The sequence below is a fragment of the Kitasatospora sp. A2-31 genome, from assembly GCF_022288725.1.
In the GTDB taxonomy this organism is placed as follows: Bacteria; Actinomycetota; Actinomycetes; order Streptomycetales; family Streptomycetaceae; genus Kitasatospora.
Map to the genome: position 1 here is coordinate 321,286 of NZ_JAKNTA010000003.1, position 173,615 is coordinate 494,900.

Annotated in this window: 162 protein-coding genes, 4 pseudogenes and 1 riboswitch; of the genes and pseudogenes, 88 read left to right on the top strand and 78 right to left on the bottom strand. The window is 73.3% G+C overall.

Annotated elements, in window-relative coordinates; all coding sequences use genetic code 11:
- On the bottom strand, nucleotides 1-976 hold a 976-nt coding region (locus tag MCM47_RS10185), incomplete at its 3' end, for a glycosyltransferase family 39 protein (RefSeq protein WP_238860546.1).
- Between the two features lie 125 nt (nucleotides 977-1,101).
- Between MCM47_RS10185 and MCM47_RS10190 the strand changes: the two genes are divergently transcribed.
- Nucleotides 1,102-1,686: a TetR/AcrR family transcriptional regulator gene (locus tag MCM47_RS10190; protein ID WP_238860548.1), complete on the top strand. Its 585-nt coding sequence runs from the start codon at nucleotides 1,102-1,104 to the stop codon at nucleotides 1,684-1,686.
- 124 nt (nucleotides 1,687-1,810) lie between these two features.
- Here the strand turns inward: MCM47_RS10190 and MCM47_RS10195 are convergent, their stop codons facing one another.
- Nucleotides 1,811-2,278 (bottom strand): Lrp/AsnC family transcriptional regulator, encoded by a 468-nt coding sequence (locus MCM47_RS10195; RefSeq protein ID WP_238860550.1) that lies wholly within the window; start codon nucleotides 2,276-2,278, stop codon nucleotides 1,811-1,813.
- A gap of 149 nt (nucleotides 2,279-2,427) precedes the next feature.
- On the opposite strand from MCM47_RS10195, the gene pdhA reads away from it, so the two are divergent.
- The 4 genes from pdhA to MCM47_RS10215 all read left to right on the top strand — a co-directional run bounded on the left by pdhA (nucleotide 2,428) and on the right by MCM47_RS10215 (nucleotide 7,930).
- Nucleotides 2,428-3,570, top strand: coding sequence for a pyruvate dehydrogenase (acetyl-transferring) E1 component subunit alpha (gene pdhA, locus MCM47_RS10200; protein WP_238860552.1), 1,143 nt, complete (start codon nucleotides 2,428-2,430; stop codon nucleotides 3,568-3,570).
- Nucleotides 3,567-4,574 carry an alpha-ketoacid dehydrogenase subunit beta gene (locus tag MCM47_RS10205; protein ID WP_238860554.1) on the top strand — a complete coding sequence of 336 codons (1,008 nt, stop codon included), beginning with the start codon at nucleotides 3,567-3,569 and terminating at the stop codon, nucleotides 4,572-4,574. Before pdhA ends, MCM47_RS10205 begins: the two co-directional genes overlap by 4 nt.
- 5 nt (nucleotides 4,575-4,579) lie before the next feature.
- Nucleotides 4,580-5,893, top strand: a complete 1,314-nt coding sequence (locus tag MCM47_RS10210; protein WP_238861393.1) for a dihydrolipoamide acetyltransferase family protein — start codon at nucleotides 4,580-4,582, stop codon at nucleotides 5,891-5,893.
- A gap of 288 nt (nucleotides 5,894-6,181) precedes the next feature.
- Entirely contained in the window at nucleotides 6,182-7,930 is a 1,749-nt protein-coding gene (locus tag MCM47_RS10215) for a globin domain-containing protein (RefSeq protein WP_238860556.1), read from the top strand.
- 113 nt (nucleotides 7,931-8,043) lie between these two features.
- Here MCM47_RS10215 and MCM47_RS10220 read toward each other — a convergent pair whose 3' ends face one another.
- Both MCM47_RS10220 and MCM47_RS10225 read right to left on the bottom strand, forming a co-directional pair.
- A complete protein-coding gene (locus MCM47_RS10220) occupies nucleotides 8,044-8,571 on the bottom strand; it encodes an NUDIX domain-containing protein (protein WP_238860557.1) in 528 nt (175 codons plus the stop codon).
- Nucleotides 8,572-8,771: 200 nt separating this feature from the next.
- Nucleotides 8,772-9,149: a phage holin family protein gene (locus MCM47_RS10225; protein WP_238860559.1), complete on the bottom strand. Its 378-nt coding sequence runs from the start codon at nucleotides 9,147-9,149 to the stop codon at nucleotides 8,772-8,774.
- Nucleotides 9,150-9,317: 168 nt separating this feature from the next.
- Here MCM47_RS10225 and MCM47_RS10230 point away from each other — a divergent pair, with 168 nt between their 5' ends.
- The 3 genes from MCM47_RS10230 (at nucleotide 9,318) to MCM47_RS10240 (ending at nucleotide 10,827) form a co-directional block, all read left to right on the top strand.
- Nucleotides 9,318-9,635: a cupin domain-containing protein gene (locus MCM47_RS10230; protein ID WP_148644877.1), complete on the top strand. Its 318-nt coding sequence runs from the start codon at nucleotides 9,318-9,320 to the stop codon at nucleotides 9,633-9,635.
- Nucleotides 9,636-9,732: 97 nt separating this feature from the next.
- Nucleotides 9,733-10,401 carry a thiaminase II gene (gene tenA, locus MCM47_RS10235; protein WP_238860560.1) on the top strand — a complete coding sequence of 223 codons (669 nt, stop codon included), beginning with the start codon at nucleotides 9,733-9,735 and terminating at the stop codon, nucleotides 10,399-10,401.
- A gap of 225 nt (nucleotides 10,402-10,626) precedes the next feature.
- Nucleotides 10,627-10,827, top strand: a complete 201-nt coding sequence (locus MCM47_RS10240; RefSeq protein WP_238860562.1) for a DUF5326 family protein — start codon at nucleotides 10,627-10,629, stop codon at nucleotides 10,825-10,827.
- A gap of 135 nt (nucleotides 10,828-10,962) precedes the next feature.
- On the opposite strand, the gene MCM47_RS10245 is transcribed toward MCM47_RS10240, so the two are convergent.
- Nucleotides 10,963-12,447, bottom strand: coding sequence for a flotillin family protein (locus MCM47_RS10245; RefSeq protein WP_238860565.1), 1,485 nt, complete (start codon nucleotides 12,445-12,447; stop codon nucleotides 10,963-10,965).
- A 136-nt stretch (nucleotides 12,448-12,583) separates the two neighbouring features.
- Nucleotides 12,584-12,790: a hypothetical protein gene (locus MCM47_RS10250; protein ID WP_238860567.1), complete on the bottom strand. Its 207-nt coding sequence runs from the start codon at nucleotides 12,788-12,790 to the stop codon at nucleotides 12,584-12,586.
- Between the two features lie 260 nt (nucleotides 12,791-13,050).
- A riboswitch (TPP riboswitch) is annotated at nucleotides 13,051-13,185 on the top strand.
- Between MCM47_RS10250 and thiC the strand changes: the two genes are divergently transcribed.
- From thiC to MCM47_RS10270, 4 genes are all read left to right on the top strand, one after another.
- A complete protein-coding gene (gene thiC, locus MCM47_RS10255; protein WP_238860569.1) occupies nucleotides 13,181-15,013 on the top strand; it encodes a phosphomethylpyrimidine synthase ThiC in 1,833 nt (610 codons plus the stop codon). It overlaps the preceding riboswitch by 5 nt.
- 117 nt (nucleotides 15,014-15,130) lie before the next feature.
- Complete coding sequence (locus MCM47_RS10260; RefSeq protein ID WP_238860572.1) at nucleotides 15,131-15,361, top strand: antitoxin; 231 nt, start codon at nucleotides 15,131-15,133, stop codon at nucleotides 15,359-15,361.
- On the top strand, nucleotides 15,358-15,765 hold the full coding sequence (locus MCM47_RS10265) for a type II toxin-antitoxin system VapC family toxin (protein ID WP_238860574.1): 408 nt from the start codon (nucleotides 15,358-15,360) through the stop codon (nucleotides 15,763-15,765). Before MCM47_RS10260 ends, MCM47_RS10265 begins: the two co-directional genes overlap by 4 nt.
- A gap of 53 nt (nucleotides 15,766-15,818) precedes the next feature.
- On the top strand, nucleotides 15,819-15,971 hold the full coding sequence (locus MCM47_RS10270) for a thiamine biosynthesis protein ThiC (RefSeq protein WP_238860576.1): 153 nt from the start codon (nucleotides 15,819-15,821) through the stop codon (nucleotides 15,969-15,971).
- A gap of 30 nt (nucleotides 15,972-16,001) precedes the next feature.
- Here MCM47_RS10270 and MCM47_RS10275 read toward each other — a convergent pair.
- Nucleotides 16,002-16,256 (bottom strand): annotated as a pseudogene (locus MCM47_RS10275) (NUDIX domain-containing protein); the annotation flags it as partial.
- A 53-nt stretch (nucleotides 16,257-16,309) separates the two neighbouring features.
- Nucleotides 16,310-16,807: a hypothetical protein gene (locus tag MCM47_RS10280; RefSeq protein ID WP_238860578.1), complete on the bottom strand. Its 498-nt coding sequence runs from the start codon at nucleotides 16,805-16,807 to the stop codon at nucleotides 16,310-16,312.
- Between the two features lie 230 nt (nucleotides 16,808-17,037).
- Between MCM47_RS10280 and MCM47_RS10285 the strand changes: the two genes are divergently transcribed.
- Complete coding sequence (locus MCM47_RS10285) at nucleotides 17,038-19,668, top strand: RICIN domain-containing protein (protein WP_238860580.1); 2,631 nt, start codon at nucleotides 17,038-17,040, stop codon at nucleotides 19,666-19,668.
- Nucleotides 19,669-19,937: 269 nt separating this feature from the next.
- Nucleotides 19,938-22,343 carry a non-reducing end alpha-L-arabinofuranosidase family hydrolase gene (locus tag MCM47_RS10290; RefSeq protein ID WP_238861402.1) on the top strand — a complete coding sequence of 802 codons (2,406 nt, stop codon included), beginning with the start codon at nucleotides 19,938-19,940 and terminating at the stop codon, nucleotides 22,341-22,343.
- A gap of 137 nt (nucleotides 22,344-22,480) precedes the next feature.
- Here MCM47_RS10290 and MCM47_RS10295 read toward each other — a convergent pair whose 3' ends face one another.
- The gene (locus MCM47_RS10295; RefSeq protein ID WP_238860583.1) at nucleotides 22,481-23,869 is read right to left on the bottom strand and encodes a glutamate decarboxylase; all 1,389 of its coding nucleotides are present in this window, start codon (nucleotides 23,867-23,869) and stop codon (nucleotides 22,481-22,483) included.
- A gap of 187 nt (nucleotides 23,870-24,056) precedes the next feature.
- Nucleotides 24,057-24,443: pseudogene (locus tag MCM47_RS10300) on the bottom strand (VOC family protein); the annotation flags it as partial.
- Between the two features lie 122 nt (nucleotides 24,444-24,565).
- On the opposite strand from MCM47_RS10300, the gene MCM47_RS10305 reads away from it, so the two are divergent.
- From MCM47_RS10305 to MCM47_RS10315, 3 genes are all read left to right on the top strand, one after another.
- Complete coding sequence (locus MCM47_RS10305; RefSeq protein ID WP_238861404.1) at nucleotides 24,566-25,459, top strand: LysR family transcriptional regulator; 894 nt, start codon at nucleotides 24,566-24,568, stop codon at nucleotides 25,457-25,459.
- Between the two features lie 172 nt (nucleotides 25,460-25,631).
- Nucleotides 25,632-26,924 (top strand): hypothetical protein, encoded by a 1,293-nt coding sequence (locus MCM47_RS10310; protein ID WP_238860586.1) that lies wholly within the window; start codon nucleotides 25,632-25,634, stop codon nucleotides 26,922-26,924.
- Between the two features lie 156 nt (nucleotides 26,925-27,080).
- The gene (locus tag MCM47_RS10315; RefSeq protein WP_238860588.1) at nucleotides 27,081-27,377 is read left to right on the top strand and encodes a putative quinol monooxygenase; all 297 of its coding nucleotides are present in this window, start codon (nucleotides 27,081-27,083) and stop codon (nucleotides 27,375-27,377) included.
- A 105-nt stretch (nucleotides 27,378-27,482) separates the two neighbouring features.
- Here MCM47_RS10315 and MCM47_RS10320 read toward each other — a convergent pair whose 3' ends face one another.
- From MCM47_RS10320 to MCM47_RS10330, 3 genes are all read right to left on the bottom strand, one after another.
- Nucleotides 27,483-28,463 carry a hypothetical protein gene (locus MCM47_RS10320; protein WP_238860589.1) on the bottom strand — a complete coding sequence of 327 codons (981 nt, stop codon included), beginning with the start codon at nucleotides 28,461-28,463 and terminating at the stop codon, nucleotides 27,483-27,485.
- Between the two features lie 212 nt (nucleotides 28,464-28,675).
- Nucleotides 28,676-29,947: a metallophosphoesterase gene (locus tag MCM47_RS10325; RefSeq protein WP_238860591.1), complete on the bottom strand. Its 1,272-nt coding sequence runs from the start codon at nucleotides 29,945-29,947 to the stop codon at nucleotides 28,676-28,678.
- A gap of 202 nt (nucleotides 29,948-30,149) precedes the next feature.
- The gene (locus tag MCM47_RS10330) at nucleotides 30,150-31,307 is read right to left on the bottom strand and encodes a LacI family DNA-binding transcriptional regulator (RefSeq protein WP_238860594.1); all 1,158 of its coding nucleotides are present in this window, start codon (nucleotides 31,305-31,307) and stop codon (nucleotides 30,150-30,152) included.
- A gap of 373 nt (nucleotides 31,308-31,680) precedes the next feature.
- Between MCM47_RS10330 and hisC the strand changes: the two genes are divergently transcribed.
- Complete coding sequence (gene hisC, locus MCM47_RS10335) at nucleotides 31,681-32,763, top strand: histidinol-phosphate transaminase (protein WP_238860596.1); 1,083 nt, start codon at nucleotides 31,681-31,683, stop codon at nucleotides 32,761-32,763.
- A 124-nt stretch (nucleotides 32,764-32,887) separates the two neighbouring features.
- On the opposite strand, the gene MCM47_RS10340 is transcribed toward hisC, so the two are convergent.
- Nucleotides 32,888-34,336 carry an MFS transporter gene (locus MCM47_RS10340; RefSeq protein WP_238860598.1) on the bottom strand — a complete coding sequence of 483 codons (1,449 nt, stop codon included), beginning with the start codon at nucleotides 34,334-34,336 and terminating at the stop codon, nucleotides 32,888-32,890.
- Between the two features lie 196 nt (nucleotides 34,337-34,532).
- Here MCM47_RS10340 and MCM47_RS10345 point away from each other — a divergent pair, with 196 nt between their 5' ends.
- On the top strand, nucleotides 34,533-35,606 hold the full coding sequence (locus MCM47_RS10345; RefSeq protein ID WP_238860600.1) for a helix-turn-helix transcriptional regulator: 1,074 nt from the start codon (nucleotides 34,533-34,535) through the stop codon (nucleotides 35,604-35,606).
- A 162-nt stretch (nucleotides 35,607-35,768) separates the two neighbouring features.
- The gene (locus MCM47_RS10350; RefSeq protein ID WP_238860602.1) at nucleotides 35,769-36,329 is read left to right on the top strand and encodes a hypothetical protein; all 561 of its coding nucleotides are present in this window, start codon (nucleotides 35,769-35,771) and stop codon (nucleotides 36,327-36,329) included.
- Here the strand turns inward: MCM47_RS10350 and MCM47_RS10355 are convergent.
- The 8 genes from MCM47_RS10355 to MCM47_RS10390 form a co-directional block, all read right to left on the bottom strand.
- Nucleotides 36,326-37,681 (bottom strand): HAMP domain-containing sensor histidine kinase, encoded by a 1,356-nt coding sequence (locus tag MCM47_RS10355; RefSeq protein ID WP_238860604.1) that lies wholly within the window; start codon nucleotides 37,679-37,681, stop codon nucleotides 36,326-36,328. The genes MCM47_RS10350 and MCM47_RS10355 overlap by 4 nt on opposite strands.
- A complete protein-coding gene (locus tag MCM47_RS10360) occupies nucleotides 37,678-38,502 on the bottom strand; it encodes a response regulator transcription factor (protein ID WP_238860607.1) in 825 nt (274 codons plus the stop codon). Before MCM47_RS10360 ends, MCM47_RS10355 begins: the two co-directional genes overlap by 4 nt.
- A complete protein-coding gene (locus tag MCM47_RS10365; RefSeq protein ID WP_238860609.1) occupies nucleotides 38,499-39,527 on the bottom strand; it encodes a hypothetical protein in 1,029 nt (342 codons plus the stop codon). The genes MCM47_RS10360 and MCM47_RS10365 overlap by 4 nt, the downstream gene beginning before the upstream one ends.
- A 197-nt stretch (nucleotides 39,528-39,724) precedes the next feature.
- A complete protein-coding gene (locus MCM47_RS10370; RefSeq protein ID WP_238861407.1) occupies nucleotides 39,725-40,546 on the bottom strand; it encodes a class F sortase in 822 nt (273 codons plus the stop codon).
- A gap of 109 nt (nucleotides 40,547-40,655) precedes the next feature.
- Nucleotides 40,656-41,213 carry a hypothetical protein gene (locus tag MCM47_RS10375; protein ID WP_238861494.1) on the bottom strand — a complete coding sequence of 186 codons (558 nt, stop codon included), beginning with the start codon at nucleotides 41,211-41,213 and terminating at the stop codon, nucleotides 40,656-40,658.
- Between the two features lie 248 nt (nucleotides 41,214-41,461).
- On the bottom strand, nucleotides 41,462-41,740 hold the full coding sequence (locus MCM47_RS10380) for a hypothetical protein (protein ID WP_238860611.1): 279 nt from the start codon (nucleotides 41,738-41,740) through the stop codon (nucleotides 41,462-41,464).
- Nucleotides 41,737-41,958 (bottom strand): hypothetical protein, encoded by a 222-nt coding sequence (locus MCM47_RS10385; protein ID WP_238860613.1) that lies wholly within the window; start codon nucleotides 41,956-41,958, stop codon nucleotides 41,737-41,739. Before MCM47_RS10385 ends, MCM47_RS10380 begins: the two co-directional genes overlap by 4 nt.
- Nucleotides 41,959-41,989: 31 nt before the next feature.
- The gene (locus MCM47_RS10390; RefSeq protein ID WP_238860615.1) at nucleotides 41,990-42,364 is read right to left on the bottom strand and encodes an ATP-binding protein; all 375 of its coding nucleotides are present in this window, start codon (nucleotides 42,362-42,364) and stop codon (nucleotides 41,990-41,992) included.
- Nucleotides 42,365-42,678: 314 nt separating this feature from the next.
- On the opposite strand from MCM47_RS10390, the gene MCM47_RS10395 reads away from it, so the two are divergent.
- Both MCM47_RS10395 and MCM47_RS10400 read left to right on the top strand, forming a co-directional pair.
- The gene (locus MCM47_RS10395; protein ID WP_238860617.1) at nucleotides 42,679-43,527 is read left to right on the top strand and encodes a helix-turn-helix transcriptional regulator; all 849 of its coding nucleotides are present in this window, start codon (nucleotides 42,679-42,681) and stop codon (nucleotides 43,525-43,527) included.
- Nucleotides 43,528-43,537: 10 nt separating this feature from the next.
- The gene (locus MCM47_RS10400) at nucleotides 43,538-43,738 is read left to right on the top strand and encodes a DUF397 domain-containing protein (RefSeq protein ID WP_238860619.1); all 201 of its coding nucleotides are present in this window, start codon (nucleotides 43,538-43,540) and stop codon (nucleotides 43,736-43,738) included.
- A gap of 111 nt (nucleotides 43,739-43,849) precedes the next feature.
- Here the strand turns inward: MCM47_RS10400 and MCM47_RS10405 are convergent, their stop codons facing one another.
- The 5 genes from MCM47_RS10405 to MCM47_RS10425 form a co-directional block, all read right to left on the bottom strand.
- Entirely contained in the window at nucleotides 43,850-45,022 is a 1,173-nt protein-coding gene (locus tag MCM47_RS10405; protein ID WP_238860621.1) for a methyltransferase domain-containing protein, read from the bottom strand.
- Nucleotides 45,023-45,025: 3 nt separating this feature from the next.
- Nucleotides 45,026-45,187, bottom strand: coding sequence for a hypothetical protein (locus tag MCM47_RS10410; protein WP_238860623.1), 162 nt, complete (start codon nucleotides 45,185-45,187; stop codon nucleotides 45,026-45,028).
- Nucleotides 45,188-45,326: 139 nt separating this feature from the next.
- A complete protein-coding gene (locus MCM47_RS10415; RefSeq protein WP_238860625.1) occupies nucleotides 45,327-46,160 on the bottom strand; it encodes a helix-turn-helix transcriptional regulator in 834 nt (277 codons plus the stop codon).
- Nucleotides 46,157-46,672 (bottom strand): DUF6879 family protein, encoded by a 516-nt coding sequence (locus tag MCM47_RS10420; RefSeq protein ID WP_238860627.1) that lies wholly within the window; start codon nucleotides 46,670-46,672, stop codon nucleotides 46,157-46,159. The genes MCM47_RS10415 and MCM47_RS10420 overlap by 4 nt, the downstream gene beginning before the upstream one ends.
- Nucleotides 46,656-46,868, bottom strand: a complete 213-nt coding sequence (locus MCM47_RS10425; RefSeq protein WP_238860629.1) for a hypothetical protein — start codon at nucleotides 46,866-46,868, stop codon at nucleotides 46,656-46,658. Before MCM47_RS10425 ends, MCM47_RS10420 begins: the two co-directional genes overlap by 17 nt.
- Nucleotides 46,869-47,371: 503 nt before the next feature.
- Between MCM47_RS10425 and MCM47_RS10430 the strand changes: the two genes are divergently transcribed.
- From MCM47_RS10430 to MCM47_RS10485, 12 genes are all read left to right on the top strand, one after another.
- Nucleotides 47,372-48,034 (top strand): DUF4097 family beta strand repeat-containing protein, encoded by a 663-nt coding sequence (locus MCM47_RS10430; protein ID WP_238860631.1) that lies wholly within the window; start codon nucleotides 47,372-47,374, stop codon nucleotides 48,032-48,034.
- 26 nt (nucleotides 48,035-48,060) lie between these two features.
- A complete protein-coding gene (locus MCM47_RS10435) occupies nucleotides 48,061-49,017 on the top strand; it encodes an ATP-binding cassette domain-containing protein (protein ID WP_238860633.1) in 957 nt (318 codons plus the stop codon).
- Nucleotides 49,014-49,799, top strand: a complete 786-nt coding sequence (locus tag MCM47_RS10440; protein ID WP_238860636.1) for an ABC transporter permease — start codon at nucleotides 49,014-49,016, stop codon at nucleotides 49,797-49,799. The genes MCM47_RS10435 and MCM47_RS10440 overlap by 4 nt, the downstream gene beginning before the upstream one ends.
- Nucleotides 49,800-50,050: 251 nt before the next feature.
- Entirely contained in the window at nucleotides 50,051-50,632 is a 582-nt protein-coding gene (locus MCM47_RS10445) for a hypothetical protein (RefSeq protein ID WP_238860638.1), read from the top strand.
- 50 nt (nucleotides 50,633-50,682) lie between these two features.
- A complete protein-coding gene (locus MCM47_RS10450) occupies nucleotides 50,683-51,960 on the top strand; it encodes a sensor histidine kinase (protein ID WP_238860640.1) in 1,278 nt (425 codons plus the stop codon).
- Entirely contained in the window at nucleotides 51,957-52,634 is a 678-nt protein-coding gene (locus MCM47_RS10455; protein WP_238860642.1) for a response regulator transcription factor, read from the top strand. Before MCM47_RS10450 ends, MCM47_RS10455 begins: the two co-directional genes overlap by 4 nt.
- Nucleotides 52,635-52,972: 338 nt before the next feature.
- Nucleotides 52,973-54,370, top strand: coding sequence for an efflux RND transporter periplasmic adaptor subunit (locus tag MCM47_RS10460; protein ID WP_238860644.1), 1,398 nt, complete (start codon nucleotides 52,973-52,975; stop codon nucleotides 54,368-54,370).
- Nucleotides 54,371-54,417: 47 nt separating this feature from the next.
- Complete coding sequence (locus MCM47_RS10465; protein ID WP_238860646.1) at nucleotides 54,418-55,188, top strand: ABC transporter ATP-binding protein; 771 nt, start codon at nucleotides 54,418-54,420, stop codon at nucleotides 55,186-55,188.
- Nucleotides 55,185-56,396, top strand: coding sequence for an ABC transporter permease (locus MCM47_RS10470; RefSeq protein ID WP_238860648.1), 1,212 nt, complete (start codon nucleotides 55,185-55,187; stop codon nucleotides 56,394-56,396). Before MCM47_RS10465 ends, MCM47_RS10470 begins: the two co-directional genes overlap by 4 nt.
- A gap of 79 nt (nucleotides 56,397-56,475) precedes the next feature.
- A complete protein-coding gene (locus MCM47_RS10475) occupies nucleotides 56,476-57,165 on the top strand; it encodes a DUF5666 domain-containing protein (protein WP_238860650.1) in 690 nt (229 codons plus the stop codon).
- A gap of 266 nt (nucleotides 57,166-57,431) precedes the next feature.
- Nucleotides 57,432-58,208, top strand: coding sequence for a response regulator transcription factor (locus MCM47_RS10480; RefSeq protein WP_374209117.1), 777 nt, complete (start codon nucleotides 57,432-57,434; stop codon nucleotides 58,206-58,208).
- 12 nt (nucleotides 58,209-58,220) lie between these two features.
- A complete protein-coding gene (locus tag MCM47_RS10485; RefSeq protein ID WP_238860652.1) occupies nucleotides 58,221-59,720 on the top strand; it encodes a cell wall metabolism sensor histidine kinase WalK in 1,500 nt (499 codons plus the stop codon).
- 80 nt (nucleotides 59,721-59,800) lie between these two features.
- Here MCM47_RS10485 and MCM47_RS10490 read toward each other — a convergent pair whose 3' ends face one another.
- Complete coding sequence (locus MCM47_RS10490; protein WP_238860654.1) at nucleotides 59,801-60,466, bottom strand: helix-turn-helix transcriptional regulator; 666 nt, start codon at nucleotides 60,464-60,466, stop codon at nucleotides 59,801-59,803.
- Nucleotides 60,467-60,523: 57 nt separating this feature from the next.
- Between MCM47_RS10490 and MCM47_RS10495 the strand changes: the two genes are divergently transcribed.
- The 16 genes from MCM47_RS10495 to MCM47_RS10570 all read left to right on the top strand — a co-directional run bounded on the left by MCM47_RS10495 (nucleotide 60,524) and on the right by MCM47_RS10570 (nucleotide 83,976).
- Nucleotides 60,524-61,411, top strand: a complete 888-nt coding sequence (locus MCM47_RS10495) for an oxidoreductase (protein ID WP_238860656.1) — start codon at nucleotides 60,524-60,526, stop codon at nucleotides 61,409-61,411.
- A 93-nt stretch (nucleotides 61,412-61,504) separates the two neighbouring features.
- Nucleotides 61,505-62,866: an oxygenase MpaB family protein gene (locus MCM47_RS10500; RefSeq protein WP_238860658.1), complete on the top strand. Its 1,362-nt coding sequence runs from the start codon at nucleotides 61,505-61,507 to the stop codon at nucleotides 62,864-62,866.
- A gap of 668 nt (nucleotides 62,867-63,534) precedes the next feature.
- A complete protein-coding gene (locus MCM47_RS10505) occupies nucleotides 63,535-65,079 on the top strand; it encodes a cytochrome ubiquinol oxidase subunit I (RefSeq protein ID WP_238860660.1) in 1,545 nt (514 codons plus the stop codon).
- A 22-nt stretch (nucleotides 65,080-65,101) separates the two neighbouring features.
- Nucleotides 65,102-66,127, top strand: coding sequence for a cytochrome d ubiquinol oxidase subunit II (gene cydB / locus MCM47_RS10510; protein WP_238860662.1), 1,026 nt, complete (start codon nucleotides 65,102-65,104; stop codon nucleotides 66,125-66,127).
- Between the two features lie 3 nt (nucleotides 66,128-66,130).
- Nucleotides 66,131-69,697: a thiol reductant ABC exporter subunit CydD gene (gene cydD / locus MCM47_RS10515; protein ID WP_238860664.1), complete on the top strand. Its 3,567-nt coding sequence runs from the start codon at nucleotides 66,131-66,133 to the stop codon at nucleotides 69,695-69,697.
- A gap of 102 nt (nucleotides 69,698-69,799) precedes the next feature.
- Nucleotides 69,800-71,611 (top strand): GAF domain-containing protein, encoded by a 1,812-nt coding sequence (locus MCM47_RS10520; RefSeq protein WP_238860666.1) that lies wholly within the window; start codon nucleotides 69,800-69,802, stop codon nucleotides 71,609-71,611.
- A gap of 375 nt (nucleotides 71,612-71,986) precedes the next feature.
- Nucleotides 71,987-72,286, top strand: a complete 300-nt coding sequence (locus MCM47_RS43215) for a hypothetical protein (RefSeq protein WP_238860667.1) — start codon at nucleotides 71,987-71,989, stop codon at nucleotides 72,284-72,286.
- Nucleotides 72,273-72,674: a hypothetical protein gene (locus MCM47_RS10530; RefSeq protein WP_238860669.1), complete on the top strand. Its 402-nt coding sequence runs from the start codon at nucleotides 72,273-72,275 to the stop codon at nucleotides 72,672-72,674. The genes MCM47_RS43215 and MCM47_RS10530 overlap by 14 nt, the downstream gene beginning before the upstream one ends.
- A 411-nt stretch (nucleotides 72,675-73,085) precedes the next feature.
- Nucleotides 73,086-74,117, top strand: a complete 1,032-nt coding sequence (locus tag MCM47_RS10535) for a PstS family phosphate ABC transporter substrate-binding protein (protein ID WP_238860672.1) — start codon at nucleotides 73,086-73,088, stop codon at nucleotides 74,115-74,117.
- A 132-nt stretch (nucleotides 74,118-74,249) separates the two neighbouring features.
- Nucleotides 74,250-74,843, top strand: coding sequence for a hypothetical protein (locus MCM47_RS10540; protein ID WP_238860674.1), 594 nt, complete (start codon nucleotides 74,250-74,252; stop codon nucleotides 74,841-74,843).
- Nucleotides 74,844-75,103: 260 nt separating this feature from the next.
- Nucleotides 75,104-77,800, top strand: a complete 2,697-nt coding sequence (locus MCM47_RS10545; RefSeq protein WP_238860676.1) for a hypothetical protein — start codon at nucleotides 75,104-75,106, stop codon at nucleotides 77,798-77,800.
- Between the two features lie 130 nt (nucleotides 77,801-77,930).
- A complete protein-coding gene (gene pstC / locus MCM47_RS10550) occupies nucleotides 77,931-78,950 on the top strand; it encodes a phosphate ABC transporter permease subunit PstC (protein WP_238860678.1) in 1,020 nt (339 codons plus the stop codon).
- 58 nt (nucleotides 78,951-79,008) lie between these two features.
- Nucleotides 79,009-80,196 (top strand): phosphate ABC transporter permease PstA, encoded by a 1,188-nt coding sequence (pstA, locus tag MCM47_RS10555; RefSeq protein WP_238860679.1) that lies wholly within the window; start codon nucleotides 79,009-79,011, stop codon nucleotides 80,194-80,196.
- A 38-nt stretch (nucleotides 80,197-80,234) separates the two neighbouring features.
- Complete coding sequence (locus MCM47_RS10560; RefSeq protein WP_238860681.1) at nucleotides 80,235-82,121, top strand: substrate-binding domain-containing protein; 1,887 nt, start codon at nucleotides 80,235-80,237, stop codon at nucleotides 82,119-82,121.
- Nucleotides 82,118-83,053, top strand: coding sequence for a class E sortase (locus MCM47_RS10565; RefSeq protein ID WP_238860683.1), 936 nt, complete (start codon nucleotides 82,118-82,120; stop codon nucleotides 83,051-83,053). The genes MCM47_RS10560 and MCM47_RS10565 overlap by 4 nt, the downstream gene beginning before the upstream one ends.
- A gap of 38 nt (nucleotides 83,054-83,091) precedes the next feature.
- Entirely contained in the window at nucleotides 83,092-83,976 is an 885-nt protein-coding gene (locus MCM47_RS10570; RefSeq protein ID WP_238860685.1) for a phosphate ABC transporter ATP-binding protein, read from the top strand.
- A gap of 26 nt (nucleotides 83,977-84,002) precedes the next feature.
- On the opposite strand, the gene MCM47_RS10575 is transcribed toward MCM47_RS10570, so the two are convergent.
- From MCM47_RS10575 to MCM47_RS10585, 3 genes are all read right to left on the bottom strand, one after another.
- Nucleotides 84,003-84,830: an HAD family hydrolase gene (locus tag MCM47_RS10575; protein ID WP_238860687.1), complete on the bottom strand. Its 828-nt coding sequence runs from the start codon at nucleotides 84,828-84,830 to the stop codon at nucleotides 84,003-84,005.
- Nucleotides 84,831-84,900: 70 nt separating this feature from the next.
- The gene (locus tag MCM47_RS10580; RefSeq protein ID WP_238860689.1) at nucleotides 84,901-85,908 is read right to left on the bottom strand and encodes a hypothetical protein; all 1,008 of its coding nucleotides are present in this window, start codon (nucleotides 85,906-85,908) and stop codon (nucleotides 84,901-84,903) included.
- Between the two features lie 80 nt (nucleotides 85,909-85,988).
- Complete coding sequence (locus MCM47_RS10585; RefSeq protein ID WP_238860691.1) at nucleotides 85,989-86,462, bottom strand: hypothetical protein; 474 nt, start codon at nucleotides 86,460-86,462, stop codon at nucleotides 85,989-85,991.
- 146 nt (nucleotides 86,463-86,608) lie between these two features.
- Between MCM47_RS10585 and MCM47_RS10590 the strand changes: the two genes are divergently transcribed.
- From MCM47_RS10590 to MCM47_RS10615, 5 genes are all read left to right on the top strand, one after another.
- The gene (locus tag MCM47_RS10590) at nucleotides 86,609-86,803 is read left to right on the top strand and encodes a hypothetical protein (protein WP_238860693.1); all 195 of its coding nucleotides are present in this window, start codon (nucleotides 86,609-86,611) and stop codon (nucleotides 86,801-86,803) included.
- 258 nt (nucleotides 86,804-87,061) lie between these two features.
- Nucleotides 87,062-87,364, top strand: a complete 303-nt coding sequence (locus tag MCM47_RS10595; RefSeq protein WP_238860695.1) for a hypothetical protein — start codon at nucleotides 87,062-87,064, stop codon at nucleotides 87,362-87,364.
- A gap of 165 nt (nucleotides 87,365-87,529) precedes the next feature.
- Nucleotides 87,530-87,712 (top strand): hypothetical protein, encoded by a 183-nt coding sequence (locus MCM47_RS10600; RefSeq protein WP_238860697.1) that lies wholly within the window; start codon nucleotides 87,530-87,532, stop codon nucleotides 87,710-87,712.
- 150 nt (nucleotides 87,713-87,862) lie between these two features.
- On the top strand, nucleotides 87,863-89,941 hold the full coding sequence (locus MCM47_RS42535) for a BTAD domain-containing putative transcriptional regulator (RefSeq protein WP_305067960.1): 2,079 nt from the start codon (nucleotides 87,863-87,865) through the stop codon (nucleotides 89,939-89,941).
- 171 nt (nucleotides 89,942-90,112) lie between these two features.
- The gene (locus MCM47_RS10615; RefSeq protein WP_238860701.1) at nucleotides 90,113-91,108 is read left to right on the top strand and encodes a helix-turn-helix transcriptional regulator; all 996 of its coding nucleotides are present in this window, start codon (nucleotides 90,113-90,115) and stop codon (nucleotides 91,106-91,108) included.
- A 34-nt stretch (nucleotides 91,109-91,142) separates the two neighbouring features.
- Here MCM47_RS10615 and MCM47_RS10620 read toward each other — a convergent pair whose 3' ends face one another.
- From MCM47_RS10620 to MCM47_RS10640, 5 genes are read right to left on the bottom strand one after another with little or no spacing between them, the layout of a single operon-like run.
- Complete coding sequence (locus MCM47_RS10620) at nucleotides 91,143-92,867, bottom strand: DHA2 family efflux MFS transporter permease subunit (protein ID WP_238860703.1); 1,725 nt, start codon at nucleotides 92,865-92,867, stop codon at nucleotides 91,143-91,145.
- Nucleotides 92,868-92,907: 40 nt separating this feature from the next.
- Entirely contained in the window at nucleotides 92,908-94,092 is a 1,185-nt protein-coding gene (locus MCM47_RS10625) for a hypothetical protein (protein ID WP_238860705.1), read from the bottom strand.
- Nucleotides 94,089-94,784 carry a hypothetical protein gene (locus MCM47_RS10630; protein ID WP_238860707.1) on the bottom strand — a complete coding sequence of 232 codons (696 nt, stop codon included), beginning with the start codon at nucleotides 94,782-94,784 and terminating at the stop codon, nucleotides 94,089-94,091. The genes MCM47_RS10625 and MCM47_RS10630 overlap by 4 nt, the downstream gene beginning before the upstream one ends.
- A complete protein-coding gene (locus tag MCM47_RS10635) occupies nucleotides 94,784-97,099 on the bottom strand; it encodes a beta-ketoacyl-[acyl-carrier-protein] synthase family protein (protein WP_238860709.1) in 2,316 nt (771 codons plus the stop codon). The genes MCM47_RS10630 and MCM47_RS10635 overlap by 1 nt, the downstream gene beginning before the upstream one ends.
- A complete protein-coding gene (locus MCM47_RS10640) occupies nucleotides 97,099-98,139 on the bottom strand; it encodes an aminomethyl transferase family protein (protein WP_238860711.1) in 1,041 nt (346 codons plus the stop codon). The genes MCM47_RS10635 and MCM47_RS10640 overlap by 1 nt, the downstream gene beginning before the upstream one ends.
- Between MCM47_RS10640 and MCM47_RS41640 the strand changes: the two genes are divergently transcribed.
- Nucleotides 98,138-98,272 carry a hypothetical protein gene (locus MCM47_RS41640; RefSeq protein WP_255751973.1) on the top strand — a complete coding sequence of 45 codons (135 nt, stop codon included), beginning with the start codon at nucleotides 98,138-98,140 and terminating at the stop codon, nucleotides 98,270-98,272. The genes MCM47_RS10640 and MCM47_RS41640 overlap by 2 nt on opposite strands.
- Before the next feature lie 28 nt (nucleotides 98,273-98,300).
- Here MCM47_RS41640 and MCM47_RS10645 read toward each other — a convergent pair whose 3' ends face one another.
- The 15 genes from MCM47_RS10645 to MCM47_RS10715 form a co-directional block, all read right to left on the bottom strand.
- Nucleotides 98,301-100,346 carry a GNAT family N-acetyltransferase gene (locus MCM47_RS10645; protein ID WP_238860713.1) on the bottom strand — a complete coding sequence of 682 codons (2,046 nt, stop codon included), beginning with the start codon at nucleotides 100,344-100,346 and terminating at the stop codon, nucleotides 98,301-98,303.
- A 55-nt stretch (nucleotides 100,347-100,401) separates the two neighbouring features.
- On the bottom strand, nucleotides 100,402-100,929 hold the full coding sequence (gene fabZ, locus MCM47_RS10650; protein WP_238860715.1) for a 3-hydroxyacyl-ACP dehydratase FabZ: 528 nt from the start codon (nucleotides 100,927-100,929) through the stop codon (nucleotides 100,402-100,404).
- Between the two features lie 2 nt (nucleotides 100,930-100,931).
- A complete protein-coding gene (locus MCM47_RS10655; RefSeq protein WP_238860716.1) occupies nucleotides 100,932-101,222 on the bottom strand; it encodes an acyl carrier protein in 291 nt (96 codons plus the stop codon).
- Nucleotides 101,223-101,285: 63 nt separating this feature from the next.
- A complete protein-coding gene (gene fabG / locus MCM47_RS10660; RefSeq protein ID WP_238860718.1) occupies nucleotides 101,286-102,047 on the bottom strand; it encodes a 3-oxoacyl-ACP reductase FabG in 762 nt (253 codons plus the stop codon).
- Nucleotides 102,044-103,075 carry a 2,3-diaminopropionate biosynthesis protein SbnB gene (sbnB, locus tag MCM47_RS10665; protein ID WP_238860720.1) on the bottom strand — a complete coding sequence of 344 codons (1,032 nt, stop codon included), beginning with the start codon at nucleotides 103,073-103,075 and terminating at the stop codon, nucleotides 102,044-102,046. Before sbnB ends, fabG begins: the two co-directional genes overlap by 4 nt.
- Nucleotides 103,072-104,145 carry a 2,3-diaminopropionate biosynthesis protein SbnA gene (gene sbnA / locus MCM47_RS10670; protein WP_238860722.1) on the bottom strand — a complete coding sequence of 358 codons (1,074 nt, stop codon included), beginning with the start codon at nucleotides 104,143-104,145 and terminating at the stop codon, nucleotides 103,072-103,074. Before sbnA ends, sbnB begins: the two co-directional genes overlap by 4 nt.
- Nucleotides 104,142-106,478, bottom strand: coding sequence for a lantibiotic dehydratase (locus MCM47_RS10675; RefSeq protein ID WP_238860724.1), 2,337 nt, complete (start codon nucleotides 106,476-106,478; stop codon nucleotides 104,142-104,144). Before MCM47_RS10675 ends, sbnA begins: the two co-directional genes overlap by 4 nt.
- Nucleotides 106,475-107,671, bottom strand: coding sequence for a PLP-dependent aminotransferase family protein (locus MCM47_RS10680; protein WP_238860727.1), 1,197 nt, complete (start codon nucleotides 107,669-107,671; stop codon nucleotides 106,475-106,477). The genes MCM47_RS10675 and MCM47_RS10680 overlap by 4 nt, the downstream gene beginning before the upstream one ends.
- Before the next feature lie 20 nt (nucleotides 107,672-107,691).
- Nucleotides 107,692-107,940: an acyl carrier protein gene (locus tag MCM47_RS10685; RefSeq protein WP_238860728.1), complete on the bottom strand. Its 249-nt coding sequence runs from the start codon at nucleotides 107,938-107,940 to the stop codon at nucleotides 107,692-107,694.
- The gene (locus MCM47_RS10690; RefSeq protein WP_238860729.1) at nucleotides 107,921-109,444 is read right to left on the bottom strand and encodes a class I adenylate-forming enzyme family protein; all 1,524 of its coding nucleotides are present in this window, start codon (nucleotides 109,442-109,444) and stop codon (nucleotides 107,921-107,923) included. The genes MCM47_RS10685 and MCM47_RS10690 overlap by 20 nt, the downstream gene beginning before the upstream one ends.
- Nucleotides 109,431-110,378: an ACP S-malonyltransferase gene (locus tag MCM47_RS10695; protein ID WP_238860731.1), complete on the bottom strand. Its 948-nt coding sequence runs from the start codon at nucleotides 110,376-110,378 to the stop codon at nucleotides 109,431-109,433. The genes MCM47_RS10690 and MCM47_RS10695 overlap by 14 nt, the downstream gene beginning before the upstream one ends.
- Before the next feature lie 188 nt (nucleotides 110,379-110,566).
- Nucleotides 110,567-111,361, bottom strand: a complete 795-nt coding sequence (locus tag MCM47_RS10700) for an ABC transporter permease (RefSeq protein WP_238860733.1) — start codon at nucleotides 111,359-111,361, stop codon at nucleotides 110,567-110,569.
- Nucleotides 111,361-112,317 (bottom strand): ABC transporter ATP-binding protein, encoded by a 957-nt coding sequence (locus MCM47_RS10705; protein WP_238860735.1) that lies wholly within the window; start codon nucleotides 112,315-112,317, stop codon nucleotides 111,361-111,363. The genes MCM47_RS10700 and MCM47_RS10705 overlap by 1 nt, the downstream gene beginning before the upstream one ends.
- Before the next feature lie 334 nt (nucleotides 112,318-112,651).
- Nucleotides 112,652-113,908, bottom strand: a complete 1,257-nt coding sequence (locus MCM47_RS10710) for an Ig-like domain-containing protein (RefSeq protein ID WP_238860737.1) — start codon at nucleotides 113,906-113,908, stop codon at nucleotides 112,652-112,654.
- 98 nt (nucleotides 113,909-114,006) lie between these two features.
- Nucleotides 114,007-114,681 (bottom strand): DUF4232 domain-containing protein, encoded by a 675-nt coding sequence (locus MCM47_RS10715; RefSeq protein WP_238860739.1) that lies wholly within the window; start codon nucleotides 114,679-114,681, stop codon nucleotides 114,007-114,009.
- Between the two features lie 192 nt (nucleotides 114,682-114,873).
- Between MCM47_RS10715 and MCM47_RS10720 the strand changes: the two genes are divergently transcribed.
- Nucleotides 114,874-116,121, top strand: a complete 1,248-nt coding sequence (locus MCM47_RS10720; protein ID WP_238860741.1) for a helix-turn-helix transcriptional regulator — start codon at nucleotides 114,874-114,876, stop codon at nucleotides 116,119-116,121.
- Between the two features lie 197 nt (nucleotides 116,122-116,318).
- Here MCM47_RS10720 and MCM47_RS10725 read toward each other — a convergent pair whose 3' ends face one another.
- Both MCM47_RS10725 and MCM47_RS10730 read right to left on the bottom strand, forming a co-directional pair.
- Entirely contained in the window at nucleotides 116,319-116,711 is a 393-nt protein-coding gene (locus MCM47_RS10725) for a type II toxin-antitoxin system VapC family toxin (RefSeq protein WP_238860743.1), read from the bottom strand.
- Complete coding sequence (locus tag MCM47_RS10730; protein ID WP_238860745.1) at nucleotides 116,708-116,989, bottom strand: hypothetical protein; 282 nt, start codon at nucleotides 116,987-116,989, stop codon at nucleotides 116,708-116,710. Before MCM47_RS10730 ends, MCM47_RS10725 begins: the two co-directional genes overlap by 4 nt.
- Nucleotides 116,990-117,148: 159 nt before the next feature.
- On the opposite strand from MCM47_RS10730, the gene MCM47_RS10735 reads away from it, so the two are divergent.
- The gene (locus tag MCM47_RS10735; RefSeq protein WP_238860747.1) at nucleotides 117,149-117,397 is read left to right on the top strand and encodes a hypothetical protein; all 249 of its coding nucleotides are present in this window, start codon (nucleotides 117,149-117,151) and stop codon (nucleotides 117,395-117,397) included.
- Between the two features lie 64 nt (nucleotides 117,398-117,461).
- Here the strand turns inward: MCM47_RS10735 and MCM47_RS10740 are convergent, their stop codons facing one another.
- The gene (locus tag MCM47_RS10740) at nucleotides 117,462-118,109 is read right to left on the bottom strand and encodes a DUF433 domain-containing protein (protein WP_238860749.1); all 648 of its coding nucleotides are present in this window, start codon (nucleotides 118,107-118,109) and stop codon (nucleotides 117,462-117,464) included.
- A 145-nt stretch (nucleotides 118,110-118,254) separates the two neighbouring features.
- Between MCM47_RS10740 and MCM47_RS10745 the strand changes: the two are divergent.
- A pseudogene (locus MCM47_RS10745) lies at nucleotides 118,255-118,470 on the top strand (LLM class flavin-dependent oxidoreductase); the annotation flags it as partial.
- Between the two features lie 66 nt (nucleotides 118,471-118,536).
- Here the strand turns inward: MCM47_RS10745 and MCM47_RS10750 are convergent.
- Entirely contained in the window at nucleotides 118,537-118,800 is a 264-nt protein-coding gene (locus MCM47_RS10750) for a type II toxin-antitoxin system VapC family toxin (protein WP_238860751.1), read from the bottom strand.
- On the opposite strand from MCM47_RS10750, the pseudogene MCM47_RS10755 reads away from it, so the two are divergent.
- A pseudogene (locus MCM47_RS10755) lies at nucleotides 118,791-119,123 on the top strand (LLM class flavin-dependent oxidoreductase); the annotation flags it as partial. The gene MCM47_RS10750 and the pseudogene MCM47_RS10755 sit on opposite strands and share 10 nt — an antisense overlap.
- Before the next feature lie 49 nt (nucleotides 119,124-119,172).
- Here the strand turns inward: MCM47_RS10755 and MCM47_RS10760 are convergent.
- Nucleotides 119,173-119,574, bottom strand: a complete 402-nt coding sequence (locus MCM47_RS10760) for a DNA-binding protein (protein WP_238860753.1) — start codon at nucleotides 119,572-119,574, stop codon at nucleotides 119,173-119,175.
- Nucleotides 119,571-119,819 (bottom strand): type II toxin-antitoxin system CcdA family antitoxin, encoded by a 249-nt coding sequence (locus MCM47_RS10765; RefSeq protein ID WP_238860756.1) that lies wholly within the window; start codon nucleotides 119,817-119,819, stop codon nucleotides 119,571-119,573. The genes MCM47_RS10760 and MCM47_RS10765 overlap by 4 nt, the downstream gene beginning before the upstream one ends.
- A 389-nt stretch (nucleotides 119,820-120,208) precedes the next feature.
- Here MCM47_RS10765 and MCM47_RS10770 point away from each other — a divergent pair, with 389 nt between their 5' ends.
- The 8 genes from MCM47_RS10770 to MCM47_RS10805 all read left to right on the top strand — a co-directional run bounded on the left by MCM47_RS10770 (nucleotide 120,209) and on the right by MCM47_RS10805 (nucleotide 127,555).
- Nucleotides 120,209-121,174: a ParA family protein gene (locus MCM47_RS10770; protein WP_238860758.1), complete on the top strand. Its 966-nt coding sequence runs from the start codon at nucleotides 120,209-120,211 to the stop codon at nucleotides 121,172-121,174.
- A 16-nt stretch (nucleotides 121,175-121,190) separates the two neighbouring features.
- A complete protein-coding gene (locus tag MCM47_RS10775) occupies nucleotides 121,191-121,598 on the top strand; it encodes a hypothetical protein (protein ID WP_238860759.1) in 408 nt (135 codons plus the stop codon).
- On the top strand, nucleotides 121,576-122,562 hold the full coding sequence (locus MCM47_RS10780) for an LLM class flavin-dependent oxidoreductase (protein ID WP_305067961.1): 987 nt from the start codon (nucleotides 121,576-121,578) through the stop codon (nucleotides 122,560-122,562). The genes MCM47_RS10775 and MCM47_RS10780 overlap by 23 nt, the downstream gene beginning before the upstream one ends.
- A 100-nt stretch (nucleotides 122,563-122,662) precedes the next feature.
- A complete protein-coding gene (locus MCM47_RS10785) occupies nucleotides 122,663-123,304 on the top strand; it encodes a hypothetical protein (protein WP_238860762.1) in 642 nt (213 codons plus the stop codon).
- Nucleotides 123,305-123,650: 346 nt separating this feature from the next.
- Nucleotides 123,651-124,544: a hypothetical protein gene (locus MCM47_RS10790; protein WP_238860764.1), complete on the top strand. Its 894-nt coding sequence runs from the start codon at nucleotides 123,651-123,653 to the stop codon at nucleotides 124,542-124,544.
- 52 nt (nucleotides 124,545-124,596) lie between these two features.
- Nucleotides 124,597-125,544, top strand: coding sequence for a hypothetical protein (locus tag MCM47_RS10795; protein ID WP_238860766.1), 948 nt, complete (start codon nucleotides 124,597-124,599; stop codon nucleotides 125,542-125,544).
- Nucleotides 125,541-126,449, top strand: coding sequence for a hypothetical protein (locus tag MCM47_RS10800; protein WP_238860768.1), 909 nt, complete (start codon nucleotides 125,541-125,543; stop codon nucleotides 126,447-126,449). The genes MCM47_RS10795 and MCM47_RS10800 overlap by 4 nt, the downstream gene beginning before the upstream one ends.
- On the top strand, nucleotides 126,446-127,555 hold the full coding sequence (locus MCM47_RS10805) for a hypothetical protein (protein ID WP_238860770.1): 1,110 nt from the start codon (nucleotides 126,446-126,448) through the stop codon (nucleotides 127,553-127,555). The genes MCM47_RS10800 and MCM47_RS10805 overlap by 4 nt, the downstream gene beginning before the upstream one ends.
- 43 nt (nucleotides 127,556-127,598) lie before the next feature.
- Here MCM47_RS10805 and MCM47_RS10810 read toward each other — a convergent pair whose 3' ends face one another.
- Genes MCM47_RS10810 through MCM47_RS10830 form a run of 5 tightly spaced genes read right to left on the bottom strand, consistent with a single transcriptional unit; the run spans nucleotide 127,599 to nucleotide 132,094 of the window.
- Nucleotides 127,599-128,141 carry a hypothetical protein gene (locus MCM47_RS10810; RefSeq protein ID WP_238860772.1) on the bottom strand — a complete coding sequence of 181 codons (543 nt, stop codon included), beginning with the start codon at nucleotides 128,139-128,141 and terminating at the stop codon, nucleotides 127,599-127,601.
- A complete protein-coding gene (locus MCM47_RS10815) occupies nucleotides 128,138-128,689 on the bottom strand; it encodes a hypothetical protein (protein ID WP_238860774.1) in 552 nt (183 codons plus the stop codon). Before MCM47_RS10815 ends, MCM47_RS10810 begins: the two co-directional genes overlap by 4 nt.
- A complete protein-coding gene (locus MCM47_RS10820) occupies nucleotides 128,686-129,360 on the bottom strand; it encodes a hypothetical protein (RefSeq protein WP_238860793.1) in 675 nt (224 codons plus the stop codon). Before MCM47_RS10820 ends, MCM47_RS10815 begins: the two co-directional genes overlap by 4 nt.
- Complete coding sequence (locus MCM47_RS10825) at nucleotides 129,357-131,648, bottom strand: hypothetical protein (RefSeq protein ID WP_238860795.1); 2,292 nt, start codon at nucleotides 131,646-131,648, stop codon at nucleotides 129,357-129,359. Before MCM47_RS10825 ends, MCM47_RS10820 begins: the two co-directional genes overlap by 4 nt.
- A 14-nt stretch (nucleotides 131,649-131,662) precedes the next feature.
- On the bottom strand, nucleotides 131,663-132,094 hold the full coding sequence (locus tag MCM47_RS10830) for a hypothetical protein (protein WP_238860797.1): 432 nt from the start codon (nucleotides 132,092-132,094) through the stop codon (nucleotides 131,663-131,665).
- Nucleotides 132,095-132,284: 190 nt separating this feature from the next.
- Between MCM47_RS10830 and MCM47_RS10835 the strand changes: the two genes are divergently transcribed.
- The 4 genes from MCM47_RS10835 to MCM47_RS10855 all read left to right on the top strand — a co-directional run bounded on the left by MCM47_RS10835 (nucleotide 132,285) and on the right by MCM47_RS10855 (nucleotide 135,974).
- Entirely contained in the window at nucleotides 132,285-133,277 is a 993-nt protein-coding gene (locus MCM47_RS10835; RefSeq protein ID WP_238860799.1) for an ABC transporter ATP-binding protein, read from the top strand.
- A complete protein-coding gene (locus MCM47_RS10840; RefSeq protein WP_238860801.1) occupies nucleotides 133,261-134,163 on the top strand; it encodes an ABC transporter permease in 903 nt (300 codons plus the stop codon). The genes MCM47_RS10835 and MCM47_RS10840 overlap by 17 nt, the downstream gene beginning before the upstream one ends.
- A 37-nt stretch (nucleotides 134,164-134,200) precedes the next feature.
- Nucleotides 134,201-135,118 (top strand): ABC transporter ATP-binding protein, encoded by a 918-nt coding sequence (locus MCM47_RS10845; RefSeq protein WP_238860803.1) that lies wholly within the window; start codon nucleotides 134,201-134,203, stop codon nucleotides 135,116-135,118.
- 136 nt (nucleotides 135,119-135,254) lie between these two features.
- Entirely contained in the window at nucleotides 135,255-135,974 is a 720-nt protein-coding gene (locus MCM47_RS10855; RefSeq protein ID WP_238860805.1) for an ABC transporter permease, read from the top strand.
- Nucleotides 135,975-136,024: 50 nt separating this feature from the next.
- Here MCM47_RS10855 and MCM47_RS10860 read toward each other — a convergent pair whose 3' ends face one another.
- Complete coding sequence (locus tag MCM47_RS10860) at nucleotides 136,025-137,275, bottom strand: MFS transporter (protein WP_238860807.1); 1,251 nt, start codon at nucleotides 137,273-137,275, stop codon at nucleotides 136,025-136,027.
- A 62-nt stretch (nucleotides 137,276-137,337) separates the two neighbouring features.
- The gene (locus MCM47_RS10865) at nucleotides 137,338-138,078 is read right to left on the bottom strand and encodes a FadR/GntR family transcriptional regulator (RefSeq protein ID WP_238860809.1); all 741 of its coding nucleotides are present in this window, start codon (nucleotides 138,076-138,078) and stop codon (nucleotides 137,338-137,340) included.
- A 172-nt stretch (nucleotides 138,079-138,250) separates the two neighbouring features.
- On the opposite strand from MCM47_RS10865, the gene MCM47_RS10870 reads away from it, so the two are divergent.
- Nucleotides 138,251-139,018 (top strand): sporulation protein, encoded by a 768-nt coding sequence (locus MCM47_RS10870; RefSeq protein WP_308222312.1) that lies wholly within the window; start codon nucleotides 138,251-138,253, stop codon nucleotides 139,016-139,018.
- A gap of 113 nt (nucleotides 139,019-139,131) precedes the next feature.
- On the opposite strand, the gene MCM47_RS10875 is transcribed toward MCM47_RS10870, so the two are convergent.
- The 10 genes from MCM47_RS10875 to MCM47_RS10920 all read right to left on the bottom strand — a co-directional run bounded on the left by MCM47_RS10875 (nucleotide 139,132) and on the right by MCM47_RS10920 (nucleotide 151,361).
- Complete coding sequence (locus MCM47_RS10875; protein ID WP_238860810.1) at nucleotides 139,132-140,967, bottom strand: LCP family protein; 1,836 nt, start codon at nucleotides 140,965-140,967, stop codon at nucleotides 139,132-139,134.
- 193 nt (nucleotides 140,968-141,160) lie between these two features.
- A complete protein-coding gene (locus tag MCM47_RS10880) occupies nucleotides 141,161-142,009 on the bottom strand; it encodes an HAD family hydrolase (protein ID WP_238860812.1) in 849 nt (282 codons plus the stop codon).
- 40 nt (nucleotides 142,010-142,049) lie between these two features.
- Nucleotides 142,050-143,324 (bottom strand): serine--tRNA ligase, encoded by a 1,275-nt coding sequence (gene serS, locus MCM47_RS10885; protein WP_238860814.1) that lies wholly within the window; start codon nucleotides 143,322-143,324, stop codon nucleotides 142,050-142,052.
- Nucleotides 143,325-143,829: 505 nt separating this feature from the next.
- Nucleotides 143,830-144,765, bottom strand: a complete 936-nt coding sequence (gene pheA, locus MCM47_RS10890) for a prephenate dehydratase (protein ID WP_238860816.1) — start codon at nucleotides 144,763-144,765, stop codon at nucleotides 143,830-143,832.
- Between the two features lie 134 nt (nucleotides 144,766-144,899).
- On the bottom strand, nucleotides 144,900-146,234 hold the full coding sequence (gene efeB / locus MCM47_RS10895; RefSeq protein WP_238860818.1) for an iron uptake transporter deferrochelatase/peroxidase subunit: 1,335 nt from the start codon (nucleotides 146,232-146,234) through the stop codon (nucleotides 144,900-144,902).
- 5 nt (nucleotides 146,235-146,239) lie between these two features.
- On the bottom strand, nucleotides 146,240-148,327 hold the full coding sequence (locus tag MCM47_RS10900) for a FixH family protein (RefSeq protein ID WP_238860820.1): 2,088 nt from the start codon (nucleotides 148,325-148,327) through the stop codon (nucleotides 146,240-146,242).
- An 11-nt stretch (nucleotides 148,328-148,338) separates the two neighbouring features.
- Nucleotides 148,339-148,839, bottom strand: coding sequence for a copper chaperone PCu(A)C (locus tag MCM47_RS10905; RefSeq protein ID WP_238860821.1), 501 nt, complete (start codon nucleotides 148,837-148,839; stop codon nucleotides 148,339-148,341).
- Nucleotides 148,836-149,504 carry an SCO family protein gene (locus MCM47_RS10910; RefSeq protein WP_238860823.1) on the bottom strand — a complete coding sequence of 223 codons (669 nt, stop codon included), beginning with the start codon at nucleotides 149,502-149,504 and terminating at the stop codon, nucleotides 148,836-148,838. The genes MCM47_RS10905 and MCM47_RS10910 overlap by 4 nt, the downstream gene beginning before the upstream one ends.
- Nucleotides 149,505-149,593: 89 nt before the next feature.
- Entirely contained in the window at nucleotides 149,594-150,343 is a 750-nt protein-coding gene (locus MCM47_RS10915) for a YcnI family protein (protein WP_238860825.1), read from the bottom strand.
- 187 nt (nucleotides 150,344-150,530) lie between these two features.
- Nucleotides 150,531-151,361: a hypothetical protein gene (locus tag MCM47_RS10920; protein ID WP_238860827.1), complete on the bottom strand. Its 831-nt coding sequence runs from the start codon at nucleotides 151,359-151,361 to the stop codon at nucleotides 150,531-150,533.
- A 241-nt stretch (nucleotides 151,362-151,602) separates the two neighbouring features.
- Between MCM47_RS10920 and MCM47_RS10925 the strand changes: the two genes are divergently transcribed.
- The gene (locus tag MCM47_RS10925; RefSeq protein ID WP_238860829.1) at nucleotides 151,603-152,244 is read left to right on the top strand and encodes an ATP-binding protein; all 642 of its coding nucleotides are present in this window, start codon (nucleotides 151,603-151,605) and stop codon (nucleotides 152,242-152,244) included.
- Between the two features lie 104 nt (nucleotides 152,245-152,348).
- On the opposite strand, the gene MCM47_RS42540 is transcribed toward MCM47_RS10925, so the two are convergent.
- Entirely contained in the window at nucleotides 152,349-153,356 is a 1,008-nt protein-coding gene (locus MCM47_RS42540) for an LAETG motif-containing sortase-dependent surface protein (protein WP_305067962.1), read from the bottom strand.
- A 149-nt stretch (nucleotides 153,357-153,505) separates the two neighbouring features.
- On the opposite strand from MCM47_RS42540, the gene MCM47_RS10935 reads away from it, so the two are divergent.
- The 10 genes from MCM47_RS10935 to MCM47_RS10975 all read left to right on the top strand — a co-directional run bounded on the left by MCM47_RS10935 (nucleotide 153,506) and on the right by MCM47_RS10975 (nucleotide 163,961).
- Complete coding sequence (locus MCM47_RS10935; RefSeq protein ID WP_238861411.1) at nucleotides 153,506-154,414, top strand: LysR family transcriptional regulator; 909 nt, start codon at nucleotides 153,506-153,508, stop codon at nucleotides 154,412-154,414.
- Between the two features lie 59 nt (nucleotides 154,415-154,473).
- Entirely contained in the window at nucleotides 154,474-155,550 is a 1,077-nt protein-coding gene (gene alc, locus MCM47_RS10940) for an allantoicase (protein ID WP_238860832.1), read from the top strand.
- 141 nt (nucleotides 155,551-155,691) lie between these two features.
- Nucleotides 155,692-155,910 (top strand): hypothetical protein, encoded by a 219-nt coding sequence (locus tag MCM47_RS10945; protein ID WP_238860834.1) that lies wholly within the window; start codon nucleotides 155,692-155,694, stop codon nucleotides 155,908-155,910.
- A 143-nt stretch (nucleotides 155,911-156,053) separates the two neighbouring features.
- Entirely contained in the window at nucleotides 156,054-157,382 is a 1,329-nt protein-coding gene (locus MCM47_RS10950) for an amidase (RefSeq protein ID WP_238860836.1), read from the top strand.
- 94 nt (nucleotides 157,383-157,476) lie between these two features.
- Complete coding sequence (locus MCM47_RS41650; protein ID WP_255751977.1) at nucleotides 157,477-157,611, top strand: hypothetical protein; 135 nt, start codon at nucleotides 157,477-157,479, stop codon at nucleotides 157,609-157,611.
- A complete protein-coding gene (locus MCM47_RS10955; protein ID WP_238860837.1) occupies nucleotides 157,611-160,154 on the top strand; it encodes an FtsX-like permease family protein in 2,544 nt (847 codons plus the stop codon). The genes MCM47_RS41650 and MCM47_RS10955 overlap by 1 nt, the downstream gene beginning before the upstream one ends.
- Before the next feature lie 146 nt (nucleotides 160,155-160,300).
- Entirely contained in the window at nucleotides 160,301-160,990 is a 690-nt protein-coding gene (locus MCM47_RS10960) for a TetR/AcrR family transcriptional regulator (RefSeq protein ID WP_238860840.1), read from the top strand.
- Nucleotides 160,991-161,199: 209 nt separating this feature from the next.
- A complete protein-coding gene (locus MCM47_RS10965) occupies nucleotides 161,200-162,069 on the top strand; it encodes an alpha/beta hydrolase (RefSeq protein ID WP_238860842.1) in 870 nt (289 codons plus the stop codon).
- On the top strand, nucleotides 162,066-162,761 hold the full coding sequence (locus tag MCM47_RS10970) for a TIGR03086 family metal-binding protein (protein ID WP_238860844.1): 696 nt from the start codon (nucleotides 162,066-162,068) through the stop codon (nucleotides 162,759-162,761). Before MCM47_RS10965 ends, MCM47_RS10970 begins: the two co-directional genes overlap by 4 nt.
- A gap of 378 nt (nucleotides 162,762-163,139) precedes the next feature.
- The gene (locus MCM47_RS10975; protein ID WP_238860846.1) at nucleotides 163,140-163,961 is read left to right on the top strand and encodes a protein phosphatase 2C domain-containing protein; all 822 of its coding nucleotides are present in this window, start codon (nucleotides 163,140-163,142) and stop codon (nucleotides 163,959-163,961) included.
- A gap of 105 nt (nucleotides 163,962-164,066) precedes the next feature.
- On the opposite strand, the gene MCM47_RS10980 is transcribed toward MCM47_RS10975, so the two are convergent.
- Both MCM47_RS10980 and MCM47_RS10985 read right to left on the bottom strand, forming a co-directional pair.
- Entirely contained in the window at nucleotides 164,067-165,017 is a 951-nt protein-coding gene (locus MCM47_RS10980) for a pirin family protein (protein WP_238860848.1), read from the bottom strand.
- 154 nt (nucleotides 165,018-165,171) lie between these two features.
- A complete protein-coding gene (locus MCM47_RS10985; protein WP_238860851.1) occupies nucleotides 165,172-165,672 on the bottom strand; it encodes an SseB family protein in 501 nt (166 codons plus the stop codon).
- A gap of 214 nt (nucleotides 165,673-165,886) precedes the next feature.
- On the opposite strand from MCM47_RS10985, the gene MCM47_RS10990 reads away from it, so the two are divergent.
- Nucleotides 165,887-167,716 carry an acyl-CoA dehydrogenase gene (locus tag MCM47_RS10990; RefSeq protein WP_238860853.1) on the top strand — a complete coding sequence of 610 codons (1,830 nt, stop codon included), beginning with the start codon at nucleotides 165,887-165,889 and terminating at the stop codon, nucleotides 167,714-167,716.
- A 290-nt stretch (nucleotides 167,717-168,006) separates the two neighbouring features.
- Nucleotides 168,007-169,317 carry a M18 family aminopeptidase gene (locus tag MCM47_RS10995; protein WP_238860855.1) on the top strand — a complete coding sequence of 437 codons (1,311 nt, stop codon included), beginning with the start codon at nucleotides 168,007-168,009 and terminating at the stop codon, nucleotides 169,315-169,317.
- Between the two features lie 86 nt (nucleotides 169,318-169,403).
- Here the strand turns inward: MCM47_RS10995 and MCM47_RS11000 are convergent, their stop codons facing one another.
- Nucleotides 169,404-171,224, bottom strand: coding sequence for an NHL domain-containing thioredoxin family protein (locus MCM47_RS11000; protein WP_238860857.1), 1,821 nt, complete (start codon nucleotides 171,222-171,224; stop codon nucleotides 169,404-169,406).
- A 345-nt stretch (nucleotides 171,225-171,569) separates the two neighbouring features.
- On the opposite strand from MCM47_RS11000, the gene MCM47_RS11005 reads away from it, so the two are divergent.
- Nucleotides 171,570-172,976: a CBS domain-containing protein gene (locus MCM47_RS11005; RefSeq protein ID WP_238860859.1), complete on the top strand. Its 1,407-nt coding sequence runs from the start codon at nucleotides 171,570-171,572 to the stop codon at nucleotides 172,974-172,976.
- A gap of 434 nt (nucleotides 172,977-173,410) precedes the next feature.
- On the top strand, nucleotides 173,411-173,615 hold a 205-nt coding region (locus MCM47_RS11010), incomplete at its 3' end, for an LURP-one-related family protein (protein ID WP_238860861.1).

Consider the following 173,615-nt stretch of genomic DNA (forward strand, 5'->3'; position numbering starts at 1 on the left):
GCAGGTCCGCGACCGGGTAGGCGAAGGGGTAGTCGGTGCGGCCGAGCAGCACGCCGCGGACGGCGTAGAAGGTGCCCTGGCCGTAGTCGAAGTAGTGCAGCCAGGCGTCGCGCTGGAGGGTGAAGTAGGCGCCCCACTCGCCGGCCCGCCAGCCGACCCAGCCGACGTAGCCGAGCAGGCCGAGCGGGGCGAGCAGCATCGCGGTCAGCGGGCGGACGACGCCGCTCCCGCGCCGGTACAGCTCCACCAGCGCGGCCAGGCCGACCGCGCCGATCAGCGCCGCCGAGGTGGGCCGGTTGAGCCCGGCGACCAGCGTGACCGCACCGGCCGCGACCCACTGCCTGGTCATCACGCAGTAGCAGGCCCAGGACGCCAGCGCGACGAACAGCGAGTCGGAGTAGAGCGCCCACTCGGCGCCGGAGCCCGGGGCGATCGCCCAGAGGCCGGCCGCGACCACGCCCGCCCGGGGGCCGGCCAGCCGGTCCACGACGGCGTGGATCCCGGCGGCGGCGAACAGCGAGGCCACCACCGAGACCAGCATCCCGGCCCCGTACAGGCCGAGCCCGGTGGTGTCCGAGACCAGCCGCATCAGGCCCGGGTAGAGCGGGAAGAACGCGGCCGAGTTCTGCTCGACGGTGAAGCCGGGCACGCCGTTGGCGACGGGCACCAGCGCCGGGTGGTAGCCGAACTCGGCGACCTGCTGGTACCACCAGCCGTCCCAGCTGGCGAGCACGTCCCAAGGGTTGGCCCCGCCCCCGAAGCGGGGGTGCTTCTTCAGGTAGTCGCCGGAGAACGAGAGCAGCTTCATGAAGACCGTGAAGCCGACCAGCTTGAGCACGGCGTAGCACCAGACGGCCGGCCCGAACCGCAGCACCAGCGCGCGGGCGCGATCGCGCCACCCGGCCCCGGGTGCGGCGCCCGGCCCCTCGCTGCGCCGCTCGGGCGCGTCGGAGGCGACTGCCGGTATTGCGTTCATGCTCTGGACCCCACCCTGCTGGCCGTGGACGATCGTCCGGCGAGTCTAGGCGCTCGGTCCTCGTGCCGGTGCGGACCGATGGACCCGACCGCACCGCGTCGAGCGGCGCCGGGGATACTCGGAGGATGGCCGATCACACCACGCGCACCGCCTACACCGTGGAGTCGCTGCTCGCGGTGACCGTCGACGTCTTCAACGAGCGCGGCTACGACGGGACCTCGATGGAGGACCTGTCCCGGGCCGCCGGCATCTCGAAGTCGTCGATCTACCACCACGTGCGCGGCAAGGAGGAGCTGCTCCGGCTCGCCGTCGGGCGGGCGCTGGACGGGCTCTTCGCGATCCTCGCCGAGCCGGGCGCGGTCGAGGGCGCGGCGGTGGACCGGCTGGAACACGTCGTCCGGCGGACCGCCGAGGTGCTGCTGGCGGAGCTGCCGGACGTCACGCTGCTGCTGCGGGTGCGCGGCAACACGGCCACCGAGCTGTGGGCGCTGGAGCGGCGCCGGGACTTCGACCACCAGGTCGCCGAGCTGCTGCGGGCGGCCGTCGCGGACGGCGCGCTGCGGGCGGACGTCGAGCCGCGGCTGGCCACCCGGCTGCTCTTCGGCATGATCAACTCGATCGTGGAGTGGTACCGGCCGGGCCTCAAGGCCGCCGACGGCGTCGCGGACGCCGTCGTCCACCTGGCCTTCGACGGGCTCCGGGCCGGGTAGGGCCCGCAGCTCCGGCAGCCTTCAGCGGCCCTTCCGGAATCCCGCAGCCCGGCAGCACCGGAAGCCTTCGCCGCCTCCGCAGCCTTCGCCGCCTCCGCAACCTTCGCCGCCTCCGCAGCCGCCTTCAGAAGGTGTCCGGAGGTACCTGGTCGGTCTCCTCGAAGACCAGCATGGTCCGGGTGCCGAGGACCTGCGGGATGGACTGGATGCGGTTGAGCACCAGCTCCCGCAGGGCGTGGTTGTCGGCGGTGTGCACCAGCAGCAGGACGTCGAAGTCACCGCCGACCAGGGCGATGTGCGCGACCCCGGGGAGCTCCAGGAGCTGCTCGCGCACCGAGCGCCAGGAGTTCTGCACGATCTTCAGGGTGACGTACGCGGATGCGCCCTGACCTGCCTTCTCGTGGTCGACCCGGGCTGTGAAGCCGCGGATGACGCCGTCCTCGACCATCCTGGAGATCCGGGCGTACGCGTTCGCCCGGGACACGTGCACCCGCTCGGCCACCGAGCGGATCGAGGCGCGACCGTCCTGCTGCAGCAGCCGCAGGATCGCCCGGTCGACCCGGTCGAGTCTGGACGTCTGTTCAGCCGACATGACCCCCCACCCTCCCTGATTGGACGCACTGACACCAGTCGACCGCCCTGCGGGCCGATTGTCCACCACCTTGTCACGCTTCTGGTCAAGATGAACAGACGACCGAACAATCGGTAGGGAGCCCCCGCCACCCCTGGAGGTGCCCCGAGATGACCGTTCTCGACCACAGACACCACACCGCGGTACCCGGATGGCTGCCCGGGGCCACCGCCCCGCGCACCGACCCGGCGCCGCTGCTCCCGGACGCCTCGCCGGTCCGACTGCTCGGCACCCCCGCCCTCGAGAAGTGCGACCCGCTGCTGCTGCGCGAGCTGTACCGCCGCCTGGTGGTCGGCCGCCGCTACAACCAGCAGGCCACCACCCTCACCAAGCAGGGCCGCCTCGCCGTCTACCCCGCCTCCACCGGGCAGGAGGCCTGCCAGGTCGCCGCCGCGCTGGCGATCGGCGAGCACGACTGGCTCTTCCCCAGCTACCGCGACACCCTCGCGGTGGTCTCCCGCGGCGTCGACCCGCTGGAGGCGCTGACCCTGCTGCGCGGCAACGCCCACACCGGCTACGACCCCCGCGCCACCCGGACCGCCCCGCTCTGCACCCCGCTGGCCACCCAGGCCCCGCACGCCGTCGGGCTGGCGCACGCCGCGCGGCTGAGCGGCGAGCCGGTGGTCGCGCTGGCGCTGCTCGGCGACGGCGGCACCAGCGAGGGCGACTTCCACGAGGCGCTGAACTTCGCCGCGGTGCTCAACGCCCCGGTGGTCTTCCTGGTCCAGAACAACGGGTACGCGATCTCCGTCCCGCTCACCGCACAGTCGGCCGCGCCCAGCCTGGCGCACAAGGCCGTGGGCTACGGCATCCAGGGCCGGCTGGTGGACGGCAACGACGCGCCCGCCGTGCACAGCGTGCTGGCCGAGGCGGTCGAACGCGCCCGCACCGGCGGCGGCCCGACCCTGGTCGAGGCCCTCACCTACCGGATCGAGGCGCACACCAACGCCGACGACGCCACCCGCTACCGGGACGAGGCCGAGGTGGCCGCCTGGCGGGAGCACGATCCGATCCTGCTGATGGAGCGCCACCTGCGCGAACTCGGCGTGCTGGACGACACCCTGGTGCAGGAGGCGGCCGACGAGGCCGAGGCGCTGGCGGCCCGGATGCGGGCCGAGTTCCATGCCGACGCCGAGCTGGACCCGATGGCCCTCTTCGCCCACGTCTACGCCGAACCCACCCCCCAACTGCGCGAGCAGGCCGCCCAGTTGTCCGCCGAGCTGGCCGCCGAGGCCGAGGTGCAGGACCGATGAGCAACACCGCTGTCTCCGCCGCCCCCGCCCGCACCGCCACCATGGCCCAGGCGCTCAACTCCGCCCTGCGGGACGCCATGCGCGAGGACCCGGCCGTGCACGTGCTCGGCGAGGACGTCGGCGCGCTCGGCGGCGTCTTCCGGATCACCGACGGCCTGACCGCCGAGTTCGGTGCGGACCGCTGCCTGGACACCCCGCTGGCCGAGGCGGGCATCCTCGGTACCGCGATCGGCATGGCGATGTACGGGCTGCGCCCGGTCGTGGAGATGCAGTTCGACGCCTTCGCCTACCCGGCGCTGGAGCAGCTCTTCTCGCACGTCGCCAAGATGCGCAACCGGACCGCCGGCCGACTCCCGCTGCCGATCACGGTCCGGATCCCGTACGGCGGCGGCATCGGCGGCGTCGAGCACCACAGCGACGCCTCCGAGGCGTACTACACCTCGACCTCCGGCCTGCACGTGGTCACCCCGGCCACGGTGGCCGACGCCTACGGGCTGCTGCGCGCCTCGATCGCCTCGGACGACCCGGTGGTCTTCCTGGAGCCGAAGCGGCTCTACTGGGGCAAGTCGGAGTTCGACCCGGCCACGCCGGTCGAGCCGATCGGGCGGGCGGCACTGCGCCGCACCGGCACCTCGGCGGTCCTGATCACCTACGGGCCCTCGCTGCCGGTCTGCCTGGAGGCGGCCGAGGCGGCGAAGGCCGAGGGCTGGGACCTCGCGGTGCTGGACCTGCGCACCCTGGTGCCGTTCGACGACGAGACGGTCGCCCGGGTGGTGCGCTCGGTCGGCCGGGCCGTGGTGGTGCACGAGGCGAGCGGCTTCGGCGGCACCGGCGCGGAGATCGCGGCCCGGGTCACCGAGCGCTGCTTCCACCACCTGGCCGCTCCCGTGCTGCGGGTCACCGGCTTCGACATCCCGTATCCGCCGCCGATGCTGGAGCACCACCACCTGCCCGGGGTGGACCGGATCCTGGACGCGGTCGCCCGGCTGCAGTGGGAGGACTGAGGATGATGCCCGTCGTGCGCGAGTTCACCCTGCCCGACCTCGGTGAGGGTCTCACCGGGGCGGAGGTGGTGCGCTGGATGGTCGAGGTCGGCGAGGTGATCGCGGTCGACCAGCCGGTGGTCGAGGTGGAGACCGCCAAGGCCGTGGTCGAGGTGCCCTGCCCGTACGGCGGGGTCGTCACCGCGCTGTTCGGCGAGCCGGGCGAGGAGGTGGCGGTCGGCGCCCCGCTGGTGACGGTCGCGGTGGCGCCCGGCGAGGGTGAGCGGCCGGTCGTCGCGGAGGTGGAACGGCCGCTGGTCGGCTACGGGGTGGCCGAGCCGTCCCGCGGCGGGCGGCGCCGGCGGGTCGGCGGGTCGGCTGCTCCGGCTCCGGCGCCTGCTTCCGCTACGGCGCCTGCTTCCGCTCCTACGCCGGTCCCCGTGGCCGCCGCGCCCGCCGCAGTGGTGTCGGCGCCGGCGGTGGTGCCGGTGATCTCACCGCTGGTCCGCCGGTCCGCCCGGGAGCACGGGATCGACCTGGCGGCGCTGGCCGGGAGCGGCCCGGACGGCCTGATCATGCGGTCGGACGTCGAACGGGCGATCGCGGCGAGGACCGCACCGCCTGCACCGCCTGCACCGGCGGCGGTCGCCGACGGCGAGGTCGTGCCGCTGCGCGGGCTGCGCCGGGCCGTGGCCGAGAAGCTCTCCCGCAGTCACCACGAGATCCCCGCGGCGACCTGTTGGGTGGACGCGGACGCCACCGAACTGATGGCGCTGCGAAGGCAGTTGAACGCTGCGCCGGGGCCGAAGGTGAGCGTACTGGCGCTGCTGGCGCGGATCTGCACGGTCGCGCTGGCGCGGTTCCCCGAGCTCAATTCCAGCGTCACCGAGGACGGTTCCGGTATCCGGCGGCACAGCGCGGTGCACCTCGGGTTCGCCGCACAGGGCGAGCGCGGCCTGGTGGTGCCGGTGGTGCGGGATGCGCAGGCGCTCTCCACCGAGCAACTCGGCGCCGAGCTGGGCAGATTGACCGAGGGGGCCCGGACCGGCGCGCTGACGCCGGCCGAACTCACCGGCGGGACGTTCACGTTGAACAACTACGGCGTGTTCGGTGTGGACGGCTCGACGCCGATCCTCAACCACCCCGAGGCGGCGATGCTCGGCGTCGGCCGGATCGTCGCCAAGCCGTGGGTGCACCAGGGCGAGTTGGCGGTCCGCGAGGTGACCCAGCTGTCGTTCACCTTCGATCACCGGGTCTGCGACGGCGGCACGGCGGGCGGCTTCCTGCGGTTCGTGGCCGACTGCGTCGAGCAGCCCGGGATGCTGCTCCGGCAGCTGTGACCTGCGAACGGTCGCCTTGCGTGTTCGTCAGGACACGCAAGGCGACCGTTGATCGAGTGAGAGTAGCGCGTCCCGGGGGCGGGTGTCCGGGCTTCGCGCGATTTGTCGGATGAGTACTTCGGGCGTGCCACGCTGCCTAGGCGTCAACAGCGACAAGCCAGGTGGTGGCGCAGGCCGGCCGGAGGCGAAACGATTCTCTTGGGTACTCGAAACGTTGCGGTGAAGTCCCGCAGAACAGTTCTGGTCCGCACGGGGCACGGTTCGGCGGGCGTCGCGGCCGTGCCGGGGATGTCGGACCGCACGCCCGACGCACGGCCGCCGGCCGGGCCGGTCCTGCCGCCCGCCGCCGGCACCGCCGCCCCGGCGGCCGGCGTCGCGGACGGGACGGTGGGCCTCCCGCCGGTGCCGCCGATGCCGTTGGACCCGCCGGACCTTCCGCCGGTGTCCGCGCCCGAGCCGCCCGTCCCGGCGACCCTGGCCGTCCTGGCCGCCGCGGCGCAGGTGCGGCCGGTCGTCCCGGCCCCGCCGAGCGAGCCCCCGGCCGTCGCCGCGCCCACCGCCTCCCCGGCCGTCGCCGCGCCCACCGCCTCCCCGGCCGCTCCCGTGCCCCCGGCGCCGCCGGTCGTTCCCGCGGCGGTGCCCGCTGCGCCGGTCGCGCCTCCGGTGCCCGGCGCGCCGGCGCCGAGCCGGCCGGAGGGCGCGCGGCCGACCGCCGGACCCGCGACCGGACCGCTCTTCCCCGATGCTCCCGGCCTCAACTGGGCCGGTCCAGGGGACAGCTGGAGTCGCGCCTGGGCCCTGCAGACGGTCGGCGACTCCCGACCGGCCCCGACCACGGCGCCGGTCGCCACGCCCACGAGCATGCCCGCGGCCGACCGGCGCACCGCCGCCGAACAGCCGCCGACCGCGCGGGACGTCGAGCTGATCCGGGCCAGCCTGGCCGTGGTCGAGCCGGTCGCCGACCGGGCCACCGCGCACTTCTACGCGCTGATCTTCCTCCACCACCCCGAGGTCCGGGCGCTCTTCCCGGCCGCCATGGACGTCCAGCGCGACCGGCTGTTCCGCGCCCTGCTGATGGCCGCCCGCAGCGCCGGCGACCCGGACGGCCTGCGCGCGTACCTCGGCGCGCTCGGCCGAGGCCACCGCCGGTACGGCACGCTGACCGGCCACTACGGTCCGGTGGGGGAGTGCCTGGTGGCGGCGCTCGCCCGGTACTCGGGCAGCCGCTGGGACGGCGAGACCGAGCTGGCCTGGCGACGGGTGTACGGGCTGGTCTCCTCGATCATGATCGAGGCGGCCGAGGAGGCCGCCCGCACCTCGCCGCCCTGGTGGCAGGGCGAGGTGGTCGCGCACGAGCGCCGCACCCCGGACGTCGCGGTGCTCACCGTTCGTCCGGACCAGGCGTATCCGTACCGGGCCGGGCAGTACACCAGCCTGGAGACGCCCTGGTGGCCGCGGGTCTGGCGGCACTTCTCGTTCGCCACCGCACCCCGGCCGGACGGTCTGCTGACCTTCCACGTCAAGGCCGTCCAGGCGGGCTGGGTGAGCAACGCCCTGGTGCACCGGGCCGCGCCCGGCGACGTGCTGCGCCTTGGCCCGCCCACCGGCGGCATGACCCTCGACCACACCTCGGGCGCCGACCTGCTCTGCCTGGGCGGCGGTACCGGCATCGCCCCGATCCGGGCGCTGGTCGAGGAGGTGGCCGAGTACGGCGCCGGCGGCCGCTCGGTGGAGGTGTTCTACGGCGCCCGGCAGGCCGCCGAGCTCTACGAGCTGGAGGCGCTGGCGGCGCTCGCGGCGCGCCACGGCTGGCTGACCGTCCGGCCGGTGCTGTCCGGTCCGGGCGCCTCCGGCAGCGGTGCGCTCGCGGGTGAACTGCCCGAGGTGGTGGGCCGGTTCGGGCCCTGGGCGGGCCGCGACGCGTACCTCAGCGGGCCGCCCGCGATGGTCCGGCGCGGGGTCGGTGTGCTGCTGCGGGCCGGGGTGGTGCCGGAGCGGATCCGGCACGACCTGGTGGGCGACCTCGCGGCGGGGTGAGCGCACGGGGCCGGGGCCGGGCGCCAGGGCGGTGCGGACCGGGCCGGGTCGACAGAGGCCGGGTCAGGGCGGGTCACGGCTGGGCGGTGCGGGCCGGCCCTCCGGGCGCCGGTTCAGCCCAGATCGGGCGCGAGCAGGGCACGGACGCCCTCGATGTTGGCCGCCAGGTACGCCCGCAGGCGGGGCGGGACGACGTTGACCGACGTGACGCCCTCCCGGGTGAAGGGCAGCCGGACCACCTCGTACTCGCCGTTGGGCTCCTCCACCTCGGGCCCGTGCCGGCGGGCGAGGTCCATCGAGGTCAGCCGGCAGACGAAGAAGTGCTGCACCTTGATCCCGTGCGGGTGGAGCAGGGTCCCGTCGTGATGGTGGGTGTGGCTGACGGTGTCGACGAAGGCGGGGACGACGTCCACCACCTTGGCGCCGAGCTCCTCGTCGACCTCGCGGTGCAGGGCCTCGACCACCGTGCGGTCACCGCGTTCGACCCCGCCGCCCGGCGTGATCCAGTACGGGTGCGGCGAGCCGGGCCGGGTCCGCTTGATCAGCACGATCGAGGCCGGGCCCTGGGGGTCCTCCGGGTCCAGTTCCAGCAGGATCGCCCGCGCGGTGCGTTTGACGACGGGGCGGGGCGGGGTGCGCATGGCCACCTCCGGGGCTGGAGCGTTGTGCGGGAGTCTCCCGCAGGCTGCCGCGCCCGAAACGCGCGGTTCGGGGGAATTCGTTCGCCGCTCGCGCGTCGGCCGACGACGGGAGCCCGCGCCCGGGGGCGAGACCGGGTGCGGGCTCCCTCGCCCACGGTGTCCGCGCCGGCCGCCGCGCAGCGGGCCGGCGCGGCGGGTGCTCAGTCCTCGTCGCCCAGCGCGAGGTTGAGGCCCCAAGACACCAGGCTGATGATCAGCGCGCCGAACAGCGCCGCCCAGAAGCCGTCGACGTGGAAGTCCAGGTTCAGCTTCTCCGACGCCCAGGAGGTCAGCCAGAGCATCAGGGCATTGATCACGAAGGTGATCAGGCCGAGGGTGAGGATGAACAGCGGGATCGAGAACAGCTTCACCACCGGCTTGATCAGCCAGTTCACCACCCCGAACACCAGTGCCACGGCGATCACCGTCAGGCTCTTGTGCTGCCAGTCGTCGCCGGTCAGCGTGATGCCGGCGACGATCCAGGCGGCCACCCAGATGGCCGCCGCGTTGATAAGTGTCTTGATGACGAATCCCTTCATGGGGCCAGCGTGGCAGGGTCGGCCGGGGCGGGGAAGTTCCTGTTCGGCACGGTGTGCCGGTGGGCGGGCGGGAATCGGTGCCGGTGGGGCCGCCGGTGGAGGCGGTGGTGTTGAATGCCCGGGACGGGGGGCTCGGGCCCGGGGCCCCGGGACGAGGAGGAGGCCCCGATGAAGCTGTTCCGGCTGGACGAACTCGACGCCGAGCGCGCCGCCAACGACGGCGCCTACCTGCGCTTCCTGCGCGAGCCGCGGATGTCCGCCGGCCTCTACGCGCTCTCCCCCGGCGACACCGACCCGCAGACCGCGCACGCCCAGGACGAGATCTACCAGGTGGTCAGCGGCCGCGCCGAACTGACCGTCGGCGACGAGACCACGACGGTGGCCCGCGGCACCGTGGTCTACGTCCCGGCCGGGGTGCCGCACCGCTTCCACCACGTCACCGAGGAGCTGCGGGTGCTGGTGGTGTTCTCCCCGCCGGAGGACTGACCGGCCCGGGCGGGGCCGCCGTCCCGGTGGCCGGTTCCGGTGGCCCGGCCCGTGGACGGCCCGTGGCCGGCGGGGGCCGGTTGGTTAGGGTCGGGGCATGAGCCTGAGCCTGACGGAAGAACTCTGGGCGGCGATCGAGCCGATCTACGCCGAGATCCTCGACCACCCCTTCATCGGCGGCCTCACCGACGGCACCCTGCCGCGCGAGGCCTTCCGCCACTTCGTCGTCCAGGACTCGCACTACCTGCGCGACTACGCCCGCGCGCTCGCCGTGTGCGCCGCCAAGGCGCCCGGCGAGGCGGACGTGCGGGCCTTCGCCGACGACGCGGTCGGCGCGCTGGCCGCCGAGCAGGGCATGCACGCCGAGTTCATGACGGCCTTCGGCGGCAGCGCCGAGGAGGCCGCGGCCGAGGCGGTCCTCCCCACCACCCGCGCGTACACCAGCTACCTGCTGGCCACCGTCTACGGCGGCTCCTTCGCGGAGGCGGTCGGCGCGGTGCTGCCCTGCTACTGGATCTACGCCCGGGTCGGGGACGAACTGCTCGCCAAGGGCTCCCCCGACCCGCTGTACGCCAAGTGGATCGCCACCTACGGCGACGAGGCCTTCCAGTCCGTGGTGCGCCGCGTCCTGGCGCTCGCCGACCGGATCGGGGAGGGGATCTCCCCGGCCGAACGCCGCCGCGTGGTGGAGCACTTCGTCACCACCTCGCGGTACGAGTGGATGTTCTGGGACGCCGCCTGGCGCGGGGAGACCTGGCCGGTCTGAGCCGTCCGGCCGGGCCGGGGGCGAGCCGCCCGGCCGCTGTCCGGGCCGTCGCCGGCCCCTTCGGGCCAGGGGTTTCCCCGGTGCCGGGGTAGGGGTGATCTCCGGGTTCTCTCCGGGCCGTTGGCCCTCGTTCCGCCCCGTGCGTCACCGTACGATCGAAGTACCGAAAGCAAGCGGGATGCGGCACCGGACGGCAGCCGGCCCGAGGGGAGAGAAGGAACGGACATGGCTGAGCTCTGGAAGTCGCTGCCCTCCTGGGTGCGCAACATCGTCGTCCCGGTGATCGTGCTGATCCTGGCCTGGAACATCGTCGGCTTCGTGTTCGGCGTGGTCGGCGCCCTGCTGAGCCTGGCCTTCAAGCTGCTGGTCGTGGTCGGCATCGCCGCCGCCGTGGTGATCCTGGTGAAGAAGGCCGCCAGGAGCTAGGTACCGCCCGGCGCCCGCCGACCGACGCCCGTACCCCGCCGGGGGTGCGGGCGTCAGTCGTTCCTTTGGACGCCCCCGGCCCCGGGCCCGCCGACCCGGTCCGGAGACCGGCCCGGGGCGGCGGCGCGGCCGCCGTCACTCCTCGATCGGCACCTGCTGGACCGGCACCTTCCCGGCCGGCCGCGCGGCGGCCGCGGGCACGGCCGGGGCGGCCTCGGCGGGCTGCGCCGACCCCTGCAGCGTGGTGAGCAGCTGCCGGGCGAGCCCGAGTCCCGTTCCGCCCATGGTGAGCGCCTTGGTGAAGAGGTCCCCCACGCCCTCGGCGCCGTTGAGCAGCACCATGTGCTCGACGTTGGCGAAGGACTCCGACGCGGCCAGCACGACGTCCGGCCACTTCTCGGCCAGCTCCTGGGCCACCACGGCGTCCGGGTTCGCCGTCAGGGCCGCCGCCCGGGCCTTGATCCCCTCCGCCTTGGCGAGCCCGATCGCGCGGGCCGCCGCCGCGTCCGCCAGACCGCGGGCCTCGGTGGCGGACGCCTCCGCCTGCCCGGTGGCCCTCGTCGCCTCGGCGGCCGCCAGCCCGCGCACCTTGGTGGCCTCGGCCTCGGCCTCCGCCGCGATCTTGACCTGGCTGGCCTCGGCGGCCGCCTTCAGCTCGGTCTCCCGGGCCTGCGCCTGCGCGGCGGAGATCCGGGCGTCGCGGTCGGCCTCGGCCCGGGTGCGGGTCTCGTACGCCTTGGCGTCGGCCGGCTTGCGGACGTCGATCTGCAGCTGCTGTTCCTTCCGCTGGGCCTCCAGCTGGGCGACCCTCGTCTCCTGGACCACGACCTCCTGCCGGGCGGCGGCCTCGGCGAGCGGCCCGGCCTGCTGGGCGCGGGCGTTGGCGGTGTCCCGTTCGGCCTGGTAGGCGGCCTGCTGGATCTCGCTGTTGCGGGTCGCCTCGGCCTTGCGGGCGGCCGCCTCCTGCTCGGCCTCGGTGGCCATCCGGTCGGCCTCGGCCTGGGCGATCCGGGCGTCCCGCTGGACGGCGGCCGCGTGCGGGATGGCCAGGTTCTTGATGTAGCCGGTCGGGTCGATGATCTCCTGGATCTGCAGGGTGTCGATGATCAGCCCGAGCTTCTCCATCTCCAGCCCCGAGGCGGCCCTGGTCTCGCCGGTGAGCCGTTCGCGGTCGCGGATCATGTCCTCGACGGTGAGCCCGCCGACGATCGAGCGCAGGTGGCCGGCGAAGACGTTGTGCACCCGCTGGCTGATCAGCTTCTGCTGGTCGAGGAAGCGCCGGGCGGCGTTGGCGATCGAGACGTGGTCGTCACCGACCTTGAAGATCACCACGCCCTTGACCCGGACCGGGATGCCCTGGGTGGTGACGCATTCGACGTTCAGCTCGGCCTCGTTGAGGTCCAGCGAGAGCCGTCGGACGCCCTGCAGGCCCGGGGTGACGAAGGTGCCGCGGCCGGTGACGATCCGGAACCCGAGCCCGTCGCCGACCCCCTCGGTCCGGTGCTTGGAGCCGGAGATGATCAGCGCCTCGTTCGGCTCCGCCACCCGCCACATGAGTTTGAAGAGCGTGATCCCCGCGAGCAGCACCGCGGCGGCCGCCCCGATGATGACGTACAGCATGGTTCAACTCCCCCTTTCGGCACATGAGATGCACCGAATGGGATTCTCCGCTCGGGCCAACCGCAGCGGAAGGGAGCGGACATGACGTACTGTCACAACATCGTCACTCCGTCACGGCCAGGTCATGGCCGTCCCGTCACGGCAGCACCGGGGCCACGTAGACGGTCCGCGGCGGGTGGTACTCGACGACCACCACCGGCGTCCCCACCGGCAGCCGCTCGCCCGGCACGGCGAGGTAGGCGAGGAAGGCCTCCGTCCCCTGGCGCTCCGGGACGTGCACCATCACCTCGCCGACCAGTCCCGCCCCGACCGCTCCGCTGACCCGACCCGCGCTCCCGACCACTCGGCCCTCCCGTCCCGCACCCCCCTCGGGTGCTCGACCGCCTGCCACCGCCCAGCCCTGTGACTGCCAGTCTGCCCGGCCCCCGCGGGAAGCAGACGGCCGGCCGTGGAATCCCGCCGGCGGCCGGGGCCGGGGCCGGGGCGGGGGCGGGGGCCGATGGTCGGGGCCCGAGCCGGGCCCCGGCGTCTCTCTCCTCGGCCCCCTCTGGACCGGCAGCGATCGGCTCGCTACGGTGTTGGACGTCATGCGCAGGCAACACCGCCTGTGGACACGGGAGCTCGGAGCACCGGGCTGAGAGGACGCTGACCGGTACGTCGACGGACGTGCCGACCGCTGCGTCGACCGCAGGAACCTGACCGGGTAATGCCGGCGTAGGGAGTAGAGGGTCTGATGACCACCTTTGATGCACAGCCGAACCCTGCCCACAGCACCGGGACGGGCGGCGCCGCGGTCGCCGGCGCGGGCACCGGCTACCCGACCCCGGCCTGGCGCAAGGCCTACCGCCAGGGGTCCCGTCCCGACCTGCGCGTCCCGTTCCGCGAGGTCCTGCTGACCAACGACCGGACCGTCCCGCTGTATGACACCTCCGGCCCGTACACCGACCCCGCCTACGAGGCCGACGTGCGGCGCGGCCTGCCGCCGCTGCGCGACGCCTGGATCCGCCAGCGCGGCGACGTCGAGGAGTACGACGGCCGCGAGGCCCGCCCCGAGGACGACGGGATCAAGCACACCTCGCCGCGCGGCGGGAACCTGCGCAACCTCGACGCGGTCTTCCCCGGCCGCCCGCGCCGTCCGCTGCGGGGCCGAGCCGGTGCCGCCGTCACCCAGCTGGCCTACGCGAAGCGGGGCATCGTCACCCCCGAGATGGAGTTCGTGGCCCTTCGGGAAGGGCTCGCGCCCGAGTTCGTGCGGGACGAGGTGGCCCGCGGCCGCGCCGTCATCCCGGTCAACGTGAACCACCCCGAGGTGGAGCCGGCCGTCATCGGCACCAACTTCCTGGTGAAGATCAACGCCAACATCGGCAACTCGGCCGTCACCTCCTCGATCGAGGAGGAGGTGGACAAGATGACCTGGGCCACCCGTTGGGGCGCCGACACCGTCATGGACCTCTCCACCGGGCGCAACATCCACACCACCCGCGAGTGGATCCTGCGCAACTCCCCCGTGCCGATCGGCACCGTGCCGCTCTACCAGGCGCTGGAGAAGGTGGACGGCAAGGCCGAGGAGCTGAGCTGGGACGTCTACCGCGACACGATCATCGAGCAGTGCGAGCAGGGCGTCGACTACATGACCGTGCACGCCGGCGTGCTGCTGCGCTACGTGCCGCTGACCGCCCGTCGCAAGACCGGGATCGTCTCGCGCGGCGGTTCGATCATGGCCGCCTGGTGCCTGGCGCACCACCGGGAGAACTTCCTCTACACCAACTTCGAGGAGCTCTGCGACATCCTCGCGAGCTACGACGTCACCTTCTCGCTGGGGGACGGCCTGCGCCCGGGGTCGATCGCCGACGCCAACGACGAGGCGCAGTTCGCCGAGCTGCAGACGCTGGGCGAGCTGGGCCGGATCGCCCGCGCCAAGGACGTCCAGGTGATGATCGAGGGCCCGGGCCACGTCCCGATGCACAAGATCAAGGAGAACATGGATCTCCAGAGGGAGATCTGCGACGAGGCGCCGTTCTACACCCTCGGCCCGCTCACCACGGACGTCGCCCCCGGCTACGACCACATCACCTCGGGCATCGGTGCCGCGATGATCGCCTGGTGGGGCACCGCGATGCTCTGCTACGTCACGCCCAAGGAGCACCTGGGGCTGCCCAACCGGGACGACGTGAAGACCGGCGTCATCACCTACAAGATCGCCGCGCACGCCGCCGACCTCGCCAAGGGCCACCCCGGGGCCCAGGAGTGGGACGACGCGCTCTCCGACGCCCGCTTCGAGTTCCGCTGGGAGGACCAGTTCAACCTGGCCCTCGACCCGGAGACGGCCCGCGAGTTCCACGACGAGACGCTGCCCGCCGAGCCGGCGAAGACGGCGCACTTCTGCTCGATGTGCGGCCCGAAGTTCTGTTCGATGAAGATCTCCCAGAAGATCCGCGACGAGCACGGCGACGGTTCCAGCGCCGTCAACACCGAGTTCGACGCCGAGGCGCTGGCCGGTATGCAGGCCAAGTCCGAGGAGTTCGCCGCCCAGGGCAACCGGGTCTACCTGCCGCTGGCCGACTGATCCACTACACCCGGGACGCCGCCCCGAGAGCTCTTGCGTCTCGGGGCGGCGCTTCGTTGTGCCTCCGAACGAGCTCCACCGCCTGCATTTTGCAGATATCGGAGCTATAGTGCAGACATGACTGCCCTCACGATCCGGGATGTCCCGGACGACCAGATCCAGACCCTGAAGGTCCGCGCAGCTCAGGCAGGCAAGTCACTGCAGGCGTTCATGCAGGACTTGATCGCCAGGGAGACGTCCAAGCCCACAATGGCGGAGATGATGGCGCGGCTCGACCGGGAGACCACCGCCGACGTCAGTGCGGCCGATGTCCTCGCTGCCATCGATGAGGGGCGAGCCGGACGTTGATCGTCGTTGACTGCTCCGCCCTCGTCCTGGCTCTCACGGCTCAGGGTTCCGACGGAAAGCTCGTCCGCGGCCGGCTGTCCGAGGCGGGGGACGTGTACGCGCCAACCCTCCTGGACTACGAGATCCAGTCGGCCCTCCTCGGCATGCATCGTGGCGGCAAGTTGATCGAGAGGGAGATGGAGAGGGCGGTCGCCGCGTACCGGGTACTTCCCATCACCAAGCGCGAGACCTTTCCCTTCTGGGACCGTGTGAAGAAGCTGAACGCCAACCTCAGCGCCTACGACTCGCAGTACGTCGCTCTGGCAGAAGCCCTGGGCGTACCACTGATCACCAGCGACGCGAGGATCAAACGCAGTGGCGCGGCAAAGTGCGAGATCGAGGTCTTCTCCTCGATCCAGCGCTGACCGACGCGACTCTTCGTGTCTTCGTAGTGGTGCCTTGATTGATCTTCTGCTCGATGAAGATCTCCCAGAAGATCCGCGACGAGCACGGCGACGGTTCCAGCGCCGTCCGGACCGACTTCGACGCCGAGGCCCTGGCTGGCATGCAGGCCATGTCCGAGGAGTTCAAGGCCCACGGCAACAAGGTCTACCTCCCCCTGGCGGACTGACACCCGCGCCCGGCTGAGCCCTTCCCCGCCGGGGTTGGTGTAGGTCCCGGCGATGCCCGTGACCTCCACGTGGACGCCGGTCTCTTCGAAGGTCTCCCGGATGCCGCACCCCGCCAGTGATTCGCCCAACTCCATCATGTCTCCGGGAAGCGCCCACATCCCGTTGTCGGTACGTCGCTGGAGCAGGATGCGGCCGGTCTCGTCCACTCCGACCACCGAGGCAGCAGGGACGAGGCTGTTGGGCTTCGGTGCGTTCGGGTCGTCCTCGTAGTCACGCCTGGCCATGCTGTGCTGCCTCCCAGATGTTGCGCCCGCGACTCCAGAGTTCTTCGACGTGATCAGCGAACCGGTCGAACATGCCGTCGTCCTGGGTGCGCCTCAAGTGCACGGCTCGCCGCGTTGCGGACACGGCGGGTGCGTCCATGCTCGGCTAGCAGGCTGAGGGCGGCAGGGGAAGTGACGAACTGGGCGGCGGCGGCCGTGCGCTGGAACCAGTCGGACGCGGTCAGCAGTTCCTCGTCGGTCCAGGGCTCGTCCAGCGCGACAGACCTGAGCAGCGTCCACTCGCGCAGGCGACGGGTGAGGAAGGCGCGGTCGCCAATGATCGTGGCCATCATCGTCGCCCAGGTGGGGAACTGGGGGATGGTCAGCTGCTGGGCCGCCCGGCGTTCGAGGTGATAGTTCACAGCGCTCTCGGCCATGGCTGCGTCGTCGTCACGAAGAACGGTGGCCAGGAGGTCGGCCTCCTCCGCCTCCGTGACGCTGTCCAAGGCTCGCAGGTATCGGGCATAGCGCAGGTGCTCGGGGGGTTCGTCGTCGTTGTGAGAGCCGGTCATGCGGCAATCACATCATTCCGCTCCGCGCTGGATGTCCCCTCGACGTGTCCTACGGACGAGCGCCGTCCCGGGAGGATTTCGCCTTCCGGGACGGCGCTTCGCAGTCAGAACGGGTTTCCGGCTCGCGGCAACCCTTTGCGGGGCCGGTGACCACAAGGGGACAGATCCGGCCGTTCCGGTGTCCGGATCACCCTTCTCTGGTGCACAGTCCGCAAGGAGAACGTCTACCCATGAGCAACCTCCCGAACGGCAGGCGCCGCGGGCGCCACCGTCGTCGTTTGAGCGCCACCGCTCTGGCGCTCGGTGTGTCCCTCACCGTCGGGTCGTACTTCGTGTTCGTACACGAGGACTCCCAGGCCGCGACGATCGACGGCGGTGCCTACTACAGGCTGGTCTCGGTACGCAGCGGCAAGGTGTTGGACGTCAACGGCTTCTCCACCGCCGACGGCACCCGGGTCCAGCAGTGGACCGACCAGAACACCGCCAACCAGCAGTGGAGTCTGAAGTCCACCGGGGACGGCTACTACGAGCTGGTGAACCGCAACAGTGGCAAGGTGCTGGGCATAGCGGGCGACTCGACCGCCCAGGGGGCTGCCGCCGAGCAGCAGACGGACCGCTCCTCAGCGTCCCAGCAGTGGCGGATCGGCGATGTGAGCGGATCCGACGCCGTCACCTTCACCTCCCGCAAGAGCGGTCAGGTCCTGGACGTCACGGGCAACTCCACGGGCCAGGGCGCGCAGATCATCCAGTGGCCCGGGTGGGGTGGTGCCAACCAGCAGTGGAAGCTGGTGAAGGTCGCCGGCAGCGGCGGTGGGCAGACCGGGTCCGGCCCGTACGTGTGGCAGAACGCCCCGGTGGTGGGCGGCGGTTACGTCACCGGCCTGGTCTTCAACCAGAAGGAGAAGGGCCTGCTGTACGCCCGCACCGACATGGGGGGCGCGTACCGCTGGGACACCGGGGCCGAGCAGTGGATCCCGCTCACCGACTGGGTCGGCCAGAAGGACTGGAACCTGCTGGGCATCGAGTCGCTGGCCACCGACCCGGTCGACCCCGACCGGCTCTACCTCGCGGCGGGCACCTACACCAACGACTGGGCCGGCAACGGTTCGATCCTGCGCTCCTCCGACCGCGGCCGCACCTTCCAGCGCACCGACCTGCCGTTCAAGCTGGGCGGCAACGAGGACGGCCGCGGGGCGGGCGAGCGCCTGGTGATCGACCCCGCGAACCACGACAACCTGCTGCTGGGCACCCGCAAGAACGGCCTGTGGCGCAGCACCGACCGCGGCCAGACCTGGAACCAGGTCTCCTCGTTCCCGGTCAAGGACGGCGCGAGCTTCGGCACCGGCATCTCCTTCGTGACGTACGGCCCGGCGGGCAGCAACACGATCTACGTCGGCGTCGCCGACAGGTCCACCAACCTGTACCGGTCCACCGACGGCGGCAACTCCTGGCAGGCGGTCTCCGGTCAGCCCACCGGCCAGGTACCGCAGCACGGCGTGCTCTCCGGCGACGGCTCGCTGTACCTGACGTACAGCAACGCCCCCGGGCCCAACGGCGTGACGGCGGGTTCGGTGTGGAAGTACAGCACCTCCGGCGGGGCGTGGAAGAACGTCTCGCCGTCCCAGGGCGGCTACGGGTTCGCCGGTCTGGCGGTCGACCCGCAGAAGCCGTCCACGGTGATGGTCACCACGCTGGACCGCTGGTGGCCGCAGGACGAGGTCTACCGCAGCACCGACGGCGGCGCGTCCTGGAAGGCCCAGTCCGACAAGTCCGTCCGGGACGCCTCCATCGCCCCGTACCTCGGCACCGGCATCGGGCACTGGATGACCGCCCTGAGCATCGACCCGTTCGACTCCGGGCACGTGATGTACGGCACCGGCAACGGCATCTGGGCCAGCAAGGACGCCAACGCGACCGACAACGGCGGCACCAGCCACTGGACCATCGGAGCCCGTGGGCTGGAGGAGACGGCGCTGTACGACGCCGTCTCCCCGCCCGGCGCCGCCGCCCTCATCACCTCGATGGGCGACCAGGGCGGCTTCGTCTACGACGACCTGAAGAAGGAGCCGGCCGGGCGGCTGGTCAACCCGACGATCTACAACAGCACCTCCCTCGACTTCGCCCAGTCCAACCCCTCGCTGGTGGTCCGGGTCGGCAGGGGCGGCGAGCAGGACGGCGCCCTCTCCACCGACGGCGGCCACACCTGGACCGGCTTCAAGGGCGAGCCGGTGCCCGGTGCGGACAGCGGCCACATCGCGATCGCGGCGGACGGCTCCAGCTTCGTCTGGACCGAGGCCGGCCAGGCCCCGTACCGCTCCACCGACCGGGGCGCGAGCTGGTCGAAGGTCAACGGTCTGGGCAACGGGGCCGTGGTCGTCGCCGACCGGTCCTCGGCCAACACCTTCTACTCGCTGAGCAACGGCACGCTCTACGCCAGCACCGACGGCGGTGCGACCTTCGGTGCGCGCGCCGCCAACCTGCCGGGCGGCAAGCTCAGCGCCGTTCCCGGTGTCGCGGGTGACCTGTGGCTCTCCGGCGGCGGGACGGGTCTGCTGCACTCCACCGACGGCGGCCGCAGCTTCACCACGCTGTCCTCGGTGCAGTCCGCCTCCGCCCTCGGCTTCGGCAAGGCAGCGCCGGGCACCTCGTACCAGGCGTTGTACCTGATCGGCACCGTCAAGGGCGTCGCCGGCGTCTTCCGCTCCACCGACCAGGGCGCCAGCTGGGTCCGGATCAACGACGACGCCCACCAGTGGGGCAACTTCGCCGGCCAGGGCATCGTCACCGGCGATCCCGACACCTACGGCCGGGTGTACATCGGCACCAACGGTCGCGGTCTCCAGTACGGCGACCCCTCCTGATCCCGACCCCTTCGAGCGGGGCCGCAGGCCGAACGGCCTGCGGCCCCGCCGCGCCTGACGGAACACCGAGGACGAGACGCCCGCCGGGCCGGCGCCGGGAACGCCTCGAGCCCGGCTCGACGGAAAGTTCTGCCGATCACGGCAACCTTCGTGTGCGGTGGCGGCAACTGGCGGGTAACCGTGGCCGAGACCGAGGCCCACTGCGCCAGAGGGACAAGTTGTTGCCAGATCAGAACCGTTCTCATCGCCGCCGGCCGCCCACCCGCCGCCTGGTCGCCGCCGCCGTGGCGCTCGCCGCCGTGGGCGCAGCCGTACCGCTGGTCGCCCAGGCCGCGTTCACGTCGAACGCCGGCACGCCGACCACCCTCGCCGACGCGGCGGCCGTCAGCGGCCGCTACTTCGGCACCGCGGTGTCCACGGGCCGGCTCGGCGACTCGACGTACTCCACCGTTCTCGACCGGGAATTCAAGATGGTCACCCCGGAGAACGAGATGAAGTGGGACGCCACCGAGCCCTCCCGGGGGTCGTTCAACTTCGCTCCCGCCGACTCGATCGTCAACCACGCCGCCGCACACGGCCAGAAGATGCGCGGCCACACCCTGGTCTGGCACTCCCAGCTTCCCGGCTGGGTCCGCTCCATCGGCGACGCCAACACCCTCCGCGGCGTGATGAACAACCACATCACCCAGGAGATGACCCAGTACAAGGGCAGGATCTACGCCTGGGACGTGGTCAACGAGGCGTTCGCGGACGGCGGCAGCGGCCAGCACCGCAGCTCGGTGTTCCAGGACGTGCTGGGCAACGGCTTCATCGAGGAGGCCTTCCGCACGGCCCGCACCGCCGACCCCTCGGCGAAGCTCTGCTACAACGACTACAACCTCGAGAACTGGAACGACGCCAAGACCCAGGGCGTCTACGCCATGGTCAAGGACTTCAAGTCCCGCGGCGTGCCCATCGACTGCGTCGGCTTCCAGAGCCACTTCGGCGCCGGCGGCCCCCCGGCCAGCTTCCGGACCACGCTGTCCAACTTCGCCGCGCTCGGCGTCGACGTCCAGCTCACCGAGCTCGACATCGCCCAGGCGTCCGCCGGGGCGTACGACAACGCCGTCAAGGACTGCCTCGCCGTCGCGCGCTGCACCGGTATCACGGTGTGGGGCATCCGGGACAGCGACTCCTGGCGCACCGGCGAGAACGCGCTGCTGTTCGACAACAACGGCAACAGGAAGCCCGCCTACACCACGGTACTCGCCACTCTGGGCAGCGCCGGCGGCGGTAAGCCGGGCGGTGGCATCGACTCCGGCACCGTCTACACGCTCTCCGCGGTGGGCGCCGCCGGACGTGTTCTCGACCAGCCCGCAGGGCAGAACGGCAACGGCACCCCGCTCCAGGTGTGGGACGCCAGCGGCGCCACCAACCAGCAGTGGAAGGTCACCAGGAACGGCGACGGCTCCTACACCCTGACCAACGTCGCCAGCGGCCGGGTCCTGGACGAGCCGGGCGGCCGGACCGCCAACGGGACCAAGCTGCTGGTCTGGGACGACAACGGCGGCGCCAACCAGCACTGGAAGGCCGCCCGGAACGGCGACGGCTCCTACACCCTGACCAACGTCGCCAGCGGCCGGGCCCTGGAGACCCCCGGCAACCAGACCGCCAACGGCACCGCCGTCCAGATCTGGGACTCCTGGGGCGCCGCCAACCAGCACTGGACCTTCAGGTCGGCCGGGTCGCCCACCCCGGCTCCGGCCCCGACGACACCCGCGCCGGGCGGCACGTGCGCCCTTCCGTCGAGCTACCGGTGGTCCTCCACGGGGGCGCTCGCGCAGCCGAAGAACGGGTGGGCCTCGGTCAAGGACTTCACCGACGTGGTCTACAACGGAAAGCACCTGGTCTACGCGTCGGACGTGTCGGGAACGTCGTACGGCTCCATGATGTTCAGCCCCTTCACCGACTGGTCCGACATGACGTCCGCCGGGCAGACCGGGATGAGCCAGTCCGCGGTGGCACCCACGCTGTTCTACTTCGCGCCCAAGAACATCTGGGTGCTCGCCTACCAGTGGGGTCAGTGGCCGTTCATCTACCGCACCTCCAGCGACCCGACCAACCCCAACGGCTGGTCCGCGCCGCAGCCCCTGTTCACCGGCAGCATCCCCAAGTCCAGCACCGGCCCGATCGACCAGACCCTGATCGCCGACGGCCAGAACATGTACCTGTTCTTCGCCGGTGACAACGGCAGCATCTACCGGGCGAGCATGCCGATCGGGAACTTCCCGGGCAACTTCGGCTCGTCCTACACCACGGTCATGAGCGACACGGCGAACAACCTGTTCGAGGCACCGCAGGTCTACAAGGTCAAGGACCAGAACCAGTACCTCATGATCGTCGAGGCGCAGGGTGCGAACGGGCGCTACTTCCGCTCGTTCACGGCCTCCAGCCTGAACGGTTCCTGGACCCCGCAGGCCGCCAGCGAGAGCAACCCCTTCGCGGGCAAGGCCAACAGCGGTGCCACCTGGACCAACGACATCAGCCACGGGGACCTGGTCCGCAGCAACCCCGACCAGACCATGACCATCGACCCGTGCAACCTGCAGTTCCTCTACCAGGGCAAGTCCCCCACCGCGGGCGGCCCCTACGACCAACTGCCGTACCGCCCCGGCCTCCTCACCCTGCAGCGCTGACCCGCCCGGTCCGCGTGATCACGGTCGGGTGCGGCCGGCCGGCCCGAGGGAACGGGCCCGACCCGACCTGTTGACCCGTACCACCGCACGGAGGAACCCCAGCCCTGCATCGGCTGGGGTTCCTCGTCGTGAACCTCTCAGTGGTGGAAACCGACGCGGTCCGCGTCGTGGGGGTGGCCCTCGTCGAGGTGCTTGATCGCCCTGCGCATGTCGTCGGCGAGGAGTTCGATCTCGTCGCGGTCGACGCCGTGGCGGACCAGGACGCGCTGGATGACCGTCTCCTGGCGGTCCGGCGGGAGCGGGTAGGAGGGCACCTGCCAGCCGCGCATGCGGAGCTGGTCGGAGAGGTCGTACAGGCTCCAGCCGACCGAGTCGGGGTCGGTGAGCGTCCAGGAGACGGCGGGCAGCGCGCCGACGCCGTCGTAGAGCAGGGTGAAGGGGCCCATCTCGGCGATCTGCCGGCCGAGGTGCTGCGCGGTGTCGGCGCACGCCTGGTAGACCCGGCGGTACCCCTCGCGGCCGAGCCGCAGGAACATGAAGTACTGGGCGACCACCTGCCCGCCGGGGCGGGAAAAGTTCAGGGCGAGGGTGGGCATGTCGCCGCCGAGGTAGTCGACGTGGAAGACCAGCCCGTCCGGCAGGGCGTTCTGGTCGCGCCAGAGGGCCCAGCCGACGCCGAGCGGGGCCATCCCGTACTTGTGGCCCGAGGCGTTGATCGAGGCGACCCGCGGCAGCCGGAAGTCCCAGACCAGGTCGCGGTGGAGGAACGGCGCGATGAAGCCGCCCGACGCCGCGTCGACGTGCAGCGGGACGTCGAGGCCGGTCTCCACCTGGAGACGGTCGAGCTCGGCCGCGATCTCCGCCACCGGCTCGTACGTGCAGGTGTAGGTCACCCCGAGGATCGCGACCACGCCGATGGTGTTCTCGTCGACGTGGTCGCGCAGCTGGTGCGGCTGGAGGCCGGTCGCCCCGGGCTCCACCGGCACCTGCCGCAGCTCCACGTCGAAGTACCGGGCGAACTTCTCCCAGCACACCTGCACCGGCCCGCAGACCAGGTTCGGCCGCTCGGTCGACTGCCCCGCGGCCTGCCGGCGGTTGCGCCACCGCCACTTCAGGGCGAGACCGCAGAGCATGGCGGCCTCGCTGGAGCCGGTGGTGGAGCAGCCGACGGCGTTGATGCCGCCGGAGCCGGCCGGGGCGTGCCAGAGATCCGCGAGGATGTTCACGCAGCGTGACTCGATCTCCGCGGTCTGCGGGTACTCGTCCTTGTCGACGATGTTCTTGTCGAGGCACAGGTCCATCAGTCGGCGGACCTCGTCGTCCATCCAGGTGGTGCAGAAGGTGGCGAGGTTCTGCGCGGCGTTGCCGTCCAGCAGCAGCTCGTTGCGCAGCAGCTGGAAGACCACCGGCGGAGGCGCGGGAAAGTCCGGCATGGCCCGCTTGGGCAGCGGGCGCTCGCTCAGCGGCGAGGCGAAGATGTCGACGGCCGCGTCGGCCGCCTGCTCCTGTGCGTTGTGGAGGGCCACCGGTCACCTCTCGAATCGGTTCACTGGTCCGATCCGGACATTACGGACACGGTCGAGAGGTCGGCACGCGGGCGTACGCCATCCGGCACCGGCGCGTGGCCTACGCGGCCCGGGCCGCGGCGTCGGCGCCCTCCGCGCCCTCCGCGTCCTCGGCGCCCTCGGCGTCCTCGGCGTCCTCGGCGCCCTCCGCGTCCTCGGCGTACCAGCGGAGCTCGACGGTGTTGCCGTCCGGGTCCGCGACGTAGAGCGAGGTGCCGGTGCCGCGGGCGCCGTAGCGCGGGCCGGGGCCGTCGAGGACGGTGAAGACGCCGGAGTCGACGACCTCCTGCCAGTCCAGCGGCTCGACGGTGAGGCAGAGGTGGTCGACGTTGGACTCGCCGCGCGGGCGGGCGAACAGGTCGATGATGGTCTGCCCGTCGATCCGGACCGACGGGAACGAGACCTCGCCCGCTCGCCACTCCTCGACCCGGACGGGCTCCAGGCCGAGCAGGCCGAGGTAGAACTCGAGCGAGCGCTCGACGTCCCGGACGTTGAGGACGAGGTGGTCGAAGGCCTTGACGCGGACGGCGGCCATGGGTGGCTCCCGGGGTGGTGGTGGGTGGGGTGACGTCCTCCACGATCCGCCGCCCGGCCGGGACGATCAATGCCGAACTGCAATACGATCGTTGAGTCAGGCTCAACGATCGGGCGGTGCGCATGTGGGAGCGGCACGAGATCGAGGCGTTGCTGGCGCTCGCCGAGGAGCTGCACTTCGGCCGGGCCGCCGCGCGCCTGGGCGTCACCACCGGGCGGGTCAGCCAGGTGATCGGGAAGCTGGAGCGGCGGATCGGAGCCCGGCTCTTCGACCGCACCAGCCGGGCCGTCCGGCCCACCGCGATCGGCCGGCGGCTGGTGGACGACCTGGCCCCGCTGGTGGCCGGGATCGAGGAGTCGGTGCGCCGGGCGGTGGAGGCCGGGCGCGGGGTGACCGGGGAGCTGCGGGTGGCGTTCCTCGGCGAGTGGACCGCGGCGGTGCTGGGCCGGGCGGTGAACCTGTTCGGCGAGCGGCACCCGGGCTGCCGGGTCGAGGTCCGCGAGGTGCAGCTCTCCGACTCCCGGCCGAGCCTGGAGGACGGCTCCGTCGACGTGCTCCTCGCCTCCTTCCCGTTCGACGGCATGGCGGTCGGCCCGGCGCTGCTGGTCGAGCGGCGGGTCCTGGCGGTGGCCGCGGGACACCCGCTGGCGCGGGCGGAGTCGGTCTCGCTGGAGGTGCTGGCCGACCATCCGGTGGTGCAGTACCCGGAGGTCACCTCGATCGGGTTCAAGCGGGACCGGACGCCCGACCGTACGCCGTCCGGGCGGCCGGTGCCGAAAGGGCCGGTGGGCAGCACCTTCTCCGAGATGCTCTCCCTGGTGGCCCTGGGCCGCGGGGTACTGCCGGTCGGCGAGCATTCCCGGCAGTACTATCCGCGCCCCGACATCGCCTACGTGCCGATCGAGGACGCGGCGCCGATCGAGCGCGGACTGGTCTGGCGGGAGTCCAACACGACCGAGCGCGTACGCGAGTTCGTCCGGGCCGCGTCGGACGCCGCCCGGCGTGATTCCGCCTGAATTCCCCCGTCGTCGATTTCCCGCTCCGCTCCGCTGTGAAGCGGTCCACCCTTCGGAATTAGTTGGTTGACAATCCGAGATGAAGATCGGATAGTCTGCGCCCCGCGCGGTGGGGGGTATCCACGCGCTGCCGCCCGGAGATTCGCGGTAATCCGTCACTTTTGGGGTCGACTTGAAGCTTCGTCACGCACTGCTGGCCGCGACGCTGGTGGCCTCCCCGCTGGTGCTCGCCCTGCCCGCCCAGGCGGCCGGGAGCGACACCGGGACCGGTCTCCGGATCGACGGGTTCGCCTCCGTCGAGGCCGGGGGCGGCTGGTCCGAGGGCACGGTGACGGTCAGGAACGACACGGATGCGGCCGTCACCGACCAGCACCTCGTGCTCTACGTCGGCAGCCGGATGCTCGGGGTGGACCAGGTCGCCGCGGAGTACGCGGACGGTGCGGCGAGCACCTGGCAGCCCGTGCGGCTCGTCGACCAGGACCTCGGGGCCAAGCCCAGCGGCCACCAGGGCGTGGCCGCCGACCTGACCGGCGCCCCGGTGGAGCTGCCGCCGCACTCGGCGCACACCTTCAAGCTCCGGTTCAAGCTGCTGCAGTCCGCACACATGGGCCCCTTCGACGACGTCGACCTGATGGCCTTCCTGGCTCCGACGTTCGGCAAGGACGGACAGGCCAAGGACTGGACGGCGCAGGCGCCCGTCAAGGGGGTCAGGACCACCGGCCTCACCACCGCGATCGACGGCCTGCCCGCCGCGATCCCGGCCGACGGCAAGCCGCACCCGTTCACCGTCTCCGTCAGGACCGCCAACAGGTTCGACTGGCACCTCGACGGGGCCGTCTTCTTCCTCTGGGCCGGGCAGGGCTTCGGCTCGATGGACGGCCCGGCCGCCTGTGATGCCCGGCTGGAGCTCCAGGACCCGAAGGACGGCAGTTGGCACCACGTGGGTCTGGGCGCCAGGGGCCTGGACGGGCAGGGCGTCGACCTCGCCGCGTACGGCGCCGGCCCGGTGGACGACCGGGTGATCAACGCGCGGATCACGCTGGGTGCCGGCTTCAGGACCTCGGCCGACGCCCGTCTCGGCTTCGGCCACTTCCCCGGTGCCGGGTCGACCCTCTTCTGGGCCGAGCAGAAGGTCGCCGCCACGCCGGTCGCGGGCGCCCCCGCCTGCGTGGACCCGAACGCGCCCGCGCCGAAGCCGACCGCGTCGACCGCGCCGACCGCGGCCCCGACCAGCCCGGCGCCCGCCGCGCCGTCGGTGGCCCCGGTGGCCGCCGTCACCGCCCAGCCCAGCGCGACCGCTTCCGCGTCGCCGCGCGCCGCCACCGGACTCGCCGGCACCACCGGCCGCACCGAGCTCGCCGACACCGGCGCGCCGGACGTCACCGTGCCGACCGTCCTGGGCGGGGTCCTGCTGGCCGTCGGCGCGGCCGCGGTCACCGTGGCGAGGCGCGCCCGCCGCAGCTGAGCCGGCCGGCGGGCCGGGACCGCCGGTTCCTTCCCCGCCGTCCCCCTGCCCGCCGTTCCCCTTCCCGACCACCGGCCGGGAAGGGGCGGTGCGGGAAGATCTTGGGGTGGCCGGTCGGTTCGGACCGGAGACGACTCGGAGCGAGGGGGAACGACGATGTCCCGGCGGATCACGGCGGTCGCGGTGCTGCGCGCCAAGGCCGGACGGGAGGCGGACGTGCGGGCGCAGGCCGCCGTGATGGCCGCGGCGAGCCTGGCGGAGCCGGGCTGCATCTCCTACCGCAACTACGTGGACCCGGACGACCCGCGGTCCTGGGTGGTGGTGGAGGAGTGGGCGTCGCGCGAGGCGTTCGAGAAGCACCTGACCAGCCCGCACCTGGCCCGTTCGGTCGAGCTCACGTCGGAACTGCTCGACGGCCCGCCGGAGTTGCGGGTGCTCAAGGCCGCGGTGTGAGGCCGGCGGCGGATCACCGCCCCGCCCAGGGAGCTCTTACGCCGTCGGCGGCCGGGGCGCCGCCGTGGGCCCGGACGCGTCGCGGGCCCGGACGCCGTCGGTGGCTCAGACGTCGTCGGGGCCGGTGAAGCCCGGGGGCGTGTAGCCGGGTCCGGTGAAGTCCGGCGGGGTGAAGGCCGCCGTGCGCGGCTCCCGGCCCTGCGGGTCGGTGAGCCCCTCCACGCCGGGGCTGCTGAAGCCCGGGCCGGTGTAACCGGGGCTGCTGAAGTCCGGCCCGCCGGTGTCGGACCCGTCGGGGCCGGTGGAGTCGCTGCCGCGGGCCCGGGACCGGTCCGGCTTCGGGCGGCCGCCCTGCCCGGGTACCGGGGCCGCCGATGCCGTTGCGGCGCCCGCCGACCCCGGGGCCGCCGCCGTGGACATCGCCGCCGTCGGCCCGGCGTCGCCGCGCAGGGCGGCGTGCAGGTAGGGCAGCAGCGCCCGGTCGCGCAGTGCCCGCTGCCACTCGCGGTGGGCCTCGCCGAGTTCGGCGGCGAGCTCCGGGTCGGTGCCGGCGGGGACGGACGGTCTGGAGCCGTCGCGGACCGCGGTGAGGACCAGTCCGACGATGCCGACCGCCATCGCGGCCACGCCCGCCGCCAGGGCCACCCAGCCGGCCGTGAGGATCGACCGGCTCAGCGCCGCCTCGGGATCGGCGGCGCGCAGCGTGTACCCGAGCAGCAGCAGGACGAGGGCGGCCGCCCAGGCCAGGATCGGCGTGAGCACGGTGAGGACGGGGAACAGCCCGGCGCCGCCGTTCGCCGAGCCCAGCTGGGCGAGCAGGCCCGGTGCGGCGGGCTCGCCGTCCGGGCCGGGTGGTGCGGGCATGCTCCGCAGGTTCGCGCGCAGCCGGGTGTAGTGCTCGTACTCGGTGCCGGCCGCGGCCGCGAGGCCGTCGGCGTCGAGCAGGGCCTGGGCACGCAGCTCCGCGGTGGTGAGGGCGCCGGGTGCGCGCAGTGCGGTGAGGACGGTGCCGTCGCGCAGTGCGTCGTCGAGGAGGCGCTCGAAGTCCGGGCGGTCCTCGGCGAGCAGATGCGGGGCGTTGTTCATGGGGACCCCGTTCAGCAGGTCCCGGTCGCTCCGCGGTGCCGTGCGCACGGAGAGGGGCGCCACACGGGCGGCCGGGTGTGGTGTGCCTCGATGGTAGGGGCGGGTGCGGCCGCGCTGACAGTAGGTTTCCGGAATTTCGCGCCCCGGACCGCGCGTGCGGTCCGGGGCGGGCGCCGGAACTGCCGTTCGAGTGAAGGGGCGGAGACGGTCCGTCAGATCGGCAGTCGGGCGATCAGCAGCCGGCCTTCCATCGTGACGCCGCCGTCCATGGCCACCGCGAGGTCGTCCGCGTAGACGTACGGGCCGGGGATGTGCGGCGGCTGGCCGTCGTCGGCGTGGACCGCGCCGGTGAGGTACGGGATCGGGCTGTGCCCGTGCACGATGCGCGTGCCGCCGTAGGTTTCGAGCAGCTCGTGCACGGCCATCGGTCCGGCCTCGCCGCGGAACGCGAAGCGCTTGGTGAACCGGCGGAAGCAGTCCCACCACTCGTCCACGCCCTCGTCCGCGAGCAGGTCGTGGACGGCGTCGTTGACCTCGGCGATCGAGTCGCCGTACTCCAGGTACGCGGTGGTGTCCGAGTGCAGCAGCAGGTGGCCGTCCTCCAGCCCGATCGCGGGCAGGCGGGAGAGCCAGCTGATGTGGTGCGCCTCCAGCCGGTCCAGGTCGTGCTGCTGGCCGCCGTTGAGCCGCCAGGCCGCGAGGAAGGAGGCGGTGCCGGCGGTGGACTGGACGGGCTCGTCGCCGTACTTGGCCGCACCGAGGAAGAGCAGCTCGTGATTGCCCATCAGGGCCCGGCAGTAGCCGCCGGCCGCGGCCGCCTCGGCGGCGAGCTGCATGACGAGGTCGATCACGCCGATGCCGTCGGGGCCGCGGTCGGTGAAGTCGCCGAGGAACCAGATCCGGGAGCGGCCGGCCGCCCAGTGGCCGTCCGCGTCGATCAGGCCCTGGTGGCGCAGCTCGGCGAGCAGCTCCTCGAGGTAGCCGTGCACGTCGCCGACGACGTAGAGCGGGCCCGGCGGCTCGTTGGGGGCCGGCGCGGGGTACGGGTGGTAGGGCACGCCGGGCTCGGGCAGCGGCGGGCCGAGCTCGATGGTCGGCGGGTCCTCGCCGCCGTGGGCGGGCGAGGGGTGGTCCACCAGGGTCGGCTCGTACCCGGGGTGCGCGGCCTGCGGGGCGTGCCCGCCGTGCTGGGCCGCCTGTGCCTGGGCCTGGTGGTCGTGCTGGCCGTGCTGGGCCTGGGCCTGCGGGTCGTGCTGACCGTGCTGGGCTTCGGCCTGCGGGTCGTGGCCGCCGGCCGGCCAGTGCTGTTCGAGCCAGCGGGCGCCGCCGTAGCCGCTGTACGTCTCCGACTCGTACGCCGCCTCGGCGTACCCGGTGGGCTCGGGTTCGTAGTAGGTGCCGTAGGGCAGCACGTCGAGGTCCGGCTGGTGGCGGGGGCCTGAGTCCGGGTGTTCAGGCCCGGGGAAGCGGTCCTCGGGTGTCATTCGCCCATCATAGGAAGACCACTCTCCCGGCGTCGTCACCTGGTGGGTATCCAATCCTCCGGAGCGTCAGCCGGGCGGGCCGTCAGGTCCGATTTGTCCCGGCTGGGCATGGTCCAGACCGACCCCGGCGGGGGCCGGGGTGCGTCGCCGCCCCGCCCGTCCCCGGGCGGGGCGCGAGGCCGGCGGGCCCCGCGTCCCGCCGCTACGTCTCGCCCGGGGGCCGGGGCGGGCTGACCGTGGTGCGCGGGCTCCGGCGCTGGGAGGACGCGCGGACGATCAGCTCGGTGGGCATCAGGGTGCCGGGCGGCGGGCCGGTGCCGGCGGTGCGGAAGCGCGGCGGGAAGAGCCGGGCGATGTCGACGCCCGTTCCGGAGTCCACTCCCTCGATGGCGTCGATCAGCAGGTTGACGACGGTGGTGCCGATCCGCCGCGGCTTGAGCGAGAGCGTGGTGATCGGCGGCTCGGTGGCGGCGTAGACGTCGCTCTCGCTGCAGCAGACCAGCAGCAGGTCGTCCGGCACCCGAAGGCCGTACCGGCGGGCGGCGGCGAGCAGGTCGGTGCCGTTCGGGTCGAACAGGCCGTAGACGGCGTCCGGGCGGTCCGGGCGCGCGAGCAGCCGGTCGGCGGCGACGGCCCCGGCGGCCGGGTCGTGCGCGGGGTAGGCCTCGTAGACCGGCTCCTGGCCGACCTTGGCGCACCAACCGAGGTAGGCCTCGGTGGAGAGGCGGGTGTAGGTGTCGGTGCTGGTGCCGGTGAGCAGGCCGATCCGGCGGGCGCCGGCCTCGGAGAGGTGGTCGAGGATGCCGAGCACGGCGGCCTCGTGGTCGTTGTCGACCCAGGCGGTGACCGGGCAGTTCCCCGGCTTGCCGTCGCTGACCACGGGGACGCCGGACCGGTACAGCTCGCTGACCAGCGGGTCCTGGTCCGGCGGGTCGATCACCACGGTGCCGTCGAGGGCGATGTTGCCCCAGACGTCGTGCCGGGAGGAGGCGGGCAGCACCACCAGCGCGTAGCCGCGACCGAGGGCGGCGCTGGTGGCGGCGCGGGCCATCTCGGCGAAGTAGGCGAACTCGGTGAAGGTGAACGGCTCTTCGCCGTAGGTCGTGACGGTCAGCCCGATCAGGCCGGACCGGCCGGTCCGCAGGGTGCGGGCGGCGGCGGAAGGGCGGTAGCCGAGGCGCTCGGCGACCTCGCGCACCCGGCTTCTGGTCTCGTCGGGCAGGCGGCCCTTACCGTTCAGCGCGTCGGAGACGGTGGTGATCGACACTCCGGCGGCTGCTGCCACATCCCGGATGCCGGCCCGCTCCAGACGCCGTGAGGTGGTGGGTCGCCGACCGCTCTGGTTGGCTGCTGCTGTCATGGCGGACCGATCGTATGGCTCCTGACAAGGGTCTGTGACCGGCGTATCGGGGGCCATTGGAGATACGTTTCTCCAAGAGTGAGCCCGTGCGCGCCCCTTCGATACCCGCACGAAACCAGCCGTCTTACCTCTGACATGTGCCATAGGAACCCTGCAGAATGGCTGATCTGCGCCTGTAACCCGACCGGGCATCTCACTCCTACGGGTGAGCGCGGGTCGGTATCGTTCAGGGCACCCGACCGGGGTGGTCCGGACGCGTCGCGGGTTCCCGGGTCCGGCGGTGATCCCGTCCGGACGGGCGCGATCGCACCGGAGGCGGCTGGGCGCGGCGAGGGCCGCGCGGCCCGACGGAGAGAAGAGAAGGAGCAGGACCGTGAGTGGAACGGCACCGCAGGGGCCCCGGCTGAGGCCGACCCTGGACGGCATCCCCACCTACAAGCCCGGCAAGCCGGCCGGCGCCGACGCCTACAAGCTGTCCTCCAACGAGAACCCGTACGACCCGCTGCCCGGCGTGCTGGAGGCGGCGGTCAATGCGGCCGGCTCGTTCAACCGCTACCCGGACATGGGCGTCAGCGAGCTGACCGCCGAGCTCGCCCGGCGCTTCGACGTCCCGGTCGAGCACATCGCCACCGGCACCGGCTCGGTCGGCGTGGCCCAGTCGCTCGTCCTCTCCACCGCCGGCCCGGGCGACGAGGTGATCTTCGCCTGGCGCTCGTTCGAGGCGTACCCGATCATCACCCAGGTCGCCGGCGCGACCCCGGTCCCGGTCCCGCTCACCGCGGGCGGCGACCACGACCTGGACGCGATGCTGGCCGCGATCACCGAGCGGACCCGGCTGATCTTCGTCTGCAACCCCAACAACCCCACCGGCAACGTGATCCACCGCGCCGAGCTGGAGCGCTTCCTGGACGCCGTCCCGGCCGAGGTCCTGGTCGTCGTCGACGAGGCCTACATCGAGTTCATCCGCGACCCCGAGGTCCCCAACGGCATCGACCTCTACCGCGACCGCCCGAACGTCTGCGTGCTGCGGACCTTCTCCAAGGCCTACGGGCTGGCGGGCCTGCGGGTCGGCTTCGCGGTCGCGCACGAGCCGGTGGCCAACGCGCTGCGCAAGACCGCGGTGCCGTTCGGCGTCACCCGGATCGCCCAGGACGCCGCCGTCGCCTCGCTGCGGGCCGAGGAGGCCCTGATGGTCCGGGTGGAGGCGCTGGTCGAGGAGCGCGCCCGGGTGGTCGCCGGCCTGCGCGCCCAGGGCTGGGAGATCCCGGACTCGCAGGCGAACTTCGTCTGGCTCGGGCTGGGCGAGCGCTCCCAGGAGTTCGCGGCCGCCTGTGCCGCGGCCGGCGTGATCGTCCGCCCGTTCCCGGAGGGCGTCCGGATCTCCATCGGCGAGGCCGAGGGCAACACGATCTTCCTCTCGGTGGCCGAGGCCTTCCGCAAGACGATCGACGGCTGATCGTCCGGAGACCGGGACGGGGGCGCACCGCTCGGCGGTGCGCCCCCGTGTCGTTCCGGCCGGTGCCGCCGGTGCCGGCGGTGCCGCCGGCCCGCCCCGGGCGTCCGCCCGTGCCGGGGGCCGCTCACCCGCGCCGGAGGAAGAGCGCTGTGGCCGTCCCGGCGAGCAGGACCAAGGCGGTGTTGGCGCCGATCGCCCAGGTGACGCCGGTGAGCACGGAGCCGCCGGCCGCCGTCGCGGTGGTGACCGCGCTCATCACCGGCGTGCCCAGGGCGATGCCGACCTGCTGGGTCATCGTCGCGACGCCGGTGGCCAGGCCCTGCTCCTCGTCCGGCAGGCCCGACGTGGCCGTCACCATGAAGCCGACGATCGCCACCATGTTGCCGACGCCGCCGACGAAGGCGGCCGCCAGCAGCAGACCGAGCCAGGCCCGGTCCGCGCCGAGCAGGAGCAGCGCGGCGGTCGCCGCCGCCTGGACGAGGAAGCCGGCCAGCAGGGCTCCCCGGCCGCCGAGCCGGCCCAGCACCCGGGGGGCCAGCAGGCCGCCCAGCACGGTGCCCGCACCCAGCACGCCGAAGGCGAGGCCGGTGGCCAGGGCGGAGAAGCCGAGCACCCGCTGGAGGTAGAGGGTCAGCACGAAGACCAGCGAGGTCTCGGTGGCGAAGGCCAGCAGCCCGGCCGCGTTCCCCCAGACCACCGTGCGCCGCCGCAGCACCCGGACCGGCACCAGCGGCGCGGCGGCGCGCTGCTCGACCAGCCAGAACGCCACCAGCAGCAGCGCGGCCACGGCCAGGGCCGACAGCGCCACCGGGTCGCCCCAGCCGTGCTCGCCGGCCGTCGTCAGGCCGTGGACCAGGGCGAGCAGCCCCCCGGTGACGGTGAAGGCGCCCGGCAGGTCCATCCGCGGCCGGCCCGCGGTGGCCGTCGCCCCGGTGGCCGTAGCGCCGGTCGACGGGCGGGGGCGGCTCTCGGCGATCAGCCGGGGCGCGGTGAGCAGCACGGCCAGGGCCACCGGCACGTTGACGAAGAACGCCCAGCGCCAGCTGAGCAGGTCGGTGAGCAGGCCGCCGAGCACCGCTCCGGAGGTGAAGCCGGCCGACATCAGTGCGCCGTTCAGACCGAGCGCCCGCTCGCGCAGCGGCCCTTCGGGAAAGGCCGTGGTGAGCAGCGCCAAGCCCGCCGGGGTGACGGCGGCGGTGGCCAGGCCCTGCGCGACCCGGGCCGCCAGCAGGACGCCGGGCGTGGTGGCCAGGCCGCCGGCCAGCGAGGCGACGGCGAGCAGGGCCAGCCCGGCCAGGAAGACCCGGCGCCGCCCGACCAGGTCGGCCACCCGGCCGAACAGCAGGGTGAAGCCGGCCGCGCAGAGCGCGAACGCGGTGGCGATCCACTGCAGGCCGCCGAGCGGGAAGCCGAGCCCCTGGCCGATCACCGGCAGGGCGACGTTCAGGATCGAGAAGTCCACCGCGAGCATGAACTGGGCGGCCAGCAGGACGACCAGGACGAGTCGTTGCCGGCCGGTCGGGCCCGCGGCGGCCGGGCGGGCGGGTGGTGCCTCGGACAGGGTGGCGGTCATCGGTCCGCTGCCTTTCGACGGGGGAGTCCGGGTGCTCCGGGTCGCCGGGGGGCGGGTCTCCGGGGGCTCCGCGGTCTCCGGATTGATCCGGGTACGGCAGCAGCCTGCGCGGCGCCGGACCACCCACCCAGCCCCCCGCGGAGGGTGGCACTGGCAGGGGCAGGCTGGGCGCCGCCCGACGCTGTTGACTGGGGTCATGAACGCACCCGAGACACCGCGAGGCCAGGGCGGAGCGACCGGCTCGACGGACGGGGACGACCCGGCCGGCCCGTCCGGAGCGCGGGGAGCCACCGGCCCGGCCGCCGCGGGCGACCTGGGCGACCTGGGCGAGTTCCTGCGCACCCGCCGGGCCCGGCTGCAGCCCGAGGACGTCGGGCTGGTCGCGTACGGGACCCGCCGCCGGGTGCCCGGGCTGCGGCGCGAGGAGCTGGCGCAGTTGGCGGGCGTCAGCATCACTTACTACACCCGGCTGGAGCAGGGGCAGAGCCGGAACGTCTCCGACGAGGTGCTGGACGCCGTCGCCCGGGCGCTGCGGCTGGACGCCGACGAGCACGCCCACCTGCGCAACCTGGCCCGCCCGGCCCGTGCGGCGAGGGGCCGGCCCGCCGAGCGGTCGGAGCGCGTCCGGCCGGCGGTCCGGCAGCTCATCGGGGCGATGACGGACGTCCCGGCGGTGGTGGTCGGTCGGCGCAACGAGGTGCTGGCCTGGAACCCCCTCGGCCACGCCCTGGTGGCCGGTCCCCTCGCCCCCGCCGCGCCGGACCGCCCGGCCGACCGCCCCAACCTCTCCCGGCTGCTCTTCCTTGACCCGCGGACCCGGGCGCTGTACCCGCAGTGGGAGACCGAGGCCCGGGCCCAGGTGGCGTTCCTGCGCCTGGCCGCCGGGCGGCACCCGAACGACCGGCGGCTGGCGGAGCTGATCGGCGAGTTGTCGATGAAGAGCGCGGAGTTCGCGGCGCTCTGGTCGGGCCACCCGGTGCACGACTGCCTGTTCGGCACCAAGGAGCTCCGGCACCCGATGGTGGGCGGGCTGACGCTGGCGTTCGAGGCGCTGCCGCTGCCGGAGGCGGCCGGCCACCGGATGCTGCTCTACAGCGCGGCGCCGGGCTCGTCCGCGGAGGCCGGGCTGCGGCTGCTGGCCGCCGGTGCGGCCGGGGCCGCCGACCGGACGACGGCGAACGACCGGGTGGTGGCGAACGACCTTGTGGCGATGGACGACCTCGTGGTGACGGACGACCGGCAGGGGGCCGTGGGCCCGGTCACCGGCTGAGGGGCCGGGCACCTCCCGGGTGGCCGGAGGTCCTGACGGCGTCGTGATTCGGTACCGGTTGATCACCCCCGGGCCGGTGGGCGACGTCGAGTCGCTAGTCTGTGCGACCGTCACTCCGGGCGGTCGGCCGACCGCCCGTCACACACGGGGGAACGAACCACCATGCCTACTCGCAGCCTTCCGCTGGCCCTCGTGGCCGTCGCCGCCGCCGTCACCCTGACCGCGTGCGGTCCGGGTGACCCGGAGCCGGCCGCCACCGGTGCCGGGCCGATCGCGGGCGGTCCCGCCGCCACCGCACCGACCGGCGGTGCCACCGCCGAGCCCGGCGGTGGTGCGACGGGCGGATGCATCCCGCCGAGCGTCCCCGCGAACCACCGGATCGTGAACCTCGCCGAGGCGGCCACCGAGACCACCGTCCACGCCAAGGACACCAGGTACCTCTGCAACGGTCCCGCCGGCAGCTGGGCCGACGCGGCGGGGGAGGCGAAGACCTACACCTTCGCGGCGGGCGCCACCGCCAAGCTCAGCGACCTGAACAACGTGCTGCACCCGGTCCCGCTCGCCCGGTTCGCGGCGCACAGCGACTTCTGCCTCAACCACACCTCGGCCCCCGACACCGACCCCTGCTACGACCGCCACACCGTCGAGCTCGTGCTGGACTCCTCGGGCCGGATCACGAAGATCTACGAGGTGGGCCGGGTCCGGCAGGTCGTCGCCGACTAACCGGGCAGGGCTTGGTCGGCGCTCGACCGGGCCGGGCTCTGCGCCTGGTCGGACGGCAGCTCCAGGGTCGCCACGGCGCCGCCGTCCGGGTGGTTGGCGAAGGTCAGGACCGCGCCGATCACCCGGGCATGGCCCTGGGCGATCGTCAGGCCGAGCCCGTGGCCGCGCCCGCGCTCGCGCACGCTCGTCCGGAACCGCTGCGGCCCGTGCCGCAGCAGGTCCTCCGGGAAGCCGGGCCCGTGGTCGCGGACGGTGATCCGCAGACCGTCCACCTCGAGCCGGACCGGGCCGCCGCCGTGCCGGTCGGCGTTGACCAGCAGGTTCCCGAGGATGCGGTCCAGCCGGCGCAGGTCGGTGCGCACCGAGGCGTCGGCCGCGGACGGCCGGACGTCGACCTCCACCGCCAGCCCGGTCAGTCCGACGGTGCGGCGCACCGCCCGCTCCAGCGGCACGGCGGACAGGTACGGGGTCTCCGCGTCGGCGTCCAGCCGGGAGACCTCCAGCAGGTCCTCGACCAGCGAGCGCAGCGCCTGCACCCGGTTCTGCACGAGCTGGGTGGGCCGCCCCGGCGGCAGCAGCTCGGCTGCGGTGACCAGCCCGGTCAGCGGGGTGCGCAGCTCGTGGGCGACGTCGGCGGTGAACTGCTGCTCGTCCGCCAGCCGGCGGTGCAGCGTCCGGGACATCTGGTCGACGGCCGTCGCGAGGTCGGCGACCTCGTCCCGCCCGTCGACCAGCTCACCGATCCGGGCGTCCGTCCGCCCGGCGGCGATCCCGCGGGCGGCCGTCGCCGCCGTCCGCAGCCGCCGGCTGATCCGGTCCGCGACCAGCACGCCGACCAGCACCGTCGTGAAGACGGAGGCGGCGACGGTGATCAGGATGATCCGGTCCAGGTCGGCGATCGCCGTCCGGTCCTGCGTGAAGTCGACCCGGACGGAGAGCACCCGGCCCTGGACGGCGCCGGCCGCCCACATCGCCTCGCCCTCGGGCCCGTCCGCCAGCAACGAGCCCTGCCGGCCGTCCGCCGCGAGCGCGCGCAGCCGCGGCGGCAGTGCCGGGTCGTCCAGGGCGACCTTCTCCCCGCGCCCGTAGGCGGCCACCGTGGAGTCGAGCGCGGTGAGTGCCGACTCGCGGGCCTGGTCGACGTGCTGGCGGATCATCGCCTGGTGGACGAGCAGACCGACGGCCACCGCGACCAGGACCGAGATCGCGGCGACGGCGGTGGCGATCTGGCGGCGCAGGGTCATCCGGCGCAGGGTCATCCGGCGCAGCGCGATGCGGCGCCGCGGAGCGGGCAGGGGTGCGGGCAGGGGTGCCGGGCTCCCGGGTTCCCCCGTGGTGGTTCCCGGTGTCATGCCGGGCGCCGCAGCTTGTAGCCGAAGCCGCGCACCGTCTCGATCCGCCCGCTGCCGATCTTGGCCCGCAGCCGCTGCACGTGGACGTCCACCACCCGGGTGTCGGCGCCCCACTCGTAGTCCCAGACCCGCTCCAGCAGGGTGGAGCGCTCCAGGACGACGCCGGGCGAGGCGGTGAACTCCAGTAGGAGTCGCAGCTCCGTCGGGGTCAGCGGGACGAGCCGCCCGTGCACCCGGACCTCCATGCTCTCGGTGTCCACCTCCATGCCGTCGAAGCTGCGGACGCTGCGCGGGGCCGGTTCGGCGGGGGTCTGTTCGGTCGAGGTCGGTTCGGTGGGGTGGGGTGCGGTGCGGTCGACGGGTGCGGGCGCGGGTGCGGGTGCGGGCGCGGGTGCCGGGGCGGGGGCCTCGGCGGCCGGGACCGTACGGACCCGGCGCAGCACCGTCCGGATCCGGGCCACCAGCACCGCGCTCTCGAAGGGCTTCACCACGTAGTCGTCCGCCCCCGCCTCCAGGCCGGACACCACGTCGATCGGGTCGGTGCGCGCCGACATCATCAGGATCGGCAGCTGGCTCTCCTCGCGGATCCGCCGGCAGAGGCCGACCCCGTCGAGGAGCGGCAGCATCACGTCCAGCAGCATCAGGTCGGGGCGGGCGGCGCGGAAGGCCTCCAGCCCCTCCAGGCCGTCGGCGGCGGTGGAGACCGGGAACCCGTAGCGCTCCAGCGCCATCCGGGTCGCCTCCCGGATCACCTCGTCGTCCTCGACGATGAGGATGTGCGGCTGGGCGGCCGGCGCGGTCGCGGGAACGGTGGGGTTCATGGCTTGGCCTCCGGGGGAGCCGCGGTCGGACGGGCGGGCTGGGAAGCGGCGGGGCGCGGGGCGCCGAGCCCCGCACCGCTCTGCGGCTGGGGCGTCGCGGCCCAGCCCGATCCACCGACCCCTGCTCCGCTCTGCGGCTGGGGCGTCACGGCCCAGGCCGTGCCGCCCGGGACCGGAACGGGCTGGGGCCGGCCCGTGGTGGGCGGCTCCAACGGCCGGCTGACCTTCGGGCCGGGTGTGGTGGCGGGCGTGGCCTCCGGGTCCCCGGTGCTCCCCTGCCCCGGACCGGTGACCGGACCGATGCCCTCGACCCGCTGCTCCAGCAGGCTGAGCCGCGTGCCGTCCCAGCGGTAGTGGCTGCTGGTCCGGGTGGTCACGGTGGTGGGCTCGTGCAGCCACAGGTCCGCACCGACGGTCTCCGCGCCGAACCCCTTCAGCACCTGCACCCGCAGGACCGGCAGCAGACGGTCGCCGGATGCGGTGTAGACGTGCAGGACGACCGGTCCCACGGTGCCGACGGCGGCGATCAGCTCGGGCCGGCCGTCACCGGTGAGGTCGCGGAACTCCGGGGCGCGGACCTCGCAGTCCGGGCAGCCGTCGAGTGCGCGCCGTTCGTCCTGGCTCACCGCCGGGTCCTTCGCCAGGACGGCGCGGACGTCCACGGCGGTGAGGTCCGGCCCCGGGGCGGTCACGTCGGGGACGGGCTGGGGTGGGGGTTCGGAGGAGCGGCCGGGCGCGGGGGAGGTCGGCGGCGGGGCGACGGCGAGGCCGGACCAGAGCGGCTGGGGCACCGTCGGCGGCGTCACCTGCCGGGCGGGGCCGTGGTCGCGGAGTTCGCCGGGCGCGCCGCAGGCGGTCAGCAGGAAGGCGGCTAGGGCGGCCAGCCCGGCGAGGAGAGCGGAGAGAGCGGTGGTCATCGGCGCGGTGGTCATCGGCGCGGTGGTCACCGGCGCGGTGGTGGCGGCCCGGGCCGCCCTCGGGGGCGCGGCGCCGGCCCGGCGGCGGGGCGGGGGTGATGCTGCCACGGCTGTTGCTCGTCCTCCTGGTCTGCGGGCTCGGCGGCGGCGCTTGCGCCTGCGTGTGTCCAGTCTCCGGGCCGCCGGCATGCGGTGGTGCACCGGTCCGTCCCCGGTGGACAGGTCGCCCGGACGGCGGCCGGCGGTTCCGTCGGCCGGGGCTGCCCGGACGACGGAACCGCCGGCCTCGGCGGCGCCGTCCGTCCTCAGCCCGTCGGGGTGGCCAGGTCCGCCAGGACGATGATGTTGTCCGTCCAGTGGCCGTCGGCGCCGATCCGGCCCCCGCAGGTGATCAGCCGCAGTTCGGGCGCGGCCGTGTCGCCGTACACCGCCCCGGTCGGGAAGCGGTCCTTGGCGGCCTGGAGCAGCGAGCGGACCTTGAAGTCCACCGTGCTGCCGTCGGCCCGGACGACCTGGATCCGGTCGCCGGGCTGCAGCTTCGGCAGGCCGCGGAAGACCGCCGGGCCGTGGGCGGTGTCGTAGTGCCCGATCAGGACGGCCGGCCCGGTCTCCCCCGGGGTCGGGCCGTTGCGGTACCAGCCGACCTCCTGGGCCCGGTCGGCGGCCGGGACCTCGACCGTGCCGTCGGCGTTCAGGCCGAGGCCGGTGACCGGCGCGTCCACCCCGGCGGCGGGGACGCGCAGGCGGGTCGGCGGCGAGGCCGCGAACGGGCGCGGCGCGCCGGCCGGGGCCGTGCCCGCGGTGCCGGCCTGGCCGGTTGCGGGGCCGGCTTCCGTCGGCCGCTGGGGGTCGGTGGGTGCGATGCCGCCGGGCTGGTGCGCCGAGGCCTCGATCCGGACCACCGGGGTCTGCCGGCTCGACAGTGCCACGGAGGCGCCGAGCAGCAGGCAGAGCAGGCCGGCCGCGCCGAAGGCGGTCCGGCGCAGCGCGGTCCGGCGCGGTCCGGCCGGGTCGTGGCGGGCGCTGCGGGCCCGGCGGTGGCTCCCTGCACGGGTGCCGCGGTGCGCGATGGTCACCTCGGCCCGGTGCCGGGCGGGTGCCTCCTCGCCCCGGTGACGGCTGGTCACGTCCCCGGTCCCCGGCCGCCCCGTCGGGGCCGGGCCCCCCGGGCCCCCGCTGCGCACGGGCCCGTACGCAGCAGGGGCGACGGGGTGCCGCGAGGGCTCGGGGCCGGTGTCAGCCGCGCGCACCGGAGCGGCGGCGCAGGAAGGCGAAGCCCAGGACGCCGGCGCCGACGGCCGCGACGGCGCCGCCGCCGGCCAGCTTGAGGCCGGAGGAGTCGGTCGAGCCGGAGCCGTCGCCGGCCTGTGCGGCGCCCTTGGGCACCTCGCGCACCTGCGGGCTCGCCGGGGCGGGACCGGAGCCGGAGCCGGAGCCGGAGCCGCCTGCCGGGGCGGGGGACGGGGTGGCCTCGGCGGCCCACCCGGTGGGGGCGGAGGCCGGGCGGGAGACCTTCGGCTGGGGGACGGAGCTCGGGGCCTGGCCCGAGCCGGCCTCGGCGGCCCACCCGGTGGGGGCGGAGGCCGGGCGGGAGACCTTCGGCTGCGGCACGGAGCCCGGAGCCGCGCCCGAGCCTGCCGCCTGGCCGGCGTTGGGCGCGGCGGGTGCGGGCTGCGGGGCGCCGTCGGCCCAGGCCTGCCCGCCGGAGAGGGAGGCCAGCAGTGCGGCACCGGTCAGGGTGCAGACGGCCAGCACACGGCGGGCGGGCGAGCGGTGGGTACGGCTCCTGGTCATGCGGTGTCACTCCTTCGTCGGGACGCGGGCCCCGGCCGGCTGGGCCGGGGCTTCGTCAGTGACGGTAGGAGTGCCGTGTCGCGGTCCCCGGCCGGTCGTGTCACGGCCACCCATCGGCTGCGTAACGACCGCCGGGGTGGTCGGGTCTTCGGTGCCGCGGCCCCGGCCCTGACGGCCACCGCCCTCGCCTGACGCGGCACCGCGAGACCCCCGCCCCGGGGGGGGCGAGGGTCTCCGCGTGCTGTCGGTCAGGCGGGTATGCGGTGTCGTCCGCGAGGGACGGGCGGGCGGTCGGTCTCGGGGCCGAAGCGGCCGGCCTGGCGGGCGATCCAGGCGTACTCGTGGGTGCCGTCGGGGAGTCGGCGCAGCTCCCAGCGGCCGTGGCGGGTGATCGGGCGCGGGGGCGAGGGGCGGTCGTCGTCGACCCTGAGGGCGGTGACGACGCCGAGGGCGACCGTGGCGATCGCCAGGGCGAGGAGGACGGCGAAGGCCGCGCCGATCAGGAAGGCGGCGGTGCCGGTTCTCATCGGCGGACCCCGAGGACGCGGTGGCCGAGGTGGGCGGCGAGGGCGTGGAGGAGGTCGTGGGCCTGGTCGCGGGTGAGGGGCAACGCGACGTGCTCGCCGGGGGCGGCGTGGACGTCGAGGTCGACGGCGAAGCGGAGTTGGAGGGCGGCGTCGGGGACGCGCTCCACGGCGAGGTAGGCGGCGGTGGTGCGCTCGACGTGGGTGCTCAGGACGTCCACGGCTGCTCCTCGGTGCCCTGGTGGTCGTGGTTCACGCGGCGGCGTCCAGCTCGAACCAGACGAACTTGCCCTTGCCGCGCTCGCGAGGGGCGGCGCCGAAGCGGTGGGTGAGCGAGCGGACGAGGAACAGGCCCCGGCCGGAGAGCTCGTAGGGGTCGGCGGGGGTGCGGGGTTCGGGGAGCACCGGGTTGTCGTCCGCGACGGAGACGCGGACGGTGCGGTCGGAGAGCAGGACGACGACCACGGTGGGCGCGGGGTTGCCCCCGTGCTTCCAGGCGTTGACGAAGAGCTCGTGCAGGGCGAGCTCGGCGTCGCCGATCACGTCGGGCGGCCAGCCGGCGGCGGTCAGGGCGTCGCGCAGCGCCTCGCGGGCGGCGGACCAGTCGGGCGGGTTGAAGGCACACATCGGGAACCTCCGGGAGGGGCGGTGGTGGATTCGGGTTCGATCGGCGGAATCGTCGCCGTGAGCCAGGCCGGTGCGGGGCTGGTTGATGCCACGCGCGGCTGCTCTGCGGTGCACGGGCAGCAGGCGCCTACTGCCCGATGGATAGGCATTACTGACGATCCGTCGGACCAATGTGCTGTCGACTATACAGACTCTGTATCACCTGTGATCCTGCAACTGGATAGATTCACCCTTGAGTGCTCGCCCTGTCCCGAGGTGGACCCGCACCGGAGCAGCGCGGCAGACTTGGGCCACATTGGGCAAGGAAGGAAGCCATGCCGCCACGACCCAACCCCACACTCCGTCAGCGCCGCATCGGTGCCGAGCTGCGAAAGATGCGTGAGGCCGCGGGGCTGTCTGCTCCCAGCCTGAGTCGGGCTCTGGGAATCGATAGAACCCAGGTCAGTCAGATGGAGTCGGGAAAGGTCGGCTTGAGCCGGGAGCGTCTGCAGTCGTTCGCCGCGGCATGCAAGTGCATGAACCACCCTCTGGTCGAAGCACTTGAGGCGATGATCCAGGAGCGTTCGAAGGGATGGTGGGAGGAGTACCGCGGAACCATCCCGGACGGCTTCCTTGAGAACGCGGAGCTGGAGAAGGGATCGCGCGAGCTGATGATGTGGGTGCTCACCCACATCCCTGGTCCGTGCCAGACCATCAGCTATGCATCAGCGGTGTTCGGGCGATTGATTCCCCAACTCCCGCGTCACGAGCTGGAGGCGCGGACGGCATTCCGGATGCAGCGCAAGACGGACCTTCGCAGGGACCGGAAACCACTGACGGCCTTCGTGTACGAGTCCGCGCTGTGGACGAGGTTTGGTGGCACGCAGGTCCTGAAGGAGCAGCTCAGGTCGCTCCTCGAAGACTCGGAACAGTCGTGGATGACCATTCGAGTCGTGCCGTTCGATGTCGAAACCTTCCCTGGCGCGGTCGAGAACCTCACCTATGCGTTCGGTTCTGTGCCAGAGCTGGACACCGTCGAACTGGAGTCGTCAGGAGGACCGATCTTCGTCGATGCTGCAAGCGAGCTTGTCAGCTACCGCTCCATCTTCGGGCGCACCGAAGCGTCAGCCCTGAGCGAGAGCAAGTCCCGAGACCTGATCCACAAGGTCGAACGAGAGCTGTGAGAGGCCGAACATGACCGACATCGAGTGGCAGAAGTCTTCCTTCAGCGGATCCGGTGGTGACTGTGTCGAGGTGCGTAACGCCGCCGGGCTGATCGAACTCCGTGAGTCCGACGACGCCGAGGTCATCGTCCGCACCACCGCCCTCAAGTTCGCCAAGTTCCTCCAGGGCGTCAAGGCTGGCGAGTTCGACCACTTCATCGCCGACGCGTAGCAAATCGATCCGGCGGTCCTTCGCTCCAGCTGAGCGAAGGGCCGCCGCGTGGAGGTGCCGTGCCTCGGAGTGGGAAGTCGGTCCTTCCGACTTCCCACTCCGTCCGAGCCATCAGCCGCTGAGGGCTACCGGGTTGTCCGGGCTGTCCAGCCACACCGAATGGCTCGCCCCTGCCACGGTGAGCCCGAACCGGTCGAAGCCGGGCCGACCCCGGGCGTCCCACCAGCGCCAGGCCGCGTCCACCTCGTCCCAGAGCCGCCGCCGGCCGGACTGCACCACCTCGTAGTCGCCCCGATCGGGCTCCCAGTCGACGGTCGCCCATGACGTGACGGCAGTGTCGTGCAGCCATAGCGTGTAGGCGCCGTCCTGATAGCGCTCGATCAGGGGGAAAGCCCCTGGCACCTGCACACCGATGACGAACATCTCCAGCCACCCGCCAACGTCTTCCGGTGACAAGGGTGTTGACGACCGTGCTCCGTCCGCCGGCCAGGGCCCCGAGAGGTAGACCAGGCTGTCCGGCCGCTCGGCTCGTTGCTGCCGGAGCCGCATGAACGCGGACGATCCGATGAACCTGCCGCTCGCCGTGCCGTCGTCGCCGACCGTGAGCCGGACGACCGCCTCTCCGCCGTACTCGGGCCCCCATGGCACGACGATCACCCCACCGGGTCGTGCCTGCTCGACCCACGCCTGTGGAATCCGGCCGACCGAACACGTGGCAATCACCCGGTCGTACGGCGCGCCCTTCGCATAGCCATCTGCCCCATCGCCGACCACGGACGTCGGGGCGTACCCGGCCTTCGCGAGCCGTTGTCGTGCGGCGGCCGCGCTGTAATGGTCCACCTCCACCGTGACGACGTTTCCAGGCCCGAGCCGGTGTGCCAGGAGCGCGGCGTTCCAACCCGTCCCCGTGCCGATCTCCAGAACGCGGTTGCCGTCCTCGACGTTCAGCGCGGCGAGCATGGAGAACACCATGGTCGGCATGGAGCTGGACGATGTCGGTATGGTGCCCCGGCCGGTCCCGGCGTGCGCCCCGTCGTCCCACTGCGTGGTGAGCGGCACATCTGAATGGACGGCCTCCCACCATGCGGCCCGGTCGGCGTCCCGGTTGACCGCTTCGCCCTGTCGCACGCCATCAGCCCGACCGGGCCAGACGGTGTCCGGTACGAACAGGTGGCGGGGCACGGCGGCGTAGCCCGGTAGCCAGTCTGACGTCAGTGACCCGTTCGCGATGAGCGCGGAGGCCAGCCTGGCTCGGCCGGCCTCCGCTTCGTGTTGCTCGATCACCGGCTACTTACCGTCCGCCGGACCCTTGCCGTCCGAGGTGTTGCCACCCTCGGAGGAACCGCCGCCACCGTGCTTGTTGCCGCTGCTGCTGTCGTCCTGCTGGCCGCCGCCGGTACCCGATCCGGTGCCGCCGCCGTGCTTTCCGTCGAACGTGGGCCTGGACATGTACTTCCCCTTCGTCGTCATCTCCCGGACCGACGGCGCTCCGCTGGTCCGTCCGCACGGGAAACAAGCTAGGGAAGGCGGAACGGTCAATCAATGCGATTCCCGTTCCGAAATAATCGTCCAGCGGGTGGAGTCGGCTTTATGTGCGATAAGCGGCAGACCATTCGGCGAGTAGGCCTCGGGCGGATTCTCCGAAGACTGCATTCTCCTCGAACAATGTGAAGATCTCCAGGTGCTGGACAATGTCTTTCGAATCGCGGAAGACTATCCGGCCGGTGAAGGTCTCCACGGTGACCAGTCGGTCGTCGTAGATCGTGAACGTGTTCATCGGGCCACGCGTCAACGGTGTGCCGATAGGCAACAGTCCGAGGCGAACAGATGGATGGTAGGACAGCGAGGCGAGCCGGTCGATCTGCATGGCCATAGCCAGAGGCGGGAGCATGGCCCACTTGACGGCCTGTTCGGTCAGGATGAACGTGAATGACTTGGATTCGTCATAGAGCAGGGCTTGCCTTTCCATCTTCCGGTTGACTACCCCGGTTCTGTCTCCCTTTGTGTTTGCCAGGCTGGCATGCATGTACTCCGGCGTGGCGAGCAGGCCGGTGATCATCGCGGGAAGAAAGTACCGCAGCTCGGATGCGGCGGTCTCCAGACTGGATAGTTCGGCCTGCCGCTTCTCGATACCGCGGCGCCACGAGGAGCGTTTGTCCTGCCACTCGGTGTTCGCGATCCGTGCCAGTGAGGTGGTCTCCCGGATGAGGTCCCTCGGTGCGTCGAGCGCGCTGAGGATCCGCTCCACGTCAACGGCACTCGGTGTGGCCTTCCCTCTTTCGATCTTGCTGATCTTGCTCTGGCTGATGCCACAACGCGCTGCAAGCCGGTCTCCAGTGAGACCGGCTTGCAAGCGGAGGCTCCTGAGCAACTCGGCCAGATCCTGCTTCGACCGTCCGAGCTGATCGGGATCGAGCGTCATCCGTGGGCTTTCAGGTAGTCGACGAAGGGCACCGAGTTCGCGATCGCAATCCTCTTCAACTCCCGGCACTCTGCTGCCCGACCGTTGACCAGCTCGCGGTTGATCTGCGTGCCGTCCGGCCGGAAGTTCAGATGCACGACCGAGGATTCGTCGAACATCCACCAGTCCTGGGAGGGAATCCCGAAGTCCTGATCGGTGGCGTCCAGAATCCGGATGTCTTCCCCGGCCGCGATGTTGCCGGGAATCCCCCAGGCGAATTGGTACCGCTGGTAGTCGGTCAACGGCCGGCGCACCACACGGACGCGTCCGATCGTCCTTCCGGAGGAAACGAACCCCTGAACCCTTCGGTGCCAGGCCGCGTTGTGCCCGTCCGGCTTCGGCTCACCACGCAGGAACCGCGCAAGGTTCTCGGCCTCGCGCGGCATGGAGTATGTCGGCTGGGCTTCGAACCGGAACGCATCCCGCTCGTACGCATCGAAGTGCTCGCGCCACTGGTCACCATCCAAGAGCACGGACGGCCTCCTCCAGGACGCTCCGGGGGATCTCCACCGCGGACTCACCCCCCGGCACCTGGAGGGCGGCGAAGTGATCGCCCTGGACCACGAATGTGTCGCGATCGGTCGCGTAGACGTTCGGGCAGTCGTCGTCATCGCAGTTGGGGCCGTTGGGCCTACCGGTCAGCCGCGTCAGGCTCGGGTTCTCGGTCATGTTGCCCCCCTTCGAATCGGCCCGGTCGGACCGTCAGATACGAAGGTAGGGAGGGCAGTAGTGGGTGTCCATGCCGGCACAGATGTATTCCGGTGTCGGACTAAAGATCAAGGTAGGCCGGCGAGTTCGACCACGTAGTCGCCTGCGACTGCCCGCGGCCGCTTGGTCCTCGGGGCGCCTCGCCGAAGCGGCGAGGCGCCCCGAGTGGGTGGGTGGTGATGGCTCCGGGCGGAAGTCGAAACCGTCTGACTCGTCGCGCCGCAGGTCAGGCTGCGTGCCGGTCTCCCCGCCCGCGTTCCGATTGCCCGGCGTAGCGTTCATTCTCAATCTGTTGCAACGGTCGAGATGACTGTCGTTGCGTTAGAAACAGAACCGTTGCAACAATATTGCCGCCCTGAGCTGCGACGATACAGGTATTGCGCAACGGGGCTGTTGCCTGATCATCGAACGCAACGTAGCTTTTGCGGAGTCAGAAACGAACACCGCAGCAGCAGGAGAGAACGATGCAGAAGTTCGACACCACCGCCCCGATCGCCGCCGTCCTGGACATCGCCGCGGGGCGCATCCAGGTCGTCGCCGCCGATCGGGCCGACACCGTGGTGGAGGTCCGGCCCGCGGACGCCTCGAAGGGGCGCGACGTGAAGGCGGCGGAGCAGACCACCGTCGAGTACCGCGACGGCGTCCTGCGGATCGAGACCCCGGACGGGAAGAGCCTCGGCCCCTCCGGCTTCGTCGAGGTGACCGTCCAGCTGCCCGTCGGCTCCCACGTCGAGGCCCGGACCGCCGCCGCCGAGTTCCACGGCGTCGGCCGCCTCGGGGACGTCGCCTTCGACGGCGCGCAGGGCGCGGTCAGGCTCGACGAGGCCGCGAGCGCCCGCCTCGCCCTCCAGGCCGGCGACATCACCGTCGGCCGCCTCACCGGCCCCGCGCACCTCAGCACCCAGAAGGGCGACATCGCCGTCGCCGAGGCCGTGCGCGGCACGGTCGAGCTGCACACCCAGGCCGGCAACCTGGCGGTCGGCGCCGCTCCCGGCGTCTCGGCCTCGCTGGACGCCGGCACCACCTACGGCCGGATCCACAACGAGCTCAGGAACACCGGCGGCACCGCCGACCTGACCATCCACGCGACCACCGCCTACGGCGACATCACCGCCCGCAGCCTCTGACCCGCAGCCACCGAGGAGCACCCATCATGACCAACCCGGCCATCGCGGCGAACGGTCTGCGCAAGTCCTACGGCGAGAAGACCGTCCTCGACGGCATCGACCTGCGCATCCCCGCCGGCTCGGTGTTCGCCCTGCTCGGACCGAACGGCGCCGGCAAGACCACCACCGTGCAGATCCTCTCCACCCTCATCACCGCCGACGGCGGGCAGGCCCGGGTCGCGGGCCACGACCTCACCGCCGCCCCGCAGGCCGTGCGCGCCGCGATCGGCGTCACCGGGCAGTTCTCCGCCGTCGACGGCCTGATCACCGGCGAGGAGAACATGCTCCTCATGGCGGACCTGCACCACCTGCCCCGGCGCGAGGGCCGCCGCGTCACCGCCGAACTCCTGGAGCGCTTCGACCTCACCGACGCCGCGAAGAAGCCCGCCTCCACCTACTCCGGCGGCATGAAGCGCCGCCTCGACATCGCCATGACCCTGGTCGGCGACCCACGCATCATCTTCCTCGACGAACCCACCACCGGCCTCGACCCCCGCTCCCGCCACACCATGTGGCGGATCATCCGCGAACTGGTCACCGGCGGCGTCACCGTCTTCCTCACCACCCAGTACCTCGAGGAGGCCGACCAGCTCGCCGACCGCATCGCCGTCCTCCACAACGGCAGGATCGCCGCCGAAGGCACCGCCGACGAGCTCAAACGACTCGTCCCCGGCGGCCACGTCCGCCTCCGCTTCACCGACCCGGCCGCCTACCGGGCCGCCGCCACCGCCCTGCCCGGAGCCACCCCCGACGACGAGACCCTCGCCCTGCAGATCCCCAGCGACGGCAGCCAGCGCAACCTGCGCAGCGTCCTCGACCACCTCGACACCGCCGGCATCGAGGCCGACGAGCTGACCGTGCACACCCCCGACCTCGACGACGTGTTCTTCGCCCTCACCGCCACCGCCGCCGTCCCCGACCAGCCCAAGGAGAACGCCCGATGAGCACCCTCTCCCTCGCCGTCCGCGACTCGTCCACCATGCTGCGGCGCAACCTGCTGCACGCCCGGCGCTACCCGTCCCTGACGCTGAACCTCCTGCTCACCCCGGTCATGCTGCTGCTCCTGTTCGTCTACATCTTCGGCGACGCCATGAGCGCGGGCATCGGCGGCGGCGACCGCTCCGCCTACATCGCCTACCTCGTCCCGGGCATCCTGCTGATGACCATCGGCAGCACCACCATCGGCACCGCGGTCTCCGTCTCCAACGACATGACCGAGGGCATCATCGCCCGCTTCCGCACCATGGCGATCCACCGCGGCTCCGTGCTCGTCGGACACGTCGTCGGCAGCGTCCTGCAGGCGGTCATGAGCGTGCTCCTCGTCGGCGCCGTCGGCCTCGCCATCGGCTTCCGCACCACGGACACCACGCCGCTGGAGTGGCTCGCCGCCTTCGGCCTGCTCGTCCTGTTCGCCCTGGCGCTCACCTGGATCGCCGTCGGCATGGGCCTGGTCAGCCCGAACGCCGAGGCCGCCAGCAACAACGCCATGCCGCTGATCTTCCTCCCGCTCATCTCCAGCACGTTCGTCCCCGTCCACTCCATGCCCGGCTGGTTCCAGCCGATCGCCCAGTACCAGCCCTTCACCCCCGCCATCGAGACCCTGCGCGGGCTGCTCCTCGGCACGCAGATCGGCGACAACGGATGGATCGCCCTCGCCTGGTGCCTCGGTCTCACCGCCCTCGGCTACCGCTGGTCGACCTCCACGTTCAACCGCGACCCGAAGTAGCCGCCGTGGCGACGCGGCAGCCCTCCGCACCTCGCACCGCCCCCGGGCGGCGTACTCCGACACCGGGTCGGCGCACGCCGCCCGTCGGCGTTCCGGGCGGCGTGCACCTCGTCATCCCGCGACTGCCGACCGCCGACCCCCTACCGCCGTAGGGGGTCGGTTTGGCTCTGCGGTGGGACGTGCCGGGTGGCCTCCGGCTCGTAGCTTTCGGGGTGTCGGCACACGGGTTGACCAGAGAGTGAGAAGAGACCATGACCGTCATCGCCTCGCACCGCAACAGCACCGCCGCCGGGTCCCGCACCGGTCTGCTCCGGTCCGGGTTCGTGCGCAGGATCGGGCAGGCCGCCACGCTCCTGCCCGTCTCGGTCGCCGCGGTCGGCGCGCTCGCCGCAGGCCGCCCGGACGCGGCGCGCCGCTGGTGGGCCCGGATCGCCGAGCAGGGGACGGCGCGGACGGAACGGCGCGGCCCCGGCGCGGCGCGGCTGCTGGCGCACGGGCTGCTCGCCGTGCCGCTGGGGTTGCTGACCCTGATCCCGATCGGCATGGAGGTGCTGTTCGTGCTGCGCGGCGTGCTGTACCCCCTGGTCCAGCCGGGTCCGTACACCACGGCGTGGGGCGGTCCCACGACGGCCGGGGCGTGGCTGGCGCACTTCGGGGTGGGCCTGCCGACGGCGGCCGCCGGGCTGGGGCTGCTGTGGCTGCTGCACCGGCTGCACGCGCGGCTGGCGGGCGGCATGTGGGGCCGACGGGTCGGCGCCTGGCCCGTTGTGGCGACGGCGGCGGCCCTGGGCGCCGGTGCGCTGCTCGTCAACGCGTGGGTCCACCAGCTGTGATCCGGACCGACCGGGAGGCCGGGGCGGGGTCGGTCGTACGATGGCCCGCGATGAAGATCCACTCTGTCGGTCTCCCCCTGCGCTCCCTCCCGGCCGTCTTACGCGCGGCGGTCTGGAGCGACCTGGCACGGCCGTCGATCCCCTTCCCCGGCGGCCGCCGGGGCGGCAGGATCCTGACCGCGGTGGTGTGGCTGCTGGCGGTGGCCGCCTACTTCGCAGGCACCCTGGACCTGGCCCAGCACTACGGCTTCGGCTACGGCCCGGCGATGGCGCTGACCGTCGCCCGCGCCGTCCCGCTCGTCCTGGCGCTGAGCCGTCCCCGGGCCGCCTGGTGGACGCAGTTGGCGGCGGTGACCCTGACGGCCGCGCTCGCCAGGCCCTACTCGGCGGCGGAGCCCTGGCCCTGGGCCGTGACCTCGGTCCTCACGCTGGCGACGACGCTCGGCGTGGTGGGGCTGCGGGCCCCGCGCCGGGCGATCGTGGCGATGTGGTGCGAGGTGCTCGTCGTGGGGACGGTGCTGGCCGTGACGGTCCCGGCCCACGGGGGCCTGCCCGCGTTGCTCCCGCTGACGGTGATCCTCGCGGTCGCGGCGGTCACCGCGAACGCGGTGCGCGGCCGCGGCGACGTCCAGGCCCGCCTCCTGCTGGCGGAGGAGCGGGGCGCGGCCGAGCAGGCCAGGGCGGCGCTCCTCGCCGAGCGCGCCCGCATCGCCCGCGAACTGCACGACGTGGTGGCCCACCACATGTCGGTGATCACCGTGCAGGCCGACAGCGCCCCGTACCGCGTCGCCGACGTCTCGCCGGGCGCCGCCGGTGAGTTCGCCGCGATCGCCGCCGAGGCGCGCCGATCTCTCGCGGAGATGCGGCGCCTGCTCCACGTGCTGCGCAACGAGGACTCCCCGGACGGCGAACACGCCCCCCAACCCGACGTGTCCGACCTGCCCGCGCTCCTGGAGGCGACCCGCCGCGCCGGCGTCGACGCCCGCCTGGACGTGGCCGACGACGTGCTGTCGGCCACGGGACTGCCGGCTGCCGTCGCCCTCTCGGCGTACCGCCTGGTCCAGGAGGCGCTGAGCAACGTGGTCCGCCACGCTCCGGGCGCCCGTGCGGACGTCGAGGTGCGGCGCTCCGCCGGCGCCCTGCGCGTCAGTGTCGTCAACTCGCCGCCCGGCGACGTGCGTCCGGCCGTGGAGACACGCACCGGTGGACACGGCCTGGTCGGCATGCGGGAGCGAGTCGCCATGCTGGACGGCGAGTTCACCGCGGAACCCCTCGCCGACGGCGGCTTCCGGATGGCCGCCGTCCTGCCACTACCGGGAACACCGTGACCATCAACGTACTCATCGTCGACGACCAGGCCATGATCCGCGCCGGCTTCGGCGCCCTGCTCGACGCGCAGCCCGACATCGCCGTGGTCGGCGAGGCGGGCGACGGCGAGGAGGGCGTGGCCCTGTGCGCCGCCCGACGGCCCGACGTCGTGCTCATGGACGTGCGCATGCCGGTCCTGGACGGGCTGGAGGCGACCCGCCGCCTCATGAACCCGCCCCCCGGCACCGGGTACCGGCCGAGGGTCCTGATGCTCACCACCTTCGACATCGACGACTACGTGTACGAGGCACTGGCCGCGGGCGCCAGCGGGTTCCTGCTCAAGGACGCCCCGCCCGCCGACCTGATCCAGGCCGTGCGGGTCGTCGCGGCCGGCGAGGCCCTGCTGGCACCGCGGGTGACCCGGCGCCTGATCGAGGGCTTCGTCCGCAGCCGTCCGGTGGCGTCCAAGACGCCCGAGCGGCTGAAGGGCCTGACCCCCCGGGAGACCGAGGTCCTCGTCCACGTCGCCCGCGGCCGGTCCAACGGCGAGATAGCGGCGGAGCTGTTCCTCGCCGAACAGACGGTCAAGACCCACGTCTCACGGATCCTCGACAAGATCGCGGCCAGGGACCGGGCCCAGGCCATCGTGTTCGCCTACGAGAGCGGCCTGGTCAGGGCCGGGGAGACCGGCTGAGCGCACCACCCCCTCGGGCCTGTGAGCCCACCGCCCCCGCGGGCTCCTTCTCGACCGGGGAGGGGCGACCGGGGAGGGTCGAGCAGGGAGAGGGGGGCCTCCCACGCGACGGACCCCGGTGGCCCGCCCGTCCCGGCGAGGTGGGGCCGGCGGCCGCCTCCCGGATGGCTGGGGGTGGCTGGGAGGCTGCTGGGAGGTTCACCATCGGTCGGCCTCCCCGCAGCCAAGAGCCACGCTCGAACGGGGTGGCACGTGCCGAAATGACCGGATTCGGGCGGTCAGCGTTCTCCCAGCCGGGGCTCAGGAGCTCGAAAGGGCGTCCGGCGAAGCTGTGCGGCATGAAGGTGCTCCTGCGACGGCGTGGTGCCGTCCTCCTGAACTCCGCGCTCGGCGTGGCCCTGGTGGGCGCCGTGGCTCTGGCGTACACGACGCTGGACGGCGGTACCGAGAAGGCGGCCGGCAAGGCGCAGGTCCGGACGGCGACGGTGGCCAGGGGCACGGTCCTGGCCACCGTGTCCGGAACCGGAACCCTGGTCTCGCCCACCGACGCGGCCCAGGACTTCACCACCGGCGGGAAGCTGACGGCGATCAAGGTGGCGGTGGGCGACACCGTGACCAAGGGCCAGGTGCTGGCGACGGTCGACACCACGGCGGCCCAGCAGCAGGTGGACGCGGCCAAGGCGGCCCTCACCACGGCCGACGCCAATCTCGACAAGGCGGAGGCCGGGGTCACCACCACGACCACCCAGCAGATCCCGGGCACCGCCCAGCCGTCCGGCGGCACCGGCGGCACCGGCGGCAACGGCGGGGGCGCCGGAGGTGGGGAGCGCGGAGCGGGCGTGAGCAGTACGCCCGCTCCGCAGACCACCACGATCACCACCACCAAGGTGGACGAGGCGGCCGTCGCCCAGGCCGAGCAGCAGGTGGCCACCGCCCGGACCAACCTGGCCAACGCCCAGGCCGCCCTGGCCGGGACCACGCTGACCGCCTCGGTGGACGGCACGGTGGCGTCGGTCACCGGCAAGGTCGGCGACACGGTGGGCGGTGGCACCGGCACCGCCTCGGGCGCCGCCAAGTCCTCGGGCGCCAGCGCGGGCTCCGCCGCGCCGAGCGGCTTCATCGTGCTGACCAACCCGACCGGGATGCAGGTCACCGCCAACTTCTCCGAACTGGACTCGCTCAAGCTGAAGAAGGGCGAGGCGGCCACCGTCACCCTGAACGCGCAGTCCGACACCAAGCTCAACGCCACCGTCCTGTCGGTCAGCTCGCTGCCCGTGAGCAGCGGCGGCACCGGCGGCGCGGCCGCCGTCCAGTACGCGGCCACGCTGCAGATCACCGGTGACACCGGCAAGCTCCGCACCGGCCTCAGCGCGACCGTCTCGGTGGTCACCGGCGAGGCCGACAACGCGCTCTCGCTGCCCACCGCGGCGCTGGCCGGGACCGGTGGCACCCGGACCGCCACCGTGGTGCACCCGGACGGGACCACCGAGCGGGTCGAGGTCGGCGTGGGCGTCGAGGGCGACACCACCGTCCAGGTGGTCTCCGGGCTGAACGAGGGCGACAAGGTCGAACTCGCCTCCACCAGCGGCACCAACGGCTTCCCCAACGGCTCCTTCCCGGGAGGGGGCGGCCAGGGCGGCCGCAACGGCGGCGGCACGGGCGTGGCCGGGTTCGGCGGTGCCGGTGGCGCCGGGGGTACCGGGGGCGGCGCGGGCCGGGCCGGCGGTACTCGCTGATGGCGCGCCGGAATCCCACCGCCGGGCCGGGATCGGCGCCACCGCCGGTGATCCAGATCCGCCGCCTGACCAAGTCGTACGGGCACGGCGACGCCACCGTGCACGCGCTGCACGGGCCGGCCGACCCGGCCACCGGCGGGCCGCTGGGCGTCAGCCTGGACGTCGAGCAGGGCGACTTCGTGGCGGTGATGGGCAGTTCGGGCTCCGGGAAGTCCACCCTGATGAACATCCTCGGTTGCCTGGACGTCCCCACCACCGGCCGCTACCTGCTGGACGGCATCGACGTCGGACACCTGGACGAGCAGCAGCTCTCGCTGGTCCGCAACCGCAAGATCGGCTTCGTCTTCCAGTCCTTCAACCTGATCCCCCGCACCACCGCTCTCGCCCAGGTCGAGCTGCCGCTCGCCTACGCGGGCGTCCGGGCCGCCGAGCGGCGCCGCCGGGCGGTGGCCGCGCTCTCCCTGGTGGGCCTCGCCGAACGCGCCGGGCACCGGCCGAACGAGCTCTCCGGCGGCCAGCAGCAGCGGGTCGCCGTCGCCCGGGCGCTGGTCACGGCGCCGGCGATGCTGCTCGCCGACGAGCCGACCGGCAACCTCGACAGCCGCTCCACCGAGGAGGTGCTCGCGATCATCGACGGCCTCAACGCGACCGGTCGCACGGTGGTCCTGATCACCCACGAGGACGAGGTCGCGCTGCACGCCAAGCGGGTGATCCGGCTGGTCGACGGCGCGATCGTCAGCGACGTCCGGCACGCCCCGGTGGACGGTCCCCCGCCCGCGCTGCGTCCGGCGGCCGACGCCCGGGGGGTGCTCGCGTGATCCTCTGGCAGATGCTCCGTTTCGCCGTCGGCGGCCTGGCGGCCAACAAGGTGCGTTCCGCCCTGACGATGCTCGGGGTGCTGATCGGCGTCGCCTCGGTGATCCTGCTGCTGGCGGTCGGCAACGGCTCCTCCGAGGCGGTCAAGGAGTCGATCACCTCGCTCGGCACCAACTCGCTGACCGTCAGTTCCGGTTCCGCCTTCGGCGGGGCGCGGACGGCCTCCGCCGCCAAGAAGCTCACCGTGGCCGACGCCAGGGCGCTGGCGAGCGACCCGGACACCACGGCGATCAAGTCGGTCGCCCCGGTCGTCACCGCCTCCGGCACCGCGCTGTACGGGGACATCTCGTACACGCCCGGCTCGATCGTCGGGACCTACCCCGCCTACTTCGAGACCGCCAACCAGCGGATCGGACACGGCGAGTACTTCTCCAACGACGACGTGCTCGGCTCCCGCAAGGTCGCCGTGCTCGGCGCCACCACCGCGAAGCAGCTGTTCGCCGCCGCCGACCCGGTCGGCAGGCAGATCACCGTCGGCGGTACGCCGCTCACCGTGGTCGGGGTGCTCCGGGCCAAGGGCGGCACCGGCTTCACCGACCCGGACGACGTGGTGATCGCCCCGCTGCCGACGGTGCAGAACGCCTTCACCGGCTTCGGCTCGGTCAACCAGATCCTGGTGCAGGCCACCTCCGCGGACACCACCACCGCCGCGCAGGCCGAGATCACCCGGGTGCTGCTCGGCACCCACGCGATCACCGACCCGAGCAAGGCGGACTTCCGGATCAGCAACCAGGCCTCGCTGCTCACCGCCCGCGAGTCCACCACGAAGACCTTCACCGTGCTGCTGGGCGCGGTGGCCGCGATCTCGCTGCTGGTCGGCGGGATCGGCATCACCAACATCATGCTGGTCACCGTCACCGAGCGGACGAGGGAGATCGGCATTCGCAAGGCGCTCGGCGCGCCGCGCGGGGTCATCCTCGGGCAGTTCCTGACCGAGTCCACCCTGCTGTCGGTGATCGGCGCCGGACTCGGCGTGCTGGTCGGGATCGCCGGCTCGCACTTCGAGATCGTCGGCATCAAGCCGGTGGTGATCCCCGAGTCGGTGCTCGGCGCCTTCGGCATCGCCGTCGCGATCGGGCTGTTCTTCGGCAGCTACCCCGCCAACCGGGCCGCCTCGCTGCGCCCGATCGACGCCCTCCGGCACGAGTGATCCGGCGCAGCCCGCACCCCTGGCGTGTCCGACACGCCCCGGCCCCCGAGCAGCCCACGAGTAGGACGGGACACCACCCATGAGCAACGAGATCGAGCCGAGCACCCCGGCCGAGCAGGTCGTCCTGCTCTCCACCCCGCCGGACGCCCGGGACGTCACCGCCGAACTGGCCGCGCCCCCGCGCCGCAAGCTGCCCTGGCTCAGCCTCGCCCTCGGGGGTGCCGTGATCGCCACGGCCGCCTTCGCGGGCGGCGTCTGGTACCAGAAGGACAACGGCTCCGGCGGGTCCGGCCGGGCGGTGGCCGGCGGCCAGCAGCCCCGCGGGGCCGGCGCGACCCCCGGCGCCCCCGGGCAGAACGGCGGCCGCCGGGGCGGCCAGGGCGGTCAGGGCAACGGCCAGGGCGGTGGGGGCAACGGCCAGGGCGGCCAGGGCGGCTTCACCCGCGGCACCGTCAAGGCCGTCGACGGCACCACCGTCTACCTCACCGACGCCAACGGCAACACCGTCAAGATCACCACCGGCGACGCGACGAAGGTCCAGCTCAACAAGGAGGGCAAGGTCGCCGACCTGCAGCCCGGCCAGAGCGTGACCGTCGTCGGCACCCCCGACGCCAACGGCGGGTACGCGGCCAGCCAGCTCGTCGAGGGCGCCACCGGCTTCGGCGGCTTCGGCGGCTTCGGCGGAGCGGGCGGCTTCGGCGGCGGAGGGGGCAACCGGACGGCGTCCGGCGGCGGAGGAGGGGGCAACCGGACCGCGTCCGGCGGCTGACCCCGCAGCCGCCGGACGCCCGCGCGGCCCGGCCGAATCCTTCCGGCGGCCGGGCCGCGCCGCCCTGCCCGCCGCAGGGCGGCCGGGTCCTCCCGGAACCGCCGCCCGTGCGCACACCACCGAACCGGTCCCGGCGGGCTCGTTCGCGCAAAACCGCCCGATAAGGTGTTAATCCAACATTCATCGATGGCGCATAGCCTCTGCGGGCTAGCCTCAAGCTGAATGCCATCGTCCGACCGGGAGGCGGAACCGCCGTGCAAGGCACTGTGTCCACACCAGGCAGCTCCGCGGTGGCCGGCGGCCCGGGGGAGGCGTTCCTCCTCGTCGTCGACGACGAACCCAACATCCGCGAGCTGCTCTCCGCCTCGCTGCGCTTCTCCGGCTTCCGGGTCGCCTCCGCCGCCACCGGCGCCGAGGCGCTCGAACTCATCGCGGCCGACCGCCCCGACCTGGTCGTCCTCGACGTGATGCTGCCCGACCTCGACGGCTTCACCGTGGTCGAGCGGTTGCGCGAGCAGACCAGCCGCGGCCAGATCGCCGGCTCGGCGCACGGCCACTCCGGCGACCACCTCCCGGTGCTCTTCCTGACCGCCAAGGACGGCGTCGGCGACAAGGTCCAGGGCCTCGCGGCCGGAGCGGACGACTACGTCACCAAGCCGTTCAGCCTGGAGGAGCTGATCGCCCGGATCCGCGCCATCCTGCGCCGGGCGGGCGGCCCCGCCGAGGACGGCCGGCTGGTCGTCGGCGACCTCACCCTCGACCCGATCGCGCACGAGGTCACCCGCGGCGCCACCCCGGTCTCGCTCTCCCCCACCGAGTTCAAGCTGCTGCACTACCTGATGGCCAACGTCGGCCGCGTGGTGTCCAAGGCGCAGATCCTCGACCACGTGTGGGCGTACGACTTCGGCGGCGACCTCTCCATCGTCGAGTCCTACATCTCCTACCTGCGCCGCAAGCTCGACTCCGGCCCGGCCCACGGCCCCAAGCTGATCCACACCGTGCGCGGGATCGGCTACGCCCTGCGCCGACCGCCGCAGAACTGACGGACCGCCCCGATGCTCACCCGGCTGTCGTTGCGCGCCCGGCTGCTCGTGCTCGCGCTCGCCCTGGTCACCACCGGGCTCGCGGTCAGCGACACCGTGGTGCTCGGCACCGTCCGCATGCAACTGGTGCAGCGGCTCGACGAGCAGCTGCAGCGCTTCGGCGAGCCGCTGTCGAAGCGCGCCCCGGGCCGGACCACCTGGCCCGAGAGCAGGCAGCCGTCGGTCACCGGCAAGCGCGGCGCCGCCCCCAACTACCTGGCGGCGCTGCCCAGCCAGTACCTGGTGCAGTACCTCTCGGCGGACGGCCGGGTGCAGCAGGTCGTCCGCCAGCCGGTCTCCGAGAACGACCCGACACCCCAGCTGGCCGGGCTCGACCCGGCCGGCACCGCCCCCGACACCCCCTTCGACCTGCCCGACCAGCGCGGCCGCAACTCCTGGCGGGTGGTGGTCCTGCCGCTCCAGCGGCCGGCCGCCCCGCCCAGCGCCTTCGCCACCCCGGCACCCACCGCGGCGTACCTGATGGTGGCCGTCTCGCGCGAGGACATCGACGCCACGGTGGCCCGGCTGCGCACCTCGTTCCTGGCGATCGGCGGCGCGGTGCTGGTGCTGATCGCGGCGCTCGGCTTCTTCGCCGTCCGGGCCGGGCTGCGGCCGCTGCGCCGGATCGAGGAGGGGGCCGAGCTGATCGCCTCCGGCGATCTCTCGCACCGGATGCCGGCGCTCCCGCCGCGCACCGAGGTCGGCCGGCTCTCGATCGCGCTGAACGGCATGCTCACCCAGATCGAGGCCGCGTTCGCCGCCCGGGCCGAGTCCGAGGCGCGGATGCGGCGGTTCGTCGCCGACGCCTCGCACGAGCTGCGGACCCCGCTGGCCGGCATCCGCGGCTTCGCCGAGCTGTACCGGATGGGCGCGCTGCCCACCGAGGCGGACGTCCGGCGGACGATGGTCCGGATCGAGAACGAGGCCGTCCGGATGGGCGCCCTGGTCGAGGACCTGCTGGTGCTCGCCCGGCTCGACGAGGAGCGCCCGCTCGACGTCGCCCCGATGGACCTGCGCACCCTCGCCGCGGACGCGCTGCACGACCTCGTCGCGCTGGACCCGTCCCGCCCGGTCGCCCTCACCGGCCCGGCCGGCGACGGCTCGCCCGGCCCGGCGCCGGTCCTCGGGGACGAGGCGCGCCTGCGCCAGGTGGTCACCAACCTGGTCGGCAACGCGGTCAAGCACACCCCGCCCGGAACCGCGGTGCGGATCGGCGTCGGCACCGACCCGGACGGCCTCTGCCTGCTGGAGGTCGCCGACTCCGGTCCGGGACTCACCGCCGAGCAGGCGGCCCTGGTCTTCCACCGCTTCTACCGCGTCGACGCCTCGCGCAGCCGTCACGACGGCGGCGGGGCGGGCCTGGGCCTCGCCATCGCGACCGCCCTCACCCACGCCCACGGCGGGACCCTCACCCTCCACACCGCTCCCGGCCGGGGGGCCACCTTCCGCCTGGAGCTGCCCCGCCAGCGCTGATCCGAGGCCCGACGGAGCGTCAGTACCGTTTTCCATTCCGGGCAAATCTGCGCCGACGGCCCGGGCCCGGTGCCACGGGTTCAGCGCGGGCCGTCGGGCTGGAAGTCCCGGGCGAGGAGGCCGGCCTGGAAGCGGGAGTTGGCGCCGAGCGTGGCCATCAGCTCGGCGACCCGGCGGCGGTAGGTCCGCAGGGAGAGGCCGAGCAGCCTGGCCCCGGTCTCGTCGGTGTGCCCGGCGGCGAGGGCCTGGAGGATCTGCCGGGCCTGGTCGGTGAGGAGCGGCGGGGCCGCGGTGCAGTCGGCGAGGTCGGTGGCCGTCTCCCAGGCGGCGCGGAAGAGCGAGCGCACGCCGTCGACCACCTCCGGTGTCCGGACCACGGTGAAGGCGCGCACGCCGCGGACCGGGGCGCCGGCGAGGATCGCGGTGCGCCGGTCGATGATGATCGCCTCGCGGGCGAGCGGCCCGTCGGAGATCCGGACCTCGATGCCGGAGGCGGCGATCCGCAGCAACCGCCGGTGCGACTCCGGGTCGGCGAGCGCGCGCCGGGTGTAGAGCTTGCGCATCGTGAGGCCGGGTACGACGTGGGGGCGCTTGCCCTCGCGGAACGCGGCGTTGACCCCGGTCGACCAGGTCATCAGGTCGGCGGCGGCGACCAGGAACTCCTCGCGCGAGGCGACGAACAGGTGGCCGACCCGCTGGACGAGCTCCTGTTCTCCGTGCAGGGTGATGATCTGATCGGTACTCATGGCAGCAAAATGCCAGATCGGCGAAGGGGTTGGCGAGCCCGTCGGAGGCTTGATGCCATGACGATCTCACCTCATGTCACCGCGTCCGGCTCCCTCCTCCTCGGTGGCGATCTCCCGGTGTCCCGGATGGGCTTCGGGGCGATGAAGCTGCCGATGCGGGACTGGCACGGCCCGGCCTGCGACCCCGAGCAGAGCCGTGCGGTGCTGCGCCGCGCCGTGGAGCTCGGCATCGACCACATCGACACGGCCTGGTTCTACTTCTACGAGGACGTCTTCGCCAACGTCCTGATCCGTGAGGCCCTCCACCCGTACCCGGAGAACCTGGTGATCGCGACCAAGGTCGGTCCGGGCCGCTTCCCCGACGGCACCTGGATGAACCCGGCCGACCGGACCGGGCTGCGCGAGGCCGTCCACCGCAACCTGCGCGAGCTGGCCGTGGACCGGCTCGACCTCGTCTACCTGCGGCGGATGCCCAGTCAGAGCTCGATCGCCGAACCCTTCGCCGCGCTGGCCGAGCTGCGCGAGGAGGGGCTGATCCGGCACCTCGGCGTCAGCAACGTCGACGCGGCCCAGCTCGCCGAGGCGGAGGAGATCGCCCCGGTGGTCGCGGTGCAGAACAAGTTCAGCGTGCTGGAGCACGGCGCCGCCGACGCGGCGCTGGTCGAGGACTGTGCGGACCGCGGCATCGGCTTCGTGCCCTTCTACCCGCTGGGCGGCACGGGCGTGCCGGACCACCCGGTGCTCAGGGCGGTGGCCGGGCGGCACGGCGCCACCCGCGCCCAGGTGATGCTGGCCTGGCTGCTGGCCGCCGCCCCGACCGTCCTGGCGATCCCGGGCACCTCCTCCCCGGCGCACCTCGAGGAGAACGTGGCCGCCGCCTCGGTCGAGCTCCGCGAGGAGGACCTCGCGGAGCTCGGTGCCGTCGCCCGGGAGCTCGCAAAGTAGGACGATCACACTGATTCCGGCGGTGTTTCCGTCACCGACCCGCGGGGGAGGCCGGAGGCGGAGCACAGTGGACTCGAGGGGATGCGGATGCCGGTGTCGTCCAGGCGGAGTGCCTCCTTCCGGCGCGACCTCAGCGAGTGGCGGGTCGGGCTGGTCGCCTGGCGGCTGCTGGTGCTGCAGGCCTCCCACCCGGTGGTCGCGGCGGGGATGGACGAGCACTCCACCTACCGCGGCCACCCGTGGCGCCGGATCGAGCACACGCTCGGCAGCGGCCGGCGGCTCTTCCAGGCCGACGAGGAGGCACTGCACCGCGAGGTCGAGCGCCTCGCCCGGGCCCACCGGCGGATCCGCGGCACCGCGCCGGACGGCCGGACGTACGACGCGCACGACCCGGGCACCCGGGCCTGGGTGCTGCTCACCCTGTTCGAAGCGGTCGTGGCCATGCGCCGGTTGGGCGGCGACCGCTACACCAGCGCCGAACTGGAGGCGGTCTACGGGGAGTTCCAGGAGATCGCGGCCGTGTTCGGCCTCCCCGAGGACGCGGTGCCGAAGAGTGCCGCCGAACTGCCCCGCTACTTCGACCGGATGGTGCGCGAGGAGCTGGAGTTCACCGGTTCGGCGCGCTACCTGCTGTACGAGATCCTGCGCGAGGCGCCGCGGCCGCGCCGGCTCCGGTGGCTGGGGCCGGTCGGCTGGCGGCTGGTCCGGGCGGTCGCGGCCCGGGCGATCACCGCCCTCACCGTCGCCGACCTGCCGCCCGGCTACCGCGAGCGCTTCGGCCTGGCCCCCACCCGGCGGGCGGCCGTGCTCTCCGCGCTGCTGCACCGCGGCGGCCGGGCGGTGGCGACCCGGCTGCCGGACCACCTCCGCTACCGGTCGCCCGACCGTCGGCCCACCGTGCGCCGGCCGCCCCGGCACGACACCCGGCGTCCGCGGGTGGACCGGTTCTTCCACGAGGTCCTGGACCAGACCGGGGACGGACACGTCACCGCCCGCGACCTCCAGGCCATGGCGCACAACGTCTGCTGGCAGCTGGAGCTGTCCGACGACGGCGAGGCCGCGGTGTACGCCGGCTTCGAGGCCTGGTGGGAGCAGCTCCGCTCGACCATGGACACCGACGGCGACGGACGGGTCGACCGGGCCGAGTTCGTCGCCGCCACCCTGGCGGGCTGCGACCGGGACCCCGATTACCTGGAAGCCGGTCTGCTCCGTGCGCTGCGCGCCGTCTTCACGGCCGCCGACACGGACGGCAGCGGCTACCTGGACGTCGACGAGTACCGGGCGGTGTTCGGCGGCCGTCGCGTCCACCCCGCCGAACTCGCCCACGGGTTCCGGCAGCTGGACTCGGACGGGGACGGCCGCATCACCGAGCGGGAGTTCCTGGCCGGCTTCGTGGAGTACTTCACGGCCCGGAGCCCGTCCGCGGCCGGCACCCACCTCCTCGGCCGCCCGTGACGCCCCCGCCGGGGCGGCGGGGGGCCGGAAGCCGAGCGGGTGCCCGGCCCGGCCGCGCGCCGACGTCCGGCTCGCCGCGGCCGCGGTACCCCGAGGATCCGGTCCGATCCCGGCCGGTGGTCCCCGCCCGCCCGGCTGCCGCCGAGCACCACCCCGGCCACGCCCGGTGCCCGCGCGAACCCCGGCCCTCTCCCCGCTGATCGTTCGCCTGCCCTGCCCTGCCCTGCCCGGCCGGCCGGGCAAGGCACGGAGATCATCACGCCCCCGTACGGCACCCGCCCGCCGGCGCCCCGGGCCCTCGCCCCGGCGTGACCGGACCGTCGCGCCAGTCGGCCTGCGCGGCCGACCGTAGGACGGTTTGGCGGATCCGGCTGCTGTCAAGCGCCGGATTGGCCAAGATCATCCCCCGGTTCGCCCGGCCGCTCGTTGTGGGTGCCGGGGCGACTTCGCAGACTGTGCGCACGGCATCGCTGCCGGTCAGCGGCCGGTTCAGTCCCACCCCGCCCGCAATCCACCCGTAAGCATGATGGATACTGGCCCTTGTGAACGTGTTCACGTTCACAAGCGGACAAGCTTGCGCTGATGAGCAGCGGTCTACGGCTAGAGATGACGTTTCTGAAGTTTGTCCGGTAAGTGACCTTCACCAGGTCGGTTGGAGAGAGGGCGACGTGGAACTGGCAATCGCTCACGAGACCATCGCGCGATGGCAATTCGGCATCACCACCGTCTACCACTTCCTCTTCGTCCCGCTCACCATCAGCCTGGCCGCCGTCGTGGCCGGACTGGAGACCGCCTGGGTGCGGACGAACAAGGAGAAGTACTTCCACGCCACCAAGTTCTGGGGCAAGCTCTTCCTGATCAACATCGCGATGGGCGTCGTCACCGGCATCGTCCAGGAGTTCCAGTTCGGCATGAACTGGTCCGACTACTCCCGGTTCGTCGGCGACGTCTTCGGCGCCCCGCTCGCGATGGAGGCGCTGATCGCCTTCTTCTTCGAGTCGACCTTCATCGGCCTGTGGATCTTCGGCTGGGACAAGCTGCCGAAGAAGCTGCACTGCGCCTGCATCTGGATGGTCGCGCTCGGCACCGTGCTCTCCGCCTACTTCATCCTGGCGGCGAACTCGTGGATGCAGCACCCGGTCGGCTACACCGTCGACCCGGCCACCGGGAAGGCGCAGCTCACCGACATCACCCGGGTCCTGTTCCAGGACACCACCGTGACCGTCGTCCTGCACACCCTGACCGCCGCCTTCCTCACCGGTGCCGCCTTCATGGTCGGCATCGCCTCCTTCCACCTCTGGAAGGCCAAGCGCCGGCCCGACGGCGCGGACCCGCAGAAGGTCGCCGTGATGCGCACCTCGCTCCGGGTCGGCCTCGTCCTCGCGGTCGTCTTCGGCCTGGGCACCGCGCTCAGCGGCGACTCGCTGGCCAAGGTGATGTTCCGCCAGCAGCCGATGAAGATGGCAGCGGCCGAGGCCCTGTGGGACACCCAGGCACCCGCGCCGTTCTCGGTCTTCGCCGTCGGTGACGTCGGCAAGGGCCACAACTCGGTGGAGCTGGAGATCCCGGGGATACTCTCCTTCCTCGCCAACAGCGACTTCAGCTCGTCCGTCCCCGGCATCAACGACACCGCCGACGCCGAGGCCGCCGCGTTCGGCGGCGACCCGAAGGACTACATCCCGAACATCTTCGTGACCTACTGGGGCTTCCGCCTCATGATCGGCTTCGGGATGACCTCCTTCACGGCCGGCCTGGTCGGCCTCTGGACCACCCGGAGGAAGTGGTTCCTGGCCCCCGGGTTCCGCACCGGCGACACCGAGGTGCCGCGGCTGATGCTGACCCCCGGCCGTGAGCTCGGCCCCTTCCTCACCAGGTGGAGCTGGCGGATCGGGATCCTCACCATGGGCTTCCCGCTGATCGCCAACAGCTTCGGCTGGGTCTTCACCGAGATGGGCCGCCAGCCGTGGGCCGTCTTCGGGCTGATGACCACCGCGAGCGCCGTCTCGCCGAACGTGGGCGTGGGCACCCAGATCGGCGCGCTGGCCACCTTCACCGCGCTGTACGCCGTCCTCGCCGTCATCGAGGTCCGGCTGCTGGTGAAGTACGCCAAGGCCGGCCCGGTCACGTCCGAGCGACCGCCGGCCGTCGACCCGTCACTGCGCGGCCCGTCCGAGGGCGACGACGCCGACAAGCCCCTCGCCTTCGCCTACTGACGACGGATAGGACCGATCGACCATGCAACTCCACGACGTCTGGTTCGTCCTGATCGCCGTCCTCTGGATCGGCTACTTCTTCCTGGAGGGCTTCGACTTCGGCATCGGCATCCTCACCAAGCCGCTGGCCCGCGACACCGCCGAGCGGCGCGTCCTGATCAACACCATCGGTCCGGTCTGGGACGGCAACGAGGTCTGGCTGCTCACCGCCGGCGGCGCCACCTTCGCGGCCTTCCCGGACTGGTACGCGACGCTGTTCAGCGGCTTCTACGTCCCGCTGCTGCTGATCCTGGTCTGCCTGATCGTGCGCGGCGTCGCCTTCGAGTACCGGGCCAAGCGCCCGGAGCCGCGCTGGCAGCGGAACTGGGAGGAGGCCGTCTTCTGGACGTCACTGATCCCGGCCTTCCTCTGGGGCGTGGCCTTCGCCAACATCGTCCGCGGCGTCGCCATCGACGCGCAGAAGAACTACGTCGGCAGCTTCTGGGACCTGCTCAACCCCTACGCCCTGCTGGGCGGTCTGGTCACCCTGAGCCTCTTCACCTTCCACGGCGCGGTCTTCGCCGCGCTCAAGACGGTCGGCGACATCCGGGAGCGGGCGCGCGCCACGGCGCTCCGGCTCGGCCTGGTGACGGCCGTACTGGCGGCGGTCTTCCTGCTCTGGACCCAGGCCGACAACGGCAACGGCCGGAGCCTGGTGGCGCTGGTGCTGGCCGTCCTCGCGCTGGCCGGTTCGCTGGCGGCCACCCGGCTGGGCCGGGAGGGCTGGGCGTTCGTCCTCTCCGGCGCGACCGTCGTGGCCGCGGTCGCGATGCTCTTCCTCGCGCTCTTCCCGGACGTGATGCCGTCGACCCTGAACGACGGCTGGAGCCTGACCGTGGGCAACGCGGCGTCCTCGCCGTACACGCTGAAGCTGATGACGATCGTGGCCGCCGTCTTCACCCCGCTGGTGCTGCTCTACCAGGGCTGGACGTACTGGGTGTTCCGCCGGCGGATCGGTGTCCAGCACATCCCGGGCCACGCCCCGGCCGCCGCGACCGACCAGGGCTGAGCCGTGAAGCCGGTCGACCCCCGCCTGCTCGGGTACGCGCGCACCACCAGGGCCTTCCTGGCCGGATCGGTGCTGCTCGGCGCCGTGAACGCGGCCCTGGTGGTCGCCCAGGCGAGCCTGGTCGCCGAGATCGTGGTCCGCGGTTTCCAGCAGCGGGCCGCGCTCGGCGAACTCACCGCCCCGCTGGTGCTGCTGGCGCTGACGGCGGTGGGGCGCGGGCTGGTCGGCTGGCTCACCGAGCTCGTCGCCCACCGGTCGGTCGCCCGGGTGAAGTCCACCCTGCGGCGCCGCCTGCTCGACCACGCCACCGCGCTCGGCCCGGCCTACCTGGCGGGCCGGCGCACCGGCGAACTCACCACCCTCGCCACCCGCGGCGTCGACGCCCTGGACGACTACTTCGCCCGGTACCTGCCCCAGCTGGCGCTCGCGGTGATCGTCCCGGTCGTCGTGCTGCTGCGGATCCTCGGCGCCGACCTCGCCTCCGCCGCGATCATCGCCGGGACGCTCCCGCTGATCCCGCTCTTCATGGTGCTGATCGGCATGGCCACCCAGTCCCGGATGGACCGGCAGTGGGCCACGCTCTCCCGGCTCTCGCACCACTTCCTGGACGTGGTCGCCGGGCTCCCGACGCTCAAGGTCTTCAACCGGGCCCGGGCCCAGGCCGCGACCGTCGCCCGGATCACCGCCGACTACCGCCGGGCCACCCTGCGCACCCTGCGGATCGCCTTCGTCTCCTCCTTCGCGCTGGAGCTGCTCTCCACGCTCTCGGTGGCGCTGGTCGCCGTCTCGATCGGCTTCCGGCTGGTGGACGGCACGCTGGACCTGGAGACCGGGCTGCTGATCCTGATCCTGGCGCCCGAGGTCTACTTCCCGATCCGCCAGGTCGGCGCGCTCTACCACTCCAGCGTCGAGGGGCTGACAGCCGCCGACGAGCTCTTCCGGGTGCTGGAGACCCCGCTGCCGGAGGCGGGCACCGTGCCGGCGCCCGACCCGGCCGGCGCCACCGTCGAGGCCGCCGGCCTGACCGTCGCCTTCCCCGGCCGGGCGGCGCCCGCGCTGGCCGGCGCCGACCTGACGCTCCGTCCGGGGGAGACGGTCGCGCTCACCGGACCGAGCGGGGCCGGCAAGTCCACCCTGCTCGGCGTCCTGCTCGGGCTCACCGCGCCGGACGCCGGCACCGTGCGGATCACCGCCGCCGACGGCCGGACGTACGACCTGGCCGAGCTGGAGCCGGACGGCTGGCGGTCCCGGATCGCCTGGGTGCCGCAGCACCCGCACCTGTTCGCCGGGACGGTCGCCGACAACGTCCGGCTCTACCGGCCGGACGCCGGGGAGGCGCAGCTGCACGCGGCGCTGCGGGCCGCGCACGCGCTCGACTTCGTGCAGGGGCTGCCGCAGGGGTCCGCGACCGTGCTCGGGGAGGACGGCGCCGGGCTCTCGGCCGGCCAGCGGCAGCGGCTGGCACTGGCCCGGGTGCTGCTCGCCGACGACCGGCCGCTGGTGCTGCTGGACGAGCCGACCGCCAATCTGGACGGCGAGTCGGAGGCGGCCGTGGTGGCGGCCGTCCAGGCGCTGGCGGCCGACCCGCGGCGGACCGTGCTGCTGGTGGCGCACCGGCCCGCGCTGCTCGCGGTCGCCGACCGGCGGGTGCGGCTGGCGGCCCCGGACGCGGTCGGGCCGGTGGCAGCGGGCGGTGCGGCAACGGGCAGTGCGGTGGCGGTGCTCACCCCCAGCGGGCGGCCGGTGCCCGCCCCGGCGGACGCCGACGTCGACCCGGCCGACGATCCGGCCGGGGAACGGGGGGTGAAGCCCCGGCTGGCGCTCTCGGTCCTGCTCGGCGCGCTCGCCCTGGGCTGCGCGGTGGCGCTGATGGCCACCTCCGGCTACCTGATCTCCCGTGCCTCCGAGATGCCGCCCGTGCTCCACCTGATGATGGCCGTCACCTCGGTGCGCGCCTTCGGCATCGGGCGGAGCGTCTTCCGCTACGCCGAACGGCTGGTCTCGCACGACGCCGTACTGCGCAGCCTCGGCGCCCTCCGGGCCGCCGTCCACCGCCGGCTCACCGTGCTCGCCCCGGCCGGGCTGCCCGCCTTCCGGCGCGGGGACCTGCTGTCCCGGCTGGTCGCCGACGTCGACGCGGTGCAGGACCACTACCTGCGCTGGCGGCTGCCGGCCGCCGTGGCCGCCGTGGTGTCCCTGGGTTCCGCCGTCGCGCTGGGCGCCTTCCTGCCGGCCGCCGGCGTGGTGCTCGGCGCCGGCCTGCTGCTCGCCGGGGCGGCGGTGCCCGCGCTGACCGGGCGCTGGTCGGCCGGGGCCGAGCGGCGGCAGGCCCCGGCCCGCGGCCGGCTGGCCACCGCTGTGGTCGACACCTTCACCGGGACGGCGGAGCTCGCCGTCGCCGGGGCGCTGCCCCGCCGGCTGGCCGCCGTCCGCGCCGCCGACGCGGCGCTCACCGGGCTGGCCGCCCGCTCGGCGGCCACCGCGGCGCTCGGCACCGGCCTGATCACCCTGCTCACCGGGCTCACCGTGACGGCCGCCGCGGCGGCCGGCGTCCAGGGCGTCCACAGCGGTGCGCTGGCCCCGGTCTGCCTGGCGGTGGTGGTGCTCACCCCGCTGGCCGCCTTCGAGGCCGTCACCGGGATGCCGCTCGCCGTCCAGGCCCGCCGCCGCAGCCGGGCCGCCGCCGCACGCCTCGACGAAGTGCTGGATGCGCCCGCGCCGGTCATCGAGCCGGCCGAGCCGGCGGCGCTGCCCGAGCAGCCGCTGCCGATCGCGGTGCGCGGCCTGACCGTACGGCACCCGGGGCAGCCGGTGGACGCGCTGGCCGGCGTCGACCTGGACCTCGCCCCCGGGCGGCGGATCGCCGTCGTCGGGCCGTCCGGTTCCGGCAAGACCACGCTCGCCCACGCCCTGCTGCGCTTCCTCGACCCGGTGGCGGGGAGCGTCACGCTCGCCGCCGGCCGTCCACAGGCTGTGGACAGCCGGGAGCTGGCGGGGGACGACGTCCGCCGGGTGATCGGACTCTGCGCGCAGGACGCCCACGTCTTCGACAGCTCGCTGCGGGAGAACCTGCGCCTGGCCCGGCCCGGCGCCGACGAGGCGCAGCTGCGTGCCGCGCTGGCCGCCGCCCGCCTGCTGGACTGGACCGACACCCTCCCGGCAGGGCTGGACACCATGGTCGGCGAGCACGGCGCCCGGCTCTCCGGCGGCCAGCGCCGACGGCTCGCGCTGGCCCGGGCCCTGCTGGCCGACTTCCCGGTGCTCGTGCTGGACGAGCCGGCCGAGCACCTCGACCTGCCGACGGCCGATGCGCTCACCGCCGACCTGCTGGCCGCCACGGCCGGCCGGACCACCGTCCTGATCACCCACCGGCTGGCCGGTCTGGACGACGCCACGGTCGACGAGGTGCTGGTCCTGGACGGCGGCCGGGTGGTCGAGCGTGGCCGGTGGTCCGCGCTGGTCGCGGAGCCGGGCGGCCGGCTGCGGGCGATGTGGGAGCGCGAGCGGGAGGCGGACGGGTTCGCGCCGGCCGGTGCGGGGGAGGCGGCGCCGGTGCCGGCCGGGCGCTGAGTCCGACCGGCGGCACCGCTCCTGCAGCGCCGCGCCGACCGTGCACGCCGCCGTCCGACGCGCCGCTCTTCGGTCGAAAACCGTACAAACTACGCTCGTCTCATGGACCCCACGACCGACCCGGCCGGCGCCGCTCCGGACCCGACTCCCCATCGGGTGCCCGAGATCTCCTCGCTCGGGCTGGACACCCTGGTCACCGAGGTGGCGGAGCGGCTGCAGTCCGCGGCCGCCGTCACCGACCGGATGCAGCGGCTGCTGGAGGCGGTGGTCTCGGTCGGCTCCGGGCTCGACCTGCACGCCACGCTGCACCGGATCGCCTCCGGTGCGGCCGAGCTGGTCGACGCCCGGTACGCCGCCCTCGGCGTGATCGCGCCGGGCGGCCACGGCCTGGCCGACTTCATCCACGTCGGGGTCGACGACGAGACCGCCGCCGAGATCGGCGAGCTGCCGGCCGGCCGGGGCATCCTCGGCGCGCTGATCGACCGGCCCGAGCCGCTGCGGCTCGCCGAGCTCGGTGCCGACCCGCGCTCCTCCGGGTTCCCGCCGCACCACCCGCAGATGCGCACCTTCCTCGGCGAGCCGATCCGGATCCGCGACGAGGTCTTCGGCAACCTCTACCTCACCGAGAAGAAGGGCGGCGGCGCCTTCACCCCCGAGGACGAGCAGGTGGTGCACGCGCTCGCCGCCGCGGCCGGCGTCGCGATCGAGAACTCCCGGCTGTACGAGGAGGGCCGGCGTCGCGAGCGCTGGATCGCCGGCGCGGCGGCCGTCACCACGGCGCTGCTCTCCACCGACGGGGCGCAGGTCGCCCTGACCATCGCGGCGGAGCAGGTCCGGGAGCTGGCGGACGCCGCGCTCGGCATGATCCTGCTGCCGACCGGTGACGGCGACGGCGACGGGCGCGGGCAGATGCGGGTGGCCCACGCCTCCGGCGAGGCGGCCGAGTTCGTCCGGGGCGAGCTGCTGCCGAAGGACAGCTTCGCCGCGCGGCTGCTGCAGGGCGAGAGCGTCCACCTGGACGACATGTCGAGCGACCCGACCGTGGTGATGCGGCTGGCCCGCAGCTTCGGTCCGTCGATGGCGGTCCCGATGGTCGCCGCCGGGCGGGTGCTGGGCGGGCTCAGCGTCTGGCGTGCGCGCGGGGCGGTGGCGTTCACCGACGCGGAGAAGCAGCTCGCCGAGACCTTCGCCTCCCAGGCCGCACTGGCCCTCCGGCTGGCCGAGGGTCAGCGGGACCAGCAACGGCTGGCCGTCTTCCAGGACCGCGACCGGATCGCCCGGGACCTCCACGACCTGGTGATCCAGCGGTTGTTCGCGACGGGGATGATGCTGGAGAGCGCGGCCCGGCGCGCCGTCGTGCCCGAGGTGAAGGTGGGCATCGGCAAGGCGGTGGACGAGCTGGACGCCACCATCCAGGAGGTCCGCACCACCATCTACGCCCTCCAGCACGACAACCACGGCGATGCGCCGGACACCCTGCGGACCAGGGTGCTGCGCGAGGGGAGCCAGGCCGCGGCGGCGCTCGGCTTCAAGCCCTCGGTGTCCTTCATCGGCCCGGTCGAGAGCATGGTCGGCGAGAAGACCGGCCGCCAACTCCTGGCCGCGCTGAGGGAGATGCTCTCCAACACGGCCCGGCATGCGCGGGCCTCGCGGGTCGGCGTGGAGGTCGACGCGACCGTCCACCTGGACGACGTGGGCCGCCCGGTCGGCGGCGACCCGGAGTCGCTGGACCGCGGTGGCCGGCCGGGAGTGCTGCTCACCGTGACGGACGACGGCGTCGGCATCCCGCCGGACGGCCGGCGCAGCGGCCTGAGCAACCTGACCCGGCGCGCCGAGGTGCTCGGCGGTGACGCGTGGCACGAGCCGGGGCCGTACGGGAAGGGCACGATGGTGCGCTGGACGGCCCGGCTCTGAGTCGGTCGGGCGCCCGGCTCCGAGCCGGTCCGCGGGGGGCTTGCGAGGACTCGGCGGACCCCTGGGGCTCGCACCTTCTCGAACGGATGGTGACGGAGTGGGGCGCAAGAGGGGTGAGTGGTGTGCAGTCGGTGAATGTTTAACGAGAGAGAACTTCGCGGCCAACGGAGCAAGTTGTGCATTTCCCGCCCTTCCGGCGCGCTCGTGTGCACACATAGCTTTACTCCCGTCTCGGAGAGGTACCGGACTGGGGGGACAGTGGACGCGTCGGGCCGCGGTCACGCCGCAGCAGGGGCAGGTCGAGGGGGGTTCCGGGCCGAACGGGCGCCGGACGGGCGCTACCGCTGGCAGCTCAAGGCGCCCAACGGCCGCGTGGTGGCGATCACTCCGGCCGCGTACGAGACGGCCGGCGAGGCCGAGCGCGGCTTCGACGGCCTACGCGCCGGCGCCGACACCCTGGTCGCCCGGATCACGCACGTCCGGGACGGCATCGGCTGGATCTGGGTCGTCCCCGGCTCGCGCACCCTCCCCGAGGTGCGCTCCAGCCGCGCGTACGAGCGGTACGCGACCTGCCAGAACGCCTTCCGGCGGTTCGTGGTGCTGCTGGCGAAGCAGCCGGCTCTCGAACTCCCGGACCGCTCGTCGCCGTCGAGACGCTCCGATGCCGCCCGCTGAGCGCCGGGGCCCCCGTCTGCTGATCCTCCCCGCCGCCGACCGCTGCGTCGGCTGGGCCCTGCGCGCCGCCAACGGCCGGCAGCTCGGAGCGGGCGTCCGCACCTACCGCAGCGAGGACGAACTCGCCGAGGCGGTCCGCGAGTTGATCATCGAACGGGCGGCCCTGCGGTGCACCGTGGGACAGTCCGATGGGCGCCTGTGGGTGTGGACCGCGCACCTGCCCGTGCGCAGTACCCGCCCGGGCGCCGGTGAGGCCGTCCCGGTGGCCCGCAGCGCCCGCGGATACCTCCGGCGCGACCAGTGCCAGGCCGCCGTGGAGGCGTTCCTGACCGGTCTCCAGTGGATCGGGCAGGAGCTGCGGCGCAGCGGCGGCCGCCGGCCCTGGTGACCCGGTCCGCACCGCAACCGCACCCGCTCCATACCGCAACCCCTCCGTACCGCGACCGCACCGCCTCGCACCCCCCTGCGGGCATCCGCGGCCGCCCGGCCGCCCTTCCCTCCTCCCCGGTGAAGCGCAGGTTTCCGGCAACACCCCGAGCCGCCACCTGGAGAAGAACGTCACCGGCCTCCGACCTGCGGATTTCCCAGCCGCCGCGGCTGCCCTGACCAGTCACTAAACCTCTCCGAACCGATGAGTCGACATTCGCCGGCGGCCGCTCACCGCACTTCCGGCGCAACCGCCGCGGCGGACAGGATCAGCTCTGCCGGAGCGGCCGCCGCGGACGCGGTCACCGGCCCCGGGCCCCGACCAGGGCGCGGGTACAGCGATGCACGTCTCTCCCACCGGAGGAACAGGAACATGCGCAAGACCGCTGCCAAGCTGCTCGCCGTTGCCGCCATCGCCACTTCGGTCGCCACCGTCGCCGCCGGCACCGCCGTCGCCGACCCGGCCGTCACCCCGGCCGCCGCCGACATCGTCAGCGTGGGCTCCGACACGACCCAGGCCGTGTCGACCCAGTTCTCCGCCGACTACAACGCGTACCTGACCAGCATCGGCGACACCACCTCGCCGCGGTACTACAGCTGGGACGCGACCGGTTCCGCCACCATCACCCCGAAGTCCGGCGCCTCCGCCATCACCCGTCCGAACGGCTCGGGCGCCGGCATCACCGAGCTGAACACGGCCGGCTCCAAGGTCGACGTCGCCCGCTCCTCGCGTGCCCCGAAGGCGACCGACCCGGCCTCCGACATCTTCGTCGCGTTCGCCAAGGACGCGGTGACCTGGTCGGCCAACAACGGCGGCCACGCGCCGGCCAGCCTGACCGCCGCCCAGCTCAAGGGCATCTACGACTGCTCCGTCACCAACTGGACGCAGATCAGCGCCACCCTGCCGAACGCCACCATCAAGCCGTGGCTGCCGCAGGCCAACTCCGGCACCCGCGCCTTCTTCCTGACCGCGATCGGCAACCCGACCGTGGGCAGCTGCGTCCAGGACGGCCCGGAGGAGAACGAGGGCGTCGACTCCCGCCTGACCGGCGCCGACGTCGTCTACCCGTACTCGGTCGCGGCCTACCTGAGCCAGACCGTCGGCGGCCACGGCACGGCCACCTCCAACCCGGGCAGCCTGACCCTGCGCAACGTCGGCACCCTGGTGCCGGTCAACACCACCACCAACACCATCAACGCGCCGTTCGCCGCCTCCGCGTTCGGCCGCGTGGTCTACAACGTGGTCCGCAACGCCGAGTGGACCGCGACCGACGCGCACGGCGCCGCGCTGCGCAACATCTTCGGCCCCTCGGGCTGGATCTGCACCAACGGCAGCAACGACATCAAGAGCTACGGCTTCCTGCCGCTCTCGGCTGCCGCCTGCGGCACCACCACCCACAGCTGATCTCCGGCTGGTCACGCCGCACCACCCGGCGGCCACGGGCTCCGGCCCGTGGCCGCCGGCCACATCCGCGCGCGCCGCGCCAGCCGCTCTCGGCACCACGCACGACCTCTCACCCCTCCCAAGGAGTTCAGCATGTCCCGTACCCGCGCCTGCCTCGCCGCCGCCGGTGCCGCCGCCGTCCTCGCCGTGACCGGCCTGAGCGGTGCGGCCGCCGCCGACACCGCCCCGGTGGCGCCGACCGGCAGCGCTGTGGTGCACGAGAGCACCGCGTTCCTCAAGGACGCGGCCCTCAGCGGTGTGGTGGTCATCCCGCTGCCGGCCGCCACGCCGTCGTACGACGGCACCACCGGCTTCTCCACCACCTTCCCCGTGACCGGTGGCGACGCCAACCTCCAGGGCTACTACGGCAATGTCGAGCTGGGCGGCAGCCTGCTCTTCATCGACGTCTTCACCGGCAAGAGCGCGCTCTTCAAGCAGCTCGCCTTCAGCGCGGACACGTTCCAGATCACCGGTGTCGCGGCCGACGGTGCCGCTGCGGTGGCGCTGCTCGACCCGGCCGGCATGACGGACATCACCCGCTCCGGCGCGACCCAGAAGGTGACCTCCACCGACCTCAAGGTGGACGCCGAGGGTGCGAAGGTCCTGGACGGCAAGCTGAACACCTCCTTCTTCAAGGGCGGCCAGTCGGTCGGCGACTTCACGCTGACCTTCACCTCCGGCAGCTGAGCGCCCCGGGCGGCCGGCACTGCGGCGGGTCCGTGCGACGGCACGGGCCCGCCGTGCTGTGCGGAAGTCCGCCCCGTCCGTGCGGAGTTCCCAACTCCGTTACGGAGTCGCCACGTTGGGGCCCCGTACATCGACACGACCGGATCCGGCCATCTCCGGCTGGCCGAATGGATGCGAACCGGAGCCGTCGGCCCGCTCGCAGCCTGATCCCCTCTCGCGCCGCGCCACGGGCGGTGCGCGTTCGTACGGAGGTGCCCGCAATGAGACTCCGACTCCTACCTGATCCGAGACGCGGGAGGTGGCGCCGGCGACTGCCGGCGATCGCCCTCGTCTGGTCGGTGGTGGTGGCGCTCGGCGTGGCCCCCGTCGGCCTCGGCGCGCTGCCGCAGGCACAGGCGTCGGTGTCGTCGGCCGTGACGAAGCCCGGGCCGAAGGCGTGGGACCCGAACACCTGGACCGAGGGCCCCGAGGGAAGCGTGACGGTGGCCCAGACCAAGGACCTCTCCCACCAGGTGCTGCAGGTCTCCTGGAGCGGGTTCACCCCGACCCTCAACACCATGGGCGAGTCGGTGCCCGTCGTCACCAAGGGCGACAAACAGGTCCTGTACGCGGTCCGGGTCTACCAGTGCCGCGGCCTAGACCCGAAGATCACCGACTGCTACGGCAGCACGCTGTACAACGCCGACCCCGCCAAGGGGTTCGACCAGGTGGCGCCGCCGCAGGGCACCACGACGCCGGACTTCCCCTCCAACATGGCGATCGCGCCCACCGGGGCGGACGGCTCGGGGGCGACCAGCATCGAGGTGTGGACGGCGACCGAGAGCCCCTCGCTCGGCTGTGACGCCACCCACCCGTGCTCCCTGGTGATCGAGCCGAACTACGGCGGCGACACCCAGGACCCGAACAAGGTGCGCAACGGCGCGGTCGACTGCACCGACCACCTCAGCGACGTCGACGGCTTCTTCAACACCGCGAGCGACGGCGGGCTGGAGGCCTACGCGGCGTCCTGGCCCGGCAACGAGTACGCCGGCTTCCAGATCGGTGAGCAGTGCGCCTGGGAGAAGCGGACCGTCATGCCGCTGTACTTCGCGCCCACCGCGGCGGACTGCGAGAACCGGACCGCGGTGTTCAAGTCGGCCGGGCTGGAGATGGCGAACCGCGCCGTCCAGCAGTGGCGGGCCGGGCTCTGCCTCGCCGCCCCGCCGCTCTCCTTCCAGTACTCCGCCTCCGGCGGTGAGCCGCAGGCCCGGCAGGCCTTCCTGGGCGGCGCCGGCCTCGACGTCGCGCTGACCGCGCGGCCCGACACCGCGACCCCGGCCCGGCCCTACGTCTACGCGCCCCTGGCGACCAGCGGGGTCTCGGTGGTCTTCGTCGTCGACGACACCAGGACCGGCCGCCAGCTGCGGGACATGAAGCTGACGCCGCGCCTGGTGGCCAAGCTCCTCACCCAGTCGTACGCGCCGCCGGGCCTGCCGGTGGCCTCGGTGAACGGCAACCCCAGCTGCATCTTCCAGGACCCGGAGTTCCAGCAGCTGAACCGGTTCCCCGAGGCGAGCGGCATGCAGTGGCCGTCCTCCTGCGCACCGGCGGAGTTCGAGCCGACCGTCGTCGGCGGCACCACCGACCTCGTGTACCAGTTGACCGCGTGGATCGCCGCCGACCCGGACGCCACCCGGTTCCTGGACGGCGAGGAGGACCCGTGGGGCATGCGGGTGAACACCTTCTACCAGCGCGGCGCCTTCCCCGGTTACCCGGTGGACGCCGTCCAGCCGCAGGACTTCTCCGGCCCGACCGGTGCCTCCGAGGCCGCCAGGAAGATGCGGCAGTACGAGTGGAACCCGGTGCTCGGCGGCCTCACCCAGGTCTTCCGGACCATCCAGGAGAACCGCTCCACCTGCCAGCTCTGGATGCCCGACGGGACCGGCAACCACCCGAAGTGCGACCCGATGACCCGCGGCGACCGCAAGCTCTTCGCCGTCATGGACAGCGCCCAGGCCAAGGCGTTCTCGCTCCCCGAGGCGGCCTTGAAGAACCCGGCCGGCGGCTTCGTCCCGCCGACCACCAACGGCTTCCAGGCGGCGGTGGGCGACATGACGACCGACGCCGCGACCGGCACCCAGCAGCTCCCGTACGGCGTGGCCGACACCGCGTTCTCCCGGGACGCGCAGGCCTACCCGCTGACCACCGTCCAGTACGCGATGGTGCCCACCGGCGGGGTGTCCGGCGAGAAGGCGGCGGCGATCAGCCGCTTCCTCACCACGGTCGCCGGCAGCGGCCAGGTCTACGGGGTTGAGCCGGGCAGGCTCGCACCGGGCTTCCTGAGCCTGACCGGGGCGCAGCGCCGACAGGCCCTCGACGCCGCGAAGCACGTGGAGCTCCAGGACGGCACGTGGCCCGGCAACCAGGTGCCCCCGCCGGCCCCACCGACGAGCGGCGACGGCGGCACCACGGGCGGCACGACGGGTGGCGCGACCGGCGGCACGGCCGCCGGTAGCGGGAGCGGGGCCGTGACCGGCGCCGCGGGCACCGGCGGCGCGGCCCCGGTCGCCGACGGCACGACAGCCGGCGGCTCGTACGGCGGGTCCTCCTCCGGCAGCACCGGCAGCACCGGCGGCCCGGGCGTCGAGAGCGCCACCGGCGGGGCGACCGGCACCACCGGCACCACCGGCGGCACCGGCGCCCTCCCGGCGAACGCGACCCCGGCACCGACCGCCGCGAAGCCCACCGCCACGCCGAGCGCCCCGGCCGGCCCGCTCGCGGCCGCCCCGGTGGCGGCCGGCAGCCCGGCCGCCGACCGGGCCGGCACCGCCCGGCTGCTGCTGCCGGTCGCGGTGATCGCGGGCCTGGTGCTGCTGATCGGCGGCCCGGCGGCGCTCCTGCTCGGCGGCACGCCCGCCGGTGAGCGGGCGATGGCCGCGACGGGCCGGGCCTGGGCGCGGCTGCGCCGCCGGCCCTGAGCCCGCAGCGGCAGTGACGACCCGGCGGGGCCGCCGTCCCCGGCCCCGCCGGGTCCCCCCTCCCCGGGGGGGCCGCCCGGGGACTCCCCGTACCGAGCACTTCCGTACCGAGCGCGCCGGAGAGCAGACCATGACAGCCGCCGCCGAGCCCGCGGCACCGCACGCCGGGGCTCCACGTCCACCCGATCCCGATGTCCCCCGCGTCATCACCGCCCCTGCCACCTCGGGAGACCGGATGTTCCGCGGGGTGCTGCGGGTGGCGGGTCTCTCGGTCTTCGCGATCATGGGGCTGATCGCGTTCTTCCTGATCCTGCGCGGCGCGAGCGCGCTGGGCGAGGTGGGCTGGTCCTTCCTTACCGAACAGAGGTGGCAGACCCAGGCGCACAACTTCGGCATCGCCGCGGTGCTCCCGAACGGCCTGCTGATCGCGGTCATCGCGCTGGTCGTCGCCGTCCCGGTGGCGCTCGCCACGGCGGTCTTCATCTCCGAGTACGCGCCCGCCCGGCTGCGCGCCACGCTGATCTCGCTGGTCGACCTGATGGCGGCGATCCCCAGCATCGTCTACGGCCTCTGGGGGCTGTTCTTCCTCCAGCCGCGGATCATCGGCTTCGTCCGCTGGACGGCCAACCACCTGGGGGACGCGATCCCCTTCCTCAAGGTGCGCACCGGCGACATCGGGACGTCGTACACGTCCTCGACCTTCATCGCCGGGGTGGTCGTCTCCCTGATGATCATCCCGATCGTCACCTCGCTCAGCCGGGAGGTGTTCTCGCAGGCCCCGCAGGGCGAGCGGGAGGGCGCCTACGCGCTGGGCTCCACCCGGTGGGGGATGGTCCGCACGGTGGTGCTGCCGTTCGGCCGCGGGGGTGTGATCGGCGCGGTGATGCTCGGCTTCGGCCGGGCGATGGGCGAGACCATCGCCGTCGCGCTGATCATCTCGCCGAACTTCAAGGCGATCACCCACGTGCTGGAGAACGGCGCCAACTCGATCTCGGCGCTGATCGCGCTGCGGTTCGGCGAGTCGGACGACCTCTCGCTCTCCGCGCTGATGGCGGCCGGGCTGGTGCTCTTCGGGCTCACCCTGCTGGTCAACCTGGCGGCCGGGTTCGTGATCAACCGCTCCCGCTCCGGCGCCTCGACGGCGGACTGACCGTGGCCCGCCCCGCCGCCCGCCGCCCGCTGCCGCCCCGCCGTGAAGGGACGTACCGATGACCACCCTCGACCTGCCGCCGGCCACGGAAGCCGCACCGGCCGCCGCGGCCGCCGCCGTCGAACCACCCGCCCCCGAGAAGCGGATCCGGCTCGGCGGCGTCACCGCCGAGGACGCGCTGACCCTGGCCGGTGCGCTGACCGGCTCGCTGGGCCTGGACTGGATGCTCTACGAGCGGGTCCTGCCGTTCAGCGGTGCGTTCGGCTTCCTGCTCTGCTGGTACGTCCTCTTCCTGTTCGGCTACCTCGCCATCGGCCGGCTCCAGTGGGGCCCGCTGGTGGTCCGCGACCGCCTGGTCTCGGTGGTCGCCTGGAGCTCCGGCGTGCTGGTGGTCGGCCTGATCGCCGACCAGATCGGCTTCGTGCTGGCCCGCGGCCTGGAGGCGGCCGAGCACCTCAACTTCTTCACCGAGTCGATGGACCACACCGCCGCGCTCTCCCCGATCACCTCGGGCGGTGCGCTCAACGCCATCGTCGGCTCGCTCGAACAGCTCGCCCTGACCACGCTGTTCGCCGTTCCGCTGGGCATCGCGGCGGCCGTCTTCATGTCCGAGGTCGGTGGCCGGATGGCCCGGCCGGTGCGGACGCTGGTCGAGGCGATGACGGCGCTGCCGTCGATCGTCGCCGGGCTGTTCATCCTCGGTGTGGTGATCATCACCTTCGGGTTCGAGAAGAGCGGCCTCGCGGCCTCGCTCGCCTGCACCGTGATGACGATGCCGATCGTCACCCGGGCCGCCGAGGTGGTGATCCGGCTGGTGCCGGGCACCCTGCGGGAGGCCTCCTACGCGCTCGGCGGCAGCCAGTGGCGCACGGTGTGGAACGTCGTGCTGCCCACCGCCCGGCCCGGCCTGGTGACCGCGGTGGTGCTCGGCATGGCGCGCGGCGTCGGGGAGACCTCGCCGGTGCTGCTGACCTCGGGCTTCACCTCGCAGTTCAACGCCGACCCGTTCAGCGAGCACCAGGTCTCCCTGCCGCTGTACATCTGGAACTACGTCAAGCAGCCCTACCCGGAGATGATCTCGCGTGCCTTCGCGGCCGGGCTGACCCTGATGGGCGTGGTCCTGATCCTGTTCGTCACCGCGCGCGTGCTCGGCGGCCGCCGCCCCGGCCGGTTGACCCGGCGCCAGGTGCGCCGGATCGAGCGCTCGGCCCGCCGTGCCGCGGCCGCCGCCGCCGGGACGCACTGATGTCCGACCCAACCACCCTCAGGACCAGAGGAGTTCCCATGTCGTGGGAGGCCGCAAGCCGCCCCGTGGCACGCCCGCTTGCCGTGCTGCTGTCCCTGATGCTCGCCGCGGGCTCCCTGCTGCTGGGGCAGAGCACCCCGGCGTTCGCGGCGACCGCGCTCAACGCCGACGGGTCCAGCTGGGCCGGTCCGGCCATCGACCAGTGGCGCCAGGACGTCGCCCCGCAGGGCATCCAGATCAACTTCAACCCGATCGGTTCGGCGGCCGGCCGCAACCAGTGGAGCATCGGCCAGGACGACTTCACCGCCTCCGACGTGCCGTTCCGTTCGAAGTCGGACACCGGGCTCGGCCAGGCCGGCCAGGCCGGCGGCGGCGGCAAGCCCGAGAACCCGCGGTACGGGTTCTCCTACGTGCCGATCACCGCCGGGGGGACGACCTTCATGTACAACCTGGTCGTCGCCGGCAAGCAGGTGCGCGACCTGCGGCTCTCCCCGCAGACGATCGTCGACATCTTCACCAACAGGATCACCAACTGGAACGACCCGAAGATCACCGCGGACTACGGCAGGGCCCTGCCCTCGCTGCCGATCACCCCGGTGGTCCGCTCGGACGGCTCGGGCGCCACCGCGCAGTTCACCCGCTGGATGAGCCACACCCACGGCGCGCAGTGGGAGGAGTACTGCAAGGCCGTCAACGGCATCTCGTGCGGCGAGTACACCGAGTTCTTCCCGCCCTCCGGCCGGATGACCGCACAGAACGGCTCCGACGTGGTCGCCGGCTACATCAAGGCGCCGTCCGGACTCGGCACCATCGGCTACGACGAGTACGCCTTCGCCAAGCGCAGCAACTGGCCGGTCGTGAAGGTGCTCAACCCGGCCGGCTACTACGCGTTGCCGACCGCCTCCAACGTGGCCGTCGCACTCACCGCCGCCAGGATCCGCGGGGTCGACGACGCAACGGCGCCCGACGACCCGGACTACCTGCAGCAGAACCTCGACGGCGTCTACACCATGAACGACCCGCGCTCCTACCCGCTGTCCAGCTACAGCTACGTGATCGTGCCGCGGGCCGGGGCCGCGCTGCCGCCGCCGCCACGCTTCAACGACGACAAGGGCAGTGCGCTCAGCAGGTTCCTGGCCTACGTGCTCTGTGAGGGCCAGGGCGAGGCGGACGGCCTCGGCTACTCCCCGATCCCGCGCAACCTGGTCCGCGGCGGTCTGCTGCAGACCCGGCACATCCCCGGCAACGCCAGCCCGGTGGACCCCGACTCGCTCTCCAACTGCAACAACCCGACCTTCAACCAGGCCGGTGAACTGACCGTCCTCAAGAACGCCCCGCAGCCCAGCCCGTGCGACAAGCAGGGCGCGCCGCTGGACTGCACGGTGCAGAACGGCCAGCCCGTGAAGAGCGGTTCGGGCTCCGGCGGCTCGGCGCCGGGCTCCGGCTCCGGCGGCTCCGGCGCCGGCGGGGCCGTGACCGGCGGCAGCGGCACGTCCGGCTCGGCGGGCTCCTCCGGCGGCGGGCGCAAGCCCGGCGCGACCGGCACCGGCAGCGGCACCTCCGGCGGCGCCGGCGGCACGGCCGGCAGCGGCGGCGCCGCGGGAGGCTCCTCCGGCGCCGGCGGGACCGGCCCCGGCGACACCGGCCAGCCCGCGGACGGCGGGGACGCCGGCGGTGCGGCGGGCGGCGGCGACCCGGTGGCCGAGGAGGTCGTCGACCCCCAGACCGGCCAGGTGGTCGCGCGCGGCCGCGGCGGCACGGGCACCGGGGAGGTCCCGGCCAACGTGGTCGCGGTGGACGGGCGCCCCGAGGACTGGACGCTCTCCGTCCTCACCGCGATCGAACTGCTCGCCGTGGTGACCGTCCCACCGCTGCTCGGCCGCCGCCTGCTGCGGCGCCGCGACGGCGCCGGCGGCCGGTCGTGACGGCCCCGGCGCTGGAGAAGCCGGGCGCCGCCGCGCAGCCCGCGCCGCCGGCGGGAGAAGCTGCGCAGCCGGCCTCCGCCCGGGAGCGCGGGGCGGCCGGGCGGCGGACGGCCGGGGCGCCCGGACGGCGGCGGTTCCTCCAGGCGGCCTGGGCGGTCTCCCTGCTGGCCGCACTGATCACGGGCTTCGTCGGCTACCTGTTCACGCTCTCGCACCTCCAGGAGCGGCACTTCCAGTCCACCGCCCACAAGACGTTCCGGGACCAGCTGGCCCGGGCGGTCGCCCCGACCGGCGCCGCCGGGGACGGAGACCCGGTCGCGCTGCTCGACATCCCGGCGATCGGCCTGCACCAGGCCGTCGTGGTGGAGGGCACCACCGGCCGGGACCTCATGCGCGGTCCCGGCCACCGCCGGGACACGGCGCTGCCGGGTCAGAGCGGGGTGGCGGTGGTGTTCGGCCGCGGGGCCACGTTCGGCGCGCCGTTCGCCGAGCTCGCCAAGCTGCGGGTCGGCGACCGGATCGAGGCCACCACCGGCCAGGGCAGGTTCACCTACACCGTCAACGTGTACGGCGACGGCGACCACCCGATCAGCGACCCGGCCCGCAACCGCCTGGTGCTGGTCACCGGGGACTCCGACTGGATCCCCGGCTCCACGGTGACGGTCGGCGCCCGGCTGGAGGGCGAGCCGGAGGTGAACCCCGGAGGCCGGCCCGCCACCGTCCCGTACGACAAGGCGCTGGCCGCCGACAAGGGCGCGCTGGCCACGCTGCAGCTGTGGACGCTCGGGCTGCTCGGTGCGGTGGTCGCCGTCACCGTGCTGGCCCGGATCTGGCACCGCTCCGCGGCCTACCTCAGCCTCGCGCCGGTGGTCGGCGCGCTGCTCTGGGCGGTCTACGAGAACGCCGCCGCCCTGCTGCCCAACCTCTACTGAAGCGCGCCCGGAGGGCCGTACCGATGACGGATGCACAGATGACCGACGCCCCGCTGCCCGACCGGTCGGCAGCGGCCGGACCGGTCGACCCGGCGGCCGGGACCCTCACCCTGCCGCCGGTCCCGGCGGCGCCCGCGGACGGCGTCCCGCTGGCCGCGTTGGAGACCCGCGACGTCTCCGCCTGGTTCGGCGCCCGCAAGGTGCTGGAGCGGGTCTCGCTGGCCATGACCGCGGGGGAGGTGACCGCGCTGATCGGCCCGTCGGGCTGCGGCAAGTCCACCTACCTGCGGATCCTCAACCGGATGCACGAGATGGTGCGCGGCGCGGCGCTCTCCGGCGAGGTGCTGCTGGACGGCGACGACGTCTACCGGCCGGGCCGGCGGCCCGCGGAGGTGCGCCGCCGGATCGGGATGGTGTTCCAGCGGCCGAACCCGTTCCCGGCGATGTCCGTCCAGGACAACGTCTCCAGCGGGCTGAAGCTGGCCGGCATCAAGGTGTCCCGGGAGGAGCGCGAGCACCTGGTGGAGACCAGCCTGCGCCGGGCCGGGCTCTGGGACGAGGTCTCCAGCCGGCTGCAGACCCCCGGTGGCTCGCTCTCCGGCGGGCAGCAGCAGCGCCTCTGCATCGCCCGGTCGCTGGCCGTCTCGCCGGACATCCTGCTGATGGACGAGCCGTGCTCGGCGCTCGACCCGACCTCGACCCGGCGGGTCGAGGAGACCATCGCGGAGCTGCGCGGGCGGCTGACCATCGTGATCGTCACCCACAACATGCAGCAGGCGCAGCGGGTCTCGCAGTCCTGCGCGTTCTTCCTGGCCACCCACGACACCCCGGGCCGGATCGTCGAGGCCGGGCCGACCGAGCAGTTGTTCGGTGCCCCGCGCGACCGGCGGACCGCCGACTACGTCAACGGCCGCTTCGGGTAGCCGGGTGGCAGCGGGGCGCCCCGGGGTCAGACACGCCCCAGGAACCCCTCCAGCACCGCCGCGACGCCGTCCTGCTCGTTGCTGACGGTGTGCAGCGGCACCGCCGCCAGCACCTGTGGGTGCGCGTTGGCGACGGCGTACGCGGTGCCGGCCCAGGCCAGCATCTCCAGGTCGTTCGGCATGTCGCCGAAGGCCACCACCTCGCTGCGGTCGATCCCGCGCCCGGCGCACCAGCGGGCCAGCGTGCTGGCCTTGGTGACGCCGGGCGCGCTGATCTCCAGCAGCGGGACCGGCGCCGAGCGGGTGATCTCGGCCAGGTGGCCGGCCACCGCGCGCGCCTCGGTGAGCAGCTTGTCCGGGTCGAGGTCCGGGTGCTTGGCCAGCAGCTTGAACAGGCCCCTCACCGGGCCACCGGTGCCGAGCAGCTCCTCCGCCGGGCCGACCGGGTGGCTCTCGTCCTCGCCCCACATCCGCAGCTCGTACCCGGGCTCGCGGGCGAACCCGGCCGGGTACTCGAAGGCGAACGCGGTACCGGGCAGCTTCGCCCGCAGCGCCGCGACCACGGCGAGCGCGGCCTCGGCGCCGAGCGGGGAGGACTCCAGCAGTTCGCCGCGCCGCACGTCCACCACCGCGCCGCCGTTGGAGCAGATCGCCACACCGTGGCCGCCGATGTGCGCGCTCACCTGCTGCATCCAGCGCGGCGGGCGGCCGGTCACGAACACCACCTGGACGCCGGCCGCCTCGGCCGCCGCGAGGGCCGCGGCGGTGCGGGCGCTGACGGTGCCGCCGCCGCAGAGCAGGGTGCCGTCCAGGTCGGTGGCGATCAGGCGGGGGGTGGTGCGGGGTGTGGTCACCGGACCATCTTCGCCTACCGCCGCCGGGAGGTCACCGCCGCGGCGGCGGCCTCCCGGCGGGGTCGGGGCCTCAGCCGACGTCGAGGGTCAGGCCCGCGGTGTGCAGCTGGCCGCCCGTCTGGAACTGGAGGAACAGCCGCCAGGCGCCGCTCGCCGGCAGCTCGGCGTGGAACGGCAGGGTCGGCCCGCCGGTGGCGCCCGCCGCGGCCCGGGCCTCGGGGTGCAGGTGAGCGAAGGCCTGGTCCCCGGCGCGGAAGGCGGTCAGGTGGGCGAAGGTCTCCAGGTACGGCTGCAGGTCGGTGACCGGCTTGCCGTCCTTGCTGACGGTGACCTTCAGCTCGCCCGCCTTCCCGGCGACCGGGGTGCCCTCGACGGAGACGGTGTAGCCGTCGACGGTGGCCGTGCCGGTGGCGGCGGGCAGTTCCGCGACGGCGGCCGCGCCCTCGCCGGGGACGGTCACCGTCCGGCTGAGCACCAGACCGGTGCCCCGGCCGGGGCCGCTGTCCGGCACGAAGGAGGCGTAGAGCCGCCAGCTGCCGGCGGTGAGGGCGGCCAGCGGGGCCGTCCAGGTGCCGTCGGCGGCCATCTCGGGGTGCACGTGCTGGAAGCCGGTGAGGTCGGAGCGGATCGCGTAGAAGTGCATCCGCTTGGTCTGGTCGGGCTCGAAGGCGGTCAGCGGCTTGCCGTCCGGGCCGGTGACGGTGAACCGGAACTCGGTGGGCGCCCCGGCCGGCAGCGAGTCGGTGGCCGGGGTCAGGCGGTAGCCGTTGCGCTCGGCCGCCAGGCCGGGGGCGTCCGCCGCGGGGTCGGCGGTGCCGGGCGCCGCGGTGGTCGCGGTGGCGGAGTCGGCCCCGGGCATCCGGTGGCCCTGGTGTCCGCCGGCGGGCGTGCCGGCACCGGTGCCGGTGGCGCCGGTGGCCGTGGCGGTGGCGGTGGCGCCGGCCGCGCCGTGGTCCATGCCGCCCATCGCGTCGGAGCCGCAGGCGGTGAGGGTGAGCGCGAGGACGGCGGCCCCTGCGGCGAGCGCCAGCGAGCGGTTGCGGGTACGGCGGGTGCGGGTGTGGGTGGTGTGGGACATCTCGTCGGTTCTCTTCCGGTGTGTTCGGACAGGGCGCGGCGCGCCCGGACCTCGTTCGGGGAGGTCCGGGCGGGGCCCGGTCACGTCCGTGCGACGCACATCCGGAGCAGGAGCCGGCGGCCGGCCGCCGGCGGCGCCCGCGGGCCGTCGGCCCGCCGCCGGAACGCCCCGCCGAGGGCGGCGAGCAGGGCCGCGACCGGGGCGAGCGCCCGTACGGCGGGCGGGGGGAGCTCGGCGGCGTCCCGGTCCCGGGCCGACACGCAGGACGCGGCCTGCTGCTCGCCGCCCGCCGTCCGCCCGCCTTCGAGGCGCGGGCCCGGGGCCGTGGGCGGGGCGGCGGCGTGCTGCGGGTCGCCGCGGCCGGCGGCGGGGTGGTGCGGCGGTCCCTGCGGGGGGGCGACGGGCGCGGAGGAGGCCGGTTCGTGACAGCCGCCGGCCGCGGTGGGCGAACCGTGCATCAGGAACAGTCCGGCCAGCAGGGCGCAGACGGCCAGCAGCCGGGCGGTCGTCCGCCCGCCGCTCCGCCCGTCGCTCCACCGTCCGCCCGCCGTCACGAAGGAGACGATACCCCGGATGGGTATCGGATCCTCGTGAGTTTCGGCCCCGGGCCACCGCTTTCCGGCCGATTCGCCCAGGTGGCGGATCCCGCGGGGCGCGAGTGGGCAGAAGGGGAGCGGCCACCCCGACGGCAGGAAGAGCCATGCCACCTCGCCAGCTCCAGGTCCGCCCGCTCCAGGACGAGTGTTCTCCGACCACCCCGGGCTCCCGGGACGCCTCGCGCGAGCCGGTACTGATCGGCGACATCCTCTTCGAGGCCCTCGCCGAGCTCGCCGGCCGCGGCGCCGCCGAGGCGCCTGCGCGCTTTCCCGGCCAGCGCACCCGTGCCCACCCGTAGGACCGGTCCCGAAGCCCTCGCCGGACCGTCCGCGATCCCGTCCGAAGCCGCTCCCGGGTCCGTTCGACCGGGCCCGGGCCGGGCGGCCGCTTCCGTCCACTCCGCCCCGACCTGCGGGAACGCCGCCGGCCACCCGAGAGCCCCGGCCGGTTGACGCTGCTTTGTCGCGGTATTCCGCGGCTAGACGCTTTATGCCATGGCATAAAGCGTCTAGCCGGGCAGGGCCGGGCACCGAATTCCGGCGCTGAAGATGGAAGTATGTACCTCATACATGTGCGCCTCCGGGCTCCTGGTGGATCGACGAGTACGGCGGACCTGGCCGGAATCATCGGTTCCTTCGCGGAGGACCGGGACCGGCTCGAACACGTCTCCGTGCACCGGACCCTCCCCGGGGAGGTCACGGTCGGCTTCTTCAGCCTGGTGGCGAGCCTGACCGAGGCCGAGGAGAGCGCGGCCCGGGTGGCCGGGCGGGCCGTGTCCGACCACCCCGACCTGGCCGGTTTCGCCGTCGGGTCGGTCGGTGCGGCGCTGGTGCCGGGCCCTTGGTGGGACCTGTCCTGAACGGGCCGGCGTGGACGGCTTAGGACAGTGCATGTTCCGTCCAGGCGCCATCTGTTCCCTCCGGCCCGGCCGTCGAGCACAGTGGAGATGTCGGCGGGAACGAGCGCCGCACAGGATCCCGGGAAGCGCCCGGGCAACAGTCGAGAAACCATTCGGGAGAATTCCATGCTGGCCACGCGTGTCTCCAAGTTCGCCGCTCTCGCGCTCATCGTTTTCGGCGGAATGACGATTCAGGCGGCCGTTTCGGAATCCGCGTCCGGTCGCTCCGGCGAAATCGCGACCGCGGCGGCGGACGTGCACATCACCCAGGACAACGACCGCCTGGACGACGTCACCTGGGGTTCCTGATCCCGCGGCTGCGGTGGACGCGGCGGACGGACCGCCGCACGGTGCGATGAACGACCGGCAGAGATGCCGACGGCCGGATGTCACGGAATGAACCGGCAGTTCCTGGAACAGGCGCTGTGATTCGGGCGATGCACGACGGGGGCGAAGACGATGGAATTCCTGGTGCTGGGTGCGCTGGAGGCGCGCCGGGCGGGCGAGCCGGTGGACGTCCGGGGCATGCGGCAGCAGCGGCTGCTGGCCCTGCTGCTGCTCAACGCCAACCGGGTGGTTCCGGTGGACGTGCTGGTGGACGAGCTCTGGGAGGACCCGCCGCTGTCGGCCCGTCCGCAGGTGCACAACGCGATCCGCGACCTGCGCCGCATCCTGTCGGGCGCCCACGAGTGCCGACTGGTCACCGTCGACGTCGGCTACCGCCTGGTCGTCCCCGAGGGCGCGCTCGACGCGCACAACTTCGCCGGCCGGGTCCGCGAGGCCCGGGTGGCCGAGCGGGAGGGCCGGCTCCCCGAGGCGATCCGGCTGCTTCAGTCCGCGGTGGACCTCTGGCGCGGCGACGCGTTCGCCGGCATCCACTGCCCCGCCGTCACCGGCGCCGCCGTCAAGCTCAACGAGCAGCGGCTGACCGCCACCGAGGACCTCATGGCGCTGCGCCTGAAGGTCGGTGAATCCAGCTCGTTGGTGGGCGAGTTGCACGCGCTGCTGGCCGAGTACCCGCTGCGCGACTCGCTCCGCGGCAGCCTGATGACGGCCCTGTGCCGCAGCGGGCGGCAGGCCGACGCGCTCGCCGTCTACGACGAGGGCAGACGCTTCCTCGCCGACGAGCTCGGCCTGGAGCCGAGCCCCCGACTCCGGGCGCTGCAGGCGGAGATCCTCGCCGACGCCCCGGGCATCCACGGCGCCGCCGTCCGCACCGCCGGCCTCGACGGCTCCCGCGTCCGCGCCTCCGGGGCCCGTGCGTCCGATGCCGTTCCCGTGCTCGCCGGCCCCGCCGCCGACGGAGGCTCCCGGTCCGCGCCGTCGTCGGGCGCCCCCGGCCCGGACGGCCGTCGCGCGCTGCCCGCGGGCCCGGCGCCCGCTGCCGACCGCCACCGCAACTACCTGCCGCACGACCTCACCGACTTCACCGGCCGCCCCGCCGAACTGGCCGCGGTGCTGGACGCGGTGGCCGAGGCGCCGGCCGGCGCCCCGCTGATGGTCGCGGTCGACGGCATGGGAGGGGTGGGCAAGACGACCCTGGCGGTGCACGTCGCCCACCGGGTCACGCCGCACTACCCCGACGGCCAGTACTTCGTCGGCCTGCACGGCTTCAGCGAGTCGCGGCCTCCGCTGCCGCCCGAGCAGGCGCTCGGCGCGCTGCTGCTGGCCGCCGGCGTCCCGCCGAAGGCGATCCCCGCCAGCCTGGAGGAGCGCAGTGCCCTGTGGCGGTCCACGCTGGCCGGCCGGCGCTGCCTGGTGGTCCTCGACGACGCGGCGGACACCGCCCAGGTCAGACCGCTGCTGCCGGGCACCGGCGGCACGCTGGTGCTGGTGACCAGCAGACGCAAGCTCACCGCACTCGACGGCGCACTGCCGGTCTGCCTGGACGTGCTGCCGCCCGCGGACGCGGCCGCCCTGTTCGGCCGGATCGTCGGCGAGCAGCGCGCGGGCCGGGAGCCGGCGAAGGTCGCCGAGGCGGTCGACCTCTGCGGGTACCTGCCGCTCGCGGTCCGGATCGCCGCGACCAGGCTGCGCGACCGCCCCGCGTGGGCGGTCGCCGACCTGGTGGACCGGCTCTCCACCACGCCGCAGCGGGCGCGCTGCCTGCAGTCCGCCGAGCGGGACCTGATGGCGATGCTGCGGGCCTCGTACCAGCACCTGGACCGGGAGCAGCGGCGGTTCAGCCGGCTGCTCAGCCTGCACCCGTCCCCGTCCTTCGACATCGACCACGCGGCCGCCGTGACCGGCCTGCCCGCCGACGAGGTCGAGTGCTACGTCGACGTGCTCTTCGAGAACAACCTCGTCCGGCTGGACGCGCCGGCCCGGTTCTCCTTCCACCGCCTGATCAGGGACTGCACCCGCGACCTGCTCGTCGAGTGTGCGGCGGCCGGCTTCGCGCCGGAGGGTTTCGCGCCGGAGGGTTTCGCGCCCGAGAGGTTCGTGCCGGAGGGGCTCACCGCCGAGGGCCGGGCGCTCGACGCCCTCGTGCCGGAGGCCGAACCGGTCGGCCGGCTGGTCTCGCTCGACGCGGCCTAGGGACGGCTCGCGCCCCCCGCTCCCGTTCTTCCCCGCCGATCGGCCCCCGCCGGTCGGCCGGGCCTGCTGTCCGGACATCTTTCCGGAACGTTCGGGTCAGTGGCCGTCTACCCAAGGTCAGTAAGCTCCCCATAAACAAGCAGATAGCGCTGATCGAGGGGGATCGCATCAATGCTGGATGTTTTGGGGCTCGACGCCGAATCGGAGGCCGTCTACCGCGGGATGCTCGGGAACCCGCAGAGCGGTGTCGCCGGGCTCGCGGCCGGGTTGGGCATGACCGAGGAGAGAGTCCGCCGCTGCCTGGACAGACTCAGCGAACTCGCGCTCATCCAGCCCTCGGCGCGGGAGGGCATAGGTTTCCGGGCGATCGGCCCGGAGACCGCGATGGAGGTCCTGCTGGCCCGTCAGCAGGCTGAACTGGCCGCCCAGCAGATGCGGGTCGAGGCCTCCCGGGCGGCGGCGGCCCAGCTGATCGCCGAGTGCTCGGCGCTGCGCCCGGCGGCCACCGACGCCGACTCCGAGCAGCTGATCGGACCGGAGTCGATTCGCGAGCGGCTGGCGGAGCTGGCCGGTTCCGCGCGGACCGAGGTCGCCACCTTCGCCCCGGGCGGCGCCCACTCCGAGGAGGACCTGCGGGCCAGCCGGGCGCCCAACGCCGCGCTGCTGGAGCGCGGGGTGCAGATGCGGACCGTCTACCTGGACAGCGTCCGCAACCACCGGCCGACGCTGGACCACGTCACCTGGCTGAACTGCCACGGCGGGCAGGTCCGCACCGTGCCGGACCTGCCGATCCGGATGATCATCTTCGACCAGCGCCAGGCGGTGCTGCCGATCGACACCGAGGACGCCCGGGCCGGCGCGGTGGTACTGCGCGGGGCCGGGACGGTCGCGGCGCTGTGCGCCCTGTTCGAGAGCGTCTGGAACGTCGCGATCCCGGTCGGGGACACCCCGAAGTGCGACGCCAAGGGCATGCCGCCGCAGGAGCACGCCGTCCTCAAGATGCTCGCCCAGGGCTACACCGACGAGGCCATCGCCAAGCGCATGGGGGTCTCGCCGCGCACGGCCCGGCGTTTCGCCGCCAACCTGATGGAGAGGCTGGACGCCCGGAGCCGGTTCGAGGCCGGGGTGCACGCCGTCCAGGACGGCTGGCTCCCCGCCACGCGCTGACTCCGGGCGACGAGACGCTTTCGGGCAGCAGGCGTCACGCGGCCGGGCCGCTCTGGCGCGCCTCGCGGCGGTCCGCCGCGAGCAGCGCCAGAGCGGGCAGCAGGGTGAGGGCGTAGACGCCGAGCAGCCAGCCGAAGGAGTGGGCGAAGGCGCCCGGCACCAGGCCGTGGCGCTCCTGCGCGGCCTGCTCCAGCACGACCGTGACCACGGCGATGGCCAGCGCACCGCCGATCCGCTGGGTCAGGTTGAGCTGGGAGGAGGCGTCCGGGATGGACTCCTGACGGATCGACTGGAACGCCCGGGTCATCGTCGGCACGATGGTCAGCCCGGTGCCCAGGCCGCGGACCACCAGACTGGCGCAGAGCAGCAGGTAGGAGGTGTCGTCCGAGAGGGTGGTGAGCGGCGCGGTGGCGAGCATGGTCAGCGTGATGCCGATGACGACGGTCGCGCCGCCGCCCAGCTTCTTGAGCAGGACGCGGGAGAGCCAGGCCGCGGTGACCACGCCGAGGCCGCCGGTGGACATCAGCAGTCCGGTGGTCACGGCGGTCTCGCCGCGCGCGCTCTGGAAGTACAGCGGGATGAGCATCATCGGCGAGTAGAGGACGAAGCCGAGGCAGAACACGTTGACCACGGCCGTCGCGTAGACGCGGTTGCGGAACAGCCGCAGGTCCAGCAGCGGGAAGCGGGCGCGCAGCTCGCGGACGACGAAGACGGCGCCGCTCAGCACGGCGAGGCCCAGCGGTGCCAGCAGGGAGGCGCTCGCCCGCACGCCCTGGTCGGCGAACTCGTGGATGGCCAGCACCGTGCAGACCGTGCAGGTGGCGGAGGAGAGCAGGCCCACCACGTCGAGCGGCTTGGCGATCCGCTCGGCCGGCGCGTCCTTCTTCACCCAGCGCAGGGTGACCGCGAACAGCGCCGCGCAGAGCGGGATGTTGATCAGGTAGACCGCCGACCAGCCGCCGGCCTCGACCAGGAGGCCGCCGATGGTCGGGCCCAGCAGGGGGCTGATCAGCATCACGCTGCCGTTCAGCGCCTGGACCCGGCCCAGGTGCTCGCGCGGGACGCCGCGGGTGAGCAGGATCGTCGACACCGGGGTGAGCACGCCGGCGGCGGCGCCGGACAGACCGCGGGCGGCGACCAGCTCGGTGAGGGTCTGGCTGAAGGCGCAGCCCGCGGAGCCGAGGGCGAAGACGGCGGTCGCCGCGGCGAAGACGCGCTTCACGCCGAAGCGGGTGGCCAGCCAGCCGGTGGCCGGCATGACGGCGGCGAGGGCGATCAGGTAGGCGGTGACCACCCACTGGACCTGGTTGATCCCGCCGAACCGGGCGGTGGTGTCCTCGATCGACACGTTCACGATGGTGGTGTCGAGCAGGGCGAGGAAGCCGCCGGTGATGGCGGCGGCCATGGTCAGGAGGGCGGAGGCGGACGGCCCGGACGGTTCGCCGTCGGCCGCCGGGGCCCGCTCGCCGGCGGCCTCGGCACCGGTCTCCGAGCCGGCGGTCTCCGAGCCGGTCTCCGAGCCGGCGGTCTCCGAGCCGGTCTCCGAACCGGCGGTCCCGGTCCCGGCGTCGGGATCGGCCGCGGGCCCGGTGCCGGTCGCGGGTGCGAGGTCCTTCCCGCCCACGGGCTCGGTGTCGCCCGCGGGCGCGGCGCCGGCGTCCGGTACGACCGGCGCGACCTCCGCCACGGCGTCCACCACGGCCTCCACCTCCGGCGGGCTCGGCGCTTCCTCGGTGCTCAGCTTGGTTGTCGTCGGCATGTTCGAACGTCCTTCGTCGTCAACAGGGGGTCGAGCCGCGTCAGTCCGCGTCGACGAGGCCGCGCTCGACCTCGTCGAGGACCGCTTCGGCCGCCTCGGCCGCGCCGGGACGGTTGCGGCAGGAGAGGGTCAGTTCGGTCCGGTCGCCGATCTGGCAGGTGCTGAGGAACATCTCGGCGTAGGGCACGAGCATCGGCAGGGTGAAGTAGTCGGTGGGGCGGAACCGGTCGGTGCGGTAGAGCTCGGTGTCGATCCGGCCGTGGTCGGTCAGGATCGCCGTGCAGGGGAACCGGCTGCCGTCCAGTTCCCGGGCCTCGCGGAGCGAGTTGGCGAACGGGTTGCTGCGCAGGAAGTCCCGGTCCAGCACGGCGACCTCGCGCTTGCGCAGCATGGCGCCGAGCAGCTGGCTGTGCAGCCGGTTCCAGCGGTCGTTGCGGTGCAGGTCGAGGACCAGCTGGGAGGTGAGGTTGGCGGTGGAGCGCACCGAGCGGTCGTGCCGGCGCAGGTCCACCGGGACGATCAGGCGCCCCGACTCGGTGCCCAGGCGACGGGAGACGGCGGCGGCGACCCGGGCGGTGACCGCGGACGGGCAGGCCGGGACGGAGCGGCGGAGCCAGAGCGGGGTGCCGTCGGCGGCGCCGTGGCCGAGGACGGCGGGGAAGCCCTCGACCCGGGCCGGCGCGGGGGCGGCCGGCACGGTGCCGGCGGCGGTGCGGAAGTGCGTGTCGTCGACGGTGGCCGCGGCCCCGACCGGCTCCTCGCCCCGCAGCGCCCGGAACACGTCCTCGATCCAGTTCCGCAGCCCCCGGCCGTCGGTGACGATGTGACTGGCCCGGAACACCAGCCGGGTCACCGGCCCCTCGGCGAGGCCGACCTCGCAGACCGGGCCGGCCACGACGTCGAGGTCGCCGTGGAAGAACGGGTGGTCGAAGCCGGCGGCGGACGGCAGCCCGACCACCGGTGGCACGGGGCCGTCGGCGCGCCAGGCGGCGCCGCGGCGGCGGACCGCGAGGCCGGGGCCGGCCAGGGTGGCGGCCCGGACCGCCGCGCGGAGCTCGTCCGGCTTGATCCGGCCCTCGCCCTCGATCACCATCTGGATCAGCTGGGGCGTCCCGGTGGCGGCGGCGTTCAGGTAGCCGCGCTCGATCTGCGAGATCCGGCGGCTGTACGGGCGGGTGGCGGCCGGCGGGGCCGGGGTCTCGGTCGCCGTCGCGGTCGGGCTCATGCTGCTGGCTCCAGGGTCAGGGCGTCCGTACGGACGGCGGGCTCGGTGGGGCGGGACTGCCACCACCACCGCACCGGGGCGGCCGCGTCGGTGGCGAGCGCCAGGTGCAGACCGTGGCCGAGGCCGGCCGACCGCACCAGGTAGCCGGTGTTGGTCGGGCGCCAGCCCGGCCGCCAGGCGGGCAGCCGGACGCCGGCGAAGGTCTCCTTGCGGATGTGCGAGGCCTTGATCAGTGCCTCGCACTCGGCGAAGTCCCGCATCGTGGCGGGCTGCCCGGCCGGCTTGCCGAGCAGGTCGCCGAGCCACTGCATGGCGTGCGGGCGGTCGCGGTGGTCCTGCAGGTCCACGCCCACCTGCGGGCCGGAGGCGAGGGCGACGGTGCTGAACCCGGCGCAGTGCGCCACCGAGGCGGTCAGGCCGAGCGCCGGCAGGCTCCACCGCCGGTGCTCGTCCCGGGCGAGGTCCCGGGGGGTGACGGTGCACCCGTGGAGCCGGGCGACCGCCTCGGTGATCAGCCACCGGCCGGCGTCGTTCAGCCGGTGGCCCATCCGGTCCCGCGGCAGGTGCGGGTGGCGGGTGACGAGGCAGTCGATCGCCGCCCCGCCGACCCGGCCCTCCCCTGCCGCAGTGGCCCGCGGCGCCGCGTCCGTCGCCGCGCCGATCAGCGCCGTGCCCATCAGCGCCGTACCCATCAGGACCTCGCGTCGAGCACTGCCGCGGCGTAGCTGCCGCCGTAGGCGAAGCTGGACAGCAGCAGCCGTCCCTGCGGCGCCCCGCCGCCGAGCGCGGCCACCAGACCGAGCGCACCGGCGCTGCCGTAGGTCTCGCCGAGCAGCGCCTTGGGCGCCACGGTGGGGCGGTCGGCCAGCCCGGCCAGCCGGAGCGCCCGGGCCTGGGCGACGTCGACCAGGCTGTAGCCGGACGCGGCCGACACCACGGTGTCGATCTCCTCCGGGGCGGTCCCGGCCTCGGCCATGGCGCCGCGCAGCGCGCGGGCCCAGGCCTCGCCGTCGCGGCCGATCCGGCCGATGCCCACCGACTCGCCCGAGGCGCCGAAGCCCTTGACCGAGGCCAGGACGTCCGCGCCGCGGCCGGCGGCCGACTCCGCGCTCTCCAGCAGGATCGCGGCGGCGCCCTCGCTGAGCACCATCCCGCTCCGGCCGCCCGGGACCACCTGCGCGGTCCGCGCGTAGCCGGGCAGCCGGGCCTGGGTGGCCAGGGCCTGCTCGGGGAACTCGTCGGCGACCACGACCATGATCCGGTCGGCGGCGCCGCGGGCGATGACCCGGGCCGCGAGCTGGAGCGCCAGGACCGAGCTGGTGCCGCCGTTGGCGATGGTCGCCGTGTAGCCGCGGTACCGGTGCAGCATCGCGACGTGGCCGGCCGCGGCGTTCACCACGGTGTTGGCGAACATCGACGGGTTGGCACCGGTGATGCCCTGCTGCAGGACGCCCTTGTGGAACTGGAGCACCGAGGTCACCGGGCCGTAGCCGGTGGCGAAGACGATGCCGGTGTTCTCGGCCTCGGCCCGCGAGGGCTTGCCGTGCCGCTCGTAGAGGTCGCCGACCGCGGCGGCGGCCAGCAGGCCCAGCGGGTCCATCCGGCGAGCCCGGCTCGGGTTGAGCTTGCGGGACGCGGCCCGGACGTCCACCCGGCCGATCGGCAGCTCGCCGATGCCCTCGACGTGCTCCAGGTCGGAGAAGCCGGGCCGGCCCTCCGCCAGTGCGGCGGTGAGCTCGGCGGTGCTGCCGGCCGAGCCGGCCAGCCCCGCCACGCCGGTGACGACGACGTCGTGCACCGCGGAGGTGCGCCGCGGAGCCCTGGTCGCCCGGCCGGGCTTGTTCAGCACCACCGTGGCGTTGTTGCCGCCGAAGGCGAACGAGTTGGAGGCGACGACCTCCAGCTCGGCCGGACGACCGGTGTCGGGGACGATGTCCAGCCTGAACGGGGAGGGCACCCCCCGGGTGTTGACGGTCGGCGGGATGGTCCCCCGGTCGATCGCCAGCGTGCTGACGATCGCCTCGACCGCCCCGGCGGCGCCGAGGGTGTGGCCGAGCATCGACTTGGTGGAGCTGGCCGGCGGGACGTCGGAGCCGAAGAGCAGCTTCACCGCCTTGGGCTCGGAGACGTCGTTGGCCGGGGTGCCGGTGCCGTGCAGGTTGACGTAGTCGACGTCCTCGGGGCCGAGGCCGGCGGTGGCGAGGGCCTGCGCCATGGCGGCCGCGGCGCCCTTGCCGCTCGGGTCCGGGGCGGTCTGGTGGTAGCCGTCGCAGGAGAGGCCGTAGCCGCCCAGTTCGGCCAGGGCGCGGGCGCCGCGCTCGGCCGCCCGGTCCGCCGATTCGAGGACCATGAACCCGGCCCCCTCGCCCAGGGTCAGCCCGGTGGAGGCCGACATCGGCGCGCAGGGCTCGGGGTCGAGGGCGCCGAGGGCGCTGAACCCGTAGGCCGAGAGCTCGGCCAGCGGATCGACGCCGCCGCAGATCACGTGGTCGACCTCGCCCTTCCAGAGCAGCTCCGCCGCGTACCCGAGCGCCACCGCGCTGGCGGCGCAGGCGTTGGAGAGCACGATCCGGGGGCCGCGGAGGTCGAACTCGGCCGCGATGTAGTCGCCCACGCAGGGCAGCTGGGAGGCGGCGGCCTGGACGGCGTCGAGCCGGCCCTCGCGGACCAGGTCCCGGTGGACGCTCTCCAGCGTCGGCATCGCGCCGAGGCTGGAGCCGACCACCACGGCGACCCGGTTGCGGTCGACCGTGTCCAGGTCCAGCCCGCTGGTGCGCAGGGCCTCCCGGATGGCGGTGGCGGCCAGGGCGTAGCAGCGGTCGAGGTCGGCCGGCTGCTCGCTGGTGACCATGCCGGCCCACTCGGTGAGCAGCTCGGTGGTGTCGAACAGGGTGTTGGTCTTGATGCCCGAGATCCCCTGGGAGATGGACGACCAGCTCTTCTCGGTGTCGTCCCCGGCCCCGGTGATCAGCCCCAGGCCGGTGAGGGCGATGCGCGGCGTGGTCATCAGGAGATCCTCGTGGTGAGCGAACGGGCGATGACGCGGGGCAGGGTGACGGTGCGCAGCGGGGTCTCGGCGCCGTCCTCGGCGGTGCCGGTCAGTTCGAGGCCGGGGACCCAGAACGGGGCCTCCAGGAGGGCGAAGACCAGCTCCTCGTCCGGGTTGGCGGACGGGGCCTGCCAGAGCACGGTGCCGATGCGGTGCTCGCCGGCCTTCACCTCGGTGCCGGCGGCGAAGCGGGCGTCCGCGGGGGCGGCCAGGGCGGTCAGCCGGGCCAGCTCGGTGGTGGGCTTGACCAGCTCCTCCGAGCCGGTGAACTCGCCGATCCGGTTCCAGTCGACCATCCAGGCGAGGTCGGCCTCGTGCACCGGCAGACCGGCGAAGCCGGCCGCGTAGACCGCCATGCCGGCCTCGGCCTGGACGCGGGCCAGGCCCTCCGGGCCGACCTCGGCGCCGCCCTTCCCGGCCACCGCGGCGAGCACGGCCTCGTGGGCGGCCTCGGGGGCGTTGGAGAGCAGCAGGTAGCCGTACTCGCCGGTGGTGCCGACCCGGGCCAGGTGGGCCAGGGCGGCCGGGTCGGACGGCACCGAGGACTCGGTGACGCCGTGCAGGGTCAGGCCGGAGATGTCGAAGTCGACGAACTCCGCGGCCACCGACCAGGCCTGCGGGCCCTCGAAGGCGCTGGCGCCCCAGCCCTCGGGCTCGACCTCGACGGTGACGTCCTCGGGGGCGTCCAGCGCGTCGAGGTAACCGCGCAGCGCCTCGGTGGTGACCGGGGTGCGCGGCAGCAGCCAGGAGTCGTCGCCGATCTCGAAGTGCAGGAAGATCGCGAACGGGGTCCCGTCGGCGTTCAGGGCGAGGGCCTCGCGGACGGTGTCCGGCTCGACGTACTCGCTCGACTTGGCCAGGAACCGGTCGAGCAGGGTGTAGCGGTCGCCGCCGGAGACCCGGACCAGCGGGGCGGTGATCCGGTAGGCGCCGGTGGCGGTGCGAACGGTGGTGTAGTCGTCCTGCGCGGTGCGCGGCACGGCAACGGTCGTGGTCATGATGGATCGGGTCCTTTCCCGGGTGACGGTGTGCGGTGTCTGTGCGGTGCTCGTGGTGCTCTTCGTGCTCGTGGTGCTCTTCGTGCTCGTGGTGCTCTTCGTGCTCGTGGTGCAGTGGTGCTCGTGGTGCTGAGGGGGTGCGGTTCCGGTGCCGCGACGGGTCAGACGACCGGCTCGCGGTGCACGGCCAGCTGCCAGGAGGCCTCGGCCCCGTGCGGCCCGGCGGCCGCGACGCAGCCGATGAGCAGGCCGGAGGCGGTGGTGCGCAGGACGACCTCCGCCTCGCCGGCGCCCTCGCCGACGGGCCGGCAGTCGAGCCAGCTCCCGTCGGCCAGCCGGACCGCGGCGGCCGCGGCCCAGACCTGGCGGAACCCCGACGAGTCCAGCTCCCGGCGGGTGCCGGCCGAGTCGAGCACCACGGTGGTGCGGGACGGCGTGTTCGGGGTGATCCAGAGGACGACCTCCTCCTCGGCCCCGGGGGCCCGGACGTCGATCCGGACCGGCTCGGCGGCCGACTCCGGCGCGGTGACCTCCCAGCTGATCCGCTCGTGCGGGGCGGCCAGGCCGAGGGGTTGCTTCTGCTCCCATTCGCCGGCCGTCGGGACGCCCCAGCCGAGGCCGGTGGCGCGGCTGAACCGGCTGTGCTCGCGGGTCACCCACATCCCGGCCGTCCAGCGCGGGTTGCAGCCGAAGGCGCGGGTCCGGGGGTGGGGGCTGCGCAGGACCTTGGTGCCGCCCTCGGTCCACGAGGTGACCCCCGCGGCGGCGGCCTGCACCTTGACCGTCCGGGTTCCGGCGACCGGTTGCGGCGCCGCGGTGGAGCGGGCCGCGGGCCGGGCACCGGCACCGGCGCGGAACACGGTGCGCAGCCGGGCCACGCCGTCCTCGTCCTGCTCCAGGTGCCGTTCGACCAGGCCGGCGTGGATCAGCCGGACCGGCCGGGTGACCGGCAGCTCGATCCGGGTCGGGCCGTCGCTCCAGACCAGCTCGCTGCCGACGGGTGCGACCTGCGCGGCGGCGACCACCTCGGAGGCGTCGCGGACGCCGATCCCGGTGCCGAGCAGGTGCTCGGCGGTGGTGCCCTCCGCCGGGTCGGTCAGGGCGAAGGTGCCCTGCCGCAGCCCGATGGTCTGGAAGATCCGGCCTGGCCGGCGGGTGAAGGTGAAGTCCTGGCCGAGCACACCCCCGTCGAGGGTGATGGTGCCGACGACCTCGTCCTCCCCGGACCGCTCGGTGACCCGGACCCCGTGCTCGACCGCGACGACGTCCAGGTCGCGCGGCTGGCCCTCGCGCCAGCCCGCCGACCGGTCCGCCTCGCAGCTGGGCCAGGTGGAGACGAGCAGCGGCCCGTGGTGGCCCGGGGCGGTGACGGTCACCGTGCCGTCGCCGCCGTCCACCTCGCAGACCAGGCCGCCGGACTCGAAGCGGTGCGGCGGGACCTGCCGGGCGGTCTTGACCCGGTACGGCGGCTCGGCGATCCGCAGCGGCCGGGCGGTGCCGTCGGGGGCGGTGAGCCGTGCGTCGAGCATCAGCCCGCGGTCCACGTCGATGCTCGCGTCGATCCGGTACTCGCCGAGGGCCAGAGCGTAGGCGATGGTGCGGACGCCGTCCACCACCCGTACGTCGGAACGCAGTTCGTCGTCCCGGCCGCCGGCGACGTTGGCGAAGCTGCTGAGTCCGCCCAGGGCGGCGACGGCCTCGGGGTCGAGGTCGGCGAAGACGCTCCGGAGGATCAGCGGGATGTAGTTGTGCAGCTCGACGTTGCCGTCCTCGCCGGGCACGGTCTCGCCGACGGAGACGCAGCCGACCCGGCGGTACAGCCGGAAGGCCACGGTGTTGGCCGGGTTGACGGTCAGTCGGAGCACGAGGCAGCCGCACTTCATCATCCACTCGACCGCCTCGGTGAACAACCGTCCGGTGATCACGCCGTTGCGGTAGGCGGGAGCGACGAAGAACATGTCCGCGATGAGCTCGCCGGCCCGCGCGGACCGCCGCCCGGTGCTGTGGAACAGCCCGAACGTGCCCACCACCCGCCCGTCGTCGACGGCCACCAGGAACGTCGCCGTGTCGCGCTCGGTCAGCTCGCGCTCCAGCTCGTCGCCGCCGATCCCGCCGGCCACCGGGTTGGGGTTGTCGCGGTGACGGTTGTAGAGCTCGGCGATGTCGTGCGCGTCGCCCTCCTGGTACGGGCGGATCGTGATGGACATTCCACACCTCCTTGTCTTCTGGTTCCGATGGGTGGGGGTCCGGCCCGGCGGGCGGTCAGCCCTTGCGCTCGGTGGTGACGATCAGGGAGCCGGCGGCGGCCAGCTCGGTGCCGACGCTGGCCCGGACCGACACCGAGCGGAGCCCGCCGAGCTTCTGGCCGAGCTTGGCCTCCAGCCGGAGCTGGTCGCCGGGGACGACCAGCCGGGAGAACTTCATCGAGCTGATGGAGCCCAGGTAGCCGACGCTGGCCGACGGGTCGCCGGTGCCGGGGTTCTCCGCCTCCAGCAGCTCGGCCACGTAGACGACGGCGACCAGCTGGGCCATCGCCTCGACGATCATCACGCCGGGCATGATCGAGTGGTCCGGGTAGTGGCCGGCGAAGAACGGCTCGTTCACCGAGACGCTCTTGATGCCGCGGCCGGAGACGCCGGGCACGACGTCGTAGGCGCGGTCGATCATCAGCATCGGCCAGCGGTGCGGCAGCATCCGCTTGATGTCGTCCGAGGAGTAGCTGAAGGTCCGCTTCGGTTCCTCGACCGCTGCGGCCCGGCGCGCGGGCGCGGTCTCCGGCGCGATCGTCATGATCAGACCTCGCGGGCTTCGATGAAGTCGACCAGGGCGTTGATCGAGCCGAAGGCCTCGAAGTCGTCGTCGCTGATCAGCACGTCGTGCTCGTTGTTGATCATGACGACGATCTCCAGGGTGTCCAGCGAGTCCATCTCCAGGCCGCGGCCGAACAGCGGCTGGTTGTCGGAGACGACCTCGGGCTCGGCGTCCAGGCCGAGGCGGTCGATGATCATCGACTTGATCTTCATGTTCTTCTCCAGGCGCTGCTCGGCCTGGGCGCGGACGTCCTCGAAGGTGGCGACGGACATGGTGGTCCCTTTCCGGGGGTTGGGTGATGGATCGTCAGTTGAACTTCTTGGCTGACTCATCGGTCAGCTGTAGAGCATTCCGCCGTCGACCGTGAGGACCTTGGCGGTGATGTACGAGGCGGCGGGGCTGGCCAGGAAGACGGCCGCCTGGGCGACCTCCTCCGCGGTCCCCATGCGTCCGAGCGGGATCGCCTGGGCGGCCTCCTTGAGCTGCGCCGGGGGCACCTTCTTCACCATGTCGGTGTCGATGAACCCGGGCGCCACCACGTTGACGCGGATGCCGCGGCCGGCGGTCTCGTACGCCAGGGTCTTGGCCATCGAGATCACTCCGCCCTTGCTGGCGGCGTAGTTGGCCTGGCCCACCCGGCCGGCGATGCCGCTGGTGGAGGCGATCATGACGACCGCCCCGCCGGTGGCGTACATCTGCTTGGTCGCCTCGCGGGCGGTCAGGAAGGCACCGGTCAGGTTGGTGCCGATGACCTCCTGCCACTTCGCGGCGCTCATCGCGGCCATGTGGCCGTCGGCGGTCACCCCGGAGTTGAGGACGGCGACCTCGACGTTGCCCCAGGTGCCGCGGATCTCCTTGTACATCGCGGCGACCTGCGCCTCGTCCGAGACGTCGGCCCTGACCAGCAGGGCCTGCCGGCCGAGGGCGCGGATCCGCTCCGCGACCTCCTCGGCCTTCCCGGCGCTGTTGCGGTAGTTGAGGGCGACGTCGCAGCCGTGCTCGGCCAGGGCGATCGCGATCGCCGCGCCGATCCCGCGCGAGGCGCCGGTGACCAGGGCCCTGGTGCCCTCGGCGAAGAGCCGTCCCGGGGCGCTCATGCCGCACTCCCGGTGAGCGACGAGGTGACCTTGTGGCTGCCCGGGTCGAAGCCCTCGACCTCGGTGCCGAGGCCGGCCGCGACGGCGGCGTTCAGCACCGCCTCGGCGACGGCGAGGTCCAGCACGCCGAGGCCGAAGGGGGAGAAGACGACGGTGCGGGCCAGGGTGGCCGGATCGGTCCGGCCGTCCAGCAGCGCGCCGATCTCGGCGTGCACGAACTCCCGGTGCCCGACCTGCTGTTCGGCGCGGTGCAGGGAGGTCTGCTCGCGGACGGCGTGCTGCGCGTCGTCGACCACGTTGTGGGCGGCGAGCACCGAGGAGGCGCTGAGGTCGCGCAGCGACAGGTGCAGGATCACCTGGCCGTGCGGCCGGTCCGGGTAGTCGGCCAGGTCGAGCCAGTAGCTGGAGTCGGTGGTGGCGATGCTCACGGTCTCGGCGCCGAGCGCGGTGGCCACGTCGACGGCCCGGAAGGCGATCCCCGGGTACTCCGCGGCCAGTTCGGCCGCGAAGACCTTGGCCCGCTCCGGGAACGCGTCCTGCAGCAGGACGGTCTCGACGTCCGGGTGGACCTGCGCCAGGTAGGACATGACGCGGTGGTTGATGGTGCCACAGCCGATCAGGCCGACGGTGTGCACCGGGCGGCCGGCGGACAGCAGGCCGCTGGCGAGCGCGGCACTGGCCGCGGTCCGCACGGCGGAGATCTGGCTGCCCTCCATCAGGGCCACCGGGTAGCCGGACTCCAGGTCGTTCAGGATGCAGAGCGAGGAGGCCCGCTGCATGCCCCGGTCCACGTTCTCCGGGAAGGACGAGATCCACTTGAGGCCCATCACCGGGGCCGGTCCGCCCAGGTAGGCGGGCAGGGCGATGATGCGCGAGTCCGGGCGGCCCAGCGGGCGCAGGAAGGTGGAGAACGGCAGGTCCGACTGGCCCTGGCTGTGCAGGACGTAGGCGGTCCGCACGGAGTCGAGGACGGTGGAGTCCAGACCCACCAGCGCGGCGCGGACGTCGTCGCGACCGAGGATCCTCATGACTCACTCCTTTCTTGGTCGTGGTCCGGCAGGTACTGCCGGAGGTAGGACTCCACCCACTGGTCGTCGTAGATGGTGTCGAGGTAGCGGTCGCCGCCGTCCGGCAGCACCGCGACGCAGGTGGCGCCGGGCTCGATCCAGTCGGGCGCGCCCAGCAGTGCGGAGATCACGGCGCCGGAGGACCCGCCGGCCAGGATCGACTCCTGGGCCAGCAGCTGACGGCAGCCGCGGATGCACTCGGAGTCGGTCACCTTGACCACCCGGTCCGCCAGCCCCGGCAGCAGCAGCGGCGGGACGACCGCCGCCCCGTGGCCCGGGATGGTCCGCTTGTGCGAGTTCTCCCACGGCTCCGGCGGGCCGAAGATCACGCTGCCCACGGCGTCCACCGCGACGACCCGGGTGGCCAGGCCGTTGTCCCGGATGTACTCGGCGCAGCCGCGCAGCGTGCCGCAGGTGCCGGCCGCGAGGAAGAGGTAGTCCGGTCCGCCCGGCAGGGCCTCGCAGATCTCGCTCATCGTGGTGTGGTGCGCCCGGGCGTTGTACTCGTTGGCGTACTGATTCGGCCAGTAGGCGTCCGGGGTGCTCTCCAGCAGCGACCGGACCCTGGCGATCCGGGCCGGCAGGAACTCGCCGGTGGCCGGGTCGCGGTGCTCCACGACCTCGACCCGGGCCCCGTAGGCCCGCATGATGGACAGGTTCTGCGCGGTGGTCCGGGGATCGACCACGCAGACCAGCTTGAGCCGGTAGAAGTTGCAGAGCTGCGCGAGCGCGATGCCGAGGTTGCCGGAGGAGGACTCCACCACCGTGGACACCCCCGGCACGAGCCGGCCGGTGCCGATGGCGTGCTCGATCATCGACTTGGCGGCGCGGTCCTTGATGCTCCCGCCGGGGTTGAAGCGCTCGCACTTGGCGTACACCTGGAAGCGGTTGGGCGGGAACAGCCGGTCCAGGGCGATCAGCGGGGTCCCGCCGATCGTGGCGACGATGTCGGGGTCCGACGGGCGCGGCGGGCGGGTCGGGCGGGTCGGGCGGACCCGCAGTGCCGCGTCGTCGGGGACGAGGACGGTCATTCCGGCACCTTCCTGCTGATCTGGAGCCGCAGCTCACTCACGTAGCGCTCGCCGTCGGCGTCCGGCAGCCAGGAGTCCTCGGGCGCCGGCAGCGGCTCGCTGACGGTCACGACGGCGCCGGGGTCGGCCTGCCCCGCCCGGCGGACGAGGTTGGCGAAGGAGAGCACCAGCGTCGGGCTGGTGAAGTCGACCAGGGACGGCTTGGTCTCCTCCGGGAACTTCACGAAGGCCTGCTCGGGCAGCCGGTGCCGGGTGACCCAGCGGCGGACCGCCAGGTAGTCGCGGTGCCGGTCCGCCTTGGCCGGCAGCCCGACCTCGTCGGCCCGCAACCGCCAGGTCTCGCGGAACAGGACCAGGTCGTCGAGGGCCACCCGCGGAGCGTGCGGGCGGTCCAGGCCGATCTTGAAGGCGTCGCAGGCGATGATCGAGATCGGCACCGCGAGCAGCTCCGGGAGGCTCCAGGTGCGCCCGTCCGGGGTGGTGGCGGTGACGGTGCCGTCCGCCTCGGCCACGGTGATCGCGGCGGCCGGGTCGATCCGGTCCCGCTCGTCGAACGGCGCCCGGGTGAAGCCGATCAACCGGTCCCCGGCGCCGATCGGTGCGGGCACCATCCGGCCGCTGTTGCGCTTCCAGCCGACCGGCAGCAGCGGCACCAGCCGCGGGGCGCCGATCGCCGCGTTGACCTTGTCGCGCAGTGACCCGTGGTCGGCGGTCCAGTCCAGGAAGGGCAGGTCCAGCGTGGCCAGGCAGGCGTGCAGCTCGCCCAGCACCACGGTGTAGTCACCGGCGTTCACCGCGTCCACGGACGGGGCGACCACCTGGAGGTCCGGGCTGTGCACCGCCAGGTGCGGTGAGCGCACCGGGCCGGTGGCGAAGACCGCGCGGGCCCGCTCCTCGATCCCGGCCACCGAGAGCCGGACCGGCTCGGACGCCGGGGCGTCCGGGTCCAGCGCGATGACCTCGCGCCACTTCAGCGCCAGCTCGCGGGTCGCCGCGTGCACCGGGGCTGCGTGCTCTCCCCAGAACAGGGCCAGCACCTGCGGCCAGACGTCGGCCAGCGTCACCGTGCCGTGCCGCTCGGCGGCGGTCCGGACCAGCGTCGCGACCTCCGCCTCCACCAGCTCCGCGAGCCGGTTGCCGAACCAGTCCGCCGCGTCGGCGACCAGCGCCAGCGGGCGGGCGATGCCGTCCAGGAAGTCCTGCCCGAGGTCCATCCGGCAGTCCCGGAGGGAGTCCTGGTAGCAGAGCGTCCGGCCGGCGTACGCCTTGCCCTCCTCGCGGGAGGCCGCCTGCCCGGTGGTCCGGACGAAGAACCCGTCGAGCAGGTCGAGCGCCTCGACCAGCTCCTCGGCGGTGGTCGCGCGGTCGATCCCGTCCCGCAGCCGGCCGAGCTCGGCGAGCACGGCGTCGTACCGGACGAACAGCTCCGGGTCACCGATGGCGGCCACCCGGCGGCGCAGCACCTCCTCGGCGCGGACGTCGACCGGGACGTTCGCGTCCCAGGCGATCAGGCGCTGCTTCAGCAGTCGGCTCAGCACCTTCTCCACCCGGGTGCGGGCGGTCGCGGCGTCCCACTGCTCCTCGGCCGCCAGCGCGTCGGCGATGGCCTCGCCGTTGCGGTTGCCGTCGGCGCGGCGCAGCACCTGGACGTCGTCCGCGCGCAGCCGGACCACCTTGCGGCCCGGCATCACCAGCCGGTCGCCGTCGAGGTGGACGTCGGGCCGCAGCACCGGCGGGAACCACCAGCGGGCGCCGGGCTGTTCGGCCATCCACTCGCCCAGGGCGGCGATCGTCCAGCGCTCGAAGGACGTCCGGCTCGCCGAGGTGAGCGACGGGCCGGGCTCGAAGTCGATGGCGCGCCGGCCCCGGCCGACGGAGATCCACGCCCCCGGGCCGAAGAAGCCGATGGTCTCCGCCTTGGCGCAGTACCGCAGCCAGTACATGGCCAGGGTGCGCTCCCGCTGGCGGCGCTTGGACTCCTTGCCCCGGCCGGACGCCAGGGAGTCGAGGACCTGGTAGACGGTGCGGTTCTGCCAGGCGATGGCCTTGCGGACCCTGCCGTCGGTGGCGAGCCGGGCCAACCGTTCCGTCTCGGCGTCGCAGTCCGCCCGGTACGCCGCCTCGAAGGCGGCGTGGTCGGCCTCGCCGCTCTCCAGGAGCGCGGCCGCGCGGACCGCGTGCCGTCCGCCGAGGCGGTCCAGGCCGGAGACCGGGAAGCCGGCGTTGCGCAGCAGGCCGACGCCCCAGACCCGCCAGTGCGAGTCGCCGAGCGGCCGGGACGGCCCGAACTGCGACCAGTCGACCGCGCGGGCGGCCGCGAGCGTGTCGGTCATCGGGACCCGCCCTCCGGGGGAGCGGCCGGCGCGGCGAGCGCCTGGGCCAGCCGGGCGACGCCCTCGGCGATGCGGCCGCGCGGCACGTGGCTGAAGCAGAGCCGCAGCCCGTCGGCGTGCTCACCGCCGATCCCGAAGTGGCTGCCGGGGACGAAGGAGACGCCCCGCTCGGCGGCGGCCGCGGTGAACCGGCCGGTGTCCACGCCGTCGCGGTGGCGCAGCCAGATGTAGAAGCCGCCGTCCGGGCGCTCCCACTGCCAGGGCCCGTCGGTGCCGAGCTCGCGCTCCAGCGCGTCGGCCATCAGCGCGCAGCGCTCGCGGTAGCTCGCCCGGTAACCGTCGATCAGGTCGTTCCAGCCGCCGCGGGTGTGGAACGCGGCGAGCGCGGCCTGGGCGAGGGCGGACGGCGAGAGGGCGATCACCTCGGTGGTGCGGCTGAGCGCCGGCACCAGGTGCTCCGGCGCGGCGATCCAGCCGCAGCGCAGGCCCGGGGCGAAGATCTTGGAGAAGGTGCCCAGGTAGACCACGTTCTCCGGGTCGAGCGCCTGGAGGGCTGTGGTGGTGCTGCCGTCGAAGGAGAGCAGGCCGTAGGGGTTGTCCTCGATCACCAGGAGGTCCAGCTCCCGGCAGAGGGCCAGCAGCTCCTTGCGGCGTTCGACCGGCATGGTGGCCCCGGTCGGGTTCTGGTGCGTCGGGTTGCAGTAGAGCAGCCGCGCGGTGCGGCCGTCGGCCCGGAGGGCGTGGACGGTGCGGCGCAGCCCGTCGAGGTCCAGGCCGTCCCGGTCGGACGGCACGGCGCTCAGGTCGAGGCCGGCGGTGCGGAAGGCGGCGGTGGCGCCCGGGTAGGCGGGCGTCTGGACCAGGACGGTCTCGCCGGGTGAGGCGAGCCCGAGTCCGACGGCCATCAGGCCCATCTGGGAGCCGCTGGTGGGGACGAGGGTCTCGGCCGTGGCGCGGCCGTCCTCACGGGCCATCAGGTCGGTGACGGCCGGGACGAGGGCCTTGGCCACGTGCGGGGTCGTGTACTGGAAGGCGAGCTTCCCGCCGAGGCGGACGAGGCGGGAGAGCTGGCCGGAGATCGCCTCCAGCGGGAGGACGTCCAGGTCGGGCAGGCCCCCCGCGAAGGAGATCAGGTCCCCGCCCCGCTCGAAGAGCCGTGGCATCTCGGCCGCGGGTCTGGTGTCGGTCCACATGGGTATCGGTGTCCAGGTCCCTAGACCGCGGCCGGGGCCGCGGCGCCGGCCTGCGCCTGTGCGTACTGCAGCAGGCCGGCGGGCGAGGCGAGGGCGGGGTCGGCGAGCGCGTCGGGGTCGACCTCGATCCCGAACTCCTCCTCGACGGCCATCACCAGGGCGATGGTGTGGAGCGAGTCCACGCCCAGGTCCACGAGCGGGGTCTGCGGGTCGGTGACCCTGACGGCGCAGACGCGCTCGACGAGCTGGTCAAACTGCGACTGGTTCATGGGTGGTCCTCGTCTGTGCGAAGGGAGTCGTGGTGGCGGGCGCGGCGGCCGGCGGGTCGATCAGGCGCTTGGCGGCGGCGCGGTCGGGCTTGCCGTTGGCGGTCAGCGGTACGGCGTCGATCGGGACGATCAGGTCGGGCATCCGGGCGTGGTCGAGCTGCCGGGCGAGCTGGGCGCGGATCTCCTCCGGCGCCAGCGGGCTCTGCACCGCGAGGTGCAGCGGGCCGTCCTCGGGCTCGGGCTTCAGGGCCACGGCCGCGGTCACCCCGGGGATCCGCTCGGCGGCGTCCTCGATCTCGGTCAGGGCGAGCCGGATGCCGCGGCGCTTGATCACGTCGTCGTCGCGGCCGGCGAAGTAGAGCCGGCCGTCCTCGTCGAGGTGGCCGCGGTCGCCGGTGTGCAGCTCCAGGGTGCCGTCGGTGCGACGGACGAAACGGTTCTGCTCCTCGAGCGGGATCCCCCAGTAGCCGGCCATCACGGTCGGGCCCCAGACCACGATCTCGCCGACCGTGCCGGGGGCGAGCGTCCGCCCCTCGGCGTCCACGATCCGCACCCGGTCGCCGGGGATCGGCGGACCGACGGAGTCGGGGTGCGCGGCGTACTCGGCCGGGTCGAGGATCGAGATGCGCTTGCACTCGGTCATCCCGTACATCGAGGCGAAGGCCGAGCCGGGGAAGAGCTCCAACAGCTCGGACATCACCGCCCGGCCCGGCCGGGCACCGGTGTTGGTGAACAGCCGCACCCTGGTCGGCCGGCGCAGCTTGCCCTGGAGCAGGGCCAGGATCTGTGCCAGCGACGGCACCAGCGGGACGACCGTCACGCCGTGGCGCTCGATGACGCGCAGCAGCCCGACATCGTGGCTGCGCTGGGCGAGGACGAGCGTGCTGCCGGTGAGCGCGCAGAACAGGGCCTGGTAGAGCCCGTAGTCGAAGGAGAGCGGCAGCCGGCAGAGCACCACGTCGTCCGCGCGGTACTGCAGGCGGGCGTTGACCGCCTCGACCGCCGCGAGCATCTGCCGGTGCGGGCAGACGACGCCCTTCGGCCGGCCGGTGGTGCCGGAGGTGTAGATCAGCATCGCCGTGCTGTCGTCCGGGACGTCGGCGGCGAAGTCGTCGGCGGGCGTGTCCAGGATCTCCTGCCAGGCCTGAGCCACCTCGACGGTGCGGCCGGCGGCGCGCCCCGCGGCGGGCGGGCAGAGCGCCAGTGCGGCCGTGCAGTCCTGGACGATGTGGGCGACCTGGGTGTCCGTCAGTTCAGGGTGCACCGGGACGAAGACGGCGCCGATCCGGAGCGTGGCGTAGAAGAGGGCGAGGAAGGCGCGGTCGTTGCCGCCGGTGTACACCACCCGGTCGCCGGCGGTGACACCCCGGCCCCGCAGCCAGCCGGCCGCGCGGTCCACGGCGGTGCCGAGCCCGCGGTAGTCGAGGGAGCCGTCGGCGTCGATGACGGCGGGGTGGTCGGCGCGCTCGGCGCGCGGGCGGGTGAGCAGGTCAGACACCAGCACGGGCGGGCTCTCCTCTGCCGATCGCGGCACCGAGCCGCTCGTGGGCCCGGGTGAGCTCCCGGGGCGAGTTGACGGACAGCACCTCCAGGCCGGGGAACTGTCGCTTGAGGATGTTGGCCAGGGTGCGGGCCGGCGGCAGCGAGACCGCGAGCTCCGGCGTCAGCTCGGCCAGGGTGCGCAGGCAGAGGTCCCAGCGCACCGGCCGGACCACCTGGTCGACCAGCCGCCGGCGGATCTCCTCCGGCTCGGTGAGCACCGCGCCGTCCGCGTTGGAGAGCAGCAGCTGGTCCGGCCGCTCGAAGCGCATCGTGGCGGCGGCGGCCGCGACGGCCCGGCGGGCCGACTCCATGTACGGGGTGTGGAAGGCGCCGGCGACGGGCAGCGGCTTGACCGTCGCGGAGGGCGGCGGCGCGGCGGCCAGCTGCTCCAGGCGCTCGGTGGGACCGGCGGCCACGATCTGGCCGGGGCCGTTGAACGTGGCCGCGGTGAGGCCGAGTTCGGAGATCCGTGCCAGCACCTCCGGCTCGTCCCCGCCGACCACCGCCGCCATCGAGGTGGGTGCCTCGGCGCAGGCCGCGGCCATGGCGCGGCCGCGGATCGCGGCCAGCCGGACGGCGTCGGCGGGGCTCAGCACCCCGGCGAAGGCGGCGGCGGTGAGCTCGCCGACGGAATGGCCGGCGGCCACCGTGCTTCCCTCGGGCGCCGTCCGGGCCAGCACGCCGTGGGCCAGCAGGCCCTGGGCGACCAGCAAGGGCTGGGTGTTCTCGGTGCGGGCGATCTCCGTGGCGGAGGCCCTGGTGCCCAGGTGGGCCAGGTCGCAGTCGGCGGCCTCGGACCAGTCGCGGATGCGTTCGGCGTGGAGCGGGTCGCGCAGCCAGCCGGCCAGCATGCCGGGGGTCTGGGAGCCCTGGCCCGGCGCGAGTATGGCGAACATGTGTTCTATCCCCCTTTCGTGTGGTGCCCTTCGCACGGCGCCAGGCGCCCGGTGCGGTCCATGGGTGGTGTTGCGGTCCGGGTGGTGGTGCGGTGGTCGGCGGTGGGTGCCGGCCGTCCGGGGTGGGCCGGCACCCACCGGGCTACTGGCGGCCGGTCGGACCGGCGGCCGGACTACTCGCGGCAGGACTACTGACGGCCGGTGCTCTTGGCGAACCGGCGGATCGCCATGAACGAGAAGCCGGCGAACCAGGCGACGATGTTGAAGACGGCACCCGCCAGGCTGGAGTGCTCACCGCTGAACGAGTAGCCGTCGGTGAGGGAGTAGCGGGCGAGGGTCGCGACCCCGTACATCGGGGTGAACCGCGAGATCTCCAGCATGGTCCCGCTGAGCGGGATGAACAGGTTGCCCAGGAAGGCGAGCGCGGTCATGGTCAGGCCGGGCATGTGCATCACGACGTCGGGCTTGAGCGCCAGTCCCATCGCGATGCCGAGCGCGGCGAACACCGCCGCACCGAGCCAGGCCACCAGCAGCGACGTCACCCAGACGCCGGCGTCGGCCTCGGCGCCGGTGAGGGTGCCGAGCACGCCGACGATGGCCACCGGGACGCCGGCCATCAGGACCGAGCAGAGCACCTTGACGAGCAGGTACCCGGGCGGGGTGAGCGGGCTCAGCGCGATCGTGCGCATCCAGCCCGACGCGCGCTCGACCGAGATGGTCGCGGCGGAGCTGGTGGCTGCCGTCGCGGCGCCGTACACCGCTAGGCCGATCATCATCCAGGCGGCGAAGTTCCCGTGCGGGAGCGTCGGGTTGTTCGGGCTGGTGCGGAACAGGGCGAGGTACAGCACGGCCGGCAGCAGGACGGTGAAGATCGTGGTCTGGCGGTTGAACCGCCGGCGGAGCTCGTAGCGGATGAAGGTGGGGTTCACCCCGCTGAACGTGGAGGTCGCGGGACGGGCGCCCGACGCGGTGAGGGAGGCCATCAGATCCCCTTCTGGACGGTGCGGCCGTTGGTGGTGATGGCCACGAAGGCCTCTTCGAGACTGCGGGGGGCCACTTCGATCCCGGTGGCCGACGTCTCGTTGACCAGCACGCGCAGCAGGGAGTCCGAATCGGTGCAGTTGAAGTAGTGGCGGTCGCCGCGGACGGTGCTGGAGCGGACGCCGGCCGCCCGGGCCACCAGCTCCGCCTCGTAGGGGCCGATCACGGCGGAGACCGTGCGTCCGCTGATCGCGGCGCGGATCGACGAGGCCGAACCGTCGGCCACCACCGATCCCTTGTCGATCATCACCACGCGGTCGGCGAACTGGTCCGCCTCCTCCATGTAGTGCGTGGCGAACATGACCGTCATGCCGCGCCCGGCGTCCTCGCGGACGGCCGCCCAGAACTCCCGGCGGGCCGACACGTCCATCCCGGCGGTCGGCTCGTCCAGGACCAGGAACTCGGGGTCCGACAGCAGTGCGAGGGCGAACCGGAGCCGCTGCTGCTCACCGCCCGAGCAGGCGGAGACCCGGCGGTCGCGCAGCTCGGCGACGCCCGCCCGGCGCATGCACTGCTCGGCGTCGGCGGCGGGGTGGAGCGAGGCCAGCATGTGGACCGTCGCGCCCACGGTCAGGTCCGGGAGCAGGCCCCCCGACTGCAGGACCGCGGCCACCCGTCCGTCGCGGACCGCCTGCTGCGGCGGCAGGCCGAACAGCTCGACCGTTCCCGAGTCGGGCCGGGTCAGCCCCAGCAGCATGTCGATGGTGGTCGACTTGCCGGCGCCGTTGGGCCCGAGGAACGCCACGATCTCGCCGCGCCGGATCCGCAGATCCAGTCCGTTCACGGCGGTGAACTCCTCGCCCTTCGCGCTGGTGAAGCGCTTGACGACCGTGCTGAGCACAGCGGCATCAGGGGACGTCGCCCCCCTCGACGCCGGGCGGGTCTGGTAATCGATCATCTTTCCGAGTCCTCACGATTCGGCGGAGCTCGCCTTGGTGAGAACCACTCTCCCGGCCCCGCCTATCCGTTCGAACCGGCGCCGCTACCACCCCCCTATCCGGCCCCTATCCGCCTCGCCCACCCCCAGTCGCACCCGCTCCCACCTGCACCGATGCCGGGCGAGCCGGGCCGGGAACGCACGACGGGGCGGCGGTCGCGGAGCCCCCCGCGCCCGCCGCCCCATCGTCGGGCGGCGGTCGCGGAGTCCACCGCGACCGCCGCCCCATCGTCGGGTCGGGCAGGGGGCGACGGTGTCCCACCGCCGCCCCCGGACCCTCACGGAGGGTGTGCGGTTACCACTGGGCCCAGGGGAGGTTCCAGCCACCCATGCCGTTGTCGGGGGCGACCGTCTTCTCCTTGGTGTTCACGACCTTCACGACGTCGCCGACCATCGAGTCGTTGTAGAACCGGCCGGCCACCGAGGTGTCGCTGCCCCCCTTCACGTCCTGCATCGAGACGCAGCCGTGGCTGGTGTTCGCCTTGCCGAACGGGGTGGGCCAGTAGTTGCCGTGCACGAAGGTGCCGGACGTGGTCAGGCGCATCGCGTGCGGGACGTCCGGGATGTCGTACTCGCCGCCGAGCCCGACGGTCCGCGAGTTCATCCGGGTGACCTTCGTCTTGGACATGATCACCATGATGCCGCCCCACGACGGGGTGGCGTCCGCGCCGAGGGTGACCGGCACCGTGGTGCTCTTGCCGTCCCGGACGATCGTCATCTGGTGTGACGCCGCGTCGGCCGTGGAGACCTGCGAGCGGCCGATGGTGAACGGCTCGTCCTTGTCCACGTCGCCGTAGACGCCCGGCGAGACCTCGACGTTCTTCAGCCGGTAGTGGACGGTCACCTTGGTGCCCGGCTTCCAGAGCTCGGCCGGGCGGAAGTCGATCCGGTCGTCGCCGAACCAGTGGCCCTTGACCTCGGTGCCGTTGTCGGTCTCGAAGGTGATGGCCTTGGCGACGGCGTCCTTGTTCTTGATGCCCTTGGTGAACTCCACCGAGACGATCATGCCGACACCGTAGGTGCCGTTGTCGGTGATGTTGTCGTTGGCGGACACCTTCCGGTCCGGCGTCAGCGTGGTGAACGAGGAGGCCGCCGCGGCCACCAGGCCCTCGCCGTCCTTGGCCTGGGCGTTCACCCGGTACAGCGTGCCGACCGCCAGCGGGCCGCTCGGCTTCCAGCCGGTGCCGTCGGGGGTGATCGCGCCGGCCACCGGCTTGCCGTCCTTGTCGGTCACCTCGACCGTGGTGAGCTTGCCGTTCGCCACCGACACGTTGAGCGCGTTGGCCGGCGCGACGTCCTTGGCGCCGTCCTTCGGCTCCACGCTCACCACCGCCGCCGACGTCTTCGGCGTCGTGGCCTGGCCGGAGGCCGTCGTGGCGGCCGCCTCCCCGGGCCTGCCCGTGTCGCCGGGCCCGCTCGTGTCGCCGCCCGCGCTCCCGCCGCTGCAGGCCGCGGTCAGCAGCAGGACGCCGCCCGTCAACATCGCCACCGCACCGTGGCGGAGACGGCTGGTCGTGCGGATCGCGGCTCCGGCCGCGCGAACTGTGTTCACGGTGTTTCCTTGGGGAGGACGGCCGGCCCGGGCGGGCCGGTGGGGCTGAGGGTCGGTCCGGGGCGGCGTCCCGCCGCTCCGCGGAGTCGTTCGGGCTGTCACCAGCTGAGGGCTTCGTCGAGCGACCGCTGCCAGTACGTGACCTTGAGGGAGTCGTCCACGTAGGCGCCCGTCGCCGGCAGCGGCGGATGCGCCGCCGCCCCGAAGCCCTCCTCGCCCGAGGGGCCGTGGAAGAGGACGGCCAGGGACGTCACGGTGTGGCCGTTCGCGGCGCTGCCGTCGTCGGCGGCCAGCCTCACGGTGGCGTAACCGGACTCCCCGGGCCTGAGCGTGACGACGGCCTGCGGGTGCGAGTCCTCGATGGCCGGTGGGACGGACGGGGCCTCGCCGAACCAGACGGCCGGATAGCCGTAGAGGTTGCAGCTGCCGGCACCGGTGTTGGTCACCGTGAGCAGCATGTGGTTGACGGGTCGGTTCAGCGGGGCGGCGGTCGTCCTGGTGCCGTGGCCCTCGCAGGTGACGGGCGGGGCCGGGACGGCGGACGTCCTGGCGTTCGCCGCAGCCCCGGCGGAGGTCTTCGAACCGGCGGGCGCGGGCGTCGCGACCGGAGTTCCGGTGGCGGAGGCCGGACGGGCGGTGGCGACCGTACCCGGTGCGGCGGCCCCGGCGTCGGCTCCCGCGTCGTCGTCGCAGGCGGTCAGGGCGACGGCGGCGAGCGCGAGGGCCGCGGCGGCGGTGATCAGCCGGGTGCGGTACGTGCGGGCGGTGATCACGTGGTCGTGGCTCCTTCCGTTGTTCGTCGGGGCGTCGTGGTGATTGGATGACCGGAGTCTGGGGAGTGATCCGTCCCGGCCGCCAGGGCTGTGGGCAGGACAGGGACGCTGGAACGAACGCACCGGCCCTGACCAGCGGGAACGGGCTATCCCTGGAACGCCGGAACGGGACGTCGAGGGAACGGGGAACGAGTGGCGGGGGCGACGGAACCCGACGGGACAGCGGACTTCGCGCGCCTGCTGCAGGACCTCAGGAGCCGCTCCGGGCTGAGCTACGGGGTGCTCGCCAAGCGGCTGCACATGAGCACGTCCACGCTGCACCGCTACTGCAACGGCACCGCGGTGCCCAACGAGTTCGCACCGGTCGAGCGGCTCGCCCGGGCGTGCCGGGCGACCCCGCAGGAGATGGTGGAACTGCACCGGCGCTGGATCCTGGCGGACGCCGCCCGGGGGCGCCGGGGGGCGCACGGCACGGAGACGGCCCCGACGGCCGATCCGGTCGGCCCGGCGGGTCCGACGGGGACCCACGAGCCGGGCGGGGGCGCCGAGCCGGTGGTCGAGGTGACGCCGGTGGTCGAGGTGACGCCGGCGGCCGCGCCGCCCCGGCGCCGTCGCACCGCGCTGGCCGCCTCGGCCGCGGCCCTCGCGCTGGCGGCGGCCGTGGTGCTGATCGTGCGCCTCTCGCCCGGGGGTGACGCGGCCGACGGGCGGGACGCCGGTGACCGGCGGGCGGCCGCTGCCACGGCGTCGGCGCCGGCCACTACGGGCTCCGCGCAGCCGCCGGCCGCCCCCTCCGCCGCCCCCGCCACGGCCGCACCGGACGCCTCACGCGACAGCGGGCCCGTCCCGCTCACCGTCGGCGTCCGCCCGTACGTCTACGAGGACGCGTGCAGCCAGCACTTCCTCGTCCCGAGCGAACCGGCCCAGGTGGGCCCGCCCGCGAACGAGCACGACGCCCCCCGCTGGGCTGCCGCGTACGGCGCCGTCTCCTCCCGGGAGCAGCAGGTCGCGCTCACCGTCCAGGGCACCGGCGCGGACACGGTCGTCCTGGAGGCACTGCACGTGCGGATCACCGCCCGGAGTGCTCCGCTCGCCTGGAACGACTACGCGATGGGCATCGGCTGTGGCGGTGGCATCGAGACCAAGTCGCTCGACATCGACCTCGACAAGGGCAGTCCCACCGTCACCACCGCGAACGGCCAGCGCGGCTTCCCGTACAAGGTCAGCAAGACCGACCCGGAGGTCTTCTACGTCACCGCGCACACCAGGGAGCACGACGTCCGCTGGGACCTCTCGCTGGACTGGTCGAGCGGCGGCCGCCACGGCACCGTGCACATCGACAACGGCAACGCCCCCTTCCGCACCAGCGCCGACGCCGGCCGCCCCGGCTACGACTACCCCCTGGGCGGCGGCGAGTGGATCAAGCGGGAGCACGGGTAGGCCGCGGACCGGACCCCTCGGGGCGGTCGGAGCGGGCGGCGCAGAGGCGCCCGACCGCCGCCACGGAAGACTCCGTCAACCGGCGCGGCAGTTCCTCGGGCCGAGCGGATGCCGGGCACTCTCGTGACCCCGGCCCAGCGTCTCCCGTGCCTCACGCGCTGACCTGGGGAACGCGGCGAGGCGGCCCGAGTGGGCGTTCAGATCGGCTCGACGGCGATGCGCGGGTGACACAACCGACGCAGGTCGTCCGCGTCGCTGGTGACAACGGTGACGTCGCCGTGCTCCATGTGGGCTGTGGCCGCGAGCATCGCGTCGATGGCGTACTTGTGACCGTGCATCCCTTCGGTCGCAAGCAACTTGCTGGCAGCGCGTGCGATCTCCTCCGTGACGGGGCGCACCTTGGCCAGGGAGACGGCGTGGTCGAACGTCGCCTGCGGCACCTTCGGGTCGCGCGCCTCGACCAGGGTGGCCGCACTCGTCACGACAAGCAGATCCAGGCTTCGGGCGACATCCAGCCATACGGTCATGGCGCGATGTCGGCGGGAGAGCTTGGAGAGGGCCTCGCTGTCGAGTACGAGGGTGCCGCTCACGCGGCGTCCGCCGGAGCCGCGCCGCCCCGGTGATCCGCGTGGTACGTGCGAATGCGCTCGGCCTTGGCCGCGACCTCGGCCGGATCGACCGGGCCGTGCTCCGCTTCGGCGGCAGCGATGTACTCGTCGATGGCCTCTCGCTGCAACTGTCGCTGCACGGCCTCCTCGATGTAGGACGAGACGCCCTGCTTTCCGGCCCGGGCGCGAATCGCCTCCAGGGTCTCGGCGCGAAGGGAGACGCTGGTGACTCGGGTCCTGCCGGGGCGAGGCGTTTCCATGACAGAAGTGTAGTACATGATGTGTGAAGGGTGTGGGTGAGTCGGACGCCCGCTCCGGTGAGATCGGGAAGTGCATCAAGGAGGGGGAGCGCCTTGGCGCCTACGATCCTGTCTCCGGCCAGCAGCGCAAGGGCCCGATCCGGGACGGAAGTGCGGGGAATGATCTGGGTGGTACTCGGTTTCGACCGGAGCAGCGACTCCGTGGTCGTGGAGTGGGAGCTGCCCGAGAGCTTCACCGAGGACGACGCGGCACGGCTGGTCGGGCCGCACCCCGACCTGGTCGGGTCGTCCTTCCCGCTCTCGGAGAGCGAGCTCGCAGCGGTCTCGCGGCTCCTGGGCGTCCGGACGGACGCCGGCCGGGTCGCCTACTTCCTCGAGGCGCAGGACGATTCGCGGGGAGCCCGCTGATCCGTGGTGACGTAGGGTCGCCGATATGCGTTTGAGTAGGGGACATTCTCGTCGAGCAGGATCCTCAAGAGGCGGCCTGCCGGAGTCCCTCGTCCGAGTAACTGTCGACGTAGTCGGTGAAGTCGGCCGCATCACGAGCTGCCTCGGGGGTGACGCCCGGGTAGAAGTCCCTGATCGACTCCGGTCGGATGCCGTCCCTAAGGAGAGCCGCGACCTCCGAGGCGGGAATCCGCGTTCCCTCGATCACCGGCTCACCACCGCGGACCAGTGGATCGACGGACAGGTGGTTCCTGGGGCGCAGCAGGTTCGGAATCTGGCGGCCGTTTCGGTAGAACGGCCGAAGGACATCGACCATCTCGTGGATGACCACGTTGCCCCGCTTGCGCACAAGGTCCACGGCATGATCGGGATCTGCCAGATAGATCGTGCCGTCACCGGCCACGAGTCGGTAGCTGGACAGATGCTCGCGTTCGTCGAGATCGTCGCGCAAGGTGCCCAGCGCGCGACGGATCTTCTGGAGTGAGGCTTCCTCTCGAAGCCTCACGCAGATACGAAGCGCGACAACATCCCGGAACGAGTAGAGAATCGGCCGGGAGGCGGAGATCTCCGGCACGAGGACGGCACCACGAGGGCCTGCGGCCCTGCGCCAGTGAGACAGCTGGCGCAGAGTGGCGCCGGACAGCGCGGCAGCGAGCTTCGGCTCGTAGGACACGGCGGCACCTCCCAGACTTCGCGCGGCAGACTACGGAACCGTACTTCATGGTCTCGTACAGCCGGCACGCTCGCCAGGATTTCACCCGAACGGGGATTCGCCGGAGACCCCGGCTCCGCCGAGCGACTCCCGTAGGGTCGACGGCATGCGCTTGGCCACCGGGATCCTCCCCATTCACCGGTGGGCCGAGGGGCAGAAGATCTGGCGGCCGGCCGAGGACCTCGGGTTCCATGCCGCGTACACCTATGACCACCTGAGCCGGCGGTCCTTCCGGGACGAGCCGTGGTTCGGGGCGGTCCCGACGCTGACGGCGACGGCGACGGCGACCGAGCGGATCCGGCTGGGGACGCTGGTGACCTCGGTCAAGCGTCTTTCATGTATCACACGCTGACTTGCGGAAACGCGGTGATGCGGCTGGATTGGGCGTTCAGATCGGCTCGACGGCGATGCGCGGGTGACACAACCGACGCAGGTCATCCACGTCGCTGGTGACAACGGTGACGTCGCTATGTTCCAGGTGGGCCGTGGCCGCGAGCATCGCGTCGATGGCGTACTTGTGACCGTGCAGTCCTTCGGTGGCGAGCAGCTTGCTGGCAGCGCGTGCGATCTCCTCCGTGATGGGGCGCACCTTGGCCAGGGAGGCGGCGTGGTCGAACGCCGTCTGCGGACCCTTCGGGTCACGTGCCTCCACCAGGGGCCACCCCGATCCCCAAGCGCACTCGACCGCGGGTTGCTCGAACCCGCCCTCAAGCGGGTGCGCGTAGGGTCGGGAGCATGCGACTGAGCACCGTGATCCTCCCCATCCACCGGTGGAGCGAAGGGCAGAAGATCTGGCGGCGGGCCGAGGACCTCGGCTTCCACGCGGCCTATACGTACGACCACCTGAGCTGGCGGAGCTTCCGGGACGAGCCGTGGTTCGGGGCGGTCCCCACGCTGACGGCCGCGGCCGCCGCGACCGAGCGGATCCGGCTGGGCACGCTGGTGACCTCGGTCAAGCCTCGTTCACCCATCACATGCTGACCTGCGGAAACGCGGATCACGAATGCCCTGAGCCGCCCTCGAATCAGATGGCGATGAGCCGGATCCGGTCACCGCAGAGCTTGGCCATGTCGTCGATGTCCGATGTCACCATGGCCACCGGACCTGGCTGGCGGAGCGCCATCTCGGCGACGGTGGCGTCGATGGCGTACTTGTGACCGTGCAGACCGGCCTGCTTGAGAAGCACTGCGGAGGCTCTGGCCGCGTGCCCGGTAACGGGCTCGATCCTGACCTGGGAGAGCACCCAGTTCAGTCGGGCGGTGTTCGCCTTGGCGTGCGAGATCTCCACGATGGTGTTGGCGCCGATGACCAGGCCGGCCCCTATCGAGTGAAAGGCCTTGATCATCGCGAGCACCTCCCGGTCCTGCGAGATCCAGGCGGACATTCCCTGGGAATCCAGCACGACGGTCTCGATCCGCCCACTCACGCGGCAGCCGCCCCGCTGCCCGGCTCGGACGAACCAAAGATCCTCGCGTGCGCGGCGGCGAGCTCCTCTTCGGTGAACGCGCCGTGTTGTTCCTCGTACTGGCGGAGCTCTTCCGCGACCAGTTGATGTCTGATCTGCCGGGCCACTGCTTCCGCGACGTAACCGGAGATGTTGTCCGTGAGTTTCTTCAGCTCGGCCACCTGCTCCGTGGGCAGGGTGACTGTGATGCGTGTGGTAGCCGCCATGAAGCAAGCATACCGCCGGTATGCACACTCTGGCCGGATGATCCTCCCATCCATCGGTGGAGAGAGGGGCGGAAGGTTTGGTAGCGGGCCGAGGGGCTGGGGCTCCTCGTGGCCTACCCGTACGACCACCTGAGCTGGCGGAGCTTCCGGGGCGAGCCGTGGTCCGGGTCGCTTCCGACGCTGACCGAGTGGGCGCGGCTAGGACGCTGGCGACCTCGGTCAAGCCTCGTTCACCCATCATGTTGGGCCGGTACTCAGGTCCTCACCGGCAGCCGGGCACGTACCAGCTCCGGCTTTGATCGCGCCCTCCGTCCGATGGGGCGTAGACGAGGATCTCTTCTTGTCAAACGCAGAGACATCGTCCGATCACTAAATGTAGTTTTACCCCCATGCAAGCTGAGCAGGCTTGCACTGGCGGAGGGGTATCGGGCATGCGAGTCGTATCAGTCATCAACTACAAAGGTGGAGTCGGCAAGACCACGCTGACTGCAAATATCGGAGCGGAGCTGGCGTTTCGGGGGAAGAAGGTACTGCTCATTGACCTCGACCCTCAAGCGAGTCTGACCTTTTCTTTCGTCCGGCCGGAGCATTGGCAGCAAAATCTCGAGGCCGACAAGACGATTAAGAAGTGGTACGAGTCGTTTGACTCCAGCCCGCCGCTTAGCCTGTCTTCACTCATCGTGAGAGCGCCTCGCGTTGGAGACTATCGGAATGGCGGCCTTCTGCGGTTCATTCCCTCGCACCTCGGCCTGATCAATGTTGACCTCGAACTCGCCACAGAGCTCGGCGGGGCATCTCTGAAGCAATCGAAGATCAACTATCTGCGTGTGCATCGGCGCCTTGCTGAAGGCCTGAAGGAAGCCGCCTTTAGTGAGTTCGATGTCATCCTCATTGACTGCCCGCCAAACTTCAACGTCGTAACAAAGAATGCAATTGTCGCCAGCGACAGCGTTCTGATCCCAGCCAAGGCTGACTATCTTTCCACGCTTGGCATCGACTACCTCCGGCGAAGCCTGAGTGAGCTCGTGCGGGACTACAACGAGTATGCGCAGCTTGAGTCCGGTGGCAATGAGGTGCGACCCATAAATCCTGAAATCCTCGGCGTCGTCTTTACGATGATGCAGTTCTACGACGGCCAGCCGATCTCTGCCCTTCGCCCGTACATGCGCCAGACGGCCGCGGTCGGGGTGCCGGTATTCAAAACCTTCGTCAGGGAGAGCAAGACATTGTTCGCCGGCTCGCCCAGCAGTGGGTTGCCGCTAGTATTGAGAGACGGAAAGACAACGACCGAGAAGAAAATTCTCAAGGAACTTGAAGGCCTGGTTTCAGAATTCCTGCTCAAGCTTGGGGCGTGACGACGTGGAGCCCTCGATGGAAAATCCCAACGCAGTGCTCGGCCTGATCGGAGCATTCCTGCAGTCCCTGTCGCCCGAGCAGGTCGAAGACCTCCTGTCAGGGCGATCCCGGATAGCTCTGGTGAAGCGACAAGTGCAACGAGAAGTCAAGACCCTCGAAGATCCTGCAGGGGTCGATTACGACCAGCTGCGGGAAGATTTGTCCGGCGCCCCGTCAAGGGAATCCGGAGAAGAGTATCTGGAAAGTAAAAAGCTGGGCCGTTCCGGCCTACTGGCACTTGCGCGATCATTGGACATTCCAGTCCGCAAGGGTGACAACATGAAGACACTTAAGGAAGGGATCATCGAGGCCACAATTGGATATCGGTTGAGGTCTGGGGCAATCCGGGGAGAATGGCCGGATGGGGGCGGGTCGGGTGATTAGAAGATCCCGGCCGGTTTCATTTCGCCAGTCGAGGGCCTCTCTGCCAGCGACCCTAGCCCCCAGTAGGGTCGGGAGCATGCGACTGAGCACGGTGATCCTCCCCATCCACCGGTGGGCCGAGGGGCAGAAGATCTGGCGGCGGGCCGAGGACCTCGGCTTCCACGCGGCCTATACGTACGACCACCTGAGCTGGCGGAGCTTCCGGGACGAGCCGTGGTTCGGGGCGGTCCCCACGCTGACGGCCGCGGCCGCCGCGACCGAGCGGATCCGGCTGGGCACGCTGGTGACCTCGCCGAACTTCCGGCACCCGGTGACGCTCGCGAAGGAGCTGGTCTCCGTCGACGACGTGTCGGGCGGGCGGCTGACCGTGGGGATCGGGGCCGGCGGGACGGGCTTCGACGCGACGGCGATGGGCCAGGAGGCGTGGTCGCCCAGGGAGCGGGCCGACCGGTTCGGGGAGTTCCTGCCGCTGCTGGACAAGCTGCTGCGGCAGGACGCGACCACCGAGACCGGCACCTACTACTCGGCCGTCGAGGCGCGGAACATCCCCGGCTGCGTGCAGACGCCGCGGGTGCCGTTCTACGTGGCCGCGACCGGCCCGCGCGGGCTGAAGCTGGCCGCCGAGTACGGGCAGGGCTGGGTGACGTACGGCGACCCGCGCGGGCCGGCCGACGTGCCGGTGGCGCAGGCGCCCTCGGTGATCAAGAGCCAGATCGAGAAGCTGACGGTCGCCTGCGAGGCGACCGGCCGGGACGTGGCGACGCTGGAGAAGGTGCTGCTCCAGGGCTCGACCGCGGAGAAGCCGCTGCAGTCGGTGGACGCCTTCGTCGACTGGGCCGGCGCGTACCGGGAACTGGGCGTCACCGAGCTGGTGATCCACTGGCCGGTGCCGGACTCGATCTTCGCCAACGACCTCGCCGTCTTCGAGCGGATCGCCACCGAGGGCCTGGCACAGCTGGGCTGAACCGGGGTCGGGGTCAAGGGGGGGGTGTCGGCGGCAGGCGCTAGTCTGTCCGCCGCACCTACCAGCTGATCATGCGTCACCAAACGGGGGTTCCTTCGTCATGCCTGCTCTCCGGAGAACGTTCGGCGCCGCACTGGCCGCCACCGCCGCACTGGCCGCCCTGACCGCCTGCGGTCCCGACAACTCCTCGGACCAGGCCGGGGGCGGCGGCGCCGACAAGCCCGCGGCCACGACCCCGGCCACGGCCGCGCCGACCGGGGCCGCGACCGGGGCCGCGCCGACGGGCAAGCCGGGCGCGACGGGTACGACCAAGCCCGGTGGCACCGCCAAGCCCGGCGGGACGGGCAAGCCCTCGGCCGGCGCGAGCGACGAGCCGGAGGGATTCTGCGACGCCGCGCCGCTGCCCGCCGGGCAGAAGTGGATCTACCCGGTGAAGGGGACCAGCACCACCACGCTGGTCTACAAGGACACCAAGACCGCCTGCGGCGTCAACGACGTGGTCTTCGAGCCGACCGGCGCCGACAAGACCGCGCCGTTCGCGCCCACCGTCAAGGGCCACCTGAACTCCGTGATGGTCCCGTCGAAGGACGTCAACCTCGCCGACCTGGTGAAGCACATCAGCGAGTGCCTCGCCGACCCGACCAGCAGCAAGGGCTTCTACCCCTGCTCGGGCGGGGACTACAAGGTCGCGATCGACTCCTCGGGCAAGGTGGTCGAGCTGACCGAGCGCGCCCACTCCTGATCCGCGGAGGGCGCACGACGCCCGGCCCCCGGAGCGCCGGGCCCCCGGAGCGCCCGGCCGTCGGCGCCCCGGACGGCCGGGCGGTCCGGGGGGTCGTGAGGACCGTGGGAGAGCGCGGAACGGGGCGGCCCGGCGGAAGGTGCCCGATCCGCCCGTTGCGGTTCGATCACGGCGTGTCCGATTGGTTGATCATTGTGACGGAGTGCGGTGATTGATTTCGTTGGCAGTGGTGTGGACCGGCTCTCATAATTCCAGCTGAGACGCGTGACGGTCGGCCCGAAGGGCCACGGGGGGTGGCCCGCGAGGGGCCCGCGCGCGACATTCCACATGCCTCCGGGGGAGTTCCTTGTCCGCGCCCGAAAACGTTCCGCCTGCCGCCGTCCCGGCGACGGTGGAGGCGTCAGACACCCAGGCCGTTCCGGCCGTGCCCGCCGAGCCGGCCGCGATGCCCGTGCCCGCCGAGCCGGCCGCAGCGGCGCGCCGGCTGCCGCGCGCGGCCGGCGTCGCCCTCGCCACCGCGGGCCTGCTCGCCGTCACCGCGACCAGCGCCGTCGTCACCGTGGCCGTCGGCAAGCCGGATCCCCGGCCCGCCGCGGCCGCCGCACCGGCCGCGGCGCCGGCCACCGCCACGTCGAGCCCGAGCGCGTCCGCTCCGGCCGCCGCCCCGTCGGCGCCGAGCGCCGTGCCGACCACGGCCCCGCCCGCCCCCGAGCCCAAGCCGACCAGCACGGTCCGGGGCACCGTCAAGGGCGGCAAGCACGAGGGCGACCTGCGCTACTTCCTGCTCCCGATCCCGGACGGCGGAGAGTCGTACGGGCCGGTCGACGGCATGACGATGGACGACGACGCGGTGGCCGACATCTTCGGCAAGCAGGACGGCATCATGCGGATCCTCGGCAGCTACGGCTACCGGGACGCCGCCACCCGGACCTACCGCACCGCCGACGGCAAGGCCGAGGTCACCGTCACGCTGATGCGGTTCGCCACGACCGGCGGGGCGAGCGACTTCGCCAAGAACCACACCATGAAGCTGGACCCGATCGACATCGACGGGGACCCCGCCGCGCACGGCTACCTGGACCGGCCCAAGCAGCAGGCCTACACCGGCTCGATGGCCGGCATCTCCAGCCAGGGCGACGTGCAGTACACGGTCGACGTCGACGTGAAGGGCACTCCGGACAAGGCCCTGCTGAGCGAACTGATGAAGCGCCAGCGCGAGTGGCTGTCCAACGGCGGCTGAGCCCGCCGCCGTCCCGTTCCACGTCACCCTTCCTGCCTCCTGGAGCCCTTCCGTGACCACCGAATCCGTGGAGCCGTCGGCTGCCGACGCGCCCACGCAGGCCGCGCCGCGCCCCCTCGCGCCGCCCGAGCCCGTGGAGCCGGCCGCGCCGGCCGCGCCGGCCGCACCTGCGCCCGTCGCCTCACCTGTGCCCGTCGCCGCACCTGCGCCCGCCGGGACGCCCGCTGCGTCTGCAGCCGAACCCGGCGCCGAACCCGCCGCAGCGCCCGCCTTCCCGCCCGCCTTCCCGCCGGTCGCCGGCCCGCTGCCCACGAGCCGGCCCCGCCGGCCCCGACCGGTGCTGCTGCTGGTCTCCGGGCTGCTGCTCGGGGCCGTGGTCGGCGGTGCCGTCGGCTACGCGGTCCAGGCCGGCCGCCCGCCGACGCCGCTGCCGCCGATCCAGGTCGCCCTGCCCTCGTACCCGGCCGCGGTGGTGGACCCGCGTGCGGCCGCGGCTGCGGCGCCCAAGCCGCTGGCCGTCGACGGCGACCTGCGGAAGCTGCTGGTGCCGGCCCCGGCCGGCGCCACCCCGTGGGCCGACTACCCGGACACCCCGACCTGGATCACCGTCGGCGAACTCGCCGAGCGCAGCGGCCGGTCGGCGGAGGTCTTCAGGACCCTGAACGCCAAGGACTTCCGGCGGGCCGTCGAGGTCGACTGGAAGCAGGACGGTCTGAAGGTCCGGGTCTCGCTGATCCAGTTCTCGGCCGACCGCGCCGCCGAGGCGAAGTCCCGGGCCACCGGCTACAACCTCAAGCCGTTCGCGGACGACGCCAACGGCGGCTACCAGGTGGACTCCGAGGCTTCGTACTGGGCCGAGACCACCGAGAAGTACTACCTCGGGACGGCGCACGCGCAGCGCGGCACCGTGGTGATGGAGATCAAGGTCTTCGGCACGGAGCCGGTGAACCCCGATGTCGTGAAGGGCATCGCCAAGCAGCAGTGGGAGCGGCTGGTATGACCGACAGCACCGTGACCGGGGCGGCCTCCCCGGAGCCGACCCCGGGCGTCGACGCCACGCCGGCCCCTGCCGCCCCCGCCCCTGCCGCCCCCGCCCCTGCCCCCGCAGTTCCGGCCTCTGCTGCTTCGGCCGCCGAGCCGTTCCCGGCCCCCGCAGTTCCGGCCGCCTCCGGCCGCCGGCTCCTCCGGGCCACCGGCGCGGTCGTCGCGGCCGCCCTGGTCGGCGTGGTGATCGGCCTCGGCGTCATCAGGACCCATTACGACGGTCCCGCGCCCGCCGCCACCGCCGCCGCGCCGACGGCCGCACCCGCGCCGACCGCCGGCCCGACCCCGTTCGGCGCCAAGTCCAACGGCAACCACTTCGGCTCGCTGCGCGACCTGCTGCTGCCCGTGCCGGCCGGCTACGCGCTCGGCCCGGACGAGGGCGGCTACGGCAACGACGTCGAACTGGGCGCCGACCTGCTCTCCGCCGAACTGGACGACGGTCTCCAGCAGATCCCCAAGGACAAGCGGGACAAGCTCCGCCAGTACTGGGAAGGCCTGCATGTCAAGGCCACCGGCGTCCGCACCTACAAGGCCAAGGGCGACGACCTGGTCATCGGGATGAAGCTGCGTCAGTTCAACCAGCAGGAGGTGCAGAAGCAGAACGAGTACACGGCCGTCTTCACGGGCGACACCGGCCTCTTCCGCATCGGCCCGACGGTCCCCGGGCACCCCGAGGCGCACTGCTACCTGATGCCGGCTCCGCCGTCCGCGCCGATCGACTACCTGGAGTGCTCGGCCGCCGAGGGCGACCTCCTCGTGATCATGAACGCCGAGGGCGTGGCGCCGCTGCCCAAGGACAGGATCGTCGCCCTCTTCACCCAGCAGCTCGACCGCCTCGCCAGCCCGGGAGCGTCCGCATGACCGACCACGCCACCCCGCACGACGCCGCGGCCACCCCCACCGAGGCCCCTCCGGCAGCACCGGCAGCACCGGTGGCGCCGATCGCGCCGCCGACCCCCCAGGCCCCGCCCGCCGGCGCCCCGGTGGCGGCCGAGCACGATCCCTGGGGCGCACCGGACGCGACGGCGTTCCCGTCGCCGGTCCCGCAGCCGAGCCCCGAGGAGCTGGCGGCCCGCCGGACCCGCCGGCGCCGGGCAGCGGTGCGCTGGAGCGCGGCCGTCCTGGTGTTCGCCCTGGCCGGTACGGGCGCCGCGCTCGGCGTCACGGCGCCCGACCGCACCGACCTCCCCGGTCTGGCCACCGAGAACGACGGCCGCTACACCTTCCCGGCGCTGGTCCTGCCGCCGCTGCCCTCCGGCAAGGCGGCGCCGCGCGACAGCAAGAGCCGGCACGCCGCCGACCTGCGGTTCCTGCTCCTGCCCGTGCCCAGGGAGGCGGGCGGTTCGGCGGCCCCGGCGGTCTTCCCGTCCCCGACCGCCCCGGCGCCGACCACTCCGGCGCCGACCGACCCGAGCGCCTCCGGCGCTCCCTCGGCGAGCCCGTCGGGGACGTCCTCCGCCACCGCGCCGGCGAGCCCGGCCGGCTCCCCCTCCACCTCCCCCTCCGGCGCCGCGGCGGCCCCGGCGGCGTGGGTGCCCTGCGACGCGATCGCCGACGAGCAGAAGGAGGCCGGCAAGCTGCGCACCCTGCTGCTGCAGGACGCCTGCCGCACCGCCACCGTCCGCGAGTGGACCACGGCCGACGGCACCCGCACCCGGATCCGGCTGCTCGGCTTCGGTTCCTCCGCCGAGGCCTGGGACGTCTTCGCCGACCTGCGTGCCAACGCCGATCCGAAGGACGTCCCGGGGCTGCGGATCGGCTCCGTCCAGGGCTGGGACACCGTCTCCGGCGTCGACCTCGCCACCAAGGAGACCCCGGCCGGCGCCGCCACGGCCGGTCCCACCGGCCGGGTGGCCTACCTGTCGGCCGGCGACGTCGTCGGTGTCGTCACCATGACCAACCCCGAGGGCGTCCCCACGGCCGCCTTCCGCCAGGTCGTCACCCTCCAGTCCGACCTGCTGGCCTGAGCAGGGGTCGGCCGCGGGCTCGGCGGCTGTCCGCGCCCCGCGGTCACCCCGTCGGCGTCGGTCGGGGGTCGCGGGCGCAGTCGAGTGCTTGGGTTCCGGCCGCGGCCCGGGCGAAGACGGCCGCCAGTTCGGCCATGCGGGTCGCGCCCGGCCCGGCCACGGGGTGGTCGGTGTCGCCGGTGAGTCGGACCGTGGCGAGGTAGGGCCTGGTCCGGCCGGCGGGGCCGCAGTCGAAGCGGGCGGTTCCGACGGTGTCACCGGGCGCCGGGGCGCCGTCGGCCAGGCCGAGGGCCGAGGCGGTGAGTGTCCGGCCGCCCCCGCCCTGCACCACACAGATCAGCACCGGGCCGGACTTGTCGTCCCCGGGCCGGTACTGGGTGTCCAGCCGGACCCGCTGGGTGGCGCCCAGCAGGCCGGCGAACGCCGGGTCGGCGAGCGTGCTCATGCACTCGCCGTGCGCGAGGTCGACGGCGGGCGGCCGGTGCTCCGAGGCGTCGAGGTACCGGTGCCAGCCGAGCAGGCCACCGCCGAGCAGCACGATCAGACCCGCAGTCACCAGGGCGGGGCTCAGTTCGGAGCGCTTCATCCGCAGACCTCCTTCCGCTGCCCCGCCAGCGCCTCCCCGGCGACCTGTTCCAGATCGGGCCGGCTGGTGCGGGCCGCCTCTCCGGCCGTCACCTCCAGCAGCACGTGGGCGACCGGGGCTCCTGGGCAGTAGTCGGCGACGGCGGCACCGTCGGCCCAGGAGGCCGACAGGACGCCCGCGCCGAAGGTGTGTGCGTCCGGCCACCGGGCCGCCTCGTCGGACAGCGCCGCCGAGCCCTCGCGCCGGACGGCGGAGAGGGTCAGCGCGGTGCGCCCGTCCACCCGGATCGAGCAGCGCCGTGCGCCGGCTCCGGGGCCGCCGTACCCGTCGGCCTCCCGCGCCTCCACGTCCTGTGCACCCGGCGGCAGTAGCCGCCCGAGCGGGGTGTCGGCGCCGGTGGGCAGGCCGCAGAGACGGGCGGCCCGCCCGGGTTGCTCGGCCGGCCGGTGGTGGTCCCAGTCCAGGTAGCCGACCACCCCGGCGGTTGCCACGGCCAGCCCGAGCCCGGCCGACCGCAGCAGGACCCGAGACGGCCGGGCCGTGCTCATGCGGCCGGGCTGGACGAAGCCGAACCGGCCGAAGCCGCGCCCGAGGCCGCGGTCAGCACCGGCTCCCCGCTCGGCCACGCGACCGTCGCCGAGCAGCCGAGCAGGCCGCCGGCCGCTCGCCGGGCACTGTCGGTGGCGAGCCGGGCCCAGGCTTGCGCGGTCCACCGGCTCGCGGGCGACCGCGGTGCCTCGCCCGAGGTCCAGGAGGGCGCGGCCTGGACGGTGAAGTAGAGCGGCTTTCCGGACCTCGCGTACGTGCCGTCGCACCGGAACGTCAACCGGGCGCCCCACTGGGTGACCTGGCTGCGGTCGCCGAAGCCAAGCGAGTACACCGGCTCGCCGGGTTGCGGGTCGGGCCCCTTGACGGCGCCTTCCGGGGTCTCGCTGCCGGTCAGCCGGACGCTGAGTCCGAGGCCCTGCTTGGCCTCGGCCGTGCAGTCCAGCAGCTGGAGCCCGGCCTGCTTGGTCGCGTCGAGCTGCCGGTCGAGCCGGTACGTCGGGGCGGCGCCGTCCTCCAGCAGCGCGCCGGCGCGGTCGGTGCGGACCACCCCGTCGCAGGCCGTGCTCTCGGCGGCGGCCTTGCCGGAGCCGTCGCTGCCGCAGGCGGCCAGGCCCAGGGCGGCGGTCAGCGCCAGGCCGGCCGCCGCCGCGCGGCGTGCTGCTCTCATCATCCGGAGACCTTCCCGTTCGAGCTCTGGTTGCTGTTGGAGCCATCGGTGTAGCCGTTGAGCGCCTGGTCGCCGGCGTTGTCGGCCAGCCGCTTGAGGTCCTCGGCGCTGAGCTTGCTGTCGTGGCCGGCGTCGAGGACGGCCTGGCTGGCACTGATCGCCGCCGCCTGCCGGCCCTCGGCGACGTAGTCGCGGGCTTCCTGCCGGCCGTCCTCGGTGGTGTCGCGCTCGTTGGCCTTGACCACGCTGTCGGCGATCTCCTCGATGATGAAGTTGGCCGCCTCGCCCGCGACCGGGACCCGCTCGGTGACCAGGCCGATGGTGGTGGTGAAGGCCGTCGTGGCGTAGCCGGCGTTCTTCTCCAGCGCCTCGTTGTACTCCTTGTCGGAGCTGGCGTGCTCCTGGTGGACCTCGTGCACCCGGGCCTCGTTGAGGATGCCGCTGACGACGCCGCCGGCCCGGGTGTCGGAGTTGATGTCGGACTGCAGCCGGGCGAAGTCGCCCTGCCCGCTGTCCAGGTCGCCGCGGACCAGCGCGGTGGTGTACGCCTGGTTGGCGTTGACCAGGGCGCCGTACGCGTCCGGGTCGCGGCCGAGCGCGTCCAGCAGCCCGTGGACCGATGAGCCCTTGAGGTCGGCCGGGGCGCCGTTCACCGGAAGGTCGCTCTTGTGCGGGGAGAGCGCGCGCTGGACGTCGCCCATGTACTCGGCGGACATGTGCCCGAGGCTGTCCCGGAGCGGAGCGAACTTGGCGTCCTCGCCCTTGAGTTCGTCGAGGACCCCGCCGTTGCCGTGGTTGCCGAAGGTCTCCACGACCTTGTTCATGACGGCGGCCTGCTCGGCGGTGTGCTTGGGTGGCGTGCCCGAGTGGTCGTCGTAAGGCCGCCCGGTGGTGGCCGCCTCCAGGGCGTGGCCGAGTGCGTCCGGACCGCTCTTCATGCCCGCCTGACGCAGCTCGTTCTTCTGCGAGACGTTGTCCGGCGTGTACTCCTTGTCGTGCGTGAAGTATTCGAGGTAGTCCCCCGGCTTCACCTTGCCGTTCGGGTTGACGGTCCCGTCGGTGTTGTACGCGGTCGGCGGGTCGTTGAAGAACTTGGTGGCCGCCGCCGGGCTGTGGCCGAGCGCCTCCAGGACCGCCGTGGTCGGCTCGAAGCCCGAACCGCCTTCGGCACCCAGCAGGTTGTAACCGCGCCGGTCGCTGCGCGGCGGCATACCGGCCGGCGAGGGCCAGTACTTCTCGTCGGTGTCGAGCTGGGTGATGTGCTCGGCGATCGGGTTGAGGAAGTGCGGGTCGTAGTCGCCGGTGCGCAGGATGCCGGAGAGCACCTGGTAGCCGTACGGCGCGTAGTCCATCCCGCTCTGCCGGTAGGGCTTGTCCCACATCTTCTCGGCGCCGGCCTTGCGCAGGTCGGCGGCCCACTGGTCGGGCAGGTGCGGCACGTTGCCGGGGCGGGTGGCGGTGGCCAGGTTGAGGCCGAGGTTCTTCTGCAGCTCCTGGTACTGCTTCCACCGGGCGTCGCTGGCGCCGTTGAACTGCTGCTCCTCGCCGACCATGCTGTTCCAGGCCTGCAGCGTCCCCTTCGGGCCGAGGTCCTGGTAGAAGCGGGTGGAGAACAGCGGGTCGTTCTGGTTGGCGGCCAACAACGAGTTCAGCTCGGTGAGTTCGGCGTCGCTGATCTTGCCGCCCTTGCCCGCGAGCTGGGCCGCGCGGATCCCGTCCGCGTCCGGCCCGGCGCCGACCGCCTTGGCGTTGAAGGACTTCAGGTTGTCGGTGGTGGTGTCCGAGCGCATCGCCCAGGCGGCGCGCTCGTCGGCCGCGGTGGCCTCCTGGACGGCCGCGTCGATCGCCTTGCGGGCCGCCTCGGCCTTACCCCGGTACTCGGCCTGGTAGGCCTGGTTGGCCTCCGGGTCGTGCCGGGTGGCGTTGTCGGCGGGCGGCCAGGAGACGGTGCCGTCGGAGGTGACGGTGAGCCCGCCGGCCCGGGCGTCGGCCACCGCCTTGTCGAGCTTGGCCCTGGCGCTCTGGAAGTCGTTGCCGGCGTCCCTGAGGACGGAGGCGATCGCGGTCGCCTGGGTGACGGCCGCGGTGAGCTGCTCGTTGACGCGCTGCAGCTTGGGCCGGGCCGCGTCGGCCGAGGGACCGGTCCAGTTGGCGGAGTTGACCTTGCCGATCACCTCGCCGTCCCAGTCCCGGTCCATCGCCTGCAGCTTCTTGACCACGTCGTCCCAGGCGGTGGCGGCGGTGCCCAGGACGTCCAGCTTGGCGGTGCTCAGTTCGTGGAAGTCGACCATGTCGTCCGTCCCCCTCAGGCGTTCATGTCGTGCTTGACCGCGGTCTCGTTGTTGCGGTAGTTCGCCGCGGTCTGCCGCAGCGCCTGGGTGATCTCGCCGATCGTGGTGTTCAGCGCGGCGATCTGCTGGTCCCAGGTGGAGCGGGTCTCGCCGGCCGCCTTGCCGGTGCTCCAGTTGGACAGCGAGGTGGCGACGGCGGAGGTCTCGTCGTCCGCTGCGAGCCCCTCGCCGGTCACCCGGCCGTGGATCTGGTCGGACGCGTTGGCGGCGCCGTCCAGGGCGGTGTGGTCGACCGTGACGGTCCCGCCGCCGTCGCCCGGCGCGTTCGAGGAGTTGAGGCGGGTACGGGCGGTCTCCTGGGCCCGGGCCTCGGCGGTCAGGTTCCCCGAGGCGTCGTACGCCCAGGGGTTCATCATCCGGTCGAACTCGGTCGCGCGGTCGGTCATGCTCATCGCTCCTCCCCCGTCCGGGCGTGTCGCCCGGTAGGCCCCCGTCAAGAATCCGACAAGAGTACAAGGGGAGATCGTTTCTGCCGACCCCTAGGGGGCTGGTGGTGCGGCGTCATACCGCAGCAGCAGGAAGGCTCGTCATTCCAGCTCATGGCCCGCGCAGGAAGCCCACACTACGTTTGTGGACGTGTCCACTGTCATCAAGACGGACGGCCTCACCAAGAGGTTCCCCCGCGTCACCGCCCTCGACCGGCTCACCGTTGAGGTGCGGCCCGGGGTGGTCGGCCTGGTCGGTGCGAACGGCGCGGGCAAGTCCACACTCATCAAGATCCTGCTGGGGCTGGCCCCGGCCACCTCGGGCAGCGGGCAGGTCCTCGGGCTGGACGTCGCCACCGAGGGACCGCGGATCCGCGAGCAGGTCGGCTACATGCCCGAGCACGACTGCCTGCCGCCGGACGTCTCGGCGACCGAGTTCGTGGTCCACATGGCCCGGATGGCCGGTCTGCCGGCGGCGGCCGCCCGTGAGCGGACCGCCGACACGCTGCGGCACGTCGGGCTCTACGAGGAGCGGTACCGGCCGATGGGCGGGTACTCGACGGGCATGAAGCAGCGGGTGAAGCTGGCCCAGGCGCTGGTGCACGACCCGAAGCTGGTGCTGCTGGACGAACCCACCAACGGGCTGGACCCGGTCGGCCGGGACGACATGCTGGCGCTGATCCGCCGGGTGTACACCGACTTCGGCATCTCGGTGCTGGTCACCACCCACCTGCTCGGCGAGCTGGAACGGACCTGCGACCACCTGGTGGTGATCGACGGCGGACGGCTGCTGCGGTCCTCCTCCACCGCCTCCTTCACCGGGGCCACCGCCACCCTGGCCGTCGAGGTGACGGACTTCCCCGACGGCCGGGACCAAGGCCGACCCGCCGACGCGAGCACCGCCGTGCGCGAGCGGCTGGCCGCCGCCGGCCTGACCGTGGAGACCGACGGCCCGCGGCTGCTGCTCGTCCGGCTGGCCGGCGACGGGACGTACGACGCCATCCGCGACGCGGTCGCGGACCTCGGCCTCGGGCTGGTCCGGCTGGAGCAGCGCCGCCACCGGGTCGCCGAACTGTTCACCGACACCGGGGCGGACAGCACCGGCACACCGCAGGGAGGTACCGCTGATGCCGCCGTCTCCTGAGACCGGATCGGCCGACACCGGCGTCATCCACGACATCGGCTACCGCGGCTACACCGGCCCCCGGCTCGGCCGCTCGTACGCCGCCCGCTCGCTCTTCGTGCAGAGCCTGCGCGCCGCGTACGGGCTCGGGCGCTCCGCGAAGTCCAAGGTGCTGCCGATGCTGGTGCTCGGCGCGGTCACCGCGCCGGCCGCGCTGCTGGTGGCGATCGCCGTCGTCCAGCAGGCCGACGACCTGCCGACGGACTACCCGGCCTACCTCGCCGACCTCGACCTGGTGGTCTCGATCTTCCTCGCCGCGCAGGCGCCCGTCCTGCTCTCCCGGGACCTGCGCCACCAGAGCGTCCCGCTCTACTTCTCCCGCCCGATCACCCGGGCCGACTACGTGCGGGCCAAGTTCGCCGCCATGGTCTGCGCCCAACTGCTGCTGATGACCGCGCCGCTGCTGGTGCTCTACGCCGGCGCGCTGCTCGGTGGGATGAGCTTCGGACACCAGAGCGCGCACTTCCTGTACGGCCTGCTGACGGCCGTGCTCTACGCCCTGGTGCCGACCTCGGTCGCGCTGGTGATCGCCGCGGCCACGCCGCGCCGCGGCTTCGGGGTGGCCGCGATCATGGGCTGGCTGGCGGTCAGCACGGCGGTGGTGGGCATCGTCGTCGGCATCGCCACCGGCCCCTCGTCGACCGTCCCGGACTCCGCCCAGTGGGTGGCGCTGCTGTCGCCCGGCGCACTGGTCGAGAGCCTGGCCGACCAGCTGTTCGACGTCGGTTCCGGCGGCGCCCGGCTGCACGCGCCCGGCGCCCTCGGCACGATCGTCTTCGCCGCCGCCGCGGCCGCGACGGTGGCCGGCTCCTACGCGCTGCTGCTGCGCCGCTACCGCACCATCTGACCCACCACCGACCCACCGCAGGATCTGAGAGGGCGTCATGGCCACCATCACCATCGACAAGGTCTCCCGCTGGTTCGGGAACGTGGTCGCCGTCAACGACGTCAGCATGGCGATCGGGCCGGGCGTCACCGGCCTGCTGGGGCCGAACGGCGCGGGGAAGTCCACCCTCATCCACATGATGAGCGGCTTCCTCGCGCCCTCCACCGGCGCGGTCACGCTGGACGGCGCGCCGATCTGGCGCAACCAGGAGGTGTACCGGCAGATCGGCCTGGTCCCCGAGCGGGAGTCGATGTACGACTACCTGACCGGCTGGGAGTTCGTGCTCGCCAACGCCGAACTGCACGGCCTGGCCGACCCGGGCGCGGCGGCCCGGCGGGCGCTGGCCCTGGTCGAGATGGAGTACGCCCAGGAGCGGCGGACCGGCACCTACTCCAAGGGCATGAAGCAGCGGGTCAAGATGGCCTCCGCGCTGGTCCACGACCCGGCGGTGCTGCTGCTCGACGAGCCCTTCAACGGCATGGACCCGCGCCAGCGGCTGCAGCTGATGGAGCTGTTGCGCCGGTTCGGCGCCGACGGCCGGACGGTGCTCTTCTCCTCGCACATCCTGGAGGAGGTCGAGCAGCTGGCCCGGCACATCGAGGTCGTGGTGGCGGGCCGGCACGCCGCCTCGGGGGACTTCCGCCGGATCCGACGGCTGATGACCGACCGGCCGCACCGCTACCTGGTCCGTTCCAGCGACGACCGCAGGCTGGCGGCGGCGCTGATCGCCGACCCGTCGACGGCCGGCATCGCGCTGGACCGGCAGGAGCAGGGGCTGAGCATCCAGGCCGTCGACTTCCAGGGCTTCACCAGCCTGCTGCCGAAGGTCGCCCGGGAGGCCGGCATCCGGCTGTTCACCGTCGCACCGGCGGACGAGTCGCTGGAGAGCGTGTTCTCCTACCTCGTCTCCGCGTAGGCCCCGTCCGGCACCCGGACCTACGGCCCAGCCCCAGCACCCGAGGTACCTCCAGCACCCGCGGCACCCGCGGCACCCAGCCCCCAGCGCCCGCGGCACCCCACCCCGGAACCGGACCCAGGAAGGCCGACCCACCATGAACCCGACCGTCGCCAGGCTGACGCTGCGCGGCCTGCTGGGCCGCCGCCGCGGCATCCTGCTGCTGGTGGTGCCCGCCCTGCTGCTGCTTGTGTCGGCGATCGCGAGCGGCTCCAGCGGGGACAAGCACGACCTGACCGTCAAGATCCTCGGCCAGCTGGGCCTGGGCACCCTGCTGCCGATCCTCGGCCTGGTCGTCGGCACCGGCGCCATCGCCACCGAGATCGACGACGGCTCGATCGTCTATCTGCTGGCGAAGCCGCTGCCCCGGTGGAAGATCGTCACCACCAAGCTGGCCGTCGCCGTCGCCACCACCTGGGTGCTCGCGGCGATCCCGACCCTGCTCAGCGGCCTGATGCTCTACGGGACGCAGGACGGCCTGGCGCTCGGCTACACCGTGGCCGTCCTGCTGGCCGGGGCCGCGTACAGCGCGCTCTTCCTGCTGCTCGGCGTGGCCACCCGGCACGCGGTGGTGGCGGGCCTGGCGTACGCGCTGGTCTGGGAGGCGCTGGTCGGCAACTTCGTCAACGGTGCCCGGACGCTGAGCGTCCAGCAGTGGGGCCTCTCGGTGGCCGGGACGGTGGCCGCGGACGGCGCGATCACCACGTCCGTCGCGCTCGGCGCGGCCGTCCCGCTGCTGCTCGTGGTGACGGCCGGGGCCACGGTGCTGGCCTCGGTGAAGCTGGCCGGGCTCACCCTGGCGGCCGAGGAGTCGTAGCCGCCCCGGCGGCGCGGCGCGGGGCGGCGCGGCGCGGAGCCGGCTTCGGCTCAGAGCGTCCGGTTGCGGCCCGCGCCCCAGCCGGCCGCGCCGACGACGGCGACCAGCACCAGCATCAGCACCAGCGGAGTGGTCCAGCCGCCGGTCAGCTGGTGCAGCGCCCCGGCACCGACCGGCCCGGCCGCGGCCACCAGGTAGCCGACCGCCTGCGACATGCCGCCCAGCCTGGCGGCACCCGCGGCGCTGTCGGTGCGCAGCACGATGAAGGCGAGGCCCAGCCCCAGCGAGCCGCCCTGGGCGACACCGAGGACGGCGGCCGCCACCCAGGCGCCCGACACCGGGGCGGCCAGCAGAACGGCGATGCCGAGGCCGTTCAGCGCGGCCATCACCACGGCCAGCGCCCGCTGACCGGTCATCCGCCCGGCCATCAGCGGCACCAGGAAGGCGCCGGCCACCTGGACCAGGTTGGAGAAGGCGAAGACCAGACCGGCCCGGCCGCGGTCCATCCCGTGGTCGGCCAGGATGGTCGGCATCCACGCCACCAGGGTGTAGACCAGCAGCGACGAGATGCCCATGAAGAGGCTGATCTGCCAGGCCAGCGGCGAGCGCCAGGGCCCCGCGACCGGCCGGGCCGCCGCCGCGGGGGCGGCCGGGGCGGCGGCCGGCGCCGTCGCCCGGTCCTGCCGGGAGCGGAGCACCTGCGGCAGCCAGGCCACCGCGGCGACCAGCGCCAGCACCGACCAGGCGCCGAGCGAGGCCTGCCACCCGCCGCCGAGCACGTGCTCCAGCGGCACCGACGTCCCGGCCGCGAGCGTCGCGCCGACCAGCATGGTGGTCGAGTAGACGCCGGTCATGGCCGCCGCCCGGGCCGGGAACTCGCGCTTGACCAGGCCCGGCATCGACACGTTCAGCACCGCGATGGCGACCCCGATCACCACGCATCCCGCGTACAGCGCCGCCACCGAGGGCAGCACCCGCAGCAGCACGCCGGCGCCGAGCACCAGCACCGCGCCGAGCACCACCCGCTCGGTGCCGAACCGCCGGGTCAGCCGGGGGGTGAGCGGCGCGCCGACGCCCTGGAAGAGCACCGGCACCGTGGTGATCAGACCGCTCGCGGTGGCGGAGAGGCCGAAGGTGCGCTGGACCTCCCCGACCATCGGCGAGATCGCCGCGAGGCAGGCGCGCATGTTGAGGGCGACCAGCAGGATGCCGGTCAGCAACAGGGCGGGGTGCGCCAGCCGGGTGCGGACCGGGAGTGCGGGCGGGGTGGCGACCGGCTGGTGGGCACGGGTGACGGCCATGGGACGTGCTGCTCTTTCGTGAACTCAGGGGGTGCGGAGGGCGGAAGGGGGCGTCGGCCCCGTCACTTCCGCGCCGCGACGGCCGCGAGGAGCTGCTCGACGGCCGCGATCGGCTCGGCGAGCAGCGCCCGACACGCGGCCTCCGCACGGTCCGGGTCGCCGCTCTCGATCGCGTCCACCAGCGCCTCGTGGGTGGCCACGACCACCTCGGGCATCTCATGGTCGCCGAAGGCCGTCCGCATCGACTCGCGCACCGAGGCGCCGAAGTACCGGTACACCTCGGCCAGGGCCGGGTTGTGCGCGGCCTCGACGACGGCGGTGTGGAACTCCAGGTCGTGCTCGACGGTGGCCTCGCGGCCGGCCCGCACGGGGTGCGCCGCGATCACCTCGGCCTCACGGGCCAGCGCGGTCCGCATCCGGACGATGTCCTCGGGGGTGTGCCGCAGCGCGGCGAGCCGGGCGCCCTCGGCCTCCAGCGCCGCGCGGACCTCCAGCACGTCCCGCACCCCGGAGCGCTGCACGCCGCGCAGGACGGCGGCCGGGTCGCTGGTGCTGCGTACGAAGGTGCCCTCGCCCTGGCGGGAGACCAGCATCCCGGCGTGCACCAGCACCCGGATCGCCTCCCGCACGGTGTTGCGTCCGACCTGCAGTCGCTCGGCCAGCTCGTGCTCGGTGGGGATCCGGGAGCCGACCGGCCACGCACCGGCGGCGAGCTGCTCGCGCAGTGCGTCGATGGCGGTGTCCACCAGGGAGCGCCGGCCGGCGGCCTGCAGGGTGTCCTGGCTGTGGCCGGGCACGCTCATGGCGGGGCTCCCCTCGGTGCGGTCGGTCGGTCCTGGGCGGGTCGTCGGTCATCCTACAACTGATTGCCCGGTCATCCTACAACCGCCGCTGAACAGCTCGGGAACCGTCGGGGCCCGCCTGGCGTTCCTCCCGACGACTTCGGTCCACCCCTATTTCGAGGAGAGCGCCCGCATGGTGTTCAAGAAGCTGCTCGGTGCCCTGGGCGTCGGCGGTCCCGGCGTCGACACCGTCCTGACCACGCCGGTGGTCCAGCCCGGCGGGACCCTGCACGGCACGGTCGAACTGACCGGGGGGACGGTCGAGGCGGACATCCGGGGGATCACGCTGACGCTGGTCGCCCGGGTCGAGATCGAGCACGAGGAGGGCGAGAGCACCGGGCTGTACCCGTTCGCCCGCTTCTCGGTCGCCCAGCCCCTGGTGCTGGCGCCCGGCGAGAACCGCTCGATCCCGTTCGCCGTGCCGGTGCCCTGGGAGACGCCGGTCACCACGATCGCCGGCCAGCGTCTGCACGGCATGCAGCTCGGCGTCCGGACCGAGGTGGACATCGCGGGCGCGCTCGACAAGGGCGACTCCGACCCGCTGGAGGTCGAGCCGCTGCCGGTGCAGCGCCGCGTCCTGGACACGCTGCTGCAGCTCGGCTTCCACTTCCGCTCGGCCGACCTGGAGGCCGGACGCATCCACGGGACCGGGCAGACGCTGCCGTTCTACCAGGAGGTCGAGTTCTCCTCGGCGCCGCAGTACGCGCACGCCTGCAACTCGCTGGAGGTCAGCTTCGTCACCACCCCGCACCGGGTCGAGGTGGTCCTGGAGGCGGACAAGCGCGGCGGCCTGTTCGGCGGCGGGCACGACGTGATCCGCACCCACGTGGTGGAGCACGGCCAGGCCGACCAGGACCTCACCGGCCTGGTCGACGGCTGGATCCGCGCGGCGCTCCACTAGGGCGCCGGCCGGCGCCCTAGTGGAGCGCCGAGCCGCGACGGGGTCCGTCCGCCCGGACGGACCCCGTCGCGGCTCCGGCGCCGCCCGCCCGGCAGCATCCGAAGAGAGAGGCCCTAGCCGTAGGAGACGTTGCTGCAGATGTCGTCGTCGGCCGAACGGGCCTCGCTGACCACCTCGGAGGGCAACGGCGCCGGGGCGGTCGCCGTGCCGGCCGCGGGGGCGGCCGGGCCGGCGTTGGCGGCGGCGTAGTCCTTGCCGAGGACGAGGCTGATCCCGGCCGCCGAGGTGGGCGCCAGGGTGGCACCCGGGAAGAGAGCCGCCACCTTCTCCGCGTTGGCCTTCTGCCCGCTGCCGTACTCGACCGTTGTGGTCGCCTTGTTGGTGCTCTTCGCACCGGTGACCGTGGTGACGGTGACCTTGGCGGCCTTGAGCGTCTCGGCGGCCTTGGCCGCCAGCCCGTTGGCGGTGGTCCCGTTGTAGACCGCGACCTTGATCGGGGTGTCCACGGCGGCCGGTGTCGGCGCCGCCGAGGTGGTCTCCGGCGCGGCCGTCGGGCTCGCCTGGGCGTCCTCCTGCTTGCCGGTGGCGTCCTGGCCGTCGATGGTCCGGTCGGCCTGGAGGGTCTTCCACAGGTTGTCGACGGCCGGGTGGACCAGGTCGATCCGGGGGCCGTTGTAGCGCCACGGCGCGGTGAGGAACTTGACGTCGTGCAGGTCGATGTTCTTCATCGACAGCGCGAAGTCCATCAGCTTCTTGGCCGAGTCCAGCCCGGGGTCGACCGTCATGGACTTGGTGGCCGCGTCGGCGAGCGGCAGCAGGGTGGTCGGGTTGAGGCCCTGGCCCTTGACCTTGGCCATCATCGACGAGAGGAAGGCCTGCTGGCGCTTCATCCGGCCGACGTCGGAGTCGTCGCCGATGCCGTGCCGCAGCCGGACGTAGTCCAGCGCCTTCTGGCCGGCCACCTTCTGCTTGCCCTTGGGCAGGACGATCTTGCCCTTCTTGCCCAGGTTGGGGTTGATGTTCCCCTCGTAGATGTCGTTGGGCAGGCAGACGTCGACGCCGTCGACGGCCTCGGTCATCGCCGAGAAGCCCTCGAAGTTCACCTCGATGGTGTGGTCGACCCGGATGCCGGTGAGCTTCTCCACCGTGTTCTGGGTGCAGGCCGGGTTGCCGGTCTCGGTGTTGCCCACCGAGAACGCGGAGTTGAACATCTGCCCGGACTTCTCCTCGGTCCACTTCCCGTTCGGCAGCTTGCACTTCGGGATGGTGACCAGGGCGTCGCGCGGGATCGAGATGCCGACGGCGTGCTTGTGGTCGGCGTAGACGTGCAACAGGATCGTGGTGTCCGAGCGGGCACCGTCCTCGTCGCCGCCGCCGAGGTCGCTGTTCTTGCCCGCGCGCGAGTCCGAGCCGATGAGCAGGACGTTCACCGGCTTGTTGCCGTTGGCGTCGGCGGTGGCCTCCGGCGGGCGGTCGGCGGAGACGGCCCCGGCGTCGAAGGACTTGATGTTGCCGTTCAGCTTGTAGTAGATCGCGCCGCCGCACCCGGCCAGCACGACCATCACACCGGCCACCGACCACGCGACGGTCTTCTTGACGTTGCGCTTGGGCTTGCGGCTGTTACGCGCCGCCGCCCGCCCGCCGGTCGGGGCGGCCTCGGCCCGGCGTCCGCCGGCGGCCCGGCGCGCCTCGGCCCGCCCGCCCTCGGCCCGTGCGCCTTCCACGCGCCCGCCTTCCTTCCGCGCGCCCTCGGCCCGCGTGCCGTCGGCCCGGCCGCGGCCGTCCTTGGCCTGGGCGGCCCGCCGGGCCTCGGCCCGGCCGCCGGGGCGGGGTGCGGGGACGCGGCCGCCCTCAGCGGGCCGCTCGGTGCGTACGCCGCCGCGCGAGGCGCCCTCGGCACGCCGACGCCCGTCCGCCCCCGACGGGCTCTCGTCCCTCTGGCCTGACATGCGCGTACCTCTCACCGGCGGAAGCAGCAATCCTGCGCGTGTCCGGCGGGCACGGCCCGGGCCCGGCCAGGAGCACCGCACAGGAGCACCGCACCGGGAGGCACGGAGCTTCAGCGGAGCATACAAACTCTTCCTGGAGCGGTCAGCATCCGGGTGCCGACCCCGGCCCGCTCGGCGCCCGCCCGCCGGGCGCTCACCGCGCCGGGTAGAGCCGCTCCAGCACGACGGCGACGCCGTCCTCGTCGTTGCCGGCGGTGACCTCGTCGGCGACCGCGAGCAGTTCCTCGTGCGCGTTGGCCATCGCGACGCCGTGCCGGGCCCAGGCGAACATCGGCACGTCGTTGGGCATGTCACCGAAGGCGATGGTGTCGGCGCCCCTCACCCCCAGCCGGCGGGCCGCGACGGCCAGGCCGGTGGCCTTGGAGAGGCCGAGCGGCAGCAGCTCGACGATGCCGGGGCCGGCCATCACGACGCCGACCAGGTCGCCGGCGACCCTGCGGGCGGCCTCGGCGAGGCCGTCGTCGGTGAGCCGGGGGTGCTGGATGTAGAGCTTGCTGAGCGGGCTCAGGAACAGCTCGTCCTTGGCGACCCGGACGACCGGCAGGTCGGAGCCGATCAGCAGCTCGTAGCCGGGGCCGGCCAGCACCTCGCCCTCCAGGCCGTCCTGGTTGGCGGCCACCGCCAGCGGACCGGTCTCCGCCTCGATCTTGGCGATCGCCAGCGCGGCGAGCCGGCGGTCCAGGGTGAGCGAGGTGAGCAGCCGGTGCGCGCCCGCGTCGTACACCTGGGCGCCCTGGCCGCAGACCGCTATCCCGCGGTAGCCGATCTCGTCGAAGACCGGCCGGGCCCAGGCGGCCGAGCGGCCGGTGACGATGATGTGCAGGGCCCCGGCGCCGGTGGCGGCGGCGAGCGCCGCCCTGGTCCGCTCGGAGACGGTCTCCTCGCTGGTCAGCAGCGTGCCGTCGAGGTCGGTGGCGACCAGCCGGAAGGGCAGGTCGCCACCGTCGACCGGGGAGACGGGGCTGGGGCTCGTGCTGCTCATGGGCCGTGCGTCTCCCGGGTCTGCCTGCGGGTGGTGGGCGTTACTTGACGGGTGCGAGGACGGTGCGCCCGCCGAGGAACGGCCGCAGCGCCTCCGGCACGACCACCGAGCCGTCGGCCTGCTGGTGGTTCTCCAGGATCGCCACGATGGTGCGCGGGACGGCGACCAGGGTGCCGTTCAGCGTGGCCAGCGGGCGGACCTTGCCCTCCTCGCGCATCCGGATGGAGAGCCGGCGGGACTGGTACTCGGTGGTGTTCGAGGTCGAGGTGACCTCGCGGTACTTGCCCTGGGTGGGGATCCACGCCTCGATGTCGAACTTGCGGGCGGCCGAGGAACCGAGGTCGCCGGAGGCGACGTCGATCACCCGGTACGGCAGCTCCAGCGCGTTCAGGAAGTCCTTCTCCCACTGCAGCAGGCGGCGGTGCTCGGCCTCGGCGTCCTCGGGCGAGGTGAAGACGAACATCTCCACCTTCTCGAACTGGTGGACGCGGATGATGCCGCGGGTGTCCTTGCCGTAGGTGCCGGCCTCGCGGCGGAAGCAGGACGAGTAGCCGGCGTACCGCAGCGGCAGCTTCTCGGCGTCGATGATCTCGTCCATGTGGTACGCCGCGAGCGGGACCTCGCTGGTGCCGACGAGGTAGCGCTCCTCCTCTTCGAGGAAGTACACGTTCTCGGCGGCCTGGCCGAGGAAGCCGGTGCCGTCCATGGCGGCCGGGCGGACCAGGGCCGGGGTGATCATCGGGATGAAGCCGGCCGCGGTGGCCTGGGCGATCGCCATGTTGACCAGGGCGAGCTCCAGCAGCGCGCCGACACCGGTCAGGTAGTAGGACCGCGCGCCGGCCACCTTGGCACCGCGCTCGGTGTCGATCGCACCGAGGATCTGGCCCAGCTCGACGTGGTCGCGGGGCTCGAAGCCCTCGGCGGCGAAGTCGCGCGGGGTGCCGATCTCCTCCAGGGTGACGAAGTCCTCCTCGCCGCCGACCGGGGCGGCCGGGTCGATGAGGTTCGCCAGGGAGCGGAGCAGGCGCTCGGCCTCCTCTTTGGCCGCGCCGTGTTCGGCGTCGGCGGCCTTGACCTCGGCGGCCAGCTCCTTGGTGCGCTGGAGCAGGGCGGTCTTCTCGTCGCCCTGGGCCTTGGCGACGAGCTTGCCGAGCGACTTCTGCTCGTTGCGCAGCTCGTCGAAGCGACTGCCCGAGGACCGGCGCCGCTCGTCGGCGGAGAGGAGGGCGTCGACCAGGTCGACGTCCTCGCCACGGACGCGCTGCGAGGCGCGCACTCGGTCAGGGTCCTCACGAAGCAGGCGAAGGTCAATCACGGGCCCAAGCCTACCGGGCGGGGGCCTGTCCACCGGTACCGGATTTCCCTGGGGATAACTCCCCCGGTCCTGTGGATAACTCCTGTGGGCAACCGGGCGTCCGGAGGTTATCCACAGCCGGGGCCGGTGGGCTGTGGACGGTCGGGCCGGGTCGGCGGGTCGTGCTCACAACCAAGGAATTGAGGTTTCAAACCTCATTTGACCTTCTCGGGTGAGGGAATTGAAGCACTCGGACGGGTGATTTGCTGGCACACGGGTGACTCTGGTCCGATTAGTCATCTCTGCGACGCTAACCGATGATCCGACCGAACCCGGCAGTAGCTATACCGCTTTGTCGACTCATCCCCAGGCCTGTGGATAACTCGCGGCTGTGGACAGCCGGTACCCCTGTGGACAGCCGCTTCCCGGTGCCGCCGTCCTGTGGACGGCGGGTTCGGCGACCCGCCCGGCCCGGCGGGCGCGGTCGAAAACGGTCGGAAAAGGTCAGAAGGACAAATGGCGGCGGTCAGATGTCGCCGCGGCCGTCGAGGCAGCGGGAGAGCCAGTCGGCGGCCGCGGTGAAATCGGCGTCCGACGTGCCCGGCCGCTGGTGCTCGGAGACCTGCTGGTCCGCGCGCGGGTAGGAGCCGAGGAAGCGCACCTGCGGGCAGATCCGCTTGAGTCCCATCAGCGCCTCGCTCACCCGGCGGTCGGCCAGGTGCCCCTCGCAGTCGATCAGGAAGCAGTAGCTGCCGAGCCCCTCGCCGGTCGGCCGGGACTCGATCCGCATCAGGTTGACCCCGCGCACCGCGAACTCCTGCAGCAGCTCCAGCAGCGCGCCCGGGTGGTCGTCCGGCAGCCAGACCACCATCGAGGTCTTGTCCGCCCCGGTCGGCGAGGAGACCCGCCCGGGCCGGCCGACCAGGACGAACCGGGTGGTCGCGTTCTGCGCGTCGGCGATCTCCTTGACCAGCGGGTCCAGCCCGTAGATCGGCGCGGCGAACTCGCCCGCGAAGGCGCCGTCGAACCGGCCCTCGGCGACCAGCCGGGCCCCGTCGGCGTTGGAGGCGGCCGACTCCCACCTGGCCTCCGGCAGGTTGGCCGCCAGCCAGCGGCGCACCTGCGGCTGGGCCACGGGGTGGCTGGTGACGGTCCGGATGTCGGCCAGCTCCGTCCCCGGCCGGACCAGCAGTGCGAACGCGATCGGCAGCAGCACCTCGCGGTAGATCATCAGCGGGGTGCCGGAGGCGAGTTCGTCGTTGGTCGCGGTGACGGCGCCCTCGACGGAGTTCTCGATCGGCACGAACGCGCCCGCGGCCTCGCCGCCGCGCACCGCGTCCAGCACCAGCGGGACGGAGGCCAGCGGCACCAGCTCCCGGGTCGCCGCCTCGGGCAGCGTGCGCAGGGCGGCCTCGGTGAAGGTGCCCGCCGGGCCGAGGTAGGTGTAGCGGGTGGCCGACATTCCGTGCCTCCATGCGAATGGGTTACCGGGCAAGCCACCTTAACCAGTTTCACCCGCCGCCCACGGCGGTGTTCCGGCCCGTGGGCAGCGCCTGCCCGGCACGTGGTAATGGCCCGGGCGGCGCCGCCGGGCGGCTACGGTTCCAGCAGCGTCTGCCCCACGTACCCGCCCTCCGGAGCGCCCGGCGGGACGGCGTACAGGCCGCTCGCCTCGTGCCGCAGGAACCGGGAGAGTCCGTCGCCCCGGGAGAGCTTGCGCTGCACCGGGGTGAAGCCCCGGCGCGGGTCGGCCTGGAAGGCGAGGAAGAGCAGCCCGGCGTCCGGCGCGCCGTCGGGCAGCAGGCCGTCGTGGTACGAGAAGCCGCGCCGCAGCATCGCCGCACCGCCGTTGGCGGCCGGCGCCGCGACCCGGACGTGGGCGTCGGCCGGGATCGCCAGCGCGCCGTCCGGGCCCTGCGCCGCCAGGTCCACCGGGGTGGACTCGCCCGCCCCGGCGGGCGCGGAGAGCGGCGAGCCGTCGGACTTCCGCCGCCCGATCACCCGCTCCTGGCGGTCCGTCGGCAGTGCCTCCCAGCTGTCCAGCAGCATCCGGATCCGCCGGAACACGAGGTACGAGCCGCCCGCCAGCCAGGCCGGCCGGTCGCCCCCGGCGGTGCAGAACACCTTGTCGGCGAAGCCCTCCTGGCCGGGGCGGGGGTTGTTGGTGCCGTCGATCTGGCCCATCAGGTTGCGCCCCGTCACCGGGTGCGCGGTGGCGCCCGGCGTCCGGGCGAAGCCGGCCGCCTGCCAGCGCAGCGCCGCCGTGCCGGCCGCCTGCCGCTGGAGCACCCGCAGGGCGTGCACGGCGACCAGGGCGTCGTCGGCGCCGATCTGGACGAACAGGTCGCCGTCGCCGCGGGCCGGGTCGAGGGCGTCCGCAGGGAAGGCAGGCAGCGGCTCCAGCGCGACCGGGCGGCGGTCGGCCAGCCCGGTCTTGTCGAAGAGGGTGGCGCCGAAGCCGAAGGTGACGGTCAGCGAGCAGGGGCCCGCGTCCAGCGCGACCTGGTTCTCGAACTCGTCGGCCGGCTCGCCGGCGGCCAGCCGGGCGGCGGTGCGCGACCAGCGCCGCAGCAGCGATCGCAGACCCTCCCGGCCGGCGCCGTCGGCCAGGTCGAAGGCGGCCAGCTGGACCCGGGCCTGCTGCGGTTCGAGGATGCCGGCCTGGTGCTCGCCGTGGAACGGCACCCGGGCCGCGCCGAGGCCGCCGGCCGGAGCGGGCGCGGGGGAGCGGTCCAGGGCGACCGCCCCGGCCGCGCCCGCGCTCGCGCCGACCACCAGGCCCGCCCCGGCGGTGCCCAGCAGCGCCCGCCGGGTGACACCGCGGGGCCGGCCGCTCCCCGCGGCCGCCGGCCGGTCCGTGCGCTCCGGCCGGTCCGATCGTTCGGTCCCGTCCGATCGTTCGGGCTGCGGCGGCTGCTCCGTGCGCTCCATCGCGGTCACCCGATCTTCAGCGACTTGATCTCGGTGGCCTGGTCGATGTCCGAGGAACGGACGACCACCGAGACCACCCAGTTACCGGGCAGCGGCAGCTGCGCGGTGCCGCTCCAGCGGCCGGTGCCCTCGGCGGCCAGCGTGACCGGCAGCGGGCCGAGGTCGCGGTCCGGCAGGGTGAAGGCGAGCTGCACCTCGGGCACCTCGACCGGCTGGCCGTCCGCGCCGTCCAGTTTCAGGTGCACCTCGTTGGGGCCGGTCCGGGCCGGGTTGAGGGTCACCGTCGCGGTGCCCCTGGCGTTCGGGGTGCGGCCCTTGGTGTCGTACGGGAGCCTGAGCTCCAGGGTCTGGCCGGGCACGGTCTGCGGGGCGGGCACGCCCGGGGCCGGTGCGCTGGCGGCCGGACGACCGGCCGCCGCTCCCGCCGAGACCTCGTCCGCCACCCGCCCGGGCGGGGAGTTGGTGAGCATCGTGGTGACCACCAGCACGGCCACCGCGGCCAGCGCCTCGACCAGCACCGAACGGCGCAGGCCGGCCCGGGTCGGGGTGAGTCCGCGGTCGCGGCCGGCGTTCGCCCGGGCGGTCCGCTGGCGGGCCAGCTGGGCCTGCCGGACCGGGTCGTCGGAGTGCCGAGCGGCGACGGCGGCCGGCTCCGGCGCCTCGACCTCGACCGGTTCGACAGCGGCCGCCTCCTCCGGGGTGGACCGCAGCCGGGCCAGCCAGGACCGGGAGATCCAGGCGACGCCGAGCATCGCGGCCACGCAGCCGGTCTTCACCAGCAACAGCCGCCCGTACTCGGTGCCGGTCAGCGCACCCCAGCTGCCGAGGCCGCGCCAGGACTGGTAGAGGCCGGTGGCGGTGAGCACCGCGACCGCGCCGAAGGCGACCTTGGAGAAGCGGTCGGCGACCTCCGCGCCGATCCCGTGCCGCAGGCCGACCAGCATCGTGGCCAGGCCGCCCAGCCAGAGCGCCATCGCGACCAGGTGCAGCATGCCGAGCGGCAGAGCCAGCCAGACCTGGATGCCCACCGAGGCGTGGTCCGCGCCGGCCCAGGTCGCCGACAGGGCGGTGGCCAGCACCAGCCCGGCCACGCCGAGGCCGAGCCGGGCCTCGCGCTCCGGCCGCTCGGCGGCGCGCCGCTCCAGCTCGCGCAGCTCGGCCTCCTCGGCCGCCTCGGCGTCGACGGCCGCCGCCTTCGCGTCCTGCGCCTTCGCGTCCTGCGCCTTCGCGTCCCGCGCCTTCGCGCCGGGCTCCGCTCCGGCGTCCCGGGCCGTCGGCCGGCCCGGCTGTCCGAGCTGGCCGACCAGCAGGGAGAGGAAGACGCCGCTCGCTGCCAGCAGCAGCAGCCGGGCCGCCAGCGCCGTGCCGATCCGCTCGTCCAGGGTGGTGCGCACCAGCGACAGGTCGAAGGCCTGCCCCACGCCCGAGCCGCGCTCGTACGGGCCGCGCAGCATCAGCACCGCGACGGTGGAGACCAGCAGGGCCACCCACCCGGTCATCAGCAGCCGCTGCACCGGGCGCCGCGCCGCACCGCCGGGCCAGCAGATCAGCACGAACGCGGCGGTGCCGGCCAGCAGCGCGAACGCCCCGTACGCCACCGCGCGGCCGGTGCCGTAGAGCGCGGCGACCACGTCGTCGGCCTCGGCGCCGCTCAGCGCGGTGGTGGAGACCGAGGTGTCCGAGGGGGCGCCGACCGAGAAGGTGAAGGCGCCGCCGATCGGGTGCGAGTCCTCGGAGACGGCGCGCCAGGCCACCGTGTAGGTGCCGCCCGCGAGCCCGGCGGCCAGGCCGACCCGGGCGGTGTTGTCCCTGCCGTCCGCGTGCGCCGGGTTGCCGGTGTCGACGGCCTTGCCGGCCGGGTCGAGCACCCGCACCGAGTCGCCGGAGAGCGAGACCGCCTCGCTGAAGGTCAGCGTGACGGCCTGCGGCGCGGTGGCGAGGACGGAGTTCTGGGCCGGGTCGGTGGACTGCAGGGTGGCGTGCGCGGCGGCCGGTCCGGCGCCGGCGAGCATCAGGGCGAGCACGGCGCCGAGGACGCCGAGCAGCCCGGCGAGTCGGCGGCGGGCGGTCTGCGGGAACGCGGCCTTCGGCATCTGGCGGATCCTTACTGCTGACCGGGGCGGTAGGTGAGCTCCTTGACCGGCACCTTGACCGAGATGGTGCCGGCCTTCGCGAAGGTCAGGTCCAGCTCGACCTCGTCCCCGAGGGCGGGGGCCTTCTGCCATCCCGTGATCATGAGGTGGTTGCCGCCGCGGGCGAGCTGCAACGCGCCGTGCGCCGGGACGTCCAGCCCAGCGACCTGCTCCATGGTGGAGGCGGTGGAGCGGTGCATGGTGATCGAGCCGGCGCCCGGACTGGAGACGCCGACCAGCTGGTCCCGGCCGCCGTCGTTGCGCACGGTCAGGTAGCCGGCCGCCGTGCCGCCGGCCGGCGGGAGGGGGATGTAGGAGTCCGCGACGGTCAGCCGGGCCGGCCCGTCGGCGGCGCCGTCCTGGCCGCCCGCACCGCAGGCGGCCAGGATGGCGCCGCCGCCCAGTGCCGTCGCCAGCACCGCCCCCGCGAGCGCGGTCCGCCGGAAGCCGGCGGCCCCGCCGGTGCCCTTCACGCCGCGACCCCCTTGGCGAGCAGCGGCAGGTCGTGCTCGTAGGTCTTCTCCTCGGTGCCGCTGAGGTAGAGGACGTGCGCCTTGTCGTCGGACGGCAGGAAGGCCAGCACCTGCGCGCCGTGGGTGGAGGTGACGGTGCCGTCGGCGTTGACCACCGGGTCCTCGATCATGATGCCGAGCGACTTGGCGGCGGCCTTCACCTTGGCGAGGTCGCCGGTGAGTCCTATGAAGTCGCCGCCCATCGAGTCCAGCCAGGTGCGCAGCACCTGCGGGGTGTCGCGCTGCGGGTCGGTGGAGACGAAGACGACGTCGACCTTCTGCCGCTCCTCGGGGGAGAGCTTCTTCATGGCCACGCCGATGTCGCCCATCGTGGTGGGGCAGACGTCCGGGCAGCTGGTGTAGCCGAAGAACAGCAGGGTGGACCTGCCCTTGGTCTTCTGGCGCAGGTCGAAGGGCTGGCCGGAGGTGTCGGTCAGTTGCAGCTCGGGCTTGTCGAAGTGCTTGCTGAGCACGGTGCCGTCGTAGGGCGAGTCGGTCTTCTGCTGGGTGACCTTGGCGGGGCTGCCGCTGCCGCCGCCGGAGCCGCAGGCGGTCAGCGTCAGGGCGGCGGCGAGCGCGACGGCGGCGGCGCCGGCCAGGCGGGCGGTACGGGCGGTGCGGGGCATGGGAGATCCGATCGTGCGCGGTGGACCACCGGCGGGGCCGTACCCGGGCGCGGGTACGGCGGCGGGTACGGCCCCGCCGGTGCGGAGGGTCAGGAGGCGTTGCGGCGGCGCAGGCCGAGGACGCCGACGGCGGTGCCGACCACGCCGACGACGATGCCGACCACGCCGAGGACGCGGGCGGTCGAGTCGCTCGCCTTGGCGGAGGAGTCGGCCGCCTGCTCCTTGGCGTCGCCGTGGCCGTGGGCGTCGGCGGCGGGCGAGGCGGAGGCGGAGACGCCGTGGCCGTCGGCGGAGGTGGCCTTGGTGAGGCTCAGCACGGGGGCGGGCTTGGCCGGCTCGGGCTGGCCGTCCTTGGCCTCGTCGATCCAGCGGACGACGTCCCCGTTGTCGTAGCTCTGCAGCGCCTTGAAGACCAGCTTGTCGGTGTCGGTCGGCAGCGGGCCGAGCGAGACGCGGAACTCCTGGAACTGGCCGGGGGCGATCTTGGTGCCCGCGTCGGCGGTCCAGGTGATCTTGGAGACGGCCTCGTTGACGTCGTTGCCGTGCACCTTGATCGGCTTGTCGAGCTTGGACTTCTCGACGGTCGCGGTCCAGCCCGGCATCGGCAGGGTGCGGACCGAGGCCAGCGGGTGGTCCAGCGGGAGGTTGACCTCCAGCTTCACGGTGGAGGCGGTGTCGTTCTCGTTCGGCACCCGGAAGTCGACGGCGGTGTAGCCGCCCTGCTGGGCGTTGCCGGGCTGGACGGTCACGTGCGCGGAGGCGGGACCGGCCAGCAGCACGACCGAGGCGGCGGCGGTGAGGGCGACGGCGGCGATACGGCGGGTGGGAAGGGAACGCATGGTTTCTGGGTCTCCGTTCGGAGGCTCGGCGGCGGGCCCGCTCCCGGGCACGGGTGGTCCGTGCTCCGGTGGGGCCGGGCAGCGCGGGGATGAGATGGGGTACGGCCGCGGACCGCGCGGATGCGCGGCGACGGCCCGGCTGCCGCGTACGCCCGGAGCCCGGCCCGTGGGGGACCGGGAGGCGGGATCAGTACGCGAGCGCCCCGAACGGCGGCCCCCGCCGCACCACGCTGTGCCGCAGCGCGGCACCGGCCGGCAGCGGACCCTCACCACCGCGCGCGCCGTACCGGCGGACCGGTCCGGGCGTGCCGAGCAGGCCGCCGAGCAGAACGGCGGCCAGGGCGAACGCGGTCCGCAGCGGAGCCGCCCAGTGCTCCCGGGCGGCGGTGGCGGCGATCCTCACCAGCCGCCAGAGCGCGGCCTCGCCGCGCCGCAGCCACCAGCCGGCCACCAGAGCGGCGGCGAGGTGGCCCGCGAGCATCGACGGCGTCAGGCCGAACAGGCCGCCCTGCCACCAGGGCGCGGCGGCGAACGCGCTCGGGTCCAGGCCCGCCCCGGCGACCAGCTGCTCGGGGGTCGGGCCGCCGGACAGCCCGGCCAGGGTGCCGGGGTTGGCCTCGTTGCAGATCAGCCGGCCGGCCACCTCGTGCAGGGTCAGCGGGCCGGAGCCCGCGGCGCCGTGGTGCATCCCGGCCGCCGCGGCACCGTGGCCGCCGAGGGCGTGGAAGAGGAAGTGCAGGCCGAGCTGGCCGGCGCCGAGCACGCCGGCGATGGCGCCGAGCGAGCGCTCCCGCCCGCCGAGGGCCACCGCGAGCACCAGGACGGCCGCGAAGCCCGCCGCCAGCGTGGTGGGGGCGACGTTCCCGCCCCCGGCCAGCGCGTGCCCGGCGGCCGCGATCAGCGTGCAGACCAGCGCGAACGGCACGGCCCGTGCAAGCCGCAGGTCCCAGGCGGCGGCCCCCACCGGCGCGTCCGGTGCGGGGTCGCCCGGGTGCGGGGCGGCGGCGTGGGCAGTCATGGCGGGGCCCATCATCTCATCGCCTACCGGGCAGCCACGGGCAGGGTGGGAAACGCGGTGGCTTGTCCGACGAATGCCCCGTTCGGCCCCGGCGCGTGGTCGCGCGTGTGCGCCGCTCGGCACAGAGCACGGCCCCAGTCCATCCGCCGAACGAGCGGTAGCCGGCCTCCGGAACGGTTCATCCCGGAATCGCCCGGAGATACCTCGCTATATGTGGAGCCGCAGCCAGGAGGGACCTCCCGTGGACATCTGGTGGACTCTGCACCTCAAGCGCGACCCGGCCAGCGTCCCGCTGGCCCGGCGCATCCTGCTCGGTGCGATGGCGACGGCGGGCGTCGACCCGCAGGTCGCCCACGACCTCGGCCTCGCCCTCAGCGAGGCCTGCGCCAACGCCGTGGAGCACGGCGCCGGCGGCCGGCCCGACGAGGGCTTCCAGGTCAGCGCGTCCATCAGCGGCGACCTGCTGCGGATCGAGGTGACCGACTCGGGCCCCGGGCTCGCCGTGCCCACCCCGCCGGCCGCGCCGTCGCTGCGGCGCCCGCCCGCCCCGCCGGCCCGCCCCGCGGCGGTCGGGCACCGCCCGCGCCGCAGCCGGCGCGGCCGCGCCAGCGTCCCCGCGCCGGTGCTCACCGGGCACCGGCCGCGCCGCGAGGGCCGCCCCTACGACACCCACGTGCTGCCGTGCCGCCCGCCGGCCCCGACGCTTCGCCCGGTGGACGTCGACACGCTGCCCGACCTCACCGCGGAGTCCGGCCGGGGCCTCTTCCTGATCCACGCCCTCACCGACCACGTGCAACTGCGCAACCACCCGCTCCGCGGCGCGATCGTCAGCTTCGACAAGATCCTCAAATGGCAGGACGGCGCCCTCCTGCGGGCGTGCTGAGAAGGCCGGCGCACGGAAGGACACGGGGACACGGAGAAGGGGTACGGGCGGCGCGCCCGTACCCCTTCTCCCGGTCGGCCGACGTCAGCCGGCCGCTAGCGGTCTCAGCTGTGCGAACCGGCCTTGCGGCGGCGCAGGACGAAGAGCGTCCCGGCGCCGGCGGCGAGCACGGCGGCGCCGCCGACCGCGATCGGGAGGGTGTTGGAGCTGCTACCGGTCTCGGCCAGGTGCGGCCCCGCCGCCGGCGAGGTGGAGGCGGAGGCCTTGGCGGTGGTGGACGGAGCGGCGTCGGCGACCTTGAAGAGGTCGTCGACCCGGTGGTCGCCGAAGTACTCGTGGCAGCCGTTGGTCAGGGTGCTGCCCGGCACGTTCTTGCTGGGGATGGTCTCGGAGGTTCCGCGCAGCTCGGCGAAGTAGTCGGCGCTGCGGGCCTTGCCGGTCGCCTTGAGGCGCACCTGGAGGGTGAGCTTCGCGCCCTTGGCGATCTTGAAGTCGCCGAGGTCCACCAGCATGTAGACCGGGTTGGACTGCTCGACGGCCTTCCAGTCGCCGCCCGGCAGCTTCGCCTCGACGGTGAAGGCCTCCTTGATCGAGGTGGACGGGGCCGCCGCCCCCTCCTGCTGGATGTCGGTGGCGAAGAGGAAGGCGTTGAACTTCTGCAGGTCGACCGGGCTGGTGTTCTCGAAGGTCACCGAGAGCTCCTGCGCCGGGCCGCCCTTGACCAGGGTGGTGCCCGCCAGGCCGGAGCCGGTGGCCTTGATCTCGTCCTCACGGAAGCCGCCCGGGCAGTTGCCACCCACGCTCGGGCTCGGAACCGGCACGGTCGGGCGGACGGTCGGCTTGGCCGTGGTGGCGGAGGCCGACGCGCTCGGGGAGGCGGTGGTGGGCTTGGCGGTGGGGCTGGCGCTGGCCGACGGGGAGGCCGAGCCGGTGGCCGACGGGGTGGCGGACGGCGTGCCCGACGGCGTCGCGGTGGCCGAGCTGGTGGCCGTCGGGGTCGGCGAGACAGCGGCCGCGCCGGCGGTGGCCGTGCCGACGGTCGCGCCGAGGGAGAGCGCGAGCAGCGAGGACGCGGCCAGCAGGCGGGAAGTACGCACGTTCTTTGCCCCCATGAGGTGAATTCTGTCTGGATATGAGCGACTTGATGCCTGGTGTGATCGCCGGCGGTCGCAGGAGCGGCACCTTATCGGGGCGCCGGCGACGGGTTTCGGCCGGGGTGGCCGAGACGACTCGGCGGTGGTCCTACGCTGGCGCGATGGGTGTGGGCGAGTGGGATCTGCGGCGGCTGCGGGTGCTGCGGGCGGTGGACGAGTGCGGCACGGTGACCGGCGCGGCCGAGCGGCTCCGCCTCTCGCCGTCGGCGGTCTCCCAGCAGGTGTCGGCGCTGGCGAAGCAACTGGGAGCGCCGATGCTGGAGCCGTACGGGCGGCGGGTCCGGCTGACCCCGGCGGCACGCCTGGTGCTGCGCCACGCGGAGCCGGTGTTCGGGCAGTTGGAGCAGGCCGAGGCCGAGCTGGCCGGCTACCTGCACGGCGAGGCCGGCGAGCTGCGGGTGGGCGCGTTCGCCACCGCGATCGCCGGACTGCTCGTCCCGGCGATCGCCCGGCTGCGGGAGTGCGCACCGCGGCTGGCGGTCCAGGTGGTGGAGGCCGAGGCGGCCGGGGCGTACGGGCTGCTGGCGGCGGGCGAGGTCGACCTGGCGCTGTCGCTCGCCGTGCAGCCGGGCGGCGGCGACCCGCGCTTCGTCCAGTCGGTGCTGCTCAGCGACCCGCTGGACGTCGCGCTGCCGCCCGGCCACCCGCTGGCCGGGGCGCCGCGGCTGCGGCTGGCCGACCTCGCCGCCGAGCCGTGGATCTACGGCGCCGCCGGGCCGTGGCGGGAGATCACCCTGGCGGCCTGCGCGGACGCCGGGTTCGTGCCGGAGCGGGCCCACACCGCGGCGGACTGGACGGCGATCCTGGCGATGGTCGGGGCGGGCCTCGGGGTGGCGCTGGTGCCCCGGCTGGCCTCGGCGCGGCGCGGGGGCGGGGCGGTGGTGCGGGCGCTTCCCGCCGACCTGCCGACCCGTCGGGTGGTGGCGGCGGTGCGGACCGGGACGGAGGCGACGCCGCCGCTGCGCCGGTTGCTGGGAGTGCTGGCCGAGGTGGCCGCGACCGTGCAGCCGGACTGAACGTTCTGCTCAATACTTTGTGATGGACCTGACCGATCGGGCGGAGCCATCGTGGAGGCATGGCCTTCGAGACGCTCTCCGACGCTGCCGCCCTGCCCTACGCGGGCGGCAACCCGTACGCCGACTACCGCTCCGGCGACTTCGCCTTCACCACCCTGACCGACCTGGCCGACCGCCGGCTCGGCGGCGCCGTGATCGCCGCCAACGACGAGCTCTTCGCCGAGCGGGAGAACCTGCTGCTCCCCGAGCCCGCCGAGTTCCGGCCCCACACCTTCGGCAACAAGGGCCAGATCATGGACGGCTGGGAGACCCGCCGGCGGCGTGGCGCCGGCGCCGGCCACCCGCACCCGGCGGCCGACGACCACGACTGGGCGCTGGTCCGGCTCGGGGTGCCGGGCGTCGTCCGCGGCGTGGTCGTCGACACCGCCCACTTCCGGGGCAACCACCCGCAGCAGATCGCCGTCGAGGGCGCCGAGCTCCCCGGCACCCCCGGGCCGGAGGAACTGCTGGCCGACTCCACCGCCTGGCACCCGCTGGTGCCGCGCTCGCCGGTGCGCGGCCACGCCGCCAACGGCTTCACCGTCGAGGACGGCCGCCGGTTCACCCACCTGCGGCTCAGCCAGTACCCCGACGGCGGCATCGCCAGGTTCCGGGTGCACGGCGAAGCCCGGCCGGACGCCGCCTGGCTGGCCGCGCTCGGCACCTTCGACCTCGCCGCGATCGAGAACGGCGGCGCGGTCGAGGACGCCTCGGACCGCTTCTTCTCGCCCCCGGCCAACCTCGCGCTGCCCGGCAGGTCCCGGGCGATGGGCGACGGGTGGGAGAACCGGCGGCGGCGCGACGACGGCCACGACTGGGTCCGGCTGCGGCTGGCCGGGCGCGGCGCGATCCGGGCCGTCGAGATCGACACCGGCTGCTACGTCGGCAACGCGGCCGGCTGGGCCGCGCTGTACGGGCGGGACGAGCGGGCCGCCGACCCGCAGGAGTGGTTCGAGCTGGTCCCGCGGACGCGGCTGCAGCCCGACGCCGTCCACCGCCTGGTCCTGGACGCGCCCCGACCCGCCACCCACGTCCGGCTGGACGTCTTCCCCGACGGCGGCATCGCCCGCCTGCGACTGCACGGCAGCCTGGTCTGAGGCCTCCTCGAAGGGGCCCGGTCGGTCCCCCGGCCGCCCCGCGGCACGTCCTGCCGCCCCGCCCGTGCGCCCCGCCCGCGCCGCCGTCCTCCGGTTGCCGCGGCCGGAGGGCGGCCGGACGATGGGGGGATGATGCACCAGATGCGAGCCGAGTACGGTGCCGGCGGCCCGGCCGCCGGGGTGAAGCTCTGGCACATGGTCCGCGGCACCGAGGCCGTCGCCATGTGCGGCCGGGAGCTCGCGGACGACGCGCCGGTGCGGGAGGCGACGGACTGGGGCAAGACCGCCGAACTCTGCTGCCACACCTGCGGCGCGTACTACCTGCGCGAGACGCCGTACCTGGCCACCGAGCACCCCTGAACGGCGGCTCCCCCCTGAACGGCGGCTCCCCGCTGAACGGCGACTCCCCCCGACGCCGGCACCCCCGGAGGCACCCACCCGGACACCGGTCCCCGGGCGACACCCGCGGTCGGCCGCCCGTGAACCGGGATACCGTGACCGGTATGGAGGAACCCCTGGCCGGCCCGCGGTCGTTGGCCCGTGAGGCCGCCGCCCTGCGGGCCGCCGGCCCCGACCTGGCCGGCCACGTCGACCGGCTCTGCACCCGGATCGAACGGGTCGACCCGCTGATCCACGCCTTCGTGCCCGAGCCCGGCCGGCCGGCCCGGCTGCACGCCGAGGCCCGGGCGCTGGCCGCGCGGTACCCCGACCCGGCCGCCGCACCGCCGCTCTACGGCGTGGCGGTCGGCGTCAAGGACGTCGTCCGCGTCGACGGCCTGCCCACCCACGCCGGCTCGGCGCTGCCCCCGGGCGTGCTGGCCGGGCCGCAGGCCGCGGTGGTCGACCGGCTGCGGGCCGCGGGCGCGCTGGTGGCCGGCAAGACGGTCACCGCCGAGTTCGCGGGCAGCGCCCCGGGTCCGACCCGCAACCCGCACCACCCCGGCCACACCCCGGGCGGCTCCAGCAGCGGTTCGGCGGCGGCCGTCGCGGCCGGGCTGGTGCCGCTGGCGATCGGCACCCAGACCATCGGCTCGGTGGTCCGCCCTGCCGCCTACTGCGGCGTCGTGGGGTTCCGGCCGACCTTCGGGCGGATCCCGACGGACGGCGTGGTCCCGAACGCGCCGAGCTACGACACCCTGGGCCTGTTCACCGCCGACCTGGCCGGCGCGGCGCTGGCGGCGCCCCTGTTCTGCGACGGTTGGCGTGCCGAGGCGGCCCAACCGGTCGGTCCGGCGGGCCCGGCGCCCGTCCTCGGCGTGCCGGTCGGCCGCTTTCTGGAGCGGGCCCGGCCGGAGGCGGTGAAGGCCTTCGAGGAACAGCTGGCGCGGCTGGCGGCCGCCGGTCTGACGGTGCGCCGGATCGACCTGCTGCCCGACTTCGAGTCGGTGCTGCGGCAGGTGCACACGATCAACCGCTTCGAGCAGGCCCGCACCCACGCCGACTGGTTCAGCCGCTTCGCCGGCCTCTACCGGCCGGAGACGGCGGCCGGCATCCGGCAGGGCCAGGCGGTGGCGCCGGAGGACTACGCGGCGGCGCTGCGCGCCCGCGAGCACCTGCGTGACCGCGTCGCCGAGGAGCGCGAACGGGCCGGTGTGGACCTGCTGTTGGCGCCCTCCGCGACCGGTCCGGCCCCGTCCGGCCTGGCCGCCACCGGGGACCCGGTGATGTCGCTGCCGTGGAGCCACCTCGGGCTGCCCGCGCTCAGCCTGCCGGCCGGGAGGACGGCGGACGGCCTGCCGCTGGGCCTGCAGGTGATCGGCGCCGCCGGGGACGACGAGCGACTGCTGGCCCAGGCGGCCCTGCTGGAAGGGGCGTTGGGCGCGGCGGAGTAGGGCAGCCGGCGGGCTCGCTCGGGGGATAACCCCCGCCTCGACCGGCCGGGCCGCCGCACTGCGCCGGAGGTCCTCGGAACGGAAGCCTGGGGGCATGACGAAAACGCCCGCCGCCGGCCGCCCGGACCGCCCCGGCCGCCCCGCGCACCGGCCCTTCCACGGGGTCGCCCGCCGCACCGTCCCCGGCTCCGCCACCCGCGCCGACTCCCGTCGGGGAGTGTGGCTCTGATGCTGCTCTCGTACGCGCTCCAGAGCCTGCGCACCCGCCGGGCGAGCTTCGCGGGCGCCTTCGTCGCGCTGTTCTTCGCCGCCCTCACCGTCACCGCCTGCGGCACCCTGCTGGAGACCGGCCTGCGCGGTGAGGTCCGCGCCGAGCGGCTCGCCGGCACGCCGATCGTGGTGGCCGGCGACCAGCAGGTGCACAGGACCGTCGTCAAGGACAAGGGCAACGGGAAGACCAAGACCAAGGAGAAGGCCAAGCCGCTCGCCGAACGGGTCTGGCTGCCCGAGGAGTTGACCGCTCGGATCGCCGCGGTGCCGGGAGTGCGGGCGGCCGTGCCCGAGCTCGCCTTCCCGGCCCGCACGGTGGCCGCCGGCGGACGGTCCGGCGACGACCTCCCCTCGTACGGGCACTCCTGGGAGTCCGCCGCGCTGACCCCGTTCACCCTGGCCGAAGGCCGGGAGCCGGTCGCGGCCGACGAGCTGGTGCTGGACACCGGCGCGGCGGCCCGGGCCGGGCTGCGCGTCGGCGACCGGGTGACCGTCCGGGCCACCCGCGCCCCGGCCGAGTACCGGGTCACCGGACTCGCCGCCCCGCGCGGCGTCCGACTCGCCCAGCAGAGCGCGCTGTTCTTCAGCCCGGCCGAGGCACGCCGGCTGGCCGACCACCCCGGCCGGGTCGGCGCGATCGGCGTGCTGCCCGCGCCCGGCACCGACGCCGCCGCGCTGGCGGGCCGGCTGGCACCGGTGCTGGCCGGCAGTGGCGCCGTCGTCCACCGCGGCGCCGACCGCGGCCTGGCGGAGTTCCCGGACGCGGCGAACGCCAGGGTGAAGCTGGTCAGCATGGGCGGCGCGATCGGCGGCACCGCGCTGCTGGTCGCCGTACTGGTGGTGAGCGGCACCTTCGCCCTGACCATCCAGCAGCGCGGCCGCGAGATCGCGCTGCTGCGGGCGGTGGCGGCGACGCCGGGCCAGGTGCGGCGGCTGATCGGCCGGGAGGCACTGCTGCTCGGCCTGGCCGGCGGGGTGCTGGGCTCGCTCGCCGGCCTGCCGGCCGGACGCGAGCTGTACGACGGCTTCGTGGACCTCGGCGCGGTGCCGGGCACGCTGAACCTCGCGCAGAGCGTCTTCCCGATGGCCGTCGGCGTGCTGGCGGCGCTGTTCGGCGGCTGGGCCGCCGCCCGGATCTCCGCCCGCCGGACGTCCCGGATCCGCCCCGGCCAGGCGCTGGCGGAGGCGGCCGTGGAGGTGCGCACCGGCGGCTGGGTCCGCACGGTGGCCGGTCTGGTGACCCTGGCGGGCGGCGTCACCCTGGTCGCCGTCCTGTCGGCGCTGGACACCGAGAAGGCCTCCACCCCGGTCACCTTCGCCACCGTGCTGGTACTGGCGATCGCGGTGTCGCTGCTCGGCCCGGTGCTGGCCCGGATCGCCGCCGCCGTGATCGGCGGGGTACTGCGGCTCTCCCGGGTGAGCGGGCACCTGGCCGCCGCCAACCTGCGCGCCGAAGCCCGCCGGACGGGTGCGGTCGCCGCGCCGCTGGCCCTGCTGACCGCGATGGTCTGCACCGTGCTGTTCACCCAGGCCACGCTCGACGGTGCGGCCGGCCGGCAGGCCGAGGAGGGCGTCCGGGCCCCGTGGGCGCTGGCCGCCAGCGCCCCGGGCGTGCCCGGTGAGGCGGCGCAGGCGGTCCGGGCGCTGCCCGGGGTGACGGCGGCGACCGAGGTGGTCCGCAGCTCGGTCCGGATCGACCTGGAGAAGTACTCCGCGCAGGGCGTCACCACCGCGGGCCTGACCGCGGCGTGGGACCCCCGGGTGACGGCCGGCACGCTGGCCGGCTTCGGCGACGGCGACCTCGCGGTCAGCGAGACGACGGCCGGCGCGCTCGGGGTGCACCCGGGCTCGGTCGTCCGGCTGACCCTCGGCGACGGCACCCCGGCCGAGCTGACCGTCCGGGCGGTCTACGCCCGCGGCCTCGGCTTCGGCGACCTGACCCTTCCGCACGCGCTGCTGGCCCGGCACGTGGACGACCCGCTGGCCGCGGCCGTCCTGGTCGCCGCCGACGCCAGCGTCACCCGGGAGCGGCTGACCGCGGCGGTGGCCGGCTACCCCGGCGTGCGGGTGCTGGACCGGGCGCAGGCCGGGGAGATCGCGGCCGAGGGCCGGCGCACGGGTGCCGAGGTCAACCTCCTGGGCATGGGCCTGGTCCTGGGCTTCACCGCGATCTCCGTGGTCAACACGCTGGCGATGGCGACGGCGGACCGGCGGCGGGAGTTCGCCCTGCTCCGGCTGGCCGGCACCACCCGCCGCCAGATCCTGCGGATGCTGCGCCTGGAGGCGGCGGCGGTGGCGGTCACCGGGGCGGCGCTCGGCACGGCGATCGCGGGCGCGGTGCTGACCGCCTTCAGCGTGGGGATGACCGGGGCGGCCGAGCCCGCCTGGCCGTGGGCGGACTACGCCGGGGTGCTGGCGGTCACGGCGGTGCTGGCCCTGGCCGCGACGGCGCTGCCGGGCCGGGCGGCCCTGCGCGGCCCGGCCCTCGCGGCCCGGGGGTAGGACCCGTCCTGCCGGACCTCCGCCCGGCGGGCGGGCGGCGATACCCTGGCGGGACGCAGACGCGGCGGGCGGCTCACGACTGTGGGCCGCCCGCCGCCCTTGGGTGACGACGGCGCCGCCGTCCCGACCGACAGCTGAGGTGCACCGTGACCGGCTCCGCGACCGACCGACGCACCGGCGGGCAGGGCGGCGGCGGGACGGGCGGACGCGTCGACGGCCGCCTCCAGCGCGGCGAGGAGACCCGCCGGGCGGTGCTCCGCCGGGCGGTCGAGATCGCCTCGGTGGAGGGGCTCGGCGCGCTCTCGATCGGCCGGCTCGCCACCGACCTCGGCCTGAGCAAGAGCGGGGTCTTCGCGGGCTTCGGTTCCAAGGAGGAGCTGCAGCTCGCCACCGTCCGGGCGGCCCGGCGGATCTACTACGACGCGGTGATCGGCCCGGTCGAGGGCGATCGCCCCGGTCTGGCCGCGGTCTGGCGGCTCTTCGAGTCCTGGATCGCCTACTCGCGGGCCCGGGTGTTCCCCGGCGGCTGCTTCTTCTACGGCGTCACCGCCGAGTTCGACGCCCAGCCGGGACCGGTGCGCGACCTGCTGGCGACCAGCGCCCGGGAGTGGCAGCAGACCGTCCGCGCGCGGCTGGAAGGCGCCCGGGACGCGGGCGAGCTGCGCGCCGACGCCGATCCGGACCAGCTGGTCTTCGCCCTGACCAGCTTCATGGAGACGGCCAACTCGCAGGCGCTGCTGTTCGGCGAGGACGCCCCGTACGACCGGGCGGTCAGGGCGGCCCGGAGCCTGCTGCGGGCCGCGGCGAGCGACCCGGCCGCGCTGCCGGAGGGCTGACCGGCCCGCTGCGTGCGGCAGCTCCGCAGGTCCGGGGCCCGGTCGTTCCCTCTCCATCCGGGCCACTACCGGGTCTCCATCCGGGCCCCCACCGGGCCCCCACCCGGGCCTTCCCCGGACCAGAAAACTGCACGAACGATCGTGCTAATATCTCCCCGAGTCCGGCCCCCGCACCCACGCAGACCCGTCAGCACCGACAGGGAGACCCGATGGACCCGGCCGTCGCACTGATCCGCACCACCCTCAACACCGCCTCGCTGCTCGCGCCCGGCGCGGCCGGCCGCGCGGCGTTCGCGCTGTTCCGCCACCCGCTCCGGCGCGGCCGGCTGCGCCCGCACGAGCAGCACGTCCACGCCCGGGCCGCCACCGAGCGGTTGGCCGTCGGCGGCAAGCCCGTGGTGGCCTACCGCTGGGGCGACGGCGCCCGGCCCGTCCTGCTGCTGCACGGCTGGCAGTCCCGGGCCTCGCGGTTCGCCCCGCTCGTGCCGCGGCTGCAGGCGCTGGGCATGACCCCGATCGCCTTCGACGCCCCCGGCCACGGCGAGTCCGGCGGCCGTACCACCCACGTGCTGGAGTACCGCGAGCTGGCCTTCCGGCTGCAGGAGCGGTACGGCGACTTCGAGGCCGTGGTGGCGCACTCGCTCGGCGTCAACGCGGCCTTCCTCGCGCTGCGCGGGGGCCTGCGGGCCGGGCGGCTGGTGGCCGTCGCCGGGGCCGCCGAGGTCTCCTTCATGCCCGCGGCCTTCTGTGCCGCGGCCGGTCTGAACGCGCGGGTCGAGCGGCGGTTGCGGCAGCTGGTGGAGCGGGAGATGTTCCCCGGCGTCGAGGACGTCGCGGAGTACTTCGACGCCACCCGCCACCCCGCGGAGATCGCCGTGCCGATCCTGGTGGCGCACGACGAGGGCGACGACGTCGTCCCGGTGGACCACGCCCACCGGCTCAAGTCCGCGTACGGCGACCGGCTGGAACTGCTGGTCACCCGTGGGCTGGGCCACCGGCGGATCCTCGGCGAGCCCGCCGTCCTCGACAACGCCGTCGGCTTCCTGGCCGCCGCCGACCGCACGGCGGGTGCCGCGTGAGCACCGTCCGCCCGCCCGGCCCCCCGGGCCGCACCGAACCGCTCGGACTGCGCGAACCCGAACTGCGCGAACCCGAACTGCGCGAACTGCATGCGAGCGCGCTGGAGTCGGCGGCCCGGCTGGTCGACACGGTGCAGCCGGAGCAGTTGGTGCTGGCGACACCGTGCGCCGGCTGGACGCTGCGGGAGCTGCTGGCGCACGCGGTCGGCCAGCACCGGGGCTTCGCCGCCGCGGCGCGCGGCGCCGGCCCCGACCCCGCCCGGTTCGCGGCCGTGCCGGTCGGCAACGACCCGGCCGGTCCGTTCCGGCGCTCGGCCGCGGAGCTGGCGGCCGCCTTCGCGGAGGCGGCGGCCGACCGCGAACGGCGGCTCCGGCTGCCGGAGATCGACCGGGACGTGGCCTTCCCGCTGCGCCTGGCGGTCGGCTTCCACCTGCTGGACACCCTGGTGCACACCTGGGACGCCGCGGCCGCGCTCGGTGTCGGCGCCGGTGTCGCCGCGGCCGTGGACGGCGAGCCGCGACTCGCCGCCGCCCTGCTGGCGGTGGCCGAGCGGGTGCCCGCCGGGCCGGCGGACCGGGCGCCGGGGCGCGCCTTCCGCGAACGCCGGGAGCCCGGCGCCGCCGCCGGGCCGTTCCATCGCGCGCTCGCCCTGCTGGGCCGCGACCCGGCCTGGGCGCTGCCCGAGCGGTAGCGCCGGTGGCGCGGCCCGGCCCGGCCCGGCGCGGGCGGCTCAGCCGTCGTCGCGCGGCTCGTCGGGGAACCGCGGCCCGCCGATCAGGTAGAGCAACGCGGCGATCGGGAAGCCGATCGAGGCGGCCAGCAGCACGATGAATTGCCAGAACATCCGTCGCTCCTCGTCCTGGTCGGTCGTCCCGCCCGTGGCGCCCCGTCAGCCCCGGGAGGCTCGGGCACCCGAACGGGGATCTCAAACCCGTCGGGCCCCGATTGGCCGGATTGTCCACTCGCTATCCGACGGTATGGCCGAATTGCCCCCGCTGCCACCGGACGGCGCAGCGAGCCGCGTGCAGGGGTCTGGGCCTGTGCCCGGCCCGGCGGCCACACTGTCGGGATGCAGGTACAGCTCGCAGGAGAAGCACGGCGGCCGGGCAGCGAGAGCGAGGACTTCGCGGCGGCGTCGCCGGAGGCGCTCGTCCTCCTCGACGGTTCGAGCTCGCCGACCGGCCTGGAGTCCGGGTGCCGCCACGGCACCCCCTGGTACGTACGGCGGCTGGGGGTGCACCTGCTGGCCCGGCTCACCGACCGCGCGGACCGCTCGATCGCCGAGTGCCTGGCCGACGCCATCGTGGAGACCGCGGCGCTGCACGGCGGGCGGTGCGACCTCGCCCACCCCAACACGCCGGCCGCCATGGTCGTCGCGGCCCGTCGGCACGGCACCGCACTGGAGTACCTGGTGCTCGGCGATTCGTTGCTGGTGCTGGAGTTCAAGGACGGCCCGCCCAGGGTGATCGGTGACAACCAGCGCTTCCCCGGCGGGGAGGAGCTGCGCCGGCAGGTTTGGTCGACGGTGCCCGGCTCGGCCGAGCGCGCCGCGCTGCACCTCGAGTACGCGCTGGCGGTGCGGGCGGCCCGGAACAACGGCGGCGGTCCGTGGATCGCCGCCGCCAGCCCGAAGGCCGCCCAGCACGCCGAGACCGGCTTCGTCGACCTGGACCGGCTGCGCGCGGTGGCCGCGCTGACCGACGGCGCCTCGCGCTACACCGAGCGGTTCGGCCTCGGCAGCTGGGGCGACGCCCTGCGGCTGCTCGCCGAGTCGGGGCCGGGCGAGCTGATCGCCCAGGTGCGGGCGGTCGAGCGGGCGGACGCCGACTGCGAGCGCTGGCCGCGCGGCAAGGCGCACGACGACGCCTCGGCCCTCTACGCACTGCTGTAGGGGACCGAGGCGTTCCGGGGGCCCGGTCCCCCGGGTGTTCCGGGGGACCGGGCCCCCGGGCGGGGACGAGGCCGCCCCTCGTCCGGGGGGCGCGGCGGCCGCCGGTCAGTCGATCGGGTGGCCGAACGAACCGGACTGGAAGTCCCGCATCGCCTGCTCCAGTTCGCGGTGGCTGTTCATCACGAACGGCCCGTACCAGGCGACCGGCTCCCGGATCGGCTGCCCGCCCAGGATGATCACGTCCAGGTTGGGGTGCCGGGAGTCCTGCTTGGCGTCGGCGGAGACGGTGAGGGTGTCGCCCTCGCCGAACACCGCGGCCTGCCCGCTGCGGATCGGCCGGCCCTCCGCGCCGATCCTGCCGTCGCCGTTGAGGACGTACGCCAGCGCGTTGAAGTCCGGCCGCCACGGGATGGTGACCTGCGCGCCCGGGGTGATGCTGGCGTGCAGCAGGGTGATCGGGGTGTGGGTGATGCCCGGGCCCTCGTGGCCGTCCAGCTCGCCGGCGATCAGCCGCAGCACCGCGCCGCCGTCCGGGGAGGAGAGCAGCTTGACGTGGCCGCCGTGGATGTCCTGGTACCGCGGCGCGGTCATCTTGTCGGCGGCCGGCAGGTTGACCCAGAGCTGGATGCCGTGGAACAGGCCGCCGGTCATCACCAGCGACTCGGGCGGCGTCTCGATGTGCAGGATGCCCGAGCCGGCGGTCATCCACTGGGTGTCGCCGCCGCCGAGGTGGCCGCCGCCGCCGTGCGAGTCCTTGTGGATGAACTCGCCGTCGATCAGGTAGGTGACCGTCTCGAAGCCGCGGTGCGGGTGCCAGGGGGTGCCCTTCGGCTCGCCGGCCGCGTACTCAACCTCGCCCATCTGGTCCATCATGATGAACGGGTCGAGGTACTTAGTGTTGATCTTGGCGAAGGCGCGGCGGACGGGGAAGCCCTCGCCTTCGAAGCCCTCCGGGGCGGTGACCACCGTGAGGACCGGCCGGGCGCTGGTGGCGTTCGGGTCGGGGGTGGCGACGCGGGGGAGGGTCAGCGGGTTCTCGACGGTCACGGCGGGCATGTCGGCCTCCTTCGGGGGTTCCTCTGGCCTACGTCCACGAGAATAGTTCAATCCTCAACAAGAAGCAAGTTGAAGATTGAACTATGTGTCGACGACGGGGCCGGGCGCTGCCCCGGCGGCCGGCCGGCCTCTTCGAGGGGCGGCCCGGCGGCTCCTAGCCGTACATCCGGCGCATGGTGAAGTCGACCATCTGCTCGACGGCCTTGGCGTCGAACACCATCCGGTGCTCGCCCTCCATGTCCAGCGCGAAGCCGTAGCCCGTCGGGAGCAGGTCGAGGACCTCCGCGCCGGTGACGGTGAAGTGCTTGGAGTCCTTGCCGGCGTAGCGGCGCAGCTCCTTCAGCGAGCTGAACATCGGGATCACCGGCGTGGGCGTGTTGTGCAGCGCCAGGAACCCGGGCCGGTCGCCGCGCGGGCAGTGCACCTTGGAGGTGATGAAGATGGCCTGGAAGTCCTCCACGGCCATCGACCCGGTGGTGAAGGCCCGGACGGCGTCCGCCAGCGACGGCGGGGACGGCTCCGGGTAGAGGGACTGCTGGCCCTGCGGCTGCTCGCCGTACGGGCCGGGGCCGGGCATGCCGCTCATGCCCGGCTGCGGTCCCGCCTGTTGCTGGTAGGAGCCGCCCGGGTATGCGTTCTGGTCATAGCCGTACACACGGACAGGCTATCGGGAGCGCCGCCACCCGTGCTGGCGTCGATCCTGACAAGGAGTGGTCGTCCCGCCTTGTGGGACGTGACCACGTTCATAGCGGATTCACTGCCGGGGGCTTGAACAAGTTACCGCTGGGTAGCATCATGATGCCTACTGGTGGGTACGGGGCGCCCGAACGCGGCGGTCTCCCGGAAGCGACGAACCGGAGAAAACGGCCATGGGTCACTACAAGTCCAACCTGCGGGACGTGGAGTTCAACCTCTTCGAGGTGTTCGGCCGCGAGCAGGTCTACGGCACCGGACCGTTCGCGGACATGGACGTCGAGACCGCGAAGAACATCCTGAGCGAGATCGCACGCCTCGCCGAGAACGACCTCGCCGCGTCCTTCGCCGACACCGACCGCAACCCGCCGGTCTTCGACCCCGAGACCAACACCGCGCCGGTCCCGGCCACCTTCAAGAAGAGCTACCAGACCTACATGGACGCCGAGTGGTGGCGTCTGGGCATCCCGGAGGAGATCGGCGGCCAGGTCACGCCGTCCTCGCTGATCTGGGCCTACGCCGAGCAGGTCCTGGGCTCCAACCCGGCCATCTGGATGTACTCCTCCGGCCCGGCCTTCGCCGGCGTCGTGCACGACGAGGGCACCGAGGAGCAGAAGAAGGTCGCCCAGCGGATGACCGAGCGCCTCTGGGGCGCCACCATGGTCCTCACCGAGCCGGACGCCGGTTCGGACGTGGGCGCCGGCCGCACCAAGGCCATCAAGCAGGAGGACGGCTCCTGGCACATCGAGGGTGTGAAGCGCTTCATCACCTCGGGCGAGCACGACATGTCCGAGAACATCATCCACCTGGTGCTGGCCCGCCCCGAGGGCGGCAAGCCGGGCACCAAGGGCCTGGGCCTCTACATCGTCCCGAAGTTCGACTTCGACTGGGAGACCGGCGAGCTCGGCGAGCGCAACGGCGTCTACGCCACCAACGTCGAGCACAAGATGGGCCTCAAGGCCTCCAACACCTGCGAGATGACCTTCGGTGCCAAGCACCCGGCCAAGGGCTGGCTGCTGGGCGAGACCGTCGACGGCATCCGCCAGATGTTCAAGATCATCGAGTTCGCCCGCATGATGGTTGGCACGAAGGCGATCGCCACCCTCTCCACCGGCTACCTGAACGCGCTGGAGTACGCCAAGGAGCGCGTGCAGGGCGCCGACATCTCGCAGTTCCTGGACAAGACCGCCCCGCGCGTCACCATCACCCACCACCCGGACGTGCGCCGCTCGCTGCTGACCCAGAAGGCCTACGCCGAGGGCATGCGCGCGCTGGTCCTGTTCACCGCGTCCACCCAGGACGACATGCTGGCCGCCCGCCTGCGCGGCGAGCGCGACGAGGCCGCCGAGCGCCTGAACGACCTGCTCCTGCCGATCGTCAAGGGCTACGGCTCGGAGAAGTCCTACGAGCAGCTCGCCCAGTCCCTGCAGACCTTCGGTGGCTCCGGCTACCTGCAGGAGTACCCGATCGAGCAGTACATCCGGGACGCCAAGATCGACACCCTCTACGAGGGCACCACCGCGATCCAGGGCCAGGACTTCTTCTTCCGCAAGATCGTCAAGGACGGCGGCCAGGCGCTGACCGCGCTGTCCGAGCAGATCCAGAAGTTCCTCGCCACCGCCGAGGGCGGCGACGCCCTGGCCGCCGAGCGCGAGCTGCTCGCCAAGGCCGCCGGCGACCTGGAGGCGATCGTCGGCAAGCTGCTGGCGGACCTCTCCTCGGTCGAGCAGGACGTCAAGAACATGTACAAGGTGGGTCTCAACACCACCCGCCTGCTGCTGGTCTCGGGCGACGTCGTGGTCGGCTGGCTGCTGCTGCGCCAGGCCGCGGTGGCCCTGGCCAAGCTGGAGGCCGGTGCCTCGGAGAAGGACGTCGCGTTCTACCAGGGCAAGGTGGCCGCGGCCCGCTTCTTCGCCAAGAACGTGCTGCCGACCGTCGCCCCGCAGCGCCTGATCGCCGAGGGCATCGACAACGAGATCATGGAGCTGGCGGAGGAGGCGTTCTGACGCCGCGCACCCCACTGACCGCCTGACGAACCCTCACGACGAAGGGCCCGGTGCCGCACCGGGCCCTTCGTCGTTGCCCGCCGGCGGGCCCCGGGACGACCGTCCGCGACCGGGCGGTGCCCCCCGGTGCCCGGCTCCCCGGCTCCCCGGCGTGGTGTCAGTTCACGTTTCTGTCTGTGTTCTGCATCCGTTGGGACGTTCCGAGTGTCATGTCCGTGTACGGGCATATGCTCAAGGTGCGAAGCCGAACCCCCCATCCGGCTCCGGCCCTCCCTCGACTCAGGAGCAGCATGTCGACCGCCGCCCGTCAGGCCTACTTCGACCGGACGCACACCGATGATCTGATCGCCTTCCTCGGTACCTCACCGTCGCCGTACCACGCGGTCGCCAGCGCCGCGGAGCGGCTGGAGAAGGCGGGCTTCCGGCAGGTGGCCGAGACGGACGCCTGGGACGCCTCGGCCGGGGGCCGCTACCTGGTCCGCGGCGGCGCACTGATCGCCTGGTACGTGCCCGAGGGCGCCGGCCCCGAGACGCCGTTCCGGGTGGTCGGCACCCACACCGACTCGCCCAACCTGCGGGTCAAGCCGCTGCCGGACACCGGCTCGGCGGGCTGGCGGCAGGTCGCGGTGGAGATCTACGGCGGCGTGCCGCTGAACACCTGGCTCGACCGCGACCTCGGCCTCTCCGGGCGGCTGGCCCTGCGCGACGGCAGCGTGCGGCTGGTGCAGCTGGACGAGCCGCTGCTGCGGGTGCCGCAGCTGGCCATCCACCTGGACCGCCAGGTCAACGAGGGCATGAAGCTCGACAAGCAGCGCCACCTCACCCCGATCTGGGGCCTCGGCCCGGTCGACGAGGGCGGCCTGATCGAGTACGTCGCGCAGCGCGCCGGCGTCGAGGCCGCCGATGTGGCCGGCTGGGACCTCATGACCCACGACGTGCAGCCCGCCTCCTACCTCGGCCGGGACCGCGAGCTACTGGCCGGTCCGCGGCTGGACAACCTGCTCTCGGTGCACGCCGCGACCGCCGCGCTGGCCGCCGTCGCCACCGCCGCGGCCGCCGGTGCGGAGCTGCCGTACATCCCGGTGCTCGCCGCCTTCGACCACGAGGAGACCGGCAGCGAGTCCGACACCGGCGCGCAGAGCCCGCTGCTCGGCAACGTGCTGGAGCGCACCGTCCACGCCCGCGGCGGCAGCCGCGAGGACCGCGCCCGCGCGCTGGCCGGCACCGTCTGCCTCTCCTCCGACATGGGCCACGCCGTGCACCCCAACTACAGCGAGCGGCACGAGCCGGGGCACCACCCGATGCCCAACGGCGGGCCGATCCTGAAGGTCAACGTCAACAACCGGTACGCCACCGACGGCGTCGGCCGGGCGGTGTTCGCGGCGGCCTGCGACAAGGCCGGCGTGCCGTGGCAGACCTTCGTCTCCAACAACGCCATGCCCTGCGGCACCACCATCGGCCCGATCACCGCGGCCCGGCTGGGGATCGCCACGGTGGACTGCGGCATCGCCGCGCTCTCCATGCACTCGGCCCGCGAGCTGTGCGGCGCGGAGGACCCGTACCTGCTGGCGAGCGCGATCAAGGCCTTCCTGGAGGGCTGACGGCGCCGGACGCTCCGTGCCGAAGGGTCCGGCGGAGGGGAGTACCTCCGCCGGGCCCTTCGCCGTGCCGGCCGGCGCCCCGGGGCCTACTCCATGCCGGCGAGCACCAGCGGCAGCCGGCTCGCGCCGTCCGCGACCAGCTTCACCGGCACGCCCCAGTCCTGCTGGTGGACGTGGCAGGACGGGTACTCGATCTCCGGGTCGTCGTCGCAGGACGCGGCCATCGCCGAGACGTGCAGCACGCCCTCGGCCACCTCGGAGGAGAGCACCAGCTCACGGGTGAGCGCCGTGTCGGCGCCCGCCCCGGAGACCAGCAGCTCGGGCGGGGTGGAGCTGACCAGGAGCCGGGTGGACGGGCCGTAGCGCTCGTCCAGCTTCTGACCGGTGGGCGCCCGGAAGACCACGTCCAGCGTGAACGCGCCGGGTGCGACCTCGGTGGCGGCCCGCTGGGTGCGGTGCGCGACCGACTCGACCCGGACGGCCTCCTCGGGCAGCCGCAGCCTGGTCAGCCGGTGCCGCGCCGACTCCACCACCACGATGTCGTCGTCCACCAGCAGCGCGCCGGAGGGCTCGCGCAGGTCGGTGGCCAGCGTGGTCACCTCGCCGCTCGCCGGGTCGAAGCGGCGCAGCGCGTGGTTGTAGGTGTCGCTGACGGCCACCGAGCCGTCGGGCAGCACGGTGACGCCCAGCGGGTGCTGGAGCAGCGCCTGGTCGGCGGCACCGTCCCGGTGGCCGAAGTCGAACAGGCCGGTGCCGACGGCGCTGTGGACGGTCTTCGTTTCACGTGAAACCCACCGCAGCGCGGAGGTCTCCGAGTCGGCCACCCAGAGCCGCTCGCCGTCCGCCGAGACGGCGAGGCCGGACGGCTGGGCGAACCACGCCTCGTCGACCGGGCCGTCGACCAGGCCCTCGTTGGTGGTGCCGGCGGCGACGCCGACGGTGCCGGCGGCGGGGTCGAAGGCCCAGAGCTGGTGGACGCCGGCCATGGCGATCCAGACCTTGCCGTCGAACCAGGCGACGTCCCAGGGCGAGGAGAGGTCCACCTCGCGGGCCGGCCCCTCGGTGGCCGAGCCCTGCCACCACTGGCGGCCGGTGCCGGCCAGGGTGGTGGTGCGGCCGTCGCTCAGCCTGACGCCGCGCAGCGCGTGGTTGACGGTGTCGGCCACGATCACGTCGTGGTCGAGGCCGGCCTCGGCCGGCACCAGGACCAGGCCCTGCGGCTCGCTGAACCGCGGATCGGTGCCGTCGACCAGGCCGCGCACGCCGTCGCCGATCCGGCGGACGACGGTCTCGCCGTCCTCGGCCAGCTCGACCAGCGAGTGGTGGCCGGAGTCGGCGACCAGGAAGTGGCCGTTGGGCAGCCGGACGGCCTTGCCGGGGAACTTGAGGTCGCCCGCGGTGGGCTCCGGCGGCACGTACGGGCCGTCGCCGCGCCGCAGCGTGCCCTTAGCGGTGTGCTCGGCCTCCAGCTCCTCCACCAGCCGGGCGATCGCGTGCGCGTGCCCCTCGCCGGCGTGCTGGGCGACCACGTAGCCCTCAGGGTCGATCACCACCAGCGTCGGCCAGGCCCGCACCGCGTACTGCTTCCAGGTCGCCAGCGCCGGGTCGTCCAGCACCGGGTGGTGCACCTCGTACCGGGCCACGGCGTCCACCACGGCCTGGTGGTCGGCCTCGTGGACGAACTTGGGCGAGTGGACGCCGACGATCACCACGGTGTCGCGGTGCTTCTCCTCCAGCTCGCGCAGCTCGTCCAGGACGTGCAGGCAGTTGATGCAGCAGAAGGTCCAGAAGTCTAGTACCAAAATGCGACCTCGGAGGTCGGCAAGGGTCAGGTTCTTGCCGCCGGTGTTGAGCCAGCCACCGGCGCCGACCAGTTCAGGGGCGCGGACACGTGCACGAGAAGCCATGCCCCAATCAAACCTCACCCCGGCTGTCCGCATTCCGGAGGTAGCTGGGCTGGTCCCCGTCGTGCACCCTCGTTCTAGCGGCAAGACCTGCGTAGACGTTCCTTGCCCGTGGCCTCGGACTTCCTACTTCACCAGGCTGTCTGGTTGTGCGGCCTTCATGGGTAGTGGTCTGCAACGTTCGCGAAACATGAGGCTCACATGAGCGCGGGTGGGTGTGGCAGCACCACCGGCCGTGGGTGTCCCGAGCCAGGAGGTGGCATTCCCAAGGTATGAATTCTCGGGACGCTGGTGGCCGTGTCTGCCAAAATCGGCTGGTTGGTGCCGCAGGAGCCCCAGGAGCGAGACATGACCGACGTCGTAGGTGGTGCTGGTGGGAGCGAACCTGCTGGCAGGGCTTCGTACTTGCTCGCCGGAAGACGCGTAGGAATCGCTGACCTGGTCAGGGTGGGGCTGCTTCGCCCCGGTGATCAGCTCACCTTTGAACGACCTCGCGTTGGAGAGACACACTCTGCCCAGATCACCGATGACGCTCAGCTCAAGCTGATCGACGGGCAGTTGTTCAAGTCGCCCTCTACTGCTGCCATCGCGGCTGTAGGCGGAGGGTCCTTCGATGGCTGGCATGCCTGGGCGCTGCCTGACGGCAGGATGCTGGATGCTCTCCGGCAAGAGCTGTTGGACAACGTCGCCCAGGTGTCGGAAGGCGACGAAGAGACTCCGATCCGGTCCACAGCACGTCACGAGATGTTGAAGCAAGCCAGGGAGTCGGCCGAGCAGGGCCATCCTAAAAGCCTGCCAGTCCGTGATCTCCTCCAGTGGTGGGGTGCAGAGCGACGAGGCTACTTGATCAGCCAGCAGATTTCTGCGGAGCTTGCTAACCATAGTTTGTCGACCTCGCCGGATTTTGAGGCAGTAGGCCTTGATGTTGTTGTGGACCTTGTTGGTGCGTCAACCTTGACAGAAATTCAGCCTGAGCCGGAAACGCCGGCCCAGGCGGTAGCGAGTTCTCCTGTTCGCCACAGCGAGGAAGACACTCCCGTGTTGGGCCTTACAGTCGGTAACCTTCGCTCGGCGCTCACTGGTGTCGTGTCCGTATCGCCATCCTCCACGTTTGAAGAAGCGATCACCGAGATGGTGATCAACGGATTCTCGCAACTGCCCGTTATCGCTGGTACTCGCAATCTTCGTGGTGCGGTGACGTGGGAGTCAATCGCCCGTGCCCGTCACGTCGATCCGCAGGCACCATTTTCGAAGGCGATCATCCCGGCTCACGACGTCCCCTACGATCAGCACCTGATCGATGTTCTGCCGCTCCTCGCTGACTACAACTTCGTTCTCGTCCGGGATCAGACAAACGCCATTGCCGGTATCGTGACGGCGAACGACGTTGCGATGGAGTATGGCTCCATGGCGACACCCTTCTTCCTCATCGGAGAGTTCGATCAGCGTCTCCGCAGAATCCTGGCGGAAACCTTTACGATCGCTCACGTCGCCACGCTATGTGCGCCCGACGGTAACCGCACGATCGGCTCGTTTGACGACCTCTCTGTGGGTGATTACCAGCGGATCCTCGAAAGCGAGGATTCTTGGAAAACTCTGGGCTGGCCTCTGGATCGGAAGGTCTTCATCAAGCGTATCGATGAGCTGCGGGTCATCCGGAATGACCTTATGCACTTCAATCCGGATCCTATTCCCGACGATGCGGTCCAGAAGATCCGTCACATGATCGCCCTGCTTCGGGAGTACTCCGTCTGACGTCCACCCTTCGGTCCTCGGCGGCGCGTCCGGGGAGCTGAAGAATGCGCCATGACCGTGATGTGTTGTGGTCCCGAGCAGTCCGGAAAGGCCGATGCCCTGGCGGGACAACCGGTCCAGCTTCCACAGGGTGAGCGTCCCGACGAAGCCCCCATCTGGAGCTCCCTACATGATGTAGGACGTCCAGCTCCAGGATGGTGATCTTGCCCCGGAAGTCGGCGAGCGTGAGCTCCTTGCCTCCGGTGTTCAGCCAACCGCCTGCCCCGACCAGCTCCGGGGCGCGTAAACGTGCACGAGATGCCGTCCGTCCGCCTGGGCGGGCGTCCCGTCCTGTCGTTCCTGACCGCGGACGGGGCCGCGCGGCGGTGCTTCCCGGATCGGGGGAGATCGGGTCGAATGGCGGGCGGGGGCACGTCCACACCCGAGGAGGCACTGTGCGGTACCTGGTCAGGGAGAAGCTCTTCGCGATCGGCGACGACTACTGGATCGAGGACGACCGCGGGAACAAGGCGTACCTGGTGGACGGCAAGGTGCTGCGGCTGCGGCACACCTTCGAGCTGAAGGACGCCGACGGCCGGGTGGTCGCGGTGGTGCGGGAGAAGGCCTTCACCGTGCGGGACGCGATGCGGATCGAGAACG

Excerpts from the sequence above, each read along its gene's own strand:
- MCM47_RS10425 (WP_238860629.1), bottom strand. The coding sequence starts at position 46,868 with ATGACCGAGAACCCGAGCCTGACGCGGCTGACCGGTAGGCCCAACGGC.
- MCM47_RS10640 (WP_238860711.1), bottom strand. The coding sequence starts at position 98,139 with ATGACCACGACCGTTGCCGTGCCGCGCACCGCGCAGGACGACTACACC.
- sbnA (WP_238860722.1), bottom strand. The coding sequence starts at position 104,145 with ATGACCGTCCTCGTCCCCGACGACGCGGCACTGCGGGTCCGCCCGACC.
- MCM47_RS10765 (WP_238860756.1), bottom strand. The coding sequence starts at position 119,819 with ATGGCGGCTACCACACGCATCACAGTCACCCTGCCCACGGAGCAGGTG.
- MCM47_RS10345 (WP_238860600.1), top strand. The coding sequence starts at position 34,533 with ATGAACGCACCCGAGACACCGCGAGGCCAGGGCGGAGCGACCGGCTCG.
- MCM47_RS10830 (WP_238860797.1), bottom strand. The coding sequence starts at position 132,094 with ATGACCGACCGCGCGACCGAGTTCGACCGGATGATGAACCCCTGGGCG.
- MCM47_RS11005 (WP_238860859.1), top strand. The coding sequence starts at position 171,570 with ATGACCGACGTCGTAGGTGGTGCTGGTGGGAGCGAACCTGCTGGCAGG.
- pdhA (WP_238860552.1), top strand. The coding sequence starts at position 2,428 with ATGACCGTTCTCGACCACAGACACCACACCGCGGTACCCGGATGGCTG.
- MCM47_RS10800 (WP_238860768.1), top strand. The coding sequence starts at position 125,541 with ATGACCGACAGCACCGTGACCGGGGCGGCCTCCCCGGAGCCGACCCCG.
- MCM47_RS10485 (WP_238860652.1), top strand. The coding sequence starts at position 58,221 with ATGCTCACCCGGCTGTCGTTGCGCGCCCGGCTGCTCGTGCTCGCGCTC.
- MCM47_RS10785 (WP_238860762.1), top strand. The coding sequence starts at position 122,663 with ATGCCTGCTCTCCGGAGAACGTTCGGCGCCGCACTGGCCGCCACCGCC.
- MCM47_RS10915 (WP_238860825.1), bottom strand. The coding sequence starts at position 150,343 with ATGCGTTCCCTTCCCACCCGCCGTATCGCCGCCGTCGCCCTCACCGCC.
- MCM47_RS10770 (WP_238860758.1), top strand. The coding sequence starts at position 120,209 with ATGCAAGCTGAGCAGGCTTGCACTGGCGGAGGGGTATCGGGCATGCGA.
- MCM47_RS10655 (WP_238860716.1), bottom strand. The coding sequence starts at position 101,222 with ATGTCCGTCGCCACCTTCGAGGACGTCCGCGCCCAGGCCGAGCAGCGC.
- MCM47_RS10380 (WP_238860611.1), bottom strand. The coding sequence starts at position 41,740 with ATGAGAACCGGCACCGCCGCCTTCCTGATCGGCGCGGCCTTCGCCGTC.
- MCM47_RS10330 (WP_238860594.1), bottom strand. The coding sequence starts at position 31,307 with ATGACAGCAGCAGCCAACCAGAGCGGTCGGCGACCCACCACCTCACGG.
- MCM47_RS41640 (WP_255751973.1), top strand. The coding sequence starts at position 98,138 with ATGATGGATCGGGTCCTTTCCCGGGTGACGGTGTGCGGTGTCTGTGCG.
- MCM47_RS10595 (WP_238860695.1), top strand. The coding sequence starts at position 87,062 with ATGTACCTCATACATGTGCGCCTCCGGGCTCCTGGTGGATCGACGAGT.
- MCM47_RS10230 (WP_148644877.1), top strand. The coding sequence starts at position 9,318 with ATGAAGCTGTTCCGGCTGGACGAACTCGACGCCGAGCGCGCCGCCAAC.
- MCM47_RS10410 (WP_238860623.1), bottom strand. The coding sequence starts at position 45,187 with ATGTCCAGGCCCACGTTCGACGGAAAGCACGGCGGCGGCACCGGATCG.
- MCM47_RS10570 (WP_238860685.1), top strand. The coding sequence starts at position 83,092 with ATGACCGACGCCCCGCTGCCCGACCGGTCGGCAGCGGCCGGACCGGTC.
- MCM47_RS10820 (WP_238860793.1), bottom strand. The coding sequence starts at position 129,360 with ATGATGAGAGCAGCACGCCGCGCGGCGGCGGCCGGCCTGGCGCTGACC.
- MCM47_RS10450 (WP_238860640.1), top strand. The coding sequence starts at position 50,683 with ATGAAGATCCACTCTGTCGGTCTCCCCCTGCGCTCCCTCCCGGCCGTC.
- MCM47_RS10460 (WP_238860644.1), top strand. The coding sequence starts at position 52,973 with ATGAAGGTGCTCCTGCGACGGCGTGGTGCCGTCCTCCTGAACTCCGCG.
- MCM47_RS10495 (WP_238860656.1), top strand. The coding sequence starts at position 60,524 with ATGACGATCTCACCTCATGTCACCGCGTCCGGCTCCCTCCTCCTCGGT.
- MCM47_RS10225 (WP_238860559.1), bottom strand. The coding sequence starts at position 9,149 with ATGAAGGGATTCGTCATCAAGACACTTATCAACGCGGCGGCCATCTGG.
- MCM47_RS10355 (WP_238860604.1), bottom strand. The coding sequence starts at position 37,681 with ATGACACCGGGAACCACCACGGGGGAACCCGGGAGCCCGGCACCCCTG.
- MCM47_RS10680 (WP_238860727.1), bottom strand. The coding sequence starts at position 107,671 with ATGTGGACCGACACCAGACCCGCGGCCGAGATGCCACGGCTCTTCGAG.
- MCM47_RS11000 (WP_238860857.1), bottom strand. The coding sequence starts at position 171,224 with ATGGCTTCTCGTGCACGTGTCCGCGCCCCTGAACTGGTCGGCGCCGGT.
- MCM47_RS10685 (WP_238860728.1), bottom strand. The coding sequence starts at position 107,940 with ATGAACCAGTCGCAGTTTGACCAGCTCGTCGAGCGCGTCTGCGCCGTC.
- MCM47_RS10945 (WP_238860834.1), top strand. The coding sequence starts at position 155,692 with ATGCGAGCCGAGTACGGTGCCGGCGGCCCGGCCGCCGGGGTGAAGCTC.
- MCM47_RS10620 (WP_238860703.1), bottom strand. The coding sequence starts at position 92,867 with ATGCCGACGACAACCAAGCTGAGCACCGAGGAAGCGCCGAGCCCGCCG.
- MCM47_RS10965 (WP_238860842.1), top strand. The coding sequence starts at position 161,200 with ATGGACCCGGCCGTCGCACTGATCCGCACCACCCTCAACACCGCCTCG.
- MCM47_RS10375 (WP_238861494.1), bottom strand. The coding sequence starts at position 41,213 with ATGACCAGGAGCCGTACCCACCGCTCGCCCGCCCGCCGTGTGCTGGCC.
- MCM47_RS10285 (WP_238860580.1), top strand. The coding sequence starts at position 17,038 with ATGAGCAACCTCCCGAACGGCAGGCGCCGCGGGCGCCACCGTCGTCGT.
- thiC (WP_238860569.1), top strand. The coding sequence starts at position 13,181 with ATGACCACCTTTGATGCACAGCCGAACCCTGCCCACAGCACCGGGACG.
- MCM47_RS10590 (WP_238860693.1), top strand. The coding sequence starts at position 86,609 with ATGCCACCTCGCCAGCTCCAGGTCCGCCCGCTCCAGGACGAGTGTTCT.
- MCM47_RS10205 (WP_238860554.1), top strand. The coding sequence starts at position 3,567 with ATGAGCAACACCGCTGTCTCCGCCGCCCCCGCCCGCACCGCCACCATG.
- MCM47_RS10445 (WP_238860638.1), top strand. The coding sequence starts at position 50,051 with ATGACCGTCATCGCCTCGCACCGCAACAGCACCGCCGCCGGGTCCCGC.
- MCM47_RS10195 (WP_238860550.1), bottom strand. The coding sequence starts at position 2,278 with ATGTCGGCTGAACAGACGTCCAGACTCGACCGGGTCGACCGGGCGATC.
- MCM47_RS10950 (WP_238860836.1), top strand. The coding sequence starts at position 156,054 with ATGGAGGAACCCCTGGCCGGCCCGCGGTCGTTGGCCCGTGAGGCCGCC.
- MCM47_RS10825 (WP_238860795.1), bottom strand. The coding sequence starts at position 131,648 with ATGGTCGACTTCCACGAACTGAGCACCGCCAAGCTGGACGTCCTGGGC.
- MCM47_RS10840 (WP_238860801.1), top strand. The coding sequence starts at position 133,261 with ATGCCGCCGTCTCCTGAGACCGGATCGGCCGACACCGGCGTCATCCAC.
- MCM47_RS10440 (WP_238860636.1), top strand. The coding sequence starts at position 49,014 with ATGAGCACCCTCTCCCTCGCCGTCCGCGACTCGTCCACCATGCTGCGG.
- MCM47_RS10580 (WP_238860689.1), bottom strand. The coding sequence starts at position 85,908 with ATGTCCCACACCACCCACACCCGCACCCGCCGTACCCGCAACCGCTCG.
- pheA (WP_238860816.1), bottom strand. The coding sequence starts at position 144,765 with ATGTCGGCCACCCGCTACACCTACCTCGGCCCGGCGGGCACCTTCACC.
- tenA (WP_238860560.1), top strand. The coding sequence starts at position 9,733 with ATGAGCCTGAGCCTGACGGAAGAACTCTGGGCGGCGATCGAGCCGATC.
- MCM47_RS10600 (WP_238860697.1), top strand. The coding sequence starts at position 87,530 with ATGCTGGCCACGCGTGTCTCCAAGTTCGCCGCTCTCGCGCTCATCGTT.
- MCM47_RS10270 (WP_238860576.1), top strand. The coding sequence starts at position 15,819 with ATGAAGATCTCCCAGAAGATCCGCGACGAGCACGGCGACGGTTCCAGC.
- MCM47_RS10900 (WP_238860820.1), bottom strand. The coding sequence starts at position 148,327 with ATGCCGAAGGCCGCGTTCCCGCAGACCGCCCGCCGCCGACTCGCCGGG.
- MCM47_RS41650 (WP_255751977.1), top strand. The coding sequence starts at position 157,477 with ATGACGAAAACGCCCGCCGCCGGCCGCCCGGACCGCCCCGGCCGCCCC.
- MCM47_RS42540 (WP_305067962.1), bottom strand. The coding sequence starts at position 153,356 with ATGGGGGCAAAGAACGTGCGTACTTCCCGCCTGCTGGCCGCGTCCTCG.
- cydB (WP_238860662.1), top strand. The coding sequence starts at position 65,102 with ATGCAACTCCACGACGTCTGGTTCGTCCTGATCGCCGTCCTCTGGATC.
- MCM47_RS10435 (WP_238860633.1), top strand. The coding sequence starts at position 48,061 with ATGACCAACCCGGCCATCGCGGCGAACGGTCTGCGCAAGTCCTACGGC.
- MCM47_RS10875 (WP_238860810.1), bottom strand. The coding sequence starts at position 140,967 with ATGTCAGGCCAGAGGGACGAGAGCCCGTCGGGGGCGGACGGGCGTCGG.
- MCM47_RS10700 (WP_238860733.1), bottom strand. The coding sequence starts at position 111,361 with ATGGCCTCCCTCACCGCGTCGGGCGCCCGTCCCGCGACCTCCACGTTC.
- MCM47_RS10240 (WP_238860562.1), top strand. The coding sequence starts at position 10,627 with ATGGCTGAGCTCTGGAAGTCGCTGCCCTCCTGGGTGCGCAACATCGTC.
- MCM47_RS10920 (WP_238860827.1), bottom strand. The coding sequence starts at position 151,361 with ATGACTGCCCACGCCGCCGCCCCGCACCCGGGCGACCCCGCACCGGAC.
- MCM47_RS10400 (WP_238860619.1), top strand. The coding sequence starts at position 43,538 with ATGACCGACATCGAGTGGCAGAAGTCTTCCTTCAGCGGATCCGGTGGT.
- MCM47_RS10475 (WP_238860650.1), top strand. The coding sequence starts at position 56,476 with ATGAGCAACGAGATCGAGCCGAGCACCCCGGCCGAGCAGGTCGTCCTG.
- MCM47_RS10955 (WP_238860837.1), top strand. The coding sequence starts at position 157,611 with ATGCTGCTCTCGTACGCGCTCCAGAGCCTGCGCACCCGCCGGGCGAGC.
- MCM47_RS10675 (WP_238860724.1), bottom strand. The coding sequence starts at position 106,478 with ATGACCGACACGCTCGCGGCCGCCCGCGCGGTCGACTGGTCGCAGTTC.
- MCM47_RS10210 (WP_238861393.1), top strand. The coding sequence starts at position 4,580 with ATGCCCGTCGTGCGCGAGTTCACCCTGCCCGACCTCGGTGAGGGTCTC.
- MCM47_RS10995 (WP_238860855.1), top strand. The coding sequence starts at position 168,007 with ATGTCGACCGCCGCCCGTCAGGCCTACTTCGACCGGACGCACACCGAT.
- MCM47_RS10845 (WP_238860803.1), top strand. The coding sequence starts at position 134,201 with ATGGCCACCATCACCATCGACAAGGTCTCCCGCTGGTTCGGGAACGTG.
- MCM47_RS10730 (WP_238860745.1), bottom strand. The coding sequence starts at position 116,989 with ATGGAAACGCCTCGCCCCGGCAGGACCCGAGTCACCAGCGTCTCCCTT.
- fabG (WP_238860718.1), bottom strand. The coding sequence starts at position 102,047 with ATGAGCGCCCCGGGACGGCTCTTCGCCGAGGGCACCAGGGCCCTGGTC.
- MCM47_RS10540 (WP_238860674.1), top strand. The coding sequence starts at position 74,250 with ATGTCCCGTACCCGCGCCTGCCTCGCCGCCGCCGGTGCCGCCGCCGTC.
- MCM47_RS10630 (WP_238860707.1), bottom strand. The coding sequence starts at position 94,784 with ATGGGTACGGCGCTGATGGGCACGGCGCTGATCGGCGCGGCGACGGAC.
- MCM47_RS10775 (WP_238860759.1), top strand. The coding sequence starts at position 121,191 with ATGGAAAATCCCAACGCAGTGCTCGGCCTGATCGGAGCATTCCTGCAG.
- alc (WP_238860832.1), top strand. The coding sequence starts at position 154,474 with ATGGCCTTCGAGACGCTCTCCGACGCTGCCGCCCTGCCCTACGCGGGC.
- MCM47_RS10320 (WP_238860589.1), bottom strand. The coding sequence starts at position 28,463 with ATGAACAACGCCCCGCATCTGCTCGCCGAGGACCGCCCGGACTTCGAG.
- MCM47_RS10805 (WP_238860770.1), top strand. The coding sequence starts at position 126,446 with ATGACCGACCACGCCACCCCGCACGACGCCGCGGCCACCCCCACCGAG.
- MCM47_RS10350 (WP_238860602.1), top strand. The coding sequence starts at position 35,769 with ATGCCTACTCGCAGCCTTCCGCTGGCCCTCGTGGCCGTCGCCGCCGCC.
- MCM47_RS10490 (WP_238860654.1), bottom strand. The coding sequence starts at position 60,466 with ATGAGTACCGATCAGATCATCACCCTGCACGGAGAACAGGAGCTCGTC.
- MCM47_RS10360 (WP_238860607.1), bottom strand. The coding sequence starts at position 38,502 with ATGAACCCCACCGTTCCCGCGACCGCGCCGGCCGCCCAGCCGCACATC.
- MCM47_RS10860 (WP_238860807.1), bottom strand. The coding sequence starts at position 137,275 with ATGGCCGTCACCCGTGCCCACCAGCCGGTCGCCACCCCGCCCGCACTC.
- MCM47_RS10625 (WP_238860705.1), bottom strand. The coding sequence starts at position 94,092 with ATGAGCCCGACCGCGACGGCGACCGAGACCCCGGCCCCGCCGGCCGCC.
- MCM47_RS10615 (WP_238860701.1), top strand. The coding sequence starts at position 90,113 with ATGCTGGATGTTTTGGGGCTCGACGCCGAATCGGAGGCCGTCTACCGC.
- MCM47_RS10245 (WP_238860565.1), bottom strand. The coding sequence starts at position 12,447 with ATGCTGTACGTCATCATCGGGGCGGCCGCCGCGGTGCTGCTCGCGGGG.
- MCM47_RS10305 (WP_238861404.1), top strand. The coding sequence starts at position 24,566 with ATGTGGGAGCGGCACGAGATCGAGGCGTTGCTGGCGCTCGCCGAGGAG.
- pstA (WP_238860679.1), top strand. The coding sequence starts at position 79,009 with ATGACCACCCTCGACCTGCCGCCGGCCACGGAAGCCGCACCGGCCGCC.
- fabZ (WP_238860715.1), bottom strand. The coding sequence starts at position 100,929 with ATGACGATCGCGCCGGAGACCGCGCCCGCGCGCCGGGCCGCAGCGGTC.
- MCM47_RS10810 (WP_238860772.1), bottom strand. The coding sequence starts at position 128,141 with ATGAAGCGCTCCGAACTGAGCCCCGCCCTGGTGACTGCGGGTCTGATC.
- MCM47_RS10220 (WP_238860557.1), bottom strand. The coding sequence starts at position 8,571 with ATGCGCACCCCGCCCCGCCCCGTCGTCAAACGCACCGCGCGGGCGATC.
- MCM47_RS10815 (WP_238860774.1), bottom strand. The coding sequence starts at position 128,689 with ATGAGCACGGCCCGGCCGTCTCGGGTCCTGCTGCGGTCGGCCGGGCTC.
- MCM47_RS10865 (WP_238860809.1), bottom strand. The coding sequence starts at position 138,078 with ATGAGCGTGCCCGGCCACAGCCAGGACACCCTGCAGGCCGCCGGCCGG.
- MCM47_RS10315 (WP_238860588.1), top strand. The coding sequence starts at position 27,081 with ATGTCCCGGCGGATCACGGCGGTCGCGGTGCTGCGCGCCAAGGCCGGA.
- MCM47_RS10880 (WP_238860812.1), bottom strand. The coding sequence starts at position 142,009 with ATGAGCAGCACGAGCCCCAGCCCCGTCTCCCCGGTCGACGGTGGCGAC.
- MCM47_RS10635 (WP_238860709.1), bottom strand. The coding sequence starts at position 97,099 with ATGACCACGCCGCGCATCGCCCTCACCGGCCTGGGGCTGATCACCGGG.
- MCM47_RS10695 (WP_238860731.1), bottom strand. The coding sequence starts at position 110,378 with ATGTTCGCCATACTCGCGCCGGGCCAGGGCTCCCAGACCCCCGGCATG.
- MCM47_RS10390 (WP_238860615.1), bottom strand. The coding sequence starts at position 42,364 with ATGTGTGCCTTCAACCCGCCCGACTGGTCCGCCGCCCGCGAGGCGCTG.
- MCM47_RS10975 (WP_238860846.1), top strand. The coding sequence starts at position 163,140 with ATGCAGGTACAGCTCGCAGGAGAAGCACGGCGGCCGGGCAGCGAGAGC.
- MCM47_RS10855 (WP_238860805.1), top strand. The coding sequence starts at position 135,255 with ATGAACCCGACCGTCGCCAGGCTGACGCTGCGCGGCCTGCTGGGCCGC.
- MCM47_RS10545 (WP_238860676.1), top strand. The coding sequence starts at position 75,104 with ATGAGACTCCGACTCCTACCTGATCCGAGACGCGGGAGGTGGCGCCGG.
- MCM47_RS10980 (WP_238860848.1), bottom strand. The coding sequence starts at position 165,017 with ATGCCCGCCGTGACCGTCGAGAACCCGCTGACCCTCCCCCGCGTCGCC.
- MCM47_RS10645 (WP_238860713.1), bottom strand. The coding sequence starts at position 100,346 with ATGTCCATCACGATCCGCCCGTACCAGGAGGGCGACGCGCACGACATC.
- MCM47_RS10215 (WP_238860556.1), top strand. The coding sequence starts at position 6,182 with ATGTCGGACCGCACGCCCGACGCACGGCCGCCGGCCGGGCCGGTCCTG.
- MCM47_RS10990 (WP_238860853.1), top strand. The coding sequence starts at position 165,887 with ATGGGTCACTACAAGTCCAACCTGCGGGACGTGGAGTTCAACCTCTTC.
- MCM47_RS10190 (WP_238860548.1), top strand. The coding sequence starts at position 1,102 with ATGGCCGATCACACCACGCGCACCGCCTACACCGTGGAGTCGCTGCTC.
- efeB (WP_238860818.1), bottom strand. The coding sequence starts at position 146,234 with ATGGAGCGCACGGAGCAGCCGCCGCAGCCCGAACGATCGGACGGGACC.
- MCM47_RS10415 (WP_238860625.1), bottom strand. The coding sequence starts at position 46,160 with ATGACGCTCGATCCCGATCAGCTCGGACGGTCGAAGCAGGATCTGGCC.
- MCM47_RS42535 (WP_305067960.1), top strand. The coding sequence starts at position 87,863 with ATGGAATTCCTGGTGCTGGGTGCGCTGGAGGCGCGCCGGGCGGGCGAG.
- MCM47_RS10705 (WP_238860735.1), bottom strand. The coding sequence starts at position 112,317 with ATGATCGATTACCAGACCCGCCCGGCGTCGAGGGGGGCGACGTCCCCT.
- MCM47_RS10325 (WP_238860591.1), bottom strand. The coding sequence starts at position 29,947 with ATGACACCCGAGGACCGCTTCCCCGGGCCTGAACACCCGGACTCAGGC.
- MCM47_RS10520 (WP_238860666.1), top strand. The coding sequence starts at position 69,800 with ATGGACCCCACGACCGACCCGGCCGGCGCCGCTCCGGACCCGACTCCC.
- MCM47_RS10535 (WP_238860672.1), top strand. The coding sequence starts at position 73,086 with ATGCGCAAGACCGCTGCCAAGCTGCTCGCCGTTGCCGCCATCGCCACT.
- MCM47_RS10530 (WP_238860669.1), top strand. The coding sequence starts at position 72,273 with ATGCCGCCCGCTGAGCGCCGGGGCCCCCGTCTGCTGATCCTCCCCGCC.
- MCM47_RS10340 (WP_238860598.1), bottom strand. The coding sequence starts at position 34,336 with ATGACCGCCACCCTGTCCGAGGCACCACCCGCCCGCCCGGCCGCCGCG.
- MCM47_RS10280 (WP_238860578.1), bottom strand. The coding sequence starts at position 16,807 with ATGACCGGCTCTCACAACGACGACGAACCCCCCGAGCACCTGCGCTAT.
- MCM47_RS10910 (WP_238860823.1), bottom strand. The coding sequence starts at position 149,504 with ATGCCCCGCACCGCCCGTACCGCCCGCCTGGCCGGCGCCGCCGCCGTC.
- MCM47_RS10560 (WP_238860681.1), top strand. The coding sequence starts at position 80,235 with ATGTCGTGGGAGGCCGCAAGCCGCCCCGTGGCACGCCCGCTTGCCGTG.
- sbnB (WP_238860720.1), bottom strand. The coding sequence starts at position 103,075 with ATGAGGATCCTCGGTCGCGACGACGTCCGCGCCGCGCTGGTGGGTCTG.
- MCM47_RS10395 (WP_238860617.1), top strand. The coding sequence starts at position 42,679 with ATGCCGCCACGACCCAACCCCACACTCCGTCAGCGCCGCATCGGTGCC.
- MCM47_RS10870 (WP_308222312.1), top strand. The coding sequence starts at position 138,251 with ATGGTGTTCAAGAAGCTGCTCGGTGCCCTGGGCGTCGGCGGTCCCGGC.
- MCM47_RS10260 (WP_238860572.1), top strand. The coding sequence starts at position 15,131 with ATGACTGCCCTCACGATCCGGGATGTCCCGGACGACCAGATCCAGACC.
- MCM47_RS10780 (WP_305067961.1), top strand. The coding sequence starts at position 121,576 with ATGGGGGCGGGTCGGGTGATTAGAAGATCCCGGCCGGTTTCATTTCGC.
- pstC (WP_238860678.1), top strand. The coding sequence starts at position 77,931 with ATGACAGCCGCCGCCGAGCCCGCGGCACCGCACGCCGGGGCTCCACGT.
- MCM47_RS10430 (WP_238860631.1), top strand. The coding sequence starts at position 47,372 with ATGCAGAAGTTCGACACCACCGCCCCGATCGCCGCCGTCCTGGACATC.
- MCM47_RS10735 (WP_238860747.1), top strand. The coding sequence starts at position 117,149 with ATGATCTGGGTGGTACTCGGTTTCGACCGGAGCAGCGACTCCGTGGTC.